Annotated in this window: 208 protein-coding genes, 30 tRNA genes and 2 pseudogenes (2 of these 240 cut by a window edge); 174 read left to right on the forward strand and 66 right to left on the reverse strand. The window is 54.6% G+C overall.

Annotated features, from left to right (window positions below):
- Together J8Z22_RS05175 and rpoS are read left to right on the forward strand one after the other, a co-directional pair.
- Positions 1-688, forward strand: partial view of a peptidoglycan DD-metalloendopeptidase family protein gene (locus J8Z22_RS05175; protein ID WP_084144504.1) — the 3' portion only. 137 nt of this gene lie to the left of the window's left edge; the window shows 688 of its 825 coding nt (coding positions 138-825); its start codon lies off the left edge, out of view; it ends in the stop codon at positions 686-688.
- Positions 689-769: 81 nt separating this feature from the next.
- Positions 770-1,762 (forward strand): RNA polymerase sigma factor RpoS, encoded by a 993-nt coding sequence (rpoS, locus tag J8Z22_RS05180; RefSeq protein ID WP_028113846.1) that lies wholly within the window; start codon positions 770-772, stop codon positions 1,760-1,762.
- 58 nt (positions 1,763-1,820) lie between these two features.
- On the opposite strand, the gene mutS is transcribed toward rpoS, so the two are convergent.
- Complete coding sequence (gene mutS, locus J8Z22_RS05185; protein WP_252010451.1) at positions 1,821-4,349, reverse strand: DNA mismatch repair protein MutS; 2,529 nt, start codon at positions 4,347-4,349, stop codon at positions 1,821-1,823.
- A gap of 196 nt (positions 4,350-4,545) precedes the next feature.
- Here mutS and recA point away from each other — a divergent pair, with 196 nt between their 5' ends.
- The 13 genes from recA to J8Z22_RS05250 all read left to right on the forward strand — a co-directional run bounded on the left by recA (position 4,546) and on the right by J8Z22_RS05250 (position 12,041).
- Entirely contained in the window at positions 4,546-5,592 is a 1,047-nt protein-coding gene (gene recA / locus J8Z22_RS05190) for a recombinase RecA (RefSeq protein WP_035416040.1), read from the forward strand.
- A gap of 39 nt (positions 5,593-5,631) precedes the next feature.
- Complete coding sequence (locus J8Z22_RS05195; protein WP_252009252.1) at positions 5,632-6,048, forward strand: regulatory protein RecX; 417 nt, start codon at positions 5,632-5,634, stop codon at positions 6,046-6,048.
- Positions 6,049-6,188: 140 nt separating this feature from the next.
- Positions 6,189-8,810 (forward strand): alanine--tRNA ligase, encoded by a 2,622-nt coding sequence (gene alaS, locus J8Z22_RS05200; RefSeq protein WP_028113843.1) that lies wholly within the window; start codon positions 6,189-6,191, stop codon positions 8,808-8,810.
- A 3-nt stretch (positions 8,811-8,813) separates the two neighbouring features.
- On the forward strand, positions 8,814-10,031 hold the full coding sequence (locus J8Z22_RS05205; protein ID WP_028113842.1) for an aspartate kinase: 1,218 nt from the start codon (positions 8,814-8,816) through the stop codon (positions 10,029-10,031).
- Positions 10,032-10,135: 104 nt separating this feature from the next.
- On the forward strand, positions 10,136-10,330 hold the full coding sequence (gene csrA / locus J8Z22_RS05210) for a carbon storage regulator CsrA (protein ID WP_028109924.1): 195 nt from the start codon (positions 10,136-10,138) through the stop codon (positions 10,328-10,330).
- A gap of 271 nt (positions 10,331-10,601) precedes the next feature.
- A tRNA-Ser gene (locus J8Z22_RS05215) sits at positions 10,602-10,691 on the forward strand.
- Positions 10,692-10,695: 4 nt separating this feature from the next.
- Positions 10,696-10,772: transfer RNA gene (locus J8Z22_RS05220), tRNA-Arg, on the forward strand.
- 75 nt (positions 10,773-10,847) lie between these two features.
- Positions 10,848-10,924, forward strand: a tRNA-Arg gene (locus J8Z22_RS05225).
- 19 nt (positions 10,925-10,943) lie between these two features.
- A tRNA-Arg gene (locus tag J8Z22_RS05230) sits at positions 10,944-11,020 on the forward strand.
- Between the two features lie 186 nt (positions 11,021-11,206).
- Positions 11,207-11,283: transfer RNA gene (locus tag J8Z22_RS05235), tRNA-Arg, on the forward strand.
- Between the two features lie 54 nt (positions 11,284-11,337).
- A tRNA-Arg gene (locus tag J8Z22_RS05240) sits at positions 11,338-11,414 on the forward strand.
- Positions 11,415-11,870: 456 nt separating this feature from the next.
- A tRNA-Ser gene (locus J8Z22_RS05245) sits at positions 11,871-11,960 on the forward strand.
- A gap of 4 nt (positions 11,961-11,964) precedes the next feature.
- Positions 11,965-12,041, forward strand: a tRNA-Arg gene (locus tag J8Z22_RS05250).
- 256 nt (positions 12,042-12,297) lie between these two features.
- Here J8Z22_RS05250 and J8Z22_RS05255 read toward each other — a convergent pair.
- A complete protein-coding gene (locus tag J8Z22_RS05255; protein ID WP_028113841.1) occupies positions 12,298-12,474 on the reverse strand; it encodes a hypothetical protein in 177 nt (58 codons plus the stop codon).
- Positions 12,475-12,889: 415 nt separating this feature from the next.
- Here J8Z22_RS05255 and J8Z22_RS05260 point away from each other — a divergent pair, with 415 nt between their 5' ends.
- From J8Z22_RS05260 to J8Z22_RS05285, 6 genes are all read left to right on the forward strand, one after another.
- Entirely contained in the window at positions 12,890-13,288 is a 399-nt protein-coding gene (locus tag J8Z22_RS05260) for a hypothetical protein (RefSeq protein ID WP_028113840.1), read from the forward strand.
- A gap of 121 nt (positions 13,289-13,409) precedes the next feature.
- Entirely contained in the window at positions 13,410-13,799 is a 390-nt protein-coding gene (nsrR, locus tag J8Z22_RS05265; RefSeq protein WP_245595610.1) for a nitric oxide-sensing transcriptional repressor NsrR, read from the forward strand.
- Between the two features lie 12 nt (positions 13,800-13,811).
- Positions 13,812-14,246 carry a YqaA family protein gene (locus J8Z22_RS05270; protein WP_028113838.1) on the forward strand — a complete coding sequence of 145 codons (435 nt, stop codon included), beginning with the start codon at positions 13,812-13,814 and terminating at the stop codon, positions 14,244-14,246.
- A 74-nt stretch (positions 14,247-14,320) separates the two neighbouring features.
- The gene (locus J8Z22_RS05275) at positions 14,321-17,131 is read left to right on the forward strand and encodes a pitrilysin family protein (RefSeq protein WP_252010452.1); all 2,811 of its coding nucleotides are present in this window, start codon (positions 14,321-14,323) and stop codon (positions 17,129-17,131) included.
- Positions 17,132-17,190: 59 nt separating this feature from the next.
- The gene (gshA, locus tag J8Z22_RS05280) at positions 17,191-18,735 is read left to right on the forward strand and encodes a glutamate--cysteine ligase (RefSeq protein ID WP_252009255.1); all 1,545 of its coding nucleotides are present in this window, start codon (positions 17,191-17,193) and stop codon (positions 18,733-18,735) included.
- A gap of 12 nt (positions 18,736-18,747) precedes the next feature.
- A complete protein-coding gene (locus J8Z22_RS05285) occupies positions 18,748-19,164 on the forward strand; it encodes a hypothetical protein (protein WP_252009258.1) in 417 nt (138 codons plus the stop codon).
- Positions 19,165-19,210: 46 nt separating this feature from the next.
- Here J8Z22_RS05285 and J8Z22_RS05290 read toward each other — a convergent pair whose 3' ends face one another.
- On the reverse strand, positions 19,211-19,828 hold the full coding sequence (locus J8Z22_RS05290) for a LysE family translocator (protein WP_252009261.1): 618 nt from the start codon (positions 19,826-19,828) through the stop codon (positions 19,211-19,213).
- A gap of 222 nt (positions 19,829-20,050) precedes the next feature.
- Between J8Z22_RS05290 and J8Z22_RS05295 the strand changes: the two genes are divergently transcribed.
- Positions 20,051-20,677 carry a hypothetical protein gene (locus tag J8Z22_RS05295; protein WP_211227319.1) on the forward strand — a complete coding sequence of 209 codons (627 nt, stop codon included), beginning with the start codon at positions 20,051-20,053 and terminating at the stop codon, positions 20,675-20,677.
- 57 nt (positions 20,678-20,734) lie between these two features.
- Here J8Z22_RS05295 and J8Z22_RS05300 read toward each other — a convergent pair whose 3' ends face one another.
- The 7 genes from J8Z22_RS05300 to xseB all read right to left on the reverse strand — a co-directional run bounded on the left by J8Z22_RS05300 (position 20,735) and on the right by xseB (position 28,325).
- A complete protein-coding gene (locus J8Z22_RS05300; RefSeq protein WP_252009264.1) occupies positions 20,735-21,433 on the reverse strand; it encodes a TetR/AcrR family transcriptional regulator in 699 nt (232 codons plus the stop codon).
- 153 nt (positions 21,434-21,586) lie between these two features.
- Positions 21,587-23,266, reverse strand: a complete 1,680-nt coding sequence (locus J8Z22_RS05305; RefSeq protein ID WP_252009266.1) for a hypothetical protein — start codon at positions 23,264-23,266, stop codon at positions 21,587-21,589.
- Positions 23,267-23,536: 270 nt separating this feature from the next.
- Positions 23,537-24,103 carry a LuxR C-terminal-related transcriptional regulator gene (locus tag J8Z22_RS05310; RefSeq protein ID WP_252009267.1) on the reverse strand — a complete coding sequence of 189 codons (567 nt, stop codon included), beginning with the start codon at positions 24,101-24,103 and terminating at the stop codon, positions 23,537-23,539.
- A gap of 329 nt (positions 24,104-24,432) precedes the next feature.
- Complete coding sequence (locus J8Z22_RS05315; protein WP_252009280.1) at positions 24,433-25,143, reverse strand: HAD family hydrolase; 711 nt, start codon at positions 25,141-25,143, stop codon at positions 24,433-24,435.
- Between the two features lie 158 nt (positions 25,144-25,301).
- Entirely contained in the window at positions 25,302-27,167 is a 1,866-nt protein-coding gene (dxs, locus tag J8Z22_RS05320; protein ID WP_028113829.1) for a 1-deoxy-D-xylulose-5-phosphate synthase, read from the reverse strand.
- A 28-nt stretch (positions 27,168-27,195) separates the two neighbouring features.
- The gene (ispA, locus tag J8Z22_RS05325) at positions 27,196-28,083 is read right to left on the reverse strand and encodes a (2E,6E)-farnesyl diphosphate synthase (protein ID WP_252009283.1); all 888 of its coding nucleotides are present in this window, start codon (positions 28,081-28,083) and stop codon (positions 27,196-27,198) included.
- 2 nt (positions 28,084-28,085) lie between these two features.
- The gene (xseB, locus tag J8Z22_RS05330; protein ID WP_028113827.1) at positions 28,086-28,325 is read right to left on the reverse strand and encodes an exodeoxyribonuclease VII small subunit; all 240 of its coding nucleotides are present in this window, start codon (positions 28,323-28,325) and stop codon (positions 28,086-28,088) included.
- 175 nt (positions 28,326-28,500) lie between these two features.
- Between xseB and pomA the strand changes: the two genes are divergently transcribed.
- The 3 genes from pomA (at position 28,501) to thiI (ending at position 31,791) form a co-directional block, all read left to right on the forward strand.
- Complete coding sequence (gene pomA / locus J8Z22_RS05335) at positions 28,501-29,265, forward strand: flagellar motor protein PomA (protein ID WP_028113826.1); 765 nt, start codon at positions 28,501-28,503, stop codon at positions 29,263-29,265.
- 9 nt (positions 29,266-29,274) lie between these two features.
- Positions 29,275-30,198 carry a flagellar motor protein MotB gene (locus J8Z22_RS05340; RefSeq protein WP_035416089.1) on the forward strand — a complete coding sequence of 308 codons (924 nt, stop codon included), beginning with the start codon at positions 29,275-29,277 and terminating at the stop codon, positions 30,196-30,198.
- Between the two features lie 138 nt (positions 30,199-30,336).
- A complete protein-coding gene (gene thiI, locus J8Z22_RS05345) occupies positions 30,337-31,791 on the forward strand; it encodes a tRNA uracil 4-sulfurtransferase ThiI (protein WP_028113825.1) in 1,455 nt (484 codons plus the stop codon).
- Positions 31,792-31,833: 42 nt separating this feature from the next.
- Here thiI and J8Z22_RS05350 read toward each other — a convergent pair whose 3' ends face one another.
- Entirely contained in the window at positions 31,834-32,727 is an 894-nt protein-coding gene (locus J8Z22_RS05350) for a ketopantoate reductase family protein (RefSeq protein ID WP_252009286.1), read from the reverse strand.
- The gene (locus J8Z22_RS05355) at positions 32,712-33,077 is read right to left on the reverse strand and encodes a VanZ family protein (RefSeq protein ID WP_245595609.1); all 366 of its coding nucleotides are present in this window, start codon (positions 33,075-33,077) and stop codon (positions 32,712-32,714) included. The genes J8Z22_RS05350 and J8Z22_RS05355 overlap by 16 nt, the downstream gene beginning before the upstream one ends.
- 179 nt (positions 33,078-33,256) lie before the next feature.
- Between J8Z22_RS05355 and J8Z22_RS05360 the strand changes: the two genes are divergently transcribed.
- The gene (locus tag J8Z22_RS05360) at positions 33,257-33,742 is read left to right on the forward strand and encodes a YajQ family cyclic di-GMP-binding protein (RefSeq protein ID WP_028113823.1); all 486 of its coding nucleotides are present in this window, start codon (positions 33,257-33,259) and stop codon (positions 33,740-33,742) included.
- Between the two features lie 84 nt (positions 33,743-33,826).
- On the opposite strand, the gene J8Z22_RS05365 is transcribed toward J8Z22_RS05360, so the two are convergent.
- From J8Z22_RS05365 to J8Z22_RS05380, 4 genes are all read right to left on the reverse strand, one after another.
- A complete protein-coding gene (locus J8Z22_RS05365) occupies positions 33,827-34,612 on the reverse strand; it encodes a hypothetical protein (RefSeq protein ID WP_252009288.1) in 786 nt (261 codons plus the stop codon).
- A gap of 164 nt (positions 34,613-34,776) precedes the next feature.
- Positions 34,777-35,472: a hypothetical protein gene (locus J8Z22_RS05370; protein WP_252009292.1), complete on the reverse strand. Its 696-nt coding sequence runs from the start codon at positions 35,470-35,472 to the stop codon at positions 34,777-34,779.
- A 3-nt stretch (positions 35,473-35,475) separates the two neighbouring features.
- Complete coding sequence (locus tag J8Z22_RS05375; protein ID WP_252009294.1) at positions 35,476-36,096, reverse strand: DarT ssDNA thymidine ADP-ribosyltransferase family protein; 621 nt, start codon at positions 36,094-36,096, stop codon at positions 35,476-35,478.
- 217 nt (positions 36,097-36,313) lie between these two features.
- Positions 36,314-37,264: a LysR family transcriptional regulator gene (locus J8Z22_RS05380; RefSeq protein WP_252009297.1), complete on the reverse strand. Its 951-nt coding sequence runs from the start codon at positions 37,262-37,264 to the stop codon at positions 36,314-36,316.
- Positions 37,265-37,404: 140 nt separating this feature from the next.
- On the opposite strand from J8Z22_RS05380, the gene J8Z22_RS05385 reads away from it, so the two are divergent.
- On the forward strand, positions 37,405-37,980 hold the full coding sequence (locus J8Z22_RS05385) for a sugar O-acetyltransferase (RefSeq protein ID WP_252009299.1): 576 nt from the start codon (positions 37,405-37,407) through the stop codon (positions 37,978-37,980).
- An 85-nt stretch (positions 37,981-38,065) separates the two neighbouring features.
- Here J8Z22_RS05385 and J8Z22_RS05390 read toward each other — a convergent pair whose 3' ends face one another.
- The 7 genes from J8Z22_RS05390 to pspF form a co-directional block, all read right to left on the reverse strand.
- Positions 38,066-38,281, reverse strand: a complete 216-nt coding sequence (locus J8Z22_RS05390) for a GDCCVxC domain-containing (seleno)protein (protein WP_084144502.1) — start codon at positions 38,279-38,281, stop codon at positions 38,066-38,068.
- Complete coding sequence (locus J8Z22_RS05395; RefSeq protein ID WP_028113820.1) at positions 38,278-39,066, reverse strand: ATP-binding cassette domain-containing protein; 789 nt, start codon at positions 39,064-39,066, stop codon at positions 38,278-38,280. The genes J8Z22_RS05390 and J8Z22_RS05395 overlap by 4 nt, the downstream gene beginning before the upstream one ends.
- Positions 39,063-40,058 carry an oligopeptide/dipeptide ABC transporter ATP-binding protein gene (locus J8Z22_RS05400; protein WP_028113819.1) on the reverse strand — a complete coding sequence of 332 codons (996 nt, stop codon included), beginning with the start codon at positions 40,056-40,058 and terminating at the stop codon, positions 39,063-39,065. Before J8Z22_RS05400 ends, J8Z22_RS05395 begins: the two co-directional genes overlap by 4 nt.
- Positions 40,058-40,948 carry an ABC transporter permease subunit gene (locus tag J8Z22_RS05405; RefSeq protein WP_028113818.1) on the reverse strand — a complete coding sequence of 297 codons (891 nt, stop codon included), beginning with the start codon at positions 40,946-40,948 and terminating at the stop codon, positions 40,058-40,060. Before J8Z22_RS05405 ends, J8Z22_RS05400 begins: the two co-directional genes overlap by 1 nt.
- On the reverse strand, positions 40,935-41,966 hold the full coding sequence (locus J8Z22_RS05410) for an ABC transporter permease subunit (protein WP_252009302.1): 1,032 nt from the start codon (positions 41,964-41,966) through the stop codon (positions 40,935-40,937). Before J8Z22_RS05410 ends, J8Z22_RS05405 begins: the two co-directional genes overlap by 14 nt.
- Positions 41,966-43,570: an ABC transporter substrate-binding protein SapA gene (sapA, locus tag J8Z22_RS05415; RefSeq protein WP_252009303.1), complete on the reverse strand. Its 1,605-nt coding sequence runs from the start codon at positions 43,568-43,570 to the stop codon at positions 41,966-41,968. The genes J8Z22_RS05410 and sapA overlap by 1 nt, the downstream gene beginning before the upstream one ends.
- A gap of 69 nt (positions 43,571-43,639) precedes the next feature.
- Positions 43,640-44,695, reverse strand: coding sequence for a phage shock protein operon transcriptional activator (gene pspF, locus J8Z22_RS05420; protein ID WP_028113815.1), 1,056 nt, complete (start codon positions 44,693-44,695; stop codon positions 43,640-43,642).
- 185 nt (positions 44,696-44,880) lie between these two features.
- Here pspF and pspA point away from each other — a divergent pair, with 185 nt between their 5' ends.
- The 13 genes from pspA (at position 44,881) to maiA (ending at position 56,964) form a co-directional block, all read left to right on the forward strand.
- Positions 44,881-45,549 carry a phage shock protein PspA gene (gene pspA, locus J8Z22_RS05425; RefSeq protein ID WP_028113814.1) on the forward strand — a complete coding sequence of 223 codons (669 nt, stop codon included), beginning with the start codon at positions 44,881-44,883 and terminating at the stop codon, positions 45,547-45,549.
- 16 nt (positions 45,550-45,565) lie between these two features.
- Positions 45,566-45,808 (forward strand): envelope stress response membrane protein PspB, encoded by a 243-nt coding sequence (gene pspB, locus J8Z22_RS05430; protein WP_084144501.1) that lies wholly within the window; start codon positions 45,566-45,568, stop codon positions 45,806-45,808.
- Positions 45,798-46,181 (forward strand): envelope stress response membrane protein PspC, encoded by a 384-nt coding sequence (pspC, locus tag J8Z22_RS05435; protein ID WP_028113812.1) that lies wholly within the window; start codon positions 45,798-45,800, stop codon positions 46,179-46,181. Before pspB ends, pspC begins: the two co-directional genes overlap by 11 nt.
- Positions 46,182-46,279: 98 nt before the next feature.
- Positions 46,280-47,677 (forward strand): YcjX family protein, encoded by a 1,398-nt coding sequence (locus tag J8Z22_RS05440; protein ID WP_252009306.1) that lies wholly within the window; start codon positions 46,280-46,282, stop codon positions 47,675-47,677.
- Positions 47,674-48,672 carry a YcjF family protein gene (locus J8Z22_RS05445; RefSeq protein ID WP_252009308.1) on the forward strand — a complete coding sequence of 333 codons (999 nt, stop codon included), beginning with the start codon at positions 47,674-47,676 and terminating at the stop codon, positions 48,670-48,672. Before J8Z22_RS05440 ends, J8Z22_RS05445 begins: the two co-directional genes overlap by 4 nt.
- Positions 48,673-48,800: 128 nt before the next feature.
- Positions 48,801-50,006, forward strand: coding sequence for a PLP-dependent aspartate aminotransferase family protein (locus tag J8Z22_RS05450; RefSeq protein WP_252009311.1), 1,206 nt, complete (start codon positions 48,801-48,803; stop codon positions 50,004-50,006).
- Positions 50,003-50,794 carry a phenylalanine 4-monooxygenase gene (gene phhA, locus J8Z22_RS05455; RefSeq protein WP_028113809.1) on the forward strand — a complete coding sequence of 264 codons (792 nt, stop codon included), beginning with the start codon at positions 50,003-50,005 and terminating at the stop codon, positions 50,792-50,794. Before J8Z22_RS05450 ends, phhA begins: the two co-directional genes overlap by 4 nt.
- Before the next feature lie 15 nt (positions 50,795-50,809).
- A complete protein-coding gene (locus J8Z22_RS05460) occupies positions 50,810-51,148 on the forward strand; it encodes a 4a-hydroxytetrahydrobiopterin dehydratase (protein ID WP_252009314.1) in 339 nt (112 codons plus the stop codon).
- A gap of 160 nt (positions 51,149-51,308) precedes the next feature.
- A complete protein-coding gene (gene tyrR / locus J8Z22_RS05465) occupies positions 51,309-52,856 on the forward strand; it encodes a transcriptional regulator TyrR (protein ID WP_028113807.1) in 1,548 nt (515 codons plus the stop codon).
- 208 nt (positions 52,857-53,064) lie between these two features.
- Positions 53,065-54,132, forward strand: coding sequence for a 4-hydroxyphenylpyruvate dioxygenase (gene hppD, locus J8Z22_RS05470; protein WP_252009317.1), 1,068 nt, complete (start codon positions 53,065-53,067; stop codon positions 54,130-54,132).
- Between the two features lie 49 nt (positions 54,133-54,181).
- A complete protein-coding gene (locus J8Z22_RS05475) occupies positions 54,182-55,312 on the forward strand; it encodes a homogentisate 1,2-dioxygenase (RefSeq protein WP_252009320.1) in 1,131 nt (376 codons plus the stop codon).
- A 10-nt stretch (positions 55,313-55,322) separates the two neighbouring features.
- Positions 55,323-56,303 (forward strand): fumarylacetoacetate hydrolase family protein, encoded by a 981-nt coding sequence (locus J8Z22_RS05480; protein WP_252009322.1) that lies wholly within the window; start codon positions 55,323-55,325, stop codon positions 56,301-56,303.
- A 16-nt stretch (positions 56,304-56,319) separates the two neighbouring features.
- A complete protein-coding gene (gene maiA, locus J8Z22_RS05485) occupies positions 56,320-56,964 on the forward strand; it encodes a maleylacetoacetate isomerase (RefSeq protein WP_028113803.1) in 645 nt (214 codons plus the stop codon).
- A gap of 18 nt (positions 56,965-56,982) precedes the next feature.
- Here maiA and J8Z22_RS05490 read toward each other — a convergent pair whose 3' ends face one another.
- Complete coding sequence (locus J8Z22_RS05490; protein WP_028113802.1) at positions 56,983-57,870, reverse strand: LysR family transcriptional regulator; 888 nt, start codon at positions 57,868-57,870, stop codon at positions 56,983-56,985.
- Between the two features lie 171 nt (positions 57,871-58,041).
- Here J8Z22_RS05490 and J8Z22_RS05495 point away from each other — a divergent pair, with 171 nt between their 5' ends.
- On the forward strand, positions 58,042-59,451 hold the full coding sequence (locus J8Z22_RS05495) for a carboxypeptidase M32 (RefSeq protein ID WP_252009325.1): 1,410 nt from the start codon (positions 58,042-58,044) through the stop codon (positions 59,449-59,451).
- On the opposite strand, the gene J8Z22_RS05500 is transcribed toward J8Z22_RS05495, so the two are convergent.
- From J8Z22_RS05500 to J8Z22_RS05540, 9 genes are all read right to left on the reverse strand, one after another.
- Positions 59,448-60,656 (reverse strand): MFS transporter, encoded by a 1,209-nt coding sequence (locus J8Z22_RS05500; RefSeq protein WP_252009328.1) that lies wholly within the window; start codon positions 60,654-60,656, stop codon positions 59,448-59,450. The genes J8Z22_RS05495 and J8Z22_RS05500 overlap by 4 nt on opposite strands.
- A 112-nt stretch (positions 60,657-60,768) precedes the next feature.
- Positions 60,769-60,993, reverse strand: a complete 225-nt coding sequence (locus J8Z22_RS05505) for a hypothetical protein (protein ID WP_028113800.1) — start codon at positions 60,991-60,993, stop codon at positions 60,769-60,771.
- 173 nt (positions 60,994-61,166) lie between these two features.
- Positions 61,167-61,242 (reverse strand) — tRNA-Val (locus J8Z22_RS05510).
- Positions 61,243-61,290: 48 nt separating this feature from the next.
- Positions 61,291-61,366: transfer RNA gene (locus J8Z22_RS05515), tRNA-Val, on the reverse strand.
- 48 nt (positions 61,367-61,414) lie between these two features.
- Positions 61,415-61,490 (reverse strand) — tRNA-Val (locus J8Z22_RS05520).
- Between the two features lie 48 nt (positions 61,491-61,538).
- Positions 61,539-61,614 (reverse strand) — tRNA-Val (locus tag J8Z22_RS05525).
- 48 nt (positions 61,615-61,662) lie between these two features.
- Positions 61,663-61,738, reverse strand: a tRNA-Val gene (locus J8Z22_RS05530).
- A gap of 48 nt (positions 61,739-61,786) precedes the next feature.
- Positions 61,787-61,862 (reverse strand) — tRNA-Val (locus tag J8Z22_RS05535).
- Between the two features lie 43 nt (positions 61,863-61,905).
- Positions 61,906-61,981, reverse strand: a tRNA-Val gene (locus J8Z22_RS05540).
- Positions 61,982-62,314: 333 nt separating this feature from the next.
- Here J8Z22_RS05540 and gltX point away from each other — a divergent pair.
- The 16 genes from gltX (at position 62,315) to J8Z22_RS05620 (ending at position 65,881) form a co-directional block, all read left to right on the forward strand.
- Positions 62,315-63,718, forward strand: coding sequence for a glutamate--tRNA ligase (gene gltX, locus J8Z22_RS05545; RefSeq protein WP_028113470.1), 1,404 nt, complete (start codon positions 62,315-62,317; stop codon positions 63,716-63,718).
- 82 nt (positions 63,719-63,800) lie between these two features.
- A tRNA-Ala gene (locus J8Z22_RS05550) sits at positions 63,801-63,876 on the forward strand.
- A 66-nt stretch (positions 63,877-63,942) separates the two neighbouring features.
- A tRNA-Glu gene (locus J8Z22_RS05555) sits at positions 63,943-64,018 on the forward strand.
- A 120-nt stretch (positions 64,019-64,138) separates the two neighbouring features.
- A tRNA-Ala gene (locus tag J8Z22_RS05560) sits at positions 64,139-64,214 on the forward strand.
- 135 nt (positions 64,215-64,349) lie between these two features.
- Positions 64,350-64,425, forward strand: a tRNA-Glu gene (locus tag J8Z22_RS05565).
- Between the two features lie 120 nt (positions 64,426-64,545).
- Positions 64,546-64,621 (forward strand) — tRNA-Ala (locus tag J8Z22_RS05570).
- Positions 64,622-64,663: 42 nt separating this feature from the next.
- A tRNA-Glu gene (locus J8Z22_RS05575) sits at positions 64,664-64,739 on the forward strand.
- Between the two features lie 29 nt (positions 64,740-64,768).
- Positions 64,769-64,844, forward strand: a tRNA-Ala gene (locus tag J8Z22_RS05580).
- Between the two features lie 42 nt (positions 64,845-64,886).
- Positions 64,887-64,962 (forward strand) — tRNA-Glu (locus J8Z22_RS05585).
- 120 nt (positions 64,963-65,082) lie between these two features.
- A tRNA-Ala gene (locus tag J8Z22_RS05590) sits at positions 65,083-65,158 on the forward strand.
- 42 nt (positions 65,159-65,200) lie between these two features.
- A tRNA-Glu gene (locus J8Z22_RS05595) sits at positions 65,201-65,276 on the forward strand.
- Positions 65,277-65,321: 45 nt separating this feature from the next.
- Positions 65,322-65,397: transfer RNA gene (locus tag J8Z22_RS05600), tRNA-Glu, on the forward strand.
- Between the two features lie 45 nt (positions 65,398-65,442).
- A tRNA-Glu gene (locus tag J8Z22_RS05605) sits at positions 65,443-65,518 on the forward strand.
- Between the two features lie 45 nt (positions 65,519-65,563).
- Positions 65,564-65,639 (forward strand) — tRNA-Glu (locus J8Z22_RS05610).
- 45 nt (positions 65,640-65,684) lie between these two features.
- Positions 65,685-65,760, forward strand: a tRNA-Glu gene (locus J8Z22_RS05615).
- Positions 65,761-65,805: 45 nt separating this feature from the next.
- A tRNA-Glu gene (locus J8Z22_RS05620) sits at positions 65,806-65,881 on the forward strand.
- 127 nt (positions 65,882-66,008) lie between these two features.
- Here J8Z22_RS05620 and J8Z22_RS05625 read toward each other — a convergent pair.
- Entirely contained in the window at positions 66,009-66,611 is a 603-nt protein-coding gene (locus J8Z22_RS05625) for an arylesterase (protein WP_051252684.1), read from the reverse strand.
- A 4-nt stretch (positions 66,612-66,615) separates the two neighbouring features.
- Here J8Z22_RS05625 and J8Z22_RS05630 point away from each other — a divergent pair, with 4 nt between their 5' ends.
- Both J8Z22_RS05630 and J8Z22_RS05635 read left to right on the forward strand, forming a co-directional pair.
- Positions 66,616-67,302: an ABC transporter ATP-binding protein gene (locus tag J8Z22_RS05630; protein ID WP_035415834.1), complete on the forward strand. Its 687-nt coding sequence runs from the start codon at positions 66,616-66,618 to the stop codon at positions 67,300-67,302.
- Positions 67,299-69,785: an ABC transporter permease gene (locus J8Z22_RS05635; RefSeq protein WP_252009331.1), complete on the forward strand. Its 2,487-nt coding sequence runs from the start codon at positions 67,299-67,301 to the stop codon at positions 69,783-69,785. Before J8Z22_RS05630 ends, J8Z22_RS05635 begins: the two co-directional genes overlap by 4 nt.
- On the opposite strand, the gene J8Z22_RS05640 is transcribed toward J8Z22_RS05635, so the two are convergent.
- Complete coding sequence (locus J8Z22_RS05640) at positions 69,782-70,708, reverse strand: TIGR01777 family oxidoreductase (RefSeq protein WP_252009334.1); 927 nt, start codon at positions 70,706-70,708, stop codon at positions 69,782-69,784. The two genes, J8Z22_RS05635 and J8Z22_RS05640, sit on opposite strands and share 4 nt — an antisense overlap.
- A gap of 100 nt (positions 70,709-70,808) precedes the next feature.
- On the opposite strand from J8Z22_RS05640, the gene J8Z22_RS05645 reads away from it, so the two are divergent.
- A complete protein-coding gene (locus tag J8Z22_RS05645; RefSeq protein WP_028113154.1) occupies positions 70,809-71,513 on the forward strand; it encodes an SDR family oxidoreductase in 705 nt (234 codons plus the stop codon).
- On the opposite strand, the gene J8Z22_RS05650 is transcribed toward J8Z22_RS05645, so the two are convergent.
- Entirely contained in the window at positions 71,433-71,930 is a 498-nt protein-coding gene (locus J8Z22_RS05650; protein ID WP_252009337.1) for a 2-amino-4-hydroxy-6-hydroxymethyldihydropteridine diphosphokinase, read from the reverse strand. The genes J8Z22_RS05645 and J8Z22_RS05650 overlap by 81 nt on opposite strands.
- A gap of 98 nt (positions 71,931-72,028) precedes the next feature.
- Between J8Z22_RS05650 and J8Z22_RS05655 the strand changes: the two genes are divergently transcribed.
- Positions 72,029-73,117 carry an AI-2E family transporter gene (locus J8Z22_RS05655; protein ID WP_051252681.1) on the forward strand — a complete coding sequence of 363 codons (1,089 nt, stop codon included), beginning with the start codon at positions 72,029-72,031 and terminating at the stop codon, positions 73,115-73,117.
- Entirely contained in the window at positions 73,114-74,022 is a 909-nt protein-coding gene (locus tag J8Z22_RS05660) for a class I SAM-dependent methyltransferase (RefSeq protein WP_252009339.1), read from the forward strand. The genes J8Z22_RS05655 and J8Z22_RS05660 overlap by 4 nt, the downstream gene beginning before the upstream one ends.
- A 353-nt stretch (positions 74,023-74,375) precedes the next feature.
- Here J8Z22_RS05660 and J8Z22_RS05665 read toward each other — a convergent pair whose 3' ends face one another.
- Positions 74,376-74,810 (reverse strand): hypothetical protein, encoded by a 435-nt coding sequence (locus J8Z22_RS05665; protein ID WP_252009343.1) that lies wholly within the window; start codon positions 74,808-74,810, stop codon positions 74,376-74,378.
- A 346-nt stretch (positions 74,811-75,156) separates the two neighbouring features.
- On the opposite strand from J8Z22_RS05665, the gene J8Z22_RS05670 reads away from it, so the two are divergent.
- The 4 genes from J8Z22_RS05670 to J8Z22_RS05685 are packed head-to-tail and all read left to right on the forward strand — an operon-like array spanning position 75,157 to position 77,371.
- Positions 75,157-75,876: a DUF1538 domain-containing protein gene (locus J8Z22_RS05670; protein WP_035415832.1), complete on the forward strand. Its 720-nt coding sequence runs from the start codon at positions 75,157-75,159 to the stop codon at positions 75,874-75,876.
- Positions 75,864-76,622 (forward strand): DUF1538 domain-containing protein, encoded by a 759-nt coding sequence (locus tag J8Z22_RS05675; protein ID WP_028113149.1) that lies wholly within the window; start codon positions 75,864-75,866, stop codon positions 76,620-76,622. Before J8Z22_RS05670 ends, J8Z22_RS05675 begins: the two co-directional genes overlap by 13 nt.
- A gap of 3 nt (positions 76,623-76,625) precedes the next feature.
- A complete protein-coding gene (locus J8Z22_RS05680) occupies positions 76,626-76,976 on the forward strand; it encodes a P-II family nitrogen regulator (protein ID WP_028113148.1) in 351 nt (116 codons plus the stop codon).
- The gene (locus tag J8Z22_RS05685; RefSeq protein ID WP_028113147.1) at positions 76,973-77,371 is read left to right on the forward strand and encodes a CBS domain-containing protein; all 399 of its coding nucleotides are present in this window, start codon (positions 76,973-76,975) and stop codon (positions 77,369-77,371) included. The genes J8Z22_RS05680 and J8Z22_RS05685 overlap by 4 nt, the downstream gene beginning before the upstream one ends.
- 261 nt (positions 77,372-77,632) lie before the next feature.
- Here the strand turns inward: J8Z22_RS05685 and J8Z22_RS05690 are convergent, their stop codons facing one another.
- The 3 genes from J8Z22_RS05690 to J8Z22_RS05700 form a co-directional block, all read right to left on the reverse strand.
- Positions 77,633-78,223, reverse strand: a complete 591-nt coding sequence (locus J8Z22_RS05690) for a NapC/NirT family cytochrome c (protein WP_028113146.1) — start codon at positions 78,221-78,223, stop codon at positions 77,633-77,635.
- 315 nt (positions 78,224-78,538) lie between these two features.
- Positions 78,539-80,674 carry a phosphate acetyltransferase gene (pta, locus tag J8Z22_RS05695; protein WP_028113145.1) on the reverse strand — a complete coding sequence of 712 codons (2,136 nt, stop codon included), beginning with the start codon at positions 80,672-80,674 and terminating at the stop codon, positions 78,539-78,541.
- A gap of 52 nt (positions 80,675-80,726) precedes the next feature.
- Positions 80,727-81,920 carry an acetate kinase gene (locus J8Z22_RS05700; protein ID WP_028113144.1) on the reverse strand — a complete coding sequence of 398 codons (1,194 nt, stop codon included), beginning with the start codon at positions 81,918-81,920 and terminating at the stop codon, positions 80,727-80,729.
- 272 nt (positions 81,921-82,192) lie between these two features.
- Here J8Z22_RS05700 and yfbV point away from each other — a divergent pair, with 272 nt between their 5' ends.
- The gene (yfbV, locus tag J8Z22_RS05705) at positions 82,193-82,633 is read left to right on the forward strand and encodes a terminus macrodomain insulation protein YfbV (protein WP_028113143.1); all 441 of its coding nucleotides are present in this window, start codon (positions 82,193-82,195) and stop codon (positions 82,631-82,633) included.
- A gap of 91 nt (positions 82,634-82,724) precedes the next feature.
- On the opposite strand, the gene J8Z22_RS05710 is transcribed toward yfbV, so the two are convergent.
- Both J8Z22_RS05710 and J8Z22_RS05715 read right to left on the reverse strand, forming a co-directional pair.
- A complete protein-coding gene (locus J8Z22_RS05710) occupies positions 82,725-83,165 on the reverse strand; it encodes an LPP20 family lipoprotein (RefSeq protein ID WP_252009346.1) in 441 nt (146 codons plus the stop codon).
- Positions 83,162-83,782: a FlgO family outer membrane protein gene (locus J8Z22_RS05715; protein WP_252009348.1), complete on the reverse strand. Its 621-nt coding sequence runs from the start codon at positions 83,780-83,782 to the stop codon at positions 83,162-83,164. The genes J8Z22_RS05710 and J8Z22_RS05715 overlap by 4 nt, the downstream gene beginning before the upstream one ends.
- Before the next feature lie 138 nt (positions 83,783-83,920).
- Between J8Z22_RS05715 and J8Z22_RS05720 the strand changes: the two genes are divergently transcribed.
- Positions 83,921-85,054, forward strand: coding sequence for a flagellar assembly protein T N-terminal domain-containing protein (locus J8Z22_RS05720; protein ID WP_252009351.1), 1,134 nt, complete (start codon positions 83,921-83,923; stop codon positions 85,052-85,054).
- 39 nt (positions 85,055-85,093) lie between these two features.
- On the opposite strand, the gene flgN is transcribed toward J8Z22_RS05720, so the two are convergent.
- The 3 genes from flgN to flgA all read right to left on the reverse strand — a co-directional run bounded on the left by flgN (position 85,094) and on the right by flgA (position 86,541).
- On the reverse strand, positions 85,094-85,525 hold the full coding sequence (gene flgN, locus J8Z22_RS05725) for a flagellar export chaperone FlgN (protein WP_051252678.1): 432 nt from the start codon (positions 85,523-85,525) through the stop codon (positions 85,094-85,096).
- Positions 85,518-85,829, reverse strand: a complete 312-nt coding sequence (gene flgM, locus J8Z22_RS05730; protein WP_252009354.1) for a flagellar biosynthesis anti-sigma factor FlgM — start codon at positions 85,827-85,829, stop codon at positions 85,518-85,520. The genes flgN and flgM overlap by 8 nt, the downstream gene beginning before the upstream one ends.
- Before the next feature lie 82 nt (positions 85,830-85,911).
- Entirely contained in the window at positions 85,912-86,541 is a 630-nt protein-coding gene (gene flgA, locus J8Z22_RS05735; protein ID WP_051252677.1) for a flagellar basal body P-ring formation chaperone FlgA, read from the reverse strand.
- A 208-nt stretch (positions 86,542-86,749) separates the two neighbouring features.
- Between flgA and J8Z22_RS05740 the strand changes: the two genes are divergently transcribed.
- The 52 genes and pseudogenes from J8Z22_RS05740 (at position 86,750) to J8Z22_RS05995 (ending at position 141,156) form a co-directional block, all read left to right on the forward strand.
- Positions 86,750-87,673, forward strand: a complete 924-nt coding sequence (locus J8Z22_RS05740; protein ID WP_028113138.1) for a chemotaxis protein CheV — start codon at positions 86,750-86,752, stop codon at positions 87,671-87,673.
- 4 nt (positions 87,674-87,677) lie between these two features.
- Complete coding sequence (locus J8Z22_RS05745; RefSeq protein WP_028113137.1) at positions 87,678-88,505, forward strand: protein-glutamate O-methyltransferase CheR; 828 nt, start codon at positions 87,678-87,680, stop codon at positions 88,503-88,505.
- 80 nt (positions 88,506-88,585) lie between these two features.
- On the forward strand, positions 88,586-88,987 hold the full coding sequence (flgB, locus tag J8Z22_RS05750) for a flagellar basal body rod protein FlgB (RefSeq protein ID WP_028113136.1): 402 nt from the start codon (positions 88,586-88,588) through the stop codon (positions 88,985-88,987).
- 2 nt (positions 88,988-88,989) lie between these two features.
- Positions 88,990-89,406, forward strand: a complete 417-nt coding sequence (gene flgC / locus J8Z22_RS05755) for a flagellar basal body rod protein FlgC (protein WP_028113135.1) — start codon at positions 88,990-88,992, stop codon at positions 89,404-89,406.
- A 10-nt stretch (positions 89,407-89,416) separates the two neighbouring features.
- Positions 89,417-90,100 (forward strand): flagellar hook assembly protein FlgD, encoded by a 684-nt coding sequence (locus J8Z22_RS05760; RefSeq protein ID WP_035415830.1) that lies wholly within the window; start codon positions 89,417-89,419, stop codon positions 90,098-90,100.
- Positions 90,101-90,115: 15 nt separating this feature from the next.
- The gene (flgE, locus tag J8Z22_RS05765) at positions 90,116-91,516 is read left to right on the forward strand and encodes a flagellar hook protein FlgE (protein ID WP_252009356.1); all 1,401 of its coding nucleotides are present in this window, start codon (positions 90,116-90,118) and stop codon (positions 91,514-91,516) included.
- A gap of 165 nt (positions 91,517-91,681) precedes the next feature.
- Positions 91,682-92,422 (forward strand): flagellar basal body rod protein FlgF, encoded by a 741-nt coding sequence (locus tag J8Z22_RS05770; RefSeq protein ID WP_028113133.1) that lies wholly within the window; start codon positions 91,682-91,684, stop codon positions 92,420-92,422.
- A 21-nt stretch (positions 92,423-92,443) separates the two neighbouring features.
- On the forward strand, positions 92,444-93,232 hold the full coding sequence (gene flgG / locus J8Z22_RS05775) for a flagellar basal-body rod protein FlgG (RefSeq protein ID WP_028113132.1): 789 nt from the start codon (positions 92,444-92,446) through the stop codon (positions 93,230-93,232).
- 6 nt (positions 93,233-93,238) lie between these two features.
- Positions 93,239-93,913, forward strand: a complete 675-nt coding sequence (gene flgH / locus J8Z22_RS05780) for a flagellar basal body L-ring protein FlgH (RefSeq protein WP_028113131.1) — start codon at positions 93,239-93,241, stop codon at positions 93,911-93,913.
- 10 nt (positions 93,914-93,923) lie between these two features.
- Positions 93,924-95,012, forward strand: coding sequence for a flagellar basal body P-ring protein FlgI (locus tag J8Z22_RS05785; protein ID WP_028113130.1), 1,089 nt, complete (start codon positions 93,924-93,926; stop codon positions 95,010-95,012).
- 9 nt (positions 95,013-95,021) lie between these two features.
- Positions 95,022-95,972 (forward strand): flagellar assembly peptidoglycan hydrolase FlgJ, encoded by a 951-nt coding sequence (flgJ, locus tag J8Z22_RS05790; protein WP_252009358.1) that lies wholly within the window; start codon positions 95,022-95,024, stop codon positions 95,970-95,972.
- Positions 95,972-97,897 (forward strand): flagellar hook-associated protein FlgK, encoded by a 1,926-nt coding sequence (gene flgK / locus J8Z22_RS05795; protein ID WP_252009361.1) that lies wholly within the window; start codon positions 95,972-95,974, stop codon positions 97,895-97,897. The genes flgJ and flgK overlap by 1 nt, the downstream gene beginning before the upstream one ends.
- A gap of 9 nt (positions 97,898-97,906) precedes the next feature.
- Positions 97,907-99,112, forward strand: a complete 1,206-nt coding sequence (gene flgL, locus J8Z22_RS05800) for a flagellar hook-associated protein FlgL (protein ID WP_252009364.1) — start codon at positions 97,907-97,909, stop codon at positions 99,110-99,112.
- Between the two features lie 263 nt (positions 99,113-99,375).
- Positions 99,376-100,833: a flagellin gene (locus J8Z22_RS05805; protein WP_028113126.1), complete on the forward strand. Its 1,458-nt coding sequence runs from the start codon at positions 99,376-99,378 to the stop codon at positions 100,831-100,833.
- Positions 100,834-101,064: 231 nt separating this feature from the next.
- Positions 101,065-101,460 (forward strand): flagellar protein FlaG, encoded by a 396-nt coding sequence (locus tag J8Z22_RS05810; RefSeq protein WP_051252675.1) that lies wholly within the window; start codon positions 101,065-101,067, stop codon positions 101,458-101,460.
- 37 nt (positions 101,461-101,497) lie between these two features.
- Complete coding sequence (fliD, locus tag J8Z22_RS05815; protein ID WP_252009366.1) at positions 101,498-102,853, forward strand: flagellar filament capping protein FliD; 1,356 nt, start codon at positions 101,498-101,500, stop codon at positions 102,851-102,853.
- Entirely contained in the window at positions 102,850-103,170 is a 321-nt protein-coding gene (locus J8Z22_RS05820; RefSeq protein WP_028113124.1) for a hypothetical protein, read from the forward strand. The genes fliD and J8Z22_RS05820 overlap by 4 nt, the downstream gene beginning before the upstream one ends.
- A 1-nt stretch (position 103,171) precedes the next feature.
- Positions 103,172-103,573: a flagellar export chaperone FliS gene (gene fliS / locus J8Z22_RS05825; RefSeq protein WP_028113123.1), complete on the forward strand. Its 402-nt coding sequence runs from the start codon at positions 103,172-103,174 to the stop codon at positions 103,571-103,573.
- 206 nt (positions 103,574-103,779) lie between these two features.
- On the forward strand, positions 103,780-105,213 hold the full coding sequence (locus tag J8Z22_RS05830; protein WP_028113122.1) for a sigma-54 dependent transcriptional regulator: 1,434 nt from the start codon (positions 103,780-103,782) through the stop codon (positions 105,211-105,213).
- Between the two features lie 318 nt (positions 105,214-105,531).
- Entirely contained in the window at positions 105,532-106,575 is a 1,044-nt protein-coding gene (locus tag J8Z22_RS05835) for a PAS domain-containing sensor histidine kinase (protein ID WP_084144431.1), read from the forward strand.
- Positions 106,572-107,915 (forward strand): sigma-54 dependent transcriptional regulator, encoded by a 1,344-nt coding sequence (locus J8Z22_RS05840; protein WP_252009368.1) that lies wholly within the window; start codon positions 106,572-106,574, stop codon positions 107,913-107,915. Before J8Z22_RS05835 ends, J8Z22_RS05840 begins: the two co-directional genes overlap by 4 nt.
- 75 nt (positions 107,916-107,990) lie before the next feature.
- Complete coding sequence (gene fliE / locus J8Z22_RS05845; protein ID WP_028113119.1) at positions 107,991-108,305, forward strand: flagellar hook-basal body complex protein FliE; 315 nt, start codon at positions 107,991-107,993, stop codon at positions 108,303-108,305.
- A gap of 18 nt (positions 108,306-108,323) precedes the next feature.
- On the forward strand, positions 108,324-110,054 hold the full coding sequence (gene fliF / locus J8Z22_RS05850) for a flagellar basal-body MS-ring/collar protein FliF (protein ID WP_156897011.1): 1,731 nt from the start codon (positions 108,324-108,326) through the stop codon (positions 110,052-110,054).
- A complete protein-coding gene (gene fliG, locus J8Z22_RS05855) occupies positions 110,047-111,093 on the forward strand; it encodes a flagellar motor switch protein FliG (protein ID WP_035415828.1) in 1,047 nt (348 codons plus the stop codon). Before fliF ends, fliG begins: the two co-directional genes overlap by 8 nt.
- A 3-nt stretch (positions 111,094-111,096) precedes the next feature.
- Entirely contained in the window at positions 111,097-112,038 is a 942-nt protein-coding gene (gene fliH / locus J8Z22_RS05860) for a flagellar assembly protein FliH (protein WP_252009370.1), read from the forward strand.
- Positions 112,025-113,365, forward strand: coding sequence for a flagellar protein export ATPase FliI (gene fliI / locus J8Z22_RS05865; RefSeq protein WP_028113116.1), 1,341 nt, complete (start codon positions 112,025-112,027; stop codon positions 113,363-113,365). The genes fliH and fliI overlap by 14 nt, the downstream gene beginning before the upstream one ends.
- A 9-nt stretch (positions 113,366-113,374) precedes the next feature.
- Positions 113,375-113,818 carry a flagellar export protein FliJ gene (gene fliJ / locus J8Z22_RS05870; protein WP_028113115.1) on the forward strand — a complete coding sequence of 148 codons (444 nt, stop codon included), beginning with the start codon at positions 113,375-113,377 and terminating at the stop codon, positions 113,816-113,818.
- Between the two features lie 67 nt (positions 113,819-113,885).
- Positions 113,886-115,886, forward strand: a complete 2,001-nt coding sequence (locus J8Z22_RS05875; protein ID WP_252009372.1) for a flagellar hook-length control protein FliK — start codon at positions 113,886-113,888, stop codon at positions 115,884-115,886.
- A 50-nt stretch (positions 115,887-115,936) separates the two neighbouring features.
- On the forward strand, positions 115,937-116,446 hold the full coding sequence (locus tag J8Z22_RS05880; RefSeq protein WP_028113113.1) for a flagellar basal body-associated FliL family protein: 510 nt from the start codon (positions 115,937-115,939) through the stop codon (positions 116,444-116,446).
- 10 nt (positions 116,447-116,456) lie between these two features.
- Positions 116,457-117,524: a flagellar motor switch protein FliM gene (fliM, locus tag J8Z22_RS05885; protein WP_028113112.1), complete on the forward strand. Its 1,068-nt coding sequence runs from the start codon at positions 116,457-116,459 to the stop codon at positions 117,522-117,524.
- A complete protein-coding gene (fliN, locus tag J8Z22_RS05890; RefSeq protein ID WP_028113111.1) occupies positions 117,517-117,918 on the forward strand; it encodes a flagellar motor switch protein FliN in 402 nt (133 codons plus the stop codon). The genes fliM and fliN overlap by 8 nt, the downstream gene beginning before the upstream one ends.
- Before the next feature lie 2 nt (positions 117,919-117,920).
- Positions 117,921-118,292: a flagellar biosynthetic protein FliO gene (gene fliO, locus J8Z22_RS05895; RefSeq protein WP_252009376.1), complete on the forward strand. Its 372-nt coding sequence runs from the start codon at positions 117,921-117,923 to the stop codon at positions 118,290-118,292.
- Between the two features lie 41 nt (positions 118,293-118,333).
- A complete protein-coding gene (fliP, locus tag J8Z22_RS05900) occupies positions 118,334-119,035 on the forward strand; it encodes a flagellar type III secretion system pore protein FliP (protein WP_051252683.1) in 702 nt (233 codons plus the stop codon).
- Between the two features lie 2 nt (positions 119,036-119,037).
- Positions 119,038-119,307, forward strand: a complete 270-nt coding sequence (fliQ, locus tag J8Z22_RS05905; RefSeq protein ID WP_028113109.1) for a flagellar biosynthesis protein FliQ — start codon at positions 119,038-119,040, stop codon at positions 119,305-119,307.
- On the forward strand, positions 119,307-120,092 hold the full coding sequence (fliR, locus tag J8Z22_RS05910) for a flagellar biosynthetic protein FliR (protein WP_028113108.1): 786 nt from the start codon (positions 119,307-119,309) through the stop codon (positions 120,090-120,092). Before fliQ ends, fliR begins: the two co-directional genes overlap by 1 nt.
- Complete coding sequence (gene flhB, locus J8Z22_RS05915) at positions 120,092-121,261, forward strand: flagellar biosynthesis protein FlhB (protein WP_252009379.1); 1,170 nt, start codon at positions 120,092-120,094, stop codon at positions 121,259-121,261. Before fliR ends, flhB begins: the two co-directional genes overlap by 1 nt.
- A gap of 2,070 nt (positions 121,262-123,331) precedes the next feature.
- Entirely contained in the window at positions 123,332-125,431 is a 2,100-nt protein-coding gene (gene flhA, locus J8Z22_RS05920; RefSeq protein ID WP_252009382.1) for a flagellar biosynthesis protein FlhA, read from the forward strand.
- A 25-nt stretch (positions 125,432-125,456) separates the two neighbouring features.
- A complete protein-coding gene (gene flhF / locus J8Z22_RS05925) occupies positions 125,457-126,938 on the forward strand; it encodes a flagellar biosynthesis protein FlhF (protein ID WP_028113106.1) in 1,482 nt (493 codons plus the stop codon).
- The gene (locus J8Z22_RS05930) at positions 126,931-127,821 is read left to right on the forward strand and encodes a MinD/ParA family protein (RefSeq protein ID WP_028113105.1); all 891 of its coding nucleotides are present in this window, start codon (positions 126,931-126,933) and stop codon (positions 127,819-127,821) included. Before flhF ends, J8Z22_RS05930 begins: the two co-directional genes overlap by 8 nt.
- Entirely contained in the window at positions 127,814-128,527 is a 714-nt protein-coding gene (locus tag J8Z22_RS05935; protein ID WP_028113104.1) for an RNA polymerase sigma factor FliA, read from the forward strand. Before J8Z22_RS05930 ends, J8Z22_RS05935 begins: the two co-directional genes overlap by 8 nt.
- Positions 128,528-128,591: 64 nt before the next feature.
- Complete coding sequence (gene cheY / locus J8Z22_RS05940) at positions 128,592-128,975, forward strand: chemotaxis response regulator CheY (protein WP_028113103.1); 384 nt, start codon at positions 128,592-128,594, stop codon at positions 128,973-128,975.
- Positions 128,976-128,993: 18 nt separating this feature from the next.
- Entirely contained in the window at positions 128,994-129,719 is a 726-nt protein-coding gene (locus J8Z22_RS05945) for a protein phosphatase CheZ (RefSeq protein ID WP_028113102.1), read from the forward strand.
- A gap of 10 nt (positions 129,720-129,729) precedes the next feature.
- The gene (locus J8Z22_RS05950) at positions 129,730-131,931 is read left to right on the forward strand and encodes a chemotaxis protein CheA (RefSeq protein ID WP_252009385.1); all 2,202 of its coding nucleotides are present in this window, start codon (positions 129,730-129,732) and stop codon (positions 131,929-131,931) included.
- A 28-nt stretch (positions 131,932-131,959) separates the two neighbouring features.
- Entirely contained in the window at positions 131,960-133,105 is a 1,146-nt protein-coding gene (locus J8Z22_RS05955; RefSeq protein ID WP_028113100.1) for a chemotaxis response regulator protein-glutamate methylesterase, read from the forward strand.
- Positions 133,102-133,449, forward strand: a complete 348-nt coding sequence (locus J8Z22_RS05960) for a hypothetical protein (RefSeq protein ID WP_028113099.1) — start codon at positions 133,102-133,104, stop codon at positions 133,447-133,449. The genes J8Z22_RS05955 and J8Z22_RS05960 overlap by 4 nt, the downstream gene beginning before the upstream one ends.
- 30 nt (positions 133,450-133,479) lie before the next feature.
- Complete coding sequence (locus tag J8Z22_RS05965) at positions 133,480-134,265, forward strand: ParA family protein (protein ID WP_028113098.1); 786 nt, start codon at positions 133,480-133,482, stop codon at positions 134,263-134,265.
- Positions 134,258-135,019: a chemotaxis protein CheW gene (locus J8Z22_RS05970; protein WP_252009388.1), complete on the forward strand. Its 762-nt coding sequence runs from the start codon at positions 134,258-134,260 to the stop codon at positions 135,017-135,019. Before J8Z22_RS05965 ends, J8Z22_RS05970 begins: the two co-directional genes overlap by 8 nt.
- 4 nt (positions 135,020-135,023) lie before the next feature.
- Positions 135,024-135,518, forward strand: a complete 495-nt coding sequence (locus J8Z22_RS05975) for a chemotaxis protein CheW (RefSeq protein WP_028113097.1) — start codon at positions 135,024-135,026, stop codon at positions 135,516-135,518.
- Positions 135,515-135,925, forward strand: coding sequence for a DUF2802 domain-containing protein (locus tag J8Z22_RS05980; protein ID WP_156897010.1), 411 nt, complete (start codon positions 135,515-135,517; stop codon positions 135,923-135,925). The genes J8Z22_RS05975 and J8Z22_RS05980 overlap by 4 nt, the downstream gene beginning before the upstream one ends.
- Positions 135,926-136,562: 637 nt before the next feature.
- Complete coding sequence (locus J8Z22_RS05985) at positions 136,563-137,600, forward strand: IS110 family transposase (protein WP_252009391.1); 1,038 nt, start codon at positions 136,563-136,565, stop codon at positions 137,598-137,600.
- A gap of 742 nt (positions 137,601-138,342) precedes the next feature.
- On the forward strand, positions 138,343-139,380 hold the full coding sequence (locus J8Z22_RS05990; RefSeq protein ID WP_252009391.1) for an IS110 family transposase: 1,038 nt from the start codon (positions 138,343-138,345) through the stop codon (positions 139,378-139,380).
- 742 nt (positions 139,381-140,122) lie between these two features.
- A pseudogene (locus J8Z22_RS05995) lies at positions 140,123-141,156 on the forward strand (IS110 family transposase).
- A 615-nt stretch (positions 141,157-141,771) separates the two neighbouring features.
- On the opposite strand, the gene J8Z22_RS06000 reads toward J8Z22_RS05995, so the two are convergent.
- Together J8Z22_RS06000 and J8Z22_RS06005 are read right to left on the reverse strand one after the other, a co-directional pair.
- Entirely contained in the window at positions 141,772-142,074 is a 303-nt protein-coding gene (locus J8Z22_RS06000) for an EscU/YscU/HrcU family type III secretion system export apparatus switch protein (RefSeq protein WP_028113260.1), read from the reverse strand.
- On the reverse strand, positions 142,071-142,985 hold the full coding sequence (locus J8Z22_RS06005) for a hypothetical protein (RefSeq protein ID WP_252009392.1): 915 nt from the start codon (positions 142,983-142,985) through the stop codon (positions 142,071-142,073). The genes J8Z22_RS06000 and J8Z22_RS06005 overlap by 4 nt, the downstream gene beginning before the upstream one ends.
- 523 nt (positions 142,986-143,508) lie before the next feature.
- Here J8Z22_RS06005 and J8Z22_RS06010 point away from each other — a divergent pair.
- Positions 143,509-144,231, forward strand: a complete 723-nt coding sequence (locus J8Z22_RS06010; protein WP_245595594.1) for a VacJ family lipoprotein — start codon at positions 143,509-143,511, stop codon at positions 144,229-144,231.
- A gap of 134 nt (positions 144,232-144,365) precedes the next feature.
- The gene (locus J8Z22_RS06015) at positions 144,366-145,442 is read left to right on the forward strand and encodes a response regulator (protein ID WP_252009394.1); all 1,077 of its coding nucleotides are present in this window, start codon (positions 144,366-144,368) and stop codon (positions 145,440-145,442) included.
- A gap of 1,688 nt (positions 145,443-147,130) precedes the next feature.
- On the opposite strand, the gene J8Z22_RS06020 is transcribed toward J8Z22_RS06015, so the two are convergent.
- Positions 147,131-148,597: a peptide MFS transporter gene (locus J8Z22_RS06020; RefSeq protein WP_028113264.1), complete on the reverse strand. Its 1,467-nt coding sequence runs from the start codon at positions 148,595-148,597 to the stop codon at positions 147,131-147,133.
- Between the two features lie 499 nt (positions 148,598-149,096).
- On the opposite strand from J8Z22_RS06020, the gene J8Z22_RS06025 reads away from it, so the two are divergent.
- The 29 genes and pseudogenes from J8Z22_RS06025 to galU all read left to right on the forward strand — a co-directional run bounded on the left by J8Z22_RS06025 (position 149,097) and on the right by galU (position 178,493).
- A complete protein-coding gene (locus tag J8Z22_RS06025; protein ID WP_169629259.1) occupies positions 149,097-149,591 on the forward strand; it encodes a transcription termination/antitermination NusG family protein in 495 nt (164 codons plus the stop codon).
- 334 nt (positions 149,592-149,925) lie between these two features.
- Complete coding sequence (locus J8Z22_RS06030; protein WP_028113266.1) at positions 149,926-150,438, forward strand: transcription termination/antitermination NusG family protein; 513 nt, start codon at positions 149,926-149,928, stop codon at positions 150,436-150,438.
- A 334-nt stretch (positions 150,439-150,772) separates the two neighbouring features.
- The gene (locus tag J8Z22_RS06035) at positions 150,773-153,490 is read left to right on the forward strand and encodes an SLBB domain-containing protein (RefSeq protein WP_252009410.1); all 2,718 of its coding nucleotides are present in this window, start codon (positions 150,773-150,775) and stop codon (positions 153,488-153,490) included.
- Between the two features lie 104 nt (positions 153,491-153,594).
- Positions 153,595-154,566 carry a Wzz/FepE/Etk N-terminal domain-containing protein gene (locus J8Z22_RS06040; protein WP_252009412.1) on the forward strand — a complete coding sequence of 324 codons (972 nt, stop codon included), beginning with the start codon at positions 153,595-153,597 and terminating at the stop codon, positions 154,564-154,566.
- Between the two features lie 34 nt (positions 154,567-154,600).
- On the forward strand, positions 154,601-155,653 hold the full coding sequence (wecA, locus tag J8Z22_RS06045) for a UDP-N-acetylglucosamine--undecaprenyl-phosphate N-acetylglucosaminephosphotransferase (RefSeq protein ID WP_252009415.1): 1,053 nt from the start codon (positions 154,601-154,603) through the stop codon (positions 155,651-155,653).
- A 59-nt stretch (positions 155,654-155,712) separates the two neighbouring features.
- The gene (gene rfbB, locus J8Z22_RS06050) at positions 155,713-156,777 is read left to right on the forward strand and encodes a dTDP-glucose 4,6-dehydratase (RefSeq protein ID WP_252009418.1); all 1,065 of its coding nucleotides are present in this window, start codon (positions 155,713-155,715) and stop codon (positions 156,775-156,777) included.
- The gene (gene rfbA / locus J8Z22_RS06055; RefSeq protein ID WP_252009421.1) at positions 156,777-157,658 is read left to right on the forward strand and encodes a glucose-1-phosphate thymidylyltransferase RfbA; all 882 of its coding nucleotides are present in this window, start codon (positions 156,777-156,779) and stop codon (positions 157,656-157,658) included. Before rfbB ends, rfbA begins: the two co-directional genes overlap by 1 nt.
- On the forward strand, positions 157,645-158,043 hold the full coding sequence (locus tag J8Z22_RS06060) for an FdtA/QdtA family cupin domain-containing protein (RefSeq protein WP_252009425.1): 399 nt from the start codon (positions 157,645-157,647) through the stop codon (positions 158,041-158,043). Before rfbA ends, J8Z22_RS06060 begins: the two co-directional genes overlap by 14 nt.
- Positions 158,040-158,867, forward strand: a complete 828-nt coding sequence (locus tag J8Z22_RS06065) for a methionyl-tRNA formyltransferase (RefSeq protein ID WP_252009427.1) — start codon at positions 158,040-158,042, stop codon at positions 158,865-158,867. Before J8Z22_RS06060 ends, J8Z22_RS06065 begins: the two co-directional genes overlap by 4 nt.
- The gene (locus tag J8Z22_RS06070) at positions 158,864-159,808 is read left to right on the forward strand and encodes a GNAT family N-acetyltransferase (RefSeq protein WP_252009429.1); all 945 of its coding nucleotides are present in this window, start codon (positions 158,864-158,866) and stop codon (positions 159,806-159,808) included. Before J8Z22_RS06065 ends, J8Z22_RS06070 begins: the two co-directional genes overlap by 4 nt.
- Positions 159,756-160,916: a DegT/DnrJ/EryC1/StrS family aminotransferase gene (locus J8Z22_RS06075; protein WP_371878104.1), complete on the forward strand. Its 1,161-nt coding sequence runs from the start codon at positions 159,756-159,758 to the stop codon at positions 160,914-160,916. Before J8Z22_RS06070 ends, J8Z22_RS06075 begins: the two co-directional genes overlap by 53 nt.
- A 14-nt stretch (positions 160,917-160,930) precedes the next feature.
- Positions 160,931-161,509 (forward strand): acyltransferase, encoded by a 579-nt coding sequence (locus tag J8Z22_RS06080; protein ID WP_252009432.1) that lies wholly within the window; start codon positions 160,931-160,933, stop codon positions 161,507-161,509.
- 68 nt (positions 161,510-161,577) lie between these two features.
- Positions 161,578-162,765 (forward strand): O-antigen translocase, encoded by a 1,188-nt coding sequence (locus J8Z22_RS06085; protein WP_252009435.1) that lies wholly within the window; start codon positions 161,578-161,580, stop codon positions 162,763-162,765.
- Positions 162,755-163,537 carry a glycosyltransferase family 2 protein gene (locus J8Z22_RS06090; protein WP_252009437.1) on the forward strand — a complete coding sequence of 261 codons (783 nt, stop codon included), beginning with the start codon at positions 162,755-162,757 and terminating at the stop codon, positions 163,535-163,537. Before J8Z22_RS06085 ends, J8Z22_RS06090 begins: the two co-directional genes overlap by 11 nt.
- Positions 163,538-164,368, forward strand: coding sequence for a polysaccharide pyruvyl transferase family protein (locus J8Z22_RS06095; RefSeq protein ID WP_252009440.1), 831 nt, complete (start codon positions 163,538-163,540; stop codon positions 164,366-164,368).
- Positions 164,361-165,386, forward strand: a complete 1,026-nt coding sequence (locus tag J8Z22_RS06100; protein WP_252009443.1) for a glycosyltransferase — start codon at positions 164,361-164,363, stop codon at positions 165,384-165,386. Before J8Z22_RS06095 ends, J8Z22_RS06100 begins: the two co-directional genes overlap by 8 nt.
- A 218-nt stretch (positions 165,387-165,604) precedes the next feature.
- On the forward strand, positions 165,605-166,564 hold the full coding sequence (locus J8Z22_RS06105) for a hypothetical protein (protein ID WP_252009447.1): 960 nt from the start codon (positions 165,605-165,607) through the stop codon (positions 166,562-166,564).
- A gap of 135 nt (positions 166,565-166,699) precedes the next feature.
- Positions 166,700-167,410 (forward strand): WecB/TagA/CpsF family glycosyltransferase, encoded by a 711-nt coding sequence (locus J8Z22_RS06110; protein WP_252009449.1) that lies wholly within the window; start codon positions 166,700-166,702, stop codon positions 167,408-167,410.
- Positions 167,410-168,174, forward strand: a complete 765-nt coding sequence (locus J8Z22_RS06115) for a methionyl-tRNA formyltransferase (RefSeq protein ID WP_252009452.1) — start codon at positions 167,410-167,412, stop codon at positions 168,172-168,174. The genes J8Z22_RS06110 and J8Z22_RS06115 overlap by 1 nt, the downstream gene beginning before the upstream one ends.
- A complete protein-coding gene (locus tag J8Z22_RS06120) occupies positions 168,174-169,022 on the forward strand; it encodes a polysaccharide deacetylase family protein (protein ID WP_252009454.1) in 849 nt (282 codons plus the stop codon). Before J8Z22_RS06115 ends, J8Z22_RS06120 begins: the two co-directional genes overlap by 1 nt.
- Before the next feature lie 14 nt (positions 169,023-169,036).
- The gene (locus J8Z22_RS06125; protein ID WP_252009457.1) at positions 169,037-170,542 is read left to right on the forward strand and encodes a capsule assembly Wzi family protein; all 1,506 of its coding nucleotides are present in this window, start codon (positions 169,037-169,039) and stop codon (positions 170,540-170,542) included.
- Positions 170,542-171,063: a hypothetical protein gene (locus J8Z22_RS06130; protein ID WP_252009461.1), complete on the forward strand. Its 522-nt coding sequence runs from the start codon at positions 170,542-170,544 to the stop codon at positions 171,061-171,063. Before J8Z22_RS06125 ends, J8Z22_RS06130 begins: the two co-directional genes overlap by 1 nt.
- A gap of 11 nt (positions 171,064-171,074) precedes the next feature.
- On the forward strand, positions 171,075-171,533 hold the full coding sequence (locus J8Z22_RS06135; protein WP_252009465.1) for a YhcH/YjgK/YiaL family protein: 459 nt from the start codon (positions 171,075-171,077) through the stop codon (positions 171,531-171,533).
- 696 nt (positions 171,534-172,229) lie between these two features.
- Positions 172,230-173,569: pseudogene (gene glmM, locus J8Z22_RS06140) on the forward strand (phosphoglucosamine mutase).
- 62 nt (positions 173,570-173,631) lie between these two features.
- Positions 173,632-174,693, forward strand: a complete 1,062-nt coding sequence (locus J8Z22_RS06145) for a CDP-glycerol glycerophosphotransferase family protein (RefSeq protein ID WP_252009468.1) — start codon at positions 173,632-173,634, stop codon at positions 174,691-174,693.
- A gap of 5 nt (positions 174,694-174,698) precedes the next feature.
- On the forward strand, positions 174,699-175,115 hold the full coding sequence (locus J8Z22_RS06150) for an adenylyltransferase/cytidyltransferase family protein (protein WP_252010454.1): 417 nt from the start codon (positions 174,699-174,701) through the stop codon (positions 175,113-175,115).
- Positions 175,116-175,185: 70 nt separating this feature from the next.
- Positions 175,186-176,205 carry a UDP-glucose 4-epimerase GalE gene (gene galE, locus J8Z22_RS06155; protein ID WP_252009470.1) on the forward strand — a complete coding sequence of 340 codons (1,020 nt, stop codon included), beginning with the start codon at positions 175,186-175,188 and terminating at the stop codon, positions 176,203-176,205.
- Positions 176,206-176,340: 135 nt separating this feature from the next.
- Positions 176,341-177,507: a nucleotide sugar dehydrogenase gene (locus J8Z22_RS06160; protein ID WP_252009487.1), complete on the forward strand. Its 1,167-nt coding sequence runs from the start codon at positions 176,341-176,343 to the stop codon at positions 177,505-177,507.
- A 95-nt stretch (positions 177,508-177,602) separates the two neighbouring features.
- Complete coding sequence (galU, locus tag J8Z22_RS06165) at positions 177,603-178,493, forward strand: UTP--glucose-1-phosphate uridylyltransferase GalU (RefSeq protein ID WP_305881814.1); 891 nt, start codon at positions 177,603-177,605, stop codon at positions 178,491-178,493.
- Positions 178,494-179,602: 1,109 nt separating this feature from the next.
- Here the strand turns inward: galU and J8Z22_RS06170 are convergent.
- A complete protein-coding gene (locus tag J8Z22_RS06170; RefSeq protein ID WP_252009490.1) occupies positions 179,603-180,718 on the reverse strand; it encodes a hypothetical protein in 1,116 nt (371 codons plus the stop codon).
- A gap of 1,272 nt (positions 180,719-181,990) precedes the next feature.
- On the reverse strand, positions 181,991-183,394 hold the full coding sequence (locus tag J8Z22_RS06175) for an MBL fold metallo-hydrolase RNA specificity domain-containing protein (protein WP_252009492.1): 1,404 nt from the start codon (positions 183,392-183,394) through the stop codon (positions 181,991-181,993).
- Positions 183,395-183,573: 179 nt separating this feature from the next.
- Here J8Z22_RS06175 and J8Z22_RS06180 point away from each other — a divergent pair, with 179 nt between their 5' ends.
- Positions 183,574-185,364: an ABC transporter ATP-binding protein/permease gene (locus tag J8Z22_RS06180; protein WP_252010456.1), complete on the forward strand. Its 1,791-nt coding sequence runs from the start codon at positions 183,574-183,576 to the stop codon at positions 185,362-185,364.
- 547 nt (positions 185,365-185,911) lie between these two features.
- On the opposite strand, the gene J8Z22_RS06185 is transcribed toward J8Z22_RS06180, so the two are convergent.
- Positions 185,912-187,099 (reverse strand): MFS transporter, encoded by a 1,188-nt coding sequence (locus J8Z22_RS06185; RefSeq protein ID WP_252009495.1) that lies wholly within the window; start codon positions 187,097-187,099, stop codon positions 185,912-185,914.
- A gap of 103 nt (positions 187,100-187,202) precedes the next feature.
- On the opposite strand from J8Z22_RS06185, the gene J8Z22_RS06190 reads away from it, so the two are divergent.
- The gene (locus tag J8Z22_RS06190) at positions 187,203-188,084 is read left to right on the forward strand and encodes a LysR family transcriptional regulator (RefSeq protein ID WP_028113293.1); all 882 of its coding nucleotides are present in this window, start codon (positions 187,203-187,205) and stop codon (positions 188,082-188,084) included.
- Between the two features lie 774 nt (positions 188,085-188,858).
- Here the strand turns inward: J8Z22_RS06190 and J8Z22_RS06195 are convergent.
- A complete protein-coding gene (locus J8Z22_RS06195) occupies positions 188,859-189,017 on the reverse strand; it encodes a hypothetical protein (RefSeq protein ID WP_252009497.1) in 159 nt (52 codons plus the stop codon).
- 39 nt (positions 189,018-189,056) lie between these two features.
- Positions 189,057-189,428 carry a DUF2750 domain-containing protein gene (locus J8Z22_RS06200; RefSeq protein WP_252009499.1) on the reverse strand — a complete coding sequence of 124 codons (372 nt, stop codon included), beginning with the start codon at positions 189,426-189,428 and terminating at the stop codon, positions 189,057-189,059.
- A 154-nt stretch (positions 189,429-189,582) separates the two neighbouring features.
- Here J8Z22_RS06200 and J8Z22_RS06205 point away from each other — a divergent pair, with 154 nt between their 5' ends.
- Positions 189,583-190,575, forward strand: coding sequence for a nitronate monooxygenase family protein (locus tag J8Z22_RS06205; protein WP_028113295.1), 993 nt, complete (start codon positions 189,583-189,585; stop codon positions 190,573-190,575).
- Positions 190,576-191,270: 695 nt separating this feature from the next.
- Here J8Z22_RS06205 and J8Z22_RS06210 read toward each other — a convergent pair.
- From J8Z22_RS06210 to J8Z22_RS06235, 6 genes are all read right to left on the reverse strand, one after another.
- A complete protein-coding gene (locus J8Z22_RS06210; RefSeq protein ID WP_252009501.1) occupies positions 191,271-191,558 on the reverse strand; it encodes a GIY-YIG nuclease family protein in 288 nt (95 codons plus the stop codon).
- A gap of 308 nt (positions 191,559-191,866) precedes the next feature.
- Complete coding sequence (locus J8Z22_RS06215) at positions 191,867-193,309, reverse strand: PepSY domain-containing protein (protein ID WP_252009503.1); 1,443 nt, start codon at positions 193,307-193,309, stop codon at positions 191,867-191,869.
- Entirely contained in the window at positions 193,306-193,875 is a 570-nt protein-coding gene (locus J8Z22_RS06220) for a hypothetical protein (protein WP_252009506.1), read from the reverse strand. Before J8Z22_RS06220 ends, J8Z22_RS06215 begins: the two co-directional genes overlap by 4 nt.
- Positions 193,865-195,988, reverse strand: a complete 2,124-nt coding sequence (locus tag J8Z22_RS06225) for a TonB-dependent siderophore receptor (RefSeq protein ID WP_252009507.1) — start codon at positions 195,986-195,988, stop codon at positions 193,865-193,867. The genes J8Z22_RS06220 and J8Z22_RS06225 overlap by 11 nt, the downstream gene beginning before the upstream one ends.
- A 437-nt stretch (positions 195,989-196,425) precedes the next feature.
- Positions 196,426-196,785 (reverse strand): four helix bundle protein, encoded by a 360-nt coding sequence (locus J8Z22_RS06230; protein ID WP_252009509.1) that lies wholly within the window; start codon positions 196,783-196,785, stop codon positions 196,426-196,428.
- A 253-nt stretch (positions 196,786-197,038) separates the two neighbouring features.
- The gene (locus tag J8Z22_RS06235) at positions 197,039-198,349 is read right to left on the reverse strand and encodes a dicarboxylate/amino acid:cation symporter (RefSeq protein WP_051252775.1); all 1,311 of its coding nucleotides are present in this window, start codon (positions 198,347-198,349) and stop codon (positions 197,039-197,041) included.
- 339 nt (positions 198,350-198,688) lie between these two features.
- Here J8Z22_RS06235 and J8Z22_RS06240 point away from each other — a divergent pair, with 339 nt between their 5' ends.
- A complete protein-coding gene (locus J8Z22_RS06240; protein WP_252009510.1) occupies positions 198,689-201,823 on the forward strand; it encodes an invasin in 3,135 nt (1,044 codons plus the stop codon).
- Between the two features lie 823 nt (positions 201,824-202,646).
- On the opposite strand, the gene dusC is transcribed toward J8Z22_RS06240, so the two are convergent.
- Positions 202,647-203,606, reverse strand: coding sequence for a tRNA dihydrouridine(16) synthase DusC (gene dusC / locus J8Z22_RS06245; protein ID WP_252009512.1), 960 nt, complete (start codon positions 203,604-203,606; stop codon positions 202,647-202,649).
- Positions 203,607-203,841: 235 nt separating this feature from the next.
- On the opposite strand from dusC, the gene J8Z22_RS06250 reads away from it, so the two are divergent.
- From J8Z22_RS06250 to J8Z22_RS06340, 19 genes are all read left to right on the forward strand, one after another.
- Positions 203,842-204,261, forward strand: coding sequence for a hypothetical protein (locus J8Z22_RS06250; protein ID WP_371878108.1), 420 nt, complete (start codon positions 203,842-203,844; stop codon positions 204,259-204,261).
- 182 nt (positions 204,262-204,443) lie between these two features.
- Positions 204,444-205,274, forward strand: a complete 831-nt coding sequence (locus J8Z22_RS06255; RefSeq protein ID WP_245595606.1) for a DUF692 domain-containing protein — start codon at positions 204,444-204,446, stop codon at positions 205,272-205,274.
- On the forward strand, positions 205,271-206,017 hold the full coding sequence (locus tag J8Z22_RS06260) for a DUF2063 domain-containing protein (protein ID WP_252009514.1): 747 nt from the start codon (positions 205,271-205,273) through the stop codon (positions 206,015-206,017). The genes J8Z22_RS06255 and J8Z22_RS06260 overlap by 4 nt, the downstream gene beginning before the upstream one ends.
- Positions 206,018-206,177: 160 nt before the next feature.
- Positions 206,178-206,573 (forward strand): response regulator, encoded by a 396-nt coding sequence (locus tag J8Z22_RS06265; RefSeq protein WP_051252772.1) that lies wholly within the window; start codon positions 206,178-206,180, stop codon positions 206,571-206,573.
- 119 nt (positions 206,574-206,692) lie between these two features.
- Positions 206,693-207,238 (forward strand): adenine phosphoribosyltransferase, encoded by a 546-nt coding sequence (gene apt / locus J8Z22_RS06270; protein ID WP_028113791.1) that lies wholly within the window; start codon positions 206,693-206,695, stop codon positions 207,236-207,238.
- 112 nt (positions 207,239-207,350) lie between these two features.
- On the forward strand, positions 207,351-209,726 hold the full coding sequence (dnaX, locus tag J8Z22_RS06275; RefSeq protein WP_252009515.1) for a DNA polymerase III subunit gamma/tau: 2,376 nt from the start codon (positions 207,351-207,353) through the stop codon (positions 209,724-209,726).
- Positions 209,727-209,834: 108 nt separating this feature from the next.
- Positions 209,835-210,164, forward strand: coding sequence for a YbaB/EbfC family nucleoid-associated protein (locus J8Z22_RS06280; RefSeq protein ID WP_028113789.1), 330 nt, complete (start codon positions 209,835-209,837; stop codon positions 210,162-210,164).
- A complete protein-coding gene (gene recR / locus J8Z22_RS06285; protein ID WP_028113788.1) occupies positions 210,164-210,763 on the forward strand; it encodes a recombination mediator RecR in 600 nt (199 codons plus the stop codon). The genes J8Z22_RS06280 and recR overlap by 1 nt, the downstream gene beginning before the upstream one ends.
- 151 nt (positions 210,764-210,914) lie before the next feature.
- Positions 210,915-211,745, forward strand: a complete 831-nt coding sequence (locus J8Z22_RS06290) for a hypothetical protein (protein ID WP_028113787.1) — start codon at positions 210,915-210,917, stop codon at positions 211,743-211,745.
- Positions 211,746-211,835: 90 nt separating this feature from the next.
- Positions 211,836-213,743: a molecular chaperone HtpG gene (gene htpG / locus J8Z22_RS06295; RefSeq protein ID WP_252009517.1), complete on the forward strand. Its 1,908-nt coding sequence runs from the start codon at positions 211,836-211,838 to the stop codon at positions 213,741-213,743.
- Positions 213,744-213,796: 53 nt separating this feature from the next.
- Positions 213,797-214,645: a tetratricopeptide repeat protein gene (locus J8Z22_RS06300; protein ID WP_252009519.1), complete on the forward strand. Its 849-nt coding sequence runs from the start codon at positions 213,797-213,799 to the stop codon at positions 214,643-214,645.
- A gap of 247 nt (positions 214,646-214,892) precedes the next feature.
- The gene (gene adk, locus J8Z22_RS06305) at positions 214,893-215,537 is read left to right on the forward strand and encodes an adenylate kinase (protein WP_028113784.1); all 645 of its coding nucleotides are present in this window, start codon (positions 214,893-214,895) and stop codon (positions 215,535-215,537) included.
- A gap of 165 nt (positions 215,538-215,702) precedes the next feature.
- On the forward strand, positions 215,703-216,689 hold the full coding sequence (hemH, locus tag J8Z22_RS06310) for a ferrochelatase (RefSeq protein WP_028113783.1): 987 nt from the start codon (positions 215,703-215,705) through the stop codon (positions 216,687-216,689).
- A 144-nt stretch (positions 216,690-216,833) separates the two neighbouring features.
- Positions 216,834-218,135: an inosine/guanosine kinase gene (locus tag J8Z22_RS06315; protein WP_028113782.1), complete on the forward strand. Its 1,302-nt coding sequence runs from the start codon at positions 216,834-216,836 to the stop codon at positions 218,133-218,135.
- Between the two features lie 432 nt (positions 218,136-218,567).
- Positions 218,568-218,999, forward strand: a complete 432-nt coding sequence (locus tag J8Z22_RS06320) for a hypothetical protein (protein ID WP_156897071.1) — start codon at positions 218,568-218,570, stop codon at positions 218,997-218,999.
- A gap of 75 nt (positions 219,000-219,074) precedes the next feature.
- Complete coding sequence (locus J8Z22_RS06325; RefSeq protein WP_252009521.1) at positions 219,075-219,929, forward strand: hypothetical protein; 855 nt, start codon at positions 219,075-219,077, stop codon at positions 219,927-219,929.
- A 24-nt stretch (positions 219,930-219,953) separates the two neighbouring features.
- Positions 219,954-223,403, forward strand: coding sequence for a zinc-dependent metalloprotease (locus J8Z22_RS06330; protein WP_252009523.1), 3,450 nt, complete (start codon positions 219,954-219,956; stop codon positions 223,401-223,403).
- A gap of 147 nt (positions 223,404-223,550) precedes the next feature.
- A complete protein-coding gene (locus J8Z22_RS06335; protein ID WP_252009525.1) occupies positions 223,551-223,802 on the forward strand; it encodes a hypothetical protein in 252 nt (83 codons plus the stop codon).
- Positions 223,803-223,914: 112 nt separating this feature from the next.
- Positions 223,915-224,796 carry an AraC family transcriptional regulator gene (locus J8Z22_RS06340; protein WP_035415971.1) on the forward strand — a complete coding sequence of 294 codons (882 nt, stop codon included), beginning with the start codon at positions 223,915-223,917 and terminating at the stop codon, positions 224,794-224,796.
- Between the two features lies 1 nt (position 224,797).
- Here J8Z22_RS06340 and J8Z22_RS06345 read toward each other — a convergent pair whose 3' ends face one another.
- The 6 genes in view from J8Z22_RS06345 to J8Z22_RS06370 are tightly spaced (at most 49 nt apart) and all read right to left on the reverse strand, a layout consistent with a single transcriptional unit that may run on beyond the window.
- Positions 224,798-225,574, reverse strand: a complete 777-nt coding sequence (locus J8Z22_RS06345) for a hypothetical protein (RefSeq protein WP_252009527.1) — start codon at positions 225,572-225,574, stop codon at positions 224,798-224,800.
- A 49-nt stretch (positions 225,575-225,623) separates the two neighbouring features.
- Complete coding sequence (locus J8Z22_RS06350; RefSeq protein WP_252009529.1) at positions 225,624-225,869, reverse strand: hypothetical protein; 246 nt, start codon at positions 225,867-225,869, stop codon at positions 225,624-225,626.
- A gap of 4 nt (positions 225,870-225,873) precedes the next feature.
- Entirely contained in the window at positions 225,874-227,067 is a 1,194-nt protein-coding gene (locus J8Z22_RS06355; RefSeq protein ID WP_252009531.1) for a 4Fe-4S binding protein, read from the reverse strand.
- Between the two features lie 47 nt (positions 227,068-227,114).
- Positions 227,115-227,423: a hypothetical protein gene (locus J8Z22_RS06360; RefSeq protein WP_028113777.1), complete on the reverse strand. Its 309-nt coding sequence runs from the start codon at positions 227,421-227,423 to the stop codon at positions 227,115-227,117.
- Positions 227,423-228,943, reverse strand: coding sequence for a 4Fe-4S dicluster domain-containing protein (locus J8Z22_RS06365; RefSeq protein ID WP_252009533.1), 1,521 nt, complete (start codon positions 228,941-228,943; stop codon positions 227,423-227,425). The genes J8Z22_RS06360 and J8Z22_RS06365 overlap by 1 nt, the downstream gene beginning before the upstream one ends.
- A gap of 25 nt (positions 228,944-228,968) precedes the next feature.
- Positions 228,969-229,056, reverse strand: the end of a protein-coding gene (locus J8Z22_RS06370; RefSeq protein ID WP_252009535.1) for a tetratricopeptide repeat protein. The gene runs 1,013 nt beyond the window's last position; the window shows 88 of its 1,101 coding nt (coding positions 1,014-1,101); the start codon falls outside the window, past its right edge; its stop codon occupies positions 228,969-228,971.

Raw genomic sequence — 229,056 nt, forward strand, 5'->3', positions numbered from 1 at the left:
CTATTCCATCGCCTGGGCGTCGGGAACCGATTTCCGCCAATTGGCAAAGAACAATTCACTGGGATCGCCCTACACCATACACGTTGGGCAGTGGCTTGATTTAGAGCCGGTCAAAAAAGCAGCAAGACCCACCTCCAAACCACCAAAAACAGTGAAAACCACTGTGAATGCTCGTCAATCCACATCTGGTACTACCAATTCGAAAAAACAAAAAGAAAACACTAAATCGGTTGATCCCAAAAATTCTCAAGAGTATGCTTCAACAAGAAGCTCACAATTTATTAACAGGTCGTTAAACTCTCAACTGCCCAAAAAAGTGGCCGGGTGGAGATGGCCAACCTCCGGAAAGGTGGTTGCGCGTTACTCCGATTCCGGGCAAGGGCTAAAAGGGTTAGACATTGTTTCTAAGGAAGGAACGCCTGTTGTGGCTTCGGCACAAGGCAAGGTGGTGTATGCCGGAAGTGCGTTGCGAGGGTATGGCAAGTTAATAATTATTAAACACAGTGATGATTATCTAAGTGCGTATGCCCACAATAAGAAAATCTTAGTACGCGAACAACAGGGAGTGAAAGCCGGTCAACGGATCGCAGAGATGGGACAAACCGACAGCGACAGAGTGAAATTGCACTTTGAGATTCGCTACAAAGGTAAGCCCGTGGATCCGGAACGGTATCTCCCTAAGCGGTAATTTTTGAAGGGACGTCAAGGTATATGGAGGCTTTACCGTGAATTAATCAATGTGGTTTGGGACAAATTGGGAGACTGGCCAATGAGTCGGAATAACAAGCAATACAGCAGTGCCGCTGCGGTGGCAATCGATCGAGACGATGCGGTTTTGGGGACTGAATCGGCTCAGAAAGGATCGAATAAGACCCGCAAGGCAAATGAATCCGCAGTAGATCAACTGGTTCAGGATGATCTGCAAAAGAACCTCGATGCAACTCAGTTGTACCTGAGCGAGATCGGGTTTTCACCCCTGCTAACCGCAGAGGAGGAGGTCTATTACGCTCGCCGTGCGCAGCGTGATTGTGCTAAATCCCGCAATCGAATGATTGAAAGTAATCTTCGTTTGGTGGTGAAAATTGCCCGTCGCTACAACAACCGTGGGCTCGCACTTCTCGATCTTATCGAAGAAGGCAATCTGGGCTTGATTCGTGCCGTTGAAAAATTTGATCCCGAACGCGGGTTCCGTTTTTCAACCTACGCCACCTGGTGGATCCGCCAGACCATTGAGCGGGCCATCATGAATCAGACCAGGACCATTCGCCTGCCTATCCATGTGGTGAAAGAGCTCAACGTCTATCTGCGTACTGCCCGTGAACTGGCCCACAGCCTGGATCATGAGCCGACCGCCGATGAGATTGCGGCCAAGCTCGATCGACCGGTGGAAGACGTCAGTAAGATGCTTAAGCTGAATGAGAAGATCAGCTCGGTGGATACGCCCATCGGTGGCGACTCCGATAAGGCGCTGCTGGACATCATCGCCGACGACGATGGGGCCAGCCCGGAGGTCAGGGTTCAGGAAGATGACATTCAGGACTCGGTGGTGCGCTGGCTGGATGAGCTGAATTCCAAGCAGCGTGAGGTCTTGGCACGTCGGTTCGGGCTGCTGGGCTACGAGCCTTCCACCCTGGAAGACGTCGGCCGTGAAATTGGCCTGACCCGGGAGCGGGTTCGTCAGATTCAGGTGGAAGCGTTGCGCCGGCTCAAAGATCTGCTGGGAGCTCAGGGTCTCTCAAGCGAGGCACTGTTTCGACAGTGACTGGCATTGCCCTTAAGTGCATTGAAAAAACGCGGTCAGATGACCGCGTTTTTTTGTCTCAGTTCAGCTCCTGCTTGAGCCGGTACAGCAGATCCTGAGCCTGTCGGGGGCTGAGGCTGTCAGGATCAACCTGTTCCAGCATCTCTACCACCGGATGGGAGTCCGGCTCACTTCCTGTTATGGGCAGGGCCATCTGCGGCGTATGACCGCCCTGGTGCTCCTGCTGCTCGAGCTGCGCCAACTTCTGTTTGGCCTGGCGAATCACCCCTTTGGGCACGCCCGCCAGGGCAGCCACTTGCAGGCCATAGCTGCGACTGGCTGGGCCATCCTGAACCGCGTGCATAAAGGCGATGGTGTCACCGTGTTCCACCGCGTCCAGGTGTACGTTGACGGCACCGGGCTGCACGTCCGGCAGTTGGGTAAGTTCGAAGTAATGAGTGGCAAACAGCGTCATCGACTGGCTTTTGCTGGTCAGGTACTCGGCCGCCGCCCAGGCCAGGGACAGGCCATCGTAGGTGGAGGTGCCGCGACCAATCTCATCCATCAGTACCAGGCTGTTGGGCCCGGCATTGTTAAGAATGTTGGCGGTTTCGGTCATCTCCACCATGAAGGTCGAGCGGCCGGAGGCCAAATCGTCCGATGCGCCGATGCGGGTAAAGATCCGATCCACCGGGCCGATTCGGGCGCCATCGGCGGGCACAAAGCTGCCAATGTGGGCCATCAGGGTGATCAGGGCGGTCTGGCGCATGTAGGTGGACTTACCGCCCATGTTGGGCCCTGTCAGGATCAGCATGCGGCGGCTGGGAGCCAGCGCGACCGGGTTGGCGATAAAGGGATCCTTCATCACCTGCTCCACCACCGGGTGACGCCCCCCTTCGATGTGGATTCCGGCGTCATCGGTCAGCTGCGGGCGGCAGTAGTTCAGGCTCTGGGCGCGTTCGGCGAAGTTCTGCAGCACATCCAGCTCGGCGCAGGCAAAGCCAAACTCCTGCAGATCGGCCAGTTTCGGCAGCAGCAGGTCGAACAACTGCTCATACAGTTGCTTCTCCAGTGCCAGCGCCTTGCCCTGACTGGTCAACACCTTGTCCTCGTGCTCCTTGAGCTCCGGCACGATAAAGCGTTCGGTGTTTTTCAGGGTTTGCCGACGCACATAGCTGGCGGGGACCAGCGCCGACTGGGCCCGGCTGACCTCAATGTAGTAGCCGTGCACCTTGTTGTACCCCACCTTCAGGGTGGCGATACCGGTGTTGTCTCGTTCCCGCTGTTCCAGCTCGGCCAGGTAGTCGGTGGCACCCTGTGACAGATCCCGCCAGTAATCCAGATCGGCATCGTAGCCAGGGGCGATAACGCCGCCGTCCCGAATCAGGACCGGCGGGTTGTCGATGATGGCTCGCTCCAGCAGAGCCAGTTCGTCGGGAAACTCCCCCAACTGGGTGATCAATTGTCCCAGGCGAGGACTGTGGCTGTCCGCCAGGGTTGCTTTGAGTTCTGGCAAGTGAGTCAGGGCGTTGCGAAGCCGGGCAAAATCCCGTGGCCGGGCGCTGCGAAGCGCCAGCCGGGCCAGTACCCGTTCGATGTCACCGATGGCCTTCAACAGTTCAGACAGCTCCACAAACAGGCCGCTGTCCAGCAGCTCCTCCACCGCATCCAGCCTCAGGTTCAGCTGCTTGCGTTGCGTCAGTGGCTGATGCACCCAGCGTTGCAACTGTCGCGAGCCCATGGCGGTGGCGGTGCGATCCAGTACCGACGCCAGGGTGTTGTCGTGGCCACCGCTGAGGTTGTGAGTCAGCTCCAGATTTTTGCGGGTGGCGGCATCAAGAATGATGCAGTCACCGTTTTGCTGACGGCTGATGCTGCGGATATGAGGCAGGGCGGTGCGTTGAGTGTCCTTGACGTACTGCAGCAGGCAACCCGCCGCACACAACCCTTTGGCGGCGTTGTCGACGCCAAAGCCTGCCAGGTCGCGGGTGCCAAACTGGCTGGTGAGCTGCTTGCGGGCCGTGGCCAGGTCAAACTCCCACTCGGGTCGTCGCCGCAATCCCTGGCAGGACTCCAGCAGCGCCTTGCCGGGAAACGATTCGGAATACAGCAGCTCTGCCGGGCTGACTCGCTGCAGTTCGGCCAGTAGGGCATCGTCGTCCGCCAGTTCATTGAGGAAGAAGCGGCCCGAGGTCATGTCAAGAGTGGCAAAACCATACTGGCCCTGGTGTTCATAGACCGCGGCCACCAGGTTATCGCGTCGTTCAGTCAGCAGCGCTTCGTCGGTCACGGTGCCCGGGGTGACAATCCTCACCACCTTGCGTTCTACCGGCCCCTTACTGGTGGCGGGGTCGCCCACCTGTTCACAGATGGCAACCGATTCGCCCATCTGCACCAGCCTGGCCAGGTAGCCCTCTACCGCGTGGTAGGGAACCCCCGCCATGGGGATAGGATCACCGCCGCTTTTGCCTCGGGCAGTCAGGGTGATGTCCAGCAGCTGCGCGGTCCGTTTGGCGTCGTCGTAAAAGAGCTCATAAAAGTCGCCCATACGATAGAACAGAATAACGTCCTGATGCTCAGCTTTGAGGGTCAGGTATTGTTGCATCATGGGCGTGTGGTGCTGAAGGGCCGCGGACTGGGTGCTCACAAGGTTCCTGCTAGTCAAATTCAGTGAAGCGGCTATGATACCCGTTATTGAATTTCGCCTCTAGATGGCAAACAACTCTTGATACTGTATGACTATACAGTATACTGACCCCAACAAATGACAGAACGACCCATTGAATTTTAGAGTGGAGCTTGCAATGGACAACAACAAACAGCGCGCCCTGTCGGCCGCCCTGGGCCAGATTGAAAAGCAGTTTGGCAAAGGCTCAATCATGCGTCTCGGTGACGCCACCACCCTGGATATCGAGTCCATCTCCACCGGTTCACTGGGTCTGGATGTGGCGCTTGGCATCGGCGGTTTGCCGGCCGGCCGGGTTGTAGAAATCTACGGTCCTGAGTCTTCTGGTAAAACCACCATGACCCTGCAAGTTGTCGCCGAAGCGCAGAAAATGGGCAAGACCTGTGCCTTTGTGGACGCCGAGCACGCGCTGGATCCTATCTATGCGGAGAAGCTGGGTGTTAACGTCAAAGAGTTGTTGGTGTCTCAGCCGGACACCGGCGAGCAGGCGCTGGAGATCTGTGACATGCTGGTGCGCTCCGGTGCCGTCGATGTTGTGATTGTCGACTCCGTTGCCGCCCTGACACCAAAGGCGGAGATCGAAGGCGAGATGGGTGACTCCCACGTCGGCCTTCAGGCCCGTTTGATGTCTCAGGCCCTGCGAAAGCTGACGGCCAACATTAAGCGCTCCAACACCCTGTGCATCTTCATTAACCAGATTCGGATGAAGATCGGTGTGATGTTCGGCAGCCCCGAGACCACGACCGGTGGTAACGCCCTGAAATTCTACTCTTCCGTCCGTCTGGATATTCGCCGCACTGGTGCCATTAAAGATGGTGACGAAGTGGTGGGTAACGAAACCCGGGTTAAGGTCGTGAAGAACAAGGTGGCTCCACCGTTTAAACAGGCGGAGTTCCAGATCCTGTACGGTGAAGGCACTTCCAAAGAGGGCGAGCTGATCGATCTGGGCGTGAAGCACAAATTGGTCGAAAAGTCCGGCGCCTGGTACAGCTATAAAGGCGAGAAAATCGGTCAGGGTAAGGCCAACAGCATCCGTTTCCTCAAGGAAAACGTGGCCATTGCCGAAGAGATCGAGACTCAGTTGCGTGCCATGCTGCTGGTCAAAGCCGAACCCGCTAAAGATGAGTTTGAAGGCGCCGAAGCCGAGGCTCCGGCAGGAGAGTAAGCTCTGAGCGACAAAGAGACCAAACACGCGGCGCTGGGGTTGCTCAGCCGCCGCGATCACTCAAAAGCCGAGTTGGTGCAGAAGCTGCGTCAACGCGGCTTTTCTGTTTCAGAAGACGCACCATTGATGGAGCAGCTTCAGGATTGGGGCTACCTGGATGATACCCGTTTTGCCATGGGCTATGTGCGCAGTCGCTTTCACCGTGGTGTCGGCCCCAACCGCCTGCGCCAGGAGTTGAGAACCAAAGGCGTGTCCTCTTCCCTGATCGAAACCGCCCTGCAGCAACAGGAGCTGGACTGGTGGGCAGCCTGCCTCTCTGTGGCTGAGCGTCGTTATCAACGCAACGACATCGAGCAGTACGCTAGCCGCCAGAAAGCCTATCGTTTTTTGATGGGGCGAGGTTTTGAATCGGAGCAGATTCAGTTTGCCTTTGATGAATTGCGCCAGCACGGCTAATTTTTCGTAATTTCCCCTTCTTTACTGGTTTGCAGACCTTCCTTGCGGATATAATTGAGCGTTTGTATGGGCAGCGGCCTCACCCACAGTGGGTAGGTGGCTGTCGAACGTCACTCAATCAGTTTTTTCAGGATGACCGCATGCGTATGACCACTGCTGAAATTCGGGAAGCTTTCCTGGAATATTTCCGCACCCAGAACCACGAAGTATTGGAGTCCAGCTCCCTGGTTCCCCATAACGATCCGACATTGCTGTTTACCAATGCCGGTATGAACCAGTTCAAAGATGTGTTCCTGGGCGCCGAGCAGCGCAACTACACCCGAGCCACAACCTCGCAGCGCTGTGTGCGCGCCGGTGGTAAGCATAACGACCTGGAAAATGTGGGGTACACCGCCCGTCACCACACCTTCTTCGAAATGCTGGGTAACTTCAGCTTCGGCGATTATTTCAAAGTGGATGCCATTCATTTTGCCTGGAAGTTTTTGACCGAAGAGTTGAAGCTGCCAAAAGAGAAGCTGTGCGTCACCATCTACGAGTCCGACGATGAGGCCTACGACATCTGGCTGAATCAGATCGGCGTTGCGGCAGACAACATCATCCGCATCGGTGACAACAAAGGCGCACCTTACGCCTCCGACAACTTCTGGCAGATGGGTGATACCGGACCTTGTGGTCCTTGCACCGAGATCTTCTACGACCACGGCGACCACATCTGGGGCGGCCGTCCCGGCACGCCAGAAGAGGACGGCGACCGCTTCATTGAAATCTGGAACATCGTATTCATGCAGTACAACCGTCAGGCCGACGGAACCATGAATCCGCTGCCCAAGCCGTCGGTGGATACCGGCATGGGGCTTGAGCGCATCGCCGCCATCATGCAAGGCGTGCATTCCAACTACGAAATCGATCTGTTTCAGAGCCTGATTAAGCAATCGGCGCAACTGCTGAACGTATCGGATCTGGAAAACAACTCACTGCGGGTGATCGCCGACCACATCCGCTCCTGTGCGTTCCTGCTGGCCGATGGCGTTATGCCCTCCAACGAAGGTCGTGGTTATGTACTTCGCCGCATTATCCGCCGCGCCGTCCGTCATGGCCACAAGTTGGGGGCCAGGGCTCCTTTCTTCCACCGTCTGGCACCGAAACTGGCTGAGTTGATGGGCGCGGCCTACAACGAGCTGAACACCCAGATGCCGGTGATCACCAAGGTACTGAAGACCGAAGAGGAACAGTTCCTGCGCACGGTTGATCGTGGTCTGGCACTGTTGGAAGAGGTACTGACGGATCTCGATGGTGACACCATTCCAGGTGCCAAGGTATTTGAACTCTATGACACTTACGGCTTCCCGGCTGATCTGACCGCTGACATCGCTCGCGAACGCGAAGTCAAGATTGACCAGCAGGGCTTTGATGACGCCATGGCCGCGCAGCGTAAGCGTGCTCAGCAAGCCAGCAAGTTCGGTGTGGATTACAACGAAGTCCTGCGCATCGATGCCGAATCCGAGTTCAGTGGCTATGAGCTGACCGAACAGGCCGCCAAGGTAATTGCCATCTACAAAGAGGGCGAGTCGGTATCGCAACTGCTGGAAGGTCAAGAGGGACAGGTGATCCTGGACACCACGCCATTCTACGCCGAAAGCGGCGGTCAGAGCGGCGACCGTGGTGAACTGCTGATGGCCGACGGTGCCTTCAGTGTTACCGATACCCGTAAGGCTGGCAACGCCATCCTGCACGTGGGCTACGTCTCCGGTGGTGAGATTCACGTTGGTGAGGAGTTGACTGCCGCCATCGATGAGAACCGTCGTCAGGCCATTAAGCTGAACCACACGGCGACCCACCTGCTGCACGCTGCATTGCGCAAGGTGCTGGGTGAGCACGTTACCCAGAAAGGCTCATTGGTAGCCGCCGACAGCCTGCGTTTCGATTTCAGTCACTTCGAAGGGCTGAACATCAAGACATTGCGCACCATCGAGAAATTGGTGAACGATCAGATTCGCGCCAACCACGATGTCTCGACCCGACTGATGAACATTGACGATGCCAAGCAAGCCGGCGCCATGGCGCTGTTTGGTGAAAAGTACGATGATGAAGTGCGGGTGGTCGGCATGGGTGAGTTCTCCACCGAACTGTGTGGCGGAACCCACGTCAACCGCACTGGCGACATCGGTTTCTTTAAGATTGTTTCCGAAGGTGGCATTGCCGCCGGTGTGCGTCGCATCGAGGCGATTACCGGCCAGTACGCCATCGAGGCCATGCACCAGCTGGGCGAGCAGTTCGATAACCTGGCATCTATGGTGAAAAGCGACTCCCATAATTTGGCAGACCGCATTCGCACCATGGTTGAGCGAGGCCGCTGGTTGGAGAAAGAAGTAGAGCGCCTGAACGCCAAGCTGACAGCTCATGCCGGTGCATCACTGGCGGATCAGGCCATCGAGATTGGCGGCGTTAAGGTGATTGTGGCGAACCTGGAAGGGGCCGACCCTAAGTCGCTGCGTGACACCCTGGACCAGTTGAAGAACAAGTTGGGTTCAGGCATCGTGGTATTGGCCGTCTCGAAAGCGGACAAGGTTAGCTTGATCGCCGGTGTGACCAAAGATTTGACCGGCAAAGTCAAAGCCGGTGAATTGGTGAACATGGTGGCCCAACAGGTCGGTGGTAAAGGCGGCGGTCGTCCTGATATGGCCCAAGCCGGCGGTACCGACGTCGCCGCCGTGCCATCGGCATTGGCGACCGTCAATGACTGGTTGGCTCAGCGGCTGTAAGTCGTGGCTTTATTTGTCCAGAAGTTTGGCGGCACCTCGGTGGGATCCCTGGATCGCATTGAGGCGGTCGCCGATGGCATCGCCCGCTCCGTAAGGGAAGGGCATCAAGTGGTGGTGGTGTTATCGGCGATGGCCGGTGAAACCAACCGCCTGCTGGAGCTTGCCTCCCAAGTATCCGCCAAGCCCAGTGAGCGCGAGTTGGATATGTTGGTGAGCACTGGCGAGCAGATCTCCATCGCCTTGATGGCAATGGCGTTGCAGAAGCGGGGAATCGCTGCATTATCGCTGCTGGCGTCGCAGGTAGGGATTGATACCGATGGCCATCACGGCAAGGCGGAGATCACCCACGTCTGCAAGCAGCGGCTGAGTGAATGCCTGGCCCTGGGACAGGTTGCCATTGTGGCCGGTTTTCAGGGGGTCAGTCCCCACCGGGAAGTGACCACATTAGGCCGGGGGGGCTCAGACACCACGGCGGTGGCACTCGCCGCAGCCATTGGTGCCGATGAATGCCAGATATTCACCGACGTCGAAGGGGTCTATACTACTGATCCAAGGGTAGAACCTAAGGCTCGTAAAATGGATCACATCACCTTTGAGGAGATGCTGGAGATGTCCAGCATGGGCGCTAGGGTGCTGCAGATACGGTCGGTGGAGTTTGCCGGCCGTCACCGGGTCCCGTTACGGGTGTTGTCGAGTTTCAAGGAAGGAGAGGGCACTCTGATCAACTATGACAGCCATTGCCAATCTGATGCCTGTGTAACCGGCATTGCGTTTAGCCGCGAGGAAGCCAGCATTACTCTGACTGGGTTAAAGGACCAGCCGGGGATTGCCGCCACCGTCTTTTCACCATTGGCGGAGGCAAAAGTAGAGGTCGACATGATCGTTCAGTCGTCAGCGGCGAATGATTCGGTTGATTTAACCTTTACGGTTCACCGGGATGACTTTACTCTGGCAAAATCACTGATCGAACCGTTGATGCCAGAGCTGGGAGTTGACCAGCTGATAGAAACCCAAGACATCTGCAAGGTGTCCGTTGTCGGAGCATCCATGCAGTACCACACCGGTATTGCTAAGCAGATGTTTGAGGTCTTGGGGCGGGAAGGGATTAAGATTCATTTGATAGCCACATCAGAGATAAAAATCTCCGTTGCCATCGATGAGAAGTATCTTGAGCTTGCGGTCCGAAGCCTTCACAGTTCATTTGGATTGGGCGAAGACTGAGAATATCTGCCGATGTGGGTAGAATTAATCTAGGCTAACTTTATAATAGCGCTGCAAGATTCCGTCGCTAGGAGCGGTGGACTTGAAGAGAGAGGAGCGAAAGAATGCTGATTTTGACTCGCCGCGTAGGCGAAACCTTGATGATTGGTGACGAAGTTACCGTTACCGTTTTGGGAGTAAAAGGCAACCAGGTACGTATTGGTGTAAATGCCCCCAAAGAGGTTTCCGTTCATCGCGAAGAGATCTACATGCGGATTCAAGCCGAAAAAGACGGCACTCCGCAGGGTGGAAACTTCTAAAAAGAACCGACGCAACTGCGTCGGTTTTTTTATGCCCGCAGGGTTATTCCCCGGCTTGGTCACTGTTTTTAGCGTTCAATAGTTGAGTTTTTGGCCGTTACCGCCTTAAATGAGCTCGGCTTGGCCAAAAACGCTGCAATTGACTTGTGGCGCAGGAAAAAGCGTTTGACATATTTCTGCGACAACGTAATATACGCCCCGCACCGCAGCTGAGGATGACTCGGCGAACGGTGGCTAGGGGCGACTTACCCCGAATAAACCAAGTCGAAATGGTGAGGTGGCCGAGTGGCTGAAGGCGCGCCCCTGCTAAGGGCGTATACCTTGATCGGTATCGAGGGTTCGAATCCCTCCCTCACCGCCATTGCGCGCTCGTAGCTCAGCTGGATAGAGTACCTGGCTACGAACCAGGCGGTCGAAGGTTCGAATCCTTCCGAGCGCGCCATACATTGAAAGCCGCGCATTGCTTTGCGCGGCTTTTATTTTCCCTCAGTAGGGAAGACAATTTGATGAATAATGTGCGTCCGTAGCTCAGCTGGATAGAGTACCTGGCTACGAACCAGGCGGTCGGAGGTTCGAATCCTCCCGGACGCGCCATTCTTCACTACCGATTTGCGCGCTCGTAGCTCAGCTGGATAGAGTACCTGGCTACGAACCAGGCGGTCGAAGGTTCGAATCCTTCCGAGCGCGCCATATTGATGATGCTTGAGCAAGCTCAGGCCCTTAAGCGCAAGGGCGCTGTTGGTCGGATTTCCGGCCTGCGGGCAAGCCCTTCGGCGTTGAGTCGGCGAAAGCGTTGCTTTCTTCCTCCGCCTCAACCCTGTCGAGCGCGCCATTGTTTCGATACTGAGGTTAACCTCAGGTCAAAGCCAAATATGTGCGTCCGTAGCTCAGCTGGATAGAGTACCTGGCTACGAACCAGGCGGTCGGAGGTTCGAATCCTCCCGGACGCGCCATATTTTATAAAGTTGCTTCGTATTTCACGAAATTGACTACAATGTGATTTCTGCGCGCTCGTAGCTCAGCTGGATAGAGTACCTGGCTACGAACCAGGCGGTCGAAGGTTCGAATCCTTCCGAGCGCGCCATCTTAATTAAGAAGCCCGAGCTGACGCTCGGGTTTTTTTATGCGCGCTAATCAGGATTCGTGCCTACTTGCCTTCGGGTCTATGGGTCTATGGGTCTATGGGTCTACGGGTCTGCACCTGTAGTGACGACGCCCCCCTGTCTCAGTCTCTGTCTCTGTCTTTTTGCCTTTGCTCCTGTTTTGGCCTCCGGGTTCCTGATTTTGCCTTTGCAACTGTTTTTCGTGATTGGGGCAGCCAGGCCAGACCCTCGGCACGGCAAATTGCTGTGCTCAAGTAGGCGGGGATTCGGCCGTTTTAGGGGCAAATGGATGGAATGTTAAGCAATCAGTTCAAGCGGGTGAATTTGTTTGGTTTTTGGGGTTTGACTTCTCCCCGTTAAACCGTATGATAGCCACCTGTGTTAGCCAACGTGCCGACACAAAGGGCCGACTTAAGCCCAGTGAAATAAGTCAAAATGGTGAGGTGGCCGAGTGGCTGAAGGCGCGCCCCTGCTAAGGGCGTATACCTTGATCGGTATCGAGGGTTCGAATCCCTCCCTCACCGCCATTGCGCGCTCGTAGCTCAGCTGGATAGAGTACCTGGCTACGAACCAGGCGGTCGAAGGTTCGAATCCTTCCGAGCGCGCCATCTTAATAAAGAAGCCCGAGCTGATGCTCGGGTTTTTTTATGCGCACTTGTCAGGATTGCCGGCCTGCGGGCACAGCCCTTCGGCGTTGAGTCGGCGAAAGCGTTGCTTTCTTCCTCCGTCTCAACCCATCCGAGCGCGCCATCTTAATAAAGAAGCCCGAGCTGATGCTCGGGTTTTTTTATGCGCGCTTGTCAGGATTGTTGCTCAGGCGGAAAAAGTGCTGCTTGTTTTCGACGCCTCAACCCATCCAATACCTTAGTAAGGGTTTGTCACCCAGATCATCAGGGTGAAGAACGCCATCACCAGCCCGCAAAACACGAAAATCCCGTAAAAGCCTTTTTTCCCCTGCTTCAAGCTGTACCCGTTCACGGTCAGGAACAGGCACCACAGCAGCGACAGTACGATGGGTAGCAGAAACAGTCGTCCGATCATCCAAAGCTCCTCTGGACAGTGTCTGGCGGTAAAGCTGATTATTTATTGATACCAATAGTTTAATTATAACGCAATCAACAACGAACTCCGTCGGGACTGCGGCAGGCCGCGCTGGCGTCTTCAGCCATCGTCACAAGCCGGCCTGAATGATGAATACGACAGTTTCGCCCCAATGAGAGTAAAAAGTGATGCCGATTACCGGTAGAATCATTACACTAGCGCTTTCCGGTGCGGACGAGTTTTTGGGAAGCACCGAACGCTGAAGTGATTTAATTACCAGAACGAACATTGACCATCATCCTTTGTGGTTTTTTTGTGTCCCTGGTGTTAGTTGTGTGTAAATATTCGCCGATATGGCTTTTTATTTAGCCAATCGGGTGTAGCATTAGTCCGTTGGGGATTTTCCGGTTTAATTATGCGCTTACTGTTACTGCTGTCTCTGCTTGCTGTTCCGGGCTACGCCTGGTTCGATACCGTGCCCGATTGGCTCGATAAAGAGAGCCAGCAACTGGTGCGGGATCTCAATGGCGGCATCGGTCAAAGCCAGAACCCCAACTTCATTAATGCCGAATATGACGATGGCGTGATGATCATGCATTACCGCCAGTTGGACAGCCACCGCCTTGGCGCCTTTGGCGCGGTAGTGGAAAATCACAGTCAGGAGACGGTCAACAGCTTCTGCAGCAGCAGCTATTACCGTAAGCGATTGGATCTCGGCATGGTTTACCGTCATCAGTATCAAAGCAGCAACGGTGAAACGGTTCAGGAAACTCGAATCGACCGCTACAGCTGTTTACAGGCACAGCGCTTTTAGGCTTCGCCATCGGGCTTCACTCTGAGGCTTTGATGTCAGATTCACCTCCCTTTCGGGGAGCTTTGGAGGTAACTTGCAACTCACCAGTTTTAGCGATTTCGCGTTTCGATCTCTGCTTTTCATGGCCACCCTTCCTGAAGGGGAACTGACCAGCATCACTAAGGTGACGGAGACTTACGGCGTATCGCGTAATCACATGGTTAAAGTGATCAATAAGCTGGGACACGCAGGCTTTGTCAGGACCGTCCGCGGAAAGAAAGGCGGCATCTGTCTGGCGATGAAGCCGGAAGAGATTGGCCTTGGCCAGGTGATTCGTGCGCTGGAGCCGTTGCAGCTTATCAACTGTGGCGAACCCTACTGTAAAATCCTGCCGGCCTGCCGACTGAAAAGTGTATTGGAAGAAGCCACCCAGGCGTTCTTGTCGACACTGGATAACTACACTCTGGCCGACATGTTGACCAACAATTCAGAGCTTAAGGCGCTGATGATCCCCTCCGAGACGGTCGAGTAATTCGGCCCCTCAATGGTAACGGCCTTTTGGAGCCTGTTTGCCAGCGCCTTTATCTCGGCGACCCTGGCCCCCGGCGGTTCCGAGTTGTTGCTGGCCTACTGGGTACAACACACCCCTGAACCCTGGTTGGCTTTTGTTCTGGTCGCGACCATCGGCAACACTCTGGGCTCGTTGACCAGCTTCCTTCTCGGTTACCTCGCCAGCAGACGAAAATCTCCAGCCTCGCTGTTGGACGACAAACACCAATGGTTGATTCCCAAGGTACGCCAATACGGCGTATGGAGTCTGCTGCTGGCCTGGCTGCCAGTGGTAGGGGATGCAATCCCCTTACTGGCGGGATGGTTCCGGTTTTCACTGTTATCTAGTAGTCTTCTGATATTCGTAGGTAAATTTTTTCGATACTTGGTGATTGCCCTAACTACACTGGGGGTAGTTTCAAGCATCTAGGCTGGCTGCGATCCGCATCTCAGCCGGTATCAGGAGGGAATTCAGTGAAGCTATTTAAGCCGTTAGCCCTGTGCATGGCATTGGCGTTGGTCGGATGCGCATCCGAAACACCGCCGCCGTCAGTACCGTCAGGCGTCACCTATTTGGGCTCGAACCTGTCGCGGCAGGCCGAAATCACAATTCCTTACGAAAAGTTCCAGCTGCAAAATGGCCTGACCGTAGTGCTGCATCAGGACCGTTCCGATCCCTTGGTGCACCTGGATGTGACCTATCACGTCGGTTCGGCTCGGGAAGAGTTGGGCAAGTCTGGTTTCGCTCACTTCTTCGAGCACATGATGTTTCAGGGCTCAGAACACGTAGCCGACGAACAACACTTTCAGTTGGTGACCGAGTCCGGCGGTACCCTGAATGGCACCACCAACAGCGATCGCACCAACTACTTTGAAACCGTTCCGGCCAATCAGTTGGAGAAGATGCTGTGGCTGGAAGCCGATCGCATGGGGTTCCTGTTGCCGGCGGTCACCGAGCAGGCGTTCGAAGTACAGCGAGCGACGGTAAAAAACGAACGCGGTCAACGGGTCGATAGTCAGCCCTATGGTCGTCTCAATGAGTTGGTGCAGCAGGCACTCTACCCTCAGGGGCACCCTTACTCCTGGCCGGTCATTGGCTGGATGGAGGAGTTGGATAACGGCAGTGTCGACGATCTGCGGGCCTTCTTTGCCCGTTGGTACGGTCCCAACAATGCCACCCTCACCATTGGCGGCGACTTCGACCGTCAACAGGCGTTGCAGTGGGTGGTGAAGTACTTCGGTCCCATCCCTCGGGGACCGGCGGTGGAGCAAGCGCCAAAGGCGCCCGCCCAGCTTTCCGAAGATCGTTACCTGACGCTGGAGGATAAGGTTCATCTTCCGTTGATTTATCTTTCTTTCCCTACCGTCTATGCCCGCCATCAGGACGAGCCGGCGCTGGATCTGCTGGCCGATATTCTCGGCGGCGGTCAAACCTCCATCTTCTATAAGAATCTGGTGAAAGCGGGATTAGCGGTACAAGCCGGGGTCAGCCACCCCTGCCGAGAGTTGTCCTGCGAGTTCACCCTGTATGCGCTGGCCAATCCGGCCAAGATGCCAAAACTGGCGGACATCGAAGCCGTGATTCGTCAGTCCATCGCCGAATTTGAGCAGCGGGGAGTGACCGAAGAAGATCTGCTGAAAGCTCAGGTCGGTCATGAGGCCGGCACGATTTTTGGTTTGCAGAGTGTCCGCGGCAAGGTGACCTCGCTGGCCTATAACCAGACCTTCTTTGGTGAGCCAGATCTGCTGCAGTCGGATCTGGAGCGCTATCGCAATGTCAGCGCCGAAGACGTGATGCGGGTGTTCAATACCTACCTCAAAGGTCAGCACGCGGTGATCATGAGTGTGGTGCCGTCGGGGCAAACGGAATTGGCCGCCGCCAAACCCACCTTCATCGCGCCAGCGTTAATCGATCCAGCTACCCTGGCACACGCCCAGAAAGTGGTGCCGGCACAGATCAACGATACCTTTGATCGCAGCCTGGTGCCGCCGGCCGGTCCGGCGCCACAGCTGAAAGTGCCGGGTTTGTGGACCCAGACTTTCGCTAATGGCATCGAGGTAGTGGGTACCCAAAGCCTTGAAACGCCCACTACCGAAATTCTTATCGCCCTGGAAGGGGGGCAGCGACTGACTCCGGCCAACCAGGCCGGCCTGGCCCAGTTGACCGCGGCGATGATGGACGAGTCCACCGAGGCCATGACCACCGAGCAGATGGCGCAAGAGCTGGAAAAGTTGGGCTCCTCCATCTCCATCTCGGCCTCCGGCTATCGCACCTACGTGAACGTCAGCGCCCTGACCCAGAACCTGGACGCGACCCTGGCTCTGCTGCAGGAACGACTGTTTAAACCGGCGTTCCGGTTGGAAGATTTCGAGCGGGTTAAAGTGCAGCAGTTGCAAGGCTTGCAGCACCAAGCCAATGATCCGGGCTGGCTGGCCAGCACCGCCTGGAGCCAGCTGCTGTTTGGCGCCGACAACCCGATGGGCAAACCCCTGAGCGGCACCCTGGAAACGGTATCCGCGTTGACTCTGGAGCAGGTCAAAGACTTCTATCAGCAGCAGTTTCGCGGCGGCAACGCCAGTGTGGTCGCCGTCTCCGATATGGACCAGCGCGCGCTGATGAGCAAGCTGAACTGGTTGGCAGACTGGCAGGGCCAGGCCAGCCAATGGCCCAAACTGGCGCAGATGCCGAAGACCAAGGGGCCAGTCATCTATCTGCTGGACAAACCCGGCGCGGCTCAGTCGGTCATTAAGGTCGGTCGGCGCGGATTGGCGTTCGATGCGTTGGGCCAGTACTTCAAAGCCGGGTTGATGAATTACCCTCTCGGCGGCGCGTTCAACAGCCGCATCAACCTCAACCTGCGTGAAGATAAGGGGTACACCTATGGTGCACGCAGCAGTTTCAGCGGTGGACCAGAGCTGGGCAGTTTTGTGGCCGGAGCCAGCGTTCGTAGCGACGTCACTGCCGAGTCGGTGCACGAGCTGCTCGCTGAACTAACCGGTTTTGCCGAAAACGGCATGACTCAGCAGGAGCTCGATTTCATGCGGGCCTCGGTGACTCAGTCGGATGCCCTCAAGTTTGAAACTCCCGGTCAGAAAGCCCGCTTCCTGGGTAAGCTGCAGCGCTATCACCTGCCGGAGAACTTCGTCGCCCAGCAAGGGGCACTGATCAACACCATCGGCCTGGATGAATTGAACCAACTGGCGCGAACGGAGCTGGATCTGAGTCGGATGATCATTCTGGTGGTTGGTGATAAAAACACCATTGAGGCGCCATTGGCCGCTTTGGGCTATGACGTAACGCCACTGACACTGTAAAATCGTTTTTTTCTAATTTAACGGAGGGCTTGGCCCTCCCACGCACGCGAGAATCTGCCTTGACGGAATTTGAACAGAATCTGAGTCGCCTGGCCCAAGGGGAAGGTCGACAAGCTTTGCAGAAGCTGCAACGGGGCATTGAGCGTGAAGCGTTGCGCATTCTTCCGCAGGGCGCCTTGGCCAGGGATCCGCACCCAGAGGTGCTGGGGTCGGCACTCACCAACAAGTGGATCACCACCGATTTTTCGGAGTCTTTGCTTGAGTTGATCACCGGGGTGAATGACAACGTTGATCAACTGCTGGCCGAACTGGGGGACGTTCACCACTTTGTCAGTGAACGTATTGATGGTCAGTACCTGTGGCCACAGTCCATGCCCTGCTTCATCGATCATCACGAAGACGTGCCCATCGCCCAGTATGGGGATTCCCATGTCGGTCGAATGAAAACCCTCTACCGTGAAGGACTCAAGCGCCGATACGGTGCCAAAATGCAGTCCATTGCCGGTGTTCATTTTAACTTTTCCCTGCCGAAAGCGCTGTGGAAGGGGCTCAAGGGCAGCGACAGCCAGGAGGTGATTTCAGACGGGTATTTCCACCTGATTCGCAACTTCCGCCACCAGGCCTGGGTCTTGCCCTACCTGTTTGGGGCGTCACCGACGCTGTGCCCGTCGTTCCTTGAGGGGCGCGACGTGCCCTTTGAGTTTGACACCTTGCCGTCTGGGCTACTGACCTTGCCTTATGCCACCTCACTGCGCATGAGCGATCTGGGCTACACCAACAGCGAGCAAGCCAATCTGCAGATTCGGTACAACTCGGTGGATCAATATGTGGCCGATCTGAAGCGAGCCATTACTCTGCCGTCGGCTCAGTTTGCCAAGTTGGGCATCGAACAGGAGGGGCAGTTGCTGCAGCTGAATGCCAACATCCTGCAGATCGAGAACGAGTTGTATTCTGCCATTCGACCGAAACGCACCACCCATAGCGGCGAAACCCCCTCCGATGCGCTGGCTCGCGCCGGGGTAGAGTACATCGAAGTGCGGACGCTGGATGTGAACCCATTTGAGCCGCTGGGGATCGGTCGCGATCAGATTCTGTTGCTGGACCTGTTCCTGCTGGATTGTGCGCTGTTGCCCAGCCCGTGCTGGACCGATGCCTGCCAGGAGCAGACTCAGCGCAATTTCGAGACGGTGGTGATTGAGGGGCGTAAGCCCGGACTGCTGCTGGAGGCCGGTTGTGGCGAGCAGATTGGCCTGGCTCAGTGGTTGCAGCAGAGTTTCGATCGCTGGTCGAAGATTGCCGATGTCATCGATGGCCTCAATGGGGATACCCAGTACCAGGATGCCCTGACCTTATGGCGTCCGGCTATCGCCGAACCCGAGCATACTCTGTCCGGGCGACTGATGGCCGAGCATCGTCAACTGGATAACCCGGCAATGGCGCTGGCTAAGGCACACAACGTCAATCTGTTGGCCAGGGACTACGCCACCTTGTCGGAAGGGCGCCTGCAGGATGAGGTAAGCCAGTCCTTGCAGCGGCAGCGGCAGCTGGAACAGCAGCAAACCGGTACCTTCGAAGCCTATCTGAAACACTATTTCCAGGGCTGAACGGGAGACAGAATGCGCACAGTATTGCTAGGCAGCGTGGCATTGATCTTGACCGCCTGCGCCAGTCATGACGATCAGCAGGGGCTGTGCGGTAAGCTGTCGACCTTTCATCAGCCTTCGGAAACCGAGAATCTGTTTCGAGCGGTGGTGACCCGCATCGATGACGCCAATGTGGTGACCAAAGCCAGTTACCGTCTCACCCCGGGAACCCATACTCTGAGGGTGGTGGAGCTGATTGACGACCCTCGCCTGGGCATTAGTTTGCGAGATCGCCACTTCAAAGAATTGACCCTCAGGGTTGAGGCCGGGGTGGAATACCACCTCGGGGCCAGGTTTGAGGCCAGGGAGGAGGGCCCGGACTCGACGTCAGAGTATTGGCAGCCGGTGGTGTGGAAACAGGAACAGACTCAGTGCCATTTTGAGCCCTGATCAAAAAAGGCCGCTAAGCGGCCTTTTTGCTGCCTGGAGCCTGGACTCAGGCAATCACCATAACGCTGCCCAGACCGATGAAGGTGAGGCCGCACAGGCGGTTGAAACGGCGCTGCGCCGTGGTGCTGCACAATCGGTTCGCCAGACGGCAGCCTCCAAAGGCCACCAGGTTCAGAATCACGAAGTCCACCGCCGTGAAGGTGGAGCACAGAATCAGCAGCTGTGGCTGCATCGATTTGCTGGCATCGAGAAACTGGGGAAACAGCGCCGCAAAGAAGATCAGACCTTTCGGGTTGGCCAGGCCGACCAACAGGGTTTGTTTAAACAGGCTGAAGCTGCAGCTATTGCGGTAGGTAAAGCTCGATTCCAGAGTTTCGCTGGGGCGGGAGCGCCAGGCAGAGAAACCCAGCCAGAGCAGGTAAGCGGCGCCGGCGTAGCGCAACACTTCATACAGGGCGGCGTTGCTGGTGATCAGTGCGCCGATGCCGGTAGCAGACAGAATCATCAGCACCAGGCCGGCCAGGTTGGAACCCAATACGGTGGCTAGGGCTTTGCGGTGCCCGTAGCGGACGCTGGTCGACAGGGTCAGCAGGGTCATGGGACCGGGGGCGATCAACAGCACAATGACCGTCGTCAGATAAACCAGATACAGCTCGGTTGACATCTTTTGTTACTGGGTTAATACGAAAGGGGCGCATTTAAGCAGCGTTTCTGGTCGCTGTAAAGGGTTGCGTTGGCGTCACTTTCAACAAATGCGATCCCGGTTGTCAGCTTTGGCTGACAGCCCGGGTGAAAATCAAAACTTTGGATTTTGTTGCTGCCTCGGTGGCATTTCCCCGACGGGGAGGGCAAAATCGGTACTTTCAGGGCTTTTTACTGGTTCATGATGCTAAACATAAGATTAATAAGGCTTATCTTAAGCGGTCTGGTGCTGGCCGGCTTGGTGGGCTGTGCCACGCCGCCGCCGCGGGATCCGGAAAATTTGTGCAATATTTTTACGGAAAATCGAGATTGGTACAAAGCGGCCAAAAATACCCGCGAGAAGTGGGGGGTGCCGGTGCATGTGCCGATGGCCATGATGTATCAGGAGAGCTCGTTTAAGCACAATGCGCAGCCGCCCATGAGGTGGTTCCTGGGCTTTATCCCCATCGGTCGAGCGTCCAGTGCCTACGGCTACGCCCAGGCTAAAACCGTCACCTGGGACCAGTATGCCCGGGAAACCGGCAACAACTGGTCCAGCCGCAGTGACTTTGACGACGCCATGGATTTCATGGGCTGGTATATCTATAAATCCAATAAGATCAACGGGGTTTCCAAGTGGGACGCCTACCGTCAGTACCTGAATTACCACGAGGGTTGGGGAGGCTATAAGCGCGGCAGCTACAAGAGCAAACAGTGGCTGGTGAAGACCTCCCGCAAGGTTGAAAGTCGCTCAAAACGGTACGCGGCCCAGTACAACCAGTGCAAAGAAGATCTTGATCGCAGCTGGTTGTGGCGGCTGTTCTTTGGCTAACCCCTGCGGCCAGTCAAAAAGCCGGTCAGCCACGCTGACCGGCTTTTTTGATCCTGCTTATAGTGATTCATGGCCGCCATAGGCGTCACTGATGGTTCTTAGTGCCACAACAATCTGATGATGCTCCATCTTTTCCTGTCCTGGCCCCCACTCCAGAGGGGCCAAAATTTCTGCCGCAAATTCAATCATGTCATTGAGGTTGTATTCGTCTTCCGGGATGTAGGCATGCCCTCCCATAATGGCGCCACCCCGTGACAGCAGTGTCAGACGCTTCTGGATTGTGCGAAGTAATGGCTGTGGCGAAGCAATTAGGTTTTGCTCGAGAAAGGAGTGAAACCACGATCCGCGTTGACTGAACATAAGCGCAAAAACTGCGCGGAGCTCTGTCTGCAGCTGTTCATCGGCATCCCGCATCAAGACGTTGTTGGCGCCACTGAATGTCAGGCCCAGCAAGTCATGGTTGACGCTACGATAGTAATAGGGGAAGCAGGCAAAACAGATCATTTTCTCTTTGGCACTTATCGGCAACTGGCTTAAGTGTGACAACAGCGCCGATTGGGTTCGTACCACCTGAGTAAAGAGGTACACCAACAGATCGCTCTTGGAATTAAAGCTTCGATAGAGGGTGCCGGCTGGAACACCGCAGAGCTTACCCAGCTCGTTCAGAGAGAACTTTAAGTGACCCTGTTGCTTTATTAACTTAGCTGCGACTGCTGCTATTTCATCTTTACGGCGCGACTGTGTTTCTTCACTCATATGGCGGATGATCTCGATTGGATGAGTCTTTGGCTCCGGTAACGAATTATACCCCGGTCTTAATCTGGGGACAGACAGGCTTGGCCAGTCGACGGGCTGGCCCCGTTCATTGCATTATCAAGCCGGGCAATGAGGGGACCAGCCAGGTCCAAATTATGAGGATGGATGGCACGTGGCACAGGAGTAGGGGTCTGGGAATGTCTGACTGGTGGCCCAGTCGGAGTTGCCCCGGGTTTGCTGGTTGGGTTCCATAAGCGTGTAGCCGGAGTCATTGTCTGCCGCATCATGCACCGGCATGTATTTGCCCACGTGGTCAGCGCAGGAGCCACTGAGGCCATCAAGGCTGGTTCCTCCCGTGGTCGTGCCGGAGCAGGAGATCTCGGCCACCCGTTTCCACCTTGAGGCATCACCGTGATTCACCATCGCTTCCTGTTCGGAGTGGCACCAGAAGCAACGTGCGGTTTCGCCGTGTCCTTTGGGGGCACCGTTACTGCCGTGGCAAGAGGCACAATAGTAGGGCTCGACCACATCCGCAAGAACCGGTGAGTCACCTTGGAGGTGGGTGTTGTCCAGACTGTGGCACTGGCCGCAGTCGGCGATGCCCCAACCAAAATGCTGGTTGTTCAGGGGAGCAACTGCTTGATTGATATCAAACACCTCAAAGCGGCCATCGTTCACTTGATTGCGGTGAGCCGGTTCGAACTTGTCGTACATGATATTGTGCCATTTGAACGAGATTGACTCTTTCGGGTAACGCATGATGCCGGTGTCGGTCATTCGGTGGATGTTGTTGCCGCCAAACTTTCCAAACCAGTTATCGATGCAGATTTGAGCCGTCTCCAGAGTGTGCTTGCCGGCGTTCTGCTTAGTAAGCCAGGGGCATTTGCCAAAGAAGGGGCCGCCGCCGGCTTGGTCATTGGCGACCAGCATGCTGGCCAAGGGCCATTCCGGCCCGTAAAAGAAGTCAGATTCATTGTCCAGTTCGCCACTGGTGAACGCCCAGCCAGCCAGGCCACCGGCTCGTTGACCATCGATCACCGATACCGCGTAAGAGTCAACATCGGCCTTGGTGGACATGCTGGGCCAGAAGGTGAATTCAATGTCGACACTGTGCTGTTCCACTGCAGACATCAGCGCATCGGCCATGGTTAGGGTGCCGGTTTGGAACAGATCCGGGCGCAGGTTGAAGGGTTTGACTTCAACATCGGTGGCCACAGTGACATAGCCGCGGCCATCACCGAAGTTGACTCGCAACTGGGGTAGCACCGGGACGCCGCCGTTGGCTTTGAGTCGCGCCACTTCTGCCGCTTGCACTTGCTGGCGTCGCTCGGTCATCTGCTTGGCTTGAGGTTGAATTCGAATGTGCAGGCCGTCACGTATCAGGAACTCATCCAGGCGGTCGTACAGTGGCTCATGGGAGGGAAGACCGGTAGCGCGTTTGAACTCGCCGCCATTGTAGAGGAATGCGGCGTACCAATCCGGGCTGTTGACGTTCTCCTGGCCATCCAGGGTTGCGTCAAAAACACCGTCGCGATCGTAATCGTAGGAAACGCTGAAGGGGTAGGTGCCTAGGCTGGGGTCGAACTCTCCCAGGGTTAACTCAAAATCGTCTCTCTTGGCGCTGACGTACAGCATCACGTCCAGAATGGAGAACTGGTTTTTGGCAAACAGGTCGGCCCTAACCGGAACCTGCGCCGACTGTGCTGCAAACTGGCGTAACTGCTCAGCTGTGACGGTAAAGATATCGAGAGCGTCATTTCGAGTCAGAGCATTGTTGTGCTTGTTGGCACTGTATTGTTGCAGTGGCAATGCTTTGCTGGCGTCGATGCACATTTCCGGGTGTTCGGTGGAGCAGGGGTACCATCGACCTAAGTAGATGTTGACGGACTGGGTAAATTGGCTGTTGGGTTCGATATCCAGATGGAAATTATCATGCTTCGGAGGCTCTTTATCTGGGCTTGGAGAAATAGCACTTTCATCAGAATCACCGCACCCGATTAGTATCGAAGCCAAAATAAATGGCAGCGCTTTCTTGCCGGCTTTGATTATATTCAAAACATCCCCTACTAATTAATGGTATTGATTTTTATTAAATTGGCCAGATTAAATCCAGCCCGCTTTCGTCGCCAAAAAGATCAAATTGGCCTTATTGGCGGCACCAAAGTTTTTCTTTGCGATATCCAAGTGGTAATCCACCCCACGGCTGCTTAAATTTAAGGCATCCGCAATCTCTTGTGCCCTCAGACCCATTGCAGTGAGTTTGATGATCTCACGGGTTTTGCTCTTGAGCTTGAGCGGACATTGCTGAGTAGCAGTGGCTAACAGGCGCTTGGCCTCTGAGCTACTTAGTTGAGGAGCCTGACCCCACCTGTCGGCGGAAAAGAAGGTCAACAGCACGCCATTCGGATCCTTGGAGCTTGGATCGCTAATGGAAAAAACTTTAACCCGGTACAGATTGTCCTCAATCATCACATTAAAGCCGGAACGGTTAAGACGGCTTAAGCGATTAAATATGGATGCGGCTTGCGTTTTAAATTTCTGTTCGGATGTCGACAGGTATGTATAGTCAAAATACTCTAATGAACTCATTGGGTTTAATGGAGTAATATCAGAGACGAATACAGGTGTGTCGTTAAATTTGTATAAAGCCCAACCACAAGGGAAAGCCATTATTGATAACTACCAATAACTTAAAACTTAAATAATAGTTTACTCAGATTTGAGGCTGGTACTTTGACCGATCTACAGAGAATGCGGGTTTCAAAATCAAAGTTTAAAAGTCGATCTGGATCGCCCATTTTGATTGTTGATGTAATCGGGTTACGGCTTGGTGGTTCATTTTGTGGCGTCAGTCTCGCTATGTCGGCACCTCTCTAATGAGTCATTGGTAAAAGTGGAGAAGTTCTCCACTGCGATGCCGCTGTTGAGTTAACTTTCCGCGCAGTGACAAAGCCGGTCAGCCACGCTGACCGGCTTTTTTGATCCTGCCTTTGGGGAAACTACAAGTAACTCTGGCATATCGACAATAGGGATTGTGGCGTGTCGGCAACGTGGTCGGGTTGCTGTTGCCAGCGCTGCGGCGTCGCCCCGCTGTAGGCCGCAGTGACCGCGATAACATTGCAATCCGACCCCAGTGCCTGATTCAGGTTTCGAGCAAACTCAACGTCGCCTTGATGATCGCCAATGTACATCAGTTGCCGAGGCCGCTTGGCGCCAAAGATTGCCTCGACGCATTGCAGGCCTCCGGCCGGGTGAGGCTTTTGCTGACCACCCTCTACATCGTTGTATCCCATGATGCTATGAAACGGCGTGTCTACCCCTTCCCGTTTCAGCAGCGCCCAGATGGTGCTGGCGTCGTTTTGTGAGCACACTCCGTGGGGCAGGCTGGTCAGGGAGTGAAGTAGGCTGGCGATCCCCTCAAACAGGCGCACTTCGGTGGTGTTGCTGCGTTGGTACTTGGCCCACAGGGCGCCAGCCTCGGTGGTTTCTTGGGCACTCAGTCCATAGTAGTTCTGGTATAAGTCCTGCCAGTTGCGCGCGGCGTGATTGGCGTGGTGGTATGCGGATTCACTTTGCAGCCAATGGGGCAGGTTGGCTCCGGTCAGGTGAGGGGCGATGTCGGCAAGAATGGACTGGGTAATATTGATATTTTTGGGAACCGAGTTAACCAGAGTTCCGTCGTAGTCCCACAGTATGGCGTCCAGTGGCATGGTGGTTTCATCACGGTAAAGACCAACACTTTGCCATCGAGAAGAGGGGAAAAAAAGACTAAAAATCAGAATTGAGCGTTCTCATTTTTCGTCGTTAGAGCAATAAAAAACCGGAAGCGGCGGAGCCGGTTCCGGTTGCTGATGCAGGCTGAGGGGGATCAGTCGCCGAAGTAGGCACCAATCTGTTTCAGTATGCCGGGGCCGTCCAGCTCCAGTTCGGTGTGCATCTCTTCCTGGGTGCCTTGCTCAATGAAGCGATCCGGCAGTCCCAGCTGCAACACCGGCTTGGCCACCTTGTGGCGATTCAGGCATTCCAGCACCGCAGAGCCGGCGCCGCCCATAATGGCGTTCTCTTCCAGCGTCACCAGTCGGTCGTGACTGGCGGCCATCTCCAGCACCATCTGCTCATCCAATGGCTTCACGAAGCGCATATTGATCACCGTGGCGTCCAGTTTTTCCGCGGCTTCGAGCGCGTAGGGCAGCAGCGTGCCGAAGCTGTAGATGCACAGCCCCTGGCCCTGGCGACGAATCTCCGCTTTGCCGATGGGCAATTCGGTCATCTCTGACTGAATCTCAACCGGCAGCCCGGTGCCCCTTGGGTAACGGACGGCGGCCGGAGAATCCATCTTATGGCCGGTGTACAGCATCTGCCGACACTCATTGGCATCCGCCGGAGCCATGATGGTGAAGTTGGGAATACAGCGCAGGAACGACAGGTCGAAAGCGCCTTGGTGGGTCTGGCCGTCGGCGCCCACCAGTCCGCCCCGGTCGATGGCAAACAGCACCGGCAGGTTCATAATGCCGACATCATGAATGGCCTGGTCGTAGGCGCGCTGCAGGAAGGTCGAGTAGATGGCCACGACCGGATGATAGCCTTCGCAGGCAAAGCCCGCGCCTAGGGTAACCGCGTGTTGCTCGGCGATAGCCGCATCAAAATACTGCTGCGGGAAGCGTTGAGAAAACTCCACCATGCCGGAGCCTTCGCGCATCGCCGGGGTGATGCCCATCAGCTTGTCGTCAGCGTCGGCCATGTCGCACAGCCAGTCACCAAACACTTTGGAGAAGGTGGGTTGTCCCGGTTTGGACTTCGGCAGTTTGGCTTCTTCAATATTGAATTTCGGTACCCCGTGGTAACCGATGGGATCCTCTTCCGCCGGTTTGTACCCTTTCCCTTTCTTGGTCATGATGTGCAAAATTTGCGGCCCTTTCAGGTTACGCATATTGCTCAGGGTATCCACCAGGCCGTCGACATCGTGGCCGTCGATGGGGCCGATGTAGTTGAAACCCAGTTCTTCGAACAGAGTGCCGGGGACCACCATCCCTTTCAGGTGCTCTTCCGCACGGCGGGCCAACTCTTTGATCGGTGGCATGCCGGCCAGGGCTTTCTTGCCCCCTTCTCGAATGGTGGTATACAGGCGGCCCGACATCAACCGGGCCATGTGGTTGTTCAGGGCACCGACGTTCTCGGAGATCGACATTTCGTTATCGTTGATGATAAGCAGCATGTCTTTGTGGATGTCTCCGGCGTGGTTCAGCGCCTCAAAGGCCATGCCACCGGTCAGGGCGCCATCACCAATGACCGCCACCACTTTGCGTCCCTGAGCTTCGCGATCGGCGGCAATGGCCATCCCCAGCGCGGCAGAGATTGAGGTGGTGGAGTGGCCGACGCTCAGGGTGTCGTACTCACTCTCTTCTCGCCATGGGAAGGGGTGCAGGCCACCCTTTTGGCGAATGGTCGGCATCTGCCGGGCTCGGCCGGTGAGGATTTTGTGAGGGTAGGCCTGGTGGCCGACGTCCCACACCAGACGGTCGTACGGGGTGTTATAAACGTAATGCAGGGCGACAGTCAGTTCCACGGTCCCCAGGCCTGAAGCCAGGTGTCCGGAAGAGTGGCTGACACAGCGCAGCAGATACTGGCGCAGTTCATCGGCCAGGTTCTGCAGTTCGGCTTTGGGCAACTGGCGCAGGTCTGACGGCAATTCAGCCTTGGCCAGGAGTGGATAATCGTTCAGATCCAAACTCATTGTGACGGTCGCTTCTTTGTTATCTTGTTTATTGGCCGCGCTCGATAATATAGCGAGCAAAGTCAGTAAGTAGGTCGGTATTGTATGGCAATTTGGCCAACGATGTCAGGGCATCTTGATGGAGACTCTGAGCCACTTCACAGGCACCGTCCAGTCCCAGCAATGACGGGAAGGTGCTCTTGTTGGCATCGGCATCCGATCCCTGGGGTTTGCCCAGTTGCTCGGTATCGGCGGTAATGTCCAGGATGTCATCCTGAACCTGAAACGCCAGGCCGATGGCGTCGGCGTACTCGGTCAGTGCCAGTTTATGCTCCGGTGCCAGTTGGGCCACCGCCAGGGTGGCCATCTCGACGCTGGCTCGCATCAGGGCGCCGGTTTTGAGCCGGTGCAACTGAGTCAATTGTTCCAGAGAGATACGGCTGTCGGTGGAGGCCAGATCAATCGCCTGGCCGCCGCACATTCCCTGATAGCCAGAGGCTCGGGTCAGTACTCGAATCATGGCGATGCGGTTTGGCTCCAACTCCGAAGGCAGCTCGCAGTTGGCCAGAATCTCAAACGCCAGCGTCTGCAGTGCGTCTCCGGCCAGAATGGCGGTCGCTTCATCAAAGGCGATGTGGCAGGTGGCTTGCCCCCGACGCAGGTCGTCATCGTCCATGGCCGGCAGGTCGTCGTGGATCAGCGAGTAGGCGTGAATGCACTCCACCGCGGCGGCCAGCGGATCCAAAGTGGTCTCTTCGGCGCCCAGCATGGTGCCGACGGAATACACCAGAAACGGCCTGGCGCGCTTGCCACCGAGCAGGGTGCCATAGCGCATCGCTTCCAGCAGGCGCGGAGCGCAATCGGGAAGTCGGTCAAAATGGGCAATTAGGTGTTGATCAACACGTTGACGGTACTGAGTCAGAGCGGCGCTCAGCATGGTTACTCCTGAGAATCGAACTGAACCAGTTGCGCGTTGCCTTCCTCATCCTTGGTGAGCATCTGCACGCTTTGTTCGGCCTGGGTTAATTTCAGCTGGCTCGCTCGTACGAGGTGAATCCCTCGCTCAAACTGCTTCAGTGCCTGTTCCAGCGGCACATTTCCCTGTTCCAGATTGGCAACAATCTGTTCCAGTTCTGCCAGAGCTTGTTCAAAACTAAGATTGTCCGGTTTTTTTGCCATGATAGGCTCCTTGAATTGCTGCACAAAGGTACTTGTTTGTGCCCGTCGAATCAATGACAGTGGCCGCTTAACATTAAATTTCATTAAACTTGCGCTGCGACGGACCGATAAAGACAATAGGCAATCGATGTTCCCCTCGGGGACAGCCGAAAATTCAGACACTTCAGGAGATTTCGTGGATCTGGCGACCCTTATTGGCCTTCTTGGCGCCTTTGCTTTCATCGTTATGGCAATGATGAATGGCGGTGACCCTGGGGTCTTCATCAACCTCCCGTCTATCTTCATTGTTGTGGGCGGTTCGCTGTTCGTTGTAATGATGAAGTTCAATATCGGCCAGTTTTTCGGTGCGGTAAAAATTGCGGCGAAAGCCTTTATGTTCAAGCTGGACAAGCCCGAAGCCTTGATTGAACAATCGGTGGTGATGGCGGATTCGGCTCGAAAGGGCGGCTTTTTGGCTCTGGAAGAGGCGGAGATCAGCAACAGCTTCATGCAGAAAGCGGTCGACCTGCTGGTGGATGGCCACGATGCCACCGTGGTGCGTCAGGCGCTGTCTAAGGACATCGGGCTGACCATCGAGCGCCATCAGTTCGGCGCCAGTATCTTTCGCGCCCTGGCTGACGTTGCCCCGGCGATGGGGATGATCGGCACCCTGATCGGCCTGGTGGCCATGCTCAATAACATGGACGATCCCAAGTCCATCGGACCCGCCATGGCGGTCGCCTTGCTGACCACCCTCTATGGTGCCATCATTGCCAACATGGTGGCGGCGCCCATTGCCGATAAACTGGAACTGAGGATGAGCGAAGAGATGCTCAATCGCCGTCTGATCATGGACGCGGTGCTGGCGATTCAGGATGGCCAGAACCCCAGGGTGATCGAGGGCTTCCTGAAGAATTACCTCAATGAAAATCAGCGAAAAATTTCCACCACCGAAGAGTAGACGCCACAGATGACGCTTAGCGCAGGCGGTGACGACGCCGCTCCACCGGAAAAGAAAGTCGCCCCCGGCGCCCCCGCCTGGATGGCCACCTTTGCCGATCTCAGCACCCTGCTGATGTGCTTCTTCGTGCTGTTGCTGGCGTTCTCTGAGATGGACGTACTCAAGTTTAAGCAGATTGCCGGCTCGATGAAGTACGCGTTCGGGGTACAGAATAAGCTGGAGGTGAAGGACATTCCCAAGGGAACCTCGGTGATTGCTCAGGAGTTTCGCCCTGGTCGCCCCGAACCAACACCCATCGAAGTCATCAACCAGCAAACCATTGAGTTCACGAAGAATCACCTTGACGTTGAGCCCGGTGCCGATCCGGTGGCAGGCAGCGAGCAGAGCAACGACGGCAAATTAAAGGGCGGCGCCAGTGAAGACACCAGCGCGTCCTCTCAGACTCAGGCCAGTGCCAATGCGCTGGCGAAAAAGCTGGCTCAGCAACTGCAGGAGCAGGTCGAAGACGGTGCCATCGAGATCGAATCCCTCGGGCAGCAGATTGTTATCCGCATTCGTGAGAAGGGGGCGTTTCCGGCGAACTCCGCGTTTCTGCAACCAAAGTTCCGGCCGGTCATTCGAGCGGTGGCCGACCTGCTGAAAGACGTGCCAGGCATTGTTACTGTCACCGGCCATACCGATAACGCCAAGGTTCAGAACGAGTTATACCGTTCTAACTGGGAGTTGTCGTCGCAACGGGCGGTATCGGTCGCCCATGAAATGATCAAGGTGGAAGGCTTCGACCCGCTGCGGATGGAGGTCATTGGCAAGGCCAACAGTCAGCCTCTGGTCAGCAACGATGATGCCAAAGGCCGGGCCAAAAATCGCCGGGTCGAGATTGCGATCACTCAGGGTAAGCCTAAACTTTCGGAAGAGATTCCGGCAATCCAGTAGTTTCCGGGCCGAAGACACGCGGTGTTCTTCGGCCCACTCTCGCTTCAAATGTGGTTTTGGCCATCTCCTGGTTGTTTCCCGAATCCCTAAGCTCAGGTATAATGCCGCGCTTTGTTTTTTTGCCTGTACAGGAAGCTCATGAAATTTATCGTCAAGCTGCATCCCGAGATCATGATCAAGAGCAAATCGGTGCGCAAGCGCTTCGGTAAATTGCTCGAGTCCAACATTCGCAACGTGCTGCGGAAAACCGACGAGTCCGTGCGCGTGCGTTTTAACTGGGATCACATCAGTGCGACCAGCAGCCTTGATGATGCCGACAATACCGCCAAGCTGGTGGTGTCCCTGAGAAACATGCCCGGTATCCACCACTTCCTGGAAGTGCGTCAGTACAACTTTGAAACCATCGACGACATCTTTCAGCATGCTCTGCCGGTGTTCACCGAGCGCCTGAAAGGCAAAACCTTTTGCGTACGCGCCAAGCGCCGCGGCAAGCACGACTTCAATTCACTGGAGGTGGAGCGTTACGTCGGTGGCGGGTTGAACCAGCATACCGAAGCGGCCGGTGTTCGCCTCAAGGATCCCGATGAAGTGATCGGCCTGGAAATCGAAGACGACAAACTCTATCTGGTGGAGAAGCGTCACGATGGCATGGGCGGTTTCCCCATTGCCACCCAGGAAGACGTCCTGTCGTTGATCTCCGGCGGATTCGATTCTGGCGTGTCCAGCTTCCAGTGCATCAAGCGTGGCGCTCGGACCCATTTCTGCTTCTTTAACCTCGGTGGCGCCGCCCACGAGCAGGGGGTTAAGCAGGTGGCCTATTACCTGTGGCACAAATACGGCTCCTCGCACAAAGTGCGCTTCATCTCGGTTCCGTTTGAACCCGTGGTGGAAGAGATCCTCGAGCGGGTCGACAACGGCCAGATGGGCGTGATTCTTAAGCGGATGATGATGCGAGTGGCCAGTGAAGTGGCTCAGCGGTTCAACATTCCTGCCCTGGTGACCGGGGAAGCCATGGGCCAGGTGTCCAGCCAGACCCTGACCAACCTCAACGTCATCGATAAGGTCACCGATACCGTGATTCTGCGTCCGCTGGTGACCTGGGACAAGCAGGAGATCATCGACGTGGCCCGCCAGATTGGCACCGAAAGTTTCGCGGCGGCAATGCCGGAATACTGCGGCGTGATCTCCCAGAAGCCAACGGTGAAGGCGGTGTTGTCAAAAATCGAGGCGGAAGAAGCCAAGTTTTCTGAAGACCTGATTGAACGGGTGATGGCGGAGACCAAAGTGATGGACATTCGCGACGTGGCAAAAGAGGAACAGGCTCGGGTGACCGAGATGGAAACCGTGGACACGCCGACCGCCGGTGCCGTGGTGCTGGACATTCGGGCGCCGGAAGAGGAAGAGGAGAAACCGCTGCTGATGGACGGTGTCGATGTGGTGACTCTGCCGTTCTTCAAGCTGGGTTCCGCCTTTAAGGAGTTGGACCAGAGCCGCACCTATCTGCTGTATTGCGATCGCGGCGTCATGAGTAAGTTGCAGGCGCTGTACCTGAAAGAGCAGGGCTATGACAACGTAAAGGTATACCGCCCTTAAGCGTGTCGATGCCGAAAAAAAACCGCCTGTTGGCGGTTTTTTTTATGCCTGGGCGCGGTTACTGAGTTGACGGACCCGGGTCAGGTTGTGCTGATGAGCGTCGGCATTCAGGCCATGAGCCTGGGCCCGCTCCACCACAAAGCCACTGATGGCATCAATTTCGGTGCTGCGGTTGGCGCCGATGTCCTGCAGCATCGATGAGCGGTTGCCGCAGGTGGCCTCGGCCACACTCAGGCCCCATGTCAGGATCTGCTCCGCCGTCATTGTAATGCCTTCGGCTTTGGCCACTGCCGCTAACTCGTCGCTGAGCCGCTGCAACTCGGCTCGATAACCGGGGCGAATCAGTTCGCCGTTGGCACAACCATAACAGGCGGTCAGCGGGTTGATCAGGGCATTCACCGCCAGCTTTTGCCATAGCCGGGGTAAAATGGTCGCTTCGCTGATAAAGCCGATGTCGGTCACCGCCTCGGGCATCCGTCCCTGTCCGGCCAGCGGCCCCAGGTAACGCACGCCCTGGCCGGTATGACTCACCGAGTGCGGCCCTCGCTTGAGGGCACCGTCGGTCAGCATGCCAGCCCACCAGTTGTGAGTGGGGAAGCGCTGTGCCAGTCGCTGTTGCGGGCCCATGCCATTGTGCAGCAGTACGATGGGGGTCGAGGCGGGCAGCCAGGCCAGCACCGGTGCCAGAGCCGCTTCCGCTTGGTACGCCTTGGTGGTAACCAGCACGGCATCGCAGTGCTGAGGCTGGTTGCTGGGGGCGTGGCGCAGGCTGTGATGCTGAACGGAGCCATCCAGGCGCTGCATTTGGTGCCGAATGATCCCGGTGGCGGAGTCTGGACGGGTCAGCAATATCGGCGAGTGCTGCTGCTGGCAGAGATCCATCGCCAGCAACTGACCAATGGCACCGCCGCCCAGAATGGCTAGGGTCGCTGCCATCGTCGTACCGCCGCCAGAAACAGGTGGAACATCAGCACTCCGGCCATGTCGGCCAGCCAGTCCATGGGGTCGGCCTGGCGGTAGGGCAGATAGGACTGCACCAGTTCCACCAGGCCGGCGTACAGCGCCAGTACGGCGAACTGCCAGCTCTTGGGCCAGTCAAACGCCAGGTGCAGCAGCAGTGCCAGGGTGGCAAACCCGGCCAGGTGGCCCAGCTTGTCGGTGTGGCTGAAAGGCTGAGGGTAACTCGGTTCGCCAAACAGCAGGTAGGAGAAGGCGCCGATCACCAATAACAGGCTGAATCGAAACCATTGTCGCTGCTGCGGGCTGGGGGAGGTCAAAATCATCATGGGGGCAATAATAGCGATCCTCGGCCATAAATCCCACTCCTGAGCGAGGCTTTCCAGGTCAGAGTTTTACCTCGAGGTGATTGTCTCCGGCCCCAGAGAGAGTAAACTCTGACTCACATCAACAGCTTAATTTCTGGTGGCCGGTCAACGCCACCGCCTCAGTTTATGGAGAGTAAACCATGCCTTCGTTTGACATCGTGTCTGAAGTGGATGCCGTTGAGTTACGTAACGCCGTCGATAATGCCAGTCGAGAGCTGACCACCCGGTTCGATTTTCGCGGTGTGGAAGCCAGCTTCGAGCTGAGCGATATGGTGGTGATCATGAAAGCCGAAGGCGACTTTCAGCTGCGGCAGATGGAAGACATTCTGCGCGGCAGCCTGGCTAAGCGTAAGGTGGACTCGTCGGCCATGGAGGTGGACGAGAAAGCGGTTCACAGTGGTAAAACCTTCTCCCGCAACTGCAAGTTTAAGCAGGGCATCGAGCAGGCCGTGGCCAAGAAACTGATTAAGGCCATCAAAGACAGCAAGATTAAGGTTCAGGCGCAGATTCAGGGCGATAAGATGCGGGTCACCGGCAAGAAGCGTGACGACTTGCAGGCGGTGATGGCCCTGACCCGGGAAGCGGATCTGGGGCAGCCGTTCCAGTTCGAGAACTTCCGTGACTAGTCTCCGATTGGCGCAAATAGTAACGGGGAGCCTTGGCTCCCCGTTTTTAAATCTAACTATCAGCTTCAATATGTAAAAGGTTGCTTAACGTGATTGTTTTATTGCAGTATCTATGATTGATTGCTCAAATTGCTTGTCGTATCTCCCACCACCTTTAGGACATTCAATCCAAGGGCCGACTACTTCAGCTCTGAGCTTGTCGCATAATGCAGCTGCATGAGCCATCTGAGAATCATCTAACTTTAAATTGAGTTCCATTAAGCGAGAATTCAGAGAAATCATTCTAGATCCTGGAGACTGAACGGTTTCTATAACGGCTAGGCGATCTTTGATACCAGCCATATCTTGCTTTAATTGTTCTGTTTCTCGCACATTTTGGTTCAGGTCCTCAGCAAGGCGAACAAGCAAAGCCGTAGATTGTTCCAAAAGTGATTTGGAAGTGTCTACTGGAGCGGGGTATTCGCCATGCTTGTATATCGTAGGTATCACATCACGGAACAACCATCTCTGAAAACACTTTCCAGCCTCACTTGTATCACCGGCAAGTACTCGTAGATATCCGGTTTGATTGATGAACGTGTCAGGCATCTTAGAGTGTCTGGGGTCATCAGTGCCAGGATTGTAACGTGGGTCATCAACCATTACGTTCCGGTACTCATCTGCTTCGAGAGTGTTGATCACTCGTTTTAAGCGATTGGTTAAGGATGAGGGGCGATGTTTTGGGTCTATGACCGCATTTTCTCTGCTAAGTGTTTGCAGCGTATCAGAAAGAGATACATAAATTTCGCCATCAAAGATTCGGGTCCGAATGTTCGATTTACCTGCTTCTCCCTGATAACAGACTTCAATCAAGCTTCGATTCTTATCCATGTCGCCTTATTCCGCTGATGTTGTGGTTTGAGTACTTTATCAAATCAAAGCAGCTGGTTACCATGACTTTCTCTGTGTAGCCTTCTCTGTCACTAGGTTCATAAGTACTGCTTAGTGGGGGTATGTATTTAATGAATAGCTTTTAAAGTCTCTGGGTTGGCTGATTAAAACATCTTGTTTTGAATGGGAGTTGCTCGAAGCTGATTCTTATACTGCTCACGAGTTATTCGTAGGAATTCACTCGGAGATGCTAATGCTTGCGAGAGCCTATTGTTTGTTTTTAGGCTTAGGTATAGAGCTGCTGCGTACCCCTGGCAATTGATAGATTTTTTTGGGTTAAACTCAATATCTGTGAAGCCTGAAAAATCACATACTTGATCAGCTAGTTCACTGTTTTGACAAAGGGCGTTGATATATAGCCAGTCATAGAAAAAGGTTTTTGGCTCAGGTGGAAAAGATTTTCCTAAAAAGTTAAAGCCTACTAGGTTTCCTGCTTCTTTGAGCCTAATGTCTCGCTTTGCGTCCTTGGGTTTAGCTGTCATCAGGTCAATAAATGGTCCACCATTTTCGAATACTTTGCTCCCCTGAAAGGCAGATTCCACAGTATACGTTTGTTTGTGTTTTTTAGTTGTGAAAGTCAAATTAAAAGCACTGAGCTTTTGCCCTAGCTCGCTCTCAGATTTACTCGAAATTTCCAATACAGGAGAGATGCCGACAGTTGAAGCTGTTTGGTGCAGTTCTCGAATCGACTTTTGCTTTTGGGTTACAGCCATACCTGCAACCCACTTGAAGTCGAGCATTTTTTCCACAACGCCAAGTTGGCCGTTAGGAGCTGGGATGAAAACTGGTCTGATCGCCATTGATTAATACTCAAGCATGTATGAACGTGAACCAAAAAAATCTGAGCTGTAACCATGCACTGCCGTAGGCTTACCTTGCAAGAGCGGACGGTATTGTTGTTCGATTTTGGTGTTATTAAAAACAATACGAGTAATGTATTGGGGGGGAATTTGCGCAAAGGTAAGAACTTCCGCCTGAACATTGGTAGGGTGATTGCTCAGAAGGCGTTGCTCTTGGCGCGACCTTTCTCCTTCCATTTCATCAAACAGCGCATTAAAAGCTGCTGGCGTCATCAAGCTATTGGGAGCAAGCCGACTCATAGCGGCGCTTGCAGCATTGTCTGAATAGAAGGCGGAGTTCAATTGCCAGAGAACTGCTGGCTGTAGGCATACCACTGCATATGGTGTCTGATTTTTATGCCGATATTTATAAAACATCATGCAGTTTGGGAATGAGATTGAGAGACTGACCGATTCGGGGTGGCCGTCTAGTCGGTGCTCATCGTTTGGATAAGTTTCTGTTTGAACTTCACCAAGGCGGTTTCTTGGCAAAAGGCCAAACCGTACAATACTTGGGAGGTGGCGTACGTCAGTGAAATGAACTAACTCCGTGATATTTCGCTTTTGGCAAATCTGCTCAATCATCTTACGCTCCAGACATCTCATTGTTGCCAGCCATTGTACAAGGCTTAAGCTGTTAGGCGAAATAGTTACTTAAAAAACATCCTGTTAGTGTGGGTTGGGCAACGCATATTTGATGAAAGTCTCAGCTGACAGTTACTCATCACACGTTGACAACTTCGAGAACTTCCGCGACTAAACCATGACGCCTTGTGAAAGAGGAGCCAGACGGCTCCTTTTTTTATGGCTCAGGCGTTGACTGCTGGCATCGGGACAGAATCAGCTCCCTGAACCAACGGTGGCCGGCATCGCTGTCATGGTGTTGATGCCAGAACAGCGTATAGGAGATGGGCGGAAGCGCCATTGGCAATGGCACAATGACCAGGTTTAGCCCTGCCTCGATATGCCGGGCATAGCGGCCGGGGGCGGTGAGTATCAGGTCGGTATGGGCGCAAACGCTGGCGGCACTGTTGAAATCGGGCACGTGCATGGCAATGGTCCGGCTTCGTTGCTGCTCCGCCAGCTTCAGATCCAGCAGCCAATGTTCGTGCTCATCGCAGCGCACCTGCAGGTGCCGGGCCGACAGGTAGGCGTCCAGGTCCCAGTTCCGGTGTAACAGCGGATGGCCCTGTCGCACCAAGCAGCAGTGTGAGTCCCGATACAACTCTTCATAGACGATGCCCTTTGGCGGCAGCAGGGTTCGGCGAGCATCCTGAAAGTGGATGTCTTTGCCGGTAATGCCAAAATCCAGCTCTCCCCGGGCCAATCGTTCCAGGCTGTCGCTGGCCCAGGTTCGGGCGTCAATGGTCACCAGGGGAGCCTGCTGCTGCAGTTCGGTGAGAAACTGTGGCAACAGCAGAGGGTACATGGTCTCGACCATCGCCATCATAAAGCAGCGCTCGCTGCGACTGGCCTGAAAGTCACCGGGAGTGGTGAGGGCTTCAACCGCGCCCAGCAGTTGCTTCAGCGGCGTTGCCAGGTTTCGGGCGTAAGGGGTAGGCTCCAGCCCATGGGACTGTCTCAGGAACAGGGGATCATTAAACTGCGTCCGCAGGCGAGACAGGCTTTTGCTGATGGCCGATTGGCTGAGGTGCAGCTTGTGAGCCGCCTTGGTGACGCTGCGTTGTTCCAGCAGCACATGCAAGCAGATCAGCAGGTTAAGATCGAGTCGGGACAGTTGTTCAAAGGACATGGCGGCGTCGATACGTTATTCCATTTTGGAAAATCATAACGGACATTAATTCACTTTTGTAGATATCAGTTCAACGCCATAATGATCCCATTGTTGGTGGCGGGTACCACCGTGCCTTGGAATGTTGAAGAGTGACTGCAATGACCGAATACGAAAAGATGCTGGCGGGCTTGGATTACGATGGCGGTGATTCCTATATCAACGGCATCAAACACCTGGCCTATCAGGCTCAGCAACGAATCAACCACGCGGAGAGTGTTGAACAGGCGCAGCAGGAGTCTCGGTCATTGATGACTCTGGGGCAGGGCTGCTGGATTACGCCGCCGTTCCATTGCGAGTTTGGGCGTCACATCGAGATGGGGGAGCGCTGTTTCCTGAACATGGGGGTGACCATGCTCGATGGCGCGCGCATTACCCTGGGGCGCAATGTGATGGTTGGCCCCAATTGTCAGTTTTATACCGCCGGTCATTCCCTTGATTATCACCAGCGCCGGAATTGGCAGACCATCTGTCGCCCCATCGTGGTGGAAGACGATGTGTGGATTGGCGGCAGTGTCGTGATAGCCCAGGGGGTGACCATCGGTCGAGGCGCTGTGATTGCCGCTAACTCAACGGTGACCCGGGATGTCGAACCGCTGACGCTGATGGCGGGGTCACCGGCCCGCTGCATTCGCCGTTTAGAGGTAGGGGAAAGTGTGGAAATGTGCAGTCAGTAGGTGTCACCATCAGAGTTCCAGTTCGAGAATTTTCGGAACTCAGTTCGGATGCCGGGTTGAAACAAGGAGCCGAAAGGCTCCTTGTTTAGTTTTTAGAGCAGCCGCATAGCCCTTGTTGAACCGGCGGGCAGCAAACCGTCCCATAAGAGCAGAAAACACAACAGTCGCCGGCCTTTGGGGTCAGCATCTGTTTGCAGTTTGGGCAGGGATAAAACCACAGGCAACAGTCGGTCGGCATCACTTCGTGTGCCTGAAACTGGCAGTGGGGGCAGGTGAGGGTCGAGTGCAGAACCACAGTCATACTTGACGCTCAATGGTCAGCATCTGCTCGTCAATCAGGCGCTTGGTGTAATCGTGCTGCGGATTGGCAAACACCTCCATGGTGCGACCCTGTTCGACGATTTTGCCCCGTTTCAACACGATCATCCGGTCGCTCATGTGCCGCACAGAACCGAGGTCGTGGGACATCAGGATGTAGCTCAGCCCCAGGTTCTGCTGCAGTTCCAGCAACAGGTTCACGCACTGAGCCCGCAGCGACGAGTCCAGCCCCGATAGCGCCTCATCGGAGATGATGATCTTCGGTGACAGCATCAGGGCCCGGGCGATGGCCACCCGTTGCCGCTGGCCGTGGGAGATCATGTGCGGGTAGAAATCGCCATGTTCACGCAACAGGCCCACCTTCTTCAGCACTCGGTTGACGGTCTTCTGCCGCTCCTCTTTGCTCTCGCTGGTGTTGAACTTCAGCGGTTCCTCCAGCAGTTGTCGAATCCGCAACCTGGGGTTGAGCGAGGTGGTCGGGTCCTGGAAAATCATTCGAATCAGGCTGCAGCGCTGCTTATGGTCGTGCATCTCCAGCTGTTTGCCTTCCAGCAGAATCTCTCCACTGCTGCGATCTTCGGCGCCGGCCAGGATGCGGGCCAGGGTGGTGCGTCCGGATCCGGCTTCGCCGACGAAGGCCAGAGTCTCATTGGGGTACAGCTCAAAAGAGATCGGCTCCAGGGCGGTGTCGTACACCTTGCGAAAACGCCGGTAGCCGGCGGGAAAGCGTTTCGACAGCTCTTTCACCTCAAGCAATGGGGCGGTCATTGGGCATCCTCCTCTTGGCTCAGGGGAAAGTGGCAGCGATAGGCGTGGCCACTCTTGGTGGCAATCCGAGGCGGATTGACGCACTCCTTGCGGGCATAGGGACAGCGAGGCCCCAGTCGACAGCCGATGGGCAGGTGTTGCAGCGGGGGAATCATGCCGTCCAGGGTATCCAGGTGGTGTTTGGGCAGCAGGGACATATTGGCACTGGGGGTACTGGCCAGCAGCGCCTTGGTGTAGGGGTGGAACGGATCTTTGATCAGCGTCTTAACGCTGCCGGATTCCATCATCTGACCACAATACAGCACGCTGAGGTTGTGGCTCCAACGTGCCACCGAGTTGAGGTTGTGGCTGATCAGCAGGATGGCCACGCTCTTGGTCTGGTTCAGCTGTGACAGCAGCCGGTAGATCTGAGCCGCCGTGGCGGTTTCCAGCCCGGTGGTGGGCTCGTCGGCGATCAGTAACTTGGGCCGGTGCGACACCGCCATGGCGATCATCACTTTTTGCGCCAGTCCTTCCGATAACTCCCACGGGAATGCACGCATCACCCGCTGGTGATCCTTGACGCCAACCCGGTGCAGCAGCTTGATGGCGTGCTCTTTGCGGGCTCGGTTGCGGCGCCACCAGGGTACGCCCTCCGGGGTTGGCATCGCTTCGATCAACTGGCCACCGACTCGGCTGCCGGGATCCAGGCACGACGCCGGCTCCTGGAAGATCATGGCGATGTCCCGGCCCATCAATTGGCGCCGTTTTTTCACCGACATGGTCAGCAGATCCTGGCCGCGCCAGCTTAAACGGTCGGCGATGATTCGAGTGCGCTTGTCGGTGATGCCCATGATCGCCTGCGCCAACAGGCTCTTGCCCGATCCAGATTCACCCACCAGGCCGTGAATTTCGCCCTCCTGCAGCGTCAGGCTGAATTTTTCCACCGCCACCAGCCAGCCGTGGGGGGTATCCAGCTCAATGCTGAGGTTGCGGATATCAAGCAGGTGCATTAGCGGCGACCCTCCAGCAAGGCGTGGCGCAGGCCGTCGCCGACCACGTTGGTTGCCAGTACACTGAACAGAATCGCCAGCCCGGGCATGGTGACCGTCCAGGGGGCGGTCAGCAGGTTATCCAGACCCTGTTCGATCATCGCGCCCCATTCCGGAGAGGGGGACTGAGCACCCAGGCCAATAAAGCCCAGGGCTGCGATGTCCAGAATCGCCACCGAGAACGCCAGGGTGGTCTGCACCACCACCGGGTTCCAGACGTTGGGCAGAATCGAGTCGTAAAACACCTGCCAGGCGGTGGCGCCGTCGAGGCGAGCGGCGACCACGTACTCTTTCTGCATCTCTTCATGAACCGCGTTGTGGATGGTACGCACAAAGCGCGGTACCAGTGACAAGCCGATGGCCCAGATGACATTAGACAGCCCGGGTCCCAAGACGGCAGCAAATAGGATCGCCAGTACCAGCGACGGCATCGATAGCAGGGTATCCAACAGGTGGCTGAGGACACTGGCTTTCAGTCCCTTGGTCATCCCAGACAGGCTGCCAATCAGAAAGCCGCACACCAGTGACAACAGCACGATGATCAGTGCGTAGCCAAAGGTCAGGTGGGCGCCATGCAGAATACGGGAAAACAGATCCCGGCCCAGATCATCGGTTCCCAGGAAGTGCTCCACGGTGCCGGTATCGGCCCATGAGGGCGGCACCAGCAGGGCGTTGGGATCCTGGTAGGAGGCCGAGTAGGGGGCAATCAGCGGTCCCAGTACGCTCATGGACAGGATCAGCATCATCGACCACAGGCCAATCAACGCCAACGGGCTGCGGGTAAAGCTGTCCCAGATGGTCTGCCACAAAGAGGGGATTTTCTCTTCGTAGTAAATGTTAATTTCGCCCATAGATCTCTTTCCGGCTGATGGGGTTGAGCGCCGTGTGCGCGATGTCGAACAAGATGCTCAGGAATACGATGAACAGGGAGATGGCCAGTACCCCCCCCTGCAGGGCGGTGTAATCGCCTTGGCGCAATGCGGCCACCAGCCAGGCACCAACGCCGGGCCAGGAAAACAGCAACTCGACGATGATGGTTGAACTGGCAATGGGCCCCAATTGCAGGCCCAGCACTCGAATCACCCCGGCCATGGCATTGGGCAGGGCGTGATTCATGATCAGGTGGTAGCGGGAGATCCCTCGGGCTTCCAAGGCTCGAATGTAGTTTTTATCCAGCTCTTCCGCCAGCGAGACTCGGGTAATGCGGATGATGATGGTCAGCGGCAACACCATGACCACCGACATCGGCAGAATCAGGTGGGCCCAGGCGTCCATCATGGCCGCACCGCGCCAGGGGGCATCCGACAGCAGGATGTCGATCAGCAGCAGGCCGCTGAAGTCGGGAATGTCGTACATCAGGTTGATGCGCCCGGACGCCGGCAGCCAGTCAAACTGGATACCGAAGGTGATGATCTGCAAAAGCCCAAGCCAGAACACCGGCACCGAAAAGCCCAGCAGGGTGATGGTCATCACCAACCGTTGCAGAGTGGCATTGCGGCTCAATGTCACCAGCATCCCAATGGGAACACCAATCAGCAGCGCCAGGAAGATAGACAATATTCCCAGTTCCAGCGAGGCTGGCAGCACTTGCAACAATTGGTCGGCAATGGCCTCGCCGGAGTTCAGAGACACGCCGAAGTCGCCGCTGATCCGCTTTACCACGTAGGAGAGGTACCCCAGCACCGGGCCGTGATTCAGGTTGTAGTCGTCCTGAATTTGCGCCATCTCGGCTGCGGTGGGGTCGGCGATGCCAGACAGGTTGCTGGCCAACTCACCCGGCAGCGCCAGGGTGACCGCGTACACCACCGCAAACAGCATCAGGGTGGTGAGGACAAACAGATTAATTCTTCGTAGCAGGTAGTTAAGCATTACTCGACCCGTTTAACCTGGGCAAATTTGATACCGCCGACCGTGGTCAATATCGGTCCCTGAAGCTGGCGGACTCGCCCGAGCGTTCGAGTGGCATGCGCCAGGGGCAGCACCGGAACCTGTTGTTGCACATGTTGCTCCAGTTGTTGATATTGAATGCGTCGCTGGGCTCGGTCTTCATTGGTACGTGCCTCGCTCAGCAGCCGATCGAAGTCGCCGTTGCACCAGCGGGCGTGGTTGGTGCCGGAGACCAGTCCGCTGCAGCTCAGCAACGGGGTAAAGAAGTTGTCCGGATCGGTGTTGTCGGCGTTCCAGCCCAGCAGCACCGTATCGTGTTCCGCCTGTCGCAACCGGCTGGTAAACAGGTTCCAGTCGTAGCTGACAATGCGCACCTGCACGCCAATGGCGGCCATATCCTGTTGAATCAGTTCGGCCGTCTTGATGGCATTGGGGTTGTAGCTGCGGCTGATGGGGGGCGCCCAGATATCAAAGCTCAGCGTGCCCAGCCCCAGTCGTTCCAATTGGGCTTTGGCCAGCGCCGGGTTGTAGGGCAGGCTGGTGCCACGGTCCTCATAGGCCCAGGAGATCGGAGGCAGCATCCCCTGACCGTGAGCGGCGGTATTGTGATACACCGCCTGCATGATCTTCTGCCGGTTTACCGCCATGGCCAGGGCCTGGCGGACTGGCAACTGGTCGAACGGCGGTTTCTGGGTATTGAACGCCCAGTAGGCCACATTGAACCCTGGCTGAGCCTCCAGTTGCAGGTCGTTGTACTCCTGCATCAGCGACAGTTGCCCCACCTGAGGCAGTGCCGCCACGTCACAGTCGCCGCCAATCAGCTTGATCATGCGGTTGGTGGCATTCGGGGTGATGTCGTAGATAAGCTGGTCGACGCCGGCGGGTTCACCGAAGTAGTCGGGATGACGCCGGTAACGGATGTACTGGTTTTTCTGGTAGTTCACCAGCTGGAACGGACCGGTACCTATGGGCAGGTAATCGATCTCCTCCATGCGCTGCTGCCGTTGCAACTGTGCGCCATACTCCGCCGACAGCACCACGGCAAAATCGGTGGCGATGTTGGTGAGGAAGGTAGCGTCCGCTTGATGCAGTTGAAACTCAACCTGATGGTCAGACAATCGCTTCAGCGCCCGCACGTTGTCGGCCAGTTCGATGCTTTGAAAGAAGGGGTACTGGCCGCCATTCACCCGGTGGTAAGGGTGATTGGTGTCGATGAGGCGCAAAAAACTGAACAACACATCATCGGCGTTCATCGGCCGGCTTGGGGTGAAGCGATCGTTGCTTTGAAACCAGACGTCCTGGCGCAGGGTAAAGCGATAGCTGAGGCCATCCTCAGACATCTCCCAGCGGCTGGCCAGCTCAGGCACCAGCTGACCGCTGATGTCATCAAACCCCAGCAGACGGTTGTAGATCTGCTTGGAGCTGGCGTCCAAGGTGCTGCTGGAGGTGACCAGCTGCGGGTTGAACAGTTCTGGATTGGCTTCAGAACAATACACCAGCCCCGATGTCAGGGAGGAGTCGGTCTTGCTGCATCCGAGCAGTGAGCCCAGAATCAGCAGCAGTGCGAGAGCACGAAAGTTAGCCATGTTTTTAACTGACGTCGATGCGATCCGGCTAGTGTATCAAAGCTGGGGCTGGCGATCATTAGCTTGATTTCATAACAGATCATACTTTTTCAGGATGCCCCGCAGCTGGTGGTAACTCAGTCCCAGTACCTCTGCCGTACGTTTCTGGTTGAACTGACTCTCTTCCAGCGCCTGTTTCAACAGGTTGACCTCAAAGTTTTGTACCGTGTCCTTAAAATCCAGTGGCAACACCGGCGCCGGGTTGCTGGCCGGGCTGGTTGGCGTGGCGACCTCTGCGGCGGCTGCAGTGGCTGAGGCCGCGGCCGGTTGTCGGTCCTGAGTCTTGATTCTCTGCGCGGGTCGCCAGGGGGACTCAAACGGGTCCAGGATGATCTGATGCACCGGCAGGGCGTCGTTGTTGTGACGGTAGACACTGCGCTCCACCACGTTCTTCAGTTCACGGACGTTGCCGGGCCAGTCAAACTCCAGCAGTGCCTGCTGGGCTTTGCTGGTGAAGCCGGGGAACATCGACATCGATAGCTGCCGAGCCATATTGATGGCGAAATGGTCAGCCAGATGCAGGATGTCGTCGGTGCGCTCACGCAGTGGGGGCAGAGTAATGACATCGAAGGCCAACCTGTCCAGCAGGTCGGCTCGAAACTCGCTGCGCTCGGCCAGGGCAGGCAGATCCTCGTTGGTGGCGCAGATCAGGCGCACGTCGGTGCGGACACTGCGGGCGCCGCCGACCCGTTCGAACTCGCCGTACTCAATGACTCGCAGTAATTTTTCCTGCACCAAGCCGGAGGTGTTGGCCAACTCGTCCAGAAACAGGCTGCCTTTATGCGCCCGCTCAAAGCGTCCTTCGTGGCGTTTGCCTGCCCCGGTAAAGGCACCGGATTCATGGCCAAATAGCTCACTTTCCAGTAGATTCTCATTGAGGGCGGCGCAGTTCAGGGTGATGTAAGGCTGTTCCCAGCGCTGGGACAGGAAGTGCAGACGTTTGGCAATCAGCTCTTTACCTGTGCCTCGTTCGCCGATGATCAATACCGGTTTGTCCAGCGGTGCTGCCTGAGACACATGGTCCAGCACGGAGAGGAAGGCATTGGATTCGCCAATTAAATTGTCTTGCTTGAAAGAGTTGGTCATCGGTCCCTGATGTAGCGTGATTTACTAATTATTAGTGGAATTCATAATAGGGCGTCCCTTGCTCAAAATAAAGCCTCAGAAAAACTCGCTTTAAAACAAGTGGTTAGCGATGAGGAAAAGTTGGCACGTTTCCTGTAATAAATACAGTCACGAGGGCCAATTTAGACATTCAGAGGAATTTAATTATGGGTATTTTTTCAAGATTTGCCGATATCGTTAACTCCAACATCAGCGCCCTGCTGGACAAAGCAGAAGATCCGGAAAAGATGGTACGACTCATCATTCAGGAGATGGAAGACACGCTGGTTGAAGTGCGTTCTACCTCGGCCAAAGTGCTGGCAGAGAAGAAAGAGGCGATGCGCCGCATCGAACGGGCCGAAGCTCAGGTCGACGACTGGCAGAGCAAAGCCGAACTGGCATTGGGTAAGGACCGTGAAGATCTGGCCAAAGCCGCACTGATTGAAAAGCAGAAGTGCGTTGAGTTGGTGGAGACCCTGAAGCGGGAACTGGTGCATGTGGAAGAGCAGATCGAGCGCCTGAAGGAGGAGATCAACCTGCTGCAGGAGAAGCTGAACGATGCCCGCGCCCGTCAGAAGACCATCATCATGCGCAAGCAGACCGCGTCATCTCGCCTGGACGTTAAACGTCAGCTGGATACCGGCAAGATCGACGACGCCATGATGAAGTTTGAACAGTACGAACGCCGGGTCGAAACCCTGGAGGCGGAAGTGGAAGCCCACGAGCTGGCTCAGCCCCGCAGCCTGGAAGACGAGTTTGCCGCCCTGGCCGCGGAAGAGAAAATCAGCGACGAACTTGAGCAGATGAAGAAGAAGCTCAAGAAGAAGCAGGACTAATTAGGGAGGAGTCGGAATGGAAGAATTAATGGGTTTACTGATTGCGCCACTGATTATCTTTTTGTTAATCGTGGCTCCCATCTGGCTCATCCTGCATTACCGCAGTAAGAAGCAGTTGGCACAAGGGCTCAGTGATGAAGAGTATCAACAGCTCAATGCACTGCTGACCCGAGCCGACAAGATGGGGGAACGAATCGATACCCTGGAGTCGATTCTTGACCAGGAGTCACCGGAGTGGAGGACCCGACATGAAGCATGAGAAACGTCAATTGGTGCGTCTGCCGGATCAAGGCAAAGTCGCCGGAGTCTGCGCCGGCTTGGCCGAGCACTTCAACCTGGAAGTCTGGCTGGTTCGAATCGTGACTCTGTCGGCCATTTTGCTGACCGGCGTCTTTAGCCTGCCGCTGCTGTTGTACATCATCGCCTGGGTCCTGCTGGACAAGGGGGTAACTCCCGTCAGCACTCACCACAATGAGCTGAAAACCAAGGTCTGGCAGGCCGGAGATTCGCCGAAGAAGGCGATGAACGAAGTCAGTACCCGGTTTCGAAATCTGGAACTGCGCCTCAGGCGGTTGGAAAAACACGTCACCTCGGATGCCTTCCACCTGAAACGAGAAATCAATAACCTCTGATGACACCCGGTCCGATTGCCCAGCAGTCGGACCGTTGCCGTTCTGACTGGTGTCGGTTCGGCCCCTGCCGACCAAGCCATGGATCACGATACACGCCTATGAATCCTTTAAAACATCGGGTTAAACAGCTAGGTAATCAACTGGAGGAGATCGCTCAGCGCGGACTGGATCGCCACGTCCGTCTCGGGGTGACCGGCATCTCCGGTGCCGGGAAAACCGCGTTCATCACCTCGCTGGTGAATCAGTTGCTGCATGGCGAGTCCCATCTGCTGCCGGCCTGGCAGGTGATGGAGCAGCAGCGGTTCCTCGGTGCCCGCATTGCCCGCCAGCCCGATCTGACCCTGCAGCCGTTTGATTACACCGGCGCCCTAGACTGCCTGAAGCAAGCGCCGCCGATATGGCCGCCCTCAACCCGCACCATCAGTGAGATTCGACTGGCGCTTCGGTACCTGCCGGAAAAGGGGCTGGCGGGGCAGATCGGTCGGCCGGTGACCCTGTATCTGGACATCATCGATTACCCGGGCGAGTGGCTGCTGGATCTGCCGTTGCTGCAGCAAACCTTTGACCAATGGAGCGACGACATCTGGCAACAGTTACAGCGACCGGCCTGGCAAAGTCAAACCCAGTCCTGGTGTGCCCGGGTTGCGGCGCTCAGCAGTGACGAAACCGACACCGTGATTGCCGAGGTTGCCCGGGACTACGCCACCCTGCTGCAGACCCTCAAGCGCGAGTGTGGCGCCAGCCTGCTGCAGCCGGGCCGGGCGTTGCTGCCCGGCGAGCTGGCAGGCGCTCCGGTACTGGAGTGGTTTCCGTTACCCCCAGCCATGCGCGCGGCGCTGGCCGAGGACAGCCCGCTGAAACAGCGCCTGACCGAACGGTACAGCGCCTATTGCGAGCAGGTGGTGAAGCCGTTTTTCCGCCACTATTTCGCCCGATTGGATCGCCAGGTGGTGTTGGTGGATTGTCTGACCGCACTGAACCAGGGACGGGATCAGGTCGAGCAGTTGTCGCATACCCTGCAAGCCCTCAGTCACAGCTTTCATTACGGCCCGGGAAGTACCCTGGGGCGGTTGTTCCGCCCCAAGATCGATCGGGTGCTGTTTGCGGCAACCAAGGCGGATCATGTCACCGTGGATCAGCACCACAACCTGCTGCAGTTAATGCACAACCTGATGAAGGGCAGCCGCCGCCAGCCGCGCTATTTTGGCACTCAGATGGAAACTCTGGTACTCAGTGCCATCAATGCCACCCGCCAGGGCCAGGTGGAGCGCGATGGCATTACCAAAGCGGTGATCTCCGGTCGTGCCCTGGATGGCGAGTCTTGTGTGCGCTTTCCCGGAGAGGTGCCCACCCGTTTGCCAGAGCGAGAGTTCTGGCAGCAGCAGGGATTTCGTTTTCGCCCCTTCTCGCCCCCGGTCTTTGAGGCGGCCAGCGCCTTGCCGCACATGAGGCTGGACTATGCGCTGCAGTTTTTATTAGGAGACAAGATGCAATGAAACCGATTCAGGAATCCCAGGAGTTTGATGCGGTAGAGCCGCTGCAGGCTTTGCCTGAAGAGGCCGAGGAGTCGCTGGATTCGGCCCTGCTGTCCACCGAGCCACCCAGGCCCGCCCGAGTGGGGGTGTGGACTAAGGTATGGCTGGGCGCCGGTTTGGCTCTGGTGCTGGCCGAAGCCGGCCTGACCCTGCAGGCGTCCTGGCAGACCAGCCCGTGGTTGTTTGCCCTGTACGCGCTGTTCTTCTCACTGGCCCTGGCTGGGTTGGTGCGTCTGACGGTCAAAGAGTGGGTTCGGCTCAGACAGCTGCGGGGGCGTGCCAACCTTCAGGAGCAGCTGCAGCCGCTGCTAAGCAGTCAGCAGATGGGCGCCGCGGCGCCGTTGCTGGATCAGCTTCGCCTGGCCCTGCCGTCGCAGTGTGACGACAACTGGCGCCAGTGGCAGAGTCGGGTGCAGGATCATCACAGTGACGCCGAATTGCTGGCGTTGGCAGAGTCGACGGTGGTGGCGCCGCTGGATAAACAAGCGGAGGCGATCATCTATCGCTACTCGGCGCAGGCGGCGGTCATGCTGGCGGCCAGCCCACTGGCGGTGCTGGACATGGCGCTGATGCTGTGGCGCAACCAGCGCATGCTGGACGAATTGGCCAAACTCTATGGTGTGGAACCCGGGTACCTGGGGCGGGTGTCTCTGGTGCGGCAGATGCTGCATAACCTGATTTACGCCGGCGGCAGCGAGCTGATGGTGGATCTCGGTGGCCAGATGTTGTCGGCGGAACTGACCGGCAAGTTGTCTGCCCGACTGGCTCAAGGAATGGGCGCCGGCCTGTTGACCGCCCGACTGGGTTACCAGGCACAGAAGCTGTGTCGGCCCCTGCCGTTGACCGAAGCCAGGCCGAGGCTGCTGACCCTGCAGGGCAAGCTGCTGTCCGAGCTGACCTCACTGTCGGCCAAGGCGTTGAGGCAGGCTCGCGAACGTCAGTCATGTAACAAATAATTTACAACCCTGGTGGGGGGTTTTTAGGCGAAAAGGTGTTGCCGGCGGGTGGCTGGATTATGTTAGGGAGAGAAACCTGCACCCACCACAATAACGTCTACAGGGTGCATTACGGGGAGTTAAGCAACATGGCTTCAAAGATGCATCCGGAGACGGCGGTGATCCATGCCGGCCATCTTCAGGAACCTCAAGGGGCGCTGGTGTCACCTCTGTACCAGTCGGCCACCTTCGTTTTCGATCGAGTCGAAACCGGTTCTGCCCGCTTTGCCGGCGAGCAGGCGGGTCCGATCTATACCCGTCTGGGCAACCCGACAGTGGCCGAGTTCGAGCGGCGCATGGCCGAACTGGAAGGCTATGACGGTGCCGTGGCCTTTGCCAGCGGCATGGCGGCGGTGTCGGCGGTGTTGCTGGGCTTGCTGGATCAGGGCGACCATCTGATCTGCAACACCTGCCTCTATGGCTGCACCCATTCACTGGTCAGTGAGCAGTTGCCGCGCTTTGGCATCGAGGTTACCGCGGTGGACTTTGCCGATATCGAGGCCATTCGTGCCGCCATTCGGCCCAACACCCGCATGCTGTTGCTGGAGACACCGGTGAACCCTCACCTGGCGGTGTACGATCTGGCGGCGGTGGCCTCGTTGGCCCGGGCGCACCAGCTGATCTCGGTGGTGGACAACACCTTTATGACGCCGCTGTTGCAGCAGCCCAAGACCCAGGGCATCGACATCGTTTTGCACAGCGCCACCAAGTACCTCAATGGCCACGGCGATGTGATTGCCGGGGTGGTGTGCGCCGATCAGGTGCACCTGGAGTTGCTTCGCAGTCGCAGCCTTAAGGACATTGGCGGGGTGCTGTCGCCCCACGATGCCTGGTTGATTCTTCGCGGCATGAAGACCCTGGCTCTGCGCATGGAGCGCCACAGCGTCAGCGCCCAGGTGGTGGCAGAGTTTCTGCAGCGCCACCCCGCCGTCACCCGAGTCTACTATCCCGGGCTGGATGGTCATCCCGGCAAGGCCTTGATTGGCACTCAGATGCGGGCAGGTGGCGGTGTCCTGGCGTTGGAGCTGAAGGCCGATTTTGAGCAGGCGGTGGCCTTCGTTAATCGACTGTCTTTGTTCAAGATCGCGGTCAGCCTCGGGGATGCCGAATCTTTGGTGCAGCATCCGGCTTCCATGACCCATGCCACCTACGACAGCGATGATCGCGCCAGGGCTGGCATCGCCGACACGCTGATTCGACTCTCCATCGGCCTGGAGCACTGCGATGATCTGCTGGCGGATCTGACCCAGGGGTTGGCGCCGCTCACGGCCGGTTTGGCCCAGGAGGTGTCATGAAGGGATCCAGCTACAGCGCCCGTCAACCGGACGCACAGGGAGTCATTCATTACCCTGAAGAAGAGCATCGAATCTGGAGCGAGCTGATTGAACGCCAGCTCGGCTGCATCGAAGGCCGCGCCTGCCCGGAATACCTGTTGGGGCTGGAGCAATTGTCGTTGCCCCTGAACCGCATTCCTCAGTTGGCCGAAGTGGACCAGGTGTTGCAACGGGCCACGGGCTGGCAAACCGCACAGGTGCCGGCGCTGATCTCATTTCAGCACTTCTTTGAGCTGTTGGCGCAAAAGCGCTTTCCCGTTGCGACCTTCATTCGCAGCCGGGCCGAGTTCGATTATCTCCAGGAGCCGGACATCTTCCACGAGATTTTTGGTCACTGTCCGCTGCTGACCAACCCGGCTTTCGCTCATTTTACCCATACCTATGGCAAGCTGGGGCTGGCGGCAACGCCTCAGCAACGGGTGTACCTGGCCCGACTGTATTGGTTTACCGTCGAGTTTGGATTGGTCAACACCGATGACGGGTTGCGCATCTATGGCGGTGGCATCCTGTCGTCGCCCGGTGAGACTCATTACGCCCTGTCGGACAAGCCTGAGCGCCAGCCCATGTCCGTTATCGATGCCCTGCGCACGCCGTACCGCATCGACATCATGCAGCCCTTGTACTATGTCCTCGATGACATAGATGCCCTGTTCGACATCGCCAATCTGGATGTGATGGCCCTGGTGGCCCAGGCGCAGGAGCTGGGGCTTCATCCTGCTAAATTTCCGCCAAAACAACAAGCTGTGTAAAAAGGAACCGACACAATGTCTGAATTATCTCAAATGAAATGCGAAGCCTGCCAGGCCGGTGCTCCCCAGGTCAGCGACCAGGAACTGGGAGCGTTGCTGTCGCAAATCCCCGATTGGCATACCGAAGTGCGTGATGGCGTCATGCAACTGGAGCGGGTGTACACCTTTAAGAACTTCAAACTGGCCTGGGCCTTTGCCAATAAGGTGGCGGAGCTGGCCGAAGCGGAGTTTCATCATCCCGGCATTCTGCTGGAGTGGGGCAAGGTCACCGTCACCTGGTGGACCCATGCCATCTCCGGATTGCATCGCAACGATTTCATCATGGCGGCCAAGACCGACCAGCAACTGGACTAGCGCCCTGGCGCCTATGCCCAACACACCGAGTTCAACAGCGCCGCCTAAAGCGGCGCTTTTTTGTGCACCAAATTTGTAAACAAATACTGACACCGTGGTCTCCCGAGACGGTACAGGGTATGATGTGTCCATTAGTGAACAGTAAGTTAGGAACCTTTTTATGCGCTTGGAAGTCAGTTGTGACGACCGCATTGGATTGGCCCGGGAGATACTGGAAGTGCTGGAGCAGCACCAGATCAACGTCAATGCCATCGATGCGGAAAGTCAGGGCTACATCTACCTGCAGTTACCGGAATTGAGCTTTGACGAGCTCAGTGTGTTGCTGCCCATTCTGCGTAAAATTGAAGCCGTAAAGGATGTACGCACCGTTCCCTTTATGCCTTCTGAGCGAGAGCACTATGCTCTGGAGACTCTGTTGAGCACCTTGCCGGATGCGGTGTTGTCCATCGACACCCGCCTTAAGGTGACCATGGCCAATGACTCTGCGGTGGCAGTCCTGGGGACGCCGCGGGACGAAGTACTGAATCAGCCACTGAGTAACTGGGTACAGGGCTTTGGCTTTCAGCGCTGGCTGCAGAGCGACGAAGTCTTGCCTCAGGCGATTCGAGTGCAGGTACAAGGCAGCGACTACCTGGCGGAGATGTTCCCCATCCACCTGCCGGAGGGCAATCGTGAAGAGACCTCGCTGGCCGGGGCGGTGGTGGTGCTTAAATCTCCGTCCCGCGTCGGCAAGCAGTTTAATGCCTTGCGCAACCAACTGACCGGCTTTGATACCGTTCTGGCCCAGAGCGACAAGATGAAGGCAGTGCTGGAGCAGGCTAGGCGCATGGCGCAGTTGGAAGCGCCATTGCTGATCAGCGGCGAAACCGGCACCGGTAAGGAGTTGATGGCCAGGGCGTGCCACGACGCCAGCCTGCGCGCCGAGAAATCCTTTGTGGTGATCAACTGCGCCTCTTTGCCCGATGCCGTGGCCGAGAGTGAGCTGTTCGGGTTTGCGTCGGCGCCGGGACAGCCGGTGAAAAAGGGGGTCATCGAGCAAGCGGATGGCGGCACCATTTTTCTCGATGAGGTGGCCGACATGTCGGCCCAGTTGCAGGTAAAACTGCTGCGCTTTATTCAGGATGGCTGTTTTCGCCGGGTGGGGGATGACGAAGAGATTGCCGTTGACGTTCGCATCATCTGTGCCAGTCAGCGGGATCTGTCCGACCTGTGTCAGCAGGGCCAGTTCCGCGAAGATCTCTATTATCGCATCAATGTCCTCAACCTGATGCTGCCGCCGCTGCGGGAGCGCCCCAGTGACATCGTGCCGCTGGCAGAGCTGTTTTTGGAGCACTACAGCCAGCAACTGGCCAGCCCGGCCCGTCAGCTCTCTGGAGAGTGTCGCGACTACATTCGCAACTACGCCTGGCCTGGCAACGTGCGCCAGCTGAAGAACGCCATTTTTCGGGCGGTGTCCATGGCCGAGGGCATGGGAGAACTGCAGCCGGAGGACCTGAGACTGCCCGCCTGGACCGAGGGCTTTGGCTACTTCGATCAAGAGTTTGAGGGGTCATTGGAGCAGGCGGTAAAACAGTTCGAATCCAGCCTGTTGCGCCGGCTTTACCCCGCTTACCCCAGTACTCGTCAGTTGGCAAAAAAGCTGGGCGTGTCTCACACCGCCATTGCCAATAAACTCCGCGAATACGGTATCGGAAAAAAGCGTAAGTAATTGACAGTAAATGTAAATGTCACCCCTGTAAAGCAGGGGTGACATCTCCTGCCTGCTTTAACCGTTCTGTGACCCCTGTCACGAAGCTCAATCTTTGTTAGCGTTTGGTTAACCGTTTCCGGTGTGCCACAGGCCATCGGCAGCCCCTGCATCGGCTCAGAAAAGAGAAGGCCGAGCAGCCACAGCGCAATCAACAAGGGAGAAGACCATGGCGATAACGGATTACAATCCACTGGGAACCGATGGGTTTGAGTTTGTGGAGTACACCGCCCCCGATGCCGAGGGGGTTGATAAGCTGAAGCAACTGTTCGGTTTACTGGGATTTACCGAGATTGCCAAGCATCGCAGTAAGCAGGCATGGCTGTATCGCCAGGGCGACATCAACTTCATCATTAACGCTCAGCCTCACTCTCAGGCCGCCGAATTTGCGGCGTTACATGGCCCGTCGGTGTGTGGCATGGCGTGGCGAGTGGCCGATTCCGCCAAGGCGCTGGCTCATGCCCTGGAGAATGGTGCCAGGTTGTTTGAAGGCAACATCGGCCCCATGGAGCTGAACATTCCGGCGGTCGAGGGCATCGGCGAGTCGACGCTGTATTTTGTCGACCGCTACGGCAGCAACAGCATCTACGATGTGGACTTCCAGTTCTACGATCAATGGCAACAGGCGTTGGCAAGCAACGATAAGGGACTGGTAGAGATCGATCACCTGACCCACAACGTGTTCCAGGGCAACATGAATAAATGGGCCGGCTTCTACGAGCGCATTGGCAATTTCCGCGAGATCCGCTATTTCGATATCGAGGGCAAGCTGACCGGCTTAGTCAGCCGGGCCATGACCGGTCCTTGCGGTAAGATTCGCATCCCCATCAACGAGTCTTCCGACGACAAGTCGCAGATTGAAGAGTACCTCAGAGAGTACAAGGGCGAGGGCATTCAGCACATCGCCCTCACCACCGAAGACATCTATCAGACCGTGGCCGACCTGCGTGCCGGTGGCATGGAGTTCATGCCAACCCCGGATACCTACTACGAGAAGATTGATCAGCGGGTCGAGGGCCATCAGGAGGACAAAGAGCGCTTGCGGGAGTTGCGTATACTCATCGATGGCGCGCCGATGAAAGATGGCATTCTGCTGCAGATCTTTACACAGACCGTGATTGGGCCGGTGTTCTTCGAGATCATTCAGCGCAAAGGCAACGAAGGGTTCGGTGAAGGTAACTTCAAGGCTCTGTTTGAGTCCATCGAGGAAGATCAGATTCGCCGTGGCGTGATCTGAGCGGCGGGGCTCGTTCGAGCCCCGATTTCCACAAACCTTGGGGGGCGCTATGCGTAAATGGATCCAATTTCCACACAAAGAGGGCACGGTCTCCCGCCAGGCCCACGCTGACCTGCCGGAACAGGCGATTTATGAGCGGGAAGCCGGCCGGGCCGGTTTCTTCGGCCCGGCGGCACATTTCCATCACCGTCACCCGCCCACAGGCTGGAGTGATTGGCAGGGGCCACTGAGGCCAAGAGCGCTGGATCTCAATCGCCAGCAGCAACGCCATTCGGTCCCCTGGCAGGTGCCGGCATTTCTGCATAACAGCCATTGCCAGATGCGGCTGTGGCACCTCGATCGCAGCATGACCGAGCTGATGCGCAATGCCGATGGTGACGAGTTGCTGTTTATCCACGCCGGCCGCGCTGAACTCTATTGCGACTATGGTCATCTGACACTGGAAACCGGTGATTACCTGATGCTGCCGCGCTCGACCATGTGGCGACTGGAGGTCTTGGAGCCGCTGCAGATCCTGATGATTGAGGCCAGTGGCGACAGCTTTCAACTGCCCGATAAAGGCATCGTTGGTCCCCACGCCATCTTTGACCCGGCCATGCTGGACATGCCCCGCATCAATGAGGCATTTCTGGCTCAGCAGGATGAACAGCCCTGGACGGTTAAAGTTAAGCGTCTCGATGCGCTGTCCGAAGTTCGTTACCCGTTCAATCCCCTTGATGCCATTGGTTGGCACGGTGATTTGGCTCCGGTGCGCATCAACTGGCGCGACATTCGTCCGTTGATGAGCCATCGCTATCATCTGCCGCCGTCGGCTCACACCACCTTTGTGGCCAGTCGCTTCGTGGTCTGCACCTTCGTGCCGCGCCCCATCGAGAGTGATCCAGGAGCCTTGAAGGTGCCGTTTTACCACAACAACGACGATTACGATGAGGTGTTGTTTTACCATGCCGGCGACTTTTTCAGTCGCGATAACATCGAAGCGGGCATGGTGACTTTCCACCCTTGTGGTTTTACCCATGGGCCCCACCCCAAAGCATTTGCCGCCGGCCTGGCTCACAAGAAGACCTTCACCGATGAAGTGGCGGTGATGATCGATACACGGGATCCGCTGCAGTTGTCCGAGGCCGCCCAGGCCCTGGAAAACCCGGATTACGCCAGCAGTTGGCAAGTAAAAGAATAAGGAAATCCATATGAAATTAGCCACCTTGAACCGTGGCGGCCGCGATGGCGAGCTGCTGTTGGTCAGTCGGGATCTTCGTCAAGCCGTCCTTGCGACAGACATCGCCCCGACCCTGCAACAGGCATTGGATCAGTGGCAGCAGTTGGCGCCCCGGCTTGAGGAGCGTTACCAGCAGTTGAACGAGGGCGAGCTCAGTGACGCCTTTGATTTCGATCAGACTCAGTGCCATTCACCGCTGCCCAGAGCCTATCAGTGGGCCGATGGCAGCGCTTACGTCAACCATGTCGAACTGGTGCGTAAAGCTCGCGGTGCCGACATGCCGGAGAGTTTCTGGACCGATCCGTTGATCTACCAGGGGGGATCGGACACCTTCCTGGCCCCCTACGAGGCGATTCGCATGCCCACTACCGACTGGGGGGTGGACTTCGAGTCCGAGATAGCAGTGATCACCGACGATGTGCCCATGGGCGTCGATACTGCGGCGGCCGCGGACCACATCAAGTTGCTGATGCTGGTCAACGATGTGTCCCTGCGCAACCTGATTCCCGCTGAACTGGCCAAGGGCTTTGGGTTTTATCAGTCGAAGCCGTCCAGCGCCTTCTCTCCGGTGGCGGTTACCCCTGATGAGCTGGGGGAGCAGTGGTACGACGGCAAGGTTCACCTGCCCTTGGTCACCCACCTCAATGGCGACTGCTTTGGCCGCCCCGATGCCGGTGTCGACATGACCTTTGATTTTCCGACTCTGGTTGCTCACGCCGCCAAGAGCCGACCCTTGGGCAGCGGTTGCATCATCGGTTCGGGCACCGTCTCCAACTACGACCGCAGTGCTGGCTCCTCCTGCCTGGCTGAGAAACGGATGCTGGAGATCATCGAACAGGGCAAGCCGGTGACGCCGTTTATGCAATTTGGCGATGTCGTTAGAATTGAGATGTTTGATTTAAGGCAAGATTCCATTTTTGGTGCTATAGAACAGAGACTGATTGAGTCTTAAGGGGTCATCATTGCCGATGCTCAAATTGTACGGATACTGGCGCTCGAGTGCCGCCTATCGGGTAAGGATAGCGTGCGCACTCAAAGGGCTAGAGTATGAAAACATCTCGGTAAACCTGATTAAAAACGGCGGAGAGCAGCACCTGCCGGCGTATGGGGTATTGAACCCCAACCATTTGGTGCCCACCTTGCAGGATGGCGATCTGATTCTGAATCAGTCTCTGGCGATCATTGAGTATCTGGATGAGGCCTATCCGGAGAGGCCGTTGTTACCGGATGAACCCACGGCTCGAGCCAAGGTTCGGGCGATGGCACAAAACATCGCCATCGATTGCCACCCGCTGAATAACTTGCGAGTGTTAAAGTATCTGGCGGTGGAGTTGGGGGTGGATGACGCTCAGAAGGCGAGGTGGTATCGGCACTGGGTCAAAACCGCGTTTGCCGGTTTTGAGTTGCAACTGGAGCAGACCTCCGGGTTGTTTTGCGTCGGTGATGAGGTCTCTATGGCCGACGTCTGCCTGGTCCCACAGGTCTACAATGCCGAGCGTTTCAATGTGCCCATGCAGGAATACCCCTTGCTCAATGGCATTGTTCGCCGTTGTCGCCAGATGACATCGTTTGCCGAAGCAGCACCGGAAAATCAGCCAGATGCGGTCGTCTGACCGCATCCGGAGCCCGAATTACAGCGATTTCTCGGTGTCTCGTTGCTCAAGCAGGAAGTCCAGGAAGGTACGGTCGGCCTGAGTCAGTGCCCGGCCTCGTTTCCAGGCCACATGCAGATCCATAAATAATGGTTCTTCAAAGGAGATGGCCTTAATCTGCGGATCATTCTCCACCACCATTTTCAGCACCGTGGTGATCGCAAAGCCCTGACGAACAATGGAGCGAATCAGCTCAATCAGGTTGGTCTCAAACGCCAGTTGAGGTTCCAGGTTATGGGCCTTCGCCAGTTGGTCCATGCGCTCTCGGTGATAATAACCGCGCTTAAACATTACCAACTCATGTTCCATGAAGTCTTCAAAATTCACCGACTCCAACTCCGCCAGTGGGTGGTCGAGGCTGCAGGCTACGATCATCTCTTCTTTGGTGAGTGGAATGGTTTCCAACGTGGTTTGAGCGTCTCCGTCAATAACGATACCGATGTCGATCTCGTCCCGCTCGATCATCGATTGAATCTCCCGGGTACCGGCTTCAATCAGCGACAGTTTCAGTTCCGGGTAGCGATGATGGAAGGCCATCAGCAGGGCAGGGAAGTAGTAGGAACCGATCATCCCTGGCAGAGCGATGCGCACCTCACCCCGACCCAGTTGTTGCAGCCGGGTCATGGCCGATTCTGCCAGCTCAACCCGGGACAGAATCTCCTTGGCGTGGGGCAGCAACTCCTGTCCCTCGGCAGTGAGTTGAACCCGCTTGTCCTGGCGATGCAATAGCACCAGTCCCAGCTCGGTCTCCAGTTTTTTGATGGCCGTGCTGACAGCCGGCTGAGCGACACCCAGAATACGGGCAGCCCGGGTAAAACTGCTCTGCTCGGCGACGGTAACGAAATTGCGTAGTTGACGGAGGTCCATAACGAATTCTTGTTATTTTGAAGAATTAATATCAATGTTTTATTACTATGCCAAACAAATGCGCTCACGCCTATAGAATTCTGACTCTAACTTGAAAGGGGTAGACCAATGACACGTTCATGGAGTGATCTGGAGCAACATTTTTCAGGAATATCCCACTTAGAGCACGCTATGGCGTTAATGGAATGGGATCAAGCCACCCTGCTCAGTGACCGTGGCCAGGGGGCCAGAGCCGAGGCCATGGCCGAGTTGCAACTGGTGATCAACCGGAGGCTGCGCGATCCTGGCCTGCCCGATACTCTGTCTCAACTGGGTCAGTTGCCGTTGTCGGTCAGCCAGCGGCGGATGCTGGAGTTGATGGCGCGCCGGGTTCGGGATGCGACCCTGCTGGACGACGAGTTTGTGCGCCGCAGGGTGACACTGTCCGTGGCCTGTGAAAACCGCTGGCGCCAGGCCAGAAAAGAGGATGACTTTTCTCTGTTCAAAACGGCATTTGAGCCAGTATTGGCGTTATTGAAGGAGGAGGCGGAGATCCGCCGCCCGTCAGCGCAGGTGCCTTTGTATCAGGGGTTGCTGAACAAATTTGAGCCGGACATCAGCCTGACGCAACTTAACCAGCTGTTTGCGCCTCTGAAAGCTCGCCTTCCGGGTCTGATTGTTGAAGCGTCTGAGCGCAGCCGTGTCCGAAGTGTGGTGCCTTTGCCTGAGGTCGAAGTGAATCAGCAGCGACAGGCTCTGGAGGCATTATTACCACACCTGGGCTTCGATCTTGACGGCGGTCGCCTCGATACCAGTACCCACCCCTTTAGTGCCGGAGTGCCGTCAGATGTGCGCATTACTACCCGTTACGATCATCGCCAGCCATTGTCTGCCGTTTATTCCATGATCCATGAGGCAGGCCACGGCTGTTTCGAGCAGGGCATTGCTGCACGCTGGCACCATACCCCGATGGCTCGGGTGCAATCCGCGGCTTTGCACGAAGCCCAGGCGTTGTCGTTTGAGATGCAATTGGCCAGAGAGCCGGATTTCATTCAGTGGCTGTCGGAGTTCCTGCAGCGTCACTGGGGAGCCCACCCTGGCTTGGAGGCCGACAATTTAGGCGCTCATATTGGTCGGGTTCAGCCAAGTTTGATTCGGGTTGAGGCCGATGAGGTCACCTACCCGGCCCACATCTTGTTGCGATTGGAGTTGGAGCAGGCGTTGCTCAGTGGCGATCTGCCCCTGTCTGATCTGCCCGGTGCCTGGCGTCATGGAATGCAGACCCTGCTGGGGGTAAGCCCAGACAACAATCGAGACGGCTGCCTGCAAGACATTCACTGGTGCTTCGGTGAATTCGGATATTTCCCCAGTTATGCCCTCGGGGCGATGGCGGCGGCGCAGGTGTTTGCCGGATTACGACAGTCCCCGCAGTGGCGTCGCGAGCCAGCGGCTCGTGGTCAGTGGGTACGGCAGCAGTTGCAGGCTGGAATTTGGCAACATGGCGGTGGCGCCGACCTGAACCAGTCTTGCCTCAACATGACCGGTCAGCCCTTGTCTGCCGAGGCGTTGCTCAATCATCTGTCGGCTCGCTACCTGGCTTAGGCATTGGTGTGGGCCCGTTCGGCCTCCAAAGAAGCAGAGCGAGCCAGGCGCCAGAACAGCAGTGAGGCGAAAACGGCCAGTAGCGCACTGGCCATTAACACCAGTCGAGTATCCACCAGTGCCAGGGCGGCACCGACGATGGCGATAATCACGTTGCCCAGACAAAATACCGTCGTCAGCAGTCCCATTAGTTGCCCCTGGCCCTGGCTGTCCTGAGCGTGTTCCGAAAGGTAGCTCGGCATCATAGCGTTAAACAGCGCAATGCCTATGCCGGCGGCAATAAAGCTGGCCAGGTAATCGCCACCGCCATAAGGAAAGCTGGCGATCGCTATCGCGTACACCAAAATTCCTGCAAGTCCGGCGTTAACCAGCCCCAGCCAGCGTTTTACCTTCATGGTTGCCATAACGGCCGTGGCGATCATGGCTGAGGTGAGTAATACCGTGGCCCAGGCGATCTGCTCGCTGTTGAAGTCTCGGAACTCCACCAGCCAGACCGGATAAAATTCGTAGAAGCCATTCAGTGCCAGCATCAGCATCAGGTAACACACAAAAAAGTCTCGGTACTGGGGGTGTTTCAGCAGGCTCAGGCTGGAGCCCTGTCGCTGAGGTCGGGTTTGGGCATCTTTGGGCAGAGCCAGCAAGATCAGCCCGGTGGCTGCCGCACAGGCCGCTGCCGCCACCCAGAATGCCAGGCTGGCGCCCAGCGGCAGCAAAAAGCCGCCAACCACCGGGCCGATGAGGTATCCGGCATACCCCATAGCGCTAAGGTAGGAAAAGGCTCGGGTTCGGTCGATTTTAGGGTGCAGGTCGGCGGCAATGGCTCGGGCGATGCTCAGGTTTCCCTCAAACAAGCCGGTTAATAGCCGACTGGCAGTGAACAGCAGAAAACTGCCCTGTTGAATGGCGATGGCGGTCAGCCCATAGCTCAGTGTTGCTCCGAGCATGGTCCAGGTGAGTACGCGTTTTCGACCGAGTCGATCGGACCAGGCACCCAGATAGTTGCTGCCAATCAAAATGCCGATGGGATAGATGGCCAGCACCGCACCTAACAGCAGCTTTTCCGGAATACCGGCAAACTGACTGATCGGGTGTTGAAGATCCAGAAACAGCGGCGCCAGGATAGGGTAGGGCATGGCAATGCCGCACACGCTGATGAGGGTGATCAACAGAGTTACGCCAAAGGTGTAGTAGGGGCGGCTGTCCATCGCTTCGTCTTTTATAAAGTTTTATGTTTATATATTGAGCTGAAACAAGGCAAATGTAAAGCGCCCTCTGCAACGCCCCTGAAGGGGTCACCATCAAGCAGCGTGGTATGACCTATTCGTCGCCAAAAATTCTGACTATGGTGTCCGAGGGGATAAGATCCAGGTGTCCGCCTTCATCAAAGCACCAACCTTTGATGTATCCCATCGATTTCATTCGTTCAAAGTTATCGATAATGGCGGCGGCCTCGGCATCGGCAGCGTCGGCATCGACGCCCTGCACATGCCTTAGGTACTCGGCAATGCTACTTTGGGATGCGGACTGAGAGATACTGCTCATGATTCATCTCCGGGTGAGGTTAATTTAAACCTAGTACGAAAGTGAAGCGTGGGCCGATGATTTTTCGCTTTATTGTAAGGTGGAAAGGAGCACAAAAGGCGATGAGGCCCTTGCCAATGCCAATATTCAGGCACAAAAAAAGCGAGTCAGTTGACTCGCTTTTTTGATAACGGTGGTGGGCGATACTGGGCTTGAACCAGTGACCCCCTGCTTGTAAGGCAGGTGCTCTCCCAACTGAGCTAATCGCCCACAGCAAACTGTGGTGACAAATGGTGTTAAACCACTCATCGAAGTAAGTGGTGGGCGATACTGGGCTTGAACCAGTGACCCCCTGCTTGTAAGGCAGGTGCTCTCCCAACTGAGCTAATCGCCCACAGCAAACTGTGGTGACAAATGGCGTTAAACCACTCATCGAAGTAAGTGGTGGGCGATACTGGGCTTGAACCAGTGACCCCCTGCTTGTAAGGCAGGTGCTCTCCCAACTGAGCTAATCGCCCACAGCAAACTGTGGTGACAAATGGTGTTAAACCACTCATCGAAGTAAGTGGTGGGCGATACTGGGCTTGAACCAGTGACCCCCTGCTTGTAAGGCAGGTGCTCTCCCAACTGAGCTAATCGCCCACAGCAAACTGTGGTAACAAATGGCGTTAAACCACTCATCGAAGTAAGTGGTGGGCGATACTGGGCTTGAACCAGTGACCCCCTGCTTGTAAGGCAGGTGCTCTCCCAACTGAGCTAATCGCCCACAGCAAACTGTGGTGACAAATGGCGTTAAGCCACTCATCGAAATAAGTGGTGGGCGATACTGGGCTTGAACCAGTGACCCCCTGCTTGTAAGGCAGGTGCTCTCCCAACTGAGCTAATCGCCCACAGTAATCTGTGGCTTGCCAACAAATTGTCGTGCTGAAGAAGTGGTGGGCGATACTGGGCTTGAACCAGTGACCCCCTGCTTGTAAGGCAGGTGCTCTCCCAACTGAGCTAATCGCCCTCAGCAACGGAGGCGTATTATAGGGGGCAGTGTTTTAGTGTCAATAAATTTCTCCCCGAAACACGCCGCCTGACGGCAATTTGAACGCAACGAACATTAACGATGCAAGTTGCGCTTTTGGTTGTTGCTTTTATGACCGTGTCGGCGGTCTCACCCTGCAAATCACGTTGGTTTCTTGCGGGCAGGTGGGCGCTTGAGCCCGGCCTCGACCGCCTCTTACACACACAGGGTAAATCATATTTGGGGGAAGCGCTGACGGGCTGCTAGAATAACGCGATTTTCTATCTGCCTTTCTGTGGCAGAAATCAGTATTCGACAGAATCAGAGAAGGTTATGACTGTTAAAACTCGCTTTGCTCCCAGCCCAACCGGTTATCTTCACGTCGGTGGTGCCCGAACTGCTCTCTATTCTTGGTTGTACGCTCGCAACCAGGGTGGCCAATTTGTGTTACGCATTGAAGACACCGATCTTGAGCGTTCAACCCAGGAAGCCATCGATGCCATTATGGAAGGAATGGAGTGGCTGGGACTGAACTGGGAAGAAGGGCCTTACTATCAGACCAAACGATTCGACCGTTACAATCAATTGATTGACCAGTTGCTGTCCGAAGGCAAAGCGTATAAATGTTATTGTCCTCGTGAGCGTTTGGATGAGTTGCGTGAAACTCAAATGGCCAATGGTGAGAAGCCGCGTTACGACGGTTTGTGCCGTGATGGTGATGACAAGGACCTTCCTTATGTGATTCGCTTCCGTAACCCTCAGGAAGGGACAGTTGTCTTTGACGATCACGTTCGCGGCCGTATCGAAGTGGCGAATACTGAATTGGATGATCTGATCATTCGTCGTACTGATGGCTCGCCAACCTACAACTTCTGTGTGGTAGTAGACGACTGGGACATGGGAATTACTCAGGTTGTTCGTGGTGAAGACCACATCAACAATACACCGCGACAAATCAATATCTACAAGGCATTGGGGGCTCCGGTTCCTGAGTTTGCCCATGTATCGATGATTTTGGGTGATGATGGAGCCAAGTTATCCAAGCGTCATGGCGCGGTCAGTGTGATGCAATACCGTGATGACGGTTATCTGCCGGAGGCGTTGCTGAACTATTTGGTGCGGCTGGGCTGGTCTAACGGTGATCAGGAGATCTTCTCTCGTCAGGAGATGATTGAGTTGTTCAGCCTGGAGGCCATCAACAAATCCGCCTCAGCATTTAATACCGATAAACTGCTTTGGTTGAACCAGCATTATATGAAGAGCATGGATCCACACTATGTAGCAGAGCAGCTCCGCTGGCACATGCAGGATCAGAACATCAATACTGAAAATGGCCCACAGCTGTCTCAGTTGGTGACCGTAATGGCGGAAAGGTGTCAGACTCTGAAGGAGATGGCCGCAGCCAGCCGCTATTTCTATGAAGATTTCGACGACTTTGATCCTGCCGCCGCCAAGAAACACCTGCGTCCTGTTGCTGAGCAGCCGTTGTTGCATGTAAAAGCCAAGCTGGAAGCCTTGCAGGACTGGACGGTAGAAAACCTGCATCAGGTTATCCAGGATACTGCGGCTGAATTGGAAGTAGGCATGGGCAAAGTGGGTATGCCGTTGCGCGTTGCCGTGACCGGTGCAGGCCAGTCCCCAGGCCTTGATCAAACCCTGTTGTTTATTGGTCGCACAAGGGCTGTAGCCAGAATCAACAAGGCGGTGGAATTTATAGCAAACAGAGCTAATTCCTGAAAAACCGGTTGACACATTTTGGGGGCATCCATACAATGCGCCACGCACTCAGGGAATGCTTCCCAAAAAGTGTCTAAGGCTTGGGGCTATAGCTCAGCTGGGAGAGCGCTTGCATGGCATGCAAGAGGTCCACGGTTCGATCCCGTGTAGCTCCACCAAGTTTATAAAGGTCGCATCCGATGCGGCCTTTTGTTTCGAAAGTGATTTCGGAACCAATGTCCAGGGTCCCCTTCGTCTAGAGGCCTAGGACACCGCCCTTTCACGGCGGTAACAGGGGTTCAAATCCCCTAGGGGACGCCACTTGTTTTTGTTATGGTCCGCAGTGAGGCCGGTGTGACACCGCACTCTCTATGCACGACGGTAACAAGGCACAATCCCGAAAGGGACGCCACTTATTCCCAACTCAGGTTGGAATGAAGTGGGGCTATAGCTCAGCTGGGAGAGCGCTTGCATGGCATGCAAGAGGTCCACGGTTCGATCCCGTGTAGCTCCACCACTTATTTGCCCGCGTTACTCACAGAGTGCGAAGGCAGCGTGAAGATACCGACACGGTTCGAGCGAAACGTCGCACCGCCCGGTAGCTCCACCACTTATTTAACTCGCCATCGGAGTCTAAACGATGAAGTCCAGGGTCCCCTTCGTCTAGAGGCCTAGGACACCGCCCTTTCACGGCGGTAACAGGGGTTCAAATCCCCTAGGGGACGCCACTTGTTTTTGTTATGGTCCGCAGTGAGGCCGGTGTAACACCGCACTTTCTATGCACGACGGTAACAAGGCACAATCCCGAAAGGGACGCCACTTATTCCCAACTCAGGTTGGAATGAAGTGGGGCTATAGCTCAGCTGGGAGAGCGCTTGCATGGCATGCAAGAGGTCCACGGTTCGATCCCGTGTAGCTCCACCACTTATTTAACTCGTCATCGGAGTCTAAACGATGAAGTCCAGGGTCCCCTTCGTCTAGAGGCCTAGGACACCGCCCTTTCACGGCGGTAACAGGGGTTCAAATCCCCTAGGGGACGCCACTTATTCCCAACTCAGGTTGGAATGAAGTGGGGCTATAGCTCAGCTGGGAGAGCGCTTGCATGGCATGCAAGAGGTCCACGGTTCGATCCCGTGTAGCTCCACCACTTATTTAACTCATCATCGGAGTCTAAACGATGAAGTCCAGGGTCCCCTTCGTCTAGAGGCCTAGGACACCGCCCTTTCACGGCGGTAACAGGGGTTCAAATCCCCTAGGGGACGCCACTTGTTTTTGTTATGGTCCGCAGTGAGGCCGGTGTAACACCGCACTCTCTATGCACGACGGTAACAAGGCACAATCCCGAAAGGGACGCCACTTATTCCCAACTCAGGTTGGAATGAAGTGGGGCTATAGCTCAGCTGGGAGAGCGCTTGCATGGCATGCAAGAGGTCCACGGTTCGATCCCGTGTAGCTCCACCACTTATTTAACTCGTCATCGGAGTCTAAACGATGAAGTCCAGGGTCCCCTTCGTCTAGAGGCCTAGGACACCGCCCTTTCACGGCGGTAACAGGGGTTCAAATCCCCTAGGGGACGCCACTTATTCAGCTCGTGTCATCGGAGTCTAAACGGTGAAAGTCCAGGGTCCCCTTCGTCTAGAGGCCTAGGACACCGCCCTTTCACGGCGGTAACAGGGGTTCAAATCCCCTAGGGGACGCCACTTATTCAGCTCGTGTCATCGGAGTCTAAACGGTGAAAGTCCAGGGTCCCCTTCGTCTAGAGGCCTAGGACACCGCCCTTTCACGGCGGTAACAGGGGTTCAAATCCCCTAGGGGACGCCACTTATTCAGCTCGTGTCATCGGAGTCTAAACGATGAAAGTCCAGGGTCCCCTTCGTCTAGAGGCCTAGGACACCGCCCTTTCACGGCGGTAACAGGGGTTCAAATCCCCTAGGGGACGCCACTTATTCAGCTCGTGTCATCGGAGTCTAAACGGTGAAAGTCCAGGGTCCCCTTCGTCTAGAGGCCTAGGACACCGCCCTTTCACGGCGGTAACAGGGGTTCAAATCCCCTAGGGGACGCCACTTATTCAGCTCGTGTCATCGGAGTCTAAACGATGAAAGTCCGGGGTCCCCTTCGTCTAGAGGCCTAGGACACCGCCCTTTCACGGCGGTAACAGGGGTTCAAATCCCCTAGGGGACGCCACTTATTTGTTGTTACAGCCTTATTGCTCTGGCCAAGAGTGAATAATCTGAATCGTGGCCGTAGCAAGCTCTCTCGATGAGAGAGAAAAAAACCACCCATCGGGTGGTTTTTTTTTGCCGTTTTTTCGCTATGGCAAAGTATGGGTTTCAAAATAGGGCCTCAGAAAATCCACAATGCCATCTTGCGCCGCTTGGTTTGGGTGAATACCGTCTCGTTGCATCAATTCGGGCTTAGGGGCGATTTCGGTCATAAAAAACGGTATGAGTGGCACATCATATTCGCTGCTGAGATCCCGATAAACGCGACTAAACATCGACGCATAGCGGGGCCCGTAGTTGGGCGGGACCATAACTTCAGAAAGCATCACTGCGCTGCCCGCCAAGATTGAGGCATCGATAATTTTCCCCAGATTCTCTTTTAGCATTGGAGTCGGAAAACCTCGCAGTCCATCATTCCCCCCCAACTCAATGAACACCCAATCCGGTTGATATTCGTTCAGTAATCCCGGTAGACGCCTGAGGGCACCACCACTGGTTTCGCCGCTTACCGAGGCATTAATGAGCCGAAAATCATCCTGCTCCGTATTCATCTTGTGTACCCAACCATCCAGTTCATCCATGCCATAACTTGCACTCAGGCTGTCACCTAAGATAAGAATGGTTACACTGTTAGCGCGACCAGCGGATGGAAAAAGCAGTATAAATACAATAAATAAGGAACGAAAAGTCATAGCCATGCCTGAATCAAACAAAACCTATGCTATCCAGGTATCCAACCTGGAGCAGCGAGTGCCCACCTTAGATGGTGAACTACAGATCCTCAAAGGGGTGAGCCTGGAAGTCAAGTCAGGAGAGTCCATTGCCGTCATTGGGCCCTCTGGAGCGGGGAAATCGACCCTGCTGGCACTCTTGGCCGGATTAGATAATGCCACCGAAGGAGAGGTGTGGCTGGCTGGTGAACCTTTGCATCAGATGGATGAAGAGCAGCGAGCAGAACTGCGAGGCCGGAAAGTAGGGTTTATATTCCAGTCGTTTATGCTCGTTGAGAGTCTGACAGCATTGGAAAATGTCATGCTGCCTATTGAGTTAACCGGAGCCAACGACGCTCGAAGCGTGGCGGAAACCATGCTACAGCGTGTTGGACTGTCTCATCGCCTCGATCATTTTCCTAATCAATTGTCAGGGGGCGAACAGCAGCGGGTTGCCATTGCCAGAGCTTTCGTCAGCCAGCCAGACATCTTGTTTGCCGACGAACCCACCGGCAATCTGGATCAGGCCAACAGCAGCCGCATCGAGGATCTGCTGTTTGAACTGAACCAAGAGCACCATTCGACCTTGGTGCTGGTGACTCACGATCTGCAACTGGCGCAGCGCTGCCAGAGAAGAGCCCAAATGAACGGTGGTCAGTTGGAGGCACTATGAGTATGTTTCCGTTGGCCTGGCGTCTATTTCGCCGCGAGTTGATGCATGGACAACTGCGGTTGATCGCCGCCGCCCTGATTCTCGCCGTTGGAGCGGTGACCGCCTTAGCCCTGATCTCCAGCCAGCTTCAGGCCTCCATTGTAAAACAGGCCAGCACCTTCCTCGCCGCAGACCGGGTATTAACCAGCCCCCAGAAAGTCGATCCTCAATGGTTGGCTCAAGCTCGTCAGCAGGGACTGGAAGTGGCGACCACCCTGGAATTTCAGTCGATGCTGTTTGCCGGTGACCGATTTCAACTGGTAACGGTAAAGGCGGTATCGGAAAATTATCCGTTACGCGGACAGGTCGAGTTGGTAACTGAGGCGCCCACCGCACTGCCGGCTTCCGGCAGCCTGTGGTTAGACAGTCGCTTAGCGGGTTGGCTCACAGACACCAAGCAGGGCGAGATCGGCGTCAGCCGCTTTACGCTCGATCGGGCCATTTCGCGGTTACCTGATGGTGGATTTAACCTGTTTGCGTCTGCCCCCGTGGTTCTGATGAACTTAGACGATGTGGCTGCAACCGGGGTGGTGCAGCCAGGCAGTCGCCTCAGTTGGCGCTATCAGTTCGTCGGTCAGGCCGACAGCATTCAGGCCTACGCCGGCTGGTTAAAATCCCGCATGACCTCCAGTCAGCGATTGGTAGACGTCCGCAGTGATGAGTCTCCGGTTTCCCGGGCCATTGCTCGCGCCGAGCAGTTCCTGCTGTTAACCGCGTTACTGGGCATTGCCCTGGCCTGTGCCGCCATCTCAGTAGCGACTCAGCGCTATTGCCAAAGGCACTACGATGCAGTTGCCATGCTTAAGACTCTGGGGGCCCGTCACAATCAAGTCCGCAGCATCTTTGTCATGCATTTGGCCCTGGTGACTCTGATGGGCATTGGCCTCGGATTGGCATTGGGTGTGACGGCGGCGACCTTTATGGTGCAACTGTTGCCCTCCGAACTGGTCCAGGCCACGCCTTCGATGAGCAGAGCGCTGATGTTGGGAGCGGCCACGGGCGTTATTGCCGGGTTTGGCTTTACCCTCTATCCCTTGCTTCGGCTTTTGGCGATCCCGCCGCTGCGGGTGCTCAGAAAGGATCTCGGGCCGGTTCGTTGGCAGGGCTGGCTGAATGCGGTGGTGTCGGTCGTGGCCCTCGCTCTGCTGGCTTACCTGTACAGTGACAATGCGGTGATGACAGGGGTGCTGCTGCTCGGTGGCGCCGTGCTGGCCGTGCTGCTGTTGGCGGTTGCCTGGTTGCTGCTGCATTGGGGCCGGCAATTGGGCATGCGTACCGGCACGCCATTGCAACTGGCGGTGGCCGGGTTGCGGCGCCGAGCCAGAGAAAATGCCGTTCAGCTGGTCGGCTTTTCAGTTTCTCTGGTGTTACTGCTGACCATTCTGGCTCTAAGGCAGGATCTGCTGGCCGATTGGCAGAAACAGTTGCCCCAGGGCACGCCGGATCACTTTCTGATCAACATCAGTCCGGATAACCTGACGCCAATGGGCGAGTTTCTTGCCAGCCGCAATGTGGACGCCACCGACTTCTATCCAGTGATTCGAGGCCGCCTCTCAGCCATCAATGGCGAGCAAGTTCAACGGCCGGTCACCAAGGAAGACCAGCCTCAAGGGGAACAACAGTCAGAAAACCCTCGTGGTCCCCAGGGGATCGGCCGAGAGCTGAACCTGACTTTCCGAACCCAGTTGCCACCGAATAACCCCATCGAACAAGGGGAGTGGTTTCGAGCCGATGCCGCAGCCGAGGTCTCGGTGGAGTCCCAGGTTGCCGAGAGACTAGGGGTTAAACTGGGAGACACCTTGGTTTTCACCATCGATGGCCAGCAGGTCGATGCTCGGGTAACCAGTTTGCGCAAGGTCAATTGGGAAACCATGCAGCCCAACTTCTTTATGATCTTTCCTCCTGAAGATCTAAGTCGTTTCCCTGCAACCTACATCGCCAGTTTCAAACATCCTGAGGGGGATCCGACTCTGGTTTCGGATCTGATACAGCGCTTTCCGACCGTGTCGGTGATCGATGTTGGTGCCATTATCGAGCAATTGCGTGATGTCATCGATCAAGTCTCTCTGGCATTGACCCTGGTATTGCTGGTAGTCATTGTTGCCAGTGCCATGGTATTGATCGCTCAGACAGAAGCGGGCATGTCCTCGCGCAAGCAGGAGTTGGCGATCATGCGGACCCTCGGTGCTCGTGGCAGCTTGCTCAAAAGGGCCGTGGCCTGGGAGTTCTTACTGATGGGGGCGGTATCCGGGGTGCTGGCCGTGGTGGTTACCGAGTTGACCCTGGCTCTGCTCAAGAGCCAGGTGTTCAATCTGGTCGTCAATGGCCACACCCTATGGTGGGTGATCATTCCCGCTTTGGGAGCACTGCTGATTGGAGCTTTGGGAATGATCGCCTGCCGGCGCTTGCTTGCCAATCAGTGTGCGGCGCTGCTAAAGGGCTAATCGTCGACTCGCGGACGAAGGGGGGGCTGGAGCAGTTGCGTCAGTGCCCCCTCCAGCCCCGGGTAGTGAAATTCAAACCCATCCTGCTGCAGCCGGGTTGGCAGCACCCGCTGCCCTTCCAGTAATAACTGGGACATCTCTCCCAGTCCCAGCTTTAAAGCTAGTGCCGGAACCGGCACCACCGCGGGGCGGTGTAAAACCTTGCCTAAAGTCCGCGTAAATAAGCGGTTACTGACCGGAAGTGGCCCAGTGCCGTTGTACACACCTCTGGACTCTGGGTTGATCAGCAGAAAACCGATGGCAGCAACCAGGTCGTCAATGTGTATCCAGGACATCATCTGTTCGCCCGAGCCGATGGGGCCTCCCAGTCCGGCTCGAAACGCCGGTAACATCTTTTTCAGTGCCCCACCTTCCCCCAGGACCAGCCCGATTCGCAGCAGACAGACCCGAGTATGCCCCTGGGCCTGCAGGGCCAGGGTTTCCCAGGTGTGACACACCTTTTGAGCAAAATCGGCGTCGTTGACCGTCAGGGGAGTATTCTCATCCACAGCCTGATTGTCATTGCCATAGATTCCGATGGCCGATGCGCTGATGAATACCGAAGGCGGCGTTGGCTGAGCCAGAATCCAGTCGCTCAGCGTTTGGGTGAGGCGCCAACGGCTATCGCAGATACGGTGTTTTTGGGCGCTGCTCCAACGTTTGTCGGCAATCGGTTCTCCGGCCAGGTTGATGACCGCATCAACGTCCTTTTGCCAGACCAGACCATCAATGTCGATGCATTCGGCTTCGACCCCCTGCTGGCTCAGCGTGTGTTTGGCCGCTTTCGGGTTGCGGCTGATGACCACCAGTTGATGATTGGGCTGCAACTGTTTAAGCAATTGCAGGCCAACAAAGCCGCTGCCACCACTGATCACTATCTTCATCTTCCCCTCCTGCCACACCATCAGGTCACAAATAGCCACGCCAGAGGTGACCCAGTTGTAGTATAAGTATACGCATGATTTCTAAAGGGAGTTCAAAGAGATGCAGCCAGTAGCCGTGGTGACTGGGGTCGGACGACGTTTAGGCCGTTACCTGACAGAACAACTGCTTGAGCGAGGATATCGAGTCTTTGGCCAGTACCACACCAGCCATATCAGTACGCCGGCCGAATCTTCCTTGCACCTGACTCAGGTCGATTTTCGAGATTCTGCCGCGCTCGAACGTTGGTGTCAGCAAATTCTGGCGCTGACCGACAGGGTCGATCTGCTCATCAACAACGCTTCGGTGTACCAGGCCGATGCCGACACGGCCTCAGCCGGTTTAGCCCAACTGACCCAGTGCCATCAAATACACCTGCAGGCACCGTATTTGTTGATGATGCATTTGAATGAACGGTTGAAGGTGGCCAAGGGGCAGATCGTCAACCTGACCGACATCTACATCCATCATCCGAACGAGGAGTACAGCCTCTACTGCGCCACTAAGGCGGGATTGGACAGCCTGACCCAGTCCTGGGCGCGATCTTTGGCGCCGGCAGTCAGAGTCAACAGCATTGAGCCCGGGCCGATCTTGTTTCTGGAGGAGCATTCTCAGGCCTACCGACAGCAGATTCTTGCCCGAACTCTGCTTCAGGTCGAAGGGGGATTGGAGCCCATATGGCAGGCGTTATGGATGCTGGTCAACAACCCGTATATGACCGGAGCCCGGATCCCGGTGGATGGTGGCCGCTCGGTGGCCAAGCTCTAATCCGTGCTGTGCCAGGCAGATGCCGGCCGGAACGTCAGCGTCACCAGCCAGTTGATGCAGTAAAGGGGTCAGATATTCTGGGTGCTGCGCTGGGCTTGGTGCCTGGTTCACCGACAGAATATCCAGATCCAGAGGCCGGTCTTTGATGCTGCATTCGGGATCGCTGCGGTCTCGCCCCTGTTCAGTCTCCAGTTGGTTGAACAGGGATTTCACTTCATCCGCATTCATTGTGCTGTCAAACCAGAAGGCGAAGTTCAAAAACGGATGTTTGCTCTCCATGGCGGCGGGAGCCGTCTTGATGATGCTGCTTAAGACGATCGGTGAAAACCGTCGGCTCAGGGCCTGCAGAGCCAGTACGGCATTGGCCTCGGGCTCGAGGTTCGCTCCGAAACTGCAGTAATAGCGCTGTTCTGGCATCGTCTCTCCCTGTGGATGCGGTTTTGCCTCATTAAGAGGCTTATCTATTTCAGATAACAGGATATACTGTGATCTCTGTACCCTATTAGATAGTGTCTATGAGTTCATTTCAACGTAGTTTGCTGGTGTGCGCTTCCCTGGTGGTGGTGCTGGCCGGCATCAAACTCTCCAGCACCATTGTCGTGCCGTTTTTGCTGGCCATCTTCATCGCTATCGTCTGCAGCCCGTTGGTTCGCCTGATGACCCGTTTCCGGTTGCCCAAGGCGCTGGCCATCTTCATGGTGATGTTGCTGGTGGTATTGCTGGGCACCTGGCTGGGGGCGCTACTGGGCAGCTCCATCAACGATTTTACCGCTCAATTGCCCCATTATCGGCAACAGCTGACCGGCCAGTTTCAGACGCTGGTGGACCTGGCGGCGCGGTTCAATGTGCCGGTCTCCGTAGAGGTACTCAAGGAACAGTTCGATCCCGGGCGGGTGATGAGCCTGGCAACCGATATGCTATCGGGGTTGGGGGCGGTGATGGCCAACTTGCTGTTGATCGTTCTGACCGTAGTGTTCATGTTGTTTGAAGCATCAAGCCTGCCAAGAAAACTGCACTATGCCCTGGATGACCCGCAAATGCGCATGCAGCAGATTGACCGCTTCCTGGAGTCGGTCAATCGCTACTTGGCCATCAAAACCCTCATCAGTCTCGGCACCGGCTTTATTTGCGGCTTTGGTTTGTATCTGTTGGGGGTGGATTACTTCATTCTGTGGGGGGTGGTAGCTTTCCTGTTCAACTACATCCCTAACATCGGCTCAATCATTGCCGCCGTGCCACCACTGGGATTGGCGTTGATTCAGCTGGGACCTGGCGCCGCCGCCACGGTGGCGGGGCTGTACGTTGGCGTCAATATGTTCATGGGCAACGTGATCGAGCCCAGAATGATGGGCCGTGGCCTGGGGCTATCCACCCTGGTGGTCTTCCTGTCATTGATCTTCTGGGGCTGGCTGCTGGGATCGGTCGGCATGTTGTTGTCGGTGCCCCTGACGATGATCGTCAAGATTGGCCTGGAGTCGTCTCACGGAGGCCGCTGGTTGGCGGCTCTGCTTGAAGGTGAACCTCAAACCAGCAGCGTGGCCATAAATGTTACTCTGACCGGCCCTCCGGTCAGAACCTCTGCAATAAAGAGTAAAACCGCATGACCTCACTTTTGCCTCACCTGCCTGATCAGCCTCAATTGGATCAGGTTCAGCGGCTGTTTCATGGAAGAGGGCAGTGTTATCCCGGTCTGGAAGCCGTAACCGTGGACTGGTTTCCACCGGTGCTGTTGCTGACCACCTTCAGAGCGTTGCCGGCGGAAACGGTGGCGCAGTATCAACAGCAAATCACCCAGTGGTGGCAGCAGCAGGGGGACGCCACCCCGATGAACCTGGTGTGGCAAAACCGCGCCAGTTCACCGGCCCAGACTCAGCTGCTGCAAGGGCAGGTACCCGAGCCGCATTGGGTCCACGAAGGCAGCCTCGAGTACCGCATTGAGTTGATGCGTGGCCAGAACCACGGCCTGTTTCTGGACATGGCCGCAGGCCGTCACTGGGTTCGGACCCATGTCGAGGGCAAGAAAGTACTGAATCTGTTTGCCTACACCTGTGGCTTTTCTGTTGCCGCCCGTCAAGGGGGGGCCCAAGAGGTGGTGAACCTCGACATGAGTGGCGGAGCCCTGAAAGTAGGCAAGCGCAACCACGCCCGCAATGGCCTGGAAGCCGGAGTGCGCTATCTGGCCCATGATCTGTTTAAGACCTTTGGCAAACTCAAGAAACTCGGTCCTTTCGACTTGATTGTGGTGGATCCGCCGAGCTTTCAGCACGGCAGTTTTATCGCCACTAAGGATTACCCCAAAGTGTTGAGACGGCTGCCCGAATTGTTAACGGCACAGGGAGAAGCCTTGCTGTGTTTGAATGCGCCGGAGCTGAGTCGTGCTCACCTGCAGCAGCAGGTCGCCGAGTCTGCCCCTCAACTGAGCTTTGTCGAACAGTTGCCCAACCCCGCCAGTTTCCCTGAAAGCGATCCTGATAAAGGGCTGAAGGTGTTTCGCTACCGTTTAAACTGATGAAATAAAACTTCGTTTTTAACCCTGTTTGCTGTGATTAGCCCCGAACTTGCAGCCTTTGGCTGAAAGATTCCTTCAATGTCGCAGAAGTGGTGTTTTGTTCGAGCCAGGCCCGCCTGCGTGATACACTTATGCTACACACATCACAGAAATTGTGGTGCCGTTGGTATTCAGCAGTAAGGCGGGTTTATGGAAATGCAAGAGTACGAAGAAGCGTATTATCAGGTACAGGATGAAGTAGCCGGTGAGCTTCCTGTCGATCTGGATGAGGACGCTTACCTGGATTAATCCCGGCTGCGACCTGAATAAAAAAACCAACGCCAAGGCGTTGGTTTTTTTATGCTGATTCGAACTTAGCCATTGGTTAGCCAGGGATCGTTAATCAGCTTGGTGACCTTCCAGCGGTTATCGATCACCTCCACCTGAACCTGGCGTAAATCCTGCCAGACGCTGTCACCCTTGAGGCCACTCAGTTTGATGGTGACCTTCATATTCTGATTTCGGCGTCGAAAGAAGTCAGCATCGGTGCTGGACAGTTCCACCTCAGCCTGCTGCAGACGCAAGCCAAACAATTGGCGCTGAATCTGACTGGCGAGGCGATAGTGGTGAAACAGTGGCAGCAGTTCGCCACCGATAAGCGGCAGTGCTTTGTTGGTATCCTGATCCACATAGATGGCCGTGAACAGATCCAAAGCAACGTGCTCGGGCAGCCGCTGCGGGCCGGGAGCGTCGCTGCAGCCTTGCAATACGGTGATGAACAACAGCGTCCATAACGTTCTGATTGTCATACACGCTTAGCCCTGTGTAGCCAAAAAGTCGAACGCCACATCATAACAGCGTCCCCCTGTGGGTTCTAGAAATCGCCATGCAAACCCGGTCGTTACGACCAGATGGGTTATCACCGCATAAAAGCGTCCGTAAATCAAACCCATTGAACAATCGTTCATCCGTACATGTGGTGAAAGTGCTCAAGTGGGGGGTTTTTAAGCAACCCCTCGGGAAAATCGCGATCTCGATCAACTTTTATTCACTTCCCAGCAAATTCAGGCTTACCCCTCAAGGGAAATGTTGTAAGAATGTACTAATAATCTCAAAAGCATAGGAATTGCAGGAGCATATGTGTATCGGGCGTTAATGGCGTTATTGGGAAGTTGCCGGGATTTGTTGCCCATCGTGTTGGTGGTGGCGTTGTTTCAGTTGGCGGTATTGCAGCAGCCCTTACCGGACGTGCTGACCATCATACTGGGTATGGGCCTGGTGGTCATTGGATTAACTCTGTTTGTATTTGGGCTGGAGATGGGATTGTTTCCCATTGGTGAAACCCTGGCCCAGGCCTTTGCCCGCAAGGGGGCTTTGATCCCATTGTTGTTGTTTGCTTTCCTGCTGGGATTTGGAACCACGGTGGCCGAGCCGGCCCTCATTGCCGTTGCCGATGAAGCGGCCGAGGTAGCGGCACTGGGAGGCATGCTGGCGAACACCGTCGAGGCTCAGGAATCCTATGCGACTCAATTGAGGATGGTGGTGGCCTTGTCGGTGGGCTGCGCCATTCTGCTTGGGGTTGTCCGTATTCTCAAAGGCTGGCCTTTGCACCGGTTGATCATCAGTGGCTATGTCATTGTCATGGCGCTGACCATGATTGCCCCCAAGGAGATCATCGGCATCGCCTACGATTCCGGTGGCGTGACGACCTCCACCATTACCGTACCTTTGGTAACGGCCCTGGGGGTGGGGTTGGCAAGCTCCATTAAGGGCAGAAACCCCATGCTCGATGGCTTTGGGTTAATCGCCTTTGCTTCTCTGCTGCCGGTGCAGTTTGTGTTGATGTTTGGGGTGGTGCGCGCATGGATTGGTTAACGGCCATTTTCGAGACCCTTATCGATACTCTGGGAGACGTGGTCCCCATTGTGGCGGTGTTGTTCGGGTTCCAGTATCTGGTATTACGTCGCCCGGTGCCGCACCTGAAGCAGGTTCTGGCCGGTTTTGTTGCCGTTATTCTGGGTCTGGCACTGTTTCTGGTCGGGTTGGAGCGGGCGCTGTTTCCCCTTGGTGAGTTGATGGCCAGCCAGTTGACGGCTCCGGAGTTTCTCGGAGTGAGTGGTCAGAGTCATTGGCAGGACTACTACTGGGTGTACGCCTTCGCCTTCGCCATCGGTTTTGCTACCACCATTGCCGAACCGTCGCTGCTGGCCGTTGCCATTAAAGCTGAGCAGGTTTCCGGTGGTACCATCCGTCCCATGGGATTAAGGCTGTCGGTGGCCCTGGGGGTGGCGGTGGGCATCGCTCTGGGCAGCTACCGCATTGTCGTCGGCGATCCCATCCATTGGTACATTCTTGGCGGCTACATGGTGGTCGTGGTGCAAACGGCATTTGCGCCCAAGAGCGTGATCCCATTGGCCTATGACTCCGGCGGGGTTACCACCTCAACCGTGACCGTGCCCCTGGTGGCCGCTTTGGGACTGGGCCTGGCCAGCACCATCCCCGGACGCAGTCCGATGATTGACGGATTTGGCCTCATTGCTTTTGCCAGCCTGTTTCCTATTATCAGCGTGATGGGGTATGCCCAGATCATCGCGCTGCTGCAACGAATTCAAACGAGGTAAATCATGCGTTTTAAACTCATTATCGCTTTTGCGGAAGAGGACAAGAGTGACAAATTGGTGGATGCGGCCCGAGCGGCGGGAGCGACCGGTGTTACCCTGATCAACCATGCTCGAGGCGAAGGCCTGAAGCCTAAGAAAACCTTTTTCGGGTTGCACTTGGAAGTGCAGCGAGATGTATTGCTGTTTGTGGTTGAAGAGCATTTGGCCCGCAATATTCTGGAGTGTATCGCTAAGGTTGGCGAGTTCGACAGCTCACCGGGGACCGGCATTGCGTTGCAACTGGACATTGAAGACGTGGTGGGTGTTGCTCACCAGATTGAAAGCCTGTCTGAGCGGGTTGGAGAGGAACTATGAATACCCAGCTAATTAAAGTGAAAGATGTCATGGCCCAAAAGTGGATCATGCTCGATGGTTTAAAAACCGTTGCCGAAGGACTGGCAGTGCTGCGTGAGCAGCATGCGGAGGCCCTGATCATCGATAAACGCCATGAACACGATGAATACGGGTTGGTGCTGCTGTCGGACATCGGCAAGAAGGTCATGGCCCGTGATAAAGCCGCCGATCGGGTTAACCTCTATGAGATCATGTCCAAGCCAGTGCTGCCGGTTCACCCGGACATGGACATTCGCTATTGCGCTCGTCTTTTTGAACAATTTGGCATAAATCAGGCCCCGGTGATTGATAACCACCAGGTAATTGGATTAATCTCCTATACAGAGATGGTTCTTCAGCAGAGTCTGCAACAATAGAACCCCCCGCCCTCTGGTGGCCTTCAGCATCGTCTGATCTGAGCCGCCGCCTTTGGGTGCATCGTTGTGGGTTATCCACAAAACCTGTGGACAAGCCTGTTATTAGATCGATGACTACTTCGTAAGTTGCTGATCTTAAAAATTATTTGATCTTGGTTTTCACTTTGGTCAAAAAAAAAGCCCGCCAGAATCTGGCGGGCTTTTTTGTGGCTGGTCGCCAGGCATTCGCAGCGAGTCTGCTTTGCGAATGCCGGGTCGGCGTTAGCCTTTCGGGTAGGGGTGAGCCACGCCTTTGTGGCAGTCGATGCAGGTTTTGCGCTTGTCTTCCGCTTTCTTGAAGTTCATGGCGTGCATCCGCTTCGCGACTTTCTTCATGGACTCAGGCTGGTTCTCGTAGATGTTGGAGTGACAGCTGGTACAGGTTCGGGAATCGATGGAGCGCAGGTAGTCGCGCGCCAGATCGGCCTGTTCTTTACGGTTGTCATCCAGCCACTTCTGAGTGTTGAAATCTTTGATGGTCATGTAGCCGATGATGTCTTTGGAGACGATGATCTTCTTCACCAGGTACTCGAAGCCGCCTGGAGGCAGGTGACACTGAGCACAGGTCACAGTGATGCCGACACTGTTGTTGCCGTGGCTGGATGCCATAACCTCATCCCGCAGGGAGTGGTTGGAGTGACAGGTCATGCAGAAGTCGTCGGTGCTGGTAGCGTGCAGGACAACTTGAGTGCCATAGACACCGATTCCGCCCATCACCAGGGCCAGGAAAGCGCCTACAGGAATGCCAAGTAACCACTTTGACTTAGGTTGTTGCCATAACCGGCTCCATCCAGAGCGTTTGTTGTCAGACATCTCGATTCCTTAATTCATATTTGTAGAGTAATTCTTTGGTCTTCAGAAACTTTAGCCAACTTTTTGAGGATGGTTCAAAAATCTGGACCAAAACGGTATTGCTAAATGTATAACGCGATATTCTCAATATATCGATATTGGCCTGATAAATGAACAACTTTACCTAAGCTCGAGACAAATGTGAGAGGTGATCACGTATTTGTCTGAAACACCATCAATGACTCAAAACGAAATGGAAGCAGGCTGGGATCACGCAAAAATAAAAAAAGCCGCCCTTCGTTGCCAAAGGGCGGCTTATTTCAGACCGGTCGGCTATCAGGCGTTAGCTTGAATCGCTGTCAGGGCGATGGTGTAGACGATGTCTTCAACCAGAGCACCACGGGACAGGTCGTTCACCGGCTTGCGCATGCCTTGCAGCATTGGACCGATGGAGATCAGGTCGGCGGAACGTTGTACCGCTTTGTAGGTGGTGTTACCGGTGTTCAGGTCCGGGAACACAAACACGGTGGCCTGGCCGGCAACCGGGCTGTCCGGAGCCTTGGAGGCTGCAACGTTTGGCATGATGGCGGCGTCGTACTGCAGTGGGCCATCAATCACCAGGTCTGGGCGCTTCTCCTGAGCAATGCGAGTGGCTTCACGCACTTTCTCTACGTCTGCACCTTGGCCGGAGCTACCGGTGGAGTAGGAGATCATGGCCACGCGAGGCTCAATGCCAAAGGCTTTGGCGGAATCGGCGGACTGAATCGCAATCTCGGCCAGCTGCTCGGCATTCGGATCCGGGTTGATGGCGCAGTCGCCGTAAACCAGAACCTGATCAGGCAGCAGCATGAAGAAGATCGACGACACCAGAGACGCATTCGGTGCGGTCTTGATCAGCTGCAGTGGTGGACGAATGGTGTTGGCTGTGGTGTGAACCGCACCGGACACCAGGCCATCGACCTTGTCTTCAGCCAGCATCATGGTACCCAGTACCACGTTGTCTTGCAGCTGCTCGCGGGCAACCACTTCGGTCAGGCCTTTGCTCTTACGCAGCTCGCACATCGGTGCCACGAAACGCTCGCGGGCCAGATCCGGATCCACGATCTCGATGCCTTCGCCCAGGGTGACACCCTGTTGACCGGCAACGCGACGAATCTCTTCCGGGTTACCGATCAGTACGCAGTTGGCAATGCCACGTTCGGCACAGATGGCGGCGGCTTTCACGGTACGTGGCTCGTCACCCTCTGGCAGCACAACGCGCTTGCCGGCACGGCGGGCAAACTCGGTCAGCTGGTAGCGGAAGGCGGCCGGAGACAGGCGGTTTTCACGCTTGGAGTCGCTGGCAACGTTTTCGATGAACTTGCGATCGATGTGGCCGGCAACGTAATCCTGCAGCAGTTCGATACGGGCGGAATCATCCACAGGCACTTCGTGGTTGAAGTTCTGGATGTTCAGTGCGGTCTGCCAGGTGTTGGTGTCAACCATCATCACCGGCAGGCCGGTATCAAAAGCTTGCGCGCACAGATCTTGAACTTGCTGCTCCAACTCGTAGCCACCGGTCAGCATCAACGCGCCAATCTTGGTGCCATTCATGGCAGCCAGACAGGCAGAGACGATGATGTCGGAACGGTCACCGGAGGTAACCAGCAGCGTATCCGCTTGCAGGTGGTTAACCATGTTAGGGATGGCGCGGGTACAGAAGCTGACGCGACGCAGACGACGGCTGTGCATTTCACCGGCGTTGATCAGGCGGGCACCCAGGTGCTTAGCCAGATCGGAGGCCCGTGGCGAAACCAGGTCCAGGTTGTAAGGAACCGCACCCAGGATGCCCACTGGAGAGTTGGCAGACAGCTGGAAGATGTCGGCGTGGTCACCGCGAACGACCTGATCGTGTTCAAACACCTCAGACAGATCAGGACGGGCACGGCCTCGCTCATCGACCGGCGCACCGATCTTGTTGATGATGGCGCCCAGAATGCGTTTGTTCTTCTTACCACCAAACTCATCGACGATGATCTCCAGGCGCTTCTGCACCTGGTTGGCACCATCGGCACCTGGATTGATAACGAACACGATATCGGCATCCAGAGTCTTGGCGGTCTTGGCATTCAGGGTGTTGGCGAACGGATGGCTGCGGGTAGGAACCAGGCCTTCCACGATCAGCACTTCAGTTTCCTCATCACCGGACTTCACTCGAGCCACAATCTCTTCCAGAAGCACATCGGTATCGCCGGAGCTGATGCGCTGCTGCGCGTGTTCCATGGCAAAAGGTTCTGGTGGATTGATGGTAGGGGAAGTAGACAGAATGGTGGAGGAACGTTCCGGGCCGGTATCGCCGGGACGTTGCTGGGCAACAGGCTTGAAGAAGTTAACCTTAACACCCTGGCGTTCGAGTGCACGAACCATACCCAGGCTGATGGAGGTCAAGCCGACACCAGTACCCACTGGGATCAACATGATAGAGCGAGACATAATATACCTCTTAAAAGAAACTGAGCCACTTCCGTGGCTCAGTGTACAGCATTTAGATCAGAGCCAGAGCGTCGCTGGCAATGACGAACTCTTCGTTGGTTGGGATAACCATCGCAACTGGAGTGCCGTCTTTGGTGATAACACCTTCGTTGCCGAAGCGGGCAGCGGCGTTCTTCTCGGCGTCGACGTCGTAACCGAAGATGGCCAGGTGCTCCAGTACCTTCTCACGAATCAGCATGGAGTTTTCACCGATGCCGCCGGTAAAGATGATGGCGTCAACGCGCTTCAGAGGCACGGTGTAGGAAGCCACGTACTTGGCCAGGCGGTAGCAGAACACTTCCAGAGCCAGGGTGCAGCCTTCGTCACCGGCCGCATGGCCTTCTTCGATGCCACGGCAATCGTTGGTCTTTTCAGACAGGCCCAGCAGACCGGATTCTTTGTGCAGGATGTTGTGCACTTCGTCCAGAGAGTAGCCCAGGTTATTCACCATGTAGAACACGACGTTAGCGTCGATATCACCAGAGCGAGTGCCCATTACGATGCCTTCCAGCGGGGTCAGACCCATGGAGGTGTCAACGCACTCGCCATTGCGAACGGCGGATACGGAACCGCCGTTACCCAGGTGGCAGGTGATGACGTTGGTGTCGGACACCTCTTTGCCCAGGGCCTTGGCGGCTTCTTGGGAAACGAACAGGTGGCTGGTGCCGTGGGCGCCGTAACGACGGATGCCGTGGTCGCGGTACAGGTTCTGTGGGATGGCGTATGCGTAAGCAGTCTTAGGCATAGTCTGGTGGAACGCGGTATCGAATACCACAACCTGAGGCAGCTCGGCGAAAGCGGCTTTAGCAGCACGAATACCGATCAGGTGAGCAGGGTTGTGCAATGGAGCCAGGGCGGCACACTCTTCGATACCGGCAATCACTTCGTCAGTGGCCAGCATGGACTTGGTGTACTTCTCACCGCCGTGAACGATACGGTGGCCGATGGCAACCAGTTGCTCAGCCAGTTCTGGCTTGCTGGCCAGAATGGTGTTTACGATGTAGTCCAGAGCCTCGGTGTGGGCTGCGCCGGCACCCAGAGCGGCTTCGCCCTTGTTGCCATCCAGCTTCCATTTGATACGCGCGTCTTCCAGATTGAAACATTCGGCCAATCCGGACAGATACTCGTCACCTGAAGTAGCATCGATTACAGCGAACTTCAGAGAGGAGCTACCGCAGTTAAGAACCAGAACAAGTTTGCTCATTATTCAAACACCTAAGTGATATACATGCGAACAACCGACTACGCACTCTGGGCGTATAAGTCGATAGCGACTGAAGAGGGTAAGCCAATACAGTATAGACCGCTGAAGAACGTGAACTCGGCCACGGGAATCGGCGGTTATTCGGCTGAATTGCAGCCACCCTCGTAAAAAAGGTATGACCATTTTACCCGAACTTTTCTCAAGAAGCAGAATCAGGACGTGTTACACTTAACAAATCTGTGATCAGTCTCGCGTTGTCCATAGGAGAGTGAAGCATGACCTTTTTTGAAACATTGCGATGTGGCAATGACTACATGAAGGAGTGGCCGAAAGCCGCCCAGCTGGCGCCGTTGTTTCCGGAGCATCGGGTCATCCGTGCCACCGAGTTGGCGATTCGAGTCATGCCTCCAATTGCGGTGTTTTGCTTCTGGCTTCAGTACCAATCCATGGGGGCCACCAGCTTGCCCCAGGCAATAGCCAGTGGCTTGTTTTTATTGAGCTTACCCCTGCAGGGACTGTTCTGGTTAGGCTGGCGGTCTCAACAACCCTTGCCTAAGCCTTTGTTGGTATGGTGTGATGATTTGCGCTCGAAAATGGTGGCGGCCGGTGAACAAATCGCCCCTTTCGGCGCGTCGGCCCGATACCTGAATATGGCCAAGTTACTGCGCAGAGTGTTTACAAAAATCGAGCGGGGAGAGTGGCAGAGGTTTGATTAACAACTGAGCGCACTCGAACCCAGATCACAAAAAGGAGGCGATGGCCTCCTTTTTTGTGGGGTTTTTGTGGGAAGAGTGTTCGATTTTGGTGTCAGTAGTACACCACACTTTTTATTCGCTGTTTCGGCGCCTGCTGAAACAGTTGCCAGACTTTCTCATAATCCAGCTTCAATTCCGCCACGTAATTGTCCCCCACCGGATAGATTCGAACCACTTCCGCGCCGCGCACCAGGCCGTCGATTTGAGTCTCAAATCGATCCCCCTGCAGCAGTTGCTGATCGATGGCGCTGGTACCCGACACCCTGACTCCGTAGATCTGTTCCGCCAATTCCCGGTAGGCATCCAACTTGGCGGCTCGCATCGCCTGCTGTTGGCGCAGAGCGGGCGTGTCTCCTTGTTGCGACGAGATCGGAGCAATGCCCTTGGCGGTCAGGATTGGGAATGAGGTTGGGGCCACCGTCTCGTACTCGACGTAGGCGTTGTTCTGGCAACCGGCCATGACCAGAGCGACGGCAAGGATCCAGCTTCTCATGGGGTAACCTCTCTTACCGGGGTGCGACCCGGTTGTTCATCGCGAATCAACTGACCCTGCTGTTCCGTCACGCTGTAGCTGGGCTCCAGATAGCCGGCGGACTCCTGCCAGGACAGAAACGCCTGAGAGGTCGATACCACCCGGTTATTGGCAATGTCCACCAGCCGGGTGTTGATGATGACCCCATCGCTGTCCTGGCTCAGGGTGGCAACCAGCACCTGATTGACCGGCAGATTGGCCTCCAGGCGCTGATAATCGCGACTGAGAATCAGGTTGCCCTGCTCAGAGACCCGAATCTGTTTGCTGCTGTTGAGCTCCACCAGGTTGAAGCCCCGCTGGTGCAGGGCCGACAACAGCCCTTCACCGAGTTGCCGGGGCAAGCGGCCGCTGGCGTTGATGTTGTTCAGCCACACCGGGGTGGTGACGGCGATCAGCTGTCGTTTATTCAACAGGTCGTGGTTGCGCTCCAGATCTTCGGCAATGCGTGCGGACAGGTGAATAAGGGCACTGCTGTGCGGCAAACCTTTGCCGCTGTCGGAGTAGTCCGGCAATGGGGGCTCCGGTGGGGCAGCACAGGCCGTCAGTAGCAGGAACAGAACACCAATAGCCGCTTTCATCACTGTCTCCGTATTAAGGGCGCCTGTCAGGCGCATCGTTTGTTAATGGCTTATCGGCCTAAAACTCCAGGGCTTTAATTGCCATTGTCGGCACGAGCATTGCATTATTTACGCCAACTGCATCGAGGAACACGACAGATGATCAATCGGCGAACCACCGCTCTGCTCCTGGCCGGCTGTCTGGGCATGCCAGCCTGGGGACAATGGACGACATTAACCGGAACCGCTCCCGTGGCGGGGCAGGGGATGGAACAGGCCCGTCAGCAGGCGATCAACAACGCCCTGAGCCAGGCCAGTGGCGACACCATGGTGGTGGAAACTCTCAATAACGGGGTGCTGAGTCAGGGCAGCGAACCGCTGAGCCAGGTCGGTCAGTATCAGGTGATTGCCGAACACGTTCGTGACGACGTTCTGGAAGTGACGCTGCAGGCCGACGTTCGCAGTATCGGCAGTCAGTGCGACGGCGCCGGATTCCGTCAGGCAATCACCGTGCCTCGGGCGCAGGTGGTGCACCGGGAGCAATTGGTTCCGGGCAGCCTGTATGAGTTTGATGCCGCGGTCAGTCGCTTACTGGCCAACACCCTTAATGGGGAAGCGCGTTCCCTGTTTGCCCATTTGCGCCCGGACATCAGTTTTGATTCGAATCAGCTCAATCAACAGTATCAGGGGGCCTGGGCGCAGGAGTTGACCATCAAGGACAACAGCCAGTACATCGCGGTAGTGCGAATCGATGATGTGACGGTGGACCCCCACAAGCCGCTTCTGGGCTGGTTTTCTTACGATCGTAACCGCTACTTCGGTGCCGATCTGTCGGTGTACGACGGTCTCAGTGGCCAGTTGGTGTGGCAAAACCGCTACCGGGCCCAGGGCGACTGGCCCTACGAGCGCACCGATGCCGTCAACATCGCCAGCAGTCAGTTCTGGAACAGTGAATACGGTCAGCAGATTCGTCAGACCGTGACTCAGATGGCCCAGGATCTGGATGCCACCCTGCGCTGCCGCCCGTTAAACGGCCGGGTGCTGGCGGTTAACGGCGAGCGGGTCACCTTTAACCTGGGCAGCCGTCATGGAGTGCGGGTCGGGGATCGACTGACCCTGCAGAGCCGACAACAGGATCAGCAAAGCTGGTGGCCCCAGCAAAATGGCAAGGAAGACCGTTTGCTGGTGGAGCAGGTTCAGCGGGAGCAGGCCATCGGCCGGTTGCAGACCGGTGCCAGTTACACCGCGTGGCAGCCTCAGGATCTGGTTCGGGCCAGGGGACAGAGTCGGTAACGGTGATGTCTAGGGGGGCGGCGAAACAGCGCCGGGTGATCAGGCCTTGATGGCCTTGCCCAGGCGGTTGCCGCTGCTGGTGGTGCCTGACTGGTTATAGGTCAGAGAGTTGGCGCTTTTGGTGCTATTGAGGATCTGCTGCAGCCGACTGAGGCTGGCCAGGGTCTGGTCCGCCAGCTGACTGTTTTGTTGATTGAACATCTGGCATTGCGTCAGCACCGAACGGCATTGTTCAATGCCCTGACGGGCCTCGGCATCATTGGCCAGTTGCGCCACATCCGGGTGGCCGGCCAGAGCCGTGTCTGCCGCATTAATGGCGTCCAGCTGTGCCAGCTTCTCCCGCAGTAGCGATTCGATGGCATCCGCGTCTCGCTCCACCAAAGCCTGGTGTTCTTGTTGCAGCAGCTGTTGCAGTTGTTGTAGACGCCCTTGCTGGGCATCGATTAACTGCAGAAGTTCTGGATTAACCACGGCCGGTCAGTTCACTTTCAAACTTGGACAGATTGCTGGCCAGTTTGTCCGGGTTCACATGGTAGCGGCCCTCGGCGATCTGCTGTTTCAGCGCTTCAACCTTGGCGCTGTTGACCTCCGGGGTCTCCTGCATCACTTTTTCAGCGCGCTGCAGTTGCTGGGCTTCCTGGGTCAGCATAACCTCATCCCCTTTGGCAGAGGGCTTGGCACTGGTGCTCTTAGGCTGAGCATCCGCACTCACCTGGCGCTTTGCCGGCTGCAGGCTGGCGGTGCCGCTGCTGAGTTTGTTAATGTCGATAGCCATCGTGTTGGCTCCGTCGGTTAGGGGTAAAAACGGGTGTTCTACAAGACCTATCGGCCATTGCACAGAAAGCTTTAGTGTTATTTTACATTTTGACTTCCACTTGGCCAATGGCAGAGACGTAAGCTTCTACCATTCGTCGGGAGTTGCTGTTCTGCACTCGTACCGATTCTCCCAGGCTGCCACCACTGAGTGCAACGCCACTGGTGCGAATGGACAGGTTGTCGTTGTTCACCACAATCACCACCGGATCGCCTTTGCACACCAGGCAGATGTTTTGTTGTGAAATGGCCTGACCAGCGGCGGTTCGACGTTTAAGCCGTGCACCATTCAACTCATCAGGGTGGCTAAAATGATTGCCTCGAATGCTGTTGGAATTCACATAGCGAACCTCCAGCATGGTGTCGTCGATCACAGTATTGGCCCCCAGAGTGGTGGTGGCGATCACCACCGGGTATTCAATGGTCACCTGAACCGGGACATACACCAGCCAGGGAGCGGGGCCGGGACAGCTGACTTTCACCGTCACATACCGGGCTCCGGCCTTGCTGTTCGGGGCTTGGGCCAGCAATGGCTGTTCACAGTTGTCGAAGTGGCGGCGTGAATCCAATTCGTTGGCTTCGACGGTAATTCTGGCTTGTGGATCAGAGCCTAGGGTGTTCTGTACATAGCCCTCAGCCGTCTCTTGAATCAGAGCGAGAGAGGTCTCACACATTGCGGAAAATGTGGACAGCAGAGAGAGCAAAAACAAACACAGCTTCATGTAATTTGACCGGATTAGAGATAACCTACACTTGAACACGGTTGGGGAAATTGATACAACGCAGTCGCATCATAGCAAAAGTTTTCGCGCCAACAATTTGTCAGTTGGGTTTACAGCAATAACTGTGCCTTTGTTTTAGTTTTAATAAGGACATCTTTCGATGGCTAGCATTTTAGATTCGGTAAATCAGCGAACCCAGCTGGTTGGTCAAAACCGCCTTGAACTCCTGTTATTCCGTCTAAATGGCCGGCAGACCTTTGGGATCAACGTGTTCAAGGTCCGGGAAGTATTGCAATGCCCTAAACTGACCCTGCTGCCACGGCTCAACAGCCTGATTCGTGGTGTGGCTCACATTCGAGGTCAGACCATTTCGGTCATCGATCTGTCTGCCGCCATCGGTGGTCGTCCGGTGCAGGACACCGAAAACAGCTTCATTATCATCAGCGAGTATAACCGCTCGGTTCAAGGGTTCCTGGTCGCCGGGGTGGAGCGGATTGTCAACCTCAACTGGGACAGCGTCCTGCCACCGCCACAGGGAAGCGGCAAGAGCAACTACCTGACCGCGGTCACCGAGCTCAACAACGAACTGGTTGAGATTCTGGATGTTGAGAAGATTCTCGATGAGATCACGCCGGCCAAGACCGACATCAGTGACGATGTGGCCGCCAACCTGAGTCCCATCACCGAGCGCAAACGCCGTATCATGGTGGTGGACGATTCCGCCGTGGCCCGTAAGCAGATTGTGCGCGCCCTGGAGCCTCTGGGACTGGAGATCGAGCTGGCGAAAGATGGTCTCGAAGCGCTGCGCCGGCTGGAAGAGCTGGTGAAGGATAAAGAGGACATCGACGAGGTCTTTGGTGGTATCATCTCCGACATCGAAATGCCGGAGATGGATGGTTATACTCTGACCGCGTCGATTCGGGATAACCCCAAGTTGACCTCCCTGAAAGTGATTCTGCACACCTCCCTCAGTGGGGTGTTCAACCAAGCCATGGTGAAAAAAGTCGGCGCAGATGACTTTATTGCCAAATTTAACCCCGACGAGCTGGCTGGCGCCATTGACCGTTATTTGAAAGAGGCCTGAATCGGTGCCGACGAAAACCTTAGCTCCTACTGAATACCAGACCTTTGCCGCCTTCCTGCAGAAGCAGTGCGGCATTGTATTGGGTGATAACAAGCAGTATCTGGTACGTAGCCGCCTAAGTCCGCTGATGAAGTCCTTTCAGGTGGCCAACCTGTCTGAACTGGTCAAGCAATCCATGCGCCCGGAACAAAGCAAGCTGCGCATGGCCGTGATCGAAGCGATGACCACCAACGAGACCTTCTGGTTTCGTGATAACTACCCCTATCAGTTGCTGTCTGAGCAGTTGCTGCCGGAACTGGCCAAGCTGGGCCGGCCGATTCGCATCTGGTCGTCGGCGTGCTCCTCGGGGCAGGAGCCGTACTCCATGGCGATGATCGCCCAGGAGACCCGCCAGAAGCGTCCCGGCATGCTGATGTCCGGCATCGACATCGTCGCCACCGATCTGTCCACTCAGATTCTCGATCAGGCCAAGGCCGCCGAGTACGATGAACTGGCACTGACCCGAGGCTTGTCCCCGGAGCGGCGCAAACAGTTCTTTCAGCCGTCGGCCAAAGGCATGAAAGTGAAGGATGAGGTTCGCCGAATGGTGAACTTCCGTCAGCTTAACCTGCTCGACAGCTACGCGCTGCTGGGTAAGTTCGACATCATCTTCTGCCGCAATGTGCTGATCTATTTCTCGGCGGAGGACAAGGGCAAGATCCTGCGGCAATTTGCTGCCGCTTTGAACCCGGGGGGCTATCTGGTTCTGGGGGCGTCCGAGTCTCTGGCCGGCTTAACCGATCAGTTTGAAATGCTCAGATTCCCAGCGGGAATCATACATAGAAAGCGATAACCCACTTTCACCTCCTTAAAAGGCGTGCCATTGGCACGCCTTTTGCTTTTCTAGGGCAAGACTGTTTTTAGGAGGCAACAATGGCCATATCGTTTGACAAAGCCCTGGGCATTCACCAGCACACACTTGGCGTTCGCTCCAAGCGGGCCGAAGTGCTGGCAAACAATATCGCCAACGCCGATACCCCTAACTACAAGGCTCAGGATGTCGACTTCGAGCAGGCACTGAATCAGGCCAAGAGTGGCCAGAGCGGTGGCTTGTCCATGAGCAAGACTCACGATAAGCATTTTGATCTTGGCCTGGAGCCGACCGCCGGTCTGGCTTATCGGGTGCCGTTGCAGCCCGATACCGGTGACGGCAATACCGTGGATCTCAATGTGGAACGCAACAATTTCATGCAGAACAACCTGGAGCAACAGATGACGCTGGAGTTTCTCGGCGGCAAGTTTCAGGGAATGCGTAAGGCCATCAGGGGCGAATAACCATGAGCTTATTCAACATATTTGATGTAGCAGGTTCGGGAATGTCGGCACAGAATGTGCGACTGAACACCACCGCCAGTAACATCGCCAACGCCAACAGTGTCAGCAGCAGTGCCGGTGACACTTACCGGGCCCGGCAACCGGTGTTTGCCGCCCAACTGGATGAATTCAGTGCCCAGCAGCAGGCGGCTGCCGGCGTCAAGATTGAGGGCATCGTCGAAAGCGATAAGCCCCTGGTGCGCGAGTTCTCTCCCAACCACCCTCTGGCAGACGAGGACGGCTACATCTACAAGCCCAACGTCAATGTGGTGGAGGAGATGGCCAACATGATTTCGGCGTCCCGCAGTTACCAGGCCAATGTCGAAGTGGCCGACGCCGCCAAGACCCTGGCCAAACAAACCCTGAAACTGGGACGGTAGGAGGTAAACGATGAGCACGATCGACAATAACTACCTCAACTCCCTGAAGTGGGAGGACAAATCCTCTCTGCCGGAGAGCAATAACAACCAGGCGCTGACCCAGGAAGATTTTTTCTCCCTGCTGTCACAGCAGTTGTCGATGCAGGACCCCTTTAAGCCGGTGGACAACGATCAGATGATCTCTCAGATGTCGTCGTTTGCCACCGTCGATGGCATTGGCACCCTCAACGAAGAGATCAAGAACATGAACGCCTCCATGACCTCTTCCCAGGCGCTGGAAGCCAGCAGCCTGGTGGGGCAGAAGGTGTTGATCCCCTCGGATACCGGCAGCAGCGACGGCGTTAACCCGGTTGCCGGTGTCATTGCCGCCCCTGCCGGCGCCGGCACCATGACCGTCAAGGTTAAGGATTCGGCCGGGCAGATTGTTCGCACCTTGGAGGTGCCTGCGGGCAGCGGCGGCAACGTCGACTTCAACTGGGACGGCAACAATGCCGATGGCAAAAAGTTGCCAGCGGGCAACTACAGCTTTACCGCAGAGGCCCTGGTCGGTGGCAAGACCGAGACCCTGCCCGTATTTACCTACGCCCACGTCAGCAGTGTCACGCTGGGCGGAGCAAATTTCGATACAGTCCTTAATCTGCGCGGTGTTGGCGGCATCAAGCTTGCTGATGTATTGGCAGTCGCAGAAGGGTAATCAAGAGGAAAAAGCATGTCTTTTAATATCTCACTCAGCGGCCTGAACGCCGCCCAGAAGGATCTGGATACCACTTCTAACAACATTGCCAACGTCAACACCATTGGCTTCAAGGAATCCCGGGCGGAGTTTGCCGACGTCTACTCGAACTCGCTGTTCACCAACAGCAAGACCAATGTGGGTAGTGGTGTGGCCACCTCCGAAGTGGCACAGCAGTTCCACCAGGGCTCGTTGCAGTTCACCAACAACGCCCTGGATCTGGCCATCAACGGCAACGGCATGTTTGTCACCACCTCGGAGTTTGGCTCCCAGGATTACAGCTTCACCCGCGCCGGTGCTTTTAAGCTCAATGATCAGAACTTCATGGTGGACTCTCAGGGCAACTACCTGATGGCGTTGCCGGTAAACGATGACGGCTCGGTGCAGTCGGTGAGCATCTCCACGACCACTCCGGTGCAGATCCCGCAGACCGCCGGTCAGCCGACCCAAACCTCTCTGGTCAACATGTCCATGAACCTGCCGGCGGGGGATGTGACCCATGATCCGGCTAACTTCGATGCCGCGGATCCCACCACCTACAACAACGCCACCTCGGTGACGGTGTACGACTCCCTGGGTGAGCCACACATCATGACCCAGTACTTCGTTAAACCACCGGGCGGGGCGCTGAACAACAACAACCAGTGGATCACCTTCATGACCATGGACGACAAGCCGGTCAATATTGGTGACGCCGGTGGTGCCACCACCAACGGCACCTGGGATCAGGACGTCGACGGCGACGGCGTGATCACCCTGCCTCCCGGTGGTACCGATAGGCAGAATGTGGCGGCGGTTAACGGCTCCGGCCACACCGGTGCCGTGCTGAGCTTTGACGACACCGGTAACTACATCGGCTCGAACCCCACCATGATTCAGAGTGTGGCCTTGGGCAATACCGGTGCCGGCGTTATCGGCCCCGGTGCCGATGGCACTCAGCGGGTAGAGCTGCGCTTTGATAACCCGACTCAGTACGCCTCATCGTTTGAAGTGACTCAGTTGAAGCAGGATGGCGCCACCGTGGGCCGCCTGACTAACGTCGAAGTTGCCTCTGACGGTCTTATTGCTGCCACCTATTCCAACGGCACCGAGGTGGCGCTGGGTAAGGTGGCCCTGGCCCGATTTGCCAATGAGCAGGGGTTGTCTCAGCAGGGCAACACCTCCTGGAAGCAGAGTCAGGCTTCCGGTGAGGCGCTGATTGGTGAGCCCAACACCGGCACCTTTGGCAGCGTTAACTCCGCGGCGCTGGAGCAGTCCAACACCGATCTGACCACCGAGCTGGTGGATCTGATCAGTGCTCAGCGTAACTTCCAGGCCAACTCCCGAGCGCTGGACATTGCCAACCAGCTGCAACAGAACATCCTGCAAATCCGATAATCTCAGATTGCCGCCCCGGCCATCGGGGCGGCAACCCTTTTCCCCTCCCGGCCGTCGATTTTTCTTAACCGCCCCTGAACCGCCATAAAACCGCCCCTTTCGTTTTGGCATAGCAATTGCATTTATCCAGGCTAACCACAGCAAGCGTCCTCATTGGAGTCACTTTTGGATAACATGCTCTACATCGCCGCAACCGGTGCCAGCCAGAACATGAATGCCCTCGGGGTGCATGCCAACAACCTGGCCAATGCCCGCACCGATGCGTTCAAGGCAGACTTGCATCAGGCCCGCAGCATGCAGGCATACGGTGAAGGCTTACCGACTCGAGTGTTTGCCATGACCGAGCGTCCGGCCACCAATTTCGATGCCGGCTCCATTCAAACCACCAATCGCGATCTTGACGTTGCCATCAAGAATGAAGGCTGGTTCGTGGTGGAAGATGCCGAAGGCAAAGAGGCGCTCAATCGCAACGGCTCGTTGCAGATTGATGAGAGTGGCTTGCTGATGAACTCTCAGGGGCAACCCATCATGGGAGAAAATGGCCCCATCCTGTTGCCGCTGCCCATCGAGAAGGTTGAGATTGCCTCCAACGGCATCATTACCGTCCGTCCCCAGGGGGCGCCGGCCAATGCCATGGAAGAGGTGGCCCAGCTGCAGTTGGTGAATCCGCCTCTGACTTCACTCACCAAGGGCGAAGACGGCCTGTTCCGTAACCTGGAAGGGGCTGCCTATCAGACCGATGTCGAGGTGGAACTGCTCAGTGGTGCCGTAGAAGGCAGCAACGTAAGTCCAGTGCACGAACTGGTGGGCATGATTGAGATGCAGCGCCAGTTTGATATGCAACTGAAGATGATGAAAACCGCAGAAGAGAATGACAGGTCAGCCGCAAAACTCTTGCGGGTGTAACCAGATTAAAGGGACAGCAACATGCAACCGGCACTTTGGATTAGCAAGACGGGCCTCGATGCCCAGCAAACAGAAATCGCCAACATCTCCAACAATCTGGCCAACGCCAGCACCGTCGGCTACAAGAAAAGCCGGGCGGTGTTTGAAGATCTCCTGTACCAGACCATCAACCAGGCCGGCGGCATCAGTGCCCAGAACACCGAGCTGCCCAACGGTCTGACCCTGGGGGCGGGTACCAAGGTGGCGGCCACCCAGCGAATCTTCTCTCAGGGCAACATGCTGACCACGGACAACAGCCTGGATCTGATGATCGATGGTCCGGGGTTTTTCCAGATTCAGATGCCGGACGGCACCATCGCTTACTCGCGTAACGGTCAGTTCACTCTGGACGAAGAGGGGCAGATGGTGACCCCGGGTTCTGGCTACGTACTGGATCCAGGCATTGTGATTCCCGAAGACACTCAGTCCATCAGTGTCTCGGCCGAGGGGGAGGTGTCGGTTCGCACCCCGGGCGTGGCAGAGAACGTGGTGGTGGGTCAGATTGAGATCAGTAACTTCGTCAATGCCAGCGGCCTCGAGCCCATCGGTCAGAACCTGTTTCTGGAAACCGGTGCCAGCGGTGCCCCCATTGCCGGGGTGCCCAGCCTCGACGGCCTGGGTTCCATTCGCCAGGGGGCACTGGAGACTTCCAACGTCAATGTGACCGAAGAACTGGTGAACATGATTGAAGCCCAGCGGGTGTATGAGATGAACTCCAAAGTGATCTCCACCGTTGACCAGATGCTGGCCAACCTCAACCAGCAGCTGTAAGGAGCCGTGATGAGAGTCCTGATTGTGGCCGCCAGCCTGCTGGCGCTGGCCGGATGCACTACCCCGGGCGGCCCGCTGCCCGATGATCCCTACTATGCGCCGGTGTATCCGGACCTGCCGCCAACTCAGGTGGTGACCACGGGCTCCATCTACCAGGATACCTTCTCCAACGAGCTGTACTCCGACATTAAGGCTCACCGGGTCGGTGATGTGATCACCGTGAATCTGGTGGAATCCACCAAGGCCAAGAAAAGTGCCACCAACGAGATGTCCAAAGACAACTCCATGAGCCTAGACCCCATCAGTGCTGGCGGTGCGCCAATCACCATTAATGGCCAGACCATCGACCTGAACTACAAAGAGAAACTGGACTTGTCCAAGGAGGCGGATGCGGATCAGAGCAACAGCCTCGATGGCTCCATCTCGGTCAACGTGTTGCAGGTGCTGTCCAACGGCAACCTGGTGATTCGCGGTGAGAAATGGATCACCATCAACGACGGCGAAGAGTACATTCGCTTGACCGGGTTGATTCGCCCCCGCGACATCAAGCCAGACAACACCGTCGAGTCCACTCGAGTGGCCAACGCCCGCATTCAGTACAGCGGCACCGGCACCTTTGCCGAATCGCAGAAGACCGGCTGGTTGGCCGCGTTCTTCAATGGGCCTTTGTGGCCTTTCTAGGGAGCGTGATATGAGACTGTTTGTTGCCGTGCTGGCCCTGGTTCTGGCTTCCCCCGCCGCGCAGGCGCTGCGCCTGAAGGACATCTCCGATGTGCAAGGGGTTCGCAGTAACCAACTGGTGGGTTATGGACTGGTGGTGGGTCTGCCCGGCACCGGCGAGAAAGGCCGATTCACCGAGCAGAGCTTTACCACCATGCTGTCCAACTTCGGCATCAACTTGCCGCCCGGTGCCCGTCCCAAGCTGAAAAACGTGGCCGCGGTGGCGGTACACGCCGAGCTGCCGCCGTTCACCAAGCCCGGCCAGCAGATTGACATTACCGTCTCCTCCGTCGGCAGTGCCAAGAGCCTGCGCGGTGGCACCCTGCTGCAAACCTTTCTAAAAGGGGCGGACGGCAAGGTGTATGCACTGGCACAGGGCAGCCTGGTGGTGTCCGGTTTCAGCGCCACCGGTGCCGACGGCTCCAGCGTGATTCAGAATACCCCCACCGTGGGCCGCATTCCCAACGGCGCCATCGTCGAGCGCAGTGTCCCCAGCCCCTTCGCCAATGGTGACTTCCTGACCTTTAACCTGCAGCGGCCGGATTTCTCTACCGCCAAGCGAGTGGCAGACACCATCAACGGCTTGCTGGGGCCCGGCGTTGCCCGAGCACAGGACGCCACCTCCATTCAGGTCTCGGCGCCCCGGGATCGGTCCCAGCGCGTCGCCTACCTGGCAACGCTGGAAAACCTCAATGTGGAGCCCGCCGATGAATCGGCCAAGGTGATCGTCAACTCTCGCACCGGAACCATCGTCGTCGGTAAAAATGTGCGCCTGTTGCCGGCAGCCATCACCCATGGCGGCCTGACGGTGACCATCTCCGAGAATTTGCAAACCAGTCAGCCGAACCCCTTTGCCCAGGGTCAGACCGCAGTGACACCGAACAGCAGCATCGATGTGCAGCAGTCCAATCGGCGCATGTTTAAGTTCGATCCCGGCGTGACCCTGGATGAACTGGTGCGGGCCGTCAACCAGGTGGGCGCCGCGCCTTCAGACCTGATGGCGATCCTGGAAGCGTTATCTCAGGCCGGCGCGCTTCGCGGCGAGCTGGTGATCATCTAGGGGATGGCGGTGGATCCTTTAAAGCAAAACCCCAACCACTACATGGACCTGGCCGCCATGGACGATCTGCGCCAAAAGGCTCAATCGGATCCCAATGCCAGCCTCAAAGAGGTGGCGCTGCAGTTTGAGGGCATCTTCCTGGGGATGATGCTCAAAGAGATGCGCAGTGCCAGTGCCGTGCTGGAGTCCGACAGTCCCTTTAACAGTCAGACCAGCAAGTTCTACCAGGATATGCAGGACCAGCAACTGGTGTCCGAACTGTCCAGCCAGGGGGCGTTGGGGCTGGCGGATCTGATTGTGGCCCAGTTGGGCGGTGACGATGCACTGACGCCTGCGTCGGCACTGCGAGGCCAGGCTGGCATGGCCATGGCGGCCGCGCCTGTCACGTCCTCCGTCTCTGCCGTTGCCGAGTCGGCCCCAAAGGTCGAGCCGGCGTTGCCACGGCCGCCATTGGCCGCAGCGGCCAACCCGGAACCGGATTTCAGCCAGCCGCGCAGCTTTGTTGACAGCCTGATGCCTCATGCCCAGGTTGCGGCCGATAAGCTTGGGGTCAGCCCGGAACTGCTGGTGGCCCAGTCGGCGCTAGAGACCGGTTGGGGGCGCAAGGTGTTGCCTGCCGCTCAAGGCAGCAGCAATAACCTGTTTAACATCAAGGCGGGCAGCAGTTGGCAGGGCGACAAAGTGGCCATCAATGCGCTGGAAGTGGAGCAGGGGATGCCGGTGAAACGGCGCTCTGAATTCCGAGTGTACGGCGACATTGCCGACAGTTTTTCCGATTTTGTCGAGTTTGTGAATAAGCCCAGGTATCGCGATGCCCTCGATGCCGGCAACGATGAAGGCTTTATTCGGGGGCTGCAGCAGGCTGGCTACGCCACCGACCCCGCCTATGCGGACAAAGTGCTACAGGTGATGAAACGTCTGATGACCGACACCAGCTTGGTGCCAAAGGGGAGTAATTAGTGTCTGATTTAATGAACATTGGCCGTTCTGGTGTAATGGCGACCAGGAAGCAGCTTCAGGTCACGTCAAACAACATCGCCAATGCCGGAACGGCTGGATACTCTCGCCAGGTGGCGGAACAGCGAACCTCTCAGTCATTGTTTATTGCCGGAGACTTCGCCGGAACCGGTACCTACGTGGCTGACGTTAGCCGAGTCTATAACAGCTATGCCGCCAGGGAGTTGCATCTAAGCGAAAGCCAACTCTCCTACGCCAAGACCAGCTACATTAAGGCGGATGAGCTCAATCAGGTGTTCTCGGTGTCCGGTGACGCCATTCCCGACTCGCTGAATAACGCCTTCAACGCCATCAACAACATGGCCGATATTCCCAATGATCTCAGCGCCCGAGATAACGTCCTGGTGGCCCTGGGTCAGTTGTCCGGCTCCTTTGATACCGTTGCAGAGAGCCTCACCAGCCAGTTGCGTCAGACCAACGAGCAGGTGATCACGACGGTGGACCGGGTCAATGCCATCACCAAAGAGCTGGCAGACATCAACAGTCAGCTGCAAAAAGTGGGCGGTGAAGACCTTCAACTGCTGGATTATCAGAACCAGTTGATCACCGAACTCAGCGATTACACCCAGGTGAACGTGATTGAACAGGAACTGGGGGTAAAGAGCATCATGATGGGCGGGACGGCCATGTTGGTGTCCGGGCCCAATCAACTCGAACTGGGCATCACCGACGGCGATCCGGTGCGGCATGAATTACGCTACACCATCGATACCGGCAGTCAGAAGATCACCCTGGATGGTCGGGATGTTGGCGGCCAGTTGCAAGCGTTGACCGATTACCGCGACAACGTGCTGCTGCCGGCGGAACGGGATCTGGGCAAGATGGCCATCGGCATCGCCGATGCCATGAACCGCACCCAGGCCAATGGCTTTGACCTCTATGGCAATGTCGGCCAGCAGGTGTTTGCCGACATCAATGCGCCGGAGATGTCCATTGGTCGCAGTGCCAGTTCCGGTAACAATGCCGGTGGCACTCAAACCAGCGTGTTTATCGACGACGTCGACAAGCTCACCGGTGGCAAATACACCATGAGTTTTGACGGGGCTAACTATCAATTAACCGACGAGTTCGGCGTCAGCTCCACCCTGGTTCAGGATCCCACCGACCCGACGCGCTACAGTTCGGCGGAAGGCTTCAGCGTGGTGATGGACACCAGTGGCGGAGCGCCGGTGGCCGGCGATAAATGGGCCCTGATGCCTACCGCCAACGCGGCCAAGGGGCTGAACCTGAAGATCGAGGACCCCAAGTTGCTGGCCGCCGCCGGCTACTCTCTGGAGACCAGTGCCGGCGACGGCGAAGCCTCGCTGGTGTCCGTGGATCGGACCCACGCCAACTTCCCGTCCGGCGAGGTGAGCCTGTCGGTGACCCCCAATAACCCCCTGTCGGTGCCCCCCGGGCAGAACACCTATCAGGTGACCGACCCCGATGGCACCGTGCTTGATAACGGCGTTTACACCGGCAATACCGTCAGTGCCATGGGCTTTGAGGTACAAATCGACAACAACACCACCGCCAGCAGCGGCTTTACCATGAACCTGGATTTTGCCGTTGGCGACAACGCCAATGCTGTTGAAATGGGTAAGATTCCCAACATCAAGTTGTTGGATGGCGGCAAGTCGACCCTGATTGATACCTTCCAGGGGGTGATCACCGAGGTCGGCAGTCAGGCCGCCGCCGCCGAGGTGGGCATGAATTCAGCCCAGGCGGTGTATTCCCAGGCCCAGAACCGGGTTGAGTCGGAGTCCGGCGTTAACCTGGATGAAGAGGCAGCCAACTTGCTGCGGTTTCAACAGGCATTCCAAGCCTCTGCGCGAATCATGACGGTAGCAAAAGAGACTTTCGATACACTATTTACTTCGTTGCGATAGGGGGAGCGGATGCGCGTTTCAACGTTTCAGTTCTATAACCTGAACACCAACAACCTGACCAACCTGCAGTCTCAGAACAACCGGACTCTGCAACAGTTGTCCAGTGGCAAGCAGATCAATACCGCAGCGGATGATCCGGTGGCCAACATTGCCATCGAGAACCTCAAACAGCAGTCGGCGATGTTGAGTCAGTACGAAGCCAACATCAACCTGGCCAACAACCGTTTGCGCCAGGAGGAGCCTCACCTGGCTTCCTACGAAAACCTGCTGATGAACGCCCGTGACATCATGCTGGCAGGCAACGATGGTTCTTTGTCTCTGGAGAACCGTCGCGTGCACGCCAGTGACCTGAAAGCCAACCTCGACTCGCTGTTGTCTCTGGCCAACAGTCAGGATGAGTCCGGTAATTACCTGTTTGCCGGCACCGACAGCGACACCAAGCCGTTTGTGGAGCAGGCCGGAGTGGTGACCTACGTCGGCAACTCCGGTCAGCGTACCGCCATGGTCGGCGATGGGGTGTCGGTGCCGGTGAATGATCCGGGCAACGAAGTGTTTATGAATGTGCCGGTGGCCAGTGGCGCCTATCAGGCGGATTACGCCAATGCCACCATGTCGGAGAAGTTCTTTATCGAGTCGGCGGAAGTGGTCAATCCGGCGCTGACCCAGGCACCCAGTTACCAGTTTGATTTCGTCAACGACGGTGCCGGTAACGTGGCTTACGAAGTCTATGACGATGGCGGCACCCTGGTGTCTGGGCCGACGGCGTTTGATCCCACTCAGCCCATTGCGTTTCAGGGGGTGGAGGTGACACTGAGTGGCGATCCGCAGATCGGCGACTCCCTGACCATGGCTCAGCAGGAGAGCCGGGACGTGTTTACGGTCATGAACCGGGCCATCAGCATGCTGGAGTCGCACGAAGGGCTGACGGGCCCCAATGCCCAGGCAGAGTATGCGCAGTTACTGGGAGACCTGGGCGAGGTGTTTAACCATGCCACCGGTGTCCGTGCCGAAGTCGGTAACCGCATGAAGGCGCTGGAGACTTACGAAAATCAGCACAGTGACATGAAACTGGTGTCGGAAAGCGTCAAGTCGACGCTGGAAGATCTGGATTATGCCGCCGCCATCTCGGAGTTTGAGCGCCAGTCTCTGGCGATGAACGCGCTCACGGAAACGTTCGGCAAAATGAGCGGTACCTCCCTGTTTGACTTCGTTTGATTCGCCGTTCGGCGACCACAACGGCCATTGGTGAAGAGAGCTGGATCACACTTTTCATCGATGGTCGTTTTTTGTGCCCGGAATTTGTTTTTAACACTATGTAAAGTAAAGGAAAAATCCCTTCCTCTCCCCCGGTGGAAAAAAATCGCAAAAAGATCTAAAGCCACTGAAAACTCAGCCGATACCCTAATTGAAACCAAGACGCGCCATACAACTCGGCGCGACAATATGGCAATAACGCCCGAGTTAATGAGGAAGACATCATGGCTTTAAGTGTAAACACCAACGTCACTTCGATGCAGGCCCAAGGCAACCTGAACAAGGCCAGCATGGCCACCAAAACCTCCATGGAGCGTCTGGCTTCTGGTATGCGCATCAACTCTGCGAAAGATGACGCCGCAGGTCTGCAGATCTCCAACCGTATGACCAGCCAAATCAACGGTCTGGATGTGGCAATGCGTAACGCCAACGACGGTATCTCCATCGCTCAGACCGCTGAAGGTGCGATGCAGGAATCCACCAACATTCTGCAGCGTATGCGTGACCTGTCCCTGCAGTCTGCTAACGGCTCGAACTCTTCCGAAGACCGTCTGTCCATGCAGAAAGAGATCACCGCTCTGCAAGACGAACTGACTCGTATCTCCGACACCACCGTATTCGGTGGCCAGAAGCTGCTGGACGGCTCTTACGGTTCTCAGGATTTCCAGATCGGTTCCGGCGCCAACGAAACCATCGGCATTGCCTTGCGCAACACTTCCGCTGCATCTATCGGTAACCACAAGTTTGACGCTGCCGGTACCGTTGCGGGTAAGTTCGTAGTTGGCGCAGCCAACGGCATGGACGCAGTGGTTGCTGGTGACAACTTCAAGATTGCCACCTCCAGCGGTTCAACTTCCGCCATCACTTACGCCGCCGATGCAAGCTCTAAAGACATTGCTGATTCCATCAACACCGCGACCTCTGCCGCCGGTGTGGGCGTGACCGCCGAAGTGAAGAACGAAGTTACCCTGTCCAACATCGCCTCTACCTCTGCCGGTGAGACTCTGACCCTGGACATCAACGGTACCTCCGTGAACGCCACCAACTTCAACCCCAACGACCTGGAAGGCCTGGTTAACCAGATCAACGCCGCCGGCATCAGTGGCGTAACCGCCAGCTTCGATTCCGACAACCCAAGCGAGTTGAAACTGAGCTCCAGCGATGACATCTCTCTGGACATCTCCGATACCAACGCCGGTAACGTGACCGCTGACATGACCAACCACGGTGGTGCCACTGCGACTCTGACCGAGGGCGCTGCTAACCCAACCATCGCCGTGGGTACCGTAGTCATGAATTCCACCGAGAAGTTCAGCTTCGACGGCGCTGACACCGAAGCCTTCAACCTGGCTTCTGCGTCTTCCACCGTTGATTCCATCGCCTCTGTGGACATCTCTACCGCCGACGGTTCTCAGGATGCCATCGGCATCATCGATGCCGCCATCGCGCAGATTGACTCTCAGCGTGCTGACCTGGGTGCGATTCAAAACCGTCTGGGCCACACCATCAACAACCTGGGTAACATTCAGACCAACGTATCTGACGCCCGTAGTCGTATTCAGGACGTTGACTTCGCGAAGGAAACTGCAGAGCTGTCTAAGCAACAGGTTCTGTCTCAGTCCTCCTCTGCGATGCTGGCTCAGGCCAACCAGCTGCCATCTGCGGCACTGTCTCTGCTGTAAGTTCTACTTACTGCAACAAAAGCCCGGGTCTTGCCCGGGTTTTTTTATGCCTGCAATTCAAAGGTTCAATAAAAAACCTAAAGCTTTTCTGTGCCGGGCCGATGATAGGGGGGACAAGGGAAAAAGTGTTGAACGTCGCAGTTGGACGCGTCAAAGCCACACAAGGACCCAGAGTTACGCCGGGGAGGGCCGACCTCCCTGTTTACCGCTATCTGAATCGAGGAAGGGACCATGGATAGCACATTGATCAACTCAGTTGGCACGCCAGTTGCAGTATCTGCGGTTAAACCAGAACTGTCGGCTGAGCAGCAATTACAAAAGGCCGGCCAAGCCGAAGCGGTGGCCGCCGATGCGGTGACCGCGACCGCCAAAGCGGAAGAGGCCAATGAGTCAAAACAGAACCAAGATGACCGGATTGCTCAAGCCACTCATGGTATGAATGAGTTTTTTGACTCAATGAACAAAGAGATTCGCTTTCACATCGACGAAAAAACCGACCGCAGTGTGGTCAAGGTGGTCGAGGCCAAGACCGGGGAAGTGATCCGGCAAATTCCTGCCGAAGAGGTGCTGGAACTTGCCGCTCGAATGTCCGAAGCCAGCGGACTGTTGATGAAAGAAGAAATTTAACCGTTCGGTGGTGACCGGATAGAACAGAGGTAAGATTATGGGCTTAACGGCGGTAGGTCTGGGCTCCGGCCTGGACATCAATGGCATTGTAAAAGCGCTGGTTGATACAGAGAAGCTGCCGAAGGAAGCGTCGCTCAACTCGAAAGAGGCGACGGTCCAGGCGGAGATCTCCGCCGTGGGCAGCATCAAAAGCGCCATGACTACCTTCCAGGATTCCCTGGAGAAACTGTCCGACCCTACCGAGTTTAATCAGCGCAAGGTGTCCCGCAACCAGGTGGACTTCCTCAGCGCCAAAGCCGATGACACCGCCGTTACCGGCAGTTACAACGTGGTGGTGGAACAGCTGGCGGAAAACCAGAAGGTGGGCTCCGGGCCGGTGGCCGATGTCACCACCAACCTGGGCGCTGGCTCGTTGGACCTGGACGTCAACGGCAAGAGTTTTAGCGTCAGTGTCGATGCCGACGATTCTCTTCAGGATGTAATGAAGAAAATCAACAACTCTGAAGACAATGTTGGCATCACCGCCACCATCGTGACCGATGATACCGGCAGCCGCCTGGTGATGAGCTCCGACAAAACCGGTACCGAAAATCAGATTACCGTCACCGCCAGTGGTGACACCAGCCTGACCGACGTGTTCAATGCCACCACCGAGATTCAGCCTGCCAAAGACGCGATAGTGACCATCGATGGCCTTAAGGTCACCTCCAGCAGCAACACCCTGGACAAGGCGATTCAGGGGGTTACCCTGGATCTGACCAAGGCCGATGTCGGTGAGTCCACCAAGATCACCATCAGCAACGACGACGATGCGGTGATCAAAAACATCGAGGCCTTCGTCGAAGCCTACAACGAGATGATGACCACCGTCAGTAACCTCTCGGCCTACGATCCCAACACCAAGACATCCGGCGCCCTGCAGGGGGATGCGCTGCCCAGGGCGATTCAGAGCCAGATGCGCGGCCTGCTCGGTAATGTCTACGACACCAGTGACGGTCCCAAGTCACTGTCGATGTTCGGTGTCTCCAGCGATCGCTACGGTAAGCTGGAGATTGACGACGACAAGCTCAAAGAGTCGGTCAAAGACAACGGCGCGGCCCTGGCAGAGATGTTCACCAAGGAAGACACCGGTCTGACCTCGAAACTGGATTCGGCGGTCGATGCCTATGTGCAAGCCGGTGGCATCATCGCCAGTCGGGATACCACCCTGAAAAACCAGTTGGAGCGAATTGCAGACGACAGGACCAGCCTGGCGACCCGAATGAAGTCCTATGAAAATCGCCTCTATAAGCAATTCAATGCCATGGATGCGGCGGTCGCCTCGCTGAACTCTCAGAGTGCCGACCTTGCTGCCCGATTTGATGCTCTGCCAGGATTTACCAAGAAGTCATGAATCAATCATCTTTGGAACAGATCACTCACGCCATTTCGGATCTGCTGGAAGAGATTGATGCCGCAGAGATGGAAGCCAGGGATGAGCTTTTGCCTAAGCTGAATCAGCAGATCGAAGCGCGGCGCGCCTGCCTGGCCCAGTTGCTGGAGACGGAACTGGCTCAGGATAGGGAGTGGATCAAACGGCAACTGGACATCTCTCGAGGCTTGGCGCAACAGAGTAAACGCCAGCTGGACAAACAACGAAGTGAGTTGGGGGGCTACCGCAAGGGCCGCCAACAAGTATCAATTTACCAGAACGTAGAATTAGGAAAGTAGCATGCGTGGATCCTTAAAAGCTTACCGTCAGGTGTCCGTTGACAGCCAAAAAGCCGAAGCGTCGCCTCACAAGGTCGTCCAGCTTCTGCTGGGGGGCAGTATTGACAAGTTGATTCAGGCAAAGATGGCCATTGACACCAACCAGGTGGCCAAGAAGGGCGAGTTGATGGGCCGCAGCATGGAGATCATCACTCACCTGAAAGCCTCTCTGGATCATGAAAAAGGCGGTGAGATTGCCGATAACCTGGCCTCTTTGTACGAATACGTGTTGCGGCGCATTGCCGAAGCCAACGCCGGCAACGACAGCGCCATTGTGGACGAAGTCGTGGATCTGCTGAAAACCGTGAAAGAGGGCTGGGATGCCATCCCTGCCGAACACCATCATGTTAAGCAGCCCGCATAATTAGAATTAAGCAAACTGGGTTCTTGGCCGCTTATTAACCGTCAGAAACCCAGGTCGCTTGCTAAAGTGTACTTTCTCATTACAATAACCGGACAAGAAATGCTGCTCAGGCAGTTAATGCACCCTCTAGTGAGTGCTTTAATTCGGATTTTCAATTAGCTACGCTTGAATTGCTAATTAGTGCGGGTATGGCCGGAAGATAAGTAATGCAAACAGAACAAAGCATATTATTAGTGGATTGGGACCCGGAACGGCTCCAACAACTAAGCTTTTTACTTAACTTCCTGGGAGAGCAGGTCGAGTCAGTTAAAATGGCCGAACTCCCGATGCGACTGAATGACTCAGAACGCTACAGAAGTGTGATCTTCGGTCATAATAATGAGACCGACAGCGAAACCGCAGTGCAATTGTTGCGTGATTTTCCGCACCAGCCGTTTCTGTGTCTGGATACCCGTCCCCTGGAGATTGCCAACCTGGTGGGTGAGATCGCGCTGCCCTTCAGCTATGCTCAGCTCACCGAGATGCTGCACTACTGCCAGGTGTACAACCGTACCCGTCATGAACTTGCCCCCACCAGTGCCAATCAGACCAAGTTGTTCCGCAGCCTGGTCGGTCGCAGCGAAAGCATCGCCGAGGTGCGACACCTGATGGCTCAGGTGGCCGAAACCGAGGCTACCGTGTTGGTGCTGGGTCAGTCGGGTACCGGCAAAGAGGTGGTGGCCCGCAACGTTCATTACCTCTCCAAGCGCCGTAACGGCCCTTTTATTCCGGTCAATTGTGGTGCCATTCCGGCCGAATTGCTGGAAAGCGAGCTGTTTGGTCACGAGAAAGGGGCCTTTACCGGTGCCATCGGTACCCGCAAAGGCCGGTTTGAGATGGCCGAAGGCGGCACCCTGTTTCTGGATGAAATCGGTGACATGCCGGCTCACATGCAGGTGAAGTTGCTGCGCGTGTTGCAGGAAAAGACCTTTGAGCGGGTCGGTGGCACTAAGCCGCTGCAGGCGGACGTGCGAATCGTTGCCGCCACCCATCAAAACCTCGAGTCGATGATTGAGAAAAATCAGTTCCGTGAGGATCTCTACTACCGACTTAACGTATTCCCTATCGAGATGCCGGCCCTGAGCGAGCGCAAAGAAGACATTCCTTTGCTGCTGCAGGAGTTGGTGACCCGCCTGGAAGGCGAGGGCAAAGGCGCCGTGCGCTTTACCCTGCGGGCGGTGGAATCTCTGGTGGCGCACCCCTGGTCTGGCAACGTGCGCGAACTGTCAAACCTGGTGGAGCGGATGGTGATTCTCTATCCCAACAGCTTGGTAGACGTGAATGACCTGCCACTGAAGTATCGCCATGTGGATGTGCCTCAGTACTCTCCGGAATACCCGGAAGAGTTGCAGGAGCGCGACGCGCTGGCGGCACTGTTCTCCGGCGAAGAGAGCATCGAACTGCCAGAGCAGAAGTTCTCATCGGAACTGCCCGAAGACGGCGTCAATCTCAAGGACATGTTGGCGGAGCTGGAGGTGGAGATGATTCGCCAGGCTCTGGATCAGCAAAGCAACGTGGTGGCCAAGGCCGCCGAGATGCTGGGCATGCGCCGCACCACTCTGGTGGAGAAGATGCGCAAATACGGCCTGAGCAAAGCCTGAGGACCGGCGGCAGCATTGCCGCTTGGTTTCCGCTTCTTCCTGGTTTGTTAACATAATTTCCGCTCTGACTCAGTCCATCACTGGCGCAAATTTGCAGCAAACCGTGATCGGTGTCGCAACAATGCCATCTTGTTCCCCATGTTCAAGCTGTTGATAGCGCTGAATTTAACCCAGATCACACAATGAATGGAACAAGGCTGCTCCAACGCCACTTTTTACCTATCCTGTTACCGTCCTTTTAAATGCCAGTGCTTGGCATAATTCATGCATTATTCGCTCATCGCGTTCAGATTTACGTTTTTTTGACAGGATGACTACATGGCGGTCAGCCAATCCACCCTAGCTTCTATTGATGCCCCTTCGGCGGGCAGTCAGGCCGAAAGTCGCTTGAATCACCTGATGCATTGTTTGCCGGCCGGGGTGCTGCTGCTGGATGAGATGGGCGTGGTTGAGCAGGCCAATCCCGCCGCCTGTGAGCTGCTGGAACAGCCACTGCAAGGCAAAGCCTGGCGTCAGATTATTGACTCGGCCTTTGCGCCGCGGGCGGACGATGGTCATGAGGTGTCGCTAAAAAATGGCAAACGCGTCAGCCTGAAAACCCGCTCTCTGACACCGGAGTCCGGCCAGTTGGTGATGCTCACCGATTTGACCGAAACCCGTCGCATGCAGCACAACGTTTCGCACTTGCAGCGCTTGTCGGCGTTGGGAAAGATGGCGGCATCGCTGGCGCACCAGATTCGTACTCCCTTGTCTGCCGCACTGCTGTACGGTGCCAACCTGGCCAGTCCGAAACTGGATGACGCTGGACGGGCGCGGTTCCAGCAGAAGCTGATGGCGCGCTTGGGTGAGCTTGAGCAGCGGGTCAATGATCTGTTGTTGTTTGCCCGTGGCGGCCACACTCAGAAGCTGGAACCGCTGTCGGTTGTCGACCTGATTCAGGAATTGGCCACCAGTTGCGAAGCGGCACTGCAGCAGCGCCAGGCGGATCTCAGCTGGGTGTTTCAGGCATCGCCTCACATCGAAGCCAATGTCACTGCCCTGCAGGGCGCGCTGCAAAATCTGATAAACAATGCTCTGGAAGCCAATGCCAACGCCATTCGCATCACCGTGTCTGAACTCAAGGGGCGGGCGGTGATTCAGGTGGCCGACAACGGTAACGGCATGACCCAGGAGCAACAACAACAGGCAATGACGCCATTTTACACCACTAAGGCCAACGGCACCGGCTTGGGCCTGGCGGTATTGCATTCCATCTGCCGGGCTCACGATGGCACCATCAGCCTGGCGTCACTGCCCGGACAGGGCAGCCAATTTACCCTGACCTTTCCATGCCTGGAACAGCAAGAGGAACAACGTGCATGAGTAAGCACACCATCTTAGTCGTTGAAGATGATCTGGGCCTGAGAGAAGCTCTGGTGGATACCCTGATGCTGGGCGGCTACCAGTGCCTGGAAGCCGGAGACGGCCAGGAAGCCTTGATTCAAATTGGGCGTCAGCGCCCGGACATGGTGATATCCGACATCCAGATGGCTGGCATGGACGGGGTCGCCCTGTTAAAAGCCATTCGGGCCAAAGATTTGCAACTGCCGGTTCTGTTAATGACCGCTTACGGCACCATCGACGCCGCCGTCGAAGCCATGCGCTGCGGGGCCAGTGATTACCTGGCCAAGCCGTTTGCGCCTGAAGTGTTGCTGCACCAGGTGGAGCGCTATCTGATGCCGACGCCGGATCCGGTGCCCCAGCCCATCGCCGCCGACCCGGCCAGCCAGCAGTTACTGGCATTGGCAGGGCGGGTGGCACAATCCGATGCCTCGGTGATGATTGCCGGCCCCAGTGGTTCAGGCAAAGAGGTGTTGGCGCGTTACCTGCACCAGCAATCGCCTCGCGCCAGCGCCCCCTTTGTGGCGATCAACTGTGCGGCGATTCCGGAAAACATGCTGGAAGCCACGCTGTTTGGTTATGAAAAAGGCGCCTTTACCGGTGCCGTTACCGCCTGCGCCGGTAAGTTTGAGCAAGCCCAGGGGGGCACCATCCTGCTGGATGAGATCACCGAGATGGACCTCAGCCTGCAGTCCAAATTGCTGCGAGTGCTGCAGGAGCGGGAAGTGGAGCGTCTGGGCAGTCGCAAGACTCTGAGCCTGGACGTTCGTGTACTGGCGACTTCCAACCGGGATCTAAAGCAGGCCGTGGCCGCCGGTGAGTTCCGCGAAGATCTCTACTACCGCCTGAATGTGTTTCCGCTGACCTGGTTGCCCCTGTGCCAGCGCCCCGGCGACATCGTGCCGTTGGCTGAGCACCTGATTGGCCGTCACTGCAGTGGCCGCCCCGGTGCTGCCAAGCCGCGGTTGACCGACGCCGCCAGAATCAAACTGCAGCAGCACAGCTGGCCAGGCAACGTCCGTGAACTGGAAAACGTGGTTCAGCGGGCGCTGATCCTCTGCGTAGGTCAGAACATTGAAGCGGATGACCTGTTCATCGATACCGGCAGTGCGCCGGTGGTGCCGGTGGCTCAAGTGGTCGACGTCAAGTCGGACAGCCTCGGCGACGAACTGAAACTGCAGGAGCATCAGATCATCGTCGATGCCCTGAACCACCACGGTGGCAGCCGCAAGGCGGTGGCCGAACAACTGGGGATCAGTCCCCGTACCCTTAGGTACAAATTGGCCAAGATGAGAGACATGGGGATCGAATTGCCGGCGTGAAGCCTGTACACTGCGTGCCCTGGTCGAGGTTTTATTACAACAATGATGATGAAGAACGGTAAGGAGTAGCTCGAGATGGAGATTGGCTCTAATCCAATGCTGAGTGAGATGCAGCAACTGGCGCTGGAAGCCCAGCCCGGTGCGTTGCAGCCCACCGCTGGCCCAAGCGGCGACTTCGAAGCGCTGCTGGGTAATGCCATCGATCACGTAAATGGTTTACAGAAGAATGCCTCGGATCTGTCTACCCGGCTGGAGCTGGGTGACAGCAGCGTGACCTTGTCCGACACCATGATCGCCAAAGAGAAGGCCGGTGTGGCCTTCGAGGCGACCATCCAGGTTCGCAACAAGCTTGTTGAAGCCTATAAAGAGATAATGAGTATGCCCGTTTGATGGGCTTAAGGTAAAAGCGTGGCAGAGGCGAATCAGTCAACCCAGTTGGCATTGGGGAACGACGCGGCATTGCCCATAGAGGGCGGTGATACCGCGGCCGTCGAAGAAAATAAAGCCAGTCCATTCGGATCGTTGGCCGGTACCGATACACTGCGTCAGGTGTCGCTGATCCTGGCGCTGACCGTGTGTCTGTTGCTGGTGGTGTTTATTGTCATCTGGGCCCAGGAACCGGATTACCGGCCGTTGGGCAAGATGGAAACCGCCGAACTGGTGGAAACCCTGGATTTTCTTGATCAGCAGAAGATCGAGTACCAGGTGGAAGCCAATGTGATCTCGGTGCCGGAAGACCAGTACAACGACATCCGTCTGCGCATGACCCGGGCTGGGCTGGAAAATGCCAACGCCACCGAACAGGATTATCTGAACCAGGAGAGTGGCTTCGGCGTCAGTCAGCGACTGGAATCGGCCCGGCTCAAGCACACTCAGGAACAGACTCTGGCCCGCGCCATCGAAGAGCTGCGCAGCGTCAGCCGGGCCCGGGTGATTCTGGCCTTGCCGAAAACCAACGTGTTTGCCCGTCAGCAGGCAGAGCCCTCGGCCACCGTGGTGGTGGGCCTGACCCGCAATACCGAACTGCGCCAGACCGAAGTGGATGCCATCGTCGACATCGTCGCCTCGGCGGTGCATAAGCTGTCGCCGTCGCGAGTGACCGTCACCGATCAGCATGGTCGTCTGCTGAACTCCGGCAGTCAGGATGCCATCTCCAGCCGCGCCCGTCGCGAACTGGAAGTGGAGTCTCAGCAGGAGCAGGCGCTGCTGCGCAAAATCGATTCCATTCTGATCCCGGTGCTGGGCATCGGCAACTACACCGCCCAGGTGGACGTCAGCATGGACTTCTCCGCCGTGGAGGAAACCTCCAAGCGCTATAATCCGGACCTGCCGTCACTGCGCAGTGAGATGGTGATCACCGACAACCAGAATGGCAAAGATGCCATCGGCATTCCCGGTGCCCTCACCAACCAGCCGCCGATGAATTCCGACATTCCTCAGCAGGTGGATGCCAATGGCGAAACCTCGGTGATCGGCAGCAATCGCCGCCGCTCCGAAGCCACCCGCAACTACGAGCTCGATTCCACCGTTAGCCACGTGCGTCAGCAGGTTGGGGTTGTGCGCCGCATTACCGTGTCGGTGGCGGTGGATTACACCCTGGGTACGGCGGCAGAGGGCGAGGTGGCAACGCCGCAACCTCGCAGTGAACAGGAGTTGGCCAACCTGCAGCGGTTGCTGGAAGGCAGCATCGGTTTCAGCGGTCGTCGAGGTGATATGGTCGACGTCATCACCATTCCATTTGCCGAAGGGGTATCCCTGGAAGCGCCGGAACTGCCTCTGTATGAACAACCGCTGTTCTGGCGTCTGGTGAAGTTTGGCAGTGGCGCCCTGGTGATCATCGTCATTGTCCTGGCGGTGATTCGACCGATGATGAAACGGCTGCTGGATCCTCAGGGTGACAAGACCAAGGCGCTGTCCCCGGGTGAAGAGCTGGCCGAGATTGAAGATCAATACGCCGCCGACACTCTGGGCATGCTGGCTCAGAGCGAAGGCGATTACAGTTACGCCGACGATGGCTCGATTCTGTTGCCGGATCTGCACAAAGAAGACGACATGCTGCGCGCCATTCGGGCCCTGGTGGCCAACGAACCTGAGCTGTCGACCCAGGTAATTAAACATTGGTTGGAAGACGATGCCTGATTTGACCGACGTCGCCCCGGTGGCACCGGGTGAGTTTGACCCTAAAAATTTAAACGGTATCGAAAAGACCGCGATTCTTTTATTGAGCCTGTCGGAATCGGATGCCGCCCAGGTGCTGAAAAATCTCGAGCCCAAGCAGGTGCAGAAGGTTGGCATGGCCATGGCGGGCATGTCTAACTTCAGCCAGGACAAGGTCACCGCGGTGCACCGGCTGTTCCTGGAGCAGATTAAGAAATTCTCCTCCATCGGTCTTAACAGCCAGGAGTTTGTTCGCAAGGCGTTGACCCATGCCTTGGGTGAAGACAAGGCCGGTAACCTGATTGACCAGATCGTCATGGGCCATGGCGCCACCGGTCTGGATTCCCTGAAATGGATGGATGCCCGCCAAGTGGCCAACATCATTCAGAACGAACACCCGCAGATCCAAACCATTGTGCTGTCCTACCTGGAGCCGGATCAGGCGGCTCAGATCATGGGCCAGTTTACCGAGCGGGTCCGCCTGGACCTGATGCTGCGTATCGCCAACCTGGAAGAGGTCCAACCGGCGGCATTGCAGGAGCTGAACGACATCATGGAGAAACAGTTTGCCGGCCAGGCGGGCGCCCAGGCAGCCAAGATGGGCGGCCTGAAGGCGGCAGCCAACATCATGAACTACCTGGACACCGGTATGGAAGGCCAGTTGATGGAGTCGATTCGCGACACCGACGAGGAGTTGGGTCAGCAGATTCAGGATCTGATGTTTGTGTTCGAAAACCTGTCGGACATGGACGACAAGGCGATGCAGGTGCTGCTGCGGGAGATGCAGCAAGAGGTGCTTATTCGCGCCCTCAAAGGTGCGGACGATCAGCTCAAGGAGAAGATTCTCGGCAACATGTCCAAGCGCCAGGCCGACCTGGTGCGCGACGACCTCGAGGCCATGGGCCCGGTACGCTTGTCGGAAGTGGAATCGGCCCAGAAAGAGGTACTGTCCATTGCCCGTCGCCTGGCCGACTCTGGCGAGATTGTTCTCGGTGGTGCCGGTGGCGAAGAGTTCCTGTAATTCATGAGCAACGAGACCCGCGCCGCTTACACTCGCCACCTCCAGTCGCAATTGCAACAGGGGGATGCCGAGCAGTGGCAGTTGCCTGACGTGACTCAGGTGAGCGACCGTGCTCAGATCAACGCGGTGAACCGGCACACCGCTCCGGCCGAGCCGGAGCCCGAGCCGGAAGAGTTGCCGGCGCCGCCGACACTGGCGGAGATTGAGGCGATTCGCACCGATGCCCAGCAGGAAGGCTATGACGCCGGCATCGAGCAGGGCACTCAGAAAGGGATCGAAGAGGGGCGGCTCAAGGGGCTGGAAGAGGGGCACCAGCAAGGATTTGCCCAAGGCCTGGAACAGGGGTTGGAAGAGGGCAAAAAGCAGATTGCGCTGCAGATGCAACAGTGGGATGCCCTGCTCAATGAGTTGATTGCGCCGCTGCAGGCGGTGGATTCCCAGGTCGAGCAGGAGCTGATCGAGCTGACCCAACAGCTGGCGAGGGCGGTGATCGGCTGTGAAGTCAAAACCCAGCCAGAGCCATTGTTGCTGGCCCTGCGCCAGGCGGTTGAAGCGTTGCCGAGCCAAGAGCAGCGAATCACCATTCGCCTGTCGGCACCGGATCTGGAATTGGTAAAACTCAGCTACGGCGAACAGGAGTTGGCCCGGCGCGACTGGCGCCTGGAACTGGAACCCAGCCTGACCCAGGGCAGTGTCCAGGTGCACACCAAGCGCTCCCGGGTTGAGATGCCGCTGTCCGAGCGCATCGACGCCATTTTCAATCAGTTTATCAACCAACCTCGCTCCCCGGTGGATGAGCCGGACTACCCCCGTGCCGAGTCCATGCCGTCGCAGCCGGATCCGGACACCGAGGTGGAGACCGCCCAGTCGACGCCAGGCGCCGCCGAGGCCGAAGCGGAGCCTGTCGGCCCTGAGCCGCAGGGCGATCACCATGGACCTGCGTAGCGACCGGCTTCAGCAGCGGATTCGAGCCTGGCAACACAACGTTGCCAGCCAGAAACCGGTGGCCAGTGGCCAACTGTTGCGGGTGGTGGGACTGACGCTGGAAGCGGTGGGCTGCCGGGCACCGGTTGGTTCCCTGTGCAGCATCGATACCCTCAGCGGCGAGATTCTGGCCGAGGTGGTGGGTTTTGATGACCAACTGCTGTACCTGATGCCCATCGAAGAGATGAAAGGGGTGTTGCCCGGAGCCCGGGTCACCCCCATTGGCGGCCGCCGCGGCCTGGCGGTGGGCGAGGCACTGTTGGGGCGGGTGATCGATGGCAATGGCGAACCCATCGACGGTCAGGGACCGCTGAAAACCCGCCAACGCGCCGCTCACAGTTCTCCCATTCTCAATCCCATGGCCCGGCGGGCCATCTCTCAGCCCATCGATACCGGTGTGCGTACCATCAATGCCCTGTTGACCGTAGGCCAAGGTCAGCGCATGGGCTTGTTTGCCGGCTCCGGTGTCGGTAAGTCGGTGCTGCTGGGGATGATGACCCGAGGCACCAACGCCGACGTCATCGTGGTGGGCCTGGTGGGGGAGCGGGGTCGAGAGGTGAAAGAGTTCATCGAAGAGATTCTGGGGCCGGAAGGGCGTGCCCGCTCGGTGGTGGTGGCGGCACCGGCAGACAACAGCCCGATGATGCGGCTGCGGGCCTGTGAAACCTCCACTCGCATCGCCGAGTATTTCCGCGATTGCGGTAAAAACGTGCTGCTGCTGATGGACTCGCTGACCCGTTATGCTCAGGCCCAGCGAGAGATTGCCCTGGCCATCGGTGAGCCGCCGGCCACCAAGGGTTATCCGCCGTCGGTGTTTGCCAAACTGCCGAAGCTGGTGGAGCGGGCCGGCAATGGCGGCCCGGGGCAGGGCAGCATCACCGCCTTCTACACCGTTCTCACCGAGGGGGACGATCAGCAGGATCCCATTGCCGATGCCTCGCGGGCGATTCTCGATGGCCACATCGTGTTGTCCCGGCAACTGGCAGAGAGCGGCCATTATCCGGCCATCGACATCGAAGCCTCCATCAGCCGGGTTATGCCGATGGTGACCGAGCAACTGCACCAGACTGCGGCGGTGATGGTGAAGCAGTTGTGGTCGGCCTACCGCCAGAACCAAGATCTGATCGCCATTGGCGCCTACTCCAAAGGCTCCGACCCGAAAGTCGATAAGGCCATTGCCATGCAGCCGGCATTCAACGCCTTCCTGCGCCAGGAGATGAAGCGCTCGGCCTCCTACACCGAAAGTCTGGAACAGCTGGCCCGCTTGGCGGCCAACTGCAAAGTCTGAGGCTAGCCGATGGCGGATCCCAAACAACTGGCAAAGGTACTGGAACTGGCAGACAAGGAGTTGGAAAAGGCCCAGCTGCAGCTGCGCAGTGCCCGCTCTCAGGCCGATGCCCTGCGGGAACAGTTAAAGCAACTGCAAGCGTACCGCTTCGATTACGTCAAGCAGGCCGATGAGAAGGCCGGCACCCTGGTGGCGGCCAACCACTATCAGCAGTATTACCATTTTATTGCCAAGCTCGATGGCGCCATCAATGACCAGCATACGCAGATTCAGGCGGCCGACGAAGCGGTGCTGCAGTTTCAGCAGCATTGGCAGTTGATTCAGCAGAAACAGAAGGCATTGGCGCTGCTGATCGACAAGGAACATCAGCGCCGGGCGGCCCGCGCAGAGAAGCGGGAGCAAGCCGAGTTGGACGAGTTTGCCATTCAGCAATATTTGCGAAGTCGCGCCTAACGAATGGCATAGAGTTTGCAAAGAAATCAGCACTGATTTTGGCTTACTCGATGGACCCTTTTTGCTTATGGACGCACGCCTGACTGTAAACACCTCCTCCTCCGTACTCGGACCGACGGCAACGCCGGCCGCCGAGGCACAAGGGGAAGGGTTTGGCGCCGCCCTGGCTTCGGCCTCTCAACAGCAGAGTGGTGACCGCGCCACCTCATCGCAAGCCCCCGTTGCCACTGAATCTCCCGAGGCCGAGTCCGGCGTCAAATCTCCGTCTCAAACCGACGATGCCAACGCCAAGCCTGAGGTCGCAGCCACCGAGACCAAGGGCGGCGATGCCGCGCCTTCGAGCACCAATGCTAGCGACAACGGCGACCAGACCAAGATGGCAGACGGCGAGACGGCGGCCAAAAGCGGCAAGGATTCCCTTAACCCGGCAAACCTGCTTCAACCGGGGCGGCAACAACCTGCCTCGGCCATTACCGGGGAGGACAACGAGGCCGAGGTGGAAGGGCGCCCACAGACCGAGGCCACCCCGGTCGGCAATGACGACAGTCACCCGCAGACCTCAGCGTCCGAGCAGGCGAAGGCGGCTCAGTCAGCCTCGACAGACACCAAGCCCCAGGCCGACGATGCCCCGGTCTTGGCAGCTACGAAGGGCAGTGCGACTCCGGTTGAAGCCAGTGTTCCAGAGGAGGCTCCAGGGTTAGCCGTCGCCGCAGGGGCAGCTTCCGATCTTAAGCCGGTCGAGACCAGCGGTCAGGGCGCCAGCGAGGCGGTGACCGCCGCCTCGGCCAAGCCCGAGGACGGGGACAGTGACAGCGACCCTGAGGCTGAGGCCGACACGAAAACGGCCGTGGCCGCCGGCTCCACTGACCCACAACCGTCGACGGTCGCCGGCAGTGATGACGCCAAGACGAGCGACTCTCCGTTTGCCGGACTGGCCCAGGCCAACGCCGCGCCGGCGCCGACTCCAGCTCAAGACGACGGCGGCGGTGACCCGGCCCAGAGTCAGGCTGCGAGCAGCGTGAGTAAAGCCACAGATCCACACGGTGTCGCTGCGGCGGCACAGACCCTGGTGAGTCGACCGGCTCAGGCCGCCAAGGTGGCTGGAGAAGGGACCCAGGCGACCTCTGGTGCCGACTCCGTTCCAGTAACACAAGCCAAGGGCAGTGCCGAGGCCGGCAGCAGCGACGGCGATGCATCCGCCGGTGGCGATAAGGCTAACGGAGAACTGCTGGCCCAGCTTCAGGGCTTCAAGCAAGCCCAGGACAAATTGAGTTCGGCCCCCAAGGGCCGGATGGCAGCCTCGGCCTCTGGCGCCGAGGGCGGTTCGACCACCACCACAACGGCACCACAACTGACAGGCAGTGACGCCGATGCCGATCCGCTGGCAAAGTGGGCCAATGACCTGGTCAAAGCCGATGCCGGCGCCTCTGCCGGACGCACCACGGCGACCCTGACCGCCGACGCGGCGCTGCCGACAGCAGACACCCAGTTGGCCAACTCGGCCGCGGCCGTGGAAGCGGCAGAGGCGGCCGAGCTGGATCTGGATCCGCAACTGCGATTGCAGCAGGCTCGAACGCCGGAGGCGCGGGTTCAGGCTCACCAACAGCTGCAGCACGATCCCGCAGCGGCTTTGCGTCAGCCGGTGGCGGCTGAGCGAATGGCGCCGGAGCTGCGAGAGCGGATGATGATGATGATCAACAGCCGCACCAGCCAGGCCGAGATTCGCCTGGATCCTCCGGAACTGGGCGCCCTGCAAGTGAAGATTCAGATGAACGGCGATCAGGCCCAGGTGCAGATGCACGCGGCTCAGGCTCAGACCCGGGAGATGGTCGAACAGGCGTTGCCAAGATTACGGGAGATGCTGGCGCAACAAGGCATCACCCTGGCCGACACTCACATTAGCCATGGCAGTGGGGGTCAGGCCGGAAATGAGGCCGGAGACGGTCAGGGCCAGCATGGTCAGCAAGGGTTCGGTGATGGCATGGTAGAGGCCAGTGATGACACGCTGGCGGCTGTGCAGCAAATGACCGGCCGAAATGCCGACGGCGGTATCGATTATTACGCGTAAAGCGCGGTGTGTTACCCTGATGGGGATTGACGAAGGATGGAAAGTTAACGATGGCGGAAGAGTCGCTGCAATTGGAAGTGAAGCCGGCTGGAAAGCGGCCCAAATGGATGATGCCTGCCGTGATTGCGGCAGCCGGAGTCCTGATCGCGGTGGCGGTTGCCGTGGCGGTGATGGTGATGAGTGACGACGGCTCAGACGCCGAGGGTGAACAGGTGGAGCTGAATACGCCCCTGACGCCGGGCGATGCGCTCTATGTCGGCATGCCAAGACCGTTTCTGTTTAACCTGCCCGGTGACAAGCGCAGTTATCTGGTGCAGATTAAGGTGCAGATTCAGGTTCGCGGCAATGCCGCTCAGGATCTGGTCAAGAAGCACATTCCGCTGATAGAAGACTCGTTGTTGACCACCTTCAGCGGTTCCAACGCCAAGCAACTCGCCAGCCGTGAAGGCAAAGAGGAGTTGCGCACCCAGGCGTTGATGAACGTGAAAACGACCCTGCAAGGGGTTACCGGTAAACCTCTGGTGGAACGTGTGTTGTTCACCGGATTTGTAATGCAATAAGAGACTCTGAATGAGCGATCTGCTTAGCCAAGACGAAATTGATGCCCTCCTGCACGGTGTGGATGAGGTCGAAGACGAGGTCATAGAAGACGGTGGTGACAGTGCCACCACCTATGACTTCTCGTCTCAGGATCGCATTGTCCGGGGTCGAATGCCGACGCTGGAACTGGTCAATGAACGTTTTGCCCGTCACCTGCGGATCAGCTTATTTAACTTGATGCGCCGCTCCGCCGAGATCTCCATCAACGGCGTGCAGATGATCAAGTTTGGCGAATACGTCCATACCCTGTTTGTTCCCACCAGCCTCAACATGGTTCGGTTCCGGCCGCTGAAAGGCACCGGCCTCATCACCATGGAAGCCCGGCTGGTGTTTATTCTGGTGGATAATTTCTTCGGCGGCGATGGCCGTTTTCAGGCCAAAATTGAAGGCCGGGAGTTTACCCCCACCGAGCGGCGCATCATTCAGTTGCTGCTAAAGACTGTGTTTGAGGACTACAAAGAAGCCTGGTCACCGGTGATGGATGTGGAGTTCGAGTACCTGGACTCGGAAGTGAACCCGGCCATGGCCAACATCGTCAGCCCCACTGAAGTGGTGGTGGTGTCGTCGTTCCACATCGAACTCGATGGCGGCGGTGGTGATTTCCACATCACCTTGCCTTATTCCATGATCGAACCGATTCGGGAACTGCTGGATGCCGGGGTTCAGTCGGACAAACAGGATACCGACCAACGATGGGCCAGGGCGTTGCAGGAAGAGATCCTGGACGTGCCGGTGGAGTTTTCCGGCACCCTGCTGGAGACTCAGGTCACCCTGAACGACATCATGGAGATGAAGAGCGGCGACATCATTCCGGTGGATATGCCGGAAAATATGTTGGTGCGGGTCGAAGAGTTGCCGACTTTCCGAGGGCGCCTCGGTCGCAGTGGCGATCACAAGGCGATTCAAATCACCGAACGAATCCCTCGGCCAGAGAGCTTCAAGACCGAATTGCAGATGGTACAGAGCCGCCTCCAAGGGGTGAGTGATGTCACTGAAAACATGTTAGAACAGCTGAAAGAGAGCCCAAAAGATGAGTAATGACGACGACCTGTTTAACCAAGACGGACTGGCGGACGAATGGGCCTCGGCGCTGGCGGAGCAGGCCGAGCCTGAACCCGTAGAGCTGGAGTCGTTTGACGAACCCGCCGGGCGCAGTTTCAGCGAAGAGGAACGCAAAAAGCTCGATTCCATTCTCGACATTCCGGTCACCATCTCCATGGAGGTCGGACGCAGCAACATCAGCATTCGTAACCTGCTGCAGCTAAACCAGGGCTCGGTGGTGGAACTGGATCGCGTTGCCGGTGAACCGCTGGACGTGATGGTTAACGGCACCCTGATCGCCCACGGCGAGGTGGTGGTGGTCAATGAAAAATTTGGTATCCGTCTCACCGACGTGATCAGCCAGACCGAGCGAATCAAGAAGCTGAAATAACCATGCGAACTCTTCTGTTGCTGTTGGCGGCCAGCTTCTCCGCCGCCGCCGAGCCGGTGTCTGCTGGCGACCAGTTGGCCACCACCATTGCCACCCTGTTTGGGGTGGTGGCCCTGATCGTGGTGCTGGCACTGATGGCCCGGAAAATGAACCTGCCCACCAAGATGGTGGGCAAGATTCGTCTTATCGCCAGCATGTCGTTGGGTACCAAGGAGAAGGTGGCGGTGATCGAAGTGGGCGAGCAACAGTATTTGATCGGCGTCAGCTCCGGTGGCATCCAGCTGTTGGATAAGCTGGACACTCCCATCGAGTCGCCGCAACCACCGGAGTTTGCCAAGGTGTTTGCCAAAGTCAGCAAGGGGCAGAAATCGTGAATCGTTGGCTTCCCTGGCTGGCCTTGCTGCTGCCCCTGTTGATGCCGTCGCTGGCTCTGGCGGAGGCGGGCATTCCTGCGGTTACCGTCACCACCAATGCCGACGGCAGTCAGGACTACACCGTCTCGTTGCAGATTCTCGGCCTGATGACCCTGTTGACCTTCCTGCCGGCGATGGTGGTGCTGATGTCCAGCTTCACCCGCATTATTGTGGTGCTGGCGATTCTGCGTCAGGCCCTGGGCTTGCAGCAGACGCCGTCAAACCAGGTACTGCTGGGAATGGCGTTGTTCTTGTCGTTGTTCATCATGACGCCGGTGATGGACCGGGTCTATGACGATGCCGTGGTGCCCTACATGGAGGAGCAGGTGACGGCCCGGGATGCACTGGATCGTGCCTCGGTGCCCATCAAAGCCTTTATGTTGTCGCAGACGCGGGTTTCGGACCTCAACACCTTTATCGAGATCAGCGGCACCACCGGTCTGACTTCGCCGGAACAGACACCGATGCGGGTTTTGATTCCGGCCTTTGTCACCTCGGAACTGAAGACCGCCTTCCAGATCGGCTTTATGCTGTTCCTGCCGTTTCTGGTCATCGATCTGGTGGTGGCCTCGGTATTGATGGCCATGGGGATGATGATGCTGTCACCGATGATCGTATCACTGCCGTTTAAGATCATGCTGTTTGTATTGGTGGATGGCTGGAGCCTGGTGATGGGCACCCTGGCCAACAGTTTCGGGGTGTAGCCGTGACCCCAGAAGCCTACGTCGACCTGTTCCGCCATGCCCTGTACACCATTCTGATTATGGTGTCGGCCATCATTGTTCCCGGTCTGCTGATTGGTCTGGTGGTAGCGGTGTTCCAGGCCGCCACCTCCATCAACGAACAGACACTGTCGTTTCTTCCTCGCCTGCTGGTGACTCTGCTGACCCTGGCGTTTCTGGGTCACTGGCTGATTCGGACGCTGATGGAGTTCACCTTTGAGCTGGTGGAGCGGATACCTGCGGTGATCGGCTGATGGAGTTGCCGCTGGAGGTGATCTTCGACTGGCTCAGGGGACTGTTGTGGCCCCTGTGTCGCATCAGCGCCATGCTGATGGTGATGGTGACCATCGGTGGCAGTTCCGTTCCGGCCCGAATTCGTATGGCGTTGGCGGTGGTGATCACCGCCGCAGTGGCGCCGATTCTGCCCATGGCCCCCCGCATCGACCTGCTGTCTGCTGAGGCGATTCTGATCACCGCCCAGGAGTTGTTGATTGGCATCAGCGTCGGTTTCGTCTCGATGCTGGTGCTGAACACCTTCATTCTGGCCGGTCAGATCATCGGCATGCAGACCTCCTTGGGTTTTGCCTCCATGGTGGATCCCAGTAACGGCCAGCAGGTCCCCTTGGTAGGCCAACTGTTCCTGCTGTTGTCGACGCTGATCTTCTTCCTGGTGGATGGCCACCTGATGATGATCCGCATGCTGGTGGCCAGTTTTGAAACCCTGCCCATTGGCGAAGGGATGGTGCCGCAGAATTTCCTCGATCTGGCCAACTGGGGCAGCCTGATGTTTGCCGGTGCCCTGACGCTGGCCCTGTCGGCGGCCACCGCCCTGTTGCTGATCAACTTCTCCTTTGGGGTGATGACCCGGGCCGCGCCGCAGCTGAACATCTTCGCCATCGGTTTTCCCATTACCATGTTGTCGGGGCTGTTGATTCTGTGGCTGTCCCTGTCCGGGTTCATGCCTCACTTCGAGGCGGCCTGGCAGCATGGCCAGACCACCCTGTGTGACATTCTCAAGCTGCAGTGTGAGGCGCCCTGATGGCAGAAAACAGCAGCGATCAGGAAAAAACCGAAGACCCCACACCCAAACGACTCCAGCAGGCCCGGGAGAAAGGGCAGGTGCCCCGATCCAAAGAGATGGGCACCGCGTTTGTGTTGATGGGGGCCGCCATCGCCATGATGATTTTTGGTCAGGCCATCGCCCAGAGCATGATTTCGCTGGCGACGTCACTGTTCAGTCGCAATCGCGCCCAGGTGTTTGACGTGTCAGAGATGACCCGGGTCTTTGGCGAGATTGTGATGGCGGTAGGGCTGCCGGTGCTGGGATTCGTGGTGTTCCTGACCGTGGCCGCCTTTGTGGGCAACACCCTGCTGGGGGGCATGACCTTCAGTTGGAAGGCGGCGGCCCCGAAAATGAATAAATTTAACCCTATCAATGGTTTTAAGCGAATGTTCGGGGTGCAGGCCGTGGTGGAGCTGGTGAAAGCCGTGGCCAAGTTTGCGGTAGTGGCGGTGGTGGCCTGGATGCTGCTGACCATCTACTTTGAAGACATTATGGCACTGTCCACCGGCACCACCTTTGGCGCCATTGCCGGTTCCGTGTCCCTGCTCAATAAGCTGTTTACCATTCTCTGCTGCTCGTTGATGCTGATTGTGATCATCGATGCGCCGTATCAGATCTGGAACCACACCAAGCAGCTGAAGATGACCAAGCAGGAGATCAAGGATGAGCATAAAGACAGCGAGGGTAAACCCGAGGTCAAGGGGCGGATTCGCCAGTTGCAGCGGGAGATGTCTCAGCGACGGATGATGAGTGAGGTGCCCCAGGCCGATGTGGTGGTGGTCAACCCGACGCACTACTCGGTGGCACTGAAATACGACAAGGCCAAGGCCCGGGCACCGCTGGTGGTGGCCAAGGGCACCGACGAGGTGGCGCTGAAGATTCGCGAGATCGCCCGAGAGTACGAGGTGCCGGTGATCAGCTCGCCACAACTGGCGCGGGCGGTGTATTACTCCACCAAACTGAACAAGCAGATTCCAGACGGCTTGTTCACCGCAGTGGCACAGATTCTTGCTTATGTGTTCCAGTTGAAACAGTTCCAGAAAGGCCGCAGCGGCCGCCCAGTGCCACTGCCCAACACTCTGCCGATCCCCGACGAACTGCAGATGGACAGCGATGGCAATCCGTTAAAGCCTGATTCGGACTAGCCTCGGTTTCCCACCCCGTCGCCCTTGCCAACGCGAGGGCCCAGCGACACGCCCCAATATGTCACCCTTGCGAACGCGAGGACCCCGCGACACGCCCCAATATGTCGCCCTTGCGAACGCGAGGGGCCAGTGACATGCCCCAATATGTCGCCCTTGCGAACGCGAGGGCCCAGCGACTTTGGTTTTGACCGTGGAAACAGCCACACGATTCTCGCCTACGCAAGAATGACAAAAAGGCAAAGCCACTGGGTACCCGCGTGCGCGGGCACGACGGAAGGTCGTAGCTTACGCTGTGCGAACCTAATGCTGATGGCGACCACTACCCCTGCCACCAACTCAACTCTCCAACCGTGTCGCCCTTGCCAACGGGAGGGCCCAGCGACTTTGACCGTGGAAACAGCCACACGATTCTCGCCTACGCAAGAATGACAAAAGGGCAAAGCCACTGGGTACCCGCGTGCGCGGGCACGACGGAAGGTCGTAGCTTACGCCATGCGAATCCGGCATGGATGGCGACCACGGCACCTGCAACCAACACAACTCATCAACCGCGTCGCCCTTGCGAACGCGAGGGCCCAGCGACTTTGGTTTTGACCGTGGAAACAGCCACACGATTCTCGCCTATGTAAGAATGACAAAAAGGCAAAGCCACTGGGTACCCGCGTACGCGGGCACGACCGAGGGATGTTTGAGGTACGTGGGTAAACGATCAGCACCGAGCCCTGTCTTAGCCCAATAACGACTCAGTTAGCACTAACCCTGCCTACTCGCACCGTCGCCCTTGCGAACGCGAGGGCCTAGCGACTTTGACTTTGACCTTAGAAACAGCCACACGATTCTCGCCTACGCAAGAATGACAAAAGGGCAAAGCCACTGGGTACCCGCGTGCGCGGGCACGACGGAAGGTCGTAGCTTACGCCGTGCGAAGCTGACAAAGATGGCGACCACGGCACCTGCAACCAACAAAACTCATCAACCGTGTCGCCCTTGCCAACGCGAGGGCCCAGCGACTTTGGTTTTGACCGTGGAAACAGCCACTGGATTCTCGCCTACGCAAGAATGACAAAAGGGCAAAGCCACTGGGTACCCGCGTGCGCGGGCACGACCGAAGGTCGTAGCTTACGCTGTGCGAAGCTGACAAAGATGGCGACCACTACCCCTGCCGTTCGCACAACTCTCCAGCCGTGTCGCCCTTGCGAACGCGAGGGCCCAGCGACTTTGATGTTGACCGTGGAAACAGCCACACGATTCTCGCCTACGCAAGAATGACAAAAGGGCAAAGCCACTGGGTACCCGCGTACGCGGGCACGACCGAGGGATGTTTGAGGTACGTGGGTAAACGATCAGCACCGAGCCCTGTCTTAGCCCAATAACGACTCAGTTAGCACTAACCCTGCCTATTCGCACCGTCGCTCTTGCGAACGCGAGGGCCCAGCGACTTTGGTTTTGACCGTGGAAACAGCCTCACGATTCTCGCCTACGCAAGAATGACAAAAGGGCAAAGCCACTGGGTACCCGCGTGCGCGGGCACGACCGAGGGTGGTCGTTTACGCCGTGCGAAGCTGACAAAGATGGCGACCACGGCACCTGCAACCAACAAAACTCATCAACCGTGTCGCCCTTGCGAACGCGAGGGCCCAGCGACTTTGGTTTTGACCGTGGAAACAGCCACACGATTCTCGCCTACGCAAGAATGACAAAAGGGCAAAGCCACTGGGTACCCGCGTGCGCGGGCACGACGGAAGGTCGTAGCTTAAGCCATGCGAATCCGGCATGGATGGCGACCACGGCACCTGCAACCAACAAAACTCATCAACCGTGTCGCCCTTGCGAATGCGAGGGCCCAGCGACTTTGGTATTGTGCTCGAACACCGCTGAGTGACAGCGTCAGCAACACGATGGCCATCAAGATTAATGGCAGTAAAATTCACTTAATCTTTTTCTCTATAGTGCTGAAATCCCGTTTTTTATCACGGCATCCCTCGTCGGCGCTGTGCAGGCGTTCGGTGACTGGTATACTCCTTGCTTATTCGTTAGCATTCCCGCTCGGCGTCAACAATCAGACGGAACATGAATCTACAGTCCAGCCTGTCCGGCTTTTTCCAAAAATACGGCATCTTCCTAAAGGGAGCCGGTACACCTTTGATGGTGCTGGCGGCCCTGGCCATGGTGACTCTGCCCATGCCGGCGCTGCTGCTGGACATGCTGTTCTCGTTCAACATTGCTCTGGCTCTGGTGGTGTTGCTGGTGTCCATCTACACCATGCGCCCGCTGGACTTCGCCGCCTTCCCTACCGTGCTGCTGATTGCCACCTTGCTGCGGCTGGCACTGAACGTGGCGTCTACGCGGTTGGTTCTGCTGGAGGGCCACAACGGCGGCGATGCCGCCGGTAAGGTGATCGAGGCGTTCGGCTCGGTGGTGATCGGCGGCAACTATGCCGTGGGTCTGGTGGTGTTCCTGATTCTGGTGATCATCAACTTTGTGGTGGTCACCAAGGGTGCCGGTCGTATTTCCGAAGTGACCGCTCGCTTCACCCTGGACGCCATGCCCGGTAAGCAGATGGCCATCGATGCCGACCTTAACGCCGGGTTGATCAACCAGGAGCAGGCCCGCGAGCGTCGTGGCGAAGTGGCCAAAGAAGCCGACTTCTACGGGGCCATGGACGGTGCGTCCAAGTTCGTGAAAGGCGATGCCATTGCCGGCATCCTGATCCTGTTCATCAACATCCTCGGCGGCTTCGTCATCGGCATGACCCAGCACCAGCTCGGCTTTGCTGAGGCACTGGAGATCTACACCCTGCTGACCATTGGTGACGGCCTGGTGGCACAGATTCCCGGGTTGCTGCTGTCCATCGCCGCCGCCATCATCATTACCCGCCAGAACGAATCCCAGAAGATGGGCGAGACCCTGGTCAGCCAGATGTTTGACGATCCCAAGGTGCTGATGGTGACCTCCGGGGTGTTGATTGTCATGGGGTTGGTGCCGGGCATGCCGAAGCTGGCGTTCCTGGGCTTTGGCTTGTGCGGTGCTGGTCTGGCTTATTGGACCCATAAGCGGCGTCAGAAGGCCAACGAAGTGGCGGTGCAGGAACAGGAAACCGCCGCCACCGAGCGCATCGAGGCAGAAACCAAAGAGCTGGGCTGGGACGACGTCAATCAGGTCGACACCATCGGCCTGGAGGTGGGCTACCGCCTGATCCCTCTGGTGGACAAGGCACAGAAAGGGGAGCTGTTGGCTCGCATCAAGGGGGTGCGCAAAAAGCTGTCACAGGAGTTTGGTTTCCTGATTCCGCCCGTCCACATCCGTGACAACCTGGACCTGGCTCCGAACGCCTACCGCATCAGCCTGATGGGGGTGGCCATCGGTGAAGCCGAGATTCGCCATGATTGCGAACTGGCTATCAACCCGGGTCAGGTGTTTGGGCAACTGGAGGGCCAGACCACCACCGATCCGGCGTTTGGCCTGGAAGCGGTGTGGATCAACTCTGATCGTCGTGACCATGCCCAGACCCTGGGATACACCGTGGTGGATGCGGCGACGGTGGTGGCCACCCACCTTAGCCAACTGCTTACCAACAATGCCTCGCAGTTGCTGGGCTACGAAGAGGTCCAGCAGTTGCTGGATATCCTGGCCAAAGATTCCCCCAAACTGGTGGATGGCCTGGTGCCTGAAGTGCTGTCTCTGGGCGTGATCGTCAAGGTACTGCAGAACATGCTCAACGAGGGAGTACCGGTGCGGGATGTGCGCACCCTGGTGCAGACTCTGGTGGAGTACGGACCAAAGAGTAAAGATCCGGAAGTGTTAACGGCGGCGGTGCGTATCGCTCTGAAACGTCTGATTGTTCAGGAGATAAACGGCTCCGAGTCCGAAATACCCGTCATTACTTTGTCACCTGAGCTGGAACAAATATTGCATCAGTCATTACAATCCAGCAACGGTGATAACAGCGGCCTGGAGCCCGGGCTGGCAGAGCGCCTGCAGAAGTCGTTGTCAGAAACGGCCCAGAAGCAGGAGATGGTGGGAGAGCCTGCCGTGCTGCTGACCTCTGGCGTATTGAGAACCACACTGAGCCGGTTTGTGAAACATACGATTCCATCCCTGAGGGTACTGTCCTATCAGGAGATACCGGATGATAAACAGATTCGAATCGTCCACTCCGTGGGCCAGTAACCCGAGGAGCGGGGAGTAAACCAACGTGAAGATAAAACGATTTTTTGCCAAGGATATGCGCACCGCGCTGGCCGAAGTCAAAGAGACTCTGGGCACCGATGCGGTGATCATGTCCAATAAAAAGGTCAACGGCGGCGTCGAAATTGTGGCGGCCGTGGATTTTGATGACCACAGTGGCGCCAGTAATCCGTCACTGAATCTGTCTACTGCTCCGGCTCCGTCGATGTTATCCCGTAAGCTGGCCGAAGATACGGTTTCCCTGGGGGGGATGAAAGCCCCGACCCATGCGCCGCGCCAACAGGCGCCGCTGCGCAGCCCGGCGAAACAACCGCTGGTCAGCGACGACCGCCAGCCTCGCAAATCTGAGGCCGATGCTGCCAGCGACAGCCTGCGTGGCTTGCTGGAGCGTCAGCAGCAGCGATTGAAGCAGCGAAGCTTCGAAGAGGAGCAGCCGCGGCAATTGGGGCGTCGCAATGAGGCATTGCCGGAGTGGGCCAAGGAAGCCTTTGGCCGACCGGAGCAACCTAAGGCGGCGCCCAAGGCTCAGGCGAAACCCCGTCCGGTGGAAAACCGTGGCGGCGGTCAGCAGGAGTTGCAGGCAGTGCGCGATGAGATGGCGTCCATTCGTCAATTGTTGGAGCACCAGGTCTCTAACCTGATGGACCAGGATCTGGCCCGTCGCGAGCCGGTGCGAGCGATGCTGGCGGAGAAGCTTCGGGACAACGGTTTTCACCGCAGTGTGGCGGATCATTTCGCCTCCATGGTGCCGGAGCACCTGAGCCTGCATGACGCATTGGCTCAGTTGCCACAACTGATTGCCCGCGAGTTGACTCAGACTTCGGAAGAGACATTGAGCCAGGGCGGCGTCATCGCACTGGTGGGGCCAACCGGTGTGGGCAAGACCACAACAGTGGCCAAATTGGCGGCACGCTTCGCAGCTCGGTACGGAGTTGATCAAGTTGCGCTGATTACGACCGATAACTATCGTATTGGCGCCAAAGAACAGTTGGCTACCTATGGCAAAATCATGGGCTGTCCGGTGCGAAGTGCCAGTAATGTGAAAGAGTTAGAAAATGTGCTGTATCAGCTTCGCAGCCGTCGATTGATTCTGATCGATACCGCTGGCATGGGCCAGCGGGACATGCGACTGGTGGAACAGCTGGATAACCTGGTTGCAGCGACCCGGTTGCCCATCCGCCCCTACCTGGTGTTGTCATCGACGGCCCAGTATCGGGTGCTCAAGGAAACGGTGGAACAGTTCCGCCGCATCTCCCTGGCAGGGTGCATTTTCACTAAGCTGGATGAGGCCCATAACATCGGAGAGGCGTTGAGCGTTTTGATTCAAAATTCCTTGCCAATCAGTTACCTTACTGATGGACAACGAGTACCTGAAGATCTTCGCACCGCCGAACCCGAATACTTGGCGCGACGCGCGGTGGTCCTGGACCAACCGCAGCAATGGGGCGAGCCCGAACAACGACAGAGTATGGCGGGCAGCTATGAATAGATGGTTTTTGCAGGATCAGGCGAGCGGACTAAGAAAGATGGCACAGCAAAAGCAAAAGATGGTGAAAGTGATTGCGGTGACCGGCGGCAAAGGCGGCGTGGGCAAAACCAACGTCTCCATTAACCTGGCAACCTCACTGGCACAGAAAGGCCAGAAGGTGCTGGTGCTCGACGGTGACCTGGGCCTGGCCAACGTGGACGTATTGCTTGGACTGCGGGTAACGCACAACCTGTCGCACGTGATCAGCGGCGAATGCACCCTGTCGGAAGTGCTGGTGGAAGGCCCTAAAGGGGTATTCATCGTGCCGGCAGCGTCGGGCACTCAAGAGATGGTGGAGTTAACCGCCGCTCAGCATGTGGGCCTGATTCGCGCATTCAGCGAGCTGGAAGACGAGTTTGATGTGCTGATCGTGGATACCGCGGCCGGCATCTCAGAGATGGTGCTTAGCTACTCGCGGGCCGCGCAGGAGGTGATGGTGGTGGTGTGCGACGAGCCCACGTCCATTACCGATGCCTATGCCCTGATTAAGATTTTGTCTCGGGAGCACGGCGTATTCCGCTTCCGCATTGTGGCCAACATGGTCCGCAGTCTGCGGGAGGGCATGGAGCTGTTTGCCAAGCTGTCGAAAGTGACGGATCGCTTCCTCGATGTGGCCCTGGAACTGGTGGCCACCATACCCTTTGATGAAAACGTGCGTAAGGCCGTCCGCAAACAGCGGGTCGTGGTCGAAGCCTTCCCACGTGCCCCGGCGTCCATCGCTTACCAGGGGCTGTCCAACAAAGTGATGAGTTGGCCAACTCCGGATAACCCCGGAGGGCATCTGGAGTTCTTTGTCGAACGCCTGGTGCGCCGCAATATGTACGGGGAAGCGGTTGGTGAATAAGGCGGCCGCCTACACCCAGTTCGATAACCGAACCTCCTTGGTCGAGCGCTACGCCCCGCTGGTGAAGCGCATCGCCCATCACCTGATGGCCCGTCTGCCGGCCAGTGTGCAACTGGATGACTTGCTTCAGTCCGGCATGATTGGCCTGCTGGAAGCCTCCAGGAACTTCGACGGCAGCAAAGGGGCCAGTTTTGAGACCTTTGCCGGCATCCGTATTCGCGGTGCCATGCTGGATGAAATTCGTCGTGGCGACTGGGTGCCACGATCGGTTCATCGAAACTACCGTCAGGTCACCGAAGCCATCAGCGAGCTGGAAAAACGCCTCGGTCGGGATCCCCGCGATACCGAAGTGGCCGAGCATCTGGACGTACCTGTTGCTGAATATCATCAGATGCTAAATGAAGCCAGCATGGGTAGAATGGTCGGCATTGAAGATTTGGGCGTGCCGGCCGATAGCTTTGTTGATGAAGATGCGCCGCAACGCAATTTTGAGCAGGTGGCTCAGGAACGGTTTCAAAAGGCGCTTTCTGCCGCAATTAAAACATTGCCTGAAAGAGAAGCGCTGGTTTTGTCGCTCTATTACGATGAAGAACTCAACTTGAAAGAAATTGGTCTGGTGCTTGGGGTAAGTGAATCACGAGTGAGCCAGATCAATAGTCAGGCAATGATGCGCCTTAAAAGTCGCTTATCAAGTTGGCAACAATAGAATTTAGATTAATAATGCGCTCTGCACTATTGGCTCGATGGGGATACCCCGGCTGGAGGATGTTTTGAACACAAACATGAAGATTCTGATCGTTGATGATTTTTCAACAATGCGTCGGATCATCAAAAACTTATTGCGTGACCTGGGGTTTAACAACACTCTCGAAGCGGACGATGGCAATACTGCCCTTCCTATGCTGAAGGAAGGCGATTTCGATTTTGTCGTAACTGACTGGAACATGCCGGGTATGCAGGGGATTGACCTGCTGCGTGCCATTCGCGCAGACCAGAATCTGAAGCACCTGCCTGTTTTGATGGTAACCGCCGAAGCCAAACGCGAGCAGATCGTGATGGCGGCCGAGGCTGGTGTAAACGGTTACGTCGTTAAACCTTTTACTGCTGCGACCCTAAAAGAGAAGTTGGAAAAAATATTCGACCGTCTTAACTAAAAGTCGCAGGGAGAGCATATGCAACAGGATGCCTATATCTCGTTGGAAGATGCCCGTGAACTGGTGGCTTTGTTAGAGCAGGACCAGGTAGAGCAGGCGAACCAACTCATTCAGATGGCGGCCGCGCCACTGAATCAAAAATTGTTCGATGAAGTCGGTAAACTGACTCGTCAACTGCACGATGCATTGCAGGACTTCCAACTTGACGACCGCATTTCGGACCTCGCCAAGCACGAGATTCCCGATGCCAAAGAGCGCCTGACTTACGTTATCGAGATGACCGAGCAGGCGGCCAACCGCACCATGGATGCGCTGGATGATGGCATGCCGTTGGTGTCGCAGATGCAGTCGCGGATTCAGAGTCTGCAACCCGGCTGGCAAAAGCTGATGGATAAGCAGATTGAGCTGGGCGAGTTTAAGACGCTGTGCCACGAAATGGACACCATGCTGTCTACCTCCGCCGCCGATGCCAGTAAGGTGACCGATACCCTGAACCAGATTATGATGGCTCAGGATTTTCAGGATCTCACCGGGCAGGTGATTCGCCGGGTGATCGACCTGGTGCGAGAAGTGGAAGAGAATCTGGTGTCGATGCTGACCGTCTTCGGTGAGCAGGCAGACGTAAACCGTCAGACTGTCGACACGGCAGCGGCGGAAGGCCCAGTAGTGAGTTCGGAAAACAAAGCGGAAGTCGTGAACGGTCAGGATGAAGTTGACGATCTGCTTTCCAGCCTCGGGTTCTAGGAGCTAGGCGATGGGTTTTGACATAGATGACGAAATCCTGCAGGACTTTTTGGTTGAAGCAGGTGAGATTTTGGAACAGTTGCAGGAGCAGCTGGTGGAGTTGGAAAATAACCCCACCGACAGCGACCTGTTAAACGCCATTTTTCGGGGTTTCCATACAGTAAAAGGCGGGGCGGGCTTCTTGAGTCTGACCCACCTGGTCGACGCCTGTCACGGCGCCGAAAACGTGTTCGACATGCTGCGCAATGGCCAGCTGGAGATGACGTCAGAGCTGATGGACGTGATTTTACAGGCTCTGGACACGGTCAACGAAATGTTTGCCCTGGTGCAGGCCGGTGATGAGCTGGAGCCAGCGGATCCACAATTGCTGGCGACTCTGGCAGCGATCACCGACCCCAACAGCCCATCGCCATTAGCGGTTCCCGAGCCCGCAGAGGTCAGTGCCCCGGCACCGGCCCCGGCCGCTGAACCTGTGCCAGAGCCAAGCGTCGAGCCTGAGCCCGTTTCGCTCAATGGCGGCGGCATCGACAGCATGACTCAGCCCGAGTTTGAGCACATCATGAGTGGTCTGGATGACAGCCAACGCGGCACGCCTCTGCCCACCGCGTCTGCAGCCAGTGACTCCGCCCCTGCCGACATCGGCACCGGAGACGAAATCTCAGACGATGAATTTGAAGCCTTGCTGGATAACCTGCATGGCAAGGGGCAGTTCTCCACCGAAGTGGCGCCGGAACCGGCGGCCGCTTCCGGCGACCTGATCTCCGACGATGAGTTTGAAAACCTGCTGGATGAGCTGCACGGCAAAGGGGGCGCGCCGGGCAAAGTTCCTGCGGCTGCCGAAGCATCGGCGTCCGATGACATAACCGATGACGAGTTTGAGGCGCTGCTGGATCAGTTGCACGGTAAGGGCCAGGCCCCGGCTGCGGTAACCCCGGAACCGGCTGCCGCTCAGCCTGTCGCCCCAGCCCCGGTGGCCAAAGCGGCGCCTGCACCGGCCAAAGCCGCCGCGAAAAAGGCGCCGGCCAAAACCCAGAACGCCCCCAGTGGGGAAACCACGGTCCGGGTAGATACCGCTCGCCTCGATGACATCATGAACATGGTCGGTGAGCTGGTGCTGGTGCGTAACCGGTTGGTCAGCCTCGGCATCGAGCGTGAAGATGAAGAGATGAGCAAAGCGGTGGCCAACCTGGATCTGGTGACTGCCGATCTCCAGGGTGCGGTAATGAAGACCCGCATGCAGCCCATCAAAAAGGTGTTTGGCCGCTTCCCGCGCGTGGTTCGCGATCTGGCTCGCAGCCTCAACAAAGACATTGCCCTGACCATGGAGGGGGAGGATACCGACCTCGATAAGAACCTGGTTGAGGCGCTGTCCGATCCACTGGTGCACCTGGTGCGTAACGCCGTCGACCATGGCATCGAGATGCCGGACGAACGCGAAGCCAATGGTAAGCCTCGTCAGGGTAACATCCTGCTGTCGGCCTCTCAGGAGGGCGACCACATTCTGCTGTGCATTCGCGATGACGGTGCCGGTATGGATGCGGAAAGGCTCAAAGGCATTGCCATCAGCCGCGGTATTCTCGATGAGGATGGCGCCGCCCGCATGAGCGACCAGGACGCCTACAACCTGATTTTTGCCCCCGGTTTCTCCACCAAGACCGAGATCTCCGACATCTCCGGCCGTGGTGTGGGCATGGACGTGGTTAAGACCCGCATCACTCAGTTGAACGGCTCGGTGCACATCGACTCCAGCAAGGGCACCGGTACCATCCTTGAGATCAAGGTGCCGCTGACGCTGGCGATCATGCCGACGCTGATGGTGGAAGTGGGTGAGCAGATCTTTGCCCTGCCGCTGTCCTGCATCAACGAGATTTTCCACCTGGATCTGAGCAAGACCAATGTGGTGGATGGTCAGTTGACTGTGACCGTGCGTGAAAAGGCGATCCCGCTGTTCTACCTCGACAAGTGGCTGCTGAATGGCCCCGGCCGGGTGGAGCGCGAAGACCAGGGCCATGTGGTGATCGTCCACATCGGCACCCTGCAGGTCGGTTTCGTGGTGGATGGCCTGATTGGCCAGGAAGAGGTGGTGATTAAACCCTTGGGTTCACTGCTTCACGGTACGCCCGGCATGGCCGGTGCCACCATCACCTCTGACGGTGGCTGTGCCCTGATTCTCGATGTACCTGGACTGCTGAAGCAACACGCAAGACGCTAGCAGTCGGTAGAGTAAACGAAGGATAGGTATGTCGATAAAAGTACTGGTGGTAGACGATTCAAGTTTTTTTCGTCGCCGCGTATCGGAAATCATCAACGCAGATCCGTTGCTGGAGGTGGTAGGTACCGCCTCCAACGGCCGCGAAGCCGTTGAGCAAGTACGCCGCCTGCGTCCGCAGGTGGTGACCATGGACATCGAGATGCCGCAGATGAACGGCATCGAAGCGGTGCGCGAAATCATGCGCACTAACCCGGTGCCGGTATTGATGTTCTCCTCCCTCACTTACGAGGGCGCGCGCTCCACGCTGGAAGCGCTGGAGGCCGGTGCCGCCGACTTCCTGCCAAAGCGTTTCGAGGACATTGCCAACGACCGTGCCAATGCCATCGCCCTGTTGCAGCAACGGGTGCGTGCCATCGCGTCGCGTCGCAGCCTGGGCAGCAGCCGGCCGACTCCGGCTCCGGCCAGTCCGCGCTCGACCTTGAGCAGTCGCACTGCGGTTGCCTCCAAGCCGGCTACCACCGCGCCGCGGCCGGCGCTGCGCACCGGCACCAGCAGTGACGTGGGGGCGGTGAAAATGCCGTCCAGGCCCAGCGGCAAGAGTTATAAGCTTCTGGCCATCGGCACCTCCACCGGCGGCCCGGTTGCCCTGCAAAAGATTCTTACCCTGTTGCCAGCGGATTTCCCATTGCCCATCGTGCTGGTGCAGCACATGCCGGCGGCCTTTACCCCGGCCTTTGCCCAGCGACTGGACAGCCTGTGTAAGATTTCGGTTAAGGAAGCCCAGGGCGGAGAAGTGCTCAAGCCCGGCTGCGCCTATCTGGCCCCCGGCGGCAAACAGATGCTGATCGACGGCTCCAACCGCGCCGCCAAGCTGACCATTCGCGACGGCGGTGAACAGCTGAATTACAAACCCTCGGTGGACGTGACCTTTGGGTCGGCGGCCCGAATTTACAAAGGCGATGTGCTGGGTGTCATCCTCACCGGCATGGGGGCCGACGGCCGTGAAGGCTCGCGGATGCTCAAGCGGGAAGGGGCCAATATCTGGGCCCAGGACGAAGCCAGTTGCGTGGTCTACGGCATGCCGCAGGCGGTGGCGGTCGAACAGATCTCCAGCTGCTCCATTCCCCTGGACAAGATGGCCGACTGCATCCTTAAAGAGGTGGGGCGCCGATGACCTGCGGCTGGCGCTGTAAGCTCAATGGGTACCTGATGGCCGTGCTGGCCACCGTGGCTTGCGTCAGCCTGTTTTGGGCCGTGGATAAGCACCATGTGGCTGCCGAATTGGAGCAGCAGTTGGTTAACCAGCAGTCGATTACCGAGCAGCAGCAACAGCAATTGCAAACTCTGGCCACCGAGTTGACTCAGTGGCGGGAGTTGGAACGTCAGCGACAGGAGATTCGTCGTCGTCATCAACAGGCTCAGGAAACCGGTGAGCCGGTCGCCTTGACGACCGATGACGCCGGTGTCACCACCTATGCTCAACCCCATGGTGGGGTAAAAATCAGCCGCGAGCCATAGGCTAAGCGGCACTAGCAACTGGGGAAGTCCGTGCAGGTCTGGACCGTATCGAATCAGAAGGGTGGGGTAGGCAAAACCACCAGCGTCATTACCCTGGCCGGGCTTCTGGTGAAGCGCGGCTACCGGGTGTTGGCGGTCGATACCGACCCACAGGCGTCTCTGGGCTATTACCTGGGGGTGGATCCCGATGAACTGCCGGGTTCGCTGTTTGACCTGTTTCGCTATCATGAAGAGATCGAGCGTCAGCACGTTGAGGCGGTGATTGTCCCCACCAGCGTACCGCAATTGGATCTGTTGCCGGCCACCACGGCGTTGGCAACCCTGGATCGAACCCTGGGCACCAAAGACGGCATGGGGTTGATCCTTAAGCGGGTGCTGGAGATGGTCAGCCACCGTTATGATGCGGTGTTGATTGACTGCCCGCCGGTGCTGGGGGTGTTGATGATCAACGCGCTGGCAGCGTGTGACCGCATCGTGGTTCCGGTGCAAACTGAGTTTCTGGCGCTCAAGGGACTGGATAGAATGGTCCGAACCCTGGAGATGGTCGGGCGGTCGCGGGGAACCCAATACCCGTTTACCATAGTGCCGACCATGTTCGACAAGCGCACCCGGGCTTCATTGCAGGCGCTGACCGCGCTGACACAGAAGTACCCGAAAGACCTGTGGCATTCGGTGATTCCGGTGGACACGCGTTTTCGTGACGCCAGCCAGGCACATTTGCCGCCATCGCACTTCGATGCCGGCAGTCGTGGCGTCAAGGCCTATGATCAACTGTTAGACGCGTTGCTGGATCAACAAGGTGGGCTCCATGTCTAAAGCGGCAGAACAGGCCCTAGTAGATTATTTTGACGTCATGCTGACCCCGCCGAAGCCGGAGTTGGATGAGGTCCAGAAAGCCAGCCTCAGCCAATTGCTGGAGCAGGCTCAGGTTGAACATCCTGCTGTTGCGGATGTGGAACCCTTGCCGTCAACTGAGGTTGAAGAGGCGATTGAAGTACAACAACAACCGTCATCGGTTAAGGTGGCATCAGAGCCGGTGGTCGAGTCCGAGATCTCTGCCTCGGTTCAGGAGCAACCACAACCGGCCGACGAAGCCGATTGGCGAGAGCAACTGGAGCAGGAGTTTCAGTGTTTGTATTTCGAAGTGGCGGGCTTGGTGATTGCCGTACCGTTGCTTACACTGGGCGGAATTAAACGCCTGAGCAAGCTGAATCACCTGCCCGGCAGCCCGAACTGGGTGCTGGGGGTGCAGTTGGATGCTCAAGATGGAAAATTGAATGTGGTGGACAGCGGCCAGTGGTTTTTGGCCGATCGACCACAAACCAATACCGCCGATTACGATTATCAGTATCTGGTGCGCCTGGGGGACAGCCCCTGGACGCTGGCCTGCGAATCGTTGTTGGATGCGGAGCCGCTGTCTAAGTCAGAGATAAACTGGCAGCAGCAGGCTTCATCGAAACGGCCCTGGTTGGCGGGCATTGTTCGGGATAAGAAATGCGTGGTGCTCGACGTTCCTGAGCTGATACGCATGCTTGATGCTGGTTTAGATATTACCGTAAAGGAGTCCTGATAGGATGAGTGAATTACGCGCAGCGGTGGCAGAAACCACCGAAGGTGAAGACAAGGTACTGCAATGGGTCACCTTCCGCCTGGATAACGAAACCTATGGTGTGAACGTGATGCAGGTGCGGGAAGTGTTGCGATTCAGCGACATCGCGCCGGTACCGGGTGCGCCGCACTACGTATTGGGAATCATCAACCTGCGCGGTAACGTGGTTACGGTGATCGATACCCGTTCCCGCTTTGCCCTGCCTCAGGCCGACGTGACCGATACCACCCGTATCGTAATCATCGAAACCGAGAGCCAGGTTGTGGGTATTCTGGTGGACAGCGTGGCGGAAGTGGTTTACCTGCGTTCCTCCGAGATCGACTCGGCGCCGAACGTGGGCACCGAAGAGAGCGCCAAGTTCATTCAGGGTGTAAGCCATCGCGATGACGAGTTGCTGATTCTGGTGGATCTCAACAAGTTGTTGACCGATGAAGAGTGGCAGGAGATCTCTGGCCTGTGATAGCGCTGATCCTTGCTGGGGCTGCGGCTGCGGTGTCTCTGGCGGCTCTGCTGTTTGGGTGGAAAAGCCGCCAACAGGCCCAGGGGATCGAACGCAAATTTGAAGCGTTGACGTTATTGCTGAAAGAGGCTGAGCGTCAACGTGATGGTTTGCGTCGCGAGCTCAATGAGCTGCGCAGTGGTGCGCTCGGGGTTGGCCGTAAGGTGAAAACCATCGAGCAGCAACTGGCCCATACCCAAGCCAGACAGGATGAGCTGTCTCATAACGATCCCGATGCCCGACTCTACAGCCGAGCCATGAAAATGGTGGAGCTGGGGGCCGGTGTCGACGAGATCGTTAAAGAGTGCGAAATTCCCATGGCGGAAGCGCAGCTGCTGGTGACCCTGCATAAGTCACCCAACGCCTGATTCAAAAAACGGAGCCTAGGGCTCCGTTTTTTATTGCCCCTTCTCCAGTGCCCTTCGCTTTGGTCATTGTTGCGCACGCGAGAATCCAGCGTCCTTCGCTTTGGTCATTCTTGCGCACGCGAGAATCCAGCGACTTTCGCTTTTGGTCATTCTTGCGTACGCGAGAATCCAGCGCTCTTCGCTTTTGGTCATTCTTGCGTACGCGGGTACCCAGCGCCTTTGACCTCGATTGTCGTGTCTGCTTTTGATTTTGACTGTCGTGCCCGCGAACGCGGGTACCCAGCGTCTTTGACCTCGATTGTCGTGTCTGCTTTTGATTTTGACTGTCGTGCCCGCGAACGCGGGTACCCAGCGTCTTTGATTTTGACCGTAACCCAACAAAAGCCGCTGGGCCCTCGCGTTCGCAAGGGCGACACGGTTGGGGTGTTGTTTAACGTATATTGCTGGGCTCGCTTTAGCTTTCGGTGCTAACTGTCACCAAAACACCTTCAAACATCCTCCGTCGTGCCGCTTTTGATTTTGACTGTCGTGCCCGCGAACGCGGGTACCCAATGATGTGATGGACGCCCCCCTACGATACGGCGTCAAATGCGCCAGAATTAAGTTGCGAAACATAATTCCCAGAGGAGCGTCCATCATGTCTATTAAAGCCATTGGAATCGATTTAGCCAAGAGTGTTTTTCAGGTATGTGTTCTGCAGGAGGATGGTTCAATCCTATGGAACCGCAAGGTCAAAAGGGAGAAGTTGCTTCATACCCTGCGCAACTTTCCTGCTAAAACGTTGGTGGCCATGGAGTCTTGTGCCCGCTCCCACTATTGGGGAAGGCGGCTTGAGCAGGCTGGCTATCAGGTGAAGCTCATCCCCGCGCAACACGTTAAGCCGATGGTGTCAGCGCAGAAGAATGATGCCAATGATGCGTTAGCTATCTGCGAAGCGGCGTTCCGGCCGAAGCTGCACTCGGTTCCCATAAAGACCGTCGAGCAGCAAGACATAAAGGCTTTGCGCTGCGTTCGGCAGAGGATGGTTGAATACCGAACCGCCCTTGCTTGTCAGATGCGCGGCTTAGCAGGGGAGTATGGTGTGAACTTCGGCACAGGGATAAAGGTGCTGAGGAAAGAGCTCCCAGACACGATAGAGGACGGTGATAACGACCTGAGTGTTGTCATGCGGGGGTTATTGTTGAGAATGCAGAGCGAACTAAAGGCTCTGGATGAGGAAATCAAAGCCCTAGAGCAGGATATTCATCAGTTGTGTAAACAGCAGCCTCGATATCAATTGCTGCAGGGCATCCCCGGATTCGGTCCTATAGTTGCGGCGGCTTTCGTCAGTGAAGTGGGTGATGGTCTTCAGTTCTCTAATGGCCGGCAGTTGTCGGCTTGGTGCGGCCTGGTTCCCAAGCAGCGGAGTACCGGAGGCAAGACCCGGTTAGGCAGCATCACCAAGGCCGGGAATAAGCAGTTGAGGGTGTTGCTGATACACGGAGCGAGAGCGGTATTTGCTCATGTGTCGAACCGAAATGACAGACTGGGGCGATGGCTGAACAAGCTAATAGTGCGCCGAGGTAAGCGTAAAGCGATAGTGGCGTTAGCGAACAAGCTGGCGCGAATAGCCTGGAGCATGACGGTCAGCGGCAACAAGTTTGAACTGACCCATGCGTTTGCAGTAACCAAGTAGTTAAGCTCCCTGAAGCCAGGGAGGTGCAGTGAGTACCGCGTAACCTGAGTTTGCAAACCTTGATGAACAAACGGTAATCCGGCCTGGCAAGAGCCTGAAATAAGACCGACAGTAAATGTCGTCCCAGCGTGTAGGCTGCCAGGTTCGGACCACATTATGGCGCTACCTCGAGAAGGTAAAACAGACGCCGGATATACGTCCGCAAACCGACCTCATCAAAGTCTTGCAGTTGTAGGGGCGTCCATATACGACTTTGATTTTGACCGTAACCCAACAAAAGCCGCTGGGCCCTCGCGTTCGCAAGGGCGACGGGGTAGAGGGTATGGCCCATCGCGTTCGCAAGGGCGACACGGTTGGGGGTGTTGTTTAACGTATATTGCTGGGCTCGCTTTAGCGTTCGGTGCTAACTGTCACCAAAACACCTTCAAACATCCTCCGTCGTGCCGCTTTTGATTTTGACTGTCGTGCCCGCGAACGCGGGTATCCAGCGTCTTTGATTTTTACTTTGCCAAAGCCACTGGGACCATCGCGTTCGCAAGGGCGACGGGGTGGAGGATATGACCCCTCGCGTTCGCAAGGGCGAAGATGCTGATGGGATGGTTTGCGGTAAGCCCGCTTTTGATTTTGACTGTCGTGCCCGCGAACGCGGGTACCCAGTGATGTGATGGACGCCCCCCTACGATACGGCGTCAAATGCGCCAGAATTAAGTTGCGAAACATAATTCCCAGAGGAGCGTCCATCATGTCTATTAAAGCCATTGGAATCGATTTAGCCAAGAGTGTTTTTCAGGTATGTGTTCTGCAGGAGGATGGTTCAATCCTATGGAACCGCAAGGTCAAAAGGGAGAAGTTGCTTCATACCCTGCGCAACTTTCCTGCTAAAACGTTGGTGGCCATGGAGTCTTGTGCCCGCTCCCACTATTGGGGAAGGCGGCTTGAGCAGGCTGGCTATCAGGTGAAGCTCATCCCCGCGCAACACGTTAAGCCGATGGTGTCAGCGCAGAAGAATGATGCCAATGATGCGTTAGCTATCTGCGAAGCGGCGTTCCGGCCGAAGCTGCACTCGGTTCCCATAAAGACCGTCGAGCAGCAAGACATAAAGGCTTTGCGCTGCGTTCGGCAGAGGATGGTTGAATACCGAACCGCCCTTGCTTGTCAGATGCGCGGCTTAGCAGGGGAGTATGGTGTGAACTTCGGCACAGGGATAAAGGTGCTGAGGAAAGAGCTCCCAGACACGATAGAGGACGGTGATAACGACCTGAGTGTTGTCATGCGGGGGTTATTGTTGAGAATGCAGAGCGAACTAAAGGCTCTGGATGAGGAAATCAAAGCCCTAGAGCAGGATATTCATCAGTTGTGTAAACAGCAGCCTCGATATCAATTGCTGCAGGGCATCCCCGGATTCGGTCCTATAGTTGCGGCGGCTTTCGTCAGTGAAGTGGGTGATGGTCTTCAGTTCTCTAATGGCCGGCAGTTGTCGGCTTGGTGCGGCCTGGTTCCCAAGCAGCGGAGTACCGGAGGCAAGACCCGGTTAGGCAGCATCACCAAGGCCGGGAATAAGCAGTTGAGGGTGTTGCTGATACACGGAGCGAGAGCGGTATTTGCTCATGTGTCGAACCGAAATGACAGACTGGGGCGATGGCTGAACAAGCTAATAGTGCGCCGAGGTAAGCGTAAAGCGATAGTGGCGTTAGCGAACAAGCTGGCGCGAATAGCCTGGAGCATGACGGTCAGCGGCAACAAGTTTGAACTGACCCATGCGTTTGCAGTAACCAAGTAGTTAAGCTCCCTGAAGCCAGGGAGGTGCAGTGAGTACCGCGTAACCTGAGTTTGCAAACCTTGATGAACAAACGGTAATCCGGCCTGGCAAGAGCCTGAAATAAGACCGACAGTAAATGTCGTCCCAGCGTGTAGGCTGCCAGGTTCGGACCACATTATGGCGCTACCTCGAGAAGGTAAAACAGACGCCGGATATACGTCCGCAAACCGACCTCATCAAAGTCTTGCAGTTGTAGGGGCGTCCATATACGACTTTGATTTTGACCGTAACCCAACAAAAGCCGCTGGGCCCTCGCGTTCGCAAGGGCGACGGGGTAGAGGGTATGGCCCATCGCGTTCGCAAGGGCGACACGGTTGGGGGTGTTGTTTAACGTATATTGCTGGGCTCGCTTTAGCGTTCGGTGCTAACTGTCACCAAAACACCTTCAAACATCCTCCGTCGTGCCGCTTTTGATTTTGACTGTCGTGCCCGCGAACGCGGGTATCCAGCGTCTTTGATTTTTACTTTGCCAAAGCCACTGGGACCATCGCGTTCGCAAGGGCGACGGGGTGGAGGATATGACCCCTCGCGTTCGCAAGGGCGAAGATGCTGATGGGATGGTTTGCGGTAAGCCCGCTTTTGATTTTGACTGTCGTGCCCGCGAACGCGGGTACCCAGTGATGTGATGGACGCCCCCCTACGATACGGCGTCAAATGCGCCAGAATTAAGTTGCGAAACATAATTCCCAGAGGAGCGTCCATCATGTCTATTAAAGCCATTGGAATCGATTTAGCCAAGAGTGTTTTTCAGGTATGTGTTCTGCAGGAGGATGGTTCAATCCTATGGAACCGCAAGGTCAAAAGGGAGAAGTTGCTTCATACCCTGCGCAACTTTCCTGCTAAAACGTTGGTGGCCATGGAGTCTTGTGCCCGCTCCCACTATTGGGGAAGGCGGCTTGAGCAGGCTGGCTATCAGGTGAAGCTCATCCCCGCGCAACACGTTAAGCCGATGGTGTCAGCGCAGAAGAATGATGCCAATGATGCGTTAGCTATCTGCGAAGCGGCGTTCCGGCCGAAGCTGCACTCGGTTCCCATAAAGACCGTCGAGCAGCAAGACATAAAGGCTTTGCGCTGCGTTCGGCAGAGGATGGTTGAATACCGAACCGCCCTTGCTTGTCAGATGCGCGGCTTAGCAGGGGAGTATGGTGTGAACTTCGGCACAGGGATAAAGGTGCTGAGGAAAGAGCTCCCAGACACGATAGAGGACGGTGATAACGACCTGAGTGTTGTCATGCGGGGGTTATTGTTGAGAATGCAGAGAACTAGGCTCTGGATGAGGAAATCAAAGCCCTAGAGCAGGATATTCATCAGTTGTGTAAACAGCAGCCTCGATATCAATTGCTGCAGGGCATCCCCGGATTCGGTCCTATAGTTGCGGCGGCTTTCGTCAGTGAAGTGGGTGATGGTCTTCAGTTCTCTAATGGCCGGCAGTTGTCGGCTTGGTGCGGCCTGGTTCCCAAGCAGCGGAGTACCGGAGGCAAGACCCGGTTAGGCAGCATCACCAAGGCCGGGAATAAGCAGTTGAGGGTGTTGCTGATACACGGAGCGAGAGCGGTATTTGCTCATGTGTCGAACCGAAATGACAGACTGGGGCGATGGCTGAACAAGCTAATAGTGCGCCGAGGTAAGCGTAAAGCGATAGTGGCGTTAGCGAACAAGCTGGCGCGAATAGCCTGGAGCATGACGGTCAGCGGCAACAAGTTTGAACTGACCCATGCGTTTGCAGTAACCAAGTAGTTAAGCTCCCTGAAGCCAGGGAGGTGCAGTGAGTACCGCGTAACCTGAGTTTGCAAACCTTGATGAACAAACGGTAATCCGGCCTGGCAAGAGCCTGAAATAAGACCGACAGTAAATGTCGTCCCAGCGTGTAGGCTGCCAGGTTCGGACCACATTATGGCGCTACCTCGAGAAGGTAAAACAGACGCCGGATATACGTCCGCAAACCGACCTCATCAAAGTCTTGCAGTTGCAGGGGCGTCCATATACGTCTTTGATTTTGACCGTAACCCAACAAAAGTCACTGGGCCCTCGCGTTCGCAAGGGCGACGGGGTAGAGGGTATGGCCCATCGCGTTCGCAAGGGCGACGCGGTAGGGGTGTTGTGTAACGTATATGGCTGGGCTCGCTTTAGCGTTCGGTGCTAACTGTTACCAAAACACCTTCAAACATCCTCCTTCGTGCCGCTTTTGATTTTGACTGTCGTGCCCGCGAACGCAGGTACCCAGCGTCTTTGATTTTGACCGTAACCTAACAAAAGCCACTGGGCCCTCGCGTTCGCAAGGGCGACGGGGTAGAGGGTATAGCCCACCGCGTTCGCAAGGGCGACGATGCTGATGGAATGGAAGGAGTGAGGTTAGGCCTTAAAGTCGATTTTTTGGTGGATGTTCTGCCACTGTTCGGGGAATTTGCCTTCCAGCATGTAGGCGTAGGCGATGAGTTCCGCAATGACCAGATACAGGGCCGGGGGAATCGCTTCGCCAATCTCCAGCTTGGACAACACCTCGGCCAACTGCTTGTCCTCGTGAACCAGGATGCCGGCTTCGATGGCAGCCTGTTCAATCTCATAGGCCAGATCGCCGGCACCGCTGGCCACCACTTTGGGCGCCTGCTTTTGATCGTACTGTAGGGCAACGGCTTTCTTCTGCTTGCTGGTCATCGTCCCATGGCTCCATAGGTCATGCGTTTGGCGGGTTGAGCGATCGAGTCCGGCACTTCACCAACCTGACAGCGTGGCACCGTGGTTTGCAGGCCATGGTCCTGGAATCGATGCACCAGAGTGGAAACCTGCTCATCGACTCGGTGGGCCAATGTTCGGCTGTCGGTAACCAGCGACATCTGCAGGGTGTCATCCTGATAGCGAGCACGTACTAACAGGTTGCCGAGGCTGAGCTCAAAGCGTAAGGTCAGCAGCCAGAACTCGTTGTCACCGGCCTCGGGATAACGTGCCAGGCCCAGTTGAAGTTCTCGCTGAACCCGTTCCTGCTCGTAGGGAAAGGCGTAGTAAAGAATCTGGTTGTCCCCATCCAGTTGGCTCTGACGCTGAAACTCGGTCATCTGTTTAAACAGATCGGCGATGCCGGCGGCGGTGGTTGCTTTGGTGGACTCACTCAAGGCGGCCAGAGGGCTCGAGTCGGACGCCGGTCGGCCTTTACGTGCCTGCAGGTGGAGCCACAGCGCCAACAGAGTGCCCATCGGTGTGGCGCTGCTGGCGGCCGGCAGGCTGCCCAAGGCGGCAAACAACCCTTTTAGCAGCGCCGGAGAGGCGTACTGTGCCAGGGATGGCATCAGGGTCTTCTCTCCACCGGTGTCACTGCCAAGGCGCTGAGCCAGTACCGGCAACAGCGCTTTGAGTTCGGGTTGCTGCCGCAGCAATTCCAACAGGCTGCCACCAGAGGTGGGAGGCTTGTGACCACCGATAACAGCATCGTTGGCCTGAGGCGTGGTAGGTGACAGCAGCTTTAGGGCAAAGGGCTCTCCGGCTCGAAACAGAGTTAGCTTACGTTGCCCTTGCTGGGTCTCAAATTTGCCGACCAAAGGCCCTGCTAACGACGCGGGCAAGCCGTCCATTAACATCTTTCCGCTGGATCGCAACAACAGTTGTCCCTGCTGATTAATCATCAAATCAATGGGTTTTGATGTATTAAATAGGTTATTTGCTACATTCTTTAACAATGTGGGATTTGTTATCGTATGCGCGAGTGATAAAGTACGGCCCTGATAGTTTTGCCGGTCTACCCGCTTGAGCAGCAGCAGTGCGCTCGCGGGGAGTTGAGGGGCCGGTTCCATGGCCAGCCTTTGTCCCGCAATCGTGATATTCAGTTGACCTGAACTGTGGGATTGGGTCGTAGCCCACTGAAAGGGTTGCGACTGACCGCCGGTCGCCGTGGCAGGCGAACCAACGGGAGAAGTGGGCATTATGGCCATGTACGACTAAACTCCGTAAAGGATTCAATAAGATCCCGAGCGCATTGTAACCAATAAGTGGTTCTCAAGTTTTTTTACTTTGCCTCCTTTAGGATATCGACGATTGAACAAGTTTCTTAAATCGGGTTTGCCCTTATCTGCTGTTGCCAGCATGTTGTGGCTAGCGATGGCCCCTCAGGTCGTGCTGGCCGAAGAGGCCGCGCCTGAGATTCAAGAAAGCGACTACCATGATCCCCGTGATCCATGGGAACCCTTTAACCGGGCAATGTGGGACTTCAACTACAACGTTCTCGACAAGTACCTGTTCCGTCCGGCGGTGTATCTGTACATCGATTATGTGCCTTCGGGCGCACAATTGGGAGTGGAGAACTTCCTCAAGAACTTTGACGAACCCTACAGTGCGGTGAACAACCTGTTGCAGGGCAAAGGCAAATGGGCCGCCAATGCGGCTGGGCGGTTTGTTATAAACACCACCCTGGGAATTGGTGGTGTGTTTGACGTGGCCGGTAATATGGGGCTGGAACGTAAGCAAGATGAGTTCGGCGAAGTATTGGGTTACTGGGGCGTTGCCGATGGCCCCTACATCATGCTGCCGGTATTTGGCCCCACCACGGTACGGGACGAAGTCGGTGACTTCGTGGATAAGCTTTATTTTCCTTACGCCAATTTTGCGTTGTGGCAGACGGCAGCCCATTGGGCGTTGGATGGACTGTCTACTCGAGCCAGGTTGGTTGATCAGGAGTCGATACTGGATAACTCTCTGGATCCTTATGTATTTGTAAAAGAGGGTTACTACCAGTACATTGCATACAACCTATATGATGGCAATCCGCCCATCCAGGAAGAAGACGACGACCTGCTGGAGGAGTACCTCGACGAGATCGAGTAGACAGTAGAGGAGCGTTGACCACGGTGCACGGTGGTCGGGGGGGAGCCATTGCAAGTTGGCAGACGAGTTGGTCTGCCACTTTTTATTGCACAATGGACAGAGCACTCGCGATGAAGTGCTCGAGGATAACAATAATGAATCTTAGCGCTAAAACGGCCCTGTTGATCGAGGGTAAGGCACACTGCTCCCACAGAATCGTCAGTTTTTTAAAGCCCTCTGGATTACAGGTGGACTGCGCAGAAACCGCGGGTCAGGCATTGGGGAAAATCCTTGGGCGACGACCAGACATTATTCTGCTGGACCTTCACCTGCCGGGAATGGATGGCGCGGGCATGCTTCGGGCCATGAGCGAAATCGATAACCCGCCACCGGTGATCATCATCTCCACTAAGAATGTCCTCAATGCCCAGGCGCGCAGTCGCTACCCCTTTGTTATGGCCGCGTTCGATAAGCCCATTACCGATCTCAACGCACTGCAGCATGCCATTGAGCATGCTCTTAGTCCGGGGATGGAGCGGCGGCGGATGCAGCCAAGAGAGGTGTCTGAGGTCGATTTAACGGCATTTTCTGATCCGGGTGTGGCAGTGCTGTCTCAGCAATTGATCTTTCAGGCGGCCAAGGTGGCCCGTTCGGGTTGTCTAGCTCGCTACAGCGTTCTTAGTAAAGCGATGATCTCACAGTGGTTTGTAAGCCATGTTGAGCTCAATGAACATAGCATTGGCGGCTTTATTGCTTATATGCCGGCCGATGACCACCAGGCGGCCTTTGTCAGCCTGATGCTGCAAACTTACCTTAATAGCCTGAGACGGCGACGTAAGCGTGATCAGCAACTGGTCATGAAGTCCGAGTTTATCCTGAACAGCCTGGCCAAAGAGGTGGCAGACTCCGGGTTGGATGTGCCGGTTCAGTTGGGGTTCTTTACCTACGACAGTCAAAGTCGCGAGATCTCATTGGCAATCGTTGGCAGTGAGATTAAGGCCTACTTGCGCCAGGGTGACCATCTCAACCCCATGATGCTGCGTTCCGGTAGATCTCTGGTCGATAAACCCCTGGTTTGCGCTTCAATCACTCGAAATCTTGAACCGGACACTCAATTGGTACTGTTTGGCGGCGACAAGGCCCTAAAGCCAAAACTGCTCAATGACGAGTTTTCCGGCTTCAATGAAACCCTGCATCAGGGCGCCTACATTCAGGTCGAATCCATCAGCTAATTTAACCTGCCCATTCGCCAAGGCCCCAGCACCCTTGCTCTTGCGCAAGCGAGGGCCAGCGATACCCCCTCTCTCGTCGCCCTTGCGCCCGCGAGGGCCCAGCGACTTTGATTTTGACCGTAGAAACAGCCACTGGGTACCCGCATACGCGGGCATGACGGAAGGTCGTAGTTTACGCTGTGCGAAGCTGATAAAGATGGCGACCACTAATCCTGCCGCCCCACAACTCATCAACCGTGTCGCCCTTGCGCACGCGAGGGCCCAGTGACTTTGATTTTGAACGTAGAAACAGCCACTGGATACCCGCGTGTGCGGGCATGACGGAAGGTCGTAGATTACGCTTTGCGAACCCGATACAGATGGCGACCACTAATCCTGCCGCCCCACAACTCATCAACCGTGTCGCCCTTGCGCACGCGAGGGCCCAGTGACTTTGATTTTGACCGTAGAAACAGCCACTGGGTACCCGCATACGCGGGCACGACGGAGGGATGTTTGAGGTACGCGGGTAACGAGCAGCATCGAGCTCTGCCGATACCCCAAAAACGACTCAGTTAGCACCAACCCTCCCCACTCGCACCGTCGCCCTTGCGCACGCGAGGGCTCAGCGACTTTGGCTTTGACCGTGGAAACAGCCACTGGATACCCGCGTGCGCGGGCATGACGGAAGGTCGTAGATTACGCTTTGCGAACCCGATACAGATGGCGACCACTAATCCTGCCGTCCGTACAACTATCCATCCGTGTCGCCCTTGCGCACGCGAGGGCCCAGCGACTTTGGTTTTGAACTTGGAAACAGCCACTGGGTACCCGCATACGCGGGCACGACGGAAGGTCGTAGATTATGCTGTGCGAACCCGATACAGGTGGCGACCACTAATCCTGCCGTCCGCACAACTATCCAACCGTGTCGCCCTTGCGAACGCGAGGGCCCAGTGACTTTGATTTTGACCGTAGAAACAGCCACTGGGTACCCGCGTACGCGGGCATGACGGAGGGATGTTTGAGGTACGAGGGTAACGATCAGCACCGATCTTTTTTGAAACCGCAGAGCTACTCGGTTTCCACCATTCTAACCAACTTGCACCGTCGCCCTTGCGAACGCGAGGGCCCAGCGACTTTGATTTTGACCTTACGAAGTTAAAGCCACTAGATATCCGCGTCCGCGGGCATGACAGAGGAATGTTTGGGATACGAGGGTAACGATCAGCACTGAGCTCTACCGATAACTCAATAACGACTCAGTTAGCACCAACTCTCCCCACTCGCACCGTCTCCCTTGCGCACGCGAGGGCCCAGTGACTTTGATTTCCACTGTAGATACAGCCACTGGATTCTCGCCTACGCAAGAATGACAAAAGGGCAAAGCCACTGGATACCCGCGTCCGCGGGCATGACGGAAGGTCGTAGTTTACGCTTTGCGAACCCGATATAGATGGCAACCACTAATCCTGCCGCCCTACAACTCATCAACCGTGTCGCCCTTGTTAACGCGAGGGCCCAGCGACTTTGATTTTGACCGCAGAAACAGCCACTGGATTCTCGCCTACGCAAGAATGACAAAAGGGCAAAGGCACTGGGTACCGACCTGCGTGGGCACGACGATAAAGAAAAAAACATCCCCCCCAACCAACGCTCACAAAAAAGCCCGGCTCAGTGGCCGGGCTTTTGCAAACAAAACTTAAGAGTTAGCTTTTGATACCTTCGTGATCCGCGGTAACAGCAACCTCTTCTTCCAGCGCTTCTTCCTCAGATTTAGGATGAGCGTCTTCAGCACCGTGCATCCAGTCAACCAGCTTGTCAGCCATGAAGTACAGGATGATACCGGAAACGGCGGCGGTGATTGCGATACCGGAGAAGATGGACATGGCGTTAGCCAGTTGCTCTTCCGCTTCGCCACCGTGGCCGATGAAGGAACCGATGACACCACCGACCTTGTTAGCAATCGCAACAAACAGGAACCAGGCACCCATCATCAGAGAAGCGATACGCAGCGGAGCCAGCTTGGTCACCATGGACAGGCCGATTGGAGACAGACACAGCTCACCCATGGTGTGGAAGAAGTAAGCACCTACCAACCACAGCATGGAGGACTTAGCGCTCGCGTCGCCACCCATTTCGATTACGGCACCCATCATGAACAGGAAGCCGATACCCAGCAGGATAAGACCCAAAGCAAACTTCACGGGTGAAGTCGGCTCACGGTCGCCCATGCGAACCCAGATGGACGCAATAACCGGGGCAAAGATAACAATGAACATGGCGTTCAGAGACTGGAACCAGGTAGTCGGAACTTCCCAGTTACCGATCATACGGTCGGTAAAGTCGTTGGTGAACAGGTTCATCAGACCACCGGCTTGCTCGAAGCCTGCCCAGAATACGATGGTAAACAGACCCATCACCATGATCACCTTGATGCGATCACGCTCAACTTTGGTCAGTGGCTCTTTACGAGCTTCAGTCGCCTGCTGCTTTTCCAGCTTGGCGGCAGGAACGGTACCGATGTCACCCAGCAGACGCTGAGCAAACAGGAACTGGATGATCAGGGAGATGACCATACCGATACCGGCGCAGATAAAGCCGGCCTGGAAGTTACCGTCATAGGCTTCAACAACGGAGCCTACGATGATACCAGACAGGAATGCACCGACGTTGATGCCCATGTAGAAGATAGTGAAAGCACCATCACGGCGGTGATCGCCTTCTTCATACAGGTCACCCACCATGGTGGAGATGTTTGGCTTAAACAGACCATTACCCAGAATCAGGGTACCCAGGCCCAGGTAAAACATCTCGGTTTCCATACCAGGAACCCACGCGTGTGGTGTACCCAGCATAAACTGACCGGCTGCCATCAAGGCACCGCCCAGGTAGATAGCCTTACGTTGGCCCAGGTAGTTATCGGCCAACCAGCCACCGATAAGCGGTGTCAGGTAAACCAGACCGGTAAAGGTACCATACAGGGAGAGGGCATCGGCTTGAGTCCAACCCAGGCCATGACCGCCCTGGTTGCTAACTTGGTCGACGAGGTATAGCACCAGGATGGCACGCATAGCGTAGTAGCTAAAACGTTCCCAGAGCTCTGTGGTGAAGAGCAGGAACAGGCCCTTAGGGTGTCCCAGCATCGTTCCGGCTTGCGGTTTCGCTGCGCTCATTGAGTATGTAACCTTCTTTGCATTTTAAACAGAAAAAGCCCGTTTCCTTTGCGGATTATCAGGCGCCCCACCAGTGTAATGATTGTTCAGAAGCGGAGGGATGCACTTGTATACACTTTCTTAACCCGTTAAGTCAATGTGGAAGCCTTATTTGCTGCGGCTTTGAAGGGCGATAGTTGCTGAAATTGAGAGCGTTTGCAGGGACAAATAACTGGTGAATTTGATTTCAGCTTGCTGAAGATGTTGAATCTGGTAAGGAAGCCAGAAACCGTTGTCTGCGTAATGGGAGTGTGTCAGGAAATGTCATTCAGCAATGTTGGCATATCGATATGGCTATAAACACTTAATTGAGCATGCTCTCACTTCCGCTTTTTTTGCTGGGATTGCACCGGTAAGCGTGGCAGAATGGTTTGTCTGGGCTAGTTCTTTCTGGCCCCTTCCCGAAGCGACAAGGAATGCCCTTCGGACAATGATGCACCTGAGTAGACAAGGACCGTTTATGCTCCAATGGTATCTATTTAGAGTTCGAGCCCGCGCCGAACAGACCGTTTCAAAGCAAGTGGAGGCAATGGGGTACAGCACCTTTTTGCCACAAGTGCTGAAACGCAGTCGCCCGCACGATTCTGCTATTATGTCGCCTTTGTTTCCTGGATATCTGTTTATTCGGCTGGATCCCTATCGTGCCTCGTTTGCGCCCGTATTGAAGCTGTTTGGCATGATTGACATTATTCGCACTACCGGAGAAATACGTCCGGTAGAGTTGGCTTTGGTGGTATCGCTGCGTCGGCGATGCCAGGCTAACCCGGAGTTGGTGCTGGACATAGAGGATAGTGTGCCCAAGGTGGGAGAGGCCGTACGATTCAGTTACGGTGCCTTCAACCAAATAGAGGCCCTGTTTCATGAGATGGCCGATGATAAGCGTTGTCGCCTATTAATTACCCTCATTAACCAGGAACAACTTATCGATGTGCCACTGACGGCGCTGGAGCGCTGACAAAGGCTTACAGATAAGTGATTGAATGTTGTACCCATGCTCGACATTATGTGGACGGCGTGGTTAGCTACGCTTATAGAAAGATAACAAAATGAAATGTCGTAGTGGTATATCGGTGAATAACCGATTAGACGTTCCTAATTTAACCGCCAATGTAATTCATTGGTTCTGAGTTGGGATTTTTGAGTAGTTGGGAACTGCTGTGTTTCATTTTGTTGATGGATTGAAAAAGTATGCTGTTAAACCAAAAATTGAAGCGGACACGCCCGAAATCTCTTGATAGTATCGACGCTGAATTGAGTTCGATTGATAGCGCGGGCGTTAGCAAATAATCATGTTGGGATGGTATCTTTTTCGCAGTAAACCTCGCGCCGAGTTACAGCTGCAACAACAGTTGGAATGTCGTGGTTATCAGGTGTTTGTACCTGTATTTACTCCTCCTTGTAAACCCGGAAAGCCCGAAGCTGCTTCTACGCCGCTGTTTCCCGGGTATCTGTTTATTCGGTTCGACCCCTATCAGGAATCGGTTCGTAACATCCTCTCTTTGTCTGGAGCCTCCCAGATCATCAAGACCTGCGGCGAAGTGCTGCCGGTGGAGTTGTCGCTGGTACGGGCACTGCGTAAGCGCTGTAGCCAAATCGAGACTGAAGTTTCCGAGTTGAATCAACCTCAGTTTTCAACCGGGATGCGGGTACAGATTAAAGAGGGACCGTTTGCAAGGGTCGAGGCCATATTCCATGAGACTGTCGGCCGTAAACGCTGTAAACTGCTGCTGGAATTGCTGGGTCAGGTTCAGATGGTGGAAGCCAACTTGAACGACCTGGCTATTGGTGATCGCTTCGCGTAAACCGCTTTATTTTGCGGTGGGCATAGCCGCCTTTGCTTTTCTACAATTGGGTTCTTTAGTGGTATTGACTAGCCAGAATGTATGGGCGGAGCTATATCTAAAGAAAACTCTCTCTTATTTGTTTTTTAAATTAAAACAATGATTTGCTGGTTAGCGATTGCTAACTGTTGGTGCTTTTTTGAACGGCGCGATTGCGCAACAATTCTGGGGTGCCTGTGCTGCCTTTGGTATCAGGTTTGGGACAGTAAGCGACTGGCTCCCGCCAACTCGCTCTCTCATCATTGACTGCGGACTTCGCAATGAAGCCAGCAGTACGTTATTCAGATACGGACACATGAAACGCTCATTAATTAATACACTTAAAACGTCACTGTTTTGCCTGGTGATGTCAGCCAGCGCCTTTCAGGCTGCTGCGGTCTCAGTCACCCCTCAGATGATGGACCAGTTTAAGCAGTTGCCCCTTGCTGAACAGCGCCGCTTGGCGCAGCAGTATGGCATCGATCCCTCCATGCTTGGTGGTGCAGTCACCACTTCCCAGCCAATTGCCCAGCCAGAAACGCCGGTGGTTACCCCCAGAGAGGTCACTCCTCAACCTAAAGCTGAGGTGCACGGTGTGGCGCCGGTCAAAGGCTTAAAGCCGTTTGGCTACGAGTTGTTTGCTGGCCAGCCGACCACTTTTGCCCCGGTTTCCGACATTCCGGTGCCGGCGGATTACCGCATCGGTCCCGGCGATACCATTAACGTTCAGTTGTATGGCAAAGAGAGCAAGAGCTTTCAGCTGAGTGTGGATCGCCTCGGTAACATCCATGTACCAGGCATGGAGCCCATCACTGTAATTGGCATGAGTTATGGCGAATTGCAGCAGGCAATCAAGTCCGTGGTTGCCGAAAAGATGATTGGCCAGACCGCTCATGTCAGCATGGGTGAGCTTCGCTCCGTTCGTATCTTCGTGGCCGGTGATGCCTATAACCCCGGTTCTTACACCGTCAGCAGTCTGTCTACCGTATCTCAAGCGCTGTTTGTGGCGGGGGGCCTTAAAACTATTGGCTCGTTGCGCAATATTCAGGTAAAGCGCGCCGGAACCCTAGTGGCAACCTTTGATGTGTACGATTTGCTGATGAAGGGCGATGCGTCCAATGACGTGCGTCTTCAGTCTGGCGACGTAGTATTCGTGCCACCGGTGGGGGAAACCATTGCGGTCACTGGTGAGGTGCTGCGCCCGGCCATCTATGAGCTGAAAGGCACCGAGACTATGGCGCAGGTGGTTGCCATGGCCGGCGGGGTTAAGCCCGGTGCTTACCCAGCTGCTTCCATTGTTGAGCGTTATGGAAGTAACTACCTGAAAGAGGTGCTGAAAGTAGACCTTACCGGTAAGCAAGGCCAGTCTCTTAAGGCCAAAGGCGGCGATGAGCTGGTGGTGCGTTCTACCTCCAATGAATATATTGGCTCGATTACTCTGATTGGCCAGGTAAACCGCCCTGGTCAGTACCAGTGGTACCCTGGAATTCGCATTAGCGACGTTCTAAGTTCGGTAAAAGCCGATCTGACCTGGAACAGCGATACCAATATGGCCTTGGTGGTTCGGCAGACCAGTATCAATGGTGACATTGAGGTAAAAGGTTTTGATCTGCTGCAGGCGATTACAGCCAAAGGCGGCGCCGACGATTTAGCTCTGAACGCCAATGATAAGCTCATTGTCTTTGCCGACCGCGATGAAGCACTGGATCGCCGTAAACTGGGTAAGTTCTTCAACAAAGTAAAGAGCGATCAGACTCTCCAATACTTGGCAGAAAAGAACAGCCAGCAACTTGAAGATCAAGAGCTGAAACAGATTAGCGATAAAAAGCACATGAGCTCTGTGGCTGGTGTCGCGGTTACTGAATCTGCTAGCGTGGATAAAGAGAAGGATCTGGCACTGGCCAATCTTATGCTCTTGGGGCTGTTTAATCATCCAGAGTTAATTAATCTATCTGATCAAATGAGCCGCCGTGAGTTGCTGTTCCCGGTAATGGCAAAACTCCAGTCTCAGTCCCGTTCTCAGACCCGCTCTGCGCAAGTGAGCGTTACCGGTGACGTTCGTTACCCGGATAACTACCCGCTAATAAACGGCGCCAAGGTTATGGACCTGGTGGCGCTTGCCGGTGGGCTTAAAGAGAGTGCCTATCTACTCAATGCTGAGTTATCTCGCACCTACTACGACAATGTTCAGGGTATGCGCATCGAGCATTGGAATGTGGATCTGACCAAAGCGATGGACGGGGATCAGGATCAGAACCTGAACCTTGTCAGTAAAGACCGCTTGAACGTGCTGACCAAGCCTGCGTGGGCCGCTAATGAAACCATTGAGATTCGTGGTGAAGTGAAATTCCCTGGCACCTACATCATTCAGCGTGGCGAAACCTTGGCAGATGTGGTGGAGCGTGCGGGAGGCTTTACCGAGTATGCTTACCTGTATGGCGCTGTGTTTACCCGCGAATCAATGAAAAAGCAGGAAGCGCTGGAGATTAAGCGAGTTACTGCCTCTCTTAGAAAAGAGATTGCAAATCGCACCTTGTCTCAAGAAGGCGCCTTTGCTTCGGTGGCCGATACCGACGCTATGTTGACTCAATTGGAACAGATTGAGCCGGTAGGACGATTGGTGATAGACCTTGAAGGGATCATGAACCCGGAGCTTGATCGGAATTTCAATGTTGAAGCCGGAGACCTTCTATATATCCCACCGATGCGCCAAGTGGTGGCAGTTATGGGCGAAGTGCAACATGCGACATCCCATCGCTTTGATACTGCATTAAGCCTCAAAGACTACATGCGTATGTCCGGTAACACCACACAGCGCGCAGATGACGAAAGAACCTATGTCGTGCGTGCCGATGGTTCGGTAATGCTCCCAGAAAACTCCTACTGGTTCGGTGGTAAACAGTCACTGAAACCAGGTGATACAGTGATTGTACCTTTGGATACTAACTACAAAGATAACTTAACGCTTTGGAGTCAGGTGACTAACATCATTTATAATTCCGCAGTTGCTTTATCAGCTCTAAATATATTGTGACTTGTGTGACTAAATAAAATTAATACTAACTGTTCTAATTTTATTGACATTGAATTGAATATTGTTAGAACTAAAAATGTTAGTCTCATATTAGGATAACTTTAATGGTAAACAAAACTTTAAAGGACGCTCGGTTTAGTACAGATAGCAACTGTACCGATATAGAGAGAAATGATGAAATTGACTTAAAAGAAGTTTTAAATGCCATTTGGTCTGGAAAGTACATAGTTTTAATAATTACCTTTTTATCAGCGATTATTGCAATTACAATATCTCTGAATTTACCAAATATATATAGATCAGAAGTGTTGTTATCGCCAGCATCTTCTGAGCAGAATTCAGGTATTCCTTCAATTGCGGGCCAGTTTGGCGGGTTAGCCGCTATGGCTGGAATAAACTTAAATTCTAGCGGAAACATTGATAAGGTCACTCTGTCTATAGAGGTTTTAAGGTCAAGAAATTTCCTATCAAAATTTATCTATAGGCATGATATTCTAATTCCTTTGATGGCTGGCAATGGCTGGGATGAAGTCACTAATAGAGTATTACTTGATCCTAGTATATATGATGAAAAAAACGAAAGCTGGATCAGAGAGGCAACAATAAATCGAACATCGGAGCCAACAGCTCAGGAAGCAATAGAAAAGATGTTGGAGATAATGTCTGTAAGTGTTGATAAAAACACTGGGATGGTTCGAGTATCAATAGATTTTCTGTCTCCTACATTAGCAAAGAATTGGGTAGATTGGATAATTTCAGATATTAATGATGAGATGAGAATGCGGGATTTGTCGGAAGCTGACAAAAGCATTAAATATCTCAAAGAACAATTGAGGCATACAGTCGTAGCTGACATGAAATCCGTTTTATATCAACTTATCGAAGAGCAAAGTAAAACGAAAATGTTTGCTGAGATTCGGGACGAATACATCTTTAAAACAATTGATATGGCGGTTATTCCTGAAAAGAAATTAAAACCAAAGCGCGCAATAATCTGTGTGTTTGGTACATTTATTGGATTTATATTAGGTGTCTGCTTAGTAGTGTTCCGTCATTTTTATAATGGTTCTAAGTAGAGTTAATTAGACCACTTATTTATAGGCTATGTTAATGGAAGTCTTTGCAGCTACATTATGGGCATTTTTCGCATCATTCTTATCTATAAGGCTAGCCAAGCCGATTGCTTATCGAACAGGCTTGGTCGATAAGCCTAACGAGAGAAAGCACCATCAAGGTGCTATTCCTTTAGTTGGCGGTATTTCAATTTTCATTGGTGTTATGACAGCGATGAAAATATTTATTCCAAACAGTACACTAATAAATTTATATCTATTATCTTCAGCAATAATACTATTGTTAGGTGTATTGGATGATAGAAATGACCTACCTGTCTCATATAGAATGGCGGTTCAATCACTTTCAGCTTGTATTATGATCTTTGGAGCTGACCTATATTTGGAGACACTAGGTGGTATATTCGGATTTTTTGAATTTAGTTTGGGACACCTTGGAATTTTAGTTACAATTGTCGCCGTTATTGGTGCTATTAATGCGTTTAACATGGTAGATGGCATTGATGGTCTCGCTGGGATGTTAAGTATTGTTTCATTCTCAGGTTTAGTAATCCTATTTATCTTAGGTAATAGCATTTTTTGGGTTATACCAATACTATTTATATCTGCAATTTTAGCATATTTGATGTTCAACCTAGGGTGGCCTTCAAAAAGAGTAAATAAAATATTTATGGGTGACGCAGGTTCTATGCTCATTGGGCTTACCATCGTTTGGCTATTGGTTCTTGGCTCTCAAGGTTCTACTCCTGCATTTCGACCAGTGACAGCCTTGTGGATAATAGCTCTTCCGCTGATGGACATGGCTGCAATTATGATTAGGCGAGTTCGAAAAGGGCAGAGTCCGTTCAAGCCGGATAGAGACCATTTACACCATATTTGTATGAGGGCGGGGCTCAGCTCTAATCAATCTCTTTTTACTATTACATTAATATCGGCGCTCATAGTTATATTTGGAATTATTGGGGAAATCGCCAGTATACCTGAATGGATTATGTTTCTATTTTTTATATTTCTATTCATGGCGTACAGTAAAGCAATATTAAATATCTGGAAAGTTGTTACCTGGATAAGGTCAAAAAGACAGATTTGAATAGATTTAATTAATAGTATTGGGTCACTGACCGATGAATATATTATTAGAGGTATAAATTGAAAATTCTTGTGACGGGTGGTGCTGGCTTTATTGGATCAGCAGTAATTAGATATATTATAAATCACACTAATGACTCTGTTATTAATGTTGATAAACTCACATATGCAGGTAATCTAGAGTCTTTAGCTTCGATTGATGATTCTGATCGTTACTATTTTGAACAAATTGATATTTGTGACCGTGAAAATTTAAAAAGAATAATTTTTGAAAAAAAGCCAGATGCAATCATGCACCTCGCGGCTGAAAGTCATGTAGACCGTTCTATTGATGGCCCTGCTGATTTTATTGAAACAAATATTATTGGCACTTACACTCTATTAGAAGTCTGTAAGGAATATTGGAATCAATTGGGAGAAATCGATAAAAACCAATTTAGATTTCACCATATTTCTACTGATGAAGTTTATGGTGATTTAGGTTTTTGTGATGGTTTATTTACTGAGGAAACTGCATATGATCCTAGCAGTCCTTACTCAGCGTCTAAAGCATCTTCAGATCATCTTGTAAAAGCATGGAAAAGAACATACGGTCTGCCTACTATAATTACTAATTGTTCGAATAATTACGGGCCCTATCATTTTCCTGAAAAATTGATCCCATTAATAATTTTAAATGCGATTGACGGGAAAGAACTTCCTGTTTACGGAGATGGAGGTCAAATTAGAGATTGGCTCTTTGTTGAGGATCATGCAAGCGCATTGTATCAAGTATTGACAAAAGGTAATGTGGGAGAGACCTATAACATCGGTGGACATAATGAGAAAAAAAATATCGATGTTGTAACAGCTATTTGTGACATTTTAGATGAGTTGGTTCCTAATAAACTTGATGGAATGAGTTCTTATAAAGAGCTAATCAAATTTGTTGAGGATAGACCAGGTCATGATCTTAGATATGCTATCGATGCCACTAAGATATCCAATGAACTAAATTGGCAACCTAGTGAGACTTTTGAAACTGGATTGAGAAAAACTGTTATTTGGTTCCTAAATAATGAGAGTTGGTGGAAAAGAATTTTGAACGGATCATATAATACAACTCGTTTAGGTAGGAACAGTTAATGAAAGGAATTATTCTGGCCGGCGGTTCTGGAACAAGACTTTACCCTATAACTAAAGGTGTATCTAAGCAATTGTTGCCTGTATATGACAAGCCGATGATATTTTATCCGCTTTCTGTTTTGATGTTAGCAGGCATAAGAGAAATATTATTAATAACCACAGAAGAAGATCAGGACGGTTTTAAACGATTACTAGGTAATGGTAGTGACTTTGGAATCAATTTGAAGTACAAAATTCAGAAAAGCCCAGATGGTTTGGCTCAAGCCTTTCTAATTGGCGAGGATTTTATTGGCGATGATGATGTATGTCTTATTTTAGGTGATAACATATTCTGGGGGCAAGGTTTTTCACCGAGGCTTATTGAGGCAGCTAAAAATAAGTCTGGAGCTACAATATTTGGATATAGAGTTCAAGATCCTGAGAGGTTCGGTGTCGTAGAGGTTGATAAGTTTAATCGAGCTGTTTCGTTAGAAGAAAAACCTGTAAAGCCCAAATCAGATCTGGCTGTTACTGGATTATACTTTTATGACAATAGTGTCGTTGAAATTGCGAAAAACGTAAAGCCTTCAGAACGTGGTGAGTTAGAAATTACTTGTGTAAATAGAGCATATCTTGAGAAAGGAGAACTCAAGGTTGAAATGCTTGGTAGAGGTTTTGCTTGGTTAGATAGCGGAACCCACGATAGCTTGCTTGAAGCCGCAAATTTTGTTGAAACTATTGAAAGGCGACAAGGGTACAAAATTGCCTGTCTTGAGGAAATTAGTTGGCGAAATGGTTGGTTGAGTGATGAAGAGGTTATGCGGCAAGCCCAATTAATGTCGAAGAATACATATGGTAGGTATTTGTCTGATTTAGTGAGGAATAAAAGTGAGTACATTTAATAAAATTCAGCTAAATAAGATAGGAGACCTTAGAGGAAATCTCGTAGCCATAGAGTCGAAAAATAGTATTCCCTTTGAATTTAAGAGGGCTTACTATATTTACTCTTTAGACGAAAAAACCCCAAGGGGTTTTCATGCGCACCGTGAGTTGAAACAGTTTGCAGTCTGTGTCAGTGGGCAGTGCAAAATCAAAATGGACAATGGGAAAGTAAAAGAGACAGTATTGTTGGATAATCCAGCAGAAGGATTGGTCATTGGTCCTTTTGAGTGGCATGAAATGTTTGACTTTAGTCATGATTGTGTATTGCTAGTTTTAGCTAGTGAGCACTATGATGAAAAAGACTATATTCGCTCTTATGATGAGTTTTTGGAGTTGATTAAATGATATGCCTAGCCGGTAATGGTTGGGGGGCTGTAGCTGCTCTAGAGTCATTACAAAAGGAATTTAATAGAATAGAAATATATTCAACTGATATTAATGTCTCGAAATTAATAAGGGACTGTGATGTAGCTATTAATGATCTCAATTGCGCTGAATCAGAATATGTGGTCTGTGCAGGTTATCAGAAAGTTGTTTCTGAGTATGAGTTGAAAAAGAAAAAATATATTAATATTCATTATTCTTTACTTCCAAAATACCGAGGGCTTCACTCGGTTGTTTGGGGGATTCTTAATGGTGAAGAAGATTTTGGTGTAACAGTTCATTTGATGGACAAGAATATTGATAATGGTCCGATCATCAAACAGTTTTCGTTCAGTGATAATACGAAGAATGCCAAGGAAGTGATGGAGTATTGCAATGCTATCGTACTAAATAATCTCGGTGGTGTTGTAAAATCATATATTAATGGTGAGATTGTAGAAACTGTTCAAAATTTTGAGGAAGCGACCTGGGTTCCAAGGCGAAATTTAGATGATTGCCTAATTGATTATAACGAAACAGTTCATGAAATCTCTCTATTATTTAGGGCGTTGGTTAGGCCGTATCCCCTTCCAATGATAGAGGTCGAGGGAAAGAGGTTCGAGGTCACTGATTATGAGTTAAAAAAAAGAACATATAAATGTACTATTGGACGCGTAGTAAACCTGGATGAAAATGGTGCTTGGATTAAGATAAAAGACGGCCTTCTAATAGTAAAACGTTTAGAAATTGACTGTAAGAAATTTAATCCTAACGACATATTGAAAATTGGGCAAAGATTAAAATGATTGAATTGGTTTCATTTTCAGAATCTCTAAATAAAGATTGGGATTTAGTTGTAAGCAAATCTAAAAATGGAAACTTTTTGCATTTGGTTGATTATTGGACTTATCACTATGATCGCTTTGAAGACCATTCTCTTATTATTTATATTAAAAATAAACCAGTTGCTGTCTTTCCCGCATGTAAGGTAGATAACACAATCGTCTCTCATCAGGGGTTAACATATTCAGGGTTGATATATGGTAATGATCTGAAAGTTGAAATGGTAGAAGACATTATGTCTTCTATAGTATCAAAGTATCGAGAGGAAGGTATAAATAGAATTCTATATAAAGCAATCCCTTATATATTTCATAAATATCCATCTCAAGAAGATTTATATGCCATCTATAAGCTTGGATTTAAATTATATAGGAGGGATGTTTCAACCGTTATTGATTTTAGAGAGGATCTTCCTAAGACAAGTAGTTTGAGAAAGAGGTCTGTTAAAAAGGCGATTAAAAGTGGCGTGACAATCGAAGAAAGTTCCGACTTCGAGGGCTATCATCTTTTATTAACTGAAGTTCTGTCTAAATTTAAGGCTAGCCCAGTTCATAGTGTCGATGAGTTAGAACTGCTTCACTCTAGATTTAAAGAAAAAATAAAGCTGTATGTAGCAAAACATGATGAAAAATTGGTCGCTGGAACGATTGTTTATGAATTGGGCGATGTTGCTCATACTCAATATTTAGCTTCAAGTGAACTGGGTCGAGAAGTTGGCGCATTAGATATGATTTTGATGCATCTAATTGAAAAAGTTTATTCCGATAGAAAATACTTTAGCTTCGGAATATCTACTGAAGATAATGGTATGTTTTTGAATAAAGGCCTAATTTCTCAAAAAGAGGGGTTCGGTGGTAGAGCTGTTTGTCACGATTTTTATGAATTGGTATTGCAAGATGGTTAAATTTTTAGATTTAAAAAGAATTAATAGTCAATATCGGGACGATTTACTTAATGCAGCAAGTAGAGTGATTGACTCTGGTTGGTACATTATGGGACAAGAGCTTAAGTCCTTCGAAAGCCGATTTGCTGAGTTTTGTGGGGCAAAAGAGGCTGTAGGTGTTGCTAATGGCCTAGATGCTTTAACACTTGTATTAAAAGCTTGGATTGAGATGGGAGTCGTGAAAAAGGGCGACGAAGTTATTGTTCCTGCGAATACTTATATTGCTTCTGTATTAGCGATATCTGAGAATGGTCTAGTGCCAGTCTTTGCAGAACCGAATAGCAAGACATATAATCTCGATATTAAGTCAATCGAGGCCGTGTATACAGAGAAGACGAAAGTTATTCTTCCTGTTCATCTTTATGGACAAATATCTCCGATGAAGGAGATTATGGCTTACGCAAATAGCAAAGGTCTAATGGTCTTAGAAGATTGCGCTCAATCGCATGGAGCAGAAATTGAAGGTAAGAGGTGTGGCTCATGGGGACATGCTTCAGCATTTAGTTTTTATCCAGGGAAAAATCTAGGAGCCCTGGGGGATGCTGGTGCAGTCGTTACGGATTCCAAAGAGCTAGCAAAAATAGTTAGAACCCTTGGAAACTATGGTTCAGAAGTCAAATATGTAAATAAGTATCAGGGAGTAAATAGCCGTTTAGACGAGATGCAGGCAGCATTTTTAAACGTAAAGTTAGATTATCTGAACAAAGAGTCTGATAAGCGCAGAAGAATCGCTAAAAAATACTTGATGCAGATAAAAAACAAAGCTATCGAACTGCCTTATGTTGATGATGAACTAGGGCATGTATGGCATCTCTTTGTTATTAGAGTTAAAGATAGGGAAGATTTTGCAAGCCATCTTAATAAGAACGGCATTCAAAACCTAATTCACTATCCTCTCCCTCCACACAGACAAGAAGCGTATAAAGACTACAACAATTTGAGCTTACCGTTAACTGACAAGATTCACGCTGAAGTGCTGTCTCTACCGCTAGACCCTACAATGGATAGTTTTGAAGTAGATAAAGTTATATCTGTAGTAAATAGCTATGTTTTAGATTCTAGTGAATAACTGAGAAATAGCCTGTGAGAATAAAATACTTCGTTTCTAGAGCTCTGTGCAAACTCTATTCTAGATTAAGGGTCATACTCTATCATTTACTTAGCGATGTTGGAATACCATTTAGATGTTGCGAGCAACCTGTTATTTTTAAAGGTGTTGGTAAAATAAAAGTTTCTGAGAATGTTAGTTTCGGGGTTGAATCAAGTCCGGAATTTTTTAGTAGTTATTCATATATAGAAGCAAGAGATAGTTCTAGTCGAGTTGTGATAGGAGAGAATTGTAAGTTTAATAACTCATTGTCTATTGTAGCATTTCAATCAAAAATTGAACTTGGGAGTGACTGTTTGGTCGGAAGATCGGTTGAACTAATTAGCTCTGATTTTCACGACCTTAACCCATCCAACAGGTTCTCTCCGAAAACTATAAAATCCAAAGACATTATAATCAAGAATAACGTTTTTATAGGGAATGGCGTGAGAATTTTAAAAGGAGTTACGATTGGGGAGAATTCTATAATATCGGCAGGTTCAGTTGTAACTAAAAGTTGCAAGGAGAACAGTATAATAGCTGGTAACCCAGCTAAACTCATTGGTACCTTATGAATATCTTTCGGACTTCAATTCTGTCGCTATTTGCCACCTTAATTAAAACTATTTCTCAGTTTTTAATAATGAAAATAGTAGCTGTTGTCGGAGGGCCGAGTGGTGTAGCTGCTTTTGCTAACATTCAGAACTATTTAACGATAGCGCAGACAACATCAGGCAATGCCTTACAAACTGGAATTACAAAATATACATCTTCAATAGATAGCTTAGATAAAGAACAAAGGGTTAGTTATTTTTCAGCGGCGATAAGAATTTCTGTAATTCTGTGGATCATAACATCATTGCTTTTTTACTTTTTTTTCTATTCTGGAATAGAGAGTTTCTTAGAATCTATAAGTTTTAACTCATATCCTTTTATATTGATTCTCTCGATTCCATTTTGCATTGTCAATACATTGTATATGGCCTATTTAAATGGCCTGAGGAAAATTAGAGAGTACATTTACCTAAATATTGGGCAGTCGATATCAACGTTAATATTAGTGTCATTAATGGGGTATGTGATGGGGATATATGGCGTCATCATGGCCATATTGACATTTAATATATTAATATTTTTTGTTATGCTCCTTGTATCACATCAGTTTAGGTGGTGTTTAACTCAGTCCTTTTTAAGATTCCATGTCGAAACTGGGAAGTACAATGAGTTGCTTCGGTTCTCTTTAATCACGGTAACAACAATATTGGTCACAAATTTATCTCTTGTGACCGTTAGAGGCATTGTTTCTGACGAGTTTTCTTCTAATGTTGCTGGTATATGGCAAGGAGTTTGGTCGTTATCTCAAGTGGCACTATCATTTTTGACTCTTTCATTATCAACTTATCTACTACCCGCCTTATCAGCTGCTAAAAATAGGAAACAGGTTAGCACAGAATTAAAAAAGGCTATATGGATAGTATTGCCAATTGCCATCCTATCTTCTTTGGTATTATATGTGCTAAAAGACTATGTGATATTAATTTTGTATACCCCAGAATTTTTGCCAATAGGCGAAATGTTACCTTGGCAACTTGCTGGTAATACGATAAAGTCTGTTTCTTGGTTATTTGGATATATATTAGTAGCAAAAGCAATGGTGAAACTGGTAATTTTTACTGAATTAATTATGGCCGTATCACTTATTGGGTTTACATATTGCTTTTCGGTTTTAGGGAATGAAAACTCAGCAGTTATATCATACTTTATAACCAGCGTAATTCATTTGGGTATGATGTTATACATTTTCTTAAAGAGGTTAAATATTGAAAAATGACATTACCGTCATCATTCCTGTTTACAATGGTGAGAAATACGTAGAAGAAACTATAGTTTCTGTATTAAATCAAGACTTCTCAGGCGAATTACAAATACTGATTGTAGATGATTCATCAACAGATTCTTCTAGGGAGATAGTTGAAAGAGTAGCCAAAAAGTCAAATGCTATAAAAATTATTTCTAGAAAAAAAAATTTAGGATTGATGGCCTCAAATCAAGATGCTCTGAAATCAGTCTGCTCAGAGTATGTTCTTTTCCTTGGTCAAGATGATTTATTGCCAAAGGATCATGTGCGGCTTTTAATTGAAGACTTTAGCAATGATATAGTAGCCGTGTGGTGTAATTCTGTCATAATTGATAGTAAAGGGAATAGTAAAAACACTGCATTGAGTGATTGGAAGCAGATTATAAAGTCACCATTTAATAATCAACTCATTTGTTTGAATAATTTTATTTCAAGTCCAGGAATGATTTGTAAGACTAGTGTAATGAAGGATTGCGGTGGCTGGAATAGTAATTATCGTAACTTTGGCGAGTGGTCTTTATGGATAAGGATGTTATCGCTAGGAAAATTTAGATATAGTTTGAAATCCAAAGCTTTATATAGAAGACATGAAGATAATTTGTCTTCATTTGTTGATATGGATGAATTACCACGAGATGTCTCTAATTTTTATGAACACTGCAAAATTGAAGCTGAAAAATTGCATTGCAATAATTTTCTAAATCGCTTCGCTGTACGGTTATTAAAATCTTTATTGGGTCGATAAATGCTACCTTATTTAAAAAATGTTGTAAAAAAAGCCACTTTCACTCATTCTAATTTTGTTGCAAAACAAGAGAATTCAATAAAGTTATTTTGGTGGAAAGAAAGGCATAATATTGGTGATGCTCTTAATTTTGACATCGTCAATGCTATAACCGAAGGTGCTGATATTGAATGGGTTCCGCATAACTACAAAGGCGATTATATCACATGTGTTGGTTCGGTAGCTCAGTTAGCCAATACTGGAACGACCATTTGGGGTAGTGGTTTGATTAGTAAGGATGCTGTTCCATTTAGAAAGCCAAAGAAAGTATGTGCAGTTCGAGGTCCGTTAACAAGAAATAGGCTTCAATCTCTGGGAATTGATACTCCTAAGGTCTTTGGAGATCCAGCATTATTATTGCCTCGTTTTTTTACTAATATTAGTGAGAACAAAAGATATAAATTAGGTGTTATTCCGCACTTTGTTGATAAAAATAATTTGTTTTTTAAAAGAGAACTTCCTGATTGGATTAAAGTTATTGATGTTGAAACTAAAGATGTTCAAGCTTTTATAAATGAATTGTGTGAATGCGAGTATATAGTTTCTAGTTCATTACATGGGATTATCTTGGCCGATGCCTATAATGTACCATCTTGTAGAATTTCCTTTTCTGATAAGGTTACCGGTGGAGATTTTAAATTCGCGGACTACGCGATGAGTGTAGGAAGGAAAGAATTTAGAGCAGTTGGTGTAGATTCTGATCACTCACTAAAAAGTCTATTGAGCTTAAATTTCGAATTAGGTGTGTTTGCAGGATCTAGTAATCTATTGGAGGCAAAACCCTTTGGTTAATCAACCTTTAGTTAGTGTCTTGATTCCGGTATTCAACTGTGAATCGTTTATTGAAGAAGCTGTTTTAAGTGTATTGAACCAGTCATACTCAAATGTAGAGATATTAGTTTGTGACGATGGATCAGTTGATGACAGCTATCAGATTTTAAAAAGCTTGAGTCAGCAAAATTCAAGAATCACTCTTTATAAAAATTCTGAGAATTTAGGTAAAGTAGAAACTATTAGGAACTTGATATCTATCTCCAACGGAGATTTTATTGCATTTCTAGATTCAGATGATTCATGGGAAGTCGAAAAGCTAAAAATTCAAGTCGATTTTTTGGCTTCCAATGATGACTATGTGTTCATTTCGACTAGTTGCAATAGGATTGATGAATCTGGGAGAGTTATTGGTTTCGATTTAATAGAATCATCCAATGACGATATCGTTGACTCGATATTAAATGGGAACGGGATGAGTGTTTGTTGTAGTTCCACTTTAGTTCGCACCGATGCTGCAAAGTCTATTGGTGGTTTTAACCCGTATTTTCATGATTGTAATGGAGAGGATCTTGATTTTATAGCCAGATTACTGAGTGTTGGTAAGGGGGTATCAATAAAAGATAATTTGTATAATTATCGATTTCGATCTGGGTCTTTAACCAGAAGGGTGTTCTTTACTGTACGTCAGAGGCATAGCCATCAAATCATTGCTTTTTTGTTCTCCCAAAGATTATTAAACGAAGGACGCGACTCTATAAATTCAGATTTACCTGGTTTAGAAGATAAAATTAGAGAGCTTAGTATTCCTTATGAGCGAGATAGAGGGTTAATGAGCAGAAAAGTTGCTATTGATTATGCAATTATAGGAGAGTACAAGAATTCATTAAAATATTTAATTAATGGATTAGACATAAATAGAATTGGTTCTTGTATTAAAACCACTGTTATGGTTTCTATAATTATCACTTTTCCTAGATCATTTCTTTTGAAGTTGAAGAATTTCTTCGGCATGACTGGAATGTCTAGCAAAGTTTAAATTGACTTTATATTTGGTTCATATTAATGTTAGTCAAGTCAAAAAACAGAGTTGACTACGGCCTTCAAAGAGTCATTGTAATACTCTTTTTGTTGGTTTTGTCATTTACATCATTTTTTACATACTTAGAATATAATCCGTTACCTTCAAAGGCAATATTCGAGGTTGTTTTTTTATTTGTTATATTGATTAGTTTCAATAGAATCAATAAGAGTGCTTTGATTTATGCCTCTTTAAGCTTATTATACCTATTGTACGCTGTATATATTTTTGAGTTTAAAGAAGATGTTGCTAGTTTAAAGGATTATTTTATCGCCTTTAAACCTTTTGTGTATATTCTTATATTATCAATGGCAATAGGGAAGAGAGTATTCAGTCAGTCAGATATAAGACGAGCATTCTATTTTCTTTGTTTTGTTTTTTTAGTTAAGTATATTTTTTGGTTGATAATTGGCAATACTACCCGGCCCGGAGTGTTTACTGAAAATAATTTTGAATTGATGCTGCCTATGATGCTTTTTGTTTCTTTATTGGACAATAAGAAACGAGTGGGATTGTTTAGAATTTTTCTATTAGGAACAATATGCCTGCTAAGTGGCTCTAGGTCTGGATTGATTGTATTTTTGGTAGTGATGTATTTTACTAATTTTGGATATGAACGAATTGAAAAATATCTGAAAGTAATATTGCTATCTATATTTGTACCCGCGATTATGGGATTGTTCATTTATAGATTAGGTTCTATGAGTATAGAAGAGATTGATAGGGTTGTATTTTTATCAGTTTTCGTTTCTGAAATTTCAAGTTGGAATTTTGTTGAATTTTTATTTGGAAACCCCATTCTAACAAATTTATCGATCGAAGGAGCAAATAGGCTTTCATATTACTATTTGTTGTTTAGTGATCCCGAACAGAGTATTGCATATTCTGTAGTCTTTCACTCCTTTATTCTAAGGATGATATTTGACCATGGACTTATGGGATTAATATTTGTTTTGTTTTTTGTCTTTAATTCTCTTAGTAAATCTGGCTATTCTATAAATACAATATTATCAATAATATGTATTATGCTTTTGAATGGGCTTTCGGTATCTTCTTTTAGCAGTGTTTTTTTCTTTATGGGCATGGTTATTTTGCTAATGCAAGATAGAGGGTTGACTCACCGCGCGAATAGCTAACTTTTAGTGGAGATTTTGCAGACGATATTTTTGTTGTTAATTTGCTCTCGCTCAAACTAGAGTAAAAGTTCAATAGTAATTGTTTTGCGAATTTTTTGATAAATCTATTTTTTATGAAATTAATATTTGAATGCCATGGAAATTACTAATAAATTAGTTGGGGAACACAGTGTCAGTGCTAAAGATATTGTGTGCTGGATGCTAGATGGTCGTAAAGTGATATCTTTTATTAATCCTGTAAATTATATTTCATTGAGAAAGAACAATGAGACGATGTCCAAGGTTGACTATTATTTTTGTGATGGGATGCTTGCTTCTAGTTGGTTTTCGTTTCTAACAGGGAAAAAACTAAATCGATTTAGTTTTGATTTCACGTCTTTAGCCGGTCCGTTTTTTGAACAATGTGCGGCGAGTGGGAAAAAAATATATATCGTTGGAGCACGCACTGAGGAAATAGAAAATTTCACAAATTTAATTGAAAGTATTTACCCTAAAGTGAATATTGTTGGGTATAGAGATGGTTATATTCAAAGTGAAAGTTATAGCAGTGTATGCTCTGATATTTCTAGATTATCACCTGATGTAGTTTTAGTTGGTATGGGTTGTCCTCGTCAAGAACAGTTTGCTTTAGTTGCTAGTAAGTGTATATCTTCAGCAACAACTTTCGTTACTTGTGGTGGCTTTATTCATCAAACTCAACATTCACAGAATTATTATCCTGATATCATTAATAGGCTTCACCTTAGAATGCCTTATCGATTCATTAAAGAAAAACATACTAGAAATAGATTGCCAGCATATCCAAAATTTATATTTTCAACTATTTATGATTTTAAGGTAAAGTAATGAACGTAGTTATTATTACACAGGATGATCCATTTTACTTGGCTGAAAATCTGGATTACTTATTTAATAATTTACCTAACGGTGTAAACGTAACTGGATGTGTAGTTAGTAGTGTTTCGCCTTTTGGTAAAAAAGAAAGTTTTTTAAAAAAAGCTAAAAAGTCCTTAGAAATATTCGGCTGGAATTTTTTTGTTAGATATTCGTTACGTTTTCTCCGTAGCAAATTTGATAAGTCTCGTTCTGTAAGAGAAGTTTTATCTCGACATAACGTTGATGAGATTTTTTTACAGGGTTCGATTAATTCCGATAAATCTTTAAGGGCAATAGAAGGCGCAAAACCCGACTTGCTTATTTCTATTGCAGGAAATGAGATTTTCAGAAAACCGCTTATAGATTTGGCACCACATGGTTGTTTGAATCTTCATACTGCTTTGTTACCTAAATATCGTGGGTTAATGCCTAGCTTCTGGGTTTTGAAAAACAATGAAACCCACACCGGTGTGTCAGTATTTTTTGTAGATGAAGGTATTGATAGTGGCCCAATTCACGTTCAAAAGAAGATCGAGATTGGAGATATGTCGCAGTCTGCTCTTATTGAATACAGCAAAAGGCTCGGTATGGAAGCAATAATCGAATCCGTATCAAGAATCATTGACGGAGACATGAATACAATGCCTAACCCAAAAGAAAATGGTTCATATTATAAATTTCCTAATAGAGATGACGTAAATACCTTTTTGGCGATTGGGAAGAAATTTTTCTAATGAAAATTATTACCTTTGATATTGAGGATTGGTTTCATATCTTAGATAACTCATCAACACAAAGCGTTGATTCTTGGTCTGGTTTTGAATCTAGACTCGAAGAGGGTGTTGACCGGATTATCGGACTTCTTTCCGAAAAGAACCAAAAAGCAACTTTTTTTTGTCTAGGTTGGGTTGCAGAAAATTACCCAGGTGTAATTAGGAAGATTTCCAATTCAGGTCATGAAATTGGAAGTCACTCTTATGCTCATCAATTGGCCTATCAACAGGATAGAAAACAGTTTGGATATGATCTTAAGAAGTCTATAGAGTTACTGGAAGACGCGGTAGGTAAAAAGGTAATTTCTTATCGAGCTCCAGGATTTTCTATTACTGAATCAAACTTATGGGCTTTTGAAGCTCTCGCTGAAAATGGGATAGAGATAGATAGTTCAGTCTTTCCAGCAAAGCGAGCTCATGGAGGTCTTTCAAGTGTGAATTTGGATAGGCCCTTCCTAATTGAAAGCAATGGATATAAACTTAAAGAGTTTCCGATAAATACCAGACAAATCTTAGGTAAGCAGTTTATTTATTCTGGTGGAGGTTATTTTAGGTTGTTCCCAAAGTTCTATTTGGAAAGGGCATTTTCATCCGACAGTTATGTAATGACTTATTTTCATCCGAGAGACTTCGATTCTAACCAGCCAGTCTTGTCAGGTCTAAATGCAATACGCAGATTTAAGAGTTATGTTGGTATTTCTGGTGCGTTTGGAAAATTATCAAAAATAATGGATGAAAATGAATTCGTATCCCTTGGTGAAGCTGCAAAGATGGTGGATTGGGAAACGGTTCAAGAGCTTTCATTTTAGTTCCCTAGGTATTTATGAAAATATTAACTCCTATTCTTCCTGTATCATCAGGTGTGTACAAATGCGCTGTGGGTTTTTTAAGTCTTATTTTTAGTGGCCAAGCTTTTTCTTCCTCGGCATTTATTTCACTTCAGGATGACTATTTGAATGGGAGAATAGAACAACTCGTAGTCATCTCTGATATTCCCACTTTAAAGAGGCCATACAATGTTAAGCAAGTAAGGCATTACCTTGAGCTTATTAGAGAGAAAGTTCCAGGGCTGTACTATGAGATTAATAATGAACTATTGCCATACGAAGAAAGTGGTGTCGTTCAAAGGGCTGAAATATCTGTGGCAGCAGCCGCAGATCCCGATCATAAACAGATATTACCGAACAGTAGAGGCGAGACGGCTTCTTCTCTTTATCGAGTATCAGCCTCAGCGCAGTATATGTACTCAGATTGGTTGGTTGCTTCTGCAGGTGGACTAGCTTTTGATGGTGAAGATGGTGCTGATGACCTTTTGCCTGTTGATTCTTACATTGCTATCGGCTGGGATAGCTTCCAAGTGGATTTTGGTTATCGAGAGCATTGGTTGTCGCCGTTCTCTGATTCTGCAATGTTGATGTCCACAAATGGGCGCCCTTCTTTTTCGGTGGGGATCAGTAACCCTGTAGCGTTTGAGAACTTGTGGAACCTGCATTATGAAGTATCAGTTACCCGTCTAGAGGAACATGACACGATTTTGTATGGAGATGAAGTCGAGTCTGGTCGCCCTGCCATTTTGATGACCCATTTGAGTATTGAGCCTGTTAAAGGCTGGACTATTGGAGCAAACCGAACTATGCAGTTTGGTGGTGGATCTCGTGAGGTGAGCTTAAGCTCGATTTGGGATGCGTTTTGGGACCCAGTATCAAACGATAATAATGCATCAGATGGGTTTGATGACTGCGAGTCTGAACAGAAAAACTTGTGTGAGTTTGGAAACCAACAAGCGTCGATTACTACTCGCTTGAATTTTCAAGGTGATACGCCTTTCTCTATTTATGGTGAATATGCCGGCGAGGATACCGCAAGTCATTCTAATTGGCGACTGGGTAATATCGCTGTCTCGGGTGGACTTAGCATTCCGTTTCTTCCAGAGTATTTTTTAGGTAGAGACTGGTCGTTCACCTATGAATTCACTCAATGGCAGAATGCTTGGTATAACCATTATATTTATAAAAATGGTTACACCAATGATAGTGTCGGCATGGGGCATTGGTTCGCTAATAATCGTGATGATCAAGATGGTGTTCCGGGTACTGCTAACATGGTAAAACTTGGTTGGCAGCGCGGGTATAGAGATAGGTATGAATTTGTCTATCGCCAGATGAAAAATGATAACAATAACTCGGCGCAAACATATACAACAGCCAGAGAGTTGGATATCCGTTATTTTGGTCGCTGGAATGATCAAGACTGGGGTTACCGGGTTTATGGTGGTCAAACAGTCTATGACGACAATTTTATTCGTGGTGAAATCAGCTTAGGGTGGTAATGATGAAAGCTTTATTTCTAGTGGTGGCTTTGATTGCATCGCCTTTAGCTATGGCAGACTGGGCATTTCAGGCTGGTCTGGGAGGTACTTACCTCTATCAGGATAATGCCGATACAGGTACAGATAGCAGTGTTCGCCCTAATTTGCAGTTTGGGGTGTTTAAACCAGTTTCTGATACCTGGAGCATGGGTACGGCTATAGAGTATGTGCCGGATGACATTATGGGTTCAGGCGCAACGGGCAACCTAATGATGTGGCGTGTTGCAGAGTTTGGTTATCAGTTTGCAGAAAAGTGGGCCATTAGCTTTTATGGCGGTGCGGCTAGATACGACCGTGAAGAGCCTGGTTGGGGGTATGGGTTAGGCGGTGGTGTGCTGTGGTTGTTAGGTGATCGCTGGGCCTTGTCTGGTGAGCTAAATTGGACCAGCACTGACATTTCCTTCGAAAATGATGGTGTTACAGCGTCTGGTAAGAAGGATGATTTCATCTGGAGCTCTTTGGTGCTCAAGGTTCGGTTTTAAGAGGAGGTGTTATGCAGTTGTTTGAGTTTTCCTCGTGCTCGGGTTTGCCTGAAGAAGTTGGTAAGTGCATTCGCCATGTGTTGTCTTTGGATGAGATTCCGGGAGGTTTATTTGAGGTACCGGGTTCGGCCATTAAGGCTATTGGGATTCGGTATGTCACTAAGGAGTCATCGGTACCTGTGCTTGCCGAAAACCATCAACGGGTAGTGGATGTGCATGTGGTGGTTGAAGGCAGTGATGGGGTTGCGGTTGTTGCCGGAGGGGATGTAACCCCTAGTGGTGACTACTGCGATAAAGACGACTACCAGTTGTTTGATGTTAGCGGTGAGCTTGAGCTGCAAGAGCTGATTGCCGGGCATGTGGCTGTTTTTGAAACTGGTGAGATTCATGTTACCGGTCGGGCTGTTGGTGAGCCTGGCGATGTTGTTAAGGTGGTATTGAAGGTTCCTGCTGAGCTGTTTGAGGAGTAGGGTGAAGGCTAAGAGCTAAGAGCTAAGGGCTAAAGCCAAAGACACTGGGTACCCGCGTTCGCGGGCACGACGGTGAGTTGGTTAGAGAGCTGAGGTTGCCGGGTAGTGTTTGCGTTACCTGAGACTGAGGTTAAAGGCCTGGGTACGTCGGTCAAGATCGAAGGTGCTGGATTCTTGCGTTCGCTAGAATGACGAAAGGCTAAGGACTAAGGTCAAGAGCCTTTAGGTCAAAAGCTAAAGACGCTGGGTACCCGCGTTCGCGGGCACGACGGTGGGTTGGTTAGAGTTCTCTGGTTTCCGGGTAGTGTTTGCGTTACCCGGGGCTGAGGTTCAAGGCAAAGACGCTGGATTCTCGCGTTCGCTAGAATGACGAGGGGCGGGAAGGCGCTGGGTACCCGCGTTCGCGGGCACGACGGTAGGTTGGTTGGATAGCTGAGGTTGCCGGGTAGTGTTTGCGTTACCTGAGACTGAGGTTAAAGGTAAAGACGCTGGATTCTCGCGTTCGCGAGAATGACGAAGGGGGGGGACGGCGGTCAAAAGCTAAAGCTCGACAGACATGGTGTCGTGGGTATGTCAGTGATTAATGTTAGTATGTAGTTTCTTTCTTATTTGGTCGCTGTGCACAGGTGTGTGGAGTGACATTTTTGTATTTAGGTCGTGCAGGGTGCAGACCGGGTTTTAACGGATAGAATTTTTATGTCTCGAAAGTACTTTGGTACCGACGGTGTGCGTGGCTTGGTTGGTAAGGCCCCGATTACACCCGGGTTTGCAATGAAACTGGGCTGGGCCGCTGGCAAGGCTTTAGCCAACCAGGGCAATAGTCGGGTGCTGATTGGTAAAGACACCCGCATCTCCGGTTACATGCTCGAGTCGGCCATGGAGGCGGGCTTTGTCGCTGCCGGTATCGATGTCGCTTTTCTTGGGCCAATGCCTACGCCAGCGGTGGCTTACCTAACCCGTACCTTCCGTGGCGAAGCCGGTGTGGTGATTAGCGCCTCCCATAACCCCTACCATGATAATGGCATCAAGTTTTTCTCCGCGGACGGTACCAAACTCAGCGACGAGGTGGAGCTGGAGATCGAGTCCTGGTTGGACAAAGAGATGGACTGCGTACCGTCTGAACAACTGGGACGCGCTACTCGGGTCAGCGATGCTGCCGGTCGTTACATCGAATACTGCAAGGCGACGTTCAGCCGCGAATACAGTCTCCAAGGGTTGCGCATCGTGCTGGATTGCGCCCATGGCGCCACCTATCACGTGGCGCCGCCGGTCTTTACTGAGCTGGGTGCCGAGGTTATCACCATTGGTAACGAGCCCAACGGCACTAACATTAACGCTCAATGCGGTGCCACTCACCTCGATGCGCTACAGAAAAAGGTCGTTGAAGTGCGTGCTGATTTCGGTATCGCCTTCGATGGCGCGATCGGGTGATGATGGTCGACGGTGACGGTACCAAGCTTGATGGCGACATCATTCTGTTCATCCTGGCTAAACACTGGCAGAAAAAAGGCATCCAGTTTGGTGGTGTGGCCGGCACTCTGATGGCCAACATGGGCCTGGAGCTGGCTCTGAAAGAGCGCGGCATTGAGTTTGCTCGCTCCAAAGTTGGCGATCGCTATGTGGTCGAACTGCTGAAACAAAAAGGCTGGACACTGGGTGGTGAAAATTCAGGCCACATTTTGTCTCTGGATCACTCCTCCACTGGTGATGGTATTGTCGCGGCGCTGCAGGTATTGCAGGTGCTTGCAGAAACCGGCCAAACCTTGGAACAGGCCCGATCTGGCATGACCATGCTGCCCCAGGTACTGATCAATGTGCGCTTCTCCGGCAATACTACGCCACTGGAGGCGGAGTCGGTAAAACAGGCGGTCTCTAATGTCGAGCACGAACTGGCCGGTCGTGGCCGGGTACTGTTGCGTAAGTCTGGCACCGAACCGTTAATTCGGGTGATGGTGGAAGGCGAAGATGAGGCTCTGGTTCGAGCGTTGGCCCAAACCATTGCCGATGAAGTCGCTCGGGTTGATTCTGCAGCCTAATTCAGTGTGGCAGCAATGTGGCTGTCACTCACCGAACTCTACAGACCCTTAGGACGTCAAGGTTGCTGTTTTTTGAATTGTTATACCCCTATTACTTGCCTCAGTATTTGCCGGTTGCCAAGGAGTGGCAAGCTCGGGGCGGTGAGGTTCGTTTTGTCTGCCACTACATCGACCCGGAGTTGATGCCCGGTTACCGGCAGACTTTGGCTGCAACTGGTATCGAGGTGTTTTGGGTAAATGGTGCCGAAGAGGTGGAGGCCTTGTGCCATCAGCATCAGCCAGACTGGTTTATCTTTGGCAATACTCAGCAACATTTCTCCGCCATACCGGATGCTACCAAAGTGGCCTTAATGCAACATGGTATTGGTCCCAAGGCTTGCTATTTCGATATGCCCAAGGGGCGGGTCGATGTTCGCTTTGTCGAGGGAGAGCATCGACTGCGTCAGCTACAGGCACGCTATCCTAAACACCGATTTGTGGATACCGGCTACGCCAAACTGGATTCTATCGTTAACGCCGATAACGGCGAAAGCTTGACACAAACTTTGGGGTTGGATGCTGCCAAGCCTACATTGTTGTATGCGCCGACGTTTTTTCCTAGCAGCATCGAAGCGCTGCCGTTGGACTTTCCACAGTACCTATCGGCATACAATCTGATCATCAAGCCGCATTACTTTTCGCTAACTAAAAAGCGTTACCGTAACCAGAGCAAAAGGCTGCACGATTGGGCCAAATCCCCCAATGTGCACCTGGTGCCGGTGGCGGATCAGGACATTACTACCTACATGTCGGTGGCGGATCTGCTGGTCAGCGATGCATCATCCACTCTTTTGGAGTTTGCCGCACTGGATAAACCAGTGATATGGTGCGACTTTTATCATCTGCGCTGGACCTACCGGGGGCCGTTGAAGTTTCGCTTGAAGCAGAGAATGGCGCCGGAGTTGAACCAGTACAAGCCGTTGGCGACCGTGGTAGAACGCCCTGGGGAACTGGCTGACGCCATCGCGCATCAGCTTGCAAACCCCAGCCAGTTACGGGATGTTAGACATAGCCTGACTTCACAGTTAGTGGGCAGGGTCGATGGGCAATGCAGTCACAGGGTCGTGGACTGTCTGTTGAGTTAAAGTGGATTATGAGAATTATTACTTTTGGGACCTTCGACATGTTTCATGTTGGCCATCTGCGTCTGCTTGAACGAGCAAGGCGAGCGGGTGGTCATCTAACCGTTGGTGTGTCTTCAGACCAACTGAACTTCACCAAGAAGGGCCGTAATCCTATCTGCAGTGAAGTTGACCGTTGTCGCATCATTAAGGCGCTGGCCTGTGTTGATGAGGTATTTATTGAAGAGTCCCTCGAGCTTAAGCGTGAGTACATCAGGCGTTATCAGGCCGATGCTCTAGTGATGGGCGATGATTGGCAGGGTAAGTTCGACGATCTTGCCGACTTGTGCCAGGTTATTTATCTCCCTAGAACCCCTTCCATTTCGACCACCGCTCTCATCGAAGTGGTCCAGTCGATGCCAAATGTCAGTACCTCCGTTGCCTGATTACATTGGGCTATAGTCTATGTGGCCTGTTGTACTGAATTCTGTGTGAAAATAATGTGGAATGAATTGAATGTCTAAAGTGGTATTGGTCACCGGCGGTGCCGGTTACATCGGCAGTCATACCCTGGTAGAGCTGCTGAACCAAGATAAAAACGTAGTGGTGGTGGATAACCTCAGCAACAGTTGTGAAGAGTCGCTGCGTAGGGTAGAGCGGATCACTGGCAAAAGTGTGACCTTTTATCAGGGCGACATTCTGGACTCGTCCCTGCTGGAGCAAGTGTTTGCCTGCCACGATATCGGTTCAGTGGTGCACTTTGCCGGTTTGAAGGCGGTGGGTGAATCCGTCGCCCAGCCGGTTCGCTACTACCAGAACAACGTTACTGGTACCCTCAGTTTGTGTGAGGCCATGGCCAAAGCCGGCGTATTCAATCTGGTGTTCTCCTCGTCGGCAACCGTCTATGGTGACCCGGCCACCCTGCCGATCCGCGAAGATTTCCCGGTGGGCGGTACCACCAATCCCTATGGCACCAGTAAGTACATGGTTGAGCGGGTACTGCAGGATCTTCACGTGTCCGATAGCCGCTGGAACATTGCCCTGTTGCGTTACTTTAACCCGGTCGGGGCCCATGAAAGTGGTTTGATTGGAGAAGACCCCAACGGCATTCCCAATAACCTGATGCCCTTTATCAGCCAGGTGGCGGTGGGTAAACGTGAGCATCTGTCGGTGTTTGGCAATGATTACGATACCGTCGATGGCACCGGTGTACGTGACTACATCCACGTGGTGGATCTGGCCATCGGCCACCTCAAGGCGTTGGATAAACTCGAAACCGAGCCGGGAGTGGTGATCTACAATTTGGGTACCGGAACCGGCTACAGCGTGCTCGAGATGGTGTCGGCCTTTGAAAAAGGCAGCGGCCAGCCAGTGCCACACCAACTGGTAGCTCGGCGTCCTGGTGACATTGCCGCCTGTTATGCCGACCCAGCCAAGGCCCAGGCTGAGCTTGGATGGACTGCCAAGCGTGGTGTCGATGCCATGACCGCCGATACCTGGCGCTGGCAATCGAATAACCCCAATGGCTATAAGTAACCCCTCTTTAGCGGTTGTTTTTGGGTAAAGATCTCATTTTAGTGGCTGGCGCATTGTTAAGATGGCCGGCCTTTGTTTTGTTGTGAGTGGCGATTGGCTTGCTCGCAATTTATTGAAAGTGTTGGATTAAAGTAGATGAAAATTGCGATTGCAGGAACCGGTTACGTCGGTCTGTCCAATGCTATGTTGCTGGCCCAGCATCATGAAGTGGTCGCCTTGGACATTATTGCCGACAAGGTAGCCATGTTGAATAACAAGCAGTCTCCCATCGTCGATGCCGAGATTGAAGATTTTCTGGCCAACAAATCTCTGAACTTTACCGCCACCATGGACAAACAGGCGGCATATTCCGGTGCCGAGTACGTGGTTATTGCCACACCGACCGATTACGACCCGCAGACGAATTACTTTAATACCAGCTCTGTCGAGGCGGTGATTCAGGATGTGATGGCCATTAACCCGACTGCGGTGATGATCATCAAGTCCACAGTGCCTGTGGGCTACACCAAATCCGTGAAAGAGAAGTTTGGTTGCGACAGCATCATCTTTTCGCCGGAATTCTTACGTGAAGGTAAGGCGCTGTACGATAATCTGTATCCGTCTCGAATCATCGTTGGCGAGCGCTCCGAGCGTGCCGAAGTGTTTGCTAGTTTGTTGGTACAAGGTGCGATTAAGCAAGACATTGAGGTGTTGTTTACCGATTGCACCGAGGCTGAAGCGGTCAAGCTGTTTTCGAACACTTACCTGGCACTGCGAGTGGCCTACTTCAACGAGCTGGACTCCTACGCCGAGACTCATGGCTTAAACAGCCGCCAAATTATCGAGGGTGTGTGCTTAGACCCTCGTATTGGTGATCACTACAATAACCCCAGCTTTGGCTATGGCGGTTATTGCTTGCCAAAAGATACCAAGCAGTTGCGTGCCAACTATCAGGATGTGCCCAATAACATTATTGGTGCCATCGTTGATGCCAACCGCACCCGCAAAGATTTTGTTGCCGATGCCATTATCGCTCGTAAGCCGAAAGTTGTCGGTGTTCACCGCTTGATCATGAAAGCCGGCTCCGATAACTTCCGCGCCTCCTCCATTCAGGGCGTGATGAAGCGCATCAAAGCCAAGGGTATCGAAGTGGTGGTGTACGAGCCAGTATTGCAAGAGGTCGAGTTCTTTAACTCCCGTGTGATCAACGATCTGGAGGAGTTTAAGGCGGTGTCTGATGTGATTGTGGCCAACCGTCTCACTGACGACATTAAAGACGTAGAAGCCAAAGTGTATACCCGCGACTTGTTTGGCAGTGACTAAATCGGTAGCAAAAGCAAAGCCTGGCTTGTATTAGCTCAACGGCAGCAAAGGTTCTGCTGCCGTGAGTGGCACGATCTATTTTTTTGAGTATTACTATGATTTCTAAAGTTGTAATCCCCGTTGCCGGCTTGGGCACTCGTATGCTGCCAGCCACCAAAGCCATCCCCAAAGAGATGCTGCCTTTGGTGGACAAACCGCTGATTCAGTACATCGTAAATGAGTGCGTCGAGGCCGGTTTTAAAGAGATCGTGCTGGTGACCCACGCCTCTAAGAATGCCATTGAGAACCACTTTGACACCTCGTTCGAGCTGGAAGCGACGCTGGAGAAGCGAGTAAAGCGGCAGTTGCTGGAAGCCGTTCAGGCCATCTGCCCGAAAGACGTGACCATCATGCACGTGCGTCAGGGTGAAGCTAAAGGTCTGGGTCATGCCATTCAGTGCGCTAAGCCGTTGGTGGGTGACAACCCTTTTGCGGTGGTGCTGCCAGACGTGATTTTGGATGAGTACACTGCAAATCAGCAGACTGAAAATCTGGCTGCCATGAAACAGCGCTTCATTGACACCCGTCGCAGCCAGATTATGGTCGAGGCGGTGCCGGTGGAAGATGTTTCTAAGTACGGAATCGCCGATTGCGATGCGTCCGGCTTGCGTCCCGGCGAGAGTGTGGTGATGAAAGGGGTGGTTGAAAAGCCAGCCGTTGAAGTCGCACCTTCCAACATGGCCGTAGTGGGCCGTTATGTATTGCCAGCCAGCATTTGGCCACTGTTGGCGAAGACGCCTCCTGGAGCAGGTGATGAGATTCAGTTAACTGATGCTATCGCCATGCTGATGGAATCGGAAAGCGTGGAAGCGTTTCAGATGTCCGGTAAGTCCCACGACTGTGGTGATAAGCTGGGCTACATGAAAGCCAATGTCGAGTACGCGCTGCGTCACTCAGGCTTGAAAGATCAGTTCAAAGAGTACCTGAAATCAGTCGACCTGGGTTGATTGAGTTCCTTACTTTAAAAAACGCGGCCTTGGCCGCGTTTTTTGATCCTGCAATGTCGTGCCCGCGCACGCGGGTACCCAGTGTCTTTTGCCCTTTGTCATTCTTGCGCAGGCGAGAATCCAGCGTCTTTTTGTCATCTAAACCAAAGCCACTGGGCCCTCGCATTCGCAAGGGCGACAGTGCTAGTTGGATGGGTTTGCAGTTAATCTGCTCTACCGTGGCTACGGCAGAGCTCGGCTTTGGTCGTCACCACTTAACCTCCAACCATCCTTCCGTCTCTCTCGCTATCTCAGTACGTTAATTATTACTCCGTCGTGCCCGCGCACGCGGGTACCCAGCGTCCTTTTTTATCCTCTCAACCAAAGCCACTGGGCCCTCGCGTCCGCAAGGGCGACGGGGTGGAGTATGTCGTGCCCGCGCATGCGGGTACCCAGCGTCTTTTTGTATCCTCTAAACCAAAGCCACTGGCCCCTCGCGTTCGCAAGGGCGACACGAGCGAGGTGTGGTGGGGTAAGTTGAACTGTGGTCGCCAGAAGGGCTGGTGCCATACTAATCATCCCTCCGTCTCTCTCGCTACCTCAGTACGTTAATCATTACTCTGTCGTGCCCGCGCACGCGGGTACCCAGCGTCTTTTACCTTTTGTCATTCTTGCGCAGGCGAGAATCCAGCGTCTTTTTGTCATCTAAACCAAAGCCACTGGACCCTCGCATTCGCAAGGGCGACGGTGCTAGTTGGATGGTTTTGCGGTAAGCCTGCTCTCCAATGACTACGGCAGAGCTCAGCACCGGTCGTTCCCACTTAACCTTCAACCATCCCTCCGTCGTGCCCGCGCAAGCGGGTACCCAGCGTCTTTTTGTATCCTCTAAATCAAAGCCACTGGGCCCTCGCGTTCGCAAGGGCGACGGTGCTAGTTGGATGGGTTTGCAGTTAATCTGCTCTACCGTGGCTACGGCAGAGCTCGGCATTGGTGGTTACCACTGAACCTCCAACCATCCTTCCGTCTCTCTCGCTAGCTCTGTACGTTAATCATTACTCCGTCGTGCCAACCGGTTTTTCAGTGCCGCAGAGGTGGCTGTTCACACCCTCTGCGGCGTTTAGGATTGTGTACTACAGATTGGTGCTGTTGTCTTTTTGAGCGACCTGAGGCGTGCTTGGGTTAGCTCGTTGGCGAACAATGGACATACAGTTGTCGATAAAATTACTGATCTGGCTCTGGGGAATATTGGGTGCTCCGAGGTTTTTATTGCCGCCGTCAAATGCATCAAATGACGCAATAACGCTGCTGGTGCAAGCAACCAGCACTTCATCCAGTAGCACACTCTCTGCCAGATCCTTTACGACCAGTGCCACTTGATCAGAAGAAGAGGTGCCCGCCGTGGTGGACTGTTGTCCTAATGCCTGGGCGTAGGTATTGGTGGCCATCGACATGGCGCCATTGAGACTATCAAAGACCTTTTGGTGATCCTGGTAATTGACGGTTTGCACGGTCAGGTTTGATTTGGCCGTGACCAGCTTCGTTTTTTGAGCGCTGTATTTGTCGCAGTTCGCTTGGGTGTCGGTGGTGGGGGTGGTACATACTGTATCAGCATCGCCTGTAATGGCCTTGGCTATTTCATCCAGTGCGGCTTGCTCGGTTGCAACCGTAGTCTCTGCGGCCGCTTTGTCCTTAAGGGCTTGGTCTTTATTGGCTTTTGCATCGGCAATTTTATCGCTGAGATTGAGAGTGGCGTTGGCTGCAATGGCGATTTGAGAGCGAGGCTGGCTGGTGGTCAGTTGCTCAATAGCGATGAGGGCCACCATTGAGCGTTGATATTTGCTGAGCATGGCAAAATACTGAGACTCGTCGATGGCACCCGATGCGTAGGCTTCACAGAGCCGAAAACCGGCATCCCTTAGCAGCTGAATGGATTGCGAGCGAATGCCGATAGTGGCGCCATTCTCGCTGTTGACTGATTTAAAGGCGGCAGTAACTTCCTCAACCACATCAACATTGGCTTCGACGGCCGAGCTGTATACCGAGAACACATCGGGGCTGGGCTCGGTGCAGGTAATGGATTGGCCACTGCTAGACTGGCCGGAAATAAGAAAGCGTTGCTTGGCATCGACACTGATAACCTGCTGGGTGTCGCTGAGTGTGTCGACTTCGTGGATGGTTGAGCTGCATCCGGTTATGCCGGTTAGGGTAAGGGTGCCAAGTAGCAATGATTGGTTCAGTATGCGCATAGTTCAGCTCCTTTGAACGTGCATGGTGATATTGAATTGCGAAGCCAATAAACATAGTGCCTGTTGCCGCTGAAATACAAGTTGAGATCGTATTGGGAGCCGAAAGGCTATCATTAGGCTTGTTGTCGAGATCAAGATTGCTCGCTACCTCAATGGGCAAATCATCCCTCCGTCGTGCCCGCGCAGGCGTGAACCCAGCGTCTTTCGCCCTTCGTCATTCTTGCGAATGTGAGAATCCAGCGTCTTACACCCTTTGTCATTCTTGCGAACGCGAGAATCCAGCGTCTTTCGCCCTTAGTCATTGTTGCGAACGCGAGAATCCAGCGTCTTTCGCCCTTTGTCATTCTTGCGAACGCGAGAATCCAGCGTCTTTTTAGGAAATCAATTCCAAAGCCACTGGGCCCTCGCGTTCGCAAGGGCGACACGAGCGAGGTGGGGTGGGTTAAGCCGAGCTGTGGTCGCCAGAAGGGCTGGTGCCATACTAATTGCCCCTCCGTCTCTCTCGTTACCTCAGTACGTTAATCACTGCTCCGTCGTGCCCGCGAACGCGGGTACCCAGCGTCTTTCGCCCTTCGTCATTCTTGCGAACGCGAGAATCCAGCGTCTGTTATTGTTAAGAAACCCCAAAGCCACTGGGCCCTCGCGTTCGCAAGGGCGACACGAGCGAGGTGGGGTGGGTTAAGTTGAACTGTGGTCGCCAGAAGGGCTGGTGCCATACTAATTGCCCCTCCGTCTCTCTCGTTACCTCAGTACGTTAATCACTGCTCCGTCGTGCCCGCGAATGCGGGTATCCAGTGTCTTTCGTTCTTAGTCATTGTTGCGAGCGCGAGAATCCAGCGTCTGTTCTTGTTAAGAAAACCCAAAGCCACTGGGCCCTCGTGTTCGCAAGGGCGACTTGGTGGAGTGTGTCGTGTCCGCGCATGTGGGTACCCAGCGTCTTTCGCCCTTCGTCATTCTTGCGAACGCGAGAATCCAGCGTCTGTTCTTGTTAAGAAAACCCAAAGTCACTGGGCCCTCGCGTTCGCAAGGGCGACGGTGCGAATGGGATGGGCTTGTGGTCAATCATCGCTCTAAAGTGGCCAATAGAGAGCGGTAATGCGGCAGCCAATCGTACTTTAACCACCCCTTCGTCGTGCCCGCGAATGCGGGTACCCAGCGTCTTTTTACCCTCTAAGTCAAAGTCACTGGGCCCTCGCGTTCGTAAGGGCGACGGGGTGGAGTGTGTCGTGTCCGCGCATGCAGGTACCCAGCGTCTTTCGCTCTTTGTTGCGTTTACGTCGAGCTGATACTGGCTTTGACCGGAGCGCTGGCCAGGGTGGCGGCCAGTTCCACCTTGATGCCGGGAAAGGTGCGTTTAAGGCAGTTGGCGAGCCCTTTTTGAGCCACGGGGCTACCGTGAATCAGCCGGATGCATTTGGGAGGAAACGCCATGCTGGAGACAAACCGAATCAAATCCGGCTGGTCGGCATGGGCGGAGTAGCCACTGAGGGTATGGATGCTGGCTTCTACCCGGGTGAGCTGGCCATCAATCTCAACCTCCGTGGGCGCGCTGAGTTGCTGCAGGCGCCGCCCCAGGGTGCCCTTGGCCTGATAGCCGACAAACACGATATCGGTGCGAGGATCCGGCGCCAGCGCTTTCAGGTAGTTAATGATGCGTCCGCCGCTGCACATGCCGCTGGCGGCAATCACGATGGCTGGCTCGGCGCTGACCTGCAGGCGATTCAGTAGCGCCTGATGCTGGCGGTGGTCATCGATGGTGATCAGGTGGTCAAAGTCCAACGGGTGGCGACTGCTGGAGATTCTATGCCGGGCCTCTTTATCCCAAAGGTGCTGCAGTTGGCGGTAACTGGAGGTGATTTTGGCGGCCAGAGGCGAGTCAACAATGATGGGAACTTGAGCCATGATTTGGTCGCCATTGAGGTGAAACAGCAGATCTTCAATTTCATACAACAGCTCTTGAGTTCGGCCAATGCTGAATGCCGGAATCAGGGTGACGCCGCCATTTTTCAAGGTGGATTGCAGAATCTGCTTCAGCTTTTGGCTGCGTTCGGCGCGGTGTTCGTGACAGCGGTTGCCATAGGTGGATTCCAGTACCAGCAGGTCGGCAGACTCGGGCGCATCCGGGTCAGGCAGTAGTGGTGTGTTGTAACAGCCAAGGTCGCCGCTGAAAACAATCCGCTTCTTGTTGGGTAGGGCTACCTCAACGATGGAAGAGCCTAATATGTGCCCCGCCGGGCGCAGCCTTACCATGCCGATGGCCGGAGAGGGCAGGGCGTGCCAGTGATGGTAATCCAGTGGTTGCAGTTGAGCGCGAATCTGGTCCAGGAAGCGGCTAACCAGAGTTCGATCCCGGGTAAACCCTAATTTAATGGCGTCTTCCAGAATCAGCGGCAACAGGTAGGCGCTGGCCTGGCTGCAGAGGATCGGCCCACGAAATCCCGCCGCCAGCAGGTAGGGGATGCGACCAATATGGTCGATGTGACAATGGGTCACGATCAGAGCTTGGACCTGATCGAGATCGAAATCGATATGATGGCCGTCGGGGGAACGCCGCTCCAAATCGTCGCCTTGGAACAGGCCACAGTCCACCAAGATGGAGTGCTGATCATCCAGATAGAGTTGGTGACAGGAGCCGGTAACGCCGCTGGCCGCACCGTGATGGTGCAATTTAAGCATGGATAAGTCCTTTTACCCTGAAGGCCTAGTTTAACCCTAGCAGTGAATTTTAAGGATGCGGCCGGGAGCGGCATTTTTTCTTATTCAGGATGAAAGAAAGATCACATAAAGGGCGAATTCTCGCTGCAGTTCACGGATAATATGGCTTGTTTACAATCGGTTATCAGCAGGCAGAGTCCATGAGTCGTCGATACAAGTCGGTTACCCCCTATTCCAGTGTTAATTTTGGCGTGTTGAAGTCACTGCTGCCCTACCTGCTGGAGTTCCGACTGATCCTTGGGTTATCGCTGGCGTGTCTGGTGGGGGCTAAGGTGGCCAGCGTCGGTTTGCCATTTATCCTCAAACACATTGTCGATAACCTCGATGGTGTTGGTGAGGTGCCGGCGGCGACTGCGATTCCGTTGGCGTTGTTGCTGGCGTACGGTCTGGTGCGTTTCTCCAACGTGCTGTTTGGTGAGCTTCGCGACACCCTGTTTGGCCGCATTACCGAGCGGGCGATGCGCCGGGTCGGACTCAAGGTGTTTCGTCACCTCCATAAGCTGGATCTGGGTTTTCATTTAGAGCGCCGTACCGGCGGTGTTTCGCGGGACATCGAACGGGGCACCAATGGCATCAGTTTTTTGATGCGGTTTATGGTGTTCAACATTGTGCCAACTTTGCTGGAGATTGGCCTGGTGGTGGGGTTGCTGTGGTGGAATTACCACATCGGCTTTGCGCTGATTGTGTTGCTGGCGGTAGTGGCGTACATCGGTTTTTCTGTGGTTGCCACCGAATGGCGAACCGATTTTGTTCGTCAGGTCAATGAGGCCGAGTCCCAGAGCAGCACTCGGGCCGTTGACAGCCTGCTGAACTTTGAAACGGTTAAATACTTCACCAATGAAGAACACGAAAGTCGCCACTATGACAGTGAGTTGTCGCAGTGGGAGCAGGCGCGGCGTCGCAACCGGTTGTCGTTGTTTGCGTTAAACGGCGGTCAGGCGCTGATCATTGCGGTAGCCATGACTGCGGCCATGGTCTTGGCGGCATCGGACGTGGTCGACGGTGACATGACCCTGGGTGATTTTGTGCTGATCAACAGCTTTATGATGCAGGTGTTTATGCCTCTGAATTTCCTTGGTTTTGTCTATCGGGAAATGAAGGGGTCGCTGGCCAATATCGAGAAGATGTTTGACCTGCTGGGTCGAAAGCCCGGAGTGGAAGATGCTGATGATGCGACCGAGTTGCAAGTGGGCCAAGGGGCCATCGAGTTTGATAATGTGCATTTCCATTACCACCCGGAGCGACCGATTCTAAAAGGGGTCAGTTTTCGGGTTGAGCCAAAACAAAAAGTGGCCATTGTCGGCAGCAGTGGTGCCGGCAAATCGACGTTGTTTAAGTTGCTGTTCCGTTTTTATGACATCACTGACGGGGGCATACGCATCGATGGCCAGTCGGTGAGTGAGGTCTCACAAACCTCGTTGCGGCGTGCCATCGGGGTGGTGCCTCAGGATACGGTGTTGTTTAACACCTCAATTCTGGAGAATATCCGTTATGGTCGGGTCGAGGCCAGTGATGAAGAGGTGGATAACGCGATTCGTTTGGCCCACTTGGATCAGTTTATTGCCCGTCTTCCGGACGGTGCGCAGACCCTGGTGGGAGAGCGAGGCTTGAAGCTTTCAGGTGGAGAAAAGCAGCGGGTGGCCATTGCTCGGGCCATTCTCAAGCACCCGCCAATCATGGTGTTTGATGAGGCCACCTCGTCGCTGGACAGCCATTCTGAACAGCATATCTTAACCGCCCTGAGTGAGATTGCCCGTGAACAGACCACCTTGGTGATTGCGCACCGACTCTCGACGGTGGTGGATGCCGATAAGATTGTGGTGCTGGATCAGGGCCAGGTGGTCGAGCAGGGCAGTCATCAACAGCTGCTGGCTCTCGATGGCCATTACGCTGCATTGTGGCGGGTGCAGCAGCAACAGCGTAGCAGTTGAGTATCGCTCTTACCTTCGCTGTACTCTGCTTTGGGTTTAGATCGTCGTGCTCGCGCTCGCGGGTACTCAGTATCTTGCCTTTCTGCTCGTAGTGTCTGTTTTTGATTTTGATTGTCGTGCCCGCGCACGCGGGTACCCAGCGTCTTGTGCCCTTCGTCATTGTTGCGAACGCGAGAATCCAGAGTCTGTTCTTGGTAAGAAACCCCAAAGCCACTGGGCCCTCGCGTTCGCAAGGGCGACACGGTTGGGGTTGGTGAGTGTGGCGGCATCGGTTGCCGCAGGGGAGTGCAGCTCTCACCGAACAATTAATAAAACCTCCGTCGTGCCCGCGAACGCGGGTACCCAGCGCCTTTTGCTCTTCGTCATTGTTGCGAACGCGAGAATCCAGTGTTTGTCCTTGGTAAGAAACCCCTAAGCCACTGGGCCCTCGCGTTCGCAAGGGCGACAGTGTGGAGGATATGAGCCCTCGGGTTCGAAGGGCGACGGGGTGAAGGATATGGACCCTCGAGTTCGCAAGGACGACGCTGTGAACGGGGTGGTGGTTAGGTTAGCGCAGTGGTTGCACAGCGGTGGAGTGCTCAGTTCGATCCAATGCACCGCTGAGACGGGTCAGCGCCAGTGCCAGCAATACCACGGCGGCACCGATCCACGGCGTGTCCATCAAACTGCCGCTGTCGACAATGAGACCGCCGGCGGCGGCGCCCAGTGCGATTCCCAGGTTGAATGCGGCGATATTAAATCCCGATGCCACGTCGACGGCATTGGGCAGGTGTTTTTCAGCCAGTTGCACGACATATACCTGCAGTCGGGGCACATTACCAAACGCAAACGCTCCCCAGATCATGATGGTCAGGCCGGCACTAATGGGGTGGTAAGCGGTTTGAGAAAACAGCAGCAGTACCGACGCCAGACCGATAAACATTACGGTTAAGGCTTTGATGGGGCCATGTGTATCGGCCAGTTTTCCGCCCCAGAGGTTGCCAATGGCAACGGAGGCGCCATACAACAGGATCATTGGTGCCACCAGATGACTGCTGATTCCTGTGACCTGCTCGAGAATGGGGGTTAGGTAGGTAAACAGAATGAAGTTACCGCCATAGCCCAGAGCCGTGATCAGGTACACCAGCACCAGCCGAGGCTGAGCCAACACTTTGGCTTGATCCCGCAGGCTGGCGGTGGCGCCGGGTTTCAGGTCGGCAGGGATCAATGCAGCGCTACCCAGCAGGGCAATCACACCGAGAGCGGACACCACCAGGAAAGTGGCTCGCCAGCCCCACTCCTGGCCAATGAGGGTGCCTAGCGGTACTCCGGTGACCAGAGCAACGGTCAGGCCGGTAAACATGATGGCGATGGCGCTGGCTTCTTTATCTTTGCTGACCAGGCTGGTGGCAATGGTTGAGCCGATGGAAAAAAAAACTCCGTGGGCCAGGCCGGTCAGGACTCGGGCCGCAATGAGGGTGTTGTAGCCCGGTGACAGCCAGGCGATCAGATTGCCAATGATGAACAGGGTCATTAGAGCCAGAAGCAGGTGTTTGCGGTTCCAGTGGCTGGTGAGAGCGGTGAGAACCGGGGCACCAACGGCCACACCCAGCGCGTACAGGCTGACCAGCAGCCCTGCTGACGGCAAGGAGACCCCGAGATCTGAAGCTATGGTTGGTACCAGGCCGACGATAACAAATTCGGTCGTTCCGATGGCGAAAGCACTTAAAGTCAGTGCGAATAAAGCTAGAGGCATGAGAATCTCCGCGTGTAACGCTTAAGTTGTGGACGGCGATTATTCCGGCTTATACTTTTGCGATAAACGACTCCTTTATGAAATTACTTTTGTTGAAAATGCAATGAAATCCCGTTCAGATGATCTGCAATTGCTGTTGGCGGTGGTCGACAGTGGAGGTTTCTCTGCCGCCGCTGATGCCTTGGGCATTCAAGTGGCCCGTGTGTCCAGAGCGGTGAGCCGACTCGAGCAGCAGTTGGGCGTTACGCTGCTTAATCGAACCACTCGGCGGGTGGAACTGACTGAAGAGGGGCGCCAATTTGTGTATGAAGTGCGGCAAGGAATGGCGCAGTTGCTGCACGCCGAGGCTCAGCTTCAGAGTCGGCTGGATACCCCGTCTGGCCGATTAAGAGTCGATGCTGCCAGTCCTTTTATTCAGCATCAACTGGTGCCGCTGATAGCGGAGTTTCAGCAACAGTATCCACAGATAGAGCTGGAGCTGACTTCCAATGAAGGTTATGTGGACCTGCTGGAGAAGCGCTGTGATGTAGCGATTCGCATTGGACCCTTGACGGACTCGAGTCTGCATGCCCGACAGTTAGGGCGCAGTGCGCTGCATTTGGTAGCCTCGCCGGATTATCTGGCTCAGTGCGGAATCCCTGAAAACGTTGAGCAGTTATTGAGCCATCGGCTGTTGGGTTTTGTTGGTACTCGTGCGCTTAATGTGTGGCCGCTGCCGGAGGTGGGAGAGATCCGTCCGGCCATCAGCAGCAGTAATGGCGAGGTGCTTCGACAGTTGGTGTTGATGGGCAACGGAATAGCCTGTTTGTCGGCATTTATGATCCAAGATGATTTGGCCAAAGGGCGTCTGGTTAAGCTGCTGGAGTTGCAGACTCTGCCGCATACTGATCGAGAGTTGGTCAATGCGGTTTACTATCGCACTACGGCCATTCCCAGTCGAATTCGTGCCTTTTTGGACTTCATTGAACCGCGGCTAACTTTGTAGAGCCCTTTTAGCTGTACCGGTTTACGCGGGTACCCAGCGTTTTTTTGCTCTTTGTCATTGTTGCGAATGCGAGAATCCAGAGTCTGTTATTGGTAATAAACTTCAAAGTCACTGGGCCCTCGCGTTCGCAAGGGCGACGGTGCTAATGGGGTGGTTTTTGCGGTAAATCCGCTCTACCGTGGCTACGACCAGAGCTCGGCATCGGTGATTATCACTCAAGGTCCAACCATCTCTCCGTCGTGCCCGCGCACGCGGGTAGGCAGTGTCTTTTTCACATTCAACTCCAAAGCCACTGGGCCCTCGCGTTCGCAAGGGCGACACGGTTGGGGTTGGTGAGTGTGGCGGCACCGGTTGCCGCAGGGGAGTGCAGCTCTCACCGAGCAATCAATAAAACCTCCGTCGTGCCCGCGTACGCGGGTACCCAGCGTCTTGTGCTCTTCGTCATTGTTGCGAATGCGAGAATCCAGTGTTTGTTCTTGGTAAGAAACCCCTAAGCCACTGGGCCCTCGCGTTCGCAAGGGCGACGGTGCTTGTTGGATGGTTTTGCGGTAAGTCCGCTCTACCGTGGCTACGGCAGAGCCCGGCATTGGTGGTTACCACTCAACGTCCAACTATCCCTCAGTCGTTTCTGTTACCACTCAATGTCCAACCATCCTTCCGTCGTGCCCGCGCACGCGGGTACCCAGCGTCTTTCGTTTCTCTGGCTCAAGGGAAAAAGGGGCACTTCGGCGGCGAGGGAAGTCGGTAAGTAATGCCCTCAGGGCGCAATGCGGGTTATAACTTAACCCAGATGTAGATCATGAAGCCGATCATCATCAGCACAATGGGAATCGCGAGGATGGGGAATAGCGCCAGCAACAGCCACATCGCCAGGGCGATCCAGTCACCGTAGCGATCAAAAAAACTAGGTCGTTCTTTGTTTGAGTGGGTCATGGAAAAAGCAAAGAGCCCATTGCTGGGCTCTTTGGAAACCTATTCGCCTTGAAGCTCAGCGGCCAGCTCTTTGGCTGACATCACTTCGCCTTCACCGGCACGGGTCGGTACCAAGGCAACGTCGTAGCCATCGTTTGACAGGCCGGGAACCCACTTGTCGAGGAAGTCATCCAGTGGAATGCCCATGGGCTGGCAGCCTGCGTATTCTTCGGTGGCCCAGCTTTCCGCCAGGTCTTGATGGGGCCACAGCAGCAAACACTGTTCTTCGCCGGTATCCACTAACACGCAGCCCTGCTCATTGGCCAGGGTCCACAGGGTTTTATGCTCTGCGACCTGCTCCAGGAACTGAGCAAAACGCTCTTTACTGGTTTGTCGGTAGAAATTATCGATCTGTTCTTGGGTCAGGGACATGGTTTACTTCTCAAGTGGTGAGTCACCGGCGGAGTATAACAGCAGCCTGACGCCATAACCAAAGCGTACGAATTTATAAGCAGTTTTGCGCAAAACTTGCTCAGCAGGACGACCGTGGTAACAATACGGTTAGAACCATATCAGGAGAACCATTATGTCACTGCCAACATTGCTGCAGGACACCTTACAATTGCCTGCAGTTGCAGCGCCAATGTTTCTGGCGTCGGGTCCGGAACTGGTGATTGAAACCTGTAAGGGCGGGGTTGTCGGCAGTTTCCCCGCATTGAATCAGCGCACCAGCGAAGGCTTTGAACAGTGGCTGGAAGAGATTAATCTCGCGCTGGTGGAGGCCAAAAAGCAACCCGGAGCATTGGTGGCGCCCTATGCAGTCAACTTGATTGTGCATGGCTCTAACCCTAGGTTGAAGGACGACTTGGCTTTGTGCGTGAAACATAAGGTACCGATCATCATCACTTCTCTTGGAGCGGTATCGGAGTTAGTGGAGCAGGTTCACAGCTACGGCGGGGTTGTTTTCCACGATGTCACCAATGTACGCCATGCCAAAAAGGCCGTGGCTGCCGGTGTTGACGGTCTCATTGCCGTAGCCGCTGGAGCTGGCGGACACGCCGGAACCACCAGTCCGTTTGCGTTAGTGGCGGAAATACGACAGTTCTTCCAGGGGACGGTGCTGCTCGCTGGCTGTATCTCCTGTGGTCAGGATATTGCCGCAGCCCAGCAGATGGGGGCGGATCTGGCTTACATGGGAACCCGGTTTATCAACACTCAGGAAGCGATGTCGGCCGAGGGTCACAAAAAGATGATCCAGCAATCGATGTCGGCTGACATTCTCTATACCCCAAACGTGTCTGGGGTAGCGGCGAACTTCCTCAAGGACAGCATTCGCAATGCCGGTTACGATCCGGAAAACCTAGCGCCGAAAACCGAGATCGACTTTGGTCAGGAGTTAACTCCCGGAGAGAATCAGGGGGATAAGCAGAAGGGGGCCTGGGCGGAGATTTGGTCTGCCGGCCAAGGGGTGGGCAGTATTAAAGACATTCCGACTGTGGCTAATCTGCTGCAGCAGTTGAAGCTGGAGTACCAGCAAGCCATTGCCGCCCACCATGATATGGTGCAGCGCTATATGTAGCCATTCGCGGGCACCTAGCGTTTTGCACGCTATGTGTTCGCTGCTTCGTGCCCGCAAACGTGGGCACCCTGTGCCTTTCGTTTTATGCCCGTTATGTCTGCTTTTGATTTTGATGGTTGTGTCCGCGCACGCGGGTACCCAGCGTCTTTCGCTCTGGGTTATTGTTGTGAAAGCGAGAATCCAGAGTCTGGTATGGGTAATAAACCCCAAAGCCACTGGGCCCTCGCGTTCGCAAGGGCGACGGTACTGATTGGATGGTTTTGCGGTAAATCTGCTCTACCGTGGCTACGACAGAGCTCGGCATTGGTGGTTACCACTGAACCTCCAACCAACCATCCTTCCGCCTCTCTCGCTACCTCAGTACGTTAATCATTACTCCGTCGTGCCCGCGCACGCGGGCACCCAGCGTCTTTTGCTCTTGGTCATTCTTGCGAACGCGAGAATCCAGAGTCTGTTATTGGTAAGAAACCCTAAAGCCGCTGGGCCTTCGCGTTCGCAAGGGCGACGGTGCTAATGGGGTGGTTTTTGCGGTAAACCCGCTCTACCGGGGCGACGGCAGAGCTCGGCATTGGTGATTACCACTCAATGTCCAACCATCCCTCAGTCGTTTCTGTTACCGCTGCAGGTTAGCCCTCCCTCTGTCGTGCCCGCGCACGCGGGTACCCAGTGTCTCTTGCTTTTTGGCAAGTAAGTACTTACATCAGTGTTTCCCACAGGTCTTGCCAATAAGGGTTTTCCTGCTCAATCAGTTGAATCTTCCATTCTCGCTTCCAGTGCTTTAACTGTTTCTCTCGAGTTATGGCTTGATACATCGATTGATGTGTTTCGAAATACACCAGTTGGGTTAACTGATGAGAGTGAGAAAACCCCTCGATAAACTGGTTCTTGTGCTCCCAAATTCGCTTAATAAGATTGGAGGTCACGCCAATATACAGGGTGCCGTTTCGGTCATTGGTGATAATGTAGACGCAGGGCTGTTTCATCCTGTTTGCTCCCTTCCTTAGGAGTTCGTAATTATAGGAAAGGGATCTTGGGGGCGGCTTAAAGCCGCTGGGCCCTCGCGTTCGCAAGGGCGACGGTGCTTGTTGGATGGGTTTGCGGTAAATCCGCTCTACCGTGGCTACGACCAGAGCTCGGCATTGGTGATTACCACTCAAGGTCCAACCATCTCTCCGTCGTGCCCGCGCACGCGGGTACCCAGCGTCTTTCGCTCTTAGTCATTGTTGCGTTCGCAACGGCGGTGGTTGGAGGATATGGGCCCTCGCGTTCGCAGGGGCCCACAGGATAGGGGTTACAGCCGTTCCAGCTGAGGTTGCGGTTGCTCACGGGTTGGAGAGTGCTGCGGACGATTGCGAATTAACAGCCATAGCGCAGCACCCAGCAACCCCAAATTCAGCCAGACGGCCGCACCATTGTGAGTCCATCCCTGGTGAGTCAATGCGTAGCCCAGTAGCAAGACGATCAATGACAGAGCCAGCAACCGTTGCAGTTTGATACCCGGGTGACGGGTCTGAACCGAGCTCCACAACAGGCACAGCCCCAAGCCAAGCAGCAAGCAGCCGAGCGGAGGAATCGACAGCAGGTGGTCACCGAGGGCAGCAAAGACCAGAGACAGCGGTACGCCCCAGACCCAGCCTGCCCATAGGCTTTGCAGCTTGATGCTTCTGGGTTGTTTGCGCAGCCAGATGCTGATGCCGCTGACACAGACAACGGTTAGTGACAGCCCAAGTACCAGGTAGGCCAATTTGACTCCGAGGCCATCGAACAGGCCGAAATGCAGGCGGTAAACCGAGTAAATCAGCTGTCGACCCCATGGGCCGTCGGACATCCCCTGTTTACCCAGATAGCTGCCGGATACCGTGAAGCGGTAGATCTCGGAGTAGATCAAGCGCCCGGGCAGAGTGGCGGCCACTTCAACAAACTGCTGACGGGTTCCTGGCTGTTGCCAAACCAGATACAACGGGCTGGCATCCGGTGCCACCTCGGTCATGGTGTGCATAATCTTGGTGGCATCTATGGGGGTGACATCGGCATCCAGTACCGGGTCACTGCCGTAGACTTGGTCGATCAGCGCCTGCTGGCTGCCGCCGTAGATCAGCGGTATGGCCAGCGCCATCAACAGAGTCACCACACCAAAGAAGGCACCGGTAACGGACATCATTAAGTGAAACGGAACTCCCCATACCGACAGACGATTATGCAGATCAATCTGGCTTTGAGGCCCGCTGCCTCGGCGAAGGCGAAAGGCGTCTTTAAACAGGCGTCGATGGCTGATGAGTCCGGAAAGAATCAGGCTGGTGAGTAAGACACCGAGAATCCCCACGATGATCACGCCGGCTTGCCCCGGCATCAGCAGGTGGGTGTGCAGTTCGCTCAGCGTGTGAATTACCCCTTCGTTAACCGGTTGCTGGCGGATGCCTTGCTGATCCAGCCACCATTCCGACTCCTCGTCGCTCAGGTGGGTACGAGGTAACCCAGAGGTGGGAAACACCACCCATAACGACTCCGGTGAGGCATCATTACTGCTCTGATAGTCATTAATGGCCTGTTGAAGGGATTCCGGAGGAAGGTGTGAGTATTCACTCACCTCGGGTTGCTGCCAGCGTTTCCACTCCTCGGCGGGCACCAGCAGCGTACCTGTGAGGCAGATCAGGTACAGCAAGGCGGCCATCATCACGCCCACTCGAGTGTGGGACAGCGCCAGTTTTTTCTGGGCGGTCGATAGATTCATCATTGCACTCCCATCACAATGGCCACACTGAACAGGCTGATGAGCGTCAGCAGGCCGGCATGGCGCCAGAAGCGGTCACTGGCACAGACCCAGCTTGCCAACCCGGCCCACAGGCAGGGAAACAGCAGGGCGGCGATCACCATTTGGTTGGCTGCATCCATGGGCAGCAGCCCGCATACCGCCAGAGTGAGCAAAGCGCTGGCGAGGGAGGACAACACGATGCCGTTTATTGTCCGGGCCCCCAGGGCGCGCCATGGAACCGAGTAAGGCTGAGGTGGCCGCTGGGGCGCCTCAGTGTGAGTCTTAGGTTCTAGGTTGGACAGAGTCAGCAGCCAGGCACAGGCGCTGATGGTGATCAGCTGATAGATCACGCCAAATTCCGGACCTACCTGCAGCACCCACAATGGCGTCGCCAGCATGACACTGCCCCAGCCGACCCACAGCACGGCAGCAGAGCCGCTTCGGCGTCGCCAGTGCAGATAGACCAGCCCCAAGCCGACAAAGGTCAGCAACGGGGCCAGCAGTGCTGGCCCCGCTCCCACTTCGGTTAGCCAAAGATCAGAAAACATACTTGATGCGGCCATTGATGGTGCGTTCGTCGCCGACGAAACAGTCACCACGGTACAAGCAGGTGGCGTAGTAATCTTTGTCGGTCAGGTTACGAACATTCACGGTAAAGTCCCACTGGTCCCACTCATACCCCAGCATCAGGTCCACCAAGGTGTACGAAGGGGTCTTATGCAGATCGGCGCCGCCGTAGCTTTCACCGGTGTAGCGGACACCCAGGCCAGACTTAAAGCCTTCAAGGTTGAACGGGCGGTAGCCCAGCCAGCTTGATGCCTGATACTCCGGTACGCTCGGCAGTTGGTAGCCTTCGGCGCTTTCGGTATCCAGCTTGCTGCCGTTGATTTCCAGAGTGAAGTCACCCAGTTCTACCTGGCTTTCCAGCTCCCAGCCGGTGATATTGGCTTCGCCTTGCTGCTGCTGATACTCACCAACCAATGCTCGGGGATCATTGAGGTTGGTTTGCTTGATGTCGAACCAGGCCAGGGTGATCAACCCGGGGAAGTTGATGGGCTGGTATTTAATGCCCAGCTCAATCTGTTCGCCCTCCTGAGGTTTTAAGGCATTGCCACGGCCATCGTCGCCAATCACCGGATTAAAGGACTCGGCGTAACTCACGTAGGGTGCCAGGCCGTTGGCCAGCTTGTAGATCAGTCCGCCACTGAGGCTAACGGCATCGTCACTCTGAGTGCCGGCCGCCGCCTTGGTTTCGCTGTCGTCAAAGCGCGCCCCCAGAGTCAGGGTCAGGTTGTTGTAGGAGATCTGGTCACTGAGGTAGATCCCCAAGTCTTTACTGGTGGTGCTTGGGTTGTTTTTATACAGGGCGTTGAGCAGCTCCATCGGTGGCAGGTTGCTGCCGTACACCGGGTTGAAAGGGTTTTGCCAGAAGGTATCGCCGTACTGCTCTGTCCCGGGAGCAGCGCCGACGGCATAGGCTCGGGCGCCATCGTTGTCGGTGGTCACGTCTTGATACTGGATGCCCAGCAACAGTTCATGCTCCAAAGCGCCGGTATCAAAGCGACCAAACAGGCGCAGGTCGGCGGCTTTTTGTTCGGAGCTGGCGTCGCTGATGTAAAAAGTCCGCGGGGTCAGGCCATCTTTGTAGAGACTGCCGTCAGGCAGGGTAATGAAACGGTCGGCCCCCATAAACAAGGGGTTGCTGCTGGGCAGAAAACTGGTCCAGGCCTGGCGGTAATCCGCCTCGGCATCGGTGTAGCGACCGGTAAAGCCTAACCGCCAGTAGTCATTGAGATCCAGGCTGGCCAATACGGTGGTGGCCAGGGTTTCGGAGTCGTAGTTGTTGAAGTCAGGATCGCCGGTATTGGTGCTGCTGTCGATGGTTTTGCCATTGGGGGACGGCAGCAGGGTACCTTGAATGGGCAGGAACTGAGCGGCGGGATCACTGTCGGTCTTGGTGTAGTTCACCAACAGGGTGATCTCGCTGTCGTCACTGGGACGCCAGGTCAGAGACGGTGCCACCACCCAGGTGTTGTCTTCGACGTCATCGATCTGGGTGTCGCTGTCGCGGTACAGGCCTACAAACCGGTACAGCAGGCTGTTGTCGTCGTTGAGGTTGCCGGTAGAGTCGAAGGCGAACTGGGTGCGGTTAAAGCTGCCGTATTCCAACAGGACTTCGTGGGCGTTGGTGTCTTTCGGCAGTTTGCTAACTACGTTGACCAGACCACCGGGAGAGCCTTTGCCATAGAGGACGGACGCGGGTCCTTTGAGGATCTCTACTTGCTCCAGGGTATAAATTTCGGCGCGGGTATTGTTGTAGTTGCCGAACAGCGACTGCAGGCTGTCCTGATACTGAGGTACATCCAGGCCGCGGACTTTAATCCAATCGCCCCGTGTGGCAAAACCATAGGTTTGGCCGGTGACGCCTGCACTGTAGTTGTAGGCATGATCCAGACTCAGAACCCCTTTATCAATGAGCTGTTGTTGGGTCTCGATGGTAATTGAGCGGGCAGTTTCGATAATGGGGGTGTCGGTCTTAGTGGCTGAATACCGGTTAAGCTGACCAACAACCTCAATTCTTTCAATATCCTGGTTGTCATCGGCTAACGTGGGAGTAACCAGCAAGATGCTGCAAGCCGCTAAGCCTGTTACTGATTTCACATCCATCTCCTTGCTATATTTTTGTAATGATATTGCTAATGAGAGGTATTCTCATTGTGTTTTGAAGTAATGTCAATTGGTGTCGCCTGTGTTTTTATCTCTGCAGGGGGGAGTTGGAATGGAGCGAAAATAAGTGAGCTTTATCTTCTTTCTTGTTGTGTTTGCTTTTGGGCGTTGTGCCCGCGCACGCGGGTAGGCAGTGTCTTTTGCTCTTCGTCATTGTTGCGTACGCGAGAATCCAGCGTCTGTTATTGGTAATAAACCCCAAAGCCACTGGGCCCTCGCGTTCGCAAGGGCGACACGGTTGGGGTTGGTGAGTGGCTCGGGCTTGTGACTGAGAGGTATCAACGCTACGCCGAGATTTAAAGGATTAAAGATCGTTGTGGTGAGTGTCGATGTAACCCAATAGGAGCTTTGACAGGCGCTAGGGCTTCGGCTTACACCTGGCAATGCTTGGGAGGCTGAACTCCTAGTGGTAGCAGGCAACCAATCAGGTTTTGCAGGGTTTTGATCTCCTGCATCCAGTGGTGTGCTACGTGCTGCTCAACCATGGCAGTTTGACGGGCCAGTTCGGTGTGGGCGTTCAACTGGCCGAGCAGACCGTTGGCGATCATTAGGCTGTTGGCGCAGGGCGTTTGCTCTTCGTAGCAGTGGGCAAGTTGGCTGGAAATGGCGATGACGGTAGTGGAGAGTTGCTGCCCCATGTCGGTACGTATGTCGTCCACAATGTGGTTGTGGATTTCAATCACCAGTTGGCAGCTGCGCTCCCAAACCGACAAAATGTGTACTCTTTGCATCAGGCGTCCCTCCTTGTGGATCGGCGCTGCTGTGCCAACGGGCATACCGTATTGCGGCGATAGTTGACATCGCAAGTCATCGGCTGCTGCTGGCATTGAGTCAGGCCGTCACCTACCTGTTGGCGACGCTCCGTTGTCGCCACTTAAGTGATAGTGTAGTTGAGGTTTTAGCTGTGCAAATAGAAAAGGACCCCGAAGGGCCCTTTTTTCACTATCTTTCTCCAATTAGAGGAGAAAATGGAGGCATTGGTGTTTATGCGGCGTTGCTGGGTTCGCGATCGCCCATCAGTTGTGAACCGGCATACGGGTCGTCGTACACCTCTTGTTCAAATTCGCCCTCGGACTTGGCCACAATCACGGTAACGGCGGCATCGCCGGTAACGTTGACGGCCGTACGTACCATATCCAGCAAACGATCCACACCCAAAATCAAGGCGATGCCTTCGACGGGCAGGCCCACTTGATTGAGCACCATGGCCAGCATGATCAGGCCAACACCGGGTACACCTGCGGTGCCGATGGATGCCAGGGTGGCAGTGATGATCACCATCACGTAGTCACCCAGAGTCAGGTCCATGCCAAACACCTGAGCAATAAACACCGTCGCTACGCCTTGCATGATGGCAGTACCGTCCATGTTGATGGTGGCACCCAGAGGCAGAGAGAAGGAACTGATGTTGTTGTGCACACCCAGGCGGTAGTTGGCGTTCTCAATGGTGACCGGCAGCGTGGCATTGGAGCTGGCGGTGGAGAAGGCAAACAGTTGAACGCTGCGCATCTTCTTCAGGAAGGTGATCGGACTCAGGCCAGTGAACGCCTTCAGCAGTGTCGGATAGGTCACCAGGCCGTGCAGGAACAACACGCCCAGCACCAGGAAGAAGTATTTTACTACGCTGCCGAACGTCGCCAGTCCCAGTGTCAGGGCCAGTTTCGCCATCAGCGCGAACACACCATAGGGGGCCAGCTGCATCAGAATGGTGACCAGCTTCATTACCACGGCATTGATGTCTTCAAAGAAATCACGAATGCGGGCGCCGCGCTCACCACTTTGAGAGATGGCTACGCCAAAGATGATGGCAAACACGATGATCTGCAGCATGCTGCCTTTGGCCATGGCGTCGATGGGGTTGCTGGGCACAATGTTGACCAGAACCTGGCTGAGTGGTGGCGCAGCCTTGGCGTCAAAGGCCAGGCCTTCGGCGGCCATGGAGGCATTCCCCGGGTGAACCAGAATGGCCAGGGTGATGGCCAGGGTGATGGCGATGGCGGTGGTGGTCAGATAAAACGCCAGGGTTTTTCCACCCAGGCGCCCCAGTTTGCCAGGATCCGACAGTGAGGCCGTTCCGCAAACCAGTGAGACGAACACCAGTGGAACCACCAGCATCTTCAGTGAGGAAACAAAGATGTTCCCCACCACGCTGAACAGGCCATCCACCAGATAGGTCTCGACCACCTCGTTGCCCGGCAGCAGCACCCGCAGGAGTCCACCAAGGGCGATACCGGTTAACATACCGATCAAGATTTTGGCGGTTAGACCCATTTTCTTTTGCATCTTTTCAGACATGCAACTTCCTTTGATAATTTCTATTTTTTATTTGCGGCCTAAGCCTAGCAAGATTCTGCTGCCGGAAAAAAGAGGGCAATTGTAGAAATATGAGGCGAGTTTAGCTCAAAGTGACTTTGATGTGGGTTCATGGTGGCGAACTCGTGACAACGGATTAGTCTTAATGATAACGGATGGATAATGGAATGCGCCGTTAATGTGACAGGGAGTCATGAGATGAATTTCGCCCCTCGCCAGATTTTTGTCTGCCTATTTCTGATTTTGTTAGTGAGTTGCGGTGGTGGAAGTGGCCTTCAAGAGGACACTTCAGAGTCTTCCCCTACTAGCTATAGCCTCAGTTTGCAACTGCTCGATTCGTCGGGTAATCCCATTCAGCAGATTCCTCAGGGAGAATCGGTGCAGGCGTCCGCCTTGCTGCTGGCAGATAATTTGCCGGTATCGGGGCGGGCGGTGGCATTCTCGGCCACCTCTTCCGCCATGGAGCAGCCCATCGATGCGCAAATGACCACTGACGAACAGGGACAGGCGCGGCTGCTGTTGCCGGCGGGCAGCCTTAAAGGCAGCGGTCAGGTGTCGGTGAGCTACGGCACTTCGGCCCAGGCCAGCAGGGATTTTAACGTTGCCAGCCTGGCGATGACGTTGTCGCTTGTGGGTGCCGATGGTGCAGATGTCCGCATTGTCAGTGCCGGTGGCGTTGGTCGTCTGCGGGCCAGAATCACCGATAACGGCGAGCCGCAACCTTTTGTTCTGGTTAGCTTTCGCTTGGACAGTGTCGGGGCTCTGAATCCGGGACTGGGAACCGCACTGACTGATGCCGATGGCATTGCTCAGGTGACGCTGCTGCCCGGCGTTAGCGCCGGAGCCGGATTGGTGTTTGCCAGTGCCGAGCATCAGGGCACCACGCTGTCTCAGAGTCTGTCGTTTTCCTCGTTGGGGGATGATGCCGGTGATGGCTCGGTGGGTGGGCAGTTGCAGCTGACACTGACAGGCAGCGTCAGTGGCAATCCGACGACGCGGGTATCTGCCGCCGAGCCCGGGCTGATTTCGGTCAGGGTGCTGGATGAGCAGCAGCAACCAGTGGTGTCCCGAGTGGTGAGTTTTAGTAGTGGCCTTGGAAATTTGCTACCGGCCAGTGGCACTGCGTTGACCGACAGCGACGGTCGAGCCTCGATTTTACTGCAGGCCGGCAGTGTGCAGGGGGCGGCAGAGTTGGAGGCCAGTTTTAATGGCCAGAGTGCGCGCCTCGGTTTTGTCACCTTAGGGGATGAGATCGATCCGGCACTGGTGGTGCCCGATATCCAGGTGCAGCTGTACGACTGCCAGGACAGTCCTGGTTGGGATCGTAACCTGAAGAACTTCGAGGCCTGCACCAGTACCACCAATATTACCAACACCCGGGCGGGGATCATCGGCATCGAGGTGACTCAAAGCGGTGGCATTCAACCTCTGGCACAGCGCCTGGTCAGTGCCACCACCAGCATCGGCGCCGTCAGCCCGGCGGCGGGCACTGCCATCACTAATGCGCAGGGGCGGGCGTTGCTGGATCTCTATGCCGATGGCGATGTGGGGGCCGGAGAGTTAACCGTAAGCTTGCAAAATCAGTCTCATACGCTGGCGTTTGAGGTAGGACGGGTCAGTGTGGATCTGGATGTTCAAACCCGATTGGGCAAGGGGGCCCTGCCTGCCGGCGGCAGCACCATTATCGAGGTGCGCATTCTCAATGGCGACGGCTCATTGGCACTGGATCAACCTCTGCAACTGGAGTTGAGTTCCCAATGCATGTCGGCAGGGCTGGCACACATCGATACACCCATTACGACGGTCGCTGGCGTGGGCCTGGCCACTTACCGCGCGGCGGGGTGTCAGGGGCAGGACTTGATCTCGGTCAGCGCCAAGACCGGCGGCAGTACCGTGGTGGGAGAGACCGAAGTGGAGGTCAGTGCCGCGGCCATCGGCTCATTGCAGTTTCTCGAGGTGTCGTCTTCCTTGCTGGCGCTGAAGGGCACCGGTGGCATTCAGGGCGGAGGCCTGCGCAGCGAAACTTCGGTGGTGCGGTTTCGCTTGTTGGATCGCAGTGGCAACCCTGCCGGCCAGCAACGACTCTGTTTTGAGCTCAGTACCAACGTTGGCGGGTTGAGTCTGAGCCCGGACCCCCTGCCTCAGGATCTGACCGATTGCCCCAATATCGATAACAGTAGCACCGAACTGACTCAGTACGCCGTGGGCGATACCGATGCCAACGGCGAGGTGGCGGTGACCGTCGGCGCAGGCACGGTGGCCACGCCGGTGAAGGTATTCGCCTTGTGGTCTGATCCGCAGAACCGCGACATCGTGATAGCCAATGTGTCGGATAACCTGGTGATAACCACCGGGCTGGCCGACGACAACAGCACCTCCTTGAGTGCGTCGGTTCTGAACCCGGAAGCGCTGAGTATTGACAGTCAGGAGGTGGACATTCACCTGCTGGCGGCGGATCACTTTAACAATCCGGTACCCGACGGCACTGCGGTGACGTTTCGAGCCGAAGGCGGCGCCATCGATGGCAGTTGCATCACCGGGCCTAAGGATGATCGCCCCAATCCGTCTGGCGGCTGCTCGGTGCAGTGGCGCAGCCAGAACGCCAGGCCCTTCTATGACGGTGCAGCAGCAGTGTGTCCTGATGGCAGTGATGCCACGCCTCCGTGTTTAGGGGCCACATTGGAGGCGCACTACCAAGGTGTTGGTTCAGTGATTGCCGAGCCTCGTCCGGGGCGGGCAACGGTCATGGCAATGCTGATTGGTGAAGAGAGTTTTGTCGATCTAAACGGCAATGGCCTGTTTGATGGTGCGCCGGAGACCTTCGTGGATTTGACTGAGGCCTTTATGGATGACAACGAGGACGGGCGCTATCGCAACTACCAGGCGGACGGCCTGGCTGCGGTAGGCAGTGTCCCAGCTGGTGCGGTGAATGAGGAGTTTGTCGATTACGATGGTGATGAGGCGTTTGATGGGGTCGACGGTGTCTATACCGGTTTGCTGTGCCACCCCGAGGCATCGTCACAGTGCGTGGATACCGGCCTGGACCTTGCTAAGGCGCAGTTGCACCTGCGCCGCAACCTGACGCTGGTGATGTCTGGCAGCGTGCCGTACGGCAAACTGCGCCAGTGGGGAAGTGGGGGCAGTTTAAACCCGGTCAGTGCCTTGGATCTGGTCACCAACAGCAAGGAGACCGTACTGCTGTTTTTGTCTGATGCGAATAACAACCCATTGCCTTACGGCACCACGATTACAGCGTCGACCTCAAATGGTGAGCTTGTTGGTGCGACCCAATACACCATGGGCAGTAGCAACTCGATGATTCCTTTGGTCTTTAGTTTTACGGTAGAGCGAGAAACAAACCCCAATGGCCGCTCCGAAGGGACATTGAGTATTCTGGTGCAAACGCCGCTCGGCAACCCGGCTTCGTTTTCTGTGGCCGTTGAAGACGGTGGCTGATGAGAGGAACCCAGTGTAGTTGAGGTTTTAAAGCCACTGGGCCCTCGCGTTCGCAAGGGCGACGGTGCGAGTTGGATGGGTTTGCGGTAAATCTGCTCTACCGTAGCGACGGCAGAGCTCAGCATTGGTGGTTACCACTCAACGCCCAATCATCCCTCTGTCGTGCCCGCGCACGCGGGTACCCAGTGTCTTTTTTTCACAATCAAATTCAAAGCCACTGGACCCTCGCGTTCGCAAGGGCGACGGTGCTAGTTGGTTGGGTTTGCGGTAATTGAGTCGTTACCGTGGTTTCAGCAACGCTCGGTATCGTTCGTTACCTTCGCACTTTAATCATCCCTCCGTCGTGCCCGCGTACGCGGGTACCCAGCGTCTTTTTTTCACAATCAAATTCAAAGCCACTGGGCCCTCGCGTTCGCAAGGGTGACGGTGCGAGTTGGATGGGTTTGAGGTAATTGAGTCGTTACCGTGGTTTCAGCAACGCTCGGTGTCGTTCGTTACCTTCGCACTTTAATCATCCCTCCGTCGTGCCCGCGCACGCGGGTACCCAGCGTCTTTTTTCACAATCAAATTCAAAGCCACTGGACCCTCGCGTTCGCAAGGGTGACGGGATGGAGGAGGTGACCCTCGCGTTCGCAAGGGTGACGGGATGGAGGAGGTGACCCTCGCGTTTGTAAGAGTGACAGGATGGAGGGGGGGGCCATCGCGTTCGCAAGGGTGACGGGATGGAGGAGGTGACCCCGGCGTTCGCAAGGACGACGGGTTTGAGGAAAGATAAAAAAACGCCTCTATATATAGAGGCGTTATTGAGTTTGGTGACGGGGACTCAGGCGAGGGCGCGCTGAGCCCGTTCTCCCTCTTTATATAGAGTGGCGATGATCTCATCGACGTCCCTTAGTACCCGTAACTGGCAGAAAAAGGGTTCGGCTTCCGGGTACTGCATGATGATATAACGCAGCCACTGCTTGATTCGATTGGGGAAATAGATCCATTTCTCGCCATCGATTTCCCGTTGAGCGTAATTGGCCATCAACGCCACCACCTGGTGCCAGTCGTACCGAGCCTGTTCTCCCCGGACCACTTTCGCCAGGTTGGGCACCGCCAGGGCGCCGCGACCCAACATGATGTCCTGGCAGCCACTCTGGTCGAGGCAGTTGAGGGCATCTTGTCGGTTCCAGATCTCACCATTAGCGACCACAGGAATCGACAGGGCCTGGGCGATGGGCTTAATCCGTGCCCAGTTGATTCGCTCGGCCCGATAGCCGTCGGCCTTGGTGCGGGCGTGAATGGCCAATTCGTCGGCGCCGCCGCTGGCTGCGGCATCGGCAATTTCCATGGCGTTGTCGCAACTGTCCCAGCCGAGGCGCACTTTCGCGGTAACGGGCAAGTGGGCCGGTACCGCGGCGCGCACCGCTTTCACGACCTGGTGCAGCTGTTCCGGAGTTTTCAGCATTACCGCGCCGCCATTGGAGCGATTCACGGATTTAGCTGGACAGCCAAAATTAAGATCAATGCCCGGAGAGCCCAGTTCTGAGGCAAAGGCGGCATTTTCCGCCATCCACTCAGGGGATTGCCCCAGCAACTGAACCCGCACCGGGGTGCCGGCCAGTGTGGCGCCCCCCTGGGCCAGTTCAGGGCACAGTCGACGGTACACTTTTTCAGGAAGGCATTGATTTACCACCCGGACAAATTCGGTGACGCACAGGTCATAGCCACCAATCTCGGTGAAAACCTGGCGCATCAATGGGTCCATGACCCCTTCCATTGGTGCTAATACGACTCTCATGACCATCAAAACGGATTAAAACTCAGGCGCGGGAGTGTAGCAGTTATGGCCATTTTCAGCATCCCTAACAGGAGTTTCTTGATTAATAAAGCAGCAAGATCAAAAAAAGTTGTTATATTGTGAAATAGATCCTGATGTGGCTGGGTCTCTTATCGTAAGCCAGCGAAATACGACGCTGGGTTAACAATGGTTTAAGCATCCGAGATATGAAAGGAAGGGTATTAAGATGAATTCAATGAAAAAAACCACTGTTGCAGCAGCGTTGGGCCTGTGTGTTGCTGGTACTGCCATGGCCGCGAATGCCGCCGATGCGAACCCGTTTGCCGCTCAAGAACTGACCTCTGGTTACCAGTTGGATGGTGACAAGCACAAAGAGGGTAAGTGTGGCGAAGGTAAGTGCGGCGGTGAAAAGAAAGCCGGCGAAGGGAAATGCGGCGAAGGCAAATGCGGCGGCGAAAAGAAAGCCGGCGAAGGGAAATGCGGTGAAGGCAAGTGTGGCGGCGAAAAGAAAGCCGGCGAAGGGAAATGTGGTGAAGGTAAGTGCGGCGGCGAAAAGAAAGCCGGCGAAGGTAAGTGTGGTGAAGGCAAGTGCGGCGGCGAAAAGAAAGCCGGCGAAGGTAAGTGTGGTGAAGGCAAGTGCGGTGGCGCAGCCTAACGCCATACAGATGCTCTGACACACCGAGTGAGGCTGGCGTGAGTCAGCCTCACTGCTATCCGGTGTTCAGAATCAGATTCATCGCCATTGAAGATTGGAGCCGAGAAAACTTCAGTGCGCAATGGCGAGCAATCTCAAACAATCACACCGCAGTAACGTGAACAGCAATGAGGAGAAAGGCGATGATCTCAGGGGCCGGGCTTGGATTAAAGCGAGAGATGGTTGAGGAGTTTGTGACCGAGGGCCTGCCGTCATCCATCAATTTTTTGGAGGTGGCTCCAGAGAACTGGCTCAAGGTGCCTCCCCGGTTGGCACGCAAGTTTCGTTCGCTGACCGAGCAGTACCCCTTTGTGTGTCACGGCCTGTCGCTGTCCATCGGTGCCCCGGCGCCTTTGGACATCGAGTTTGTCAAACAGGTGAAGCGCTTTCTCGATACCCATGGCATCGACCTGTATTCCGAGCATTTGAGTTACTGCTCAGGGAATGCTCATATGTACGATCTGATGCCGATCCCTTTCACCGAAGAGGCGGTGGATCACGTTGCGGCCCGCATTCGGACCGTGCAAGAGATCATCGAGCGGCCGCTGATCATCGAAAATGTCTCCTACTACGCCGAGCCCGGGGCTGAGATGGAGGAGGTGACCTTCATCAATGAAGTGCTCAAACGAGCAGACTGCAAACTGCTGCTGGACGTGAACAACATCTATGTGAATAGCATTAACCACAATTACGATGCCGATGAGTTTCTGCAAGGGATCGATGGCAGTCGTACCGCTTATTATCATGTGGCGGGGCATTATAAAGAGGCGGATGATTTTCTGGTGGACACCCATGGGGCGCCGGTGAATGACCCGGTGTGGGGACTGTTGCAGAGGGCCTACCAGCTTCACGGCATTCACCCCACCCTGCTTGAGCGGGACTTTAACCTGCCGAAAACCTCGGAGTTGGTGGGTGAAATTGATCGCATCCACGAGATTGCCGCCGACGTTAAAGGAGTGAAACAGAGCGCATGATCGATTTTAAAGCGTTGCAGCAGGAGTTTATGGCCCACATTCGTGATCCCCAGCAACCGGCGCCGCAGCGGGTTCCGGCTCCGCGGATGGCGGTCTACCGGGAGCTGATGCTGAACAACGTCGGCAGCTTCATCGACAGTGGGTTTCCGGTTTTGAAGTCGTTGTACAGCGAGTCCGATTGGCGGGCGCTGCGGGAACGCTTTTTCGCTCACCATGACAGTCACTCGCCGCTGTTTGTGGACATAGCGGCCGAATTCCTGGTTTATCTGGATGGGCTGAAACAACTGCAGCCGAATGATCCTCCTTATATGAGAGAGCTGGCGCATTATGAGTATCTGGAGTTGAAACTGGATGTGATGCCGGAGGCAGAGCATCAGCAACCGCTATCGGTGCAGGACGACCTGGTGACCACACCGCTGCTGTTGAATCAAGTCGCCGAAATCGGTCAATACCGTTATCCGGTTCAACATGCGGCCGCGCATCAGCGTGAGCTGGAACCGGTTGAGACTCTGTTGCTGGTGTATCGCAATCCGGAGCTGGAGATTGCCTTTATGGCGGTCAATGCCATGACCGTAGCGTTGCTGGCTCAGTTGTCGGTGGACAAACCGACGACTCTGGCGGCGATCATCGAGGCTATGCAGCAGCAGTTTGATCAGTTTGCTGCCGACGTGATTGAGCAGGGTGTGATCCAGATGCTGGGGCAGTTGGCCCGTTGTGGGGTGGTGGTCAAACCCTTGGGGTAATTTGCGACCGCTACTGAATCTAGGCTGAATTGGCGGTGAAGTTGTTTCAAACTTAATCAGATTTCGCCGAAATCTCTGCAACCGCTGTGATCGGCAGCACATCACCCTTGGATGGGGTTTCGTACCATGCGCCCATGATAATTGATGTTGGGTGCGAAGGATGACCAAGCGAATCATGGTAGTGGACGACAACGCCGCCAGTCGAGCGAAGATTGAGCAGGCGCTGATCGAGGCCGGGATGATGGTAATGACCGCCGAAAATGGCATGCAGGCGCTGTTGCTGGCGAAAAATGAAGCCATCGACGGCGTGGTGACGGATCAGGTGATGCCGATGATGGACGGAGCGCATTTGACCCGAATGTTAAGAGAGATTCCCGCTTACAAACGCATTCCCATCGTTCTGCTCACCACCGAGAGTGGCCGTGACTTTATGGAGCAGTTGGATGATTGTGGTGTGCCGGTATGGTTGGAAAAACCACTTACAGAACAAAAGTTAGCACTAATTGCGGCGGAAATGTTACATCCGTCTGTTGCAACCAAAACGAAAGCTGCTTAAGCTATAGCCGAAAAAGGTAGTAGTCATAAAGGCTCATCTGCTGAACCTTATTTCAGCAAGTGGGCTTTTTTATTGTGTTTTTGCCGCCACAATTGTGGCGAAATGGTAAAGCCGTAACCATGAACCAAGATAAACTGACGCTGATCAAAGACAGCATCAAAACCGTACCGGATTACCCGAAGCCAGGAATCATGTTCCGTGACGTCACCTCCATGATGGAGAGTGCCGAGGCTTTTACCGCGTCCATTGAACTGTTCGCTGAAGAGTTCCGCGACGCCGGTATCACTAAAATCGTCGGTACTGAAGCTCGCGGTTTCCTGTTCGGTGCGCCTTTGGCCATCGCTCTGGGCGTGGGTTTTGTTCCGGTACGTAAGCCGGGTAAACTGCCACGCAAAACCATCGGCCAGTCATACGAACTCGAGTATGGCCAGGACACGCTGGAACTGCACGTTGACGCCATCGTACCGGGTGACAAGGTGTTGGTTGTCGATGACCTGCTGGCAACCGGTGGCACCATCGAAGCAACCGTGAAGCTGATCCGCTCCTTGGGCGGCGAAGTTGATCACTCCGCTTTTGTTATCTCTCTGCCGGATCTGGGCGGTGAGAAGAAGCTGGAAGCGCTGGGACTGACAATTACCAAACTCTGTGAGTTTGAAGGCGATTAACAGTCTGTCAGCTAAGCCGGGTTTGATGCCCGGCTTTTTTGTGCCTGCTCTCCCGTGGTAACCTCTCTGTCTTGATGAGGCGATCCGCCTCCACTGGATTACGGGAATCACCATGGCATATCAGGTTCTGGCGCGTAAGTGGCGCCCGGCCAATTTCGAGCAGGTGGTGGGGCAGCAACACGTGTTGCGCGCCCTCACCAACGCCCTTGAGCATGATCGTCTGCATCATGCCTATCTGTTTACCGGCACCCGAGGGGTGGGGAAAACCAGTATCGCCCGGCTGTTTGCCAAGGGGTTGAACTGCGAACAGGGGATCACCGCCACGCCCTGTGGTACCTGCAGTGCCTGCCAGGAGATCAGTCAGGGGCGGTTTGTCGACCTGATGGAAATCGATGCGGCATCGCGCACCAAGGTAGACGACACCCGCGAAATTCTGGATAACGTCCAGTACCAACCGACCCGTGGCCGCTTCAAGGTGTACCTGATCGATGAAGTACACATGTTGTCTCGTCACAGTTTCAATGCCCTGCTGAAGACACTGGAAGAGCCGCCACCGCACGTTAAATTCCTGCTGGCCACCACGGATCCGCAAAAGTTGCCGGTCACGGTGCTGTCCCGTTGTTTGCAGTTCAATCTGAAAAGCCTGTCCAGCGAAAAAATCGCCGCTCACCTGGAGACCGTCCTTAAAGGGGAAGAGGTGGCGTTTGAACCTCAGGCGCTGAACCTGTTGGCACAAGCCGCCGATGGCAGTGTTCGAGATGCCATGAGCCTCACCGATCAAGCCATTGCCCATGGCAATGGTGGTATTGCCCTGGCGGAAGTGCAGGCGATGCTCGGCACTTTGGATAGCAGTTACAGCTTGAACCTGTTGCATGCTTTGGTCGCCGGCGATCTGCAGGGGGTGATGTCGACTCTGGCCGAGATCGACCAGTTTGCACCGGATTACGATGAGCTGCTCAAACAGTTGCTGGAGTTGCTGCACAACGTCGCCATGACCCAGTTTTCGGTTACCGCCAGTAAACTGCAGCCCCATTCGCAGGCGTTGTTGCAGTTGGCTACCCGCCTGAGCCGCGAGCAGGTTCAGCTGTGGTATCAGATGCTGGCGGAAGGTCGCCGGGATCTGCCGTTGGCACCGGAGCCACGCAGTGGGCTGGAGATGACCTTGCTGCGCACACTGGCATTTTCACCGGTAACCGAGATTGAACCTCTGGCGCCCGGATTGCCGGTTACGCCTGCGGCTCGGCCAGAGCCCCAGGCACCACAGGCTCCGGCGCAGTCTGAGCCTGCTGCGGCGCAGTCGGTTGAACCGGCACCGCAACCCGCCCCCCAGCCCGCTGTGCAGGCGCAAGAGTCAGAGCCCGATGCTGAGCTGGGGACTGCGGCGCCGTCGTCGCAGGCGCCGGGCAGTGATGATCCGCAGGTGTTGGCTGCCGAACAGCAGATGCTGATGATGCAGGCGCAACAGCTGCATGGCAATTTGGATTATGACGATGCCGAGGCGCCGATGTCGGCGGCGCAACAGATGGAAGAGTTACAGGCCCAGGCATTGAGCCCGACGCCGCCACAGCCCGCAGTGGTAGGGGACGAGGCGCCGAACTCGCCACCAGCGCAACCGGCAGCGGCCGCCGAATCGCCCATGAGCCTTTTAGAACGGGCCATGGCCAATCGCGAGCGGCTGGCGGCCCGGTCTCGACCTGCCGAGGATAACCCGTCAAAAAAGCCAAGCCCCCAGGCGGGGGCTGAACCCCGAAGCCAGAGACCGATTCCGCCAAAGCCCTCTGTCAGCCGGTCGCAACCGCCAATGGACGCGGTGCCAGAGCCTGTGACAGAGCCGGTGTCGGCGCCTTCGGAGTCGAACGCCGATTCGGCGCCGCCCTGGGATAACGAATCGACGCCAGCAGTGACGATTCAGGCCCCTGAGGCTGCTACGGCGCCTGCGGTGGAGTCCGGTACCGAGGTGTCGCCATTGGCACCACCGCCTTCAGTGCCACAGTCGGAAGCGCCTCAGTCGGAAGTGCTACAGTCGGAAGCGCCTCAGCCGGAAGTCGAACCGACGGCCGCCACCGTTGCTGCTGCGGATGTCAGCGGCCGCGCCGACGATCAACAGTGGTACCAGGCGATTTTTGAGCTTGGGGTGATGGCCCGTGCCAGGCAGTTGGCCATTAACTCGCTGATGGATCGACAAGGGGACACCATTCGTCTGTTGCTTAAGCCTGAACAGCGTCATTTAATGCATGAGTCTGTGGTCGGCCAGATCCGCGATAAAATGGTGGCGGTGTGGCAGGCACCCATCGAGCTTAAGATTGAGATCGGTGAGGATCGGCAGCGGGAGACGCCATTGGAGATTCGTCGCCGTCTGCATAAAGAGCGCTTGGCCGAGGCCAAGGTGAACCTGCTGGATGATCCCCACGTCAGTTGGATGATGGCAGAGCTGGATGCCGAGTTAATCGATGAGTCCATCAGCTACACTCAGGCTGAGAATAAGTGATCCAGTCTGAGTTTCTGAGCGGACGGAGTAACAAATAGTATTCGCCAACGGAGCTGAATCCGTTAACATAGCCCCTTTGTGGCTCAGTAAGTATAGAGAGAACCGAATATGTTTGGTAAAGGTGGAATGGGCAACCTGATGAAGCAGGCCCAGCAGATGCAGGAAAAGATGCAGCAGGCACAGGCTGAAATCGCCAACATGGAAGTGACCGGTGAGTCCGGTGCGGGCATGGTTAAGATCACCATGACCGGCAGCCACAGCGTTCGCCGCGTTGAGATCGATCCTTCCCTGATGGAAGACGACAAAGAGATGCTGGAAGACCTGATTGCCGCGGCCTGTAACGATGCAGCCCGCCGCGTTGAAGAGACCTCCAAAGAGAAAATGGGCGCTCTGACCGGCGGCATGAGCCTGCCTCCTGGCTTCAAAATGCCGTTCTAATGAAGTTCAGTCCACTCGTTGATGAGCTGATCAAAAGCCTGCAGTGTCTACCAGGGGTTGGGCCGCGTTCGGCGCAGCGGATGACGTTTCAGTTGTTGGAGCGGGATCGCGCCGCCGGCCATAAGCTGGGGCAGGCGTTGTCGGAAGCGATGGCCGACGTTGGCCACTGCCAACGTTGCCGAACCTTCACCGAGCAGCCGCTGTGCCCAGTCTGCGACAACCCCAAGCGCGCCCAGTCCGGGCAGATCTGCGTGGTGGAATCGCCGGCGGACGTGCTGGCAATTGAGACCAGTGGTCAGTACGACGGCCGTTACTTTGTGCTGATGGGACACCTGTCGCCTTTGGACGGCCTCGGGCCAGACGAGATCGGTCTGGATCGATTGGAGCAACTGTTGCTGGAAGAACGCCCTCAGGAGCTGATTCTGGCCACCAATCCGACGGTCGAGGGGGATGCGACGGCCCAGTACATTGCCGATATGTGCCGAGACACCTCGGTGCGCGTCAGCCGCATTGCCCACGGGGTTCCGGTGGGCGGCGAGCTGGAGTACGTCGATGGTACCACCTTGGCACTGTCACTGAGCGGACGCCGAGAACTGTAAGCTTAGGTCGCACCTTTTGTATAAAAAATCCCGCTGTTACTGGCGGGATTTTTTTTGTCTGTCTACACTGTTTGTGACAGTGTGTTAATAAATGTAAAAAATATTGGTGAAGTTTGCGCCCTGAGATTGAGGCGTGTTTGGGGACGACGTTATGGATGACGAAAAACTCTTCGATCTGATCGAGCGAGCGTACGATTGTGCCGTGGACGGCCAATGGAGCGCGCTGCTGGAGCAGATCTCTCCCACCTTTGGTAACTCAAAAGTCCTGTTATCCAGTGCCCGTCAAAACGGTCAGGGTTTGCATATGTTGTGCGGCACTCATGGCATTGATGATTTGGCGTTTCAGTATCTGGAGCAGATTGAATGTGACCCTTGCTATCAGAAGGCGAGGGCCTTGCCGGACACCAGCATCTGCATGGACATGAGTCTGCGCCAAAAGCTGGAACAGAGCCCGGTCAAGAAGTGGTACACCGAGATGGAAGCGGATTTTGCCATTGGCCAGGTGTTTAATGCCAGCCTAAGCCGGGCGGTGTTTGCCATGAACCGGCCTGCCCGCTGTCGGCAATATACCGCCCAGGAGCAGCAGGCGTTCGGGGTGCTGTCGGATCACATGAAAATGGCGATGAAATCGGCCCTGAGTATCGCCGATCTGGTTCATGAACGCCTGAGTCAATGGCAATCGGAACACATCGACAACGACAGCGCCCTGGCCATTGTTCGTCGTGACCGCAGCCCGGTGTACATGAGCGCGGCGATGGAGCGGATGGTGGAATCCTGTGGGCCGTTTTGTTGGAGCCGTGGCCGTTTGCAGCTGCAGGACAGTTGGCACGACTGTCGTTTGTTGAAAGCCCATGATCAGGCCATCAACGGTGCCGTATGCTCGCGGCTGGGAACCTCCATCGCTGTCGGCAGCCAGCGACTGCAGGTGGTGCCATTGTCTCGGGCTGTCTATGAAAACGCCAGTCTGTGGCTGATCTCCTAATTTCTTCCGGGAATTGCTTGAATTCGCTCTGGTCGTCCCCATCTGATTGTAAGACGACATTGATTGAGCGAACCCTAGGAGAACAACAGAATGTCCGTGCAACAGGAAACCCATGGCTTTCAGACGGAAGTCTCTCAGCTGCTGAAGCTGATGACCCACTCTCTGTATTCCAACAAGGAAATCTTCTTGCGCGAGCTGGTGTCTAACGCCGCCGACGCCGCCGATAAACTGCGCTACAAAGCCTTGTCCGATGCCGGCCTCTACGATGGTGACGGTGAACTCAAGGTTCGCCTGAGCGTCGATACCAGCGCCGGAACCCTGACCATCAGTGACAACGGCATCGGCATGAGCCGGGACGAGGTGATTGAGCATCTCGGCACCATCGCCAAGTCTGGCACCGCTGACTTTTTCTCCCAATTGTCCGGTGATTCTGCCAAAGATTCCCAGCTAATCGGACAGTTCGGGGTAGGCTTCTACTCCGCCTTTATTGTGGCCGACAAGGTGACCGTGCGCTCTCGAGGTGCATCACAGGCCGCCAGCGACGGGGTCGAATGGCAATCTCAGGGCGAAGGCGACTTCACCGTGGCCACCATCGACAAGCCTCAGCGCGGTACCGACATCATCCTGCATCTGCGCGATGACGAAAAAGAGTTTCTGGACGGCCATCGCCTGCAGTCCATCATCGGCAAGTACTCCGATCACATCTCCATTCCGGTAGAGATGTGGCAGGAAGGTGAGCCCGAGCGTGAGCAGGATGGCGAGACCATTGCGGCTACCGAAGGCCAGTGGCAGGCGGTCAACAAGGCCACGGCGCTGTGGACCCGAGGTAAGTCTGACATTTCCGAGCAGGAGTATCAGGAGTTCTACAAACACATCGCCCACGATTTTGAAGATCCGCTGACCTGGGTACACAACAAGGTTGAAGGCAAGCAGGAGTACACCTCTTTGCTGTACATCCCGTCACGGGCGCCGTTTGATATGTTCAACCGCGATCGCCAGCACGGCCTCAAGCTGTACGTACAACGGGTCTTTATCATGGACGATGCCGAGCAGTTTATGCCTCAGTATCTGCGCTTTGTTCGCGGCTTGCTCGACTCCAATGATCTGCCATTGAACGTGTCCCGTGAGATTCTGCAGGACAACAAGGTGACCCAGAGCCTGCGCACCGCCATGACCAAGCGGGTACTGACCATGCTGGAACGGATGGCCAAGAACGACGCCGACAAGTACCAGAAGTTCTGGAACGAATTCGGTAATGTCCTGAAAGAGGGGCCGGCAGAGGATTACAGCAACCGCGAGGCGATCGCCAAGCTGCTGCGTTTTGCCTCTACCCATACCGACAGCGATGCACAGACCGTGTCCCTGACCGACTACCTGGAGCGGGCCAAAGAGGGCCAGGACAAGATCTACTACATCGTGGCCGACAGTTATCAGGCGGCCAAGAACAGCCCACACCTGGAGTTGTTGCGTAAGAAAGGCATCGAAGTGTTGCTGATGTCCGAGCGCATCGATGAGTGGCTGATGAGCCACCTGACCGAGTTTGACGGTAAGCAGTTCATCTCCGTGACTCAGGGCGACCTGCAATTGGGTGATTCCGAGGAGGAGAAAGCCGAACTGGAAAAAGCCACTCAGGAGCACGAAGGTCTGCTGAGCCGCTTTAAAGACGCCCTGGGTGATAAGGTGAAAGAGGTGAAGTTGTCTCAACGCCTGACCGACTCTCCGTCCTGCATTGTCACCTCCGAGCACGACATGTCGAGCCAGATGGTGAAGATGATGAAGGCCATGGGACAGCCGGTACCTGAGGTAAAACCGGTATTTGAGCTTAATATGGACCATCCCCTGGTCGCTAAGTTAGAGCAGGAGCAGGATGAGGCTCGCTTTGGTAAGTGGGCGGAACTGCTGTTGTCTCAGGCGATGTTGGCCGAGCGTGGCAGCCTGGACGATCCGTCCGAGTTCGTCACTCAGCTGAACAGCCTGTGGTTGGAACTCTCCAAATAACCGATATTGACAGTCACAGCCGGAGCGCTGCTCCGGCCATTTAGGATCCGTACATGGAAGCATCCATCATCGAAGCGAATGCCCAAAATATTCAGCAACTGGTCGAGGCGTCTCAGAGCCGGCCAGTGGTACTGAATTTCTTCTCCCGTCAGGCTCCTGAGTGTGACCCCACCAATGCGCGTCTGACTCAGTTAGCCAATGAACGCCAGGGGCAATTTGTGCTGGCCAATGTCGATTGCGATGCGCAGATGGAGCTGGCTCAGTACTTCCGCATTCAGGCGTTGCCAACGGTGCTGGTGCTGAACCAGGGGCAGACCGTGGACGGTTTTGCCGGGCCTCAACCCGATGCCATGGTGGATCAACTGCTGGAGAAATACCTGCCGAAGCTGTGGCAACTCAAGTTGGAGCAGGCGCAGCAGTTGATGGCGCAGCAGCAGTTTGCCGAGGCACTGCCGTTGTTGCGCGAGGCTCAGACGGAGGAGGACAACGGGCCAGTGAAACTGGCTCTGGCCGAGACCTACCTGCAACTGGGGCGGGCATCGGATGCCGAGCCGTTGCTGGCAACGGTGGCCCTGGCGGATCAGGATGGCCAGTACACCTCATTGATGGCCCAGCTGGAGTTGGCGCTGGAAGCGGCGGATACGCCAGAAATTCGGGCTTTGCAGGCTAAATTGGATGCAAACCCGGACGACGTCAATGCCGTGGTGGCTCTGGCGGTGGCTTACAATCAAGCCGGTCGGCAGGAGGAGGCGTTGTCTGCTCTGTTTGTGATTTTGAAACGGGATCTGAGCGTTGCCGACGGTGAGGCTCGCAAAGTGTTTATGGACATCGTTAATGCCCTGGGGCAGGGCGATCCCATCGCCAATCAATACCGCAAAAAGTTGTACAGCTTGTTGTATTAATGGCGTGAAAACGTCATGCTGCGGCAAGCCGGTGATTCACCGGCTTGCCTGTTTTTAGCGCCATTGAATGCCTGCCTGCCACTGAGCCTAATTACCGTAAAGGTATAAAACTCAATCATTTTCGCTTGTTAGTGCCTGATTCAGCCCTGAATTAACCGAAAGTCTACCTTAACTGCCCTTCACATCTCGCCATGGCTGTGCCAAGATCGCCGGATCAGAGGTAAACGAAACTAAGAGAGGACAGTCAATGCGCATTATCCTGTTGGGAGCGCCGGGCGCCGGTAAGGGAACTCAAGCCCAGTTTATGATGGAGAAATACGGAATTCCGCAGATCTCCACCGGTGACATGCTGCGAGCCGCCATCAAGGCGGGTACGCCACTGGGTCTGGAAGCCAAAAAGGTGATGGACGCCGGTCAGCTGGTTTCCGATGAGATCATCATCGGTCTGGTGAAGGAGCGTATCGCTCAGGACGATTGTGCAAAAGGTTTCCTTTTGGATGGTTTCCCTCGCACTCTGCCTCAAGCGGATGCAATGAAAGAAAATGGCGTGGCGGTGGATCACGTGGTTGAGATCGATGTGGCTGACGAAGAGATCGTGAAGCGCATGAGCGGTCGTCGTGTTCACCCGGGTTCCGGCCGTGTGTATCACGTGGTGTACAACCCACCGAAAACCGAAGGCAAGGACGATGTCACTGGTGAAGACCTGGTGATCCGTGCCGACGACGAAGAGACCACCGTACGTAAGCGTCTGGCGGTGTACCACGAGCAGACCAAACCACTGGTGGACTACTACCAGGATGCCGCCAAAGCGGGCCTGAACAAGTACCATCGCCTGGACGGCACCGAAGCGGTTGCCGATGTGTCTGCCAAGATTGCGGACCTGCTGGCTTAAACAGCTGCAGTCGCCGTCGACTGGGGTCGGCCGCGAAGTGTGATTAAGATAAAAAGCCCGCTTTTGCGGGCTTTTTTTGTTATATATGAGAGTGATAATCTGAACGGAATTGAATGCCTTTCGTATAACAGCGAACTCACTCTCAGCTTGATGGACATCAGGGATATGCAAAACACCAAGACCGGCGTACTGCTGGTTAACCTCGGCACGCCTGAGGCCCCGACCGCCCCCGCCGTGCGTGCTTTCTTGAAGCAGTTTCTCAGTGATCCGCGCGTAGTCGATCTGCCGCGCTGGCAGTGGCAGCCGATTCTCAATGGCATTGTGCTGCGGTTTCGACCGAAGAAGGTGGCCAAGGCCTATCAATCGGTGTGGCAGGAGGGCGGCTCACCGTTGATGGTGATCTCCCGTGAACAGCAGCAGGCACTGCAAACGCGCCTGCAACAAGATTTGGGGCAGGCGGTGCCGGTTGCTCTGGGAATGACCTATGGCGCGCCGTCGATGCGCCAGGGCCTGGATGAGTTGCTGGAGCAGGGCTGCGACAAAGTGGTGCTGCTGCCGTTGTTCCCTCAGTACTCCTGTTCCACCTCTGGCGCCGTGTTTGACGCCATTGCCAGCGAGTTTGCTGGCATGCGGACCTTCCCTCACCTGCGGATGGTACGTGACTACCACGATAACCCCGCCTACATCGAGGCGCTGGCCAACAGCATTCAGACACACTGGAATCAGCATGGCCGCGGCCAGAAACTGCTGATGTCGTTTCACGGGGTGCCAAAACGCTTCGTAGAGGAAGGGGACATCTACCAGTCTCAGTGTCTGCGCACCGGTGAACTGGTGGCGGCCAAGCTGGGCCTGTCTGAAGGCCAATGGATGGTGTGTTTCCAGAGCCGCTTTGGCAAAGAGGAGTGGCTGACGCCCTATACCGATGAGACCCTGGAAGCCTTACCTGAGCAGGGCGTCAAGGCCATCGACATCATTACCCCGGCGTTCTCGGTGGACTGCTTGGAAACTCTGGAGGAGATCGCCATCGAGGGTAAGAGTGAGTTCCTGGCCGCCGGAGGCGAGGCGTATCACTTTATTCCCTGCCTGAATGCGGCGCCGGATCACATCGCGATGATGAGTGAACTGGTTCAGAAGGAGATGCAGAACTGGTAATTGCCACGGTCAACTGCTAGAATCGCCCGCCATTCCGGGGCGCACTTTGCGTCTCGGATTCGGGCAGTCCTGCCAAGGCGCGCGCAGGCGCGAGGCGGGGTCTACACTGCATGGATGATTCGCTATCAGCACGGTTGACGCGCAATGAAATTCCCTGGCCAACGCAAGTCCAAGCACTACTTTCCGGTAGATGCTCGGGACCCCCTCACCAATGAATTGAACCCGGTAATTCGTCCTAAACATACCCACATCACCGGTATTGACCAGACTCTGGTGGACATTGAGGCCAAGGTCGACGATGACTTCATCGCCCGCCATGGTTTGCGAAAGGGCAACTCGATGCTGATCGACGACGCCACTGCTCATGCTCTGTACGACGAGTTGAAGCAGCGGGCGCTGATCTCCAATGAATTTGCTGGTGGCACCATCGGCAACACCCTGCACAACTACTCCACCCTGGCCGACGACCGTTCGGTGCTGTTTGGGGTGATGAGTCGCAATATTCTGATTGGTAGCTACGCCTACCGCTATCTGTGCAACACCTCTTCACGGGTAGATCTGGACCATCTGGAGCCGGTAGAAGGCCCCATCGGCCGTTGCTTTACCCTGATCTCCGACTGTGGTGAGCGCACCTTTGCCATCTCCAAAGGTGCCATGGATAAGCTGACCCCGAATTACATCGATAAGGCTCTGGTTCAGTCCGGTGCGGCGCTGGTGTTGACCGCCTACCTGATGCGGGCCGGCGGCGATCCCATCACCGATGCGGCTATGGCGGCCATCGAGTACGCCAAGTCGGCGGGCGTACCGGTGGTGCTGACGCTGGGAACCCGCTTCCTGATCGAGGAGGATCCGCAGTGGTGGCAGTCCTTCATTGCCGAGCACGTTACGGTGCTGGCCATGAACGAGGAAGAGGCGGAAGCGCTGACCGGCGAAAAAGACATTTTGCTGGCGTGTGAGAAGGCGCTGGACTGGTGTGATCTGGTGCTGTGCACCGCCGGACCGGCGGGGCTGTATATGGCGGGTTACACCAGCGAAGAGACCAAGCGCGAGACGTCGCACACCCTGCTGCCAGGCTCCATTCCGGAGTTCAATCACTACGAGTTCTCCCGCCCGATGCGTAAGAGCGATTGCGCCGAGCCACTGAAGGTGTTCTCGCACATCGCCCCGTTCATGGGCGGGCCGGAGAAGATTCGTAACACCAACGGTGCCGGTGACGGCGCCTTGTCGGCACTGCTGCATGACATGGCGGCCAACTTCTATCACAGAACCAACCTGCCGACCTCCAGCAAGCACCGCTTCGATGGCCTGTGCTACTCCTCGTTTGCTCAGATCTGCAAATACGCCAACCGGGTCAGCTACGAAGTGCTGGCTCAGCACTCACCTCGCCTGTCTCGGGCACTGCCCGAGCGTGAGGACAGCCTGGAAGAGGCGTACTGGGAGCGTTAAACGCCACTCAGAACCCCACAGACCCTAAGACGCCTCAAGTTCTGCTTGAGGCGTTTTTTTATGCGCGAATCATTCGGTTCTATTCATAAGTGGTAAGTGGGAATTGGGGGGATGGAATGAGCTGAAGCCAAGCTGAACGAGTTGGAAGAAAGTGTTCCTGCCCGGTGGGGTTATCGTGATCGGGTCGGTGAAAGTGAATTTACACTGAGAAAGACAAAGGTTAATTGTTAGGGTTTGGTGAGTTGCTGGTGATGTCGGTGTTGGTTTGCGTGGCGGCGGGTGTAAATTGTTAATGGCAAAAGTGTAGGCTGAGCCACAAATTTCAGTTTGTTGTATACAATTCTCGGAATTCTTACTTTTGCTTACTTGATCTGTCATTTTTTACATGATTAGAATTCGGGTCCCTTTACTTTTTATTGTCATCAGTAAAATGTGGCAATAAATATTTACATGTTGGTGTTGGTGTTGTTGAACGTCCGAATAATTATAGCGGTGCTGATGGTGACTCTTTTGAGTTTCACCGGCCTGTCTATTTATTCGGATTATGCAGACCAAGGCACGGCTAAATTAGCTGCCTGTAATTTAGATATAGAATCAGGTCAACTCAAAGGGGCTCAGAGATTTTCGGCTCAATGCAATAAACCCAATGCACCTTCAAAAAGTGTATTGTATTCAAGTTCAGGCTTGAGCAATGAGTATGAGTCTCAAAGTGTGGAAATCGACGTTCCCATTTATCTCTTCATATTCCTTGCTTATGGCTTGGTTAGCTATTTTTATCACTGCAATAAGCCGACTCTTTCTGCGAAAAATCCACACTCCATTCTTTTGGATTGGATTAAGCCAGTAAAAGGCTGTCCTTCTTAGTTATCCAGTTTTGACTGGAAAACTAACTTTCCAATACAGCAATCATAATTCGAATTAATTTTTAGGTTGGATGATATGCAATCAGCACCGTCCCCGGCCCAGTTGCGTCGCCGTAACTGTACTGGTCGGGCCAGGGCGTGGCTGGCGCTCAGTGCTCTGTGTCTGTCTGGGGGATCCCAGGCGGCCATCGAGTACGACATCTCGCAGGATCAGCAGTCCAGCTGGTCGGGCTATGTCAGCGCCGGTTACGCCAGAAACAGCTACAGCTCAGAGAGTATCAACTCATTTGAGGCGTTTAACTTCGACGCTCGCGTCAGCTATAAAACCGACTTTGGTCAATGGCTACTAACGGTTGGCGGTGAGCAGGAAACTCTGCATGGGCAGGAGCCGAGCTTTTACGACCCGTTTTTTGAGTTTCGCACGCCGTTGCACCAGATAAACGATACCTGGTCGGTTAAGGGCAGTGTCGGGGTGTATCTGCCCGGCAGTCGCCTATCCGATAAGCAGCGACTCGAATACGCGCCGAGGCTGGCGTCTTACCTGTTTTGGACTCCGGATGAGGCGTGGAATTTTTATCTGTCTCCTCGGTATCAATACAACAGCTATAAATACAAAACCGCCGGAGAAGAGGTGTTAACGGAACACCAGTTTGACCTGGTGGCCGACGGCTTGTGGCAGTTCTCTAAACACTGGTACATCGAAGTCAACGGTCGCTACCGCTGGGCCCAAAATTACTATGGAAAAGGTTTGGATGACTCCTTTATTTTTGCCCAGGAACTGGGATGGGAGTTTATGCCATCGACCGTAGTGGCCATTGGTCATAACAACAGCGGCAGATTTTATAACCCAGAGCGTGCTTCTTATCAGGGGTTTGAGTTCTACAACAAGAAAAGTTCCACCTTTTATATGTCCGTTACCAAATATCTATAAATGCAGATAAGCAATGAGGGAAAGATGAGAAAGTCAGTATTATTCCTGGCCATCGCCAGCGTATTTGCGCTGTCAGGTTGTGGCGCAGGAGAAGAACCCTATAAAGAGTTTCCGAAGGATATAAGGCAGGTTTCTACCGCCGATATTGATAAGGCTTCGGAGCGTCAGTACCTGTATATTCGCAGCGTCGGCAAGGCGCCCCGTTATGCGGCAGCGATTCGTGGATTCACTCAGGGGGACCCGAAGCTGGTGACCCTGAGAAGAACCGCTAAGGGCATTCAGGTTCGTCAGATTGACCGCGATACCATCGGCCTGGGTCATGACACCCGCTGGGATACCGACATGAACCTGGCTCCGATTCTGACTATTCCTGGAAAGTACATCGACTTTAAGTGCACCGAAGATAAATGGCGTGAGTGCATCAACGTCGAGCAGGAGAACAAGGACGCCAACCTGACCTGGGATCAGAAGCGTTATTTTGTACCGGATTTTTCTGAGCCCAAAGTGGCCGAGCTTAACATCAATGATCTGTTCACCTTTGGTGAGTGCGTCGAGGAGGTTGGAACGCCCCGTCTGCTGGAAGATGCCAGTTGGAAAGGTTATGAGATGGATCTGGACAAAGGAGTGCTCAACCTCGAGATTGAACACACCTATCAGGCCAGCATGAGCTGCATCAATCAATTCTACCGTGGCAGTCTGGATAACCTGTCCTTCTCTACTACCGAGTTTATCTCCATCGTGGCGGTGGATCAGTTGGCCAGCGCCGACTATAAGGCGCTGCCCTACAGTGAAGATGAGAAAGGCACCTACGGCTTCTTCACCTCGAGCCACAACTACCGGGATGCCACCGACAGCGACGGTGTCGACGGTTACGTGCGCACCTACATGAACCGCTTCAACCCGGCCAAGGAGAGTGTCACTTACCATCTGAGTAACAACTTCTTTGAGCCGAAGAACAAGCCGTTCCTGGACGCCGCCTATGAGTCGGTGACCGCCATCAACCTGCAAAACGCCATGTTCAAGACCGGTTTCCCGGAAGTGAAGCTGGCGCAGGCTAACGATAAGCACCACGGTGACTTGCGTTACAGCAACATCACCCTGTTTGATGAGCCACTGGACAATGGTCTGGCTGGCTACGGCCCGTCTGCCGCCAACCCTCTGACCGGCGAGATCGTCAGTGCCCGGGTGAACCAGTACAGCTCCAACCTTAAGCAAGGGGCGGTGCGTTACTACCGCCAGGTACGCCTGGACTACAACCGTGGCAAGCTGGATGCTGATACCACCTCAGCGCTAACAGGAGTGGAATACCAGAAGGCGGCTGAGGTCAGTGACAGTCCTAAATTGGTGGTGTCTGCCGAAGCAGAAGCGGCTTACGAGCAGCCACAACATGCTTTGCTGGTTAGCGCGCCCGCCCTACCTGTCCGGCCAAAGGACAACTCTTTTACCGCGCTGGCGGAGTTTGAGCAGAGCACACAAGATTATTGGTCCGAACATTCCATGATGCACGTGGATAACGTTTATGCCACCGGGGGATCTACTCGGCAATTGCCAGCGGGTATCAAGGGGCATGAGATTGACTGGCAAACTCCAGAACTGTGGGTCGATGGCAGTGTCGGTGGCAAGCTGATTGCGTTTGAGAAGATGCCGGTGTCGCTGCAGGATGAGCTGACCACCAAGCTGGCGGCCCAGGCGTTCGCCGGGACTCTGACTCATGAGCTGGGACATACCTTTGGTTTGCGCCACAACTTCGCTGGTAGCCGAGATCACGACAATACCTTTACTCAAGCGCAACTAGAGGCGATGGATAAGGCGTTTGCCGATGCCGGTTATCCCGGGCTGACGGCCAATGCCGAGTTCTCCAGCCAGATGGATTACAACGTCAACCGCTTCGCCACCACCTTTGAACCCTATGATCTGGCCGCACTGCGCTTCGGTTATGCCCGTGAGGTGGAAACTGAAACTGGTGAGTTTGTGTCTCTGAAAGTGCAAGACGACAAGCGTCGCGAGGAACTGCGAAACGGCATCGTTAACGGCGAAACCCGTTTTGGTGCCCTCTACAATGTGGCTCAGGATAACGAATTGCGCTCCTACGCCTTCTGTACTGATGGCCATGTGTCACTGAACTCCAACTGCAACCGTGGTGATGCGGGGGCGGATCTGGATGAGATCGCTCAGTTTTACATTGATCGTTATCAGGACAGCTACGAAACCATGAACTTGCGCCATAACAGGCAGGTTCTGTTTGAAGATCAGGCGATAAGCTATGCATTGTCGAGAAAAGCGCTGTTCAATGACATTCGTCAGTTTATCGAAGATTCGGCACGGCGAGGGGAGCTTGAGGAAAAATTTAACTTGCCGTCCGATTTTTGGGTAAAAAATTGCGAGGAACTGGCTTCTCAAGGTGAAGATGCCTGGTATTGTGCCGCAAGTCGGGCTGAGCAACGTGCCGCCGAGTTTTTCTTGACCTTGATGGGAGAAAAAGACGCAACCGTTGACCTATTCCTGAACTGGAAGGACGGCCGTCGGCAACGTTTTGATTCAATGTCTTTGTCAAAGTTCCAAGAACGGTATGGATCCTCTTTGGGGCTGGAACCTGGAGAAGTATTGACTCATCTGAGCAACAAGACTGCCGAGATGGGACAAGCGGTTTGGAGTGGACTCAAGCCTGAGTTTCAGTCGCAGTTGACTGTTGAGGCAGTTGTGGGTGGCCGATTGCTGAACGGTTTAAAGGCACCGATCAGTTCGCCGGATCATCCCTATGTCAACGAGCGTGATGTGCTGGGAGTGTGGCCGGACAAGTTGTTGGCCGTTCGCGCTTTGGTCGGCCGGACGACGAATCGCAGCACTTCAGGCCGGTCCTACAATGCGCTTGTTGACTTGCCTGAAGTTCATACTCTGTTCACTGACATGCTGTGTGAAATGACCGTGGGCGATGGAATCGGATTTGGTGCCAATGATGCACTGACCCTAGTGAATGCTTGTCATCAAAATGATGACTTGGAGAAGTTCCTGCCTCAGGGTGCGGACTTTGTTAACAGCAGTATTGAGGCTTTGCCAAGCTACCCCAACTCGGTGGCATCGTTCTTTGGTTTTGCAACGTCTCAAGGCGCTCCTAAAGGTCGAAGTAATCTGTTGGAGATGATGTTGTATCAAGTGGTGGATGCTTCCTGGGACAGCGATTATCGCGGCGAGCAGAAAGCCCGTCTGTGGCGTGAACACGTGGGCATCCATTTGGATGGTCCGGCACTGGCCACCGAGGCCAGCATCGTGCTGAACGGCCGTAACTACGTAGCCACTTCAGAGAACGTGCTGGCTCTGGCGCTGATTCGGCGCATCAATGAGATCGACGCATGGATGGTTGCCAATCCGGATTCGCTGGCGACTGAGCCGTTCCCTGGCACCACCATTGGAGAACTGCTGAACGGTCAGGTGAGCCGCGACCGCCAGGTTCTGACCTACCTGCCGGTACTGTAACGCCCTTACCGTACTAACCTCAAGGCCGCCGCAAGGCGGCCTTTTTGATGGCTGGTAAATTATGACAAACGCGACGTATTTCTGAGACCGGATTGTCATCATCGATGGTGATAATGCCGGCGTGTTTTGGCGAATTCAGGAATCATTATGGACGGACGGGCATTTTTCAGGTTGTTGGCCAGGCGGGGGATTCCTTGCTCTTCATTGGCGCTAAAGACGCAGACCCGTTTAAGTCACCTGTATGGCCTGCGCCAGGCTCGCCGTATTCCTGCACATTACCTCGAGGCATTGTCCTGTCATTATGGCCATCAATTGACCGCGGGCGACGTGGCCAGGTTGGCGTCATCGATGCCGGCATCTGGGTTGTCCTGGCAGCGCTCAGGACGCCACCATCTCTGATGGCGCGCGGTCTGTGGGGACGCGACCGGGCTCTCAGAACCGGGGCCTGAGTCCTGACGCTGGTGAATTTTTGTTATAATTCAGGTCGTGATTATTGCTAAAGACCCTTCCAATGGCTGATGCAGAGATTAAATCGGTAAGTTCAGAGTTTGGCCCTAAGCCGATCAACTTCTCTATCTACAAAGTCCGGAATTTTCTGGAGACCTGGGAACGGGATGCGTTCCGGTTACCGCACCGGATTCAGTTCAATGCCCTGGTCTACATCACCGAGGGCGAGGGCGAGCACTTCATTGATTACAAACTGTATAAGCTGCAGCCTGGCACCCTGCTGTGTCTGTCCAAGTATCAGGTTCATTATTTTGAACTGAATGAACACATCGATGGTTATCTGATTACCTTTGATGACGATCTGTTTGGTAATGGTGTCAATGACGGCTACGAGCAGGAGTTGGTGAACGCTTACTCTCAGGTCTCCTGTATTGAGCATTGCGACCCCAGCGTCGATGCCTTGTTTGAGGAGTTGTTTCGAGAGTACTCGCTGCCGGTGCCTGAATTTGAGGCCGAGATTGTGCGTGGCTTGTTGCGGATTGTGTTGCTGAAAACCGTCGTTCGCCATCAGCGCCAGGCAGCCAACCGCTCGGACTCATTGAGCGCCGATGCCGCCTTCAGGCAGTTCATCGAGCTGATTGAAACCCGGTTTAAGATCAGCCGCAGTGTCGGCGATTACGCCCAGAGAATGGGGAAAAGCGTCAAACAGCTGAATAAGGTGGCCAAGGACAATGCCGGCTTGTCGGCCAAGCAGATGCTGGATTCACGCACCTTGCTGGAGTTGAAGCGACTGCTGGCGTACAGCGACCTGTCTATCTGCACTATCGCCACCAACACCGGTTTTGTCGAAGCCACGAATATGACCAAGTTTTTCCGCCATCACACCAACATGACCCCCAGCGAATTTCGCAGCATGAGTCGCCACGCGGTGGCGATCCCCAAGTAACCTACAGCAGTCGGACCTTGTTGCCCTTGTCGATTAGATTGGCGATGTTGCTGGCTTGAAGCGATTGTTTTAGCACCCCGATGTGATAATCGATGCCCCGCAGAGTCAGGTTCATGGTCTGAGCCATGCTGTCGCGGCTGTGGCCCTGTGCCAGTAACTTCAGGACGTAGGCGGAGACCGGGCTGATGATGTTGTAATCCACCAGTGGGTTAATGTCGCGGGAATAGTCGAGAGACAGCTGCAGGTTGGTCAATCTAAGTTCGGCCGTCAGCGCTTCCAGGCTGTCCAGCGTTTGCTGATGCTCGTCGCCATTGGCAAACAGCAGGGTAAAGCGACCGGTCATGGCCGTTGCCAGCGGGCAGGGAATCGACAGCGTCAGCTTGTGTTGATAACCGTGGCGGTAGAGGGACTTTCGCAGCGGGCCCTGGCTGGGGCCCAGATTCCAGTGATGACAGGGACGGTCAAACATCGCCTGCAGATCCTCTTCGGCGCTGTGGTAACAGCGGCTCTGATCCTGCCACAGCTTGCGGGCGGCCACCGAACTGGTGAACAGGTTGCGCCTTTTGGTCATCTTCTTGATGAGTTTCGCTTTCTCCAGCCCTCCGACGCTCCATTGATCCAGTGTGGTCAGGTCATAGTAGTAGCACAGGTCGGCAAAGCCGAACTGGTCGCGCAGCCTGGCCAGACGCGGACCGATGCCGGCGGCGGCTGGCACTGAGCTTAACTCGGCAGTGGGCTCAGGGGACTGGGGTGAGTATGGGCGTAAGGCTTGGCTCATGGTTTGGCTCCCTTTGTCGGTGTCACGGTGATGGCTAGGAAGGGGCAGGTTATTGCTGCCCCTGGTGGTAGTACTCCAGCAGTTCAGACTCGCTGTCGAGGAAGTCGCTGACCGTGTGCTTCAGAGCCTCGTTTTGTTGGTGCTGTTTCGGCGTCTCGGCGGCGCTGTAGACAAATCGCAGCTCTGGTGTAGTGGCTGCACTGGAGGCGTGTTGCCGCTGCACCTGAGCGCTGAGGTTGGCCATAATCAGCAGTGCCGATAACAGATAAAACACGGTGATGGCTTTTTGTCTCATGGGGTTACTCCAGGGTTCGGCTGGCGATGCGCCGGGCTCGACGACGGCGGCTCTTGAGGGTTTTGCGAATCCAGTTTTTGTTGAACATCAGGTATTCCGTCAGCGGCCCAATGGGGCACAGCGTCTTGCACCAGGGGCGATGAATCAGCAGCGAGGTCAGCAACACCACCACCGTCAGGGCAAACAGGGTCAAGGAACCGGTGAAGCCAAACAGGATGGCGAACGGCTCGTAGCTGAAACCGGCCGGGTTGCGGTAGTAGAGGCCCAGGCTCAAGGCGGTCAACAGCAACAGTCGCGGAAACCAGCGGTACAGGCTGTGTTTGGGGCTGGCGGCTTTGGCGCCCCCGAGTTTGCCCAGGCATTGCTGGGCGGTGCCGAAGGGACACAGGCTCTGACAGTAGAGGTTGCGGTTAAAACACAGCAGGTACCCCAAAGTCAGAGTCAGTAACAGCAGCGGGGTGTAACAGCCCAGTCCGTGCAGCCAGTCGGCGGCGATCAGCATCCCCAGAGTCGATGAAGAGAACAGTGCTGCAGAGAGAAACCCGAGACTGATCAAGGCGGTGAGCATCAGTGCCCATTGCCAGCGCGTCTTGTGGCGATGGCGGGAGCGGTTGATGCCGATGGCGGCGACAAACAGGCCGACGGCCAGCAGGTCGACCCAGCCCAGAGTCATGCTTGAGCTCGCCACCTTGGGGGCCGGCCGGCCGTCGAGGGCGGCCCGGGCATTGTCGTGGGCCGCTGCCACGGCATGCAGCAGCGCATTGGAGGTGATGGTGGCGCCACTGATGGCATCGATGTTGATGGCTGCGGACAGCGGTTGTCCCAGCAGCGGCTGTATCAGTTGGGCGTCGACCACCTTATCCACGTAGGAGCGGGTGTCTTTGATGCCGAGCACCGCCAGTTGTTGAACCTGTCCGCTCATGGACACCTGGCTGGCGAGGGTGGTGGTGCCGCCATAGCCATTGCCGCGCCCCAGGGTTAACCAGCCATGCTGCTGCCCGTCCTTGGTAACAACGGCGAAGCGGTCGGCTGCGGTTTGTTGCAGGCTGAGGGAGGCGGGCAGCAGGCTGGCCAGTTGCTGATGTTGCTGGTCGGCGATGCGCAGGCCGCCTAAGAACCAGGCGGCCAGCAGGATCAGCAGCGAGGCCATGCTGGCCAGTCGTTCGATGGAGTAGGAGAGGGGGGATCCGGGTTTCATAATGGGCCTTATCGGGGCTGGCAGCCAGCCCCGCAAAGTGAAAGGAATCAGCGCTGATCGGGGCGGATGTACAGCAGCCATTTACCGAGGCCGACACCAGCAACCACCAGGGCCAGACCAACGGTGCCCAGCAGGTACCAGCCGGCATTGCCCTCGTTTTCTCCCATCAGGGTAAAGGCGCCGGCAAGGGTCAATACCAGCGACAGCCAGTAACCGGCCACCAGCCCCCATTTCCAGGCGTTCATACCTAATTTCAACTCTTTAAACCACTGGTTGGCGCCGGCAAACACCAGCACCTGGGTGGCGCCCATCAGCATCCAGAACAGAGGGTCGAGCAGTGTGGATTGTGGAAACATCAGAAGGCCTCCCAGTTGCCGTCGTAATCCCAGGTTTTCTCAACCTTGAGGTAGTTTTCAGAGCGCATCCATTCCGGTGGCTCGTGATAGCTGGCAAAGTTGCCGCCGGACCAGTCGGCGTGATAGTTCTCCGCGTCAGGGTAATAGAAGAAGTTGTGCTGCATCGCCAACAGGGTGGTGCGGGTGATACTGGTGGGGTCCCGGGGCTCCAGATTCTTCACCAGCGCATGAATCCAGTTGTTCTTGCGGGTGTAAGGACACACCGCGATACAGACGCGACAGCCCTTGGCGCCTTCGCTGGGGCCCTGGTTCCAGAAGCGCCAGCAGCTGTCCTGATTAAAGTCCCACTTACGAAAGCCGCGTTCCACCGTGTCCGGGGCGTCGGCGTCGGTGATGGAGCCACTGGGGCAGGAATCGGCGCAGATTTTGCAGTCTTCGCAGAAGTGGCTCATCTTCAAATCCACCGGCTTGTCTGCTTCCAGATCCAGGTTGGTGATCACCGCCGCCAGGCGAATATTGGGTCCCACTTCCGGGGTCATCAAAATGCCGTTTCGGGCGTTTTCGCCCAGCCCGGCCTGAATGGCAATGGGGGGCAGAATGATTTCATAGTCGATGCCAGGCCATTGTGGCCGGGCGGCGTAGCCCAGTTCCCCCAGAAAGGCCGACATCAGGCCGGCGGCTGTGGAGGCGCGGAAATACGCCTCCTTGGAGGTGGAGTAGCCCACGGCGGCGTACATGGGATCCCAGTTCATGGGTACCCCAAACACAATGACGTTTTTCCAGTGAGCCGGAATCTCATCGCCCCACTCCTTCATGCCCCGCATCATTCCTTTAAACACAAAGGCGGGGTCCAGTTTGGCGATGCCCACGTGGGTCATGCCGTACTTGTTGGCCATCTGCTTGATCAATTTCGAGGCATGGGCTGGGGACTGGAACTCCACCGGCTCACGTTTTACCCACTTGAAGTCATCCTGATCCGGATGGCCCTGGGGCTTAGGGGGAAAATTGCTGGTCATCAGCCCCTTGTGCCAGGACGCGTCGTACGCCCAGGCCAGGGCAAAGCGATCCCGGTGCTTCTCTTTGTTGTCATCGTGAATCTTGTGGGCGCTAAAGGACTGCAGCATCTCCTGCCAGCGATCCGGGTACTGGGCGTAGTAGGCGCGAACCCGGCTGTCGGGAAAGTTCTGCCATCCCTGGGCTGGATCCCAGCCCTCCTTAATGGCATGGGCAATGGCCCCGGCCCGATTAAACAGAAAGTCCCCCCAGTCAGGGCGAATGACGTCGCCGACCGGTTTCAGGGACGGGGCGATCTCCACTTGGAAGGGCTGGCGATTAATAAACATGTCGGCCCCGGCCTCGGTGCGTCCCCAGCCGACATTGGCGTCGGGGTCGCGACCGAGTACGAAGCCCGCGGCGGCGGCACCGCCTAAGGTGGCGCCGGTCGCAGCCAGGCCGCCCATCTTCAGGAAAGTCCGGCGAGATGCGTCGTTAACACCCTCGCTCAGCCGTTTTTTGGTCATTGAGTTTCCCCTATTTTGGTGGTTGTTATTTGAGTTGAACCGGAATCGCCTGCTGTTGGCGAATCTCATCGACAAGCTGCTGGTGACGCAGTTTGTAGGCCGGGAACTGCTTG

The sequence above is a fragment of the Ferrimonas sp. SCSIO 43195 genome, assembly GCF_023716685.1.
GTDB lineage: Bacteria > Pseudomonadota > Gammaproteobacteria > Enterobacterales > Shewanellaceae > Ferrimonas > Ferrimonas kyonanensis.

What these genes read in the sequence shown, in the direction of transcription:
- fliH (WP_252009370.1), top strand. Translation starts at nt 111,097, where the DNA reads ATGAGCAACGAGACCCGCGCCGCTTACACTCGCCACCTCCAGTCGCAA.
- fliD (WP_252009366.1), top strand. Translation starts at nt 101,498, where the DNA reads ATGGGCTTAACGGCGGTAGGTCTGGGCTCCGGCCTGGACATCAATGGC.
- J8Z22_RS06070 (WP_252009429.1), top strand. Translation starts at nt 158,864, where the DNA reads ATGATTGAATTGGTTTCATTTTCAGAATCTCTAAATAAAGATTGGGAT.
- mutS (WP_252010451.1), bottom strand. Translation starts at nt 4,349, where the DNA reads ATGATGCAACAATACCTGACCCTCAAAGCTGAGCATCAGGACGTTATT.
- J8Z22_RS06175 (WP_252009492.1), bottom strand. Translation starts at nt 183,394, where the DNA reads ATGCTTAAATTGCACCATCACGGTGCGGCCAGCGGCGTTACCGGCTCC.
- fliS (WP_028113123.1), top strand. Translation starts at nt 103,172, where the DNA reads ATGCGTGGATCCTTAAAAGCTTACCGTCAGGTGTCCGTTGACAGCCAA.
- J8Z22_RS05295 (WP_211227319.1), top strand. Translation starts at nt 20,051, where the DNA reads ATGCTAAACATAAGATTAATAAGGCTTATCTTAAGCGGTCTGGTGCTG.
- flgM (WP_252009354.1), bottom strand. Translation starts at nt 85,829, where the DNA reads ATGGCTATCGACATTAACAAACTCAGCAGCGGCACCGCCAGCCTGCAG.
- J8Z22_RS06250 (WP_371878108.1), top strand. Translation starts at nt 203,842, where the DNA reads ATGAAAAAAACCACTGTTGCAGCAGCGTTGGGCCTGTGTGTTGCTGGT.
- J8Z22_RS05835 (WP_084144431.1), top strand. Translation starts at nt 105,532, where the DNA reads ATGGCGGTCAGCCAATCCACCCTAGCTTCTATTGATGCCCCTTCGGCG.
- J8Z22_RS06025 (WP_169629259.1), top strand. Translation starts at nt 149,097, where the DNA reads ATGCTCCAATGGTATCTATTTAGAGTTCGAGCCCGCGCCGAACAGACC.
- sapA (WP_252009303.1), bottom strand. Translation starts at nt 43,570, where the DNA reads ATGGCTAACTTTCGTGCTCTCGCACTGCTGCTGATTCTGGGCTCACTG.
- J8Z22_RS05375 (WP_252009294.1), bottom strand. Translation starts at nt 36,096, where the DNA reads ATGATTGAGCAGATTTGCCAAAAGCGAAATATCACGGAGTTAGTTCAT.
- J8Z22_RS05710 (WP_252009346.1), bottom strand. Translation starts at nt 83,165, where the DNA reads ATGAGAAGCTGGATCCTTGCCGTCGCTCTGGTCATGGCCGGTTGCCAG.
- pspC (WP_028113812.1), top strand. Translation starts at nt 45,798, where the DNA reads ATGAAGCATGAGAAACGTCAATTGGTGCGTCTGCCGGATCAAGGCAAA.
- J8Z22_RS05285 (WP_252009258.1), top strand. Translation starts at nt 18,748, where the DNA reads ATGCGCACAGTATTGCTAGGCAGCGTGGCATTGATCTTGACCGCCTGC.
- fliR (WP_028113108.1), top strand. Translation starts at nt 119,307, where the DNA reads ATGGAGTTGCCGCTGGAGGTGATCTTCGACTGGCTCAGGGGACTGTTG.
- J8Z22_RS06005 (WP_252009392.1), bottom strand. Translation starts at nt 142,985, where the DNA reads ATGGACGGCTTGCCCGCGTCGTTAGCAGGGCCTTTGGTCGGCAAATTT.
- fliG (WP_035415828.1), top strand. Translation starts at nt 110,047, where the DNA reads ATGCCTGATTTGACCGACGTCGCCCCGGTGGCACCGGGTGAGTTTGAC.
- alaS (WP_028113843.1), top strand. Translation starts at nt 6,189, where the DNA reads ATGCGTATGACCACTGCTGAAATTCGGGAAGCTTTCCTGGAATATTTC.
- xseB (WP_028113827.1), bottom strand. Translation starts at nt 28,325, where the DNA reads ATGGCAAAAAAACCGGACAATCTTAGTTTTGAACAAGCTCTGGCAGAA.
- J8Z22_RS05505 (WP_028113800.1), bottom strand. Translation starts at nt 60,993, where the DNA reads ATGAGCAGTATCTCTCAGTCCGCATCCCAAAGTAGCATTGCCGAGTAC.
- J8Z22_RS06195 (WP_252009497.1), bottom strand. Translation starts at nt 189,017, where the DNA reads ATGACCCACTCAAACAAAGAACGACCTAGTTTTTTTGATCGCTACGGT.
- J8Z22_RS05675 (WP_028113149.1), top strand. Translation starts at nt 75,864, where the DNA reads ATGGATTGGTTAACGGCCATTTTCGAGACCCTTATCGATACTCTGGGA.
- J8Z22_RS06180 (WP_252010456.1), top strand. Translation starts at nt 183,574, where the DNA reads ATGAGTCGTCGATACAAGTCGGTTACCCCCTATTCCAGTGTTAATTTT.
- J8Z22_RS06315 (WP_028113782.1), top strand. Translation starts at nt 216,834, where the DNA reads ATGAAATTCCCTGGCCAACGCAAGTCCAAGCACTACTTTCCGGTAGAT.
- J8Z22_RS05490 (WP_028113802.1), bottom strand. Translation starts at nt 57,870, where the DNA reads ATGGACCTCCGTCAACTACGCAATTTCGTTACCGTCGCCGAGCAGAGC.
- phhA (WP_028113809.1), top strand. Translation starts at nt 50,003, where the DNA reads ATGAAGGGATCCAGCTACAGCGCCCGTCAACCGGACGCACAGGGAGTC.
- J8Z22_RS06085 (WP_252009435.1), top strand. Translation starts at nt 161,578, where the DNA reads ATGAAAATAGTAGCTGTTGTCGGAGGGCCGAGTGGTGTAGCTGCTTTT.
- flgB (WP_028113136.1), top strand. Translation starts at nt 88,586, where the DNA reads ATGGCCATATCGTTTGACAAAGCCCTGGGCATTCACCAGCACACACTT.
- J8Z22_RS05370 (WP_252009292.1), bottom strand. Translation starts at nt 35,472, where the DNA reads ATGGCGATCAGACCAGTTTTCATCCCAGCTCCTAACGGCCAACTTGGC.
- dnaX (WP_252009515.1), top strand. Translation starts at nt 207,351, where the DNA reads ATGGCATATCAGGTTCTGGCGCGTAAGTGGCGCCCGGCCAATTTCGAG.
- J8Z22_RS05990 (WP_252009391.1), top strand. Translation starts at nt 138,343, where the DNA reads ATGTCTATTAAAGCCATTGGAATCGATTTAGCCAAGAGTGTTTTTCAG.
- J8Z22_RS06170 (WP_252009490.1), bottom strand. Translation starts at nt 180,718, where the DNA reads ATGCGCATACTGAACCAATCATTGCTACTTGGCACCCTTACCCTAACC.
- J8Z22_RS05660 (WP_252009339.1), top strand. Translation starts at nt 73,114, where the DNA reads ATGACCTCACTTTTGCCTCACCTGCCTGATCAGCCTCAATTGGATCAG.
- J8Z22_RS06215 (WP_252009503.1), bottom strand. Translation starts at nt 193,309, where the DNA reads ATGATGAATCTATCGACCGCCCAGAAAAAACTGGCGCTGTCCCACACT.
- J8Z22_RS05300 (WP_252009264.1), bottom strand. Translation starts at nt 21,433, where the DNA reads ATGAGTGAAGAAACACAGTCGCGCCGTAAAGATGAAATAGCAGCAGTC.
- rpoS (WP_028113846.1), top strand. Translation starts at nt 770, where the DNA reads ATGAGTCGGAATAACAAGCAATACAGCAGTGCCGCTGCGGTGGCAATC.
- J8Z22_RS05360 (WP_028113823.1), top strand. Translation starts at nt 33,257, where the DNA reads ATGCCTTCGTTTGACATCGTGTCTGAAGTGGATGCCGTTGAGTTACGT.
- J8Z22_RS05630 (WP_035415834.1), top strand. Translation starts at nt 66,616, where the DNA reads ATGCCTGAATCAAACAAAACCTATGCTATCCAGGTATCCAACCTGGAG.
- J8Z22_RS06010 (WP_245595594.1), top strand. Translation starts at nt 143,509, where the DNA reads ATGGCCCCTCAGGTCGTGCTGGCCGAAGAGGCCGCGCCTGAGATTCAA.
- J8Z22_RS05460 (WP_252009314.1), top strand. Translation starts at nt 50,810, where the DNA reads ATGTCTGAATTATCTCAAATGAAATGCGAAGCCTGCCAGGCCGGTGCT.
- adk (WP_028113784.1), top strand. Translation starts at nt 214,893, where the DNA reads ATGCGCATTATCCTGTTGGGAGCGCCGGGCGCCGGTAAGGGAACTCAA.
- J8Z22_RS05785 (WP_028113130.1), top strand. Translation starts at nt 93,924, where the DNA reads ATGAGACTGTTTGTTGCCGTGCTGGCCCTGGTTCTGGCTTCCCCCGCC.
- J8Z22_RS06135 (WP_252009465.1), top strand. Translation starts at nt 171,075, where the DNA reads ATGCAGTTGTTTGAGTTTTCCTCGTGCTCGGGTTTGCCTGAAGAAGTT.
- gltX (WP_028113470.1), top strand. Translation starts at nt 62,315, where the DNA reads ATGACTGTTAAAACTCGCTTTGCTCCCAGCCCAACCGGTTATCTTCAC.
- J8Z22_RS05880 (WP_028113113.1), top strand. Translation starts at nt 115,937, where the DNA reads ATGGCGGAAGAGTCGCTGCAATTGGAAGTGAAGCCGGCTGGAAAGCGG.
- J8Z22_RS05650 (WP_252009337.1), bottom strand. Translation starts at nt 71,930, where the DNA reads ATGCCAGAACAGCGCTATTACTGCAGTTTCGGAGCGAACCTCGAGCCC.
- fliP (WP_051252683.1), top strand. Translation starts at nt 118,334, where the DNA reads ATGCCGTCGCTGGCTCTGGCGGAGGCGGGCATTCCTGCGGTTACCGTC.
- J8Z22_RS05480 (WP_252009322.1), top strand. Translation starts at nt 55,323, where the DNA reads ATGAAATTAGCCACCTTGAACCGTGGCGGCCGCGATGGCGAGCTGCTG.
- recR (WP_028113788.1), top strand. Translation starts at nt 210,164, where the DNA reads ATGAAGTTCAGTCCACTCGTTGATGAGCTGATCAAAAGCCTGCAGTGT.
- J8Z22_RS06265 (WP_051252772.1), top strand. Translation starts at nt 206,178, where the DNA reads ATGACCAAGCGAATCATGGTAGTGGACGACAACGCCGCCAGTCGAGCG.
- J8Z22_RS05950 (WP_252009385.1), top strand. Translation starts at nt 129,730, where the DNA reads ATGGGTTTTGACATAGATGACGAAATCCTGCAGGACTTTTTGGTTGAA.
- J8Z22_RS06355 (WP_252009531.1), bottom strand. Translation starts at nt 227,067, where the DNA reads ATGAAACCCGGATCCCCCCTCTCCTACTCCATCGAACGACTGGCCAGC.
- maiA (WP_028113803.1), top strand. Translation starts at nt 56,320, where the DNA reads ATGCTCAAATTGTACGGATACTGGCGCTCGAGTGCCGCCTATCGGGTA.
- apt (WP_028113791.1), top strand. Translation starts at nt 206,693, where the DNA reads ATGAACCAAGATAAACTGACGCTGATCAAAGACAGCATCAAAACCGTA.
- J8Z22_RS06095 (WP_252009440.1), top strand. Translation starts at nt 163,538, where the DNA reads ATGCTACCTTATTTAAAAAATGTTGTAAAAAAAGCCACTTTCACTCAT.
- rfbA (WP_252009421.1), top strand. Translation starts at nt 156,777, where the DNA reads ATGAAAGGAATTATTCTGGCCGGCGGTTCTGGAACAAGACTTTACCCT.
- J8Z22_RS05970 (WP_252009388.1), top strand. Translation starts at nt 134,258, where the DNA reads ATGTCTAAAGCGGCAGAACAGGCCCTAGTAGATTATTTTGACGTCATG.
- J8Z22_RS05445 (WP_252009308.1), top strand. Translation starts at nt 47,674, where the DNA reads ATGAAACCGATTCAGGAATCCCAGGAGTTTGATGCGGTAGAGCCGCTG.
- J8Z22_RS05945 (WP_028113102.1), top strand. Translation starts at nt 128,994, where the DNA reads ATGCAACAGGATGCCTATATCTCGTTGGAAGATGCCCGTGAACTGGTG.
- J8Z22_RS05315 (WP_252009280.1), bottom strand. Translation starts at nt 25,143, where the DNA reads ATGCCACTGGACGCCATACTGTGGGACTACGACGGAACTCTGGTTAAC.
- J8Z22_RS05760 (WP_035415830.1), top strand. Translation starts at nt 89,417, where the DNA reads ATGAGCACGATCGACAATAACTACCTCAACTCCCTGAAGTGGGAGGAC.
- recA (WP_035416040.1), top strand. Translation starts at nt 4,546, where the DNA reads ATGGACAACAACAAACAGCGCGCCCTGTCGGCCGCCCTGGGCCAGATT.
- tyrR (WP_028113807.1), top strand. Translation starts at nt 51,309, where the DNA reads ATGCGCTTGGAAGTCAGTTGTGACGACCGCATTGGATTGGCCCGGGAG.
- J8Z22_RS05930 (WP_028113105.1), top strand. Translation starts at nt 126,931, where the DNA reads ATGAATAGATGGTTTTTGCAGGATCAGGCGAGCGGACTAAGAAAGATG.
- flgE (WP_252009356.1), top strand. Translation starts at nt 90,116, where the DNA reads ATGTCTTTTAATATCTCACTCAGCGGCCTGAACGCCGCCCAGAAGGAT.
- J8Z22_RS06200 (WP_252009499.1), bottom strand. Translation starts at nt 189,428, where the DNA reads ATGTCCCTGACCCAAGAACAGATCGATAATTTCTACCGACAAACCAGT.
- J8Z22_RS05290 (WP_252009261.1), bottom strand. Translation starts at nt 19,828, where the DNA reads ATGTCAACCGAGCTGTATCTGGTTTATCTGACGACGGTCATTGTGCTG.
- J8Z22_RS05810 (WP_051252675.1), top strand. Translation starts at nt 101,065, where the DNA reads ATGGATAGCACATTGATCAACTCAGTTGGCACGCCAGTTGCAGTATCT.
- J8Z22_RS06035 (WP_252009410.1), top strand. Translation starts at nt 150,773, where the DNA reads ATGAAACGCTCATTAATTAATACACTTAAAACGTCACTGTTTTGCCTG.
- dxs (WP_028113829.1), bottom strand. Translation starts at nt 27,167, where the DNA reads ATGAGTTTGGATCTGAACGATTATCCACTCCTGGCCAAGGCTGAATTG.
- J8Z22_RS05475 (WP_252009320.1), top strand. Translation starts at nt 54,182, where the DNA reads ATGCGTAAATGGATCCAATTTCCACACAAAGAGGGCACGGTCTCCCGC.
- J8Z22_RS06040 (WP_252009412.1), top strand. Translation starts at nt 153,595, where the DNA reads ATGGTAAACAAAACTTTAAAGGACGCTCGGTTTAGTACAGATAGCAAC.
- J8Z22_RS06125 (WP_252009457.1), top strand. Translation starts at nt 169,037, where the DNA reads ATGAAAATATTAACTCCTATTCTTCCTGTATCATCAGGTGTGTACAAA.
- J8Z22_RS05820 (WP_028113124.1), top strand. Translation starts at nt 102,850, where the DNA reads ATGAATCAATCATCTTTGGAACAGATCACTCACGCCATTTCGGATCTG.
- J8Z22_RS05720 (WP_252009351.1), top strand. Translation starts at nt 83,921, where the DNA reads ATGATCAATCGGCGAACCACCGCTCTGCTCCTGGCCGGCTGTCTGGGC.
- dusC (WP_252009512.1), bottom strand. Translation starts at nt 203,606, where the DNA reads ATGAGAGTCGTATTAGCACCAATGGAAGGGGTCATGGACCCATTGATG.
- J8Z22_RS05500 (WP_252009328.1), bottom strand. Translation starts at nt 60,656, where the DNA reads ATGGACAGCCGCCCCTACTACACCTTTGGCGTAACTCTGTTGATCACC.
- J8Z22_RS06185 (WP_252009495.1), bottom strand. Translation starts at nt 187,099, where the DNA reads ATGCCTCTAGCTTTATTCGCACTGACTTTAAGTGCTTTCGCCATCGGA.
- J8Z22_RS05625 (WP_051252684.1), bottom strand. Translation starts at nt 66,611, where the DNA reads ATGACTTTTCGTTCCTTATTTATTGTATTTATACTGCTTTTTCCATCC.
- J8Z22_RS05390 (WP_084144502.1), bottom strand. Translation starts at nt 38,281, where the DNA reads ATGACTGTGGTTCTGCACTCGACCCTCACCTGCCCCCACTGCCAGTTT.
- J8Z22_RS06360 (WP_028113777.1), bottom strand. Translation starts at nt 227,423, where the DNA reads ATGTTTCCACAATCCACACTGCTCGACCCTCTGTTCTGGATGCTGATG.
- J8Z22_RS05365 (WP_252009288.1), bottom strand. Translation starts at nt 34,612, where the DNA reads ATGGATAAGAATCGAAGCTTGATTGAAGTCTGTTATCAGGGAGAAGCA.
- J8Z22_RS05340 (WP_035416089.1), top strand. Translation starts at nt 29,275, where the DNA reads ATGACGCTTAGCGCAGGCGGTGACGACGCCGCTCCACCGGAAAAGAAA.
- J8Z22_RS05680 (WP_028113148.1), top strand. Translation starts at nt 76,626, where the DNA reads ATGCGTTTTAAACTCATTATCGCTTTTGCGGAAGAGGACAAGAGTGAC.
- J8Z22_RS06345 (WP_252009527.1), bottom strand. Translation starts at nt 225,574, where the DNA reads ATGAGCCAAGCCTTACGCCCATACTCACCCCAGTCCCCTGAGCCCACT.
- J8Z22_RS05685 (WP_028113147.1), top strand. Translation starts at nt 76,973, where the DNA reads ATGAATACCCAGCTAATTAAAGTGAAAGATGTCATGGCCCAAAAGTGG.
- pta (WP_028113145.1), bottom strand. Translation starts at nt 80,674, where the DNA reads ATGTCTCGCTCTATCATGTTGATCCCAGTGGGTACTGGTGTCGGCTTG.
- J8Z22_RS05305 (WP_252009266.1), bottom strand. Translation starts at nt 23,266, where the DNA reads ATGTGCATCGACGCCAGCAAAGCATTGCCACTGCAACAATACAGTGCC.
- J8Z22_RS05270 (WP_028113838.1), top strand. Translation starts at nt 13,812, where the DNA reads ATGGTAACGGCCTTTTGGAGCCTGTTTGCCAGCGCCTTTATCTCGGCG.
- J8Z22_RS06030 (WP_028113266.1), top strand. Translation starts at nt 149,926, where the DNA reads ATGTTGGGATGGTATCTTTTTCGCAGTAAACCTCGCGCCGAGTTACAG.
- J8Z22_RS05350 (WP_252009286.1), bottom strand. Translation starts at nt 32,727, where the DNA reads ATGGCAGCGACCCTAGCCATTCTGGGCGGCGGTGCCATTGGTCAGTTG.
- fliO (WP_252009376.1), top strand. Translation starts at nt 117,921, where the DNA reads ATGCGAACTCTTCTGTTGCTGTTGGCGGCCAGCTTCTCCGCCGCCGCC.
- J8Z22_RS05395 (WP_028113820.1), bottom strand. Translation starts at nt 39,066, where the DNA reads ATGACCGCCCCATTGCTTGAGGTGAAAGAGCTGTCGAAACGCTTTCCC.
- J8Z22_RS05690 (WP_028113146.1), bottom strand. Translation starts at nt 78,223, where the DNA reads ATGTCTGACAACAAACGCTCTGGATGGAGCCGGTTATGGCAACAACCT.
- J8Z22_RS05665 (WP_252009343.1), bottom strand. Translation starts at nt 74,810, where the DNA reads ATGACAATCAGAACGTTATGGACGCTGTTGTTCATCACCGTATTGCAA.
- J8Z22_RS06280 (WP_028113789.1), top strand. Translation starts at nt 209,835, where the DNA reads ATGTTTGGTAAAGGTGGAATGGGCAACCTGATGAAGCAGGCCCAGCAG.
- J8Z22_RS05840 (WP_252009368.1), top strand. Translation starts at nt 106,572, where the DNA reads ATGAGTAAGCACACCATCTTAGTCGTTGAAGATGATCTGGGCCTGAGA.
- J8Z22_RS05400 (WP_028113819.1), bottom strand. Translation starts at nt 40,058, where the DNA reads ATGCACCTGCTTGATATCCGCAACCTCAGCATTGAGCTGGATACCCCC.
- csrA (WP_028109924.1), top strand. Translation starts at nt 10,136, where the DNA reads ATGCTGATTTTGACTCGCCGCGTAGGCGAAACCTTGATGATTGGTGAC.
- J8Z22_RS06020 (WP_028113264.1), bottom strand. Translation starts at nt 148,597, where the DNA reads ATGAGCGCAGCGAAACCGCAAGCCGGAACGATGCTGGGACACCCTAAG.
- J8Z22_RS05875 (WP_252009372.1), top strand. Translation starts at nt 113,886, where the DNA reads ATGGACGCACGCCTGACTGTAAACACCTCCTCCTCCGTACTCGGACCG.
- flgL (WP_252009364.1), top strand. Translation starts at nt 97,907, where the DNA reads ATGCGCGTTTCAACGTTTCAGTTCTATAACCTGAACACCAACAACCTG.
- J8Z22_RS05410 (WP_252009302.1), bottom strand. Translation starts at nt 41,966, where the DNA reads ATGCTTAACTACCTGCTACGAAGAATTAATCTGTTTGTCCTCACCACC.
- J8Z22_RS06220 (WP_252009506.1), bottom strand. Translation starts at nt 193,875, where the DNA reads ATGTTTTCTGATCTTTGGCTAACCGAAGTGGGAGCGGGGCCAGCACTG.
- fliI (WP_028113116.1), top strand. Translation starts at nt 112,025, where the DNA reads ATGGACCTGCGTAGCGACCGGCTTCAGCAGCGGATTCGAGCCTGGCAA.
- fliM (WP_028113112.1), top strand. Translation starts at nt 116,457, where the DNA reads ATGAGCGATCTGCTTAGCCAAGACGAAATTGATGCCCTCCTGCACGGT.
- hemH (WP_028113783.1), top strand. Translation starts at nt 215,703, where the DNA reads ATGCAAAACACCAAGACCGGCGTACTGCTGGTTAACCTCGGCACGCCT.
- pspF (WP_028113815.1), bottom strand. Translation starts at nt 44,695, where the DNA reads ATGACCAACTCTTTCAAGCAAGACAATTTAATTGGCGAATCCAATGCC.
- fliN (WP_028113111.1), top strand. Translation starts at nt 117,517, where the DNA reads ATGAGTAATGACGACGACCTGTTTAACCAAGACGGACTGGCGGACGAA.
- J8Z22_RS06335 (WP_252009525.1), top strand. Translation starts at nt 223,551, where the DNA reads ATGGACGGACGGGCATTTTTCAGGTTGTTGGCCAGGCGGGGGATTCCT.
- J8Z22_RS05635 (WP_252009331.1), top strand. Translation starts at nt 67,299, where the DNA reads ATGAGTATGTTTCCGTTGGCCTGGCGTCTATTTCGCCGCGAGTTGATG.
- J8Z22_RS06015 (WP_252009394.1), top strand. Translation starts at nt 144,366, where the DNA reads ATGAATCTTAGCGCTAAAACGGCCCTGTTGATCGAGGGTAAGGCACAC.
- J8Z22_RS06130 (WP_252009461.1), top strand. Translation starts at nt 170,542, where the DNA reads ATGATGAAAGCTTTATTTCTAGTGGTGGCTTTGATTGCATCGCCTTTA.
- htpG (WP_252009517.1), top strand. Translation starts at nt 211,836, where the DNA reads ATGTCCGTGCAACAGGAAACCCATGGCTTTCAGACGGAAGTCTCTCAG.
- J8Z22_RS06210 (WP_252009501.1), bottom strand. Translation starts at nt 191,558, where the DNA reads ATGAAACAGCCCTGCGTCTACATTATCACCAATGACCGAAACGGCACC.
- J8Z22_RS05830 (WP_028113122.1), top strand. Translation starts at nt 103,780, where the DNA reads ATGCAAACAGAACAAAGCATATTATTAGTGGATTGGGACCCGGAACGG.
- pspA (WP_028113814.1), top strand. Translation starts at nt 44,881, where the DNA reads ATGGGTATTTTTTCAAGATTTGCCGATATCGTTAACTCCAACATCAGC.
- J8Z22_RS06065 (WP_252009427.1), top strand. Translation starts at nt 158,040, where the DNA reads ATGATATGCCTAGCCGGTAATGGTTGGGGGGCTGTAGCTGCTCTAGAG.
- J8Z22_RS06350 (WP_252009529.1), bottom strand. Translation starts at nt 225,869, where the DNA reads ATGAGACAAAAAGCCATCACCGTGTTTTATCTGTTATCGGCACTGCTG.
- ispA (WP_252009283.1), bottom strand. Translation starts at nt 28,083, where the DNA reads ATGCTGAGCGCCGCTCTGACTCAGTACCGTCAACGTGTTGATCAACAC.
- J8Z22_RS05385 (WP_252009299.1), top strand. Translation starts at nt 37,405, where the DNA reads ATGACCGAATACGAAAAGATGCTGGCGGGCTTGGATTACGATGGCGGT.
- J8Z22_RS06325 (WP_252009521.1), top strand. Translation starts at nt 219,075, where the DNA reads ATGCAATCAGCACCGTCCCCGGCCCAGTTGCGTCGCCGTAACTGTACT.
- J8Z22_RS05655 (WP_051252681.1), top strand. Translation starts at nt 72,029, where the DNA reads ATGAGTTCATTTCAACGTAGTTTGCTGGTGTGCGCTTCCCTGGTGGTG.
- galE (WP_252009470.1), top strand. Translation starts at nt 175,186, where the DNA reads ATGTCTAAAGTGGTATTGGTCACCGGCGGTGCCGGTTACATCGGCAGT.
- J8Z22_RS06205 (WP_028113295.1), top strand. Translation starts at nt 189,583, where the DNA reads ATGTCACTGCCAACATTGCTGCAGGACACCTTACAATTGCCTGCAGTT.
- J8Z22_RS06110 (WP_252009449.1), top strand. Translation starts at nt 166,700, where the DNA reads ATGGAAATTACTAATAAATTAGTTGGGGAACACAGTGTCAGTGCTAAA.
- J8Z22_RS05960 (WP_028113099.1), top strand. Translation starts at nt 133,102, where the DNA reads ATGACCTGCGGCTGGCGCTGTAAGCTCAATGGGTACCTGATGGCCGTG.
- fliE (WP_028113119.1), top strand. Translation starts at nt 107,991, where the DNA reads ATGGAGATTGGCTCTAATCCAATGCTGAGTGAGATGCAGCAACTGGCG.
- J8Z22_RS06255 (WP_245595606.1), top strand. Translation starts at nt 204,444, where the DNA reads ATGATCTCAGGGGCCGGGCTTGGATTAAAGCGAGAGATGGTTGAGGAG.
- J8Z22_RS05715 (WP_252009348.1), bottom strand. Translation starts at nt 83,782, where the DNA reads ATGAAAGCGGCTATTGGTGTTCTGTTCCTGCTACTGACGGCCTGTGCT.
- J8Z22_RS05255 (WP_028113841.1), bottom strand. Translation starts at nt 12,474, where the DNA reads ATGATCGGACGACTGTTTCTGCTACCCATCGTACTGTCGCTGCTGTGG.
- flgA (WP_051252677.1), bottom strand. Translation starts at nt 86,541, where the DNA reads ATGTGTGAGACCTCTCTCGCTCTGATTCAAGAGACGGCTGAGGGCTAT.
- J8Z22_RS06300 (WP_252009519.1), top strand. Translation starts at nt 213,797, where the DNA reads ATGGAAGCATCCATCATCGAAGCGAATGCCCAAAATATTCAGCAACTG.
- J8Z22_RS06365 (WP_252009533.1), bottom strand. Translation starts at nt 228,943, where the DNA reads ATGACCAAAAAACGGCTGAGCGAGGGTGTTAACGACGCATCTCGCCGG.
- J8Z22_RS05955 (WP_028113100.1), top strand. Translation starts at nt 131,960, where the DNA reads ATGTCGATAAAAGTACTGGTGGTAGACGATTCAAGTTTTTTTCGTCGC.
- J8Z22_RS06190 (WP_028113293.1), top strand. Translation starts at nt 187,203, where the DNA reads ATGAAATCCCGTTCAGATGATCTGCAATTGCTGTTGGCGGTGGTCGAC.
- J8Z22_RS05670 (WP_035415832.1), top strand. Translation starts at nt 75,157, where the DNA reads ATGGCGTTATTGGGAAGTTGCCGGGATTTGTTGCCCATCGTGTTGGTG.
- J8Z22_RS05310 (WP_252009267.1), bottom strand. Translation starts at nt 24,103, where the DNA reads ATGGCTTTCCCTTGTGGTTGGGCTTTATACAAATTTAACGACACACCT.
- J8Z22_RS06000 (WP_028113260.1), bottom strand. Translation starts at nt 142,074, where the DNA reads ATGACCAGCAAGCAGAAGAAAGCCGTTGCCCTACAGTACGATCAAAAG.
- J8Z22_RS05740 (WP_028113138.1), top strand. Translation starts at nt 86,750, where the DNA reads ATGGCTAGCATTTTAGATTCGGTAAATCAGCGAACCCAGCTGGTTGGT.
- J8Z22_RS05640 (WP_252009334.1), bottom strand. Translation starts at nt 70,708, where the DNA reads ATGAAGATAGTGATCAGTGGTGGCAGCGGCTTTGTTGGCCTGCAATTG.
- flgC (WP_028113135.1), top strand. Translation starts at nt 88,990, where the DNA reads ATGAGCTTATTCAACATATTTGATGTAGCAGGTTCGGGAATGTCGGCA.
- J8Z22_RS06340 (WP_035415971.1), top strand. Translation starts at nt 223,915, where the DNA reads ATGGCTGATGCAGAGATTAAATCGGTAAGTTCAGAGTTTGGCCCTAAG.
- yfbV (WP_028113143.1), top strand. Translation starts at nt 82,193, where the DNA reads ATGACCTTTTTTGAAACATTGCGATGTGGCAATGACTACATGAAGGAG.
- J8Z22_RS06260 (WP_252009514.1), top strand. Translation starts at nt 205,271, where the DNA reads ATGATCGATTTTAAAGCGTTGCAGCAGGAGTTTATGGCCCACATTCGT.
- wecA (WP_252009415.1), top strand. Translation starts at nt 154,601, where the DNA reads ATGGAAGTCTTTGCAGCTACATTATGGGCATTTTTCGCATCATTCTTA.
- flhA (WP_252009382.1), top strand. Translation starts at nt 123,332, where the DNA reads ATGAATCTACAGTCCAGCCTGTCCGGCTTTTTCCAAAAATACGGCATC.
- J8Z22_RS05260 (WP_028113840.1), top strand. Translation starts at nt 12,890, where the DNA reads ATGCGCTTACTGTTACTGCTGTCTCTGCTTGCTGTTCCGGGCTACGCC.
- J8Z22_RS06235 (WP_051252775.1), bottom strand. Translation starts at nt 198,349, where the DNA reads ATGTCTGAAAAGATGCAAAAGAAAATGGGTCTAACCGCCAAAATCTTG.
- J8Z22_RS05450 (WP_252009311.1), top strand. Translation starts at nt 48,801, where the DNA reads ATGGCTTCAAAGATGCATCCGGAGACGGCGGTGATCCATGCCGGCCAT.
- J8Z22_RS05275 (WP_252010452.1), top strand. Translation starts at nt 14,321, where the DNA reads ATGGCATTGGCGTTGGTCGGATGCGCATCCGAAACACCGCCGCCGTCA.
- J8Z22_RS05405 (WP_028113818.1), bottom strand. Translation starts at nt 40,948, where the DNA reads ATGGGCGAAATTAACATTTACTACGAAGAGAAAATCCCCTCTTTGTGG.
- J8Z22_RS05380 (WP_252009297.1), bottom strand. Translation starts at nt 37,264, where the DNA reads ATGTCCTTTGAACAACTGTCCCGACTCGATCTTAACCTGCTGATCTGC.
- thiI (WP_028113825.1), top strand. Translation starts at nt 30,337, where the DNA reads ATGAAATTTATCGTCAAGCTGCATCCCGAGATCATGATCAAGAGCAAA.
- galU (WP_305881814.1), top strand. Translation starts at nt 177,603, where the DNA reads ATGATTTCTAAAGTTGTAATCCCCGTTGCCGGCTTGGGCACTCGTATG.
- J8Z22_RS05985 (WP_252009391.1), top strand. Translation starts at nt 136,563, where the DNA reads ATGTCTATTAAAGCCATTGGAATCGATTTAGCCAAGAGTGTTTTTCAG.
- J8Z22_RS06160 (WP_252009487.1), top strand. Translation starts at nt 176,341, where the DNA reads ATGAAAATTGCGATTGCAGGAACCGGTTACGTCGGTCTGTCCAATGCT.
- J8Z22_RS05440 (WP_252009306.1), top strand. Translation starts at nt 46,280, where the DNA reads ATGAATCCTTTAAAACATCGGGTTAAACAGCTAGGTAATCAACTGGAG.
- J8Z22_RS05805 (WP_028113126.1), top strand. Translation starts at nt 99,376, where the DNA reads ATGGCTTTAAGTGTAAACACCAACGTCACTTCGATGCAGGCCCAAGGC.
- flgG (WP_028113132.1), top strand. Translation starts at nt 92,444, where the DNA reads ATGCAACCGGCACTTTGGATTAGCAAGACGGGCCTCGATGCCCAGCAA.
- J8Z22_RS05645 (WP_028113154.1), top strand. Translation starts at nt 70,809, where the DNA reads ATGCAGCCAGTAGCCGTGGTGACTGGGGTCGGACGACGTTTAGGCCGT.
- flhB (WP_252009379.1), top strand. Translation starts at nt 120,092, where the DNA reads ATGGCAGAAAACAGCAGCGATCAGGAAAAAACCGAAGACCCCACACCC.
- J8Z22_RS05495 (WP_252009325.1), top strand. Translation starts at nt 58,042, where the DNA reads ATGGCGTTAATGGAATGGGATCAAGCCACCCTGCTCAGTGACCGTGGC.
- J8Z22_RS05355 (WP_245595609.1), bottom strand. Translation starts at nt 33,077, where the DNA reads ATGATGATTTTGACCTCCCCCAGCCCGCAGCAGCGACAATGGTTTCGA.
- J8Z22_RS06330 (WP_252009523.1), top strand. Translation starts at nt 219,954, where the DNA reads ATGAGAAAGTCAGTATTATTCCTGGCCATCGCCAGCGTATTTGCGCTG.
- J8Z22_RS06230 (WP_252009509.1), bottom strand. Translation starts at nt 196,785, where the DNA reads ATGCAAAGAGTACACATTTTGTCGGTTTGGGAGCGCAGCTGCCAACTG.
- J8Z22_RS06115 (WP_252009452.1), top strand. Translation starts at nt 167,410, where the DNA reads ATGAACGTAGTTATTATTACACAGGATGATCCATTTTACTTGGCTGAA.
- J8Z22_RS06290 (WP_028113787.1), top strand. Translation starts at nt 210,915, where the DNA reads ATGGATGACGAAAAACTCTTCGATCTGATCGAGCGAGCGTACGATTGT.
- hppD (WP_252009317.1), top strand. Translation starts at nt 53,065, where the DNA reads ATGGCGATAACGGATTACAATCCACTGGGAACCGATGGGTTTGAGTTT.
- J8Z22_RS06120 (WP_252009454.1), top strand. Translation starts at nt 168,174, where the DNA reads ATGAAAATTATTACCTTTGATATTGAGGATTGGTTTCATATCTTAGAT.
- fliJ (WP_028113115.1), top strand. Translation starts at nt 113,375, where the DNA reads ATGGCGGATCCCAAACAACTGGCAAAGGTACTGGAACTGGCAGACAAG.
- J8Z22_RS05975 (WP_028113097.1), top strand. Translation starts at nt 135,024, where the DNA reads ATGAGTGAATTACGCGCAGCGGTGGCAGAAACCACCGAAGGTGAAGAC.
- nsrR (WP_245595610.1), top strand. Translation starts at nt 13,410, where the DNA reads ATGGCCACCCTTCCTGAAGGGGAACTGACCAGCATCACTAAGGTGACG.
- pspB (WP_084144501.1), top strand. Translation starts at nt 45,566, where the DNA reads ATGGAAGAATTAATGGGTTTACTGATTGCGCCACTGATTATCTTTTTG.